At 71.1% G+C, this 224,744-nt stretch carries 214 protein-coding genes, 5 tRNA genes and 1 pseudogene (2 of these 220 only partly in view); 141 read left to right on the forward strand and 79 right to left on the reverse strand.

Going from position 1 to position 224,744, the window contains the following annotated elements; translation table 11 throughout:
- On the reverse strand, window positions 1-284 hold the 5' portion of the coding sequence (locus ACRVYW_RS06080; RefSeq protein WP_431802715.1) for an ABC transporter substrate-binding protein. Its footprint begins 1,264 nt before the window's first position; only the first 284 of its 1,548 coding nucleotides appear in the window; it begins with the start codon at window positions 282-284; the stop codon falls past the left edge of the window.
- 193 nt (window positions 285-477) lie between these two features.
- Here ACRVYW_RS06080 and ACRVYW_RS06085 point away from each other — a divergent pair, with 193 nt between their 5' ends.
- The 6 genes from ACRVYW_RS06085 (at window position 478) to ACRVYW_RS06110 (ending at window position 7,154) form a co-directional block, all read left to right on the forward strand.
- Window positions 478-1,488, forward strand: coding sequence for an LLM class flavin-dependent oxidoreductase (locus ACRVYW_RS06085; protein WP_431802717.1), 1,011 nt, complete (start codon window positions 478-480; stop codon window positions 1,486-1,488).
- A gap of 73 nt (window positions 1,489-1,561) precedes the next feature.
- Window positions 1,562-2,275, forward strand: coding sequence for an alpha/beta hydrolase (locus tag ACRVYW_RS06090; RefSeq protein WP_431802719.1), 714 nt, complete (start codon window positions 1,562-1,564; stop codon window positions 2,273-2,275).
- On the forward strand, window positions 2,272-3,597 hold the full coding sequence (locus ACRVYW_RS06095; protein WP_431802721.1) for an O-acetylhomoserine aminocarboxypropyltransferase/cysteine synthase family protein: 1,326 nt from the start codon (window positions 2,272-2,274) through the stop codon (window positions 3,595-3,597). Before ACRVYW_RS06090 ends, ACRVYW_RS06095 begins: the two co-directional genes overlap by 4 nt.
- Window positions 3,594-4,655, forward strand: a complete 1,062-nt coding sequence (locus ACRVYW_RS06100; RefSeq protein ID WP_431802723.1) for an LLM class flavin-dependent oxidoreductase — start codon at window positions 3,594-3,596, stop codon at window positions 4,653-4,655. Before ACRVYW_RS06095 ends, ACRVYW_RS06100 begins: the two co-directional genes overlap by 4 nt.
- A gap of 220 nt (window positions 4,656-4,875) precedes the next feature.
- Window positions 4,876-6,003, forward strand: coding sequence for a pyridoxal-phosphate dependent enzyme (locus tag ACRVYW_RS06105; protein WP_431802725.1), 1,128 nt, complete (start codon window positions 4,876-4,878; stop codon window positions 6,001-6,003).
- Complete coding sequence (locus ACRVYW_RS06110) at window positions 6,000-7,154, forward strand: cystathionine gamma-synthase (RefSeq protein WP_431802727.1); 1,155 nt, start codon at window positions 6,000-6,002, stop codon at window positions 7,152-7,154. Before ACRVYW_RS06105 ends, ACRVYW_RS06110 begins: the two co-directional genes overlap by 4 nt.
- Before the next feature lie 169 nt (window positions 7,155-7,323).
- On the opposite strand, the gene ACRVYW_RS06115 is transcribed toward ACRVYW_RS06110, so the two are convergent.
- Together ACRVYW_RS06115 and ACRVYW_RS06120 are read right to left on the reverse strand one after the other, a co-directional pair.
- Window positions 7,324-8,007, reverse strand: a complete 684-nt coding sequence (locus ACRVYW_RS06115) for a DUF1992 domain-containing protein (RefSeq protein ID WP_431802729.1) — start codon at window positions 8,005-8,007, stop codon at window positions 7,324-7,326.
- Between the two features lie 96 nt (window positions 8,008-8,103).
- Complete coding sequence (locus tag ACRVYW_RS06120; protein WP_431802731.1) at window positions 8,104-8,847, reverse strand: GTP pyrophosphokinase; 744 nt, start codon at window positions 8,845-8,847, stop codon at window positions 8,104-8,106.
- 89 nt (window positions 8,848-8,936) lie between these two features.
- Between ACRVYW_RS06120 and ACRVYW_RS06125 the strand changes: the two genes are divergently transcribed.
- The 6 genes from ACRVYW_RS06125 (at window position 8,937) to ACRVYW_RS06150 (ending at window position 15,377) form a co-directional block, all read left to right on the forward strand.
- Entirely contained in the window at window positions 8,937-9,338 is a 402-nt protein-coding gene (locus ACRVYW_RS06125) for a PadR family transcriptional regulator (protein ID WP_431802732.1), read from the forward strand.
- On the forward strand, window positions 9,335-11,302 hold the full coding sequence (locus tag ACRVYW_RS06130) for an HAAS signaling domain-containing protein (RefSeq protein ID WP_431802734.1): 1,968 nt from the start codon (window positions 9,335-9,337) through the stop codon (window positions 11,300-11,302). Before ACRVYW_RS06125 ends, ACRVYW_RS06130 begins: the two co-directional genes overlap by 4 nt.
- A 116-nt stretch (window positions 11,303-11,418) precedes the next feature.
- A complete protein-coding gene (locus ACRVYW_RS06135; RefSeq protein WP_431802736.1) occupies window positions 11,419-12,501 on the forward strand; it encodes an FUSC family protein in 1,083 nt (360 codons plus the stop codon).
- 166 nt (window positions 12,502-12,667) lie between these two features.
- Window positions 12,668-13,273, forward strand: a complete 606-nt coding sequence (locus tag ACRVYW_RS06140; protein ID WP_431802738.1) for a PadR family transcriptional regulator — start codon at window positions 12,668-12,670, stop codon at window positions 13,271-13,273.
- 141 nt (window positions 13,274-13,414) lie between these two features.
- On the forward strand, window positions 13,415-14,254 hold the full coding sequence (locus ACRVYW_RS06145) for a sulfurtransferase (RefSeq protein ID WP_431802740.1): 840 nt from the start codon (window positions 13,415-13,417) through the stop codon (window positions 14,252-14,254).
- A gap of 172 nt (window positions 14,255-14,426) precedes the next feature.
- Window positions 14,427-15,377, forward strand: a complete 951-nt coding sequence (locus tag ACRVYW_RS06150) for an aldose 1-epimerase family protein (protein ID WP_431802742.1) — start codon at window positions 14,427-14,429, stop codon at window positions 15,375-15,377.
- A gap of 119 nt (window positions 15,378-15,496) precedes the next feature.
- Here the strand turns inward: ACRVYW_RS06150 and ACRVYW_RS06155 are convergent, their stop codons facing one another.
- Window positions 15,497-15,700 (reverse strand): hypothetical protein, encoded by a 204-nt coding sequence (locus ACRVYW_RS06155; protein ID WP_431802744.1) that lies wholly within the window; start codon window positions 15,698-15,700, stop codon window positions 15,497-15,499.
- Between the two features lie 178 nt (window positions 15,701-15,878).
- Here ACRVYW_RS06155 and ACRVYW_RS06160 point away from each other — a divergent pair, with 178 nt between their 5' ends.
- Both ACRVYW_RS06160 and ACRVYW_RS06165 read left to right on the forward strand, forming a co-directional pair.
- Window positions 15,879-16,532, forward strand: a complete 654-nt coding sequence (locus tag ACRVYW_RS06160) for an asparagine synthase (protein WP_431802746.1) — start codon at window positions 15,879-15,881, stop codon at window positions 16,530-16,532.
- A gap of 235 nt (window positions 16,533-16,767) precedes the next feature.
- Window positions 16,768-16,840: transfer RNA gene (locus ACRVYW_RS06165), tRNA-Arg, on the forward strand.
- 48 nt (window positions 16,841-16,888) lie between these two features.
- Here the strand turns inward: ACRVYW_RS06165 and ACRVYW_RS06170 are convergent.
- Window positions 16,889-18,259 (reverse strand): RNA polymerase sigma factor, encoded by a 1,371-nt coding sequence (locus ACRVYW_RS06170; protein WP_431802747.1) that lies wholly within the window; start codon window positions 18,257-18,259, stop codon window positions 16,889-16,891.
- A 28-nt stretch (window positions 18,260-18,287) separates the two neighbouring features.
- A complete protein-coding gene (locus ACRVYW_RS06175; RefSeq protein WP_431802749.1) occupies window positions 18,288-18,674 on the reverse strand; it encodes a YciI family protein in 387 nt (128 codons plus the stop codon).
- 252 nt (window positions 18,675-18,926) lie between these two features.
- Between ACRVYW_RS06175 and ACRVYW_RS06180 the strand changes: the two genes are divergently transcribed.
- Together ACRVYW_RS06180 and ACRVYW_RS06185 are read left to right on the forward strand one after the other, a co-directional pair.
- Window positions 18,927-19,751: a sugar phosphate isomerase/epimerase family protein gene (locus ACRVYW_RS06180; protein WP_431802751.1), complete on the forward strand. Its 825-nt coding sequence runs from the start codon at window positions 18,927-18,929 to the stop codon at window positions 19,749-19,751.
- The gene (locus tag ACRVYW_RS06185; RefSeq protein WP_431802753.1) at window positions 19,748-20,908 is read left to right on the forward strand and encodes a Gfo/Idh/MocA family protein; all 1,161 of its coding nucleotides are present in this window, start codon (window positions 19,748-19,750) and stop codon (window positions 20,906-20,908) included. The genes ACRVYW_RS06180 and ACRVYW_RS06185 overlap by 4 nt, the downstream gene beginning before the upstream one ends.
- Window positions 20,909-21,028: 120 nt before the next feature.
- Here ACRVYW_RS06185 and ACRVYW_RS06190 read toward each other — a convergent pair whose 3' ends face one another.
- Window positions 21,029-22,960 (reverse strand): alpha-amylase family protein, encoded by a 1,932-nt coding sequence (locus tag ACRVYW_RS06190; protein ID WP_431802755.1) that lies wholly within the window; start codon window positions 22,958-22,960, stop codon window positions 21,029-21,031.
- 121 nt (window positions 22,961-23,081) lie between these two features.
- On the opposite strand from ACRVYW_RS06190, the gene ACRVYW_RS06195 reads away from it, so the two are divergent.
- Window positions 23,082-23,447 carry a VOC family protein gene (locus ACRVYW_RS06195; RefSeq protein ID WP_431802757.1) on the forward strand — a complete coding sequence of 122 codons (366 nt, stop codon included), beginning with the start codon at window positions 23,082-23,084 and terminating at the stop codon, window positions 23,445-23,447.
- Window positions 23,448-23,530: 83 nt separating this feature from the next.
- On the forward strand, window positions 23,531-25,069 hold the full coding sequence (locus ACRVYW_RS06200) for an L-serine ammonia-lyase, iron-sulfur-dependent, subunit alpha (protein ID WP_431802759.1): 1,539 nt from the start codon (window positions 23,531-23,533) through the stop codon (window positions 25,067-25,069).
- A gap of 134 nt (window positions 25,070-25,203) precedes the next feature.
- On the opposite strand, the gene ACRVYW_RS06205 is transcribed toward ACRVYW_RS06200, so the two are convergent.
- On the reverse strand, window positions 25,204-25,860 hold the full coding sequence (locus tag ACRVYW_RS06205; protein WP_431802761.1) for a hypothetical protein: 657 nt from the start codon (window positions 25,858-25,860) through the stop codon (window positions 25,204-25,206).
- Window positions 25,785-26,183 carry a hypothetical protein gene (locus ACRVYW_RS06210; protein WP_431802763.1) on the reverse strand — a complete coding sequence of 133 codons (399 nt, stop codon included), beginning with the start codon at window positions 26,181-26,183 and terminating at the stop codon, window positions 25,785-25,787. Before ACRVYW_RS06210 ends, ACRVYW_RS06205 begins: the two co-directional genes overlap by 76 nt.
- A gap of 344 nt (window positions 26,184-26,527) precedes the next feature.
- Here ACRVYW_RS06210 and ACRVYW_RS06215 point away from each other — a divergent pair, with 344 nt between their 5' ends.
- Entirely contained in the window at window positions 26,528-26,998 is a 471-nt protein-coding gene (locus ACRVYW_RS06215; protein ID WP_431802765.1) for an Hsp20/alpha crystallin family protein, read from the forward strand.
- Between the two features lie 315 nt (window positions 26,999-27,313).
- Window positions 27,314-28,423 carry a DUF2804 domain-containing protein gene (locus ACRVYW_RS06220; RefSeq protein ID WP_431802766.1) on the forward strand — a complete coding sequence of 370 codons (1,110 nt, stop codon included), beginning with the start codon at window positions 27,314-27,316 and terminating at the stop codon, window positions 28,421-28,423.
- A 30-nt stretch (window positions 28,424-28,453) separates the two neighbouring features.
- Here ACRVYW_RS06220 and ACRVYW_RS06225 read toward each other — a convergent pair whose 3' ends face one another.
- A complete protein-coding gene (locus tag ACRVYW_RS06225; protein ID WP_431802768.1) occupies window positions 28,454-28,882 on the reverse strand; it encodes a MarR family winged helix-turn-helix transcriptional regulator in 429 nt (142 codons plus the stop codon).
- A gap of 97 nt (window positions 28,883-28,979) precedes the next feature.
- On the opposite strand from ACRVYW_RS06225, the gene ACRVYW_RS06230 reads away from it, so the two are divergent.
- Window positions 28,980-30,857 (forward strand): DUF2207 family protein, encoded by a 1,878-nt coding sequence (locus ACRVYW_RS06230; protein ID WP_431802770.1) that lies wholly within the window; start codon window positions 28,980-28,982, stop codon window positions 30,855-30,857.
- A 117-nt stretch (window positions 30,858-30,974) separates the two neighbouring features.
- On the opposite strand, the gene ACRVYW_RS06235 is transcribed toward ACRVYW_RS06230, so the two are convergent.
- Both ACRVYW_RS06235 and ACRVYW_RS06240 read right to left on the reverse strand, forming a co-directional pair.
- Window positions 30,975-32,570, reverse strand: a complete 1,596-nt coding sequence (locus ACRVYW_RS06235; protein ID WP_431802772.1) for an isocitrate lyase — start codon at window positions 32,568-32,570, stop codon at window positions 30,975-30,977.
- Between the two features lie 180 nt (window positions 32,571-32,750).
- Window positions 32,751-33,074 (reverse strand): hypothetical protein, encoded by a 324-nt coding sequence (locus ACRVYW_RS06240; RefSeq protein ID WP_431802774.1) that lies wholly within the window; start codon window positions 33,072-33,074, stop codon window positions 32,751-32,753.
- A 268-nt stretch (window positions 33,075-33,342) separates the two neighbouring features.
- Between ACRVYW_RS06240 and ACRVYW_RS06245 the strand changes: the two genes are divergently transcribed.
- Both ACRVYW_RS06245 and ACRVYW_RS06250 read left to right on the forward strand, forming a co-directional pair.
- On the forward strand, window positions 33,343-34,746 hold the full coding sequence (locus tag ACRVYW_RS06245; protein ID WP_431802776.1) for a DUF222 domain-containing protein: 1,404 nt from the start codon (window positions 33,343-33,345) through the stop codon (window positions 34,744-34,746).
- A 431-nt stretch (window positions 34,747-35,177) separates the two neighbouring features.
- Window positions 35,178-35,354: a hypothetical protein gene (locus ACRVYW_RS06250; RefSeq protein WP_431802778.1), complete on the forward strand. Its 177-nt coding sequence runs from the start codon at window positions 35,178-35,180 to the stop codon at window positions 35,352-35,354.
- A 364-nt stretch (window positions 35,355-35,718) separates the two neighbouring features.
- Here ACRVYW_RS06250 and ACRVYW_RS06255 read toward each other — a convergent pair whose 3' ends face one another.
- The 4 genes from ACRVYW_RS06255 to ACRVYW_RS06270 all read right to left on the reverse strand — a co-directional run bounded on the left by ACRVYW_RS06255 (window position 35,719) and on the right by ACRVYW_RS06270 (window position 38,378).
- Window positions 35,719-36,561, reverse strand: a complete 843-nt coding sequence (locus tag ACRVYW_RS06255) for a phosphotransferase (protein ID WP_431802780.1) — start codon at window positions 36,559-36,561, stop codon at window positions 35,719-35,721.
- The gene (locus ACRVYW_RS06260) at window positions 36,558-37,283 is read right to left on the reverse strand and encodes a class I SAM-dependent methyltransferase (RefSeq protein WP_431802782.1); all 726 of its coding nucleotides are present in this window, start codon (window positions 37,281-37,283) and stop codon (window positions 36,558-36,560) included. Before ACRVYW_RS06260 ends, ACRVYW_RS06255 begins: the two co-directional genes overlap by 4 nt.
- A 114-nt stretch (window positions 37,284-37,397) precedes the next feature.
- A complete protein-coding gene (locus ACRVYW_RS06265; protein WP_431802783.1) occupies window positions 37,398-37,916 on the reverse strand; it encodes a hypothetical protein in 519 nt (172 codons plus the stop codon).
- A gap of 291 nt (window positions 37,917-38,207) precedes the next feature.
- Window positions 38,208-38,378, reverse strand: coding sequence for a CsbD family protein (locus ACRVYW_RS06270; protein WP_431802785.1), 171 nt, complete (start codon window positions 38,376-38,378; stop codon window positions 38,208-38,210).
- A 281-nt stretch (window positions 38,379-38,659) separates the two neighbouring features.
- On the opposite strand from ACRVYW_RS06270, the gene ACRVYW_RS06275 reads away from it, so the two are divergent.
- From ACRVYW_RS06275 to ACRVYW_RS06295, 5 genes are read left to right on the forward strand one after another with little or no spacing between them, the layout of a single operon-like run.
- Window positions 38,660-39,508 (forward strand): MetQ/NlpA family ABC transporter substrate-binding protein, encoded by an 849-nt coding sequence (locus ACRVYW_RS06275; RefSeq protein WP_431802787.1) that lies wholly within the window; start codon window positions 38,660-38,662, stop codon window positions 39,506-39,508.
- Window positions 39,505-40,557 (forward strand): methionine ABC transporter ATP-binding protein, encoded by a 1,053-nt coding sequence (locus ACRVYW_RS06280; RefSeq protein WP_431802789.1) that lies wholly within the window; start codon window positions 39,505-39,507, stop codon window positions 40,555-40,557. The genes ACRVYW_RS06275 and ACRVYW_RS06280 overlap by 4 nt, the downstream gene beginning before the upstream one ends.
- Entirely contained in the window at window positions 40,554-41,222 is a 669-nt protein-coding gene (locus ACRVYW_RS06285; protein WP_431802791.1) for a methionine ABC transporter permease, read from the forward strand. Before ACRVYW_RS06280 ends, ACRVYW_RS06285 begins: the two co-directional genes overlap by 4 nt.
- Window positions 41,223-41,224: 2 nt before the next feature.
- Window positions 41,225-42,403: an aminotransferase class I/II-fold pyridoxal phosphate-dependent enzyme gene (locus ACRVYW_RS06290; RefSeq protein ID WP_431802793.1), complete on the forward strand. Its 1,179-nt coding sequence runs from the start codon at window positions 41,225-41,227 to the stop codon at window positions 42,401-42,403.
- A gap of 59 nt (window positions 42,404-42,462) precedes the next feature.
- Window positions 42,463-42,936 carry an S-ribosylhomocysteine lyase gene (locus ACRVYW_RS06295; RefSeq protein ID WP_431802795.1) on the forward strand — a complete coding sequence of 158 codons (474 nt, stop codon included), beginning with the start codon at window positions 42,463-42,465 and terminating at the stop codon, window positions 42,934-42,936.
- A gap of 16 nt (window positions 42,937-42,952) precedes the next feature.
- On the opposite strand, the gene ACRVYW_RS06300 is transcribed toward ACRVYW_RS06295, so the two are convergent.
- Complete coding sequence (locus tag ACRVYW_RS06300) at window positions 42,953-43,918, reverse strand: lytic transglycosylase domain-containing protein (RefSeq protein ID WP_431802797.1); 966 nt, start codon at window positions 43,916-43,918, stop codon at window positions 42,953-42,955.
- 279 nt (window positions 43,919-44,197) lie between these two features.
- On the opposite strand from ACRVYW_RS06300, the gene ACRVYW_RS06305 reads away from it, so the two are divergent.
- Complete coding sequence (locus ACRVYW_RS06305) at window positions 44,198-46,372, forward strand: glucose PTS transporter subunit IIA (protein ID WP_431802799.1); 2,175 nt, start codon at window positions 44,198-44,200, stop codon at window positions 46,370-46,372.
- A gap of 62 nt (window positions 46,373-46,434) precedes the next feature.
- Here ACRVYW_RS06305 and coaBC read toward each other — a convergent pair whose 3' ends face one another.
- A complete protein-coding gene (gene coaBC, locus ACRVYW_RS06310; protein WP_431802801.1) occupies window positions 46,435-47,694 on the reverse strand; it encodes a bifunctional phosphopantothenoylcysteine decarboxylase/phosphopantothenate--cysteine ligase CoaBC in 1,260 nt (419 codons plus the stop codon).
- A 68-nt stretch (window positions 47,695-47,762) separates the two neighbouring features.
- Here coaBC and ACRVYW_RS06315 point away from each other — a divergent pair, with 68 nt between their 5' ends.
- A complete protein-coding gene (locus ACRVYW_RS06315; protein WP_431802803.1) occupies window positions 47,763-48,506 on the forward strand; it encodes an NRDE family protein in 744 nt (247 codons plus the stop codon).
- Between the two features lie 355 nt (window positions 48,507-48,861).
- Window positions 48,862-49,506: a YdeI/OmpD-associated family protein gene (locus ACRVYW_RS06320; protein WP_431802805.1), complete on the forward strand. Its 645-nt coding sequence runs from the start codon at window positions 48,862-48,864 to the stop codon at window positions 49,504-49,506.
- A gap of 60 nt (window positions 49,507-49,566) precedes the next feature.
- Here the strand turns inward: ACRVYW_RS06320 and ACRVYW_RS06325 are convergent, their stop codons facing one another.
- Window positions 49,567-50,160, reverse strand: coding sequence for a TetR/AcrR family transcriptional regulator (locus ACRVYW_RS06325; protein WP_431802806.1), 594 nt, complete (start codon window positions 50,158-50,160; stop codon window positions 49,567-49,569).
- A gap of 85 nt (window positions 50,161-50,245) precedes the next feature.
- On the opposite strand from ACRVYW_RS06325, the gene ACRVYW_RS06330 reads away from it, so the two are divergent.
- Entirely contained in the window at window positions 50,246-51,325 is a 1,080-nt protein-coding gene (locus tag ACRVYW_RS06330) for a hypothetical protein (RefSeq protein WP_431802808.1), read from the forward strand.
- Window positions 51,326-51,591: 266 nt separating this feature from the next.
- On the opposite strand, the gene pgi is transcribed toward ACRVYW_RS06330, so the two are convergent.
- Window positions 51,592-53,268: a glucose-6-phosphate isomerase gene (gene pgi, locus ACRVYW_RS06335; protein WP_431802810.1), complete on the reverse strand. Its 1,677-nt coding sequence runs from the start codon at window positions 53,266-53,268 to the stop codon at window positions 51,592-51,594.
- A gap of 84 nt (window positions 53,269-53,352) precedes the next feature.
- On the opposite strand from pgi, the gene cofD reads away from it, so the two are divergent.
- The gene (gene cofD, locus ACRVYW_RS06340; protein WP_431802811.1) at window positions 53,353-54,345 is read left to right on the forward strand and encodes a 2-phospho-L-lactate transferase; all 993 of its coding nucleotides are present in this window, start codon (window positions 53,353-53,355) and stop codon (window positions 54,343-54,345) included.
- Window positions 54,346-54,474: 129 nt separating this feature from the next.
- On the opposite strand, the gene ACRVYW_RS06345 is transcribed toward cofD, so the two are convergent.
- Window positions 54,475-55,836 (reverse strand): PLP-dependent aminotransferase family protein, encoded by a 1,362-nt coding sequence (locus tag ACRVYW_RS06345; protein ID WP_431802813.1) that lies wholly within the window; start codon window positions 55,834-55,836, stop codon window positions 54,475-54,477.
- Window positions 55,837-56,010: 174 nt separating this feature from the next.
- On the opposite strand from ACRVYW_RS06345, the gene ACRVYW_RS06350 reads away from it, so the two are divergent.
- The 15 genes from ACRVYW_RS06350 to ACRVYW_RS06420 all read left to right on the forward strand — a co-directional run bounded on the left by ACRVYW_RS06350 (window position 56,011) and on the right by ACRVYW_RS06420 (window position 74,192).
- Window positions 56,011-56,859 (forward strand): nitrilase-related carbon-nitrogen hydrolase, encoded by an 849-nt coding sequence (locus ACRVYW_RS06350; RefSeq protein ID WP_431802815.1) that lies wholly within the window; start codon window positions 56,011-56,013, stop codon window positions 56,857-56,859.
- Between the two features lie 61 nt (window positions 56,860-56,920).
- Window positions 56,921-58,363 carry a dihydropyrimidinase gene (gene hydA / locus ACRVYW_RS06355; RefSeq protein WP_431802817.1) on the forward strand — a complete coding sequence of 481 codons (1,443 nt, stop codon included), beginning with the start codon at window positions 56,921-56,923 and terminating at the stop codon, window positions 58,361-58,363.
- Between the two features lie 11 nt (window positions 58,364-58,374).
- Complete coding sequence (locus tag ACRVYW_RS06360; protein WP_431802819.1) at window positions 58,375-59,403, forward strand: TIGR03842 family LLM class F420-dependent oxidoreductase; 1,029 nt, start codon at window positions 58,375-58,377, stop codon at window positions 59,401-59,403.
- Window positions 59,404-59,424: 21 nt separating this feature from the next.
- Complete coding sequence (locus tag ACRVYW_RS06365) at window positions 59,425-60,315, forward strand: ABC transporter permease (protein WP_431803317.1); 891 nt, start codon at window positions 59,425-59,427, stop codon at window positions 60,313-60,315.
- Window positions 60,312-61,142, forward strand: a complete 831-nt coding sequence (locus ACRVYW_RS06370) for an ABC transporter ATP-binding protein (RefSeq protein ID WP_431802821.1) — start codon at window positions 60,312-60,314, stop codon at window positions 61,140-61,142. The genes ACRVYW_RS06365 and ACRVYW_RS06370 overlap by 4 nt, the downstream gene beginning before the upstream one ends.
- Window positions 61,139-61,927, forward strand: a complete 789-nt coding sequence (locus ACRVYW_RS06375) for an ABC transporter permease (RefSeq protein ID WP_431802823.1) — start codon at window positions 61,139-61,141, stop codon at window positions 61,925-61,927. The genes ACRVYW_RS06370 and ACRVYW_RS06375 overlap by 4 nt, the downstream gene beginning before the upstream one ends.
- A 124-nt stretch (window positions 61,928-62,051) precedes the next feature.
- The gene (locus ACRVYW_RS06380; protein WP_431802825.1) at window positions 62,052-63,230 is read left to right on the forward strand and encodes an ABC transporter substrate-binding protein; all 1,179 of its coding nucleotides are present in this window, start codon (window positions 62,052-62,054) and stop codon (window positions 63,228-63,230) included.
- Window positions 63,231-63,304: 74 nt separating this feature from the next.
- On the forward strand, window positions 63,305-64,663 hold the full coding sequence (locus ACRVYW_RS06385) for an aspartate aminotransferase family protein (RefSeq protein ID WP_431802827.1): 1,359 nt from the start codon (window positions 63,305-63,307) through the stop codon (window positions 64,661-64,663).
- Window positions 64,664-64,803: 140 nt separating this feature from the next.
- Window positions 64,804-67,107, forward strand: coding sequence for a 7,8-didemethyl-8-hydroxy-5-deazariboflavin synthase CofG (gene cofG / locus ACRVYW_RS06390; RefSeq protein ID WP_431802829.1), 2,304 nt, complete (start codon window positions 64,804-64,806; stop codon window positions 67,105-67,107).
- A complete protein-coding gene (locus tag ACRVYW_RS06395; RefSeq protein WP_431802831.1) occupies window positions 67,104-68,657 on the forward strand; it encodes a flavin-containing monooxygenase in 1,554 nt (517 codons plus the stop codon). The genes cofG and ACRVYW_RS06395 overlap by 4 nt, the downstream gene beginning before the upstream one ends.
- On the forward strand, window positions 68,654-69,655 hold the full coding sequence (fgd, locus tag ACRVYW_RS06400) for a glucose-6-phosphate dehydrogenase (coenzyme-F420) (RefSeq protein WP_431802833.1): 1,002 nt from the start codon (window positions 68,654-68,656) through the stop codon (window positions 69,653-69,655). Before ACRVYW_RS06395 ends, fgd begins: the two co-directional genes overlap by 4 nt.
- Entirely contained in the window at window positions 69,652-70,314 is a 663-nt protein-coding gene (locus ACRVYW_RS06405) for a 2-phospho-L-lactate guanylyltransferase (protein WP_431802835.1), read from the forward strand. The genes fgd and ACRVYW_RS06405 overlap by 4 nt, the downstream gene beginning before the upstream one ends.
- Window positions 70,315-70,326: 12 nt before the next feature.
- Complete coding sequence (locus ACRVYW_RS06410; protein ID WP_431802836.1) at window positions 70,327-71,163, forward strand: Cof-type HAD-IIB family hydrolase; 837 nt, start codon at window positions 70,327-70,329, stop codon at window positions 71,161-71,163.
- 63 nt (window positions 71,164-71,226) lie between these two features.
- Window positions 71,227-72,057 (forward strand): aldo/keto reductase, encoded by an 831-nt coding sequence (locus tag ACRVYW_RS06415; protein WP_431802838.1) that lies wholly within the window; start codon window positions 71,227-71,229, stop codon window positions 72,055-72,057.
- A 41-nt stretch (window positions 72,058-72,098) separates the two neighbouring features.
- Window positions 72,099-74,192 (forward strand): alpha/beta fold hydrolase, encoded by a 2,094-nt coding sequence (locus ACRVYW_RS06420; RefSeq protein WP_431802840.1) that lies wholly within the window; start codon window positions 72,099-72,101, stop codon window positions 74,190-74,192.
- Window positions 74,193-74,260: 68 nt separating this feature from the next.
- On the opposite strand, the gene ACRVYW_RS06425 is transcribed toward ACRVYW_RS06420, so the two are convergent.
- Window positions 74,261-75,430, reverse strand: a complete 1,170-nt coding sequence (locus tag ACRVYW_RS06425; RefSeq protein ID WP_431802842.1) for an RtcB family protein — start codon at window positions 75,428-75,430, stop codon at window positions 74,261-74,263.
- A gap of 367 nt (window positions 75,431-75,797) precedes the next feature.
- Here ACRVYW_RS06425 and ACRVYW_RS06430 point away from each other — a divergent pair, with 367 nt between their 5' ends.
- Window positions 75,798-75,977, forward strand: a complete 180-nt coding sequence (locus tag ACRVYW_RS06430) for a hypothetical protein (RefSeq protein WP_431802844.1) — start codon at window positions 75,798-75,800, stop codon at window positions 75,975-75,977.
- Between the two features lie 35 nt (window positions 75,978-76,012).
- Here ACRVYW_RS06430 and ACRVYW_RS06435 read toward each other — a convergent pair whose 3' ends face one another.
- Both ACRVYW_RS06435 and ACRVYW_RS06440 read right to left on the reverse strand, forming a co-directional pair.
- On the reverse strand, window positions 76,013-76,714 hold the full coding sequence (locus tag ACRVYW_RS06435) for a Pr6Pr family membrane protein (protein WP_431802846.1): 702 nt from the start codon (window positions 76,712-76,714) through the stop codon (window positions 76,013-76,015).
- Between the two features lie 29 nt (window positions 76,715-76,743).
- The gene (locus tag ACRVYW_RS06440; protein WP_431802848.1) at window positions 76,744-77,574 is read right to left on the reverse strand and encodes a siderophore-interacting protein; all 831 of its coding nucleotides are present in this window, start codon (window positions 77,572-77,574) and stop codon (window positions 76,744-76,746) included.
- 79 nt (window positions 77,575-77,653) lie between these two features.
- On the opposite strand from ACRVYW_RS06440, the gene ACRVYW_RS06445 reads away from it, so the two are divergent.
- From ACRVYW_RS06445 to ACRVYW_RS06460, 4 genes are all read left to right on the forward strand, one after another.
- On the forward strand, window positions 77,654-78,670 hold the full coding sequence (locus ACRVYW_RS06445) for a siderophore ABC transporter substrate-binding protein (protein ID WP_431802850.1): 1,017 nt from the start codon (window positions 77,654-77,656) through the stop codon (window positions 78,668-78,670).
- Window positions 78,671-78,732: 62 nt separating this feature from the next.
- Window positions 78,733-79,710 carry an ABC transporter permease gene (locus ACRVYW_RS06450; RefSeq protein WP_431803319.1) on the forward strand — a complete coding sequence of 326 codons (978 nt, stop codon included), beginning with the start codon at window positions 78,733-78,735 and terminating at the stop codon, window positions 79,708-79,710.
- The gene (locus ACRVYW_RS06455) at window positions 79,703-80,776 is read left to right on the forward strand and encodes an iron chelate uptake ABC transporter family permease subunit (RefSeq protein WP_431802852.1); all 1,074 of its coding nucleotides are present in this window, start codon (window positions 79,703-79,705) and stop codon (window positions 80,774-80,776) included. The genes ACRVYW_RS06450 and ACRVYW_RS06455 overlap by 8 nt, the downstream gene beginning before the upstream one ends.
- Window positions 80,773-81,528, forward strand: a complete 756-nt coding sequence (locus tag ACRVYW_RS06460; RefSeq protein WP_431802854.1) for an iron ABC transporter ATP-binding protein — start codon at window positions 80,773-80,775, stop codon at window positions 81,526-81,528. Before ACRVYW_RS06455 ends, ACRVYW_RS06460 begins: the two co-directional genes overlap by 4 nt.
- A gap of 44 nt (window positions 81,529-81,572) precedes the next feature.
- Here ACRVYW_RS06460 and ACRVYW_RS06465 read toward each other — a convergent pair whose 3' ends face one another.
- From ACRVYW_RS06465 to ACRVYW_RS06475, 3 genes are all read right to left on the reverse strand, one after another.
- Window positions 81,573-81,830 carry a hypothetical protein gene (locus tag ACRVYW_RS06465; protein ID WP_431802856.1) on the reverse strand — a complete coding sequence of 86 codons (258 nt, stop codon included), beginning with the start codon at window positions 81,828-81,830 and terminating at the stop codon, window positions 81,573-81,575.
- Window positions 81,831-81,928: 98 nt separating this feature from the next.
- Window positions 81,929-82,909 (reverse strand): DNA-3-methyladenine glycosylase family protein, encoded by a 981-nt coding sequence (locus ACRVYW_RS06470; protein WP_431802858.1) that lies wholly within the window; start codon window positions 82,907-82,909, stop codon window positions 81,929-81,931.
- Between the two features lie 165 nt (window positions 82,910-83,074).
- Window positions 83,075-83,833, reverse strand: a complete 759-nt coding sequence (locus ACRVYW_RS06475; protein WP_431802859.1) for a winged helix-turn-helix domain-containing protein — start codon at window positions 83,831-83,833, stop codon at window positions 83,075-83,077.
- A gap of 442 nt (window positions 83,834-84,275) precedes the next feature.
- Between ACRVYW_RS06475 and ACRVYW_RS06480 the strand changes: the two genes are divergently transcribed.
- The 4 genes from ACRVYW_RS06480 to ACRVYW_RS06495 all read left to right on the forward strand — a co-directional run bounded on the left by ACRVYW_RS06480 (window position 84,276) and on the right by ACRVYW_RS06495 (window position 85,515).
- Window positions 84,276-84,647 (forward strand): hypothetical protein, encoded by a 372-nt coding sequence (locus tag ACRVYW_RS06480; RefSeq protein WP_431802861.1) that lies wholly within the window; start codon window positions 84,276-84,278, stop codon window positions 84,645-84,647.
- Window positions 84,644-84,943 (forward strand): GNAT family N-acetyltransferase, encoded by a 300-nt coding sequence (locus ACRVYW_RS06485; protein ID WP_431802863.1) that lies wholly within the window; start codon window positions 84,644-84,646, stop codon window positions 84,941-84,943. The genes ACRVYW_RS06480 and ACRVYW_RS06485 overlap by 4 nt, the downstream gene beginning before the upstream one ends.
- Before the next feature lie 90 nt (window positions 84,944-85,033).
- Window positions 85,034-85,300, forward strand: a complete 267-nt coding sequence (locus tag ACRVYW_RS06490) for a hypothetical protein (protein ID WP_431802865.1) — start codon at window positions 85,034-85,036, stop codon at window positions 85,298-85,300.
- Window positions 85,297-85,515 carry a hypothetical protein gene (locus ACRVYW_RS06495; RefSeq protein ID WP_431802867.1) on the forward strand — a complete coding sequence of 73 codons (219 nt, stop codon included), beginning with the start codon at window positions 85,297-85,299 and terminating at the stop codon, window positions 85,513-85,515. Before ACRVYW_RS06490 ends, ACRVYW_RS06495 begins: the two co-directional genes overlap by 4 nt.
- A gap of 25 nt (window positions 85,516-85,540) precedes the next feature.
- On the opposite strand, the gene ACRVYW_RS06500 is transcribed toward ACRVYW_RS06495, so the two are convergent.
- A complete protein-coding gene (locus tag ACRVYW_RS06500; RefSeq protein ID WP_431802868.1) occupies window positions 85,541-86,362 on the reverse strand; it encodes an alpha/beta fold hydrolase in 822 nt (273 codons plus the stop codon).
- Window positions 86,363-86,455: 93 nt separating this feature from the next.
- Here ACRVYW_RS06500 and ACRVYW_RS06505 point away from each other — a divergent pair, with 93 nt between their 5' ends.
- From ACRVYW_RS06505 to ACRVYW_RS06515, 3 genes are read left to right on the forward strand one after another with little or no spacing between them, the layout of a single operon-like run.
- Entirely contained in the window at window positions 86,456-87,949 is a 1,494-nt protein-coding gene (locus ACRVYW_RS06505; protein WP_431802870.1) for an MFS transporter, read from the forward strand.
- 50 nt (window positions 87,950-87,999) lie between these two features.
- On the forward strand, window positions 88,000-89,223 hold the full coding sequence (locus tag ACRVYW_RS06510) for an exonuclease SbcCD subunit D (protein WP_431802872.1): 1,224 nt from the start codon (window positions 88,000-88,002) through the stop codon (window positions 89,221-89,223).
- A complete protein-coding gene (locus ACRVYW_RS06515; protein WP_431802874.1) occupies window positions 89,220-92,264 on the forward strand; it encodes an AAA family ATPase in 3,045 nt (1,014 codons plus the stop codon). Before ACRVYW_RS06510 ends, ACRVYW_RS06515 begins: the two co-directional genes overlap by 4 nt.
- A 61-nt stretch (window positions 92,265-92,325) precedes the next feature.
- On the opposite strand, the gene ACRVYW_RS06520 is transcribed toward ACRVYW_RS06515, so the two are convergent.
- Window positions 92,326-93,357, reverse strand: coding sequence for an FUSC family protein (locus ACRVYW_RS06520; RefSeq protein ID WP_431802876.1), 1,032 nt, complete (start codon window positions 93,355-93,357; stop codon window positions 92,326-92,328).
- A gap of 68 nt (window positions 93,358-93,425) precedes the next feature.
- Here ACRVYW_RS06520 and ACRVYW_RS06525 point away from each other — a divergent pair, with 68 nt between their 5' ends.
- Window positions 93,426-93,605, forward strand: a complete 180-nt coding sequence (locus tag ACRVYW_RS06525; protein ID WP_431802878.1) for a hypothetical protein — start codon at window positions 93,426-93,428, stop codon at window positions 93,603-93,605.
- A 130-nt stretch (window positions 93,606-93,735) separates the two neighbouring features.
- On the opposite strand, the gene ACRVYW_RS06530 is transcribed toward ACRVYW_RS06525, so the two are convergent.
- Both ACRVYW_RS06530 and ACRVYW_RS06535 read right to left on the reverse strand, forming a co-directional pair.
- Window positions 93,736-94,623 carry a hypothetical protein gene (locus ACRVYW_RS06530; RefSeq protein ID WP_431802879.1) on the reverse strand — a complete coding sequence of 296 codons (888 nt, stop codon included), beginning with the start codon at window positions 94,621-94,623 and terminating at the stop codon, window positions 93,736-93,738.
- Window positions 94,624-94,724: 101 nt separating this feature from the next.
- Entirely contained in the window at window positions 94,725-95,291 is a 567-nt protein-coding gene (locus ACRVYW_RS06535) for a nucleoside phosphorylase (protein WP_431802881.1), read from the reverse strand.
- A 148-nt stretch (window positions 95,292-95,439) separates the two neighbouring features.
- On the opposite strand from ACRVYW_RS06535, the gene ACRVYW_RS06540 reads away from it, so the two are divergent.
- Entirely contained in the window at window positions 95,440-96,027 is a 588-nt protein-coding gene (locus ACRVYW_RS06540) for a hypothetical protein (protein WP_431802883.1), read from the forward strand.
- A 28-nt stretch (window positions 96,028-96,055) separates the two neighbouring features.
- Window positions 96,056-96,499 (forward strand): DUF1622 domain-containing protein, encoded by a 444-nt coding sequence (locus ACRVYW_RS06545; RefSeq protein ID WP_431802884.1) that lies wholly within the window; start codon window positions 96,056-96,058, stop codon window positions 96,497-96,499.
- Window positions 96,500-96,553: 54 nt separating this feature from the next.
- Here ACRVYW_RS06545 and ACRVYW_RS06550 read toward each other — a convergent pair whose 3' ends face one another.
- Entirely contained in the window at window positions 96,554-98,626 is a 2,073-nt protein-coding gene (locus ACRVYW_RS06550) for an NAD(+) synthase (RefSeq protein ID WP_431802886.1), read from the reverse strand.
- Window positions 98,627-98,718: 92 nt separating this feature from the next.
- Between ACRVYW_RS06550 and ACRVYW_RS06555 the strand changes: the two genes are divergently transcribed.
- Both ACRVYW_RS06555 and ACRVYW_RS06560 read left to right on the forward strand, forming a co-directional pair.
- Window positions 98,719-102,285, forward strand: coding sequence for a TM0106 family RecB-like putative nuclease (locus ACRVYW_RS06555; RefSeq protein WP_431802888.1), 3,567 nt, complete (start codon window positions 98,719-98,721; stop codon window positions 102,283-102,285).
- 50 nt (window positions 102,286-102,335) lie between these two features.
- Window positions 102,336-102,635 (forward strand): DUF3467 domain-containing protein, encoded by a 300-nt coding sequence (locus ACRVYW_RS06560; RefSeq protein WP_431802890.1) that lies wholly within the window; start codon window positions 102,336-102,338, stop codon window positions 102,633-102,635.
- Window positions 102,636-102,660: 25 nt separating this feature from the next.
- On the opposite strand, the gene upp is transcribed toward ACRVYW_RS06560, so the two are convergent.
- A complete protein-coding gene (upp, locus tag ACRVYW_RS06565; protein ID WP_431802892.1) occupies window positions 102,661-103,293 on the reverse strand; it encodes a uracil phosphoribosyltransferase in 633 nt (210 codons plus the stop codon).
- A 151-nt stretch (window positions 103,294-103,444) separates the two neighbouring features.
- Here upp and ACRVYW_RS06570 point away from each other — a divergent pair, with 151 nt between their 5' ends.
- Window positions 103,445-103,876 (forward strand): nucleoside deaminase, encoded by a 432-nt coding sequence (locus ACRVYW_RS06570; protein WP_431803321.1) that lies wholly within the window; start codon window positions 103,445-103,447, stop codon window positions 103,874-103,876.
- Here ACRVYW_RS06570 and ACRVYW_RS06575 read toward each other — a convergent pair.
- Window positions 103,765-104,064 (reverse strand): alpha/beta hydrolase family protein, encoded by a 300-nt coding sequence (locus ACRVYW_RS06575; RefSeq protein WP_431803323.1) that lies wholly within the window; start codon window positions 104,062-104,064, stop codon window positions 103,765-103,767. The two genes, ACRVYW_RS06570 and ACRVYW_RS06575, sit on opposite strands and share 112 nt — an antisense overlap.
- A gap of 22 nt (window positions 104,065-104,086) precedes the next feature.
- Complete coding sequence (locus ACRVYW_RS06580) at window positions 104,087-105,199, reverse strand: alpha/beta hydrolase (RefSeq protein ID WP_431802894.1); 1,113 nt, start codon at window positions 105,197-105,199, stop codon at window positions 104,087-104,089.
- Between the two features lie 97 nt (window positions 105,200-105,296).
- On the opposite strand from ACRVYW_RS06580, the gene proC reads away from it, so the two are divergent.
- The gene (proC, locus tag ACRVYW_RS06585) at window positions 105,297-106,130 is read left to right on the forward strand and encodes a pyrroline-5-carboxylate reductase (RefSeq protein ID WP_431802896.1); all 834 of its coding nucleotides are present in this window, start codon (window positions 105,297-105,299) and stop codon (window positions 106,128-106,130) included.
- A gap of 48 nt (window positions 106,131-106,178) precedes the next feature.
- Here proC and ACRVYW_RS06590 read toward each other — a convergent pair whose 3' ends face one another.
- On the reverse strand, window positions 106,179-106,850 hold the full coding sequence (locus ACRVYW_RS06590) for a potassium channel family protein (RefSeq protein WP_431802898.1): 672 nt from the start codon (window positions 106,848-106,850) through the stop codon (window positions 106,179-106,181).
- An 8-nt stretch (window positions 106,851-106,858) separates the two neighbouring features.
- On the reverse strand, window positions 106,859-108,301 hold the full coding sequence (locus ACRVYW_RS06595; RefSeq protein WP_431802900.1) for a TrkH family potassium uptake protein: 1,443 nt from the start codon (window positions 108,299-108,301) through the stop codon (window positions 106,859-106,861).
- Between the two features lie 79 nt (window positions 108,302-108,380).
- Here ACRVYW_RS06595 and ACRVYW_RS06600 point away from each other — a divergent pair, with 79 nt between their 5' ends.
- From ACRVYW_RS06600 to ACRVYW_RS06625, 6 genes are all read left to right on the forward strand, one after another.
- Window positions 108,381-108,794, forward strand: a complete 414-nt coding sequence (locus tag ACRVYW_RS06600) for an ArsR/SmtB family transcription factor (protein ID WP_431802902.1) — start codon at window positions 108,381-108,383, stop codon at window positions 108,792-108,794.
- A gap of 146 nt (window positions 108,795-108,940) precedes the next feature.
- The gene (locus tag ACRVYW_RS06605) at window positions 108,941-109,132 is read left to right on the forward strand and encodes a helix-turn-helix domain-containing protein (protein WP_431802904.1); all 192 of its coding nucleotides are present in this window, start codon (window positions 108,941-108,943) and stop codon (window positions 109,130-109,132) included.
- An 82-nt stretch (window positions 109,133-109,214) separates the two neighbouring features.
- Complete coding sequence (locus ACRVYW_RS06610) at window positions 109,215-109,313, forward strand: 30S ribosomal protein bS22 (RefSeq protein ID WP_003792170.1); 99 nt, start codon at window positions 109,215-109,217, stop codon at window positions 109,311-109,313.
- Between the two features lie 105 nt (window positions 109,314-109,418).
- Window positions 109,419-109,709: a rhodanese-like domain-containing protein gene (locus ACRVYW_RS06615; protein WP_431802906.1), complete on the forward strand. Its 291-nt coding sequence runs from the start codon at window positions 109,419-109,421 to the stop codon at window positions 109,707-109,709.
- On the forward strand, window positions 109,706-109,984 hold the full coding sequence (locus tag ACRVYW_RS06620) for a glutaredoxin family protein (RefSeq protein ID WP_431802908.1): 279 nt from the start codon (window positions 109,706-109,708) through the stop codon (window positions 109,982-109,984). Before ACRVYW_RS06615 ends, ACRVYW_RS06620 begins: the two co-directional genes overlap by 4 nt.
- Window positions 109,981-110,283 carry a Dabb family protein gene (locus ACRVYW_RS06625; protein ID WP_431802910.1) on the forward strand — a complete coding sequence of 101 codons (303 nt, stop codon included), beginning with the start codon at window positions 109,981-109,983 and terminating at the stop codon, window positions 110,281-110,283. Before ACRVYW_RS06620 ends, ACRVYW_RS06625 begins: the two co-directional genes overlap by 4 nt.
- Window positions 110,284-110,286: 3 nt before the next feature.
- On the opposite strand, the gene ACRVYW_RS06630 is transcribed toward ACRVYW_RS06625, so the two are convergent.
- The 3 genes from ACRVYW_RS06630 to aspS form a co-directional block, all read right to left on the reverse strand.
- Window positions 110,287-110,463, reverse strand: a complete 177-nt coding sequence (locus ACRVYW_RS06630; protein ID WP_431802911.1) for a YegP family protein — start codon at window positions 110,461-110,463, stop codon at window positions 110,287-110,289.
- 95 nt (window positions 110,464-110,558) lie between these two features.
- Window positions 110,559-111,350 (reverse strand): tyrosine-protein phosphatase, encoded by a 792-nt coding sequence (locus ACRVYW_RS06635; RefSeq protein WP_431802913.1) that lies wholly within the window; start codon window positions 111,348-111,350, stop codon window positions 110,559-110,561.
- Between the two features lie 39 nt (window positions 111,351-111,389).
- A complete protein-coding gene (aspS, locus tag ACRVYW_RS06640; protein ID WP_431802915.1) occupies window positions 111,390-112,745 on the reverse strand; it encodes an aspartate--tRNA(Asn) ligase in 1,356 nt (451 codons plus the stop codon).
- A gap of 79 nt (window positions 112,746-112,824) precedes the next feature.
- On the opposite strand from aspS, the gene ACRVYW_RS06645 reads away from it, so the two are divergent.
- Window positions 112,825-113,493, forward strand: a complete 669-nt coding sequence (locus ACRVYW_RS06645) for a DedA family protein (protein ID WP_431802917.1) — start codon at window positions 112,825-112,827, stop codon at window positions 113,491-113,493.
- On the opposite strand, the gene mgtA is transcribed toward ACRVYW_RS06645, so the two are convergent.
- Window positions 113,420-116,041, reverse strand: coding sequence for a magnesium-translocating P-type ATPase (gene mgtA, locus ACRVYW_RS06650; RefSeq protein WP_431802919.1), 2,622 nt, complete (start codon window positions 116,039-116,041; stop codon window positions 113,420-113,422). The two genes, ACRVYW_RS06645 and mgtA, sit on opposite strands and share 74 nt — an antisense overlap.
- Before the next feature lie 93 nt (window positions 116,042-116,134).
- On the opposite strand from mgtA, the gene ACRVYW_RS06655 reads away from it, so the two are divergent.
- The 5 genes from ACRVYW_RS06655 to ccsB all read left to right on the forward strand — a co-directional run bounded on the left by ACRVYW_RS06655 (window position 116,135) and on the right by ccsB (window position 121,196).
- Entirely contained in the window at window positions 116,135-116,764 is a 630-nt protein-coding gene (locus ACRVYW_RS06655; RefSeq protein ID WP_431802921.1) for a histidine phosphatase family protein, read from the forward strand.
- Window positions 116,761-117,360 carry a TlpA family protein disulfide reductase gene (locus ACRVYW_RS06660; protein WP_431803325.1) on the forward strand — a complete coding sequence of 200 codons (600 nt, stop codon included), beginning with the start codon at window positions 116,761-116,763 and terminating at the stop codon, window positions 117,358-117,360. Before ACRVYW_RS06655 ends, ACRVYW_RS06660 begins: the two co-directional genes overlap by 4 nt.
- Before the next feature lie 67 nt (window positions 117,361-117,427).
- On the forward strand, window positions 117,428-118,180 hold the full coding sequence (locus ACRVYW_RS06665; RefSeq protein WP_431803327.1) for a cytochrome c biogenesis CcdA family protein: 753 nt from the start codon (window positions 117,428-117,430) through the stop codon (window positions 118,178-118,180).
- Complete coding sequence (resB, locus tag ACRVYW_RS06670; RefSeq protein ID WP_431802923.1) at window positions 118,161-120,062, forward strand: cytochrome c biogenesis protein ResB; 1,902 nt, start codon at window positions 118,161-118,163, stop codon at window positions 120,060-120,062. Before ACRVYW_RS06665 ends, resB begins: the two co-directional genes overlap by 20 nt.
- 33 nt (window positions 120,063-120,095) lie before the next feature.
- The gene (ccsB, locus tag ACRVYW_RS06675; RefSeq protein WP_431802925.1) at window positions 120,096-121,196 is read left to right on the forward strand and encodes a c-type cytochrome biogenesis protein CcsB; all 1,101 of its coding nucleotides are present in this window, start codon (window positions 120,096-120,098) and stop codon (window positions 121,194-121,196) included.
- Window positions 121,197-121,428: 232 nt separating this feature from the next.
- Here ccsB and ACRVYW_RS06680 read toward each other — a convergent pair whose 3' ends face one another.
- Both ACRVYW_RS06680 and ACRVYW_RS06685 read right to left on the reverse strand, forming a co-directional pair.
- Window positions 121,429-123,657: a YhgE/Pip family protein gene (locus ACRVYW_RS06680; RefSeq protein ID WP_431802927.1), complete on the reverse strand. Its 2,229-nt coding sequence runs from the start codon at window positions 123,655-123,657 to the stop codon at window positions 121,429-121,431.
- On the reverse strand, window positions 123,654-126,554 hold the full coding sequence (locus ACRVYW_RS06685; protein WP_431802929.1) for an MMPL family transporter: 2,901 nt from the start codon (window positions 126,552-126,554) through the stop codon (window positions 123,654-123,656). The genes ACRVYW_RS06680 and ACRVYW_RS06685 overlap by 4 nt, the downstream gene beginning before the upstream one ends.
- A gap of 142 nt (window positions 126,555-126,696) precedes the next feature.
- On the opposite strand from ACRVYW_RS06685, the gene ACRVYW_RS06690 reads away from it, so the two are divergent.
- Window positions 126,697-127,347 (forward strand): TetR family transcriptional regulator, encoded by a 651-nt coding sequence (locus ACRVYW_RS06690; protein WP_431802931.1) that lies wholly within the window; start codon window positions 126,697-126,699, stop codon window positions 127,345-127,347.
- Window positions 127,348-127,377: 30 nt separating this feature from the next.
- On the opposite strand, the gene ACRVYW_RS06695 is transcribed toward ACRVYW_RS06690, so the two are convergent.
- Both ACRVYW_RS06695 and ACRVYW_RS06700 read right to left on the reverse strand, forming a co-directional pair.
- Window positions 127,378-128,370 (reverse strand): o-succinylbenzoate synthase, encoded by a 993-nt coding sequence (locus ACRVYW_RS06695; RefSeq protein WP_431802933.1) that lies wholly within the window; start codon window positions 128,368-128,370, stop codon window positions 127,378-127,380.
- Window positions 128,371-128,378: 8 nt separating this feature from the next.
- A complete protein-coding gene (locus ACRVYW_RS06700; RefSeq protein WP_431802935.1) occupies window positions 128,379-128,801 on the reverse strand; it encodes a winged helix-turn-helix transcriptional regulator in 423 nt (140 codons plus the stop codon).
- Between the two features lie 81 nt (window positions 128,802-128,882).
- On the opposite strand from ACRVYW_RS06700, the gene ACRVYW_RS06705 reads away from it, so the two are divergent.
- A complete protein-coding gene (locus tag ACRVYW_RS06705; protein ID WP_431802937.1) occupies window positions 128,883-129,254 on the forward strand; it encodes a DoxX family protein in 372 nt (123 codons plus the stop codon).
- Window positions 129,255-129,401: 147 nt separating this feature from the next.
- Here the strand turns inward: ACRVYW_RS06705 and ACRVYW_RS06710 are convergent, their stop codons facing one another.
- The 3 genes from ACRVYW_RS06710 to ACRVYW_RS06720 form a co-directional block, all read right to left on the reverse strand.
- A complete protein-coding gene (locus tag ACRVYW_RS06710; protein WP_431802939.1) occupies window positions 129,402-129,818 on the reverse strand; it encodes a glucose-6-phosphate dehydrogenase in 417 nt (138 codons plus the stop codon).
- Window positions 129,819-129,937: 119 nt separating this feature from the next.
- A complete protein-coding gene (locus tag ACRVYW_RS06715; protein WP_431802941.1) occupies window positions 129,938-130,318 on the reverse strand; it encodes a VOC family protein in 381 nt (126 codons plus the stop codon).
- On the reverse strand, window positions 130,318-131,430 hold the full coding sequence (locus ACRVYW_RS06720; protein WP_431802943.1) for a GNAT family N-acetyltransferase: 1,113 nt from the start codon (window positions 131,428-131,430) through the stop codon (window positions 130,318-130,320). Before ACRVYW_RS06720 ends, ACRVYW_RS06715 begins: the two co-directional genes overlap by 1 nt.
- Window positions 131,431-131,481: 51 nt before the next feature.
- On the opposite strand from ACRVYW_RS06720, the gene ACRVYW_RS06725 reads away from it, so the two are divergent.
- The 3 genes from ACRVYW_RS06725 (at window position 131,482) to ACRVYW_RS06735 (ending at window position 134,927) form a co-directional block, all read left to right on the forward strand.
- Window positions 131,482-132,393 (forward strand): 1,4-dihydroxy-2-naphthoyl-CoA synthase, encoded by a 912-nt coding sequence (locus tag ACRVYW_RS06725; protein ID WP_431802945.1) that lies wholly within the window; start codon window positions 131,482-131,484, stop codon window positions 132,391-132,393.
- Window positions 132,394-132,566: 173 nt separating this feature from the next.
- Complete coding sequence (locus tag ACRVYW_RS06730) at window positions 132,567-133,808, forward strand: AMP-binding protein (protein ID WP_431802947.1); 1,242 nt, start codon at window positions 132,567-132,569, stop codon at window positions 133,806-133,808.
- A 114-nt stretch (window positions 133,809-133,922) separates the two neighbouring features.
- Window positions 133,923-134,927, forward strand: a complete 1,005-nt coding sequence (locus tag ACRVYW_RS06735) for a 1,4-dihydroxy-2-naphthoate polyprenyltransferase (RefSeq protein ID WP_431802949.1) — start codon at window positions 133,923-133,925, stop codon at window positions 134,925-134,927.
- 51 nt (window positions 134,928-134,978) lie between these two features.
- On the opposite strand, the gene ACRVYW_RS06740 is transcribed toward ACRVYW_RS06735, so the two are convergent.
- The 10 genes and pseudogenes from ACRVYW_RS06740 to ACRVYW_RS06785 all read right to left on the reverse strand — a co-directional run bounded on the left by ACRVYW_RS06740 (window position 134,979) and on the right by ACRVYW_RS06785 (window position 141,686).
- The gene (locus ACRVYW_RS06740; RefSeq protein WP_431802951.1) at window positions 134,979-135,239 is read right to left on the reverse strand and encodes a DUF4229 domain-containing protein; all 261 of its coding nucleotides are present in this window, start codon (window positions 135,237-135,239) and stop codon (window positions 134,979-134,981) included.
- A gap of 72 nt (window positions 135,240-135,311) precedes the next feature.
- A complete protein-coding gene (locus ACRVYW_RS06745) occupies window positions 135,312-136,262 on the reverse strand; it encodes an IS481 family transposase (RefSeq protein WP_431803329.1) in 951 nt (316 codons plus the stop codon).
- Complete coding sequence (locus ACRVYW_RS06750; protein WP_129458821.1) at window positions 136,259-137,035, reverse strand: MerR family transcriptional regulator; 777 nt, start codon at window positions 137,033-137,035, stop codon at window positions 136,259-136,261. The genes ACRVYW_RS06745 and ACRVYW_RS06750 overlap by 4 nt, the downstream gene beginning before the upstream one ends.
- A 74-nt stretch (window positions 137,036-137,109) precedes the next feature.
- Window positions 137,110-137,283, reverse strand: coding sequence for a hypothetical protein (locus tag ACRVYW_RS06755; RefSeq protein ID WP_431802953.1), 174 nt, complete (start codon window positions 137,281-137,283; stop codon window positions 137,110-137,112).
- Between the two features lie 426 nt (window positions 137,284-137,709).
- A pseudogene (locus ACRVYW_RS06760) lies at window positions 137,710-139,032 on the reverse strand (ISL3 family transposase).
- Window positions 139,033-139,093: 61 nt separating this feature from the next.
- The gene (locus ACRVYW_RS06765; RefSeq protein ID WP_431802955.1) at window positions 139,094-139,321 is read right to left on the reverse strand and encodes a hypothetical protein; all 228 of its coding nucleotides are present in this window, start codon (window positions 139,319-139,321) and stop codon (window positions 139,094-139,096) included.
- A 77-nt stretch (window positions 139,322-139,398) separates the two neighbouring features.
- On the reverse strand, window positions 139,399-140,322 hold the full coding sequence (locus tag ACRVYW_RS06770) for an SRPBCC family protein (RefSeq protein WP_431802957.1): 924 nt from the start codon (window positions 140,320-140,322) through the stop codon (window positions 139,399-139,401).
- Entirely contained in the window at window positions 140,319-140,663 is a 345-nt protein-coding gene (locus ACRVYW_RS06775; RefSeq protein WP_431802959.1) for an ArsR/SmtB family transcription factor, read from the reverse strand. Before ACRVYW_RS06775 ends, ACRVYW_RS06770 begins: the two co-directional genes overlap by 4 nt.
- Before the next feature lie 250 nt (window positions 140,664-140,913).
- Window positions 140,914-141,303: a TfoX/Sxy family protein gene (locus ACRVYW_RS06780; RefSeq protein WP_431802961.1), complete on the reverse strand. Its 390-nt coding sequence runs from the start codon at window positions 141,301-141,303 to the stop codon at window positions 140,914-140,916.
- The gene (locus tag ACRVYW_RS06785) at window positions 141,300-141,686 is read right to left on the reverse strand and encodes a hypothetical protein (protein WP_431802963.1); all 387 of its coding nucleotides are present in this window, start codon (window positions 141,684-141,686) and stop codon (window positions 141,300-141,302) included. The genes ACRVYW_RS06780 and ACRVYW_RS06785 overlap by 4 nt, the downstream gene beginning before the upstream one ends.
- A 69-nt stretch (window positions 141,687-141,755) precedes the next feature.
- Between ACRVYW_RS06785 and ACRVYW_RS06790 the strand changes: the two genes are divergently transcribed.
- The 5 genes from ACRVYW_RS06790 to ACRVYW_RS06810 are packed head-to-tail and all read left to right on the forward strand — an operon-like array spanning window position 141,756 to window position 146,438.
- Window positions 141,756-142,427: a winged helix-turn-helix transcriptional regulator gene (locus ACRVYW_RS06790; protein WP_431802965.1), complete on the forward strand. Its 672-nt coding sequence runs from the start codon at window positions 141,756-141,758 to the stop codon at window positions 142,425-142,427.
- A 9-nt stretch (window positions 142,428-142,436) separates the two neighbouring features.
- Window positions 142,437-142,838, forward strand: a complete 402-nt coding sequence (locus ACRVYW_RS06795) for a PLD nuclease N-terminal domain-containing protein (protein ID WP_431802966.1) — start codon at window positions 142,437-142,439, stop codon at window positions 142,836-142,838.
- Between the two features lie 3 nt (window positions 142,839-142,841).
- Complete coding sequence (gene menD, locus ACRVYW_RS06800) at window positions 142,842-144,686, forward strand: 2-succinyl-5-enolpyruvyl-6-hydroxy-3-cyclohexene-1-carboxylic-acid synthase (protein ID WP_431802968.1); 1,845 nt, start codon at window positions 142,842-142,844, stop codon at window positions 144,684-144,686.
- 31 nt (window positions 144,687-144,717) lie between these two features.
- Window positions 144,718-145,581 carry an alpha/beta hydrolase family protein gene (locus tag ACRVYW_RS06805; protein WP_431802970.1) on the forward strand — a complete coding sequence of 288 codons (864 nt, stop codon included), beginning with the start codon at window positions 144,718-144,720 and terminating at the stop codon, window positions 145,579-145,581.
- Between the two features lie 2 nt (window positions 145,582-145,583).
- Entirely contained in the window at window positions 145,584-146,438 is an 855-nt protein-coding gene (locus ACRVYW_RS06810; protein WP_431802972.1) for a polyphosphate kinase 2 family protein, read from the forward strand.
- Between the two features lie 102 nt (window positions 146,439-146,540).
- Here ACRVYW_RS06810 and ACRVYW_RS06815 read toward each other — a convergent pair whose 3' ends face one another.
- Window positions 146,541-147,773 (reverse strand): isochorismate synthase, encoded by a 1,233-nt coding sequence (locus ACRVYW_RS06815; protein ID WP_431803331.1) that lies wholly within the window; start codon window positions 147,771-147,773, stop codon window positions 146,541-146,543.
- Window positions 147,774-148,015: 242 nt separating this feature from the next.
- Here ACRVYW_RS06815 and ACRVYW_RS06820 point away from each other — a divergent pair, with 242 nt between their 5' ends.
- From ACRVYW_RS06820 to ACRVYW_RS06845, 6 genes are all read left to right on the forward strand, one after another.
- Window positions 148,016-148,552 carry a DUF402 domain-containing protein gene (locus tag ACRVYW_RS06820; protein ID WP_431802974.1) on the forward strand — a complete coding sequence of 179 codons (537 nt, stop codon included), beginning with the start codon at window positions 148,016-148,018 and terminating at the stop codon, window positions 148,550-148,552.
- Window positions 148,553-148,607: 55 nt separating this feature from the next.
- Window positions 148,608-149,405 carry a demethylmenaquinone methyltransferase gene (locus ACRVYW_RS06825; RefSeq protein WP_431802976.1) on the forward strand — a complete coding sequence of 266 codons (798 nt, stop codon included), beginning with the start codon at window positions 148,608-148,610 and terminating at the stop codon, window positions 149,403-149,405.
- 28 nt (window positions 149,406-149,433) lie between these two features.
- Window positions 149,434-150,495 (forward strand): polyprenyl synthetase family protein, encoded by a 1,062-nt coding sequence (locus ACRVYW_RS06830; protein WP_431802978.1) that lies wholly within the window; start codon window positions 149,434-149,436, stop codon window positions 150,493-150,495.
- Between the two features lie 91 nt (window positions 150,496-150,586).
- On the forward strand, window positions 150,587-151,978 hold the full coding sequence (locus ACRVYW_RS06835; protein WP_431802980.1) for an FAD-dependent oxidoreductase: 1,392 nt from the start codon (window positions 150,587-150,589) through the stop codon (window positions 151,976-151,978).
- A gap of 56 nt (window positions 151,979-152,034) precedes the next feature.
- The gene (locus ACRVYW_RS06840; protein WP_431802982.1) at window positions 152,035-153,081 is read left to right on the forward strand and encodes an alpha/beta hydrolase; all 1,047 of its coding nucleotides are present in this window, start codon (window positions 152,035-152,037) and stop codon (window positions 153,079-153,081) included.
- On the forward strand, window positions 153,078-153,425 hold the full coding sequence (locus ACRVYW_RS06845; protein WP_431802984.1) for a hypothetical protein: 348 nt from the start codon (window positions 153,078-153,080) through the stop codon (window positions 153,423-153,425). Before ACRVYW_RS06840 ends, ACRVYW_RS06845 begins: the two co-directional genes overlap by 4 nt.
- Before the next feature lie 49 nt (window positions 153,426-153,474).
- Here ACRVYW_RS06845 and ACRVYW_RS06850 read toward each other — a convergent pair whose 3' ends face one another.
- From ACRVYW_RS06850 to ACRVYW_RS06860, 3 genes are read right to left on the reverse strand one after another with little or no spacing between them, the layout of a single operon-like run.
- Window positions 153,475-154,818, reverse strand: a complete 1,344-nt coding sequence (locus tag ACRVYW_RS06850) for a D-alanyl-D-alanine carboxypeptidase family protein (protein WP_431802986.1) — start codon at window positions 154,816-154,818, stop codon at window positions 153,475-153,477.
- Window positions 154,815-155,348, reverse strand: coding sequence for a hypothetical protein (locus tag ACRVYW_RS06855; RefSeq protein ID WP_431802988.1), 534 nt, complete (start codon window positions 155,346-155,348; stop codon window positions 154,815-154,817). Before ACRVYW_RS06855 ends, ACRVYW_RS06850 begins: the two co-directional genes overlap by 4 nt.
- Window positions 155,349-155,350: 2 nt before the next feature.
- On the reverse strand, window positions 155,351-155,839 hold the full coding sequence (locus ACRVYW_RS06860; RefSeq protein WP_431802989.1) for a YajQ family cyclic di-GMP-binding protein: 489 nt from the start codon (window positions 155,837-155,839) through the stop codon (window positions 155,351-155,353).
- A 349-nt stretch (window positions 155,840-156,188) separates the two neighbouring features.
- Here ACRVYW_RS06860 and ACRVYW_RS06865 point away from each other — a divergent pair, with 349 nt between their 5' ends.
- Window positions 156,189-156,674: an FBP domain-containing protein gene (locus tag ACRVYW_RS06865; protein WP_431802991.1), complete on the forward strand. Its 486-nt coding sequence runs from the start codon at window positions 156,189-156,191 to the stop codon at window positions 156,672-156,674.
- An 86-nt stretch (window positions 156,675-156,760) separates the two neighbouring features.
- Window positions 156,761-156,842: transfer RNA gene (locus ACRVYW_RS06870), tRNA-Tyr, on the forward strand.
- Window positions 156,843-156,860: 18 nt separating this feature from the next.
- On the opposite strand, the gene ACRVYW_RS06875 is transcribed toward ACRVYW_RS06870, so the two are convergent.
- On the reverse strand, window positions 156,861-157,343 hold the full coding sequence (locus ACRVYW_RS06875; RefSeq protein WP_431802993.1) for a hypothetical protein: 483 nt from the start codon (window positions 157,341-157,343) through the stop codon (window positions 156,861-156,863).
- 135 nt (window positions 157,344-157,478) lie between these two features.
- Here ACRVYW_RS06875 and ACRVYW_RS06880 point away from each other — a divergent pair, with 135 nt between their 5' ends.
- A complete protein-coding gene (locus ACRVYW_RS06880; RefSeq protein WP_431802995.1) occupies window positions 157,479-158,627 on the forward strand; it encodes a hypothetical protein in 1,149 nt (382 codons plus the stop codon).
- 44 nt (window positions 158,628-158,671) lie between these two features.
- Here ACRVYW_RS06880 and ACRVYW_RS06885 read toward each other — a convergent pair whose 3' ends face one another.
- Window positions 158,672-160,282 (reverse strand): phytoene desaturase family protein, encoded by a 1,611-nt coding sequence (locus ACRVYW_RS06885; RefSeq protein WP_431802997.1) that lies wholly within the window; start codon window positions 160,280-160,282, stop codon window positions 158,672-158,674.
- A gap of 87 nt (window positions 160,283-160,369) precedes the next feature.
- Between ACRVYW_RS06885 and ACRVYW_RS06890 the strand changes: the two genes are divergently transcribed.
- The 10 genes from ACRVYW_RS06890 (at window position 160,370) to ACRVYW_RS06935 (ending at window position 169,875) form a co-directional block, all read left to right on the forward strand.
- Window positions 160,370-161,176, forward strand: coding sequence for an inositol monophosphatase family protein (locus tag ACRVYW_RS06890; RefSeq protein ID WP_431802999.1), 807 nt, complete (start codon window positions 160,370-160,372; stop codon window positions 161,174-161,176).
- 153 nt (window positions 161,177-161,329) lie between these two features.
- Window positions 161,330-162,676, forward strand: a complete 1,347-nt coding sequence (locus ACRVYW_RS06895) for a M23 family metallopeptidase (RefSeq protein ID WP_431803001.1) — start codon at window positions 161,330-161,332, stop codon at window positions 162,674-162,676.
- A 96-nt stretch (window positions 162,677-162,772) separates the two neighbouring features.
- Window positions 162,773-162,844: transfer RNA gene (locus tag ACRVYW_RS06900), tRNA-Thr, on the forward strand.
- 35 nt (window positions 162,845-162,879) lie between these two features.
- A tRNA-Met gene (locus tag ACRVYW_RS06905) sits at window positions 162,880-162,953 on the forward strand.
- 246 nt (window positions 162,954-163,199) lie between these two features.
- A complete protein-coding gene (locus tag ACRVYW_RS06910) occupies window positions 163,200-164,927 on the forward strand; it encodes an ABC transporter ATP-binding protein (RefSeq protein ID WP_431803003.1) in 1,728 nt (575 codons plus the stop codon).
- Entirely contained in the window at window positions 164,924-166,978 is a 2,055-nt protein-coding gene (locus tag ACRVYW_RS06915) for an ABC transporter ATP-binding protein (RefSeq protein ID WP_431803005.1), read from the forward strand. Before ACRVYW_RS06910 ends, ACRVYW_RS06915 begins: the two co-directional genes overlap by 4 nt.
- Window positions 166,975-167,775: a sulfite exporter TauE/SafE family protein gene (locus tag ACRVYW_RS06920; RefSeq protein ID WP_431803007.1), complete on the forward strand. Its 801-nt coding sequence runs from the start codon at window positions 166,975-166,977 to the stop codon at window positions 167,773-167,775. Before ACRVYW_RS06915 ends, ACRVYW_RS06920 begins: the two co-directional genes overlap by 4 nt.
- Before the next feature lie 71 nt (window positions 167,776-167,846).
- Window positions 167,847-168,296, forward strand: coding sequence for a MaoC family dehydratase N-terminal domain-containing protein (locus ACRVYW_RS06925; protein WP_431803009.1), 450 nt, complete (start codon window positions 167,847-167,849; stop codon window positions 168,294-168,296).
- Entirely contained in the window at window positions 168,293-168,727 is a 435-nt protein-coding gene (locus ACRVYW_RS06930) for a MaoC/PaaZ C-terminal domain-containing protein (protein ID WP_431803011.1), read from the forward strand. The genes ACRVYW_RS06925 and ACRVYW_RS06930 overlap by 4 nt, the downstream gene beginning before the upstream one ends.
- Before the next feature lie 2 nt (window positions 168,728-168,729).
- Window positions 168,730-169,875, forward strand: coding sequence for a UDP-N-acetylmuramate dehydrogenase (locus tag ACRVYW_RS06935; protein WP_431803013.1), 1,146 nt, complete (start codon window positions 168,730-168,732; stop codon window positions 169,873-169,875).
- 18 nt (window positions 169,876-169,893) lie between these two features.
- On the opposite strand, the gene ACRVYW_RS06940 is transcribed toward ACRVYW_RS06935, so the two are convergent.
- The 3 genes from ACRVYW_RS06940 to aceB form a co-directional block, all read right to left on the reverse strand.
- Complete coding sequence (locus ACRVYW_RS06940; RefSeq protein ID WP_431803015.1) at window positions 169,894-171,117, reverse strand: pyridoxal phosphate-dependent aminotransferase; 1,224 nt, start codon at window positions 171,115-171,117, stop codon at window positions 169,894-169,896.
- 36 nt (window positions 171,118-171,153) lie between these two features.
- Complete coding sequence (locus ACRVYW_RS06945) at window positions 171,154-172,926, reverse strand: alkaline phosphatase family protein (protein ID WP_431803017.1); 1,773 nt, start codon at window positions 172,924-172,926, stop codon at window positions 171,154-171,156.
- Between the two features lie 180 nt (window positions 172,927-173,106).
- Complete coding sequence (gene aceB / locus ACRVYW_RS06950) at window positions 173,107-174,750, reverse strand: malate synthase A (protein ID WP_431803019.1); 1,644 nt, start codon at window positions 174,748-174,750, stop codon at window positions 173,107-173,109.
- Between the two features lie 222 nt (window positions 174,751-174,972).
- On the opposite strand from aceB, the gene pnuC reads away from it, so the two are divergent.
- The 8 genes from pnuC to ACRVYW_RS06990 all read left to right on the forward strand — a co-directional run bounded on the left by pnuC (window position 174,973) and on the right by ACRVYW_RS06990 (window position 184,505).
- Window positions 174,973-175,578, forward strand: a complete 606-nt coding sequence (pnuC, locus tag ACRVYW_RS06955; RefSeq protein WP_431803020.1) for a nicotinamide riboside transporter PnuC — start codon at window positions 174,973-174,975, stop codon at window positions 175,576-175,578.
- Window positions 175,571-176,692 (forward strand): AAA family ATPase, encoded by a 1,122-nt coding sequence (locus tag ACRVYW_RS06960; RefSeq protein ID WP_431803022.1) that lies wholly within the window; start codon window positions 175,571-175,573, stop codon window positions 176,690-176,692. Before pnuC ends, ACRVYW_RS06960 begins: the two co-directional genes overlap by 8 nt.
- A 9-nt stretch (window positions 176,693-176,701) precedes the next feature.
- A complete protein-coding gene (locus tag ACRVYW_RS06965) occupies window positions 176,702-178,270 on the forward strand; it encodes an AAA family ATPase (RefSeq protein ID WP_431803023.1) in 1,569 nt (522 codons plus the stop codon).
- A 10-nt stretch (window positions 178,271-178,280) separates the two neighbouring features.
- On the forward strand, window positions 178,281-178,982 hold the full coding sequence (locus ACRVYW_RS06970; RefSeq protein WP_431803025.1) for a potassium transporter Kef: 702 nt from the start codon (window positions 178,281-178,283) through the stop codon (window positions 178,980-178,982).
- Entirely contained in the window at window positions 178,979-180,883 is a 1,905-nt protein-coding gene (locus ACRVYW_RS06975; protein ID WP_431803026.1) for a VWA domain-containing protein, read from the forward strand. The genes ACRVYW_RS06970 and ACRVYW_RS06975 overlap by 4 nt, the downstream gene beginning before the upstream one ends.
- Window positions 180,876-181,511, forward strand: a complete 636-nt coding sequence (locus ACRVYW_RS06980) for a phosphohydrolase (protein ID WP_431803028.1) — start codon at window positions 180,876-180,878, stop codon at window positions 181,509-181,511. Before ACRVYW_RS06975 ends, ACRVYW_RS06980 begins: the two co-directional genes overlap by 8 nt.
- 5 nt (window positions 181,512-181,516) lie before the next feature.
- The gene (locus ACRVYW_RS06985; RefSeq protein ID WP_431803030.1) at window positions 181,517-182,878 is read left to right on the forward strand and encodes an AMP-binding protein; all 1,362 of its coding nucleotides are present in this window, start codon (window positions 181,517-181,519) and stop codon (window positions 182,876-182,878) included.
- A gap of 256 nt (window positions 182,879-183,134) precedes the next feature.
- Window positions 183,135-184,505: a helix-turn-helix domain-containing protein gene (locus tag ACRVYW_RS06990; RefSeq protein WP_431803333.1), complete on the forward strand. Its 1,371-nt coding sequence runs from the start codon at window positions 183,135-183,137 to the stop codon at window positions 184,503-184,505.
- Between the two features lie 19 nt (window positions 184,506-184,524).
- On the opposite strand, the gene ACRVYW_RS06995 is transcribed toward ACRVYW_RS06990, so the two are convergent.
- A complete protein-coding gene (locus ACRVYW_RS06995; protein WP_431803032.1) occupies window positions 184,525-186,135 on the reverse strand; it encodes a PucR family transcriptional regulator ligand-binding domain-containing protein in 1,611 nt (536 codons plus the stop codon).
- 116 nt (window positions 186,136-186,251) lie between these two features.
- Between ACRVYW_RS06995 and gabT the strand changes: the two genes are divergently transcribed.
- From gabT to rplA, 12 genes are all read left to right on the forward strand, one after another.
- Window positions 186,252-187,613 (forward strand): 4-aminobutyrate--2-oxoglutarate transaminase, encoded by a 1,362-nt coding sequence (gene gabT, locus ACRVYW_RS07000; RefSeq protein ID WP_431803034.1) that lies wholly within the window; start codon window positions 186,252-186,254, stop codon window positions 187,611-187,613.
- Between the two features lie 67 nt (window positions 187,614-187,680).
- The gene (locus ACRVYW_RS07005; protein WP_431803035.1) at window positions 187,681-189,126 is read left to right on the forward strand and encodes a flavin monoamine oxidase family protein; all 1,446 of its coding nucleotides are present in this window, start codon (window positions 187,681-187,683) and stop codon (window positions 189,124-189,126) included.
- Complete coding sequence (locus ACRVYW_RS07010; RefSeq protein WP_431803037.1) at window positions 189,123-190,034, forward strand: universal stress protein; 912 nt, start codon at window positions 189,123-189,125, stop codon at window positions 190,032-190,034. Before ACRVYW_RS07005 ends, ACRVYW_RS07010 begins: the two co-directional genes overlap by 4 nt.
- Window positions 190,031-191,599: an APC family permease gene (locus ACRVYW_RS07015; protein WP_431803039.1), complete on the forward strand. Its 1,569-nt coding sequence runs from the start codon at window positions 190,031-190,033 to the stop codon at window positions 191,597-191,599. The genes ACRVYW_RS07010 and ACRVYW_RS07015 overlap by 4 nt, the downstream gene beginning before the upstream one ends.
- A 59-nt stretch (window positions 191,600-191,658) precedes the next feature.
- Window positions 191,659-193,053 (forward strand): NAD-dependent succinate-semialdehyde dehydrogenase, encoded by a 1,395-nt coding sequence (locus ACRVYW_RS07020; RefSeq protein ID WP_431803335.1) that lies wholly within the window; start codon window positions 191,659-191,661, stop codon window positions 193,051-193,053.
- A gap of 43 nt (window positions 193,054-193,096) precedes the next feature.
- A complete protein-coding gene (locus ACRVYW_RS07025) occupies window positions 193,097-194,461 on the forward strand; it encodes an NAD-dependent succinate-semialdehyde dehydrogenase (protein ID WP_431803041.1) in 1,365 nt (454 codons plus the stop codon).
- A gap of 69 nt (window positions 194,462-194,530) precedes the next feature.
- Window positions 194,531-194,968: a pyridoxamine 5'-phosphate oxidase family protein gene (locus tag ACRVYW_RS07030; RefSeq protein ID WP_431803043.1), complete on the forward strand. Its 438-nt coding sequence runs from the start codon at window positions 194,531-194,533 to the stop codon at window positions 194,966-194,968.
- A 161-nt stretch (window positions 194,969-195,129) separates the two neighbouring features.
- A tRNA-Trp gene (locus ACRVYW_RS07035) sits at window positions 195,130-195,202 on the forward strand.
- A 71-nt stretch (window positions 195,203-195,273) separates the two neighbouring features.
- On the forward strand, window positions 195,274-195,537 hold the full coding sequence (secE, locus tag ACRVYW_RS07040; protein ID WP_431803045.1) for a preprotein translocase subunit SecE: 264 nt from the start codon (window positions 195,274-195,276) through the stop codon (window positions 195,535-195,537).
- A gap of 57 nt (window positions 195,538-195,594) precedes the next feature.
- Window positions 195,595-196,686, forward strand: a complete 1,092-nt coding sequence (gene nusG / locus ACRVYW_RS07045) for a transcription termination/antitermination protein NusG (protein WP_431803047.1) — start codon at window positions 195,595-195,597, stop codon at window positions 196,684-196,686.
- A 266-nt stretch (window positions 196,687-196,952) separates the two neighbouring features.
- Window positions 196,953-197,384, forward strand: a complete 432-nt coding sequence (gene rplK / locus ACRVYW_RS07050; protein WP_431803049.1) for a 50S ribosomal protein L11 — start codon at window positions 196,953-196,955, stop codon at window positions 197,382-197,384.
- Between the two features lie 13 nt (window positions 197,385-197,397).
- Complete coding sequence (gene rplA, locus ACRVYW_RS07055) at window positions 197,398-198,087, forward strand: 50S ribosomal protein L1 (protein WP_431803051.1); 690 nt, start codon at window positions 197,398-197,400, stop codon at window positions 198,085-198,087.
- 64 nt (window positions 198,088-198,151) lie between these two features.
- Here rplA and ACRVYW_RS07060 read toward each other — a convergent pair whose 3' ends face one another.
- Complete coding sequence (locus tag ACRVYW_RS07060) at window positions 198,152-198,427, reverse strand: acylphosphatase (RefSeq protein ID WP_431803052.1); 276 nt, start codon at window positions 198,425-198,427, stop codon at window positions 198,152-198,154.
- A 45-nt stretch (window positions 198,428-198,472) separates the two neighbouring features.
- On the opposite strand from ACRVYW_RS07060, the gene ACRVYW_RS07065 reads away from it, so the two are divergent.
- Window positions 198,473-198,814 carry an iron chaperone gene (locus ACRVYW_RS07065; protein ID WP_431803053.1) on the forward strand — a complete coding sequence of 114 codons (342 nt, stop codon included), beginning with the start codon at window positions 198,473-198,475 and terminating at the stop codon, window positions 198,812-198,814.
- A gap of 30 nt (window positions 198,815-198,844) precedes the next feature.
- On the opposite strand, the gene ACRVYW_RS07070 is transcribed toward ACRVYW_RS07065, so the two are convergent.
- Window positions 198,845-199,513, reverse strand: coding sequence for a LysE/ArgO family amino acid transporter (locus ACRVYW_RS07070; protein WP_431803055.1), 669 nt, complete (start codon window positions 199,511-199,513; stop codon window positions 198,845-198,847).
- Between the two features lie 54 nt (window positions 199,514-199,567).
- Here ACRVYW_RS07070 and ACRVYW_RS07075 point away from each other — a divergent pair, with 54 nt between their 5' ends.
- Window positions 199,568-200,467, forward strand: a complete 900-nt coding sequence (locus tag ACRVYW_RS07075; protein WP_431803057.1) for a LysR family transcriptional regulator ArgP — start codon at window positions 199,568-199,570, stop codon at window positions 200,465-200,467.
- 24 nt (window positions 200,468-200,491) lie between these two features.
- On the opposite strand, the gene ACRVYW_RS07080 is transcribed toward ACRVYW_RS07075, so the two are convergent.
- The 5 genes from ACRVYW_RS07080 to ACRVYW_RS07100 all read right to left on the reverse strand — a co-directional run bounded on the left by ACRVYW_RS07080 (window position 200,492) and on the right by ACRVYW_RS07100 (window position 205,562).
- Window positions 200,492-201,523: an NADP-dependent oxidoreductase gene (locus ACRVYW_RS07080; RefSeq protein WP_431803058.1), complete on the reverse strand. Its 1,032-nt coding sequence runs from the start codon at window positions 201,521-201,523 to the stop codon at window positions 200,492-200,494.
- Between the two features lie 159 nt (window positions 201,524-201,682).
- Entirely contained in the window at window positions 201,683-202,144 is a 462-nt protein-coding gene (locus ACRVYW_RS07085; protein ID WP_431803060.1) for a MarR family winged helix-turn-helix transcriptional regulator, read from the reverse strand.
- Between the two features lie 9 nt (window positions 202,145-202,153).
- A complete protein-coding gene (locus ACRVYW_RS07090; protein ID WP_431803062.1) occupies window positions 202,154-203,926 on the reverse strand; it encodes an MDR family MFS transporter in 1,773 nt (590 codons plus the stop codon).
- A gap of 223 nt (window positions 203,927-204,149) precedes the next feature.
- Window positions 204,150-204,866: a YqaJ viral recombinase family protein gene (locus tag ACRVYW_RS07095; RefSeq protein ID WP_431803064.1), complete on the reverse strand. Its 717-nt coding sequence runs from the start codon at window positions 204,864-204,866 to the stop codon at window positions 204,150-204,152.
- A 27-nt stretch (window positions 204,867-204,893) separates the two neighbouring features.
- Window positions 204,894-205,562, reverse strand: coding sequence for a hypothetical protein (locus ACRVYW_RS07100; RefSeq protein WP_431803066.1), 669 nt, complete (start codon window positions 205,560-205,562; stop codon window positions 204,894-204,896).
- A gap of 439 nt (window positions 205,563-206,001) precedes the next feature.
- Here ACRVYW_RS07100 and rplJ point away from each other — a divergent pair, with 439 nt between their 5' ends.
- On the forward strand, window positions 206,002-206,490 hold the full coding sequence (gene rplJ / locus ACRVYW_RS07105; RefSeq protein WP_431803068.1) for a 50S ribosomal protein L10: 489 nt from the start codon (window positions 206,002-206,004) through the stop codon (window positions 206,488-206,490).
- Between the two features lie 63 nt (window positions 206,491-206,553).
- Window positions 206,554-206,937, forward strand: coding sequence for a 50S ribosomal protein L7/L12 (gene rplL, locus ACRVYW_RS07110; RefSeq protein ID WP_431803070.1), 384 nt, complete (start codon window positions 206,554-206,556; stop codon window positions 206,935-206,937).
- A gap of 73 nt (window positions 206,938-207,010) precedes the next feature.
- Here the strand turns inward: rplL and ACRVYW_RS07115 are convergent, their stop codons facing one another.
- Complete coding sequence (locus ACRVYW_RS07115) at window positions 207,011-208,015, reverse strand: LacI family DNA-binding transcriptional regulator (protein WP_431803072.1); 1,005 nt, start codon at window positions 208,013-208,015, stop codon at window positions 207,011-207,013.
- 258 nt (window positions 208,016-208,273) lie between these two features.
- Between ACRVYW_RS07115 and ACRVYW_RS07120 the strand changes: the two genes are divergently transcribed.
- From ACRVYW_RS07120 to ACRVYW_RS07135, 4 genes are all read left to right on the forward strand, one after another.
- Window positions 208,274-209,602, forward strand: a complete 1,329-nt coding sequence (locus ACRVYW_RS07120; RefSeq protein ID WP_431803073.1) for an ABC transporter substrate-binding protein — start codon at window positions 208,274-208,276, stop codon at window positions 209,600-209,602.
- Window positions 209,603-209,699: 97 nt separating this feature from the next.
- The gene (locus ACRVYW_RS07125) at window positions 209,700-211,049 is read left to right on the forward strand and encodes a carbohydrate ABC transporter permease (protein ID WP_431803075.1); all 1,350 of its coding nucleotides are present in this window, start codon (window positions 209,700-209,702) and stop codon (window positions 211,047-211,049) included.
- Complete coding sequence (locus tag ACRVYW_RS07130; RefSeq protein WP_431803077.1) at window positions 211,046-212,032, forward strand: carbohydrate ABC transporter permease; 987 nt, start codon at window positions 211,046-211,048, stop codon at window positions 212,030-212,032. The genes ACRVYW_RS07125 and ACRVYW_RS07130 overlap by 4 nt, the downstream gene beginning before the upstream one ends.
- Window positions 212,033-212,087: 55 nt before the next feature.
- On the forward strand, window positions 212,088-214,952 hold the full coding sequence (locus ACRVYW_RS07135) for an HAD-IC family P-type ATPase (RefSeq protein WP_431803079.1): 2,865 nt from the start codon (window positions 212,088-212,090) through the stop codon (window positions 214,950-214,952).
- 24 nt (window positions 214,953-214,976) lie between these two features.
- Here ACRVYW_RS07135 and ACRVYW_RS07140 read toward each other — a convergent pair whose 3' ends face one another.
- Entirely contained in the window at window positions 214,977-215,657 is a 681-nt protein-coding gene (locus ACRVYW_RS07140; RefSeq protein ID WP_431803081.1) for a DUF305 domain-containing protein, read from the reverse strand.
- Window positions 215,654-216,367, reverse strand: a complete 714-nt coding sequence (locus ACRVYW_RS07145) for a DUF3105 domain-containing protein (RefSeq protein WP_431803083.1) — start codon at window positions 216,365-216,367, stop codon at window positions 215,654-215,656. The genes ACRVYW_RS07140 and ACRVYW_RS07145 overlap by 4 nt, the downstream gene beginning before the upstream one ends.
- Before the next feature lie 149 nt (window positions 216,368-216,516).
- Here ACRVYW_RS07145 and ACRVYW_RS07150 point away from each other — a divergent pair, with 149 nt between their 5' ends.
- The 5 genes from ACRVYW_RS07150 (at window position 216,517) to ACRVYW_RS07170 (ending at window position 222,990) form a co-directional block, all read left to right on the forward strand.
- On the forward strand, window positions 216,517-217,830 hold the full coding sequence (locus ACRVYW_RS07150; RefSeq protein WP_431803085.1) for a multidrug effflux MFS transporter: 1,314 nt from the start codon (window positions 216,517-216,519) through the stop codon (window positions 217,828-217,830).
- 31 nt (window positions 217,831-217,861) lie between these two features.
- Complete coding sequence (locus ACRVYW_RS07155; protein WP_431803087.1) at window positions 217,862-218,512, forward strand: phosphatase PAP2 family protein; 651 nt, start codon at window positions 217,862-217,864, stop codon at window positions 218,510-218,512.
- The gene (locus tag ACRVYW_RS07160) at window positions 218,509-220,446 is read left to right on the forward strand and encodes a helicase HerA-like domain-containing protein (protein ID WP_431803089.1); all 1,938 of its coding nucleotides are present in this window, start codon (window positions 218,509-218,511) and stop codon (window positions 220,444-220,446) included. Before ACRVYW_RS07155 ends, ACRVYW_RS07160 begins: the two co-directional genes overlap by 4 nt.
- Window positions 220,447-220,701: 255 nt before the next feature.
- The gene (locus ACRVYW_RS07165; protein WP_431803091.1) at window positions 220,702-222,369 is read left to right on the forward strand and encodes an SDR family oxidoreductase; all 1,668 of its coding nucleotides are present in this window, start codon (window positions 220,702-220,704) and stop codon (window positions 222,367-222,369) included.
- Between the two features lie 9 nt (window positions 222,370-222,378).
- On the forward strand, window positions 222,379-222,990 hold the full coding sequence (locus ACRVYW_RS07170; RefSeq protein WP_431803093.1) for a GNAT family N-acetyltransferase: 612 nt from the start codon (window positions 222,379-222,381) through the stop codon (window positions 222,988-222,990).
- A 281-nt stretch (window positions 222,991-223,271) separates the two neighbouring features.
- On the opposite strand, the gene cydC is transcribed toward ACRVYW_RS07170, so the two are convergent.
- On the reverse strand, window positions 223,272-224,744 hold the 3' portion of the coding sequence (gene cydC / locus ACRVYW_RS07175; RefSeq protein ID WP_431803095.1) for a thiol reductant ABC exporter subunit CydC. It continues 210 nt past the right edge of the window; the window shows 1,473 of its 1,683 coding nt (coding positions 211-1,683); the start codon falls outside the window, past its right edge; the stop codon is at window positions 223,272-223,274.

A 224,744-nucleotide genomic window follows, 5' to 3' on the forward strand; every position in this document is an offset into this window, starting at 1 on the left:
GTGCCCTCGTCGTTGTACTCCCAGGAGGTGGCGAGCGCGGGGTGGAGCTTGCCGTCCTCGCCCCGCGTGATGAGCGACTCGTAGATGGGTGTCATCGTCGTCGTCGCCCCGGTCGCCCCCGTGACGATCGGGTCCCAGTTCGTGTTGAGGGCGGCCACGCCCCACTTCACCACGGCGGGCGCGGCGTCGCCCTCTCCGCGGGGCGTGTTCGAACCGCATCCGCTCAGGGCGAGCGCGACGGCCGCCGCGGCGGCGACCGCGGCGGTCAGGGTGAGTCTTCTCATGAGGTCTCCGTGCAGGGTGGGAATCGGGTGCCAGGGGCAAGGACGCGCCAGTCCACCACGGCCCGGCGGCCGGACCCCGCGGATCGTTACGTCGCATTGCGCCGCGTGTCGTCCGCTTTCATCGGCGTCGGTGGAGTCCGCGCGCGAGCCCCAGACTCGGGACATCCAGACCCGTCGCCGCGAAAGAGCCGTCATGTCTCCCACACCTCCCCGTCGCCGCATCGGCGTCTTCGTCCTCCCCTCGGCACGGGGCGACGCGAGCGTACTCACCCGTCGGATCGTCCAGGCAGCCCGCGATGTGGAGAACGTCGGCTTCGACGCCTTCTGGCTCGCCGAGGGTCACTTCGGCACGATCGGCGTCTCGTCGGCGCTGACCGTGCTCGCCGGCGCCGCGGCCGCCACCGAGCGCATCGACCTCGGCACGGCCGTCGTTCCGATCGCCTTCGACAGTCCTCTGCGCCTCGCCGAGGTGGCTGCGAGCGTCCACGCCCTCAGCGGCGGACGGCTGCAGCTGGGGGTCGGGAAGGGCAACGGGCACGGGTTCTCCTCCCAGGCGTACCGCGCCTTCGGTCTTGACGAAACCGGCCGCGAGGAGCTCTACTGGGGGGCGCTCGCGGATCTGCGCACCCTCCTCACCTCGGGCGCGCGGGTCGACGGCGAGCGCGTCGCCCTGTACCCGCCGCCGGCCGATCTGGCGACGCGGCTGTGGCAGGCGACATCGGGGGAGGCGACCGCGGTCGCGGCGGCGCGTTCCGGCGACGGGCTCCAGCTGCATCGCGTCGTGCGCGCCGGCGACACCGGCACCGTGCAGCGCGCCCTCGTCGACGCGTACGTCACTGCCTACCCCGCGACCGCCGCCACGGCCCCGCGGATCGCCGTGTCGCGCGCCGTGTTCGTCGCGGCATCCCGAGGGGACGCCCTCGAGCGCATCGGCGCGATCCTCCGCGACGACCCTGGCGCGCTCCCGCTCGGCCAATCGGGACAGACGGCGCTCGATTACGTTTGCCTGTCCAACACTCACGTGGGTTCGCCCGCAGAGATCGCCGCGTCTCTCGGCGAGGACCCCACGGTGCGCGCCGCGACCGATCTGCTCCTCGCCCCTGTCCTTCCCCTCGCCGACGCGGGATTCGCCGACCAGCTCGTGGGCATCGCGGAGGCGAGCGACCACGGGCTGCGCGCCCCCGCGCTCGCGTCGACGCTGTGATCGACCGAGACGTTGCCCGCAACACCCCGCAACAAGGTGGCGCCATGCGGCGTCGCTCAGTGAAATGGATGCCATGACCTCCGCTCCGACGCTCCCGCCCGTCCTTCACGAACCGCCCGCCGGAACACGCGTACGCGGTGTCCTCGCCCTCATCGCCGGGGCGGGGGAAGGCGCCGACGTCTACGCCCGATTCGGCCGCCGCCTCGCTTTCGACGGGTATGTCGTCGGCGTCTTCAGCGGCGACGACACAGCGCGGACGCAGGCATGGCTGGTCGCGCAGGAGCCTGGGCCGCGTGTCCTCGTCGGGTCGGATCGCGGCGCTGCGATCGCTCTGACGGCTGCTGCGGGCGCGCGCGGCGCGGGCATCGACGGCGTCATCGTCGCCGGGCTTCCGATCGCGGGTCGGGACGACGCGTCGGCGTCGCCTGAGGAGCGCTCCGCCTGCCCTGTCCACCTCGGTGTGCTCGCGGCGCAAGACGCACCCGGTGACACTCGCAGCGCCGCCGCGATCCCCGGCGACCGTGCGCTCGCCGGTATCCGCGTACCCGTCCTCGCGATCCACGGCGGCGCCGACCCCATCGCGCCGGTCGGGACCGCCCGCGAAACGCTCGCCGCGGTGCCAGAGCTGGAGTTCGTCGAGACGGTCGATGGGCTCCACGACGCGCTCAACGACCAGAGCCACCGCTCCGTCGCCGCGACGATCGTGCTGTGGCTCGAGCGGCTGCGCGCCGGAAGTGTCGAGCAGCCGATCGTGCGCCACCCGCTCGTCGAGGCGGCCCGCGCGTGAGCGACGGCTTCGCGTCGCTCCAAGTGCATGAGGGGTACACCCCTGGCACGCCGCAGAACGCGGTCGCGACGCCGATCTACCAGACGACGGCGTACGAGTTCGCCTCGCTGCAGGATGCCGAGGACATCTTCGCGCTTCGCAAGGCCGGCAACCTCTACTCGCGCGCCTCGACCCCGACGCAGGTGGTGTTCGAGCAGCGCGTCGCCGCGCTCGAGAACGGGACGGCAGCGGTCGCCGTCGCGTCGGGGCAGGCCGCGGTCGCCGTCGCGCTCCTCGCGCTGGCCAAGGCGGGGGAGCACATCGTCGCCGCGCGCCAGCTCTACGGCGGCACGGTCGACCTCCTGCAGGACACGTTCGCCGACTGGGGCATCGCGGTCGACTTCGTCGATCAGGACGACCCGGATGCGTGGCGCAGCGCGATCCGCCCCGAGACGCGCGCCCTGTTCGCCGAGTCGGTGACGAACCCCACGGCGCAGGTGCTCGACGTCCGAACGGTCGCAGACATCGCGCATGCGGCGGGCGTGCCGCTCATCATCGACAACACCGTCGCGACGCCCTATCTGCAGCGACCGAAGGACTTCGGTGCCGACATCGTCGTGCATTCCGCGACGAAGTACCTCGGCGGGCACGGCACCTCCATGGGCGGTGTCGTCGTCGACCTCGGCACCTTCGACTTCGGTGCCGACCCGGGCCGTTGGCCGCAGCTGACCCGCCCCTACGCCCGCATCCCCGGTGTGACGCTCTGGGACCGGTTCGGTGCGGCGGGTCAGGCGCTCGCCGTCCTCATCCGCACGAAGTACGTCCACGACCTCGGCCCCTCGCTGTCGCCGTTCAACGCGTTCCAACTCCTTCAGGGCATCGAGACGCTCGACCTCCGCATCGCGAAGCACACCGCATCCGCGCTCGAGGTCGCCCGCTTCCTCGACGCGCACCCCGCGGTCTCGGCCGTGCATCACCCCGGCATCCCGGGGAATGCGTGGGCGGATGCCGCACGCACCTACCTCCCCAAGGGCGCGCCGGCCGTGTTCTCGTTCGACCTCGCCGCGACCGGCGATGCCGACGCCGACCGCGCGCGCGTGCACACGGTGGTCGACGGGCTCGGGCTCGTCAAGCTCGTCGCCAACATCGGCGATGCCCGGTCCCTCGTGAACCATCCGGCATCCATGACCCACAGCCACCTCACCGACGTGCAGCTGGCGGATGCCGGGATCTCCCCGACGACGATCCGCCTCTCGATCGGGCTGGAAGACCCGGCGGACATCATCGCCGATCTGGAACAGGCTCTCGGCCGTCTCTCCGCGCCCTCGAAAGGAACCTCATGACGATCGACCTCGGCTACTGGACTCCGGTCTACGGCGGCTTCCTCCGAAACGTCGGCGACGAGGAGGGGATGGCGGCGACGTGGGCGTCGATCCGCGATATCTCGATCACCGCCGACCGGCTGGGCTTCCACACGACGCTCGTGCCGGAGCTCTACCTCAACGACCGCAAAGGTCCCGAGGCGCCGAGCCTCGAAGCGTGGTCGCTGTCGGCCGCGATCCTCGCCGTCACCGACCGGCTGCGTGTCATGACGGCCGTGCGTCCCGGCTTCCACCTGCCGGCGGTCCTCGCCAAAACCGTGTCGACGCTCGACTCGATCGCGCCGGGGCGCGTCGCGCTCAACGTCGTCGCGGCCTGGTGGGCGGAGGAGGCGCGGCAGTTCGGCGGACGCTTCACCACCCACGACGCCCGCTACGTGCAGGCGGAGGAGTTCGTCGACGTGCTGCGCGGGCTGTGGGAGAGGACGCCGTTCGACTTCGCGGGTGAGTACTACACGCTCGAGGGGACCATCGTCGAGCCGAAGCCGTCGGCCGCACCCGTCGTCTTCGCGGGCGGCGAGAGCGACGCGGGGAAGGAGTCGATCGCACGGTTCGCCGATGCCTACGTCATGCACGGCGGAACGCTCGAGGAGGTGACGGCGAACGTCGCCGACATCACCGAGCGCTCGCTCCGCTGGACGGGACGACCGATGCGGGAGATCGGCATGCCCGCGTACGTCATCGTCCGCGACACCGAGGCCGAGGCGCAGCGCGAACTCGAGCGCATCACATCCGTCGACGAGTGTTCGCCCGGCTACGCGTCGTTCGAGCAGTTCCGGCAGAACTCCAACCTCTCGCTCGAGCTCACCAAGCGGGAGTACTCGGTCGGCACCCGCGGGCTGCGTCCGAACCTGGTCGGCACACCCGAACAGGTCGCCGAGCGGATCCGGGCGTACGGCGACGCGGGCATCACGCTGCTGCTCATCCAGTCCTCGCCGCTGCGCGAGGAGCTCGAGCGCATCGCCGAACAGGTGTTCCCGCTCGTGCCGCAGAGCTCCGCACCCTCGCTTCTGGGGGTCTGAGCGCAGCGGGTGAGGCCGGGGAGTGTTACGCCGAATGTGTAACACTCCCCGGCATCCTGGGTCGTGGGTTACTCTGGCGGGGTGTTCCTGACCTGTCGCTGTTGTCGCTGACGCCGAGGCGCGTACCCCGCGCCCGCGTTCTCCCGACGACCCCGACAGCCCGCCGCTGATCCCCGCGCATCGCGCGCCTCACCCCGCGGCCCCATCCACAGGACTCCTCATGCGCTACGTCTCGCACATCGCCGACCTCGTCGGCAACACGCCCCTCGTCCGCCTCGGGTCCGTCACCGACGGCATCCGCGCCACCGTTCTCGCGAAGGTCGAGTACTTCAACCCGGGCGGCTCGGCCAAAGACCGCATCGCGAGCCGGATCATCGATGCCGCGGAAGCATCCGGGGAGCTCCGCCCCGGCGGCACCATCGTCGAGCCGACGAGCGGCAACACCGGCGTGGGCCTCGCCCTCGTCGCGCTGCAGCGCGGGTACCGCATGGTCTTCGTCGTGCCCGACAAGTTCGAGGGTGAGAAGACGGCGGTTCTCCGCGCGTACGGCGCCGAGGTCGTCGTCGTGCCGACGAACGTGCCGCCTGAGCACCCCGAGTCGTACTACAGCGTCTCCGACCGCCTCGCGCGCGAGATCCCCGGAGCGTTCAAGCCCAACCAGTTCGCGAACCCGAACGGACCGCGCGCGCACGCGGAGACCACCGGCCCCGAGATCTGGCGCGACACCGATGGGCGGGTCACGCACCTCGTCGCGGGCATCGGCACGGGCGGCACGATCAGCGGCACGGGGCGCTTCCTCAAGGAGGCGACGGCGGGCGAGATCGTCGTCGTCGGTGCCGACCCCGAGGGTTCGATCTACTCGGGCGGCCCGATCCACTCCTACGCCGTCGAGGGCGTCGGCGAGGACTTCTACCCCGACACGTTCGATGCGTCGGTCGTGGACCGGTACGAGCGGGTGTCGGATGCCGAGAGCTTCGCGATGACCCGCCGCCTCGCCCGCGAGGAGGGCTTGCTCGTCGGCGGGTCGTCGGGCATGGCGGTCGTCGCGGCGCTCCGCGTCGCGCGGGGCCTCCCCGATGACGCGGTGGTCGTGGTGGTCCTCCCCGACCACGGCCGCGGCTACCTCACGAAGCTGTACGACGACGCGTGGCTCGAAGCCCGCGGCATCCCCCTCGCCTCCCCCCCACCCACCCCACCCACCGCACCCACCGCACCCTCCGCGGTCACCGCACCCTCCCTCCCGCGAGACCGCGTCTTCTCGACGAAACCCGGCGAGAACGCCGGTGGTCTCGTCGAGAACGCGCGGTCTCGCGGGGGCCGAGACGACCTGACAGGAGTCCGTTCATGACCACCCCCGCCGCCCGCGGCTTCGCGAGCCTCGCCGTCCACGCCGGGCAGGAGCCCGACGAGAGCACGGGAGCCGTCATCCCGCCTGTGCACTTCTCGACGACATATGCCCAGGACGGCATCGGTGGCCTCCGCCAGGGCTACGAGTACGGCCGCAGCGGCAACCCGACCCGCACGGCGCTGCAGGCGCAGCTCGCGGCCCTCGAAGGAGGAGCGCACGCGTTCTCGTTCGCCTCGGGCCTCGCAGCGGAAGACGCGCTGCTGCGCGCCGCGCTGCAGCCCGGCGACGAGGTGCTTCTCGGCAACGACGTCTACGGCGGGACCTACCGACTGCTCGCGCGCGTGCTCGGTCCGTGGGGCGTCGGACTTCGGACGGTCGCCATGAGCGACACGGATGCCGTGCGTGCGGCCGTCGCGGCGGCACCCCCGCGCCTCCTCTGGGTCGAGACGCCGTCGAACCCGCTCCTGCGCATCAGCGACATCGCCGCGCTCGCCGAGATCGGACGCGAGGCGGGCGCGCTCGTCGTCGTCGACAACACGTTCGCGACCCCGGCGCTGCAGCAGCCGCTCGCGCTCGGCGCCGACGTCGTCGTGCACTCGACGACCAAGTACCTCGGCGGACACTCCGACGTCGTCGGGGGAGCGGTCGTCCTGAACGACGACGCCCTCGCGGCCGAGGTCGGCTTCCTGCAGTTCGCCGTGGGCGGCGTATCCGGGCCGATGGATGCCTGGCTCACGACGCGCGGCATCAAGACCCTCGACGTGCGCATGCGCCGGCACAGCGAGAACGCGGCATCCGTCGCCGCATTCCTCGAGGGGCATGAACGTGTTGCGCGCGTTTACTACCCGGGGCTCGCGGCGCACCCGGGGCACGAGCTCGCGGCGCGCCAGATGTCGGGCTTCGGGGGCATCGTCTCGGTCGCGCTCGAGTCGGGCGAGGCCGCGCGCCGCTTCGCCGAGTCGACGCGCCTGTTCACCCTCGCCGAGTCGCTCGGCGGGGTCGAATCGCTCGTCAACTACCCCGACGCGATGACCCACGCCTCGGTGCGCGGCACCGACGCGGCGGTCCCCGTCGAGGTCGTGCGCCTGTCGGTCGGCATCGAGGACGAGGCCGACCTCCTCGCCGACCTGGAGCAGGCGCTCCAGGTCTGATCTGGTCTGGAGCTCGTGCCCGGCGGGGGTTTCGTCGGCGCAGATCGTCGGCAGCGAGGGCTGTGGCCGCGATCTGTGCCGACGATTCCGCGCGTGGCAGCGTTTTGCGCCGACGATTCCGCGCGTGGCCGCGTTCTGCGCCGACGATCCTCAGCGACCTGCGGGACCCTCAGCGCCTTGCAGCGCGCTTCAGCGCCGGCGCCACCAGCGCCGCGGGCCCGGCGCCTGCGCCACGGCATCCCGGGCCTCGGCCTGCGCCGCCGCCTCCCGCGCCGCGGCGGCGGCTCGCTCCTCGCGGCGCGCGCCAGGCCGCGACCTCCGCGTCGGCGTCGCGGGTCGGGGTCACGACCGGAGGCCCGCCCATCAGCTGGCGGCGCGCGTCGATCACGCGGCGGTTGAAGTCCTCGACGTACTCGCGCACCTGCCCCTCGCGCGCGAGCGCGTCGACGCGCTCCTCGAATTCTGCGTGCTCGGTGCGGAGCATGAGGGCCGGCGGCCCGAGGCCGGAGAGCTTCTCGGTCTGGATCTTCCGGCGGATCCACCAATCGGGGTCGTGATGGCCGCCGAGCCCCTCGAGGGGCTTGCCCGCCCCAGGCAGGTTGTCGAACTCGCCGCGCCGGATCGCCTGCTGGATCGCGGTCTCGACGTACATCGCCCGCTCGTGCGGCGTCGGCGTTCCGGTATTCGAGCCGGCGCCCGAGTCGGCGCCCGATCCGGCCGGCGCGGATGCCGCGGCATCCGTCTCGCCCGCGGCGTCGCCGTCCTCGCCGTCGACCCCCGCCTCGCGCGCGGCCTGCGCGGCGCGGTAGCGCGCAGCGCTCAATGCCGAATCCCGCCGTGCGTCGCCGGTCATGAGCCCCACGCTACGGCGTGAGTGCGCTCCGTGGGCGCGTCGGGCGTGAACCGTCGCGGGCAACCCGCGCGCCGCGTCCACCGAATCCGCCCGCCGCTACACCGCCCGCACGGCGCCGACCCCCACCCCCGTGCCGCGCAGCTCGCCGCGCAACTCACCGCGCAACTCACCGTGCAACTCCCCGTGCAGGCGCTCCATCCGCGCGTCGAGCAGCGCGGCCGAGTCCGCGGCATCCTTCAGCTCGGAGAGCAGGCCGTCGGGGACGATGCCCGCGTACTTGTAGTAGATCTTGTGCTCGAGGCTCGCCCAGAAGTCCATCGCGATCGTGCGGAACTGCACCTCGACCGCGACGTCGACACGTCCCGTCGAGAGGAACACGGGCACCTCGACGATGACGTGCAGGCTCTTGTAGCCGTTCGGCTTCGGCGCGGCGATGTAGTCCTTGACGGCGCGCACGGTGATGTCGTCCTGCTGGGTGAGCAGGTCGAACAGACGGTAGGCATCCTTCGTGAAGCTCGTCGTCACGCGGATGCCGGCGATGTCGGTGATCCCGGCGCGGATGCCGTCGAAGGTCGGCTCGACGCCCTTGCGCACCACCTTGTCGACGAGGCTGTCGGCCGTCTTGACGCGGCTCGAGAGATGCTCGATCGGGTTGTAGTCGTGCATCTGCTGGAACTCGTCGCGCAGGATGCCGAGCTTGGTCTCGACCTCGCGGAGACCGAACTGGTACTCCAGCAGGAAGCTCTGGAACTCGTCGCGCATCGCGCGCAGCTGCGCGGGGGAGAACGTCGCCGTCCCCTCATCGGTCATGACGGTCAACGGCAGCGCGGGGGCGTCCATGCCCTCGACGGTACCGGCGGGGCTTGTGCGCGACCTGTGATGAAGGAACGTTCTTGAGCACGCCGCCATCACCAGGTACCTTGTGATGCATGTATCCGGAAGAGCGCGTGCAGACCAACCTGCGCAAGGGCGTCCTCGAGTGGTGCACGCTCGCGCTGTTGCGCGGCGGCGACCTGTACGGCCGCGACCTCGCGCGACGCCTCACCGGGCTCGGGCTCCTCGCGAGCGAGGGCTCGCTCTACCCGCTGCTCACGCGCCTGCGCGAGTCGGGCTGGGTGCAGACTCACTGGATCGAGTCGCCGAGCGGCCCGCCGCGGCGCTATTACCGGCTGACGGATGCCGGTCGCGACGCCGTCCGGGGCTTCGAGCGCACCTGGGCGGATGTCTCGGCATCCGTCGCCGCCGCCCTCGATCCCGCTCCCGCTGCCACTTCCGCCGCTCCCGCTGACACTCCCGCCGCTCCCGCCGACGAAAGGACCGAGCGATCATGAAGGACCAGCTCTCGGTGCTGCGCGACCCGCGCGCCCGCGCGTATCTCACCGAGGTCCACGCCGCCGTCGCCGCGGTCGACCCCGCCGCGGCGGACGGAATCATGCGGGAGATCGCCGATCACCTCCGCGAAGCCGCCGCCGAGCCCGGCTTCGACCTCGACCGCACGCTCACCGACCTCGGCGACCCGGCCCTCATCGCGGCCGGTGTCGAGCCGGCTGCGGCTGCTGCCAGCAGCGCTCCCGGCGCGTCACCCCGGTTCGCCGACTCCGCCGCTGGCGTGGTCGTGACGGTCCTCGCGCTGACGGTCGGCACGTGGTGGATGGTCCTGGTCGGCTGGCTCGTCGGCCTTGCGCTGCTGTGGTCGTCGCGGCGCTTCAGCCGGTCGGACAAGATCGTCGGCACCGCGGCGTGGCCGTTCGCGATCCTCGCGGGCCTCGCCCTGACCGCCGTCGGCCGATCGTCCGCGAACCCGCTCCCGTGGGGTGCGGGGTTCGCCGCGCTCATCGTCCTGCCCCTTCTCGCAGGTGCGTATCTCCTGGTCCGCGGGCTCTCCACGCGGGGCCGGAGCGAACCCGAGCGGATGCCGGTCATCGCCCGGTCCGGCCGAGGCGCGTGGCTCGAGACTCCGCTCGTCGCGGCGCTCGCGCTCGGAGGCATCGCGCTGGCATCGGCATCCTTCGTCGCCCTGGCGGCGCTGGCTGTGCGGAGCGAGCAGGTGTACGGGTTCCTCGTCGCCGCAGAGCTCGCGCTCGTGCTGGCCGGATGCCTCGTCTGGATCTCGCGGTCCTGGCGCGACGGCGACAAGACCTTCGTGACGCTGCTTTTCGTACTCGCCGGCGGCGGCATGGCATTCGCGGTGAACGCCGCGCTCGATGCGGGTCGAACGGTGACTGCGTGCACCGCCGACGGATGCCGTGCATGGACGCTCGTCGAGCCCTCCGCCCTGGTCGGGATCGTCGGGCAGCTCGCGCTGCCGACGCTGACCGCCGCCGCGGTGATCCTCGGCGTCGGCTTCCGCGCCGCCGCGGCGGCCGATCGCTGGCATCCGACCCGGGCCCAGGCGTTCGGAGTCGTCGCGGCGATGACGGTCGGCGGCGTCGGCTTCGTGCTCCTCGTCCTCAGCCAGATGCTGGCGTCGGGGGCGCTGCTGGCGGGAGCCGCGGCGCTTCTCGCCGTGTGGGCCGCCGCGATCATCGCGCAGTGGAGAGCGGAGGGGTGGATGCCGGTGGACCGCGCAGCCGCGGCGCTCGTGCTGCCGGTGCTCGCGGCGATCCCGCTGGTGCTCCCGTGGGAGTACACGGCCACCTCGGCGGTAGACGGCGGCGTGCGTCCGGCATCCTCCTTCGATCTCGGGCTTGTCTGGGGAGTCTTCGGCGTCGCCTCGGCGATCCTCGCGCTGTGGCTCGTTGTGCGCTTCGTGCCGGCGGGCGGGGAGCAGCCTGACGCTCGTGGGCGTGCGCCGCGCCCTGATGCCGAGGTCGGGGTGTCGGCGCGGCTCGTCGGTGTCGTCGGCTTCTTGCTCGTCGTGGCGTACGCGACGACGGCGGCGCTGCAGATCCTCGTGTGGAACCCACTCGCGGCGGCGCCGGGCGAGAGCCTCGACGAGATCTACGCGCATCTCGCGGCGGTCGGTGAGGACTTCAGCGTGCCGACGGTTCTCGGCTACCTGGCGATCGGCCCGCTGCTCGCACTCGCCCCACTGATCCTCTCGTGGCGGCGCGGAGCGGGGGTGCGCGGCATCGTGACGGCCTACTGCGGCATCCTCGCCGCCGGGGCGCTCGGGTATTTCATGGCCTCATTCGGCCCGGGGATGTCGCTCGCCGATGCGTACGACATCTCGGGCGGTGACCACGCGCCGTTCGGTCTGGTGCTCGCGATCGTCAGTGCCGTCGCCCTCGTCGCGGGTGTCGTCATCGGCATACCGATGGCGCGTCGCACCGAGGAGCGCATCTCGACGCGCTGAGCGGGGTGTGCGCCGGCGGCGGCGTGTCGACTCGCTGCGTTCGCTCGGCGGCCGGGGCATCGCGCCGCGCACAGCGCGGTCCGCGCGAGAATGGCGGTCCGCGCGAGAATGGGTAGGTGAGCCCCGACCACGTCCCCCTCCGCGCGCGCCTGCGCGCCGAGGCGACGCACGTCGCACGAAGCCTTACGACGTTCGGGCCGTCGACGGGTCGGCGCTGGCCGCTCGCCCTACAGGCCGCGCTCGCGATGGCCGTCCCGATCGTGGCGCTTGCGGCATCTGGGCGGTCGGACATCGCCCTGCTCGCCGCGACGGGCGCCTTCACGGTCATCTACGGCGGCTGGCTGCGTCCGCGCGAACGGGCGCGCTTCGCACCGGTCGTCGCGCTCGCCCTCTTCGTCTGCGCCGCTGCGGGGGTCCTCGCCGCCGCCGGGGGCACCGGCTCGGTGCTCGCCGGGGCGATCGTCGTCACGATCGTCTCGGCCGCCGTGGCGGGGTGGGTCTCGCTCGGCCCTCCCGGGCCGGTCTTCTTCGTCCTCGTCTACGGGCTCTCGGCGCAGGTGACCGCGATCCGCGACGGCGCACGCGTCGTCGACCCCTGGATCTACCTCGCTGTCGTCGCCGGGTCGTCGCTGTTCGCCTGCCTCCTCGTCGTCGCGCCGCTCCTCCTGCCGCGCTACCGACGCGCACCCGCGCGGCGGCTCCGTGACCTCTTTCCGGCGCGCTGGGACGCCGTCGCGCGCACCCTCACGCTCCGCGCCTCGATCGTCGCGGTCGTCGGCGTCGTCGCGGCGGCCGTCGTCGATCCCGCGCGGTCGTACTGGATCGTCTGCGCCGGCCTTGCCGTCGTCGGGATGCCGGTGGGCCGCCGCGACGCCGCAACGCGCGGCATCCACCGTGCCGTCGGAACCGTCCTCGGCGCCGGGCTCTATCTCGTCCTCGCCCTCCTGCCGCTGCCGGTATGGGCGCTCGGACTCTTGCAGGGCGGCCTGCAGTTCGTGATCGAACTCGTCGTCGTTCGGCATTACGCGCTCGCGCTCGTCTTCATCACCCCGCTCGTGCTGCTGATCATCGGAGCCGCGACGGGGGAGGGCGCGACGTTCACTCGCGCCCTGGAACGCGTCGTCGACACCCTCGTCGGCGCGGTGGTCGGGACCATCGCCGCGCTGTCGGTGCGGCTGCGTCTAGCCCCCGGGCGCTGACGGCGGCGTCCGCCTCGCCGCGCTCGCTCGATCACCGGGACAGCGACCGGAAGGCGGCCGGAAGAGACACGCCACGCGCACGCATGCTCGACATGCAATTCCCGGTATGCATATACTCGGAAATCAGATTCCCGGTATCTCCATCGGGAGCGGATCGGAGAAGCGGATGTCCGTGCGCCAGAGCCTGTTGGCGATCCTCGACCAGGGGCCGTGCTACGGCTACCAGCTGCGCGCCGAGTTCGATCGCCGCACGGGCTCGACGTGGCCGCTCAACGTCGGCCAGATCTACAACACCCTCGACCGCCTCGAGCGCGACGGCCTCGTCGCCAAGGGCGAGACCGATGACCAGGGCCATGTGTACTGGGAGATCACGGATGCCGGCAGCGCGGAGGTCGCGGCGTGGCTCGCCTCTCCCGTCGAGCGGACGCAGGGCACGCGCGACGAGCTCGCCATCAAGCTCGCGATCGCCGCGACCCTCCCGGGCGTCGACGTCGTGGGCGTCATCCAGGCCCAGCGCCGCGCGTCCCTCTCGCAGCTGCAGAGCCTGCAGCGCGCGAAGTACGCGGGGGCCAGCCCCGACGGTGCCGAGGAGCTCGCCTGGTCGCTCGTCGTCGACTCGATGATCTTCGCGGCCGAGGCCGAGGTGCGCTGGCTCGATCACACCGAGCAGCGCCTCGCGCTTCACCCGCGCCAGGCGCTCGCCCTCGAGCTGTCGACCGAGAAGCCCAAGCGCGGACGCCCGACTAAGGCCGACGCGACGGGCCGGCCGTGAGTCTAGGTTCATAACTCCGGAGATTCACCCTCCGGGGCGCGAGATCGACCCTCGGGGCGGGACTCTAGGCCCGATTCTCCGGAGTTGTGAACGCCGCGGCCGGGCGCCCCCGCTCGCCGCGGCCCGGGGTAGCGTCGAACCATGGACGACCTGATCACCGCCGCAGACCTCGCCGCTCGCCTCGACGCGCCGAATCCGCCGGTCGTCCTCGACGTGCGCTGGAGCCTCGGCGGCCCGCACGGCCACGCGCCGTATGTCGCAGGCCACATCCCCGGCGCGCTGTTCGTCGACCTCGAGGCCGACCTCGCGGCGCACGGCGCCCCGACCAAGGGGCGTCACCCGCTGCCGGACGCCGAGGCGTTCCAGGCATCCGCCCGCCGCTGGGGTCTGGACGACGGCGACGAGATCGTGGTCTACGACGACGACAAGGGGTGGGGCGCCGCGCGGGCGTGGTGGATGCTGACGGATGCCGGGGTGTCCACGCGCGTCCTCGATGGCGGACTCGCGGCCTGGCGCGCGGCGGGATACTCGCTCGAGGAGGGAGATGTCGTGAGGGATCCGGGCTTCGCGACCCTCCACCCCGGCCATCGGCGGCAGCTCACGGTCGATGAGGCGGCCGCGCTCGGGGCGAGCGCCGACGGCATCCTGCTCGACGCCCGCGCCGGTGAGCGCTACCGCGGCGAGACCGAGCCGATCGATCCGCGCGCGGGGCACATCCCCGGCGCGGTGAGCGCCCCGACGACCGAGAACGTGCGCGCCGACGGCACGTTCCTCGGCGCCGACGAGTTGCGCGGTCGCTTCGCGGACCTCGGCATCGACCCCGGAACCGCCCTCGGCGTCTACTGCGGCTCGGGCGTCAGCGCGGCGCACGAGATCCTCGCGCTCGCCGTCGCGGGTCACGACGCCGCGCTGTATCCCGGGTCGTGGAGCCAGTGGGCGAACCTCCCCGAGCGCCCCGTCGCCACGGGCGCCACGCCCTGAGCCTCGGACCCGACCCCCGCCCGCGCCCCGTCCGGTTTCGTCGGCGCAGATCGTCCTCATCGCGCCGGGTGACAGCATGTCGCGCCGACGAAATCTCCCGAGGCAGCGATCCGCGCCGACGAAACCCGCGCCCGCCCGCCCACGACGCGCTCCCATCCGCGAGAATCGACCGGTGACCACCACACCCCGCTCCGGCACGCAGTACTCGATCCGCTCCGGCGCCTACTTCGCCGAGATCGCGAGCATCGGGGCATCCCTCCGCCGCCTGCGGCACGACGGTCGCGACCTCACCGTCCCGTTCGACGCCGATGAGGTGCGCCCGGGGTTCCGCGGCGCGCTGCTCGCCCCGTGGCCCAACCGCGTCATCGACGGGCGCTACGCCTTCGCGGGTGAGCAGTACCGCCTGGCGCTCACCGAGCCCGAGCGCGGCCACGCGCTCCACGGCTTCGCCGGCTGGCTCGACTTCACGGACACCGCGCACACCGACGACGCCCTCACGCTCGCCGCGACGATCGAGCCGCAGACGAGCTATCCGTGGCGCGTCCGCGTCGAGACGACGTTCGAGCTGGGCGCTGACGGACTCACCCAGACCGTGATCGCGACGAACGAGGGGACGGATGCCGCGCCCTTCGGCACCGGCCCGCACCCCTACCTCGTCGCCGGCCCCGGCCCCCTCGACACCTGGACGCTGGAGCTTCCGGCATCCGTCGTGCTCGACGTCACCCCCGACCGGCTCGCTCCGGTCGCCCTCCACGACGTCGCGACGTTCGATCCCGCGCGCTTCGACCGGCGCGCACCGCGCGTGCTCGGCCCGGTCGAACTCGACCACGCGTACACCGACCTTGTGCGTGACGACGCGGGCCTCGCGACGGTGCGGGTGACCGACCCGTCGGGCACGGGCGTCGCACTCGCGTGGGATGCCGCGTGCCCGTGGGTCCAGGTGCACACCGCCGACCTCCCCGGCGGCCCCGCCCAGCCCTTCCACCGCGCGGGCCTTGCGGTCGAGCCGATGACGTGCGCGCCCGACGCCTTCAACGACGACCACTACCCGTGGGGCACGGGGCTGATCGTGCTGGATGCCGGAGCGCAGGCATCGGCATCCTGGCGCATCTTCGCGCTCTGACCCGCCCCGACACCCCGGCCGGCATTCCCCCCCGGGGCAGGCAGAAGGGCCCCGGAGTACTCTCCAAGGCCCTTCGCTGACGCCCGCGCCGCGATCACGGCCGGCGTGGCTGGTGAGGTTCAGTCTTTGTCGCCGCGGAGCTCCGCGTTGACCTCGTTCTTCGTCTCGACCGACTCCTTCTCGGCTTCGGCCTTCTTGACGTTGGCCTCCGCCTTCTTCTCGTCGAAGTAGTCGTCGACGCGGTCCTTCGTGTCCTCGAAGCCTTCTTTGATCTTGCGGCCCGCGGTCTCGGCGGCGTCCTTCGCGTCATCCAGGAATCCCATGATGCGCTCCTTTCGGGTGCAGTGAACGTGAGTCTGCGATCACGCTATGCGGCGCCTCGATCCACAGACAAGGGGTTGTCCCTATGGGTTTGCCGTGCTATGCCGACATTCCCCCGGCGGGACCCTCGCGCGCCGGGAACCCGGTTCCATAGGATCGAAACGAGGGGGTGGTGACCGCGTGGCAGGCAAGCACAAGCGCGTCCGCACCCGCGATGTCGTGGCCGAGGGGCTCTACATCGCGTCGGCCGCGACCCGCCTGAGCCTCAAGAACGCGATCCTCATGCACATCCTCGCCGACGGCGAGGACTTCGACCCCGAGCGGTACGTCCCCGAAGCGCGCGCGACGCTCGAGACGCTCGCGGCGGAGGCCGAGGACGAGGCGCACCGCGCCGAACACGAGCGCAAGATCGCACGGAAGCGCCACTCGATCTCCGACGGCACCCACGACTACCGCAGCCGCGACGTCCGGAACCTCCGCCGCCGCGAGAAGCAGTCGCTGCACGTCGCCGCCGAGCTTCGGGCGCGCGCCGCCGACGACGAGCAGCTGCACCGGCTCATCGCCGACGCGCGGGATGCCGCGTGGGACGAGGTCGCCGGGAACATCGAGCGGACGCTGCGCATCGAGGCATCCCGCCCCGATCTCGAGCCCGACTACGAGCGCATGCGCTCCGCGCGCATGCAGGCGCTGCGGCTCGTCGACCTGCCGAAGCTCCGCGCGCACCGGAGGAGTGTCGCCGCGCAGCAGAAGCTCCGCGAGGCGGGGGAGCTGCCCGACATCGTCACCGAGGGCGCGGTCCCCCGGGGCGCCGTCGAACCGGGGGAATTCGAGTAGGCGAGCCGGGAGGCATCCTCTGCGCCCCGCTTCGCGCGGGCTGTGTGTTTCGTCGGCGCACATCGTCGTCATCGAGGATTTCGTCGGCGCATCTCGTCCTCTCGCCGCGCGATGACGACGCTTCGCGCCGACGATCCCGCGCCCACGCGAGATGCGGCGGCCCGGTCGGTGGCTCGATTCGTCGGATGCCGACGCGTGCGCTAAGCTTGCCTACGGCCTTCCGCGAGGGAGGCATGCGCCCGTAGCTCAATGGATAGAGCATCTGACTACGGATCAGAAGGTTAGGGGTTCGAGTCCCTTCGGGCGCACACTGTGTTGAGACAGTGCTGAAGACCCCCGGTTCACGCCGGGGGTCTTCACTTTTCTCCGACGTGGCCACGCGCTTCGCGCCGCAGCCATCGGCGTTCGGCCTCGTTGCCGCTGAGGCGCGCGGCGAGCCCATACGCGGCGGCCGCCTCTTCGCCCCGGCCCGCTCGTGCGAGCAGGTGCGCCCGCACGGCGGCGACCCGGCCCGCGGGCACCCCGCCCGTGAGCCCGCCCCCGCCGGTGATCCCGACCTCACCCGTGACCCCGACCCCGCCCGTGACCTGGGCCCCGCCCAGCCCGTCGCCATCGATCGCCCCCAGCGCGGCGAGCCCGGCATCCGGCCCTTCGACCTCGCCCCGCGCGACGGCGTGTCCGAGCGCGCTCGTCGGCCCTGGATCGAGCCGGCACAGGACCTCGTAGAGCCCGAGGATCTCGCGCCAGTCGGTCTCCTCGGCGCGCGCCGCCTCGGCGTGGACGGCGGCGATCGCGGCCCGCACCTGGAGACGCCCTGCGCGCCTGAGGGCGAGCGTCTCCTGCAGCAGCGCGAGCCCCTCGGCAATGAGGTCTGCCCGCCACAGCGCGCGATCCTGCAGCTCGAGCGGGATCGGCATCCCCTCGGCATCCGTCCGCGCGGGCGCCCGCGCATCGGTGAGCAGCATGACCACGACGAGGCCTGCGGCTTCGGGGTACCACTCGTCCGCGGGTGACCCGAGCGCGAGCAGCATCCGGGCGATGCGCAACGCCTCCGCGCCGAGCGGGCCGCGGGAGACATTGGCGCCGCCCGCCGCCGTGTGTGCCTCGGTGTGGAGGAGCGCCAGGACCTCAAGCACCGCGGGGACCCGGTCGCCGAGGGGCGCCGCTCCGCCGGACCCGTCGCCGTCGAAGGGCAGCCCGCGCAGGCGCGTCTTCGCGCGTGAGATCCGTTGCGCGATCGTCGCTTCGGTCGACAGCAGGCCGCGCGCGATCTCGCGCGTCGTGAGGCCGCCGATGCACCGGAGCGTCAGCGCGACCTGCGACGCGCGGGGCAGCGCGGGGTGGCAGCACAGCAGGAAGAGGCGCAGCGTGTCGTCGCGATCGGATGCCTCGCCTTCGCGCGCCGAGAGACGGGCCGCCCGGTCTTCGCGATCGCGTCGCGCGGCGTTCGAGCGGACGGCATCCACGAACCGTCGAGACCCCACCCGCACGAGCCAGGCGGCGGGCTCCGCCGGAATGCCCTCGCGCGGCCACTGCACGACCGCCGCGGCGACCGCCTCCTGAAGGGCGTCCTCGGCATCGTCGAAGTCGCCGGTCCGGCGCGCGAGCACGGCGAGGGCGCGCGGCGTGGCCGACCGCAGTGCCGCCGTGAGGATGCCGGTCGGTGTGGCGCCGCGCGGCGCACCGCGCGCGTCGCTCACCGAGTCTCCCGGCATCGCGATCGGCATCGGCGCTCCCTCGACACGGCCCCGTCGCTCAGGTGTTCGCCGCGAAGTCGGCGTCGGTCCACACCCGCGCGATCCGCATGCCGCCGGGGGCGGCCGCCTCGGGGAATCGGGCCGCGATCTCGGCCGCCCGCGCCTCGTCGGCGACGTCGACGAGGTAGTAGCCCGAGACGACCTCGGTGACCTCGGGGAGGGGCGCATCGGTGACGAGAGGAGCCTCGCCCGGCGTCGCGGCGCGTTGTACGACCCGTTGCGCGGTGGTGTCGAGGGCCTTCGAGTCGACCAGTTCGCCGGTCTCCTGGAGGTCGCGCTCGACGTCCCAGTAGATCTGGTAGGCGGCGGCGCGCTCTTCGTCGCTCATGTCGGCGAACAGCGTGGCGACGGCGGGGCTTTCGTGGATCAGGATGAGGTACTTCACGGTGATCTCCTCACGGGGGTGCCAGTGCGGGTCGCCGGTCGCGACCCTCTCAGTGTGTCGGAGCCGCCCTGCAGTTTTCGACACGCCTGTGGATTTCGACACGCCTGTGCGAATTCGACCCCCGGAGTCCGTCGCTCCCCGATGCGCGGTCCACGGCATCCCCTCGAATACTTCCGGGCGGAGGTTTTATCGAGTAGGGTCGTGCCGACGGCACTGCCGCCGTCGATGACGACGTACCCCGAGGATGCACTCATGACTCTTCCCGAAGCTTCCGTCCAGCTCTACTCGCTCGCCAAGGAGTTCGCCGCCGACCCGCAGGCCTCGCTCGATCGGCTCGCCGCCGCCGGATTCCGGAACGTCGAGGCGTTCGACTTCGTCGGGCATCCCACCGAGATCCGCCGCGCGCTGGATGCCGCGGGCCTCGCATCTCCGACGGGTCACGCGCCTCTCCTCACCGACGAGCTGTGGACACCCGACGGGTCGATTCCGACGCCGGAGCCCGCTGTCGTGTTCGCGGCGGCCGCGGAGATCGGCATGTCGACCGTGTTCGACCCGTTCGTCGCCGCCGACCGCTGGCTCACCGAAGAGGGCGTCGCCGACATCGCCGAGCGCCTCAACGCGCTCGTCGACACCGCCGCGGGCTTCGGACTGTCGGTCGGCTACCACAACCACGCGCAGGAGTTCGTGGCCGACTTCGACGGGCAGAGCGCGTACGAGCGCTTCGTCTCGCTCCTCGACCCGCGGGTGCAGCTCGAACTCGATCTCTTCTGGGCGCTCACCGGCGGGCAGGACGTCCCCGCGCTCGTCGCGAGCCTCGGCGACCGGCTGACGGCCGTGCACGTCAAGGACGGCGTGGTCCCGGCATCCAACCCGTGGGCGCCGGGCGCTGCGGAGTTCGGCTCGGCCAGCCTCGACCAGCGCCGTGCCGGCACCGGCGACGTGCCGCTGGCCGCCGCCCTCGAGGCCGGTACCGCGATCCGCCACGCCGTCATCGAGTTCGACCACGCGCCGGGGGACGTCTTCGACGACGTCGCCGCCGGTCTCGTGTTCCTCACCGACGGCGGGTTCGTCGCGTGAGCGCCGCGGGTACGGAAGCCGCCCAGGCGCGCGGCCCGCTCGGCGTCGGCATCATCGGCACCGGCGTCATCAGCCAGACCTACCTCGAGAACCTCACCTCGTTCCCCGATGTCGCCGTCGTCGCCGTCGGCGACCTCGTCCCGGAGCGCGCGCGGGCCAAGGCGGAGGAGTTCGGCATCCCCTCGTGGGGGAGTGCCGAGGACGTCCTCGCGAACCCCGACGTCGAACTCGTCGTCAACCTCACGATCCCCGCGGTCCACGTCGCGGTCTCGTCGGCGGCCGTCGCGGCAGGCAAGCACGTCTGGACCGAGAAGCCGATCGGCCTCGACCGCGCGTCGACGCAGGCGCTGCTCGCGCAGGCGGATGCCGCAGGCGTCCGCATCGGCTCGGCGCCCGACACGCTTCTCGGGCCGGGGTTCCAGACGGCGAAACGGGCCCTCCTGGAGGGCGTCATCGGTACGCCGCTGTTCGTCCAGACGATCTTCCAGACCCAGGGTCCGGATGCCTGGCATCCCGAACCCGCCTTCCTCTTCGCCGAGGGCGCGGGCCCCCTGCTCGACATGGGTCCGTACTACTTCTCCGCACTCGTGAGCCTGCTCGGGCCCATCGACGCCGTCGCCGCACGCGGGTCGCGGCCGCAGCTCGAGCGCACCATCCGATCGGGACCGCGCGCCGGGGAGACGTTCCCGGTCGAGGTCCCCTCGACCGTGCAGGTGCTGACCTCGTTCGCGGGCGGCCAGCACGGCACGCACCTGCTGAGCTTCGACTCGGCGCTCGAACGCGCCGGCGTCGTCGAGATCCACGGCTCGGAGGGGACGATCGTCCTGCCCGACCCGAACATGTTCGAGGGGCGGATCGCCTACGTGAAGCCGCTCCAATCGATCACTGACGCCGCCCGCGGCGGCCAGGAGTGGATCGAGATCGAGCCCGTCGGTGCCGTGACCGGTCGCGGGTTGGGCGTTCTCGACATGGCGCGGGCTCTGAACGAGGGCCGGCCGCACATCGCGACCGGCGAGCTCGGCTATCACGTCCTCGACGTGATGCTCTCGGCGCAGGAGTCGGCCGCCTCCGGCGCCACCGTCGAGGTCGCCTCGACGGTGGCTCCCGTGCCGCTGCTGCCGGAGGACTTCGACCCGTTCGCGCGAACGCGGGTCTGACTGCCGGAAGCTGTCGCGAAAGCAGGGTCGATCCGCATCACGCGCGCCCGACGCGGGATGCGGGGCACGATCGGCCCTGCTTTCACGACGTGCGTGTGCGATCGGCCGCCGCGGCGTGGGTCACGCCGCCCGAGGCTCCACCCGCAACCACACGAAGCCGTGCGCGGGAAGGTCGATGCCGTCGGTGAGGTCGAGGTCGCGATCACCCACGAGGTCGGATGCCGACGCTTCGAACCCCGACAGCGTCAGCGCGTCGATGTGCACCGCGGCATCCCCGACGTTCGCGAGGACGAGCACGGTGCTCGCCTCGCCCGGCCGCTGGAATCCCACGACCGACGGGTGGTCGGTGCGGAAGCCGATCAGCTCGTTCCCGGCGAGCTCGGGGGCGAGCTGACGCGCGGCGATGAGCTTCGTCAGGCGTCGGAAGACGCGGCCCGCCGCCGTCGACTCGTCGCCGCGCTCGGCGTACCGGTCGCGGGGCGCGTTGCCGCGGTGTACCCAACGGCTGTCGCTGCGGCGGGCGGGATCGTCGGCGTACGAGTAGTCGTTAAGCTGCGCGACCTCGTCGCCGAGGTAGAGGAGCGGGATGCCGCCCGTCGACATCGCCAGGGCGTGCGCGAGGATCACCCGATCCTCGCCGCCCGGGTCGCCCGCCTCGATGCCCGCGAGCGACGCGGTGGTCCCGGTGACGCGCGCGTCGCCGGTGGCCGGGTTCTCCTGGAACGGAACGCCCCGGGCGAACGTGCCGTCGAACCGACCCGTGTAGAAGCGGTTGAGGAACTGCCGGTGCGCGAACGCGTCGATGCCGAGCGCCGCGGCATCCTCATCGGCGAACGTCCACCCGATGTCGTCGTGTGAACGCACGTAGTTCAGCCAGGCGGTGCCGGCCGGGAGGGCGTGTCGGTGGTCCAGGGCATCCTGAAGCAGGCGGCCGTCGCGGGTCGCGAGGGCCTCCCACGTGAGCGCCATCTGGAGCGGGTTGTACGAGAGGCGGCACTCTTCTGGAGAGATATACGTCACGACCTCGTCGGGGTGCACGATCGCCTCCGACGTGAACGCGACGCTCGGCGCGGCCAGCGCGAGCACCGCGTTGAACGCCCGCAGCAGCAGGTGCGCTTCGGGGAGAGACTCCGACGGCGTCCCGAGCCGCTTCCAGATGAAGGCGACGGCGTCCATGCGGAAGATGTCGACGCCCTGGTTGGCGAGGAAGAGCATCTCGCCCGCCATGGCACGGAACACCGCGGGGTTCGCGTAGTTGAGGTCCCACTGGTAGTGGGAGAACGTCGACCAGATCCAGCGCGGCGGCCCGTCCGACGATCCGTCCTTCGGGGGGATCGGCACGAACGAGCCGGGGTGGTCGTCGGGGAAGATCTCGCGCGTCGTCCGCTCGAAGGCATCCGGCATGGTGCGGTCGGGGAAGATCAGGTAGAAGTCCTCGAACTCCGGGTCGCCGGCAACGGCCTTCCGCGCCCACTCGTGCGCGTCGCTCGTGTGGTTGAAGACGATGTCGAGCATGAGCGCGATGCCCGAGGCACGCAGGTCCGCCGCGAGCTCGGACAGCTGCGCCATCGTGCCGAGGCTCGGGTCGACCCGGTGGTAGCTCGACACCGCGTAGCCGCCGTCGTTCTCGCCCGCCGGGTGGCTCGTCTCCGCCTCGAACAGCGGCATGAGGTGAAGGTAGGTGAGGCCGAGCTCCCGGAAGTACGGGATCTGGTCCCGGATGCCGGCGAGGTTCCCCGCGAAGCGGTCGACGTAGCAGACACCGGCGAGCATCCGCTCCGACTGGAACCAGTCCGGGTCGGCGGCGCGCTGGGCGTCGCGAACCTTGAGGTCGAGCGGGCGGGCGTTCCACGAGGCGGATGCCGCGGCGATCGTCGCGGCGAGCTGCTCCTGCCCGTCGTTGCGCCCGCCGTAGAGCGCGGCGAACAGGTCGTGCAGCCGCGGGAACTGCTCGTCGAATCGCGCGAGGAACGCGTCATCGAGCCTCCCGGCATCCTCTGCTGCGGCCAGCGCAGCGCTTCGGTCGGCATCGATCGTGCTCAGCGCGGTCATCGGTCGCCTCACCCCCTGATGCCCCAGCCTACGGGCGGGCTACGCTGGCGGCATCCCCGCGCCGCCGCGCGCACGTCCGCCTGCGTGCTCCGTGGGCGCGCCTGCTACCGGAAGGCTCCCCGTGGACCTCGTTCAGATCGCCCAGCACGCCGATGACCTCGACCGTGCCGCCGACTTCTACACGATGCTCCTCGAGCGTCCGCCACTCGCGCGCTTCGACGAGCCGAGGCTCCTCTTCTTCGACCTCGACGGTGCGCGGCTGCTGCTGGATGCCGCGGCTCCGAGCGCCCTCGTCTACCTGCGCGTCGACAACGTCCACGAGACGCTCGAGCGTCTTGCCGGGCTCGTCGACGTGGTCGCCGCGCCGCACGTCATCTTCGTGCACGAGGACGACACGCTCGGCCCGGTGGGCACCGAGGAGTGGCAGGCGTTCATCCGCGACAGCGAGGGGAACACGGTCGGGCTCGTCGCCTTCCAGCGCGCCTGACGCGGTCGGTTGCAGCCGGTCACGGCCCCGCGCGGACGGCTGCGGTGCGGACGGCTGCGGTGCGCGCGGCGTAGGCTCGCAGGGTGAGTGCGTACGTCTCGGCGTTCGAGCTGTTCTCCATCGGCGTAGGACCCTCGAGCTCCCACACGGTCGGCCCGCTGCGGGCGGGTCGCGATTTCGCGCGACGCATCGCCGACCTGCCCGGTCTCGCGCGCGTGACCTGCGACCTCTGCGGATCGCTCGGCGCGACGGGGATCGGCCACGGCACCCCCGACGCCGTCGTCGCCGGCCTCCAAGGGCACGAACCCGAGACCGTCGACCCCGCCGACGTCCGCGGTGCGTGGACGAGGTGGACCGACGGCGCACCGCTCGTCGTCGACGGCCGGACGCCCGTGCCCTTCGCGCAGAGCGACGTCGCCTTCGCGCCGCGGACGCGTCTGCCGGGGCACCCGAATGCGATGACGCTCCGCGCGTTCGACGCCGCGGGCGCCGAGCTCGCCGAGCAGACCTACTACTCGATCGGCGGCGGGTTCATCCGGCGGGAGGGCGAGCCCCCGGCCGTCGATGCGGTCGCCTACCCGCTGCCGTTCGCCTCGGCTGCCGAGCTGCTCGCGCTGTGCGACGAGCAGCACCTCACGATCGCCGAGGCCGCGCGCCGCAACGAAGAGGCGTTGCGGAGTGAGAGCGAGGTCGCCGCCGGGCTCGACGCGATCTGGGATGCCATGACCGCGTGCGTCGAGGCGGGCCTTGCGACCGGAGGCGAGCTTCCCGGCATCCTGCGCGTGAAGCGTCGTGCGAACGATATCCGCCTGCAGCTCGAGCGCGCCGAGGCCGAGTCGGGGCGCGAGCTCCCCGGCGAATGGCTGGGCGCGTTCGCGCTCGCCGTCAACGAGGAGAACGCATCCGGCGGCCGAGTCGTCACCGCTCCGACGAACGGGGCGGCGGGCATCGTGCCGGCGGTCGCGATGTATTGGTGGCGGTTCCTCGCCGACTCGGGCCTCGGGTCCTCGACCGCCGTCACGCCCTACGGCGAGCTCGTCGGGTCGGCGCTGCTCGGCCTGCATGGCGCGGACGAGGCGGCTGACGCGGGCGCGGGTGCTTCGGGTTCGGCCGGCGACGCCCCGAGCGCGGATGCCGTGAAGGCGCGCGCCGACGCGGCATCCGTCGCCGAGGCGAACCGACGTCGCGGCATCCGCCGCTTCCTGCTCACCGCGACGGCGCTCGGGTCTCTCTTCAAGGCGAACGCGTCGATCTCGGGCGCCGAGGGCGGGTGCCAGGCCGAGGTCGGGTCGGCGTGCGCCATGGCCGCCGGCGGGCTCACCGCCGTGATGGGAGGCACGAACCGGCAGATCGAGAACGCCGCCGAGATCGCGATGGAGCACCACCTCGGCCTCACCTGCGACCCCGTCGGCGGCCTCGTGCAGATCCCCTGCATCGAGCGGAACGCGATCGCCGCCTCGACCGCCGTGACCGCGGCGCGCCTGGCCCTCCGCGGCGACGGCGAGCACTTCGTGAGCCTCGATCAGGTGGTCGAGACGATGCGCCAGACCGGCATCGACATGTCGCACAAATACAAGGAGACGAGCGAGGGCGGTCTCGCGGTCAACGTCATCGAGTGCTGACCCGCGCCGCGCCGCCGCCAGGATTTCGTCGGCGCAGATCGCGCTCATCGGTCAGGGTGAGGACGAATCACGCCGACATTCTCCAGGATGCCGACGATTCGCGCCGACGAACTCCCGCGGACTCCCCCGCCAGGTCACCCCTGCCACCCGTGTCGGCGCAGAGCGCTTGCGACGACGTCGGGTGCGGTGCCGCCGCGCACGCGCGCTCCCGTGAGCCGCGTGACGTCCCACCCCTCGCCCGTGAACGCGGCGATGCGATCGATGTCGCGATTCCACTGTCGTCGACTCGTGCGGTGGTGGTCCCCCTCGACCTCGACGATCACGCCATAGCGCGGATACACGCTATCGGCGATGCCGAGGAGCCGACCGCCCACGTCGCGGATCTCGACATCGAGCTCCATCGGGGGGAGCCCGGTGGCCTCGGCATCCAGCCGGTACTCGGTCTCGAGTCGCGAGCTGCTGCCGACCCTGACCCGATCGAGCGCTCCCAAGAGGTGCGACCGATTCCGCCGTCCCGGTTCGATCGCCGCCGCGTGTAGCATCTCGATCGTCGTCAGCTGGGCTGAGGGCACCGGCGTGCCTCGGTCGTCGCGGGGCACACGCACGAGGTGATCGCCGACGACGACGAGCCAGCGCTCGCCGCACTCGCCACCGAGCATCGCCCAGGTCGTCGCGGGGCTCGACACGCGCAGCCCGCCGAGATCGACGGTGGAGATCAGGTGCGGGCGCAGCGCGTGAGATCGGATGCCGCAGCCCGCGGTGCCCGGACCGGATGCGGTGTCGCCACGCACAGATCGCCGTCGGGGTCGAAGTCGTCGGGCAGAGGCGCACCCCAGAGCGCCGCGGCGGTCCAGCCCGCGAAGATCGCGTGCGGACTGAGGGTGGGAGCGACGGCGACCGCCCGCCTCCGCACCCGCTCGCGCCGACGGCGATCGAGCGTGAGCGGACCGTCGTCGGTCTCGTCGGCGGGCGCCGGGCGCATGCGCACGCCGTGGAACGGGCGCTCGAGGTCCCGACCTCGAAGGCGCCCGGGCGTCACGCCCGCGGCGAGGGCTTCGGCGTGGGTGAATGAGGTCCCGAGGCTGAGGGGGAGTGGTTGCGGCGGTCGAGGCATCCCCACACCCTGCTCGCCCGCGACGCCGTGTGACGTCCTGCATCGCGAATCTGTGGAGGGATGGCGCACATCGCTTCTTGGGGAGGAGTCGATGGGCGGCACGCGAACGTCGGCACAGATCGCGCTCATGTTCCAGGATGCCGACGATTCGCGCCGACGAAACCGCAGGAGACGACGATCCGCGCCCACGAATTGCGACCCCGCCACCCGCATCGTTCGCCGTGCGAGAACGGCTGGCACTCGCCCCCCGAGAGTGCTAATCTGAGAGCACTTGAGCCGCAAAGGCTCAACTTTGAGACCACCGGTCCGGCGCCCGCCGGGCCACCAGAACAAGGGAGAGAACAATGGCCACGTATGACCCGTTCCGTGACCTCGACCGCCTCGCGTCGGGCCTCTTCGACACGCGCCGCGGCCCGCGCCGGATGCCGATGGACCTGTACCGTGACGGCGACCACTACGTCCTGAGCGCCGACCTTCCGGGCATCGACCCGGGTTCGGTCGACATCGACGTGGACGGCCAGCTGCTCACGATCCGCGCCGAGCGCACGCTGCCCGAGGGCGACGGCGTCAAGTGGATCACCCGCGAGCGTGAGGCGGCGAGCTTCCTGCGCCAGCTGAACCTCGGCCAGGGCATCGACACCGAGAACATCGCCGCGACATACAGCAACGGCGTCCTCACCGTCACGATCCCCGTGAGCGAGAAGGCCAAGCCCCGCAAGGTGCAGGTCGTCGCCGACGGCGCGGCGTCCACCCCGGCGCACGAGACCATCCAGGCCCACGAGTCCGACCAGGCGCCCCAGCCCGTCGACCAGTGACCTGGACCAGTGATCGACCACTGAAGAGCGCCTGAGCCCCGCGGCTCACGCCCCCCGAACCGCCCCGCGTCCGCACGGAGCGGGGCGGTTCTGGGTGCCACCGCGAGGGGTTTCGTCGGCGCAGATCGCCCCCACTGCGCCTGATGGGCGCGATCTGCGCCGACGTTCTCCGCGGTGAGGACGATCTGCGCCGACACTTGCGCGAGCGTGCGCGTGCGCGTGTGCGCGCGCGGGTGCCAGGAGCACACAGGCGATCGATAGAATCGGATCACCCGCCGCCCGCCCGAGGCGCGCAGGACGTCGACGAGGATGCCGATGACCACCGAGCCTGTCCCGAAACCCACCCCGCCCGCGGCCGGCGAACGCCCCGCCCCGCCCACGGCTGATGAACGCCCCGAGCGGGAACTCACCGAACCGGTCGCTCTCACGCTCCCGAACGGATCGCTCAACGATGCCGCGATCGGCTGGGCGCGTCGCCCGCTCGTCGACACGTCGGGCATCGCGGCGCGGCACGGCGTGCGCGTCCCCGGCTGGGGGCGCAACAAGCGGTGGGAGTACTGGAACGTCATCACACCGACTCACATCGCGGCGCTCACGATCTCCTCCCTCGACTATGCCGCCGTCCACGAGGTGTGGATCTTCGAGCGCGCGACCGGCCGCTCGTGGGGCCGGAACGCGACGGTCATCCCCGCCCGCGACGTCACCCTCCCACCCTCGCTCGGTGATGGCATCGCCCTCGCGCACGCGAAAGACCTCGCGGTCAGCGTCACACCCGCGGACGACGGGCGGGTATGGCGGCTGCACGCCGTCATGCCGGATGCCTCGTTCGATGTCACCGTGACCCGCCCCGAACGTCACGACCTGCTCGCCGTCGTCGTCCCCTGGACGAACCGGCTCTTCCAGTACACCGTGAAGGACGTTGCGCTCCCGGCATCGGGTGTGATCGTGACCGACGGCGTTTCGCACGACGTCGGGCCGGGCTCGTGGGCCGTGCTCGACCACGGGCGGGGGCGCTGGCCGTACGACGTCGCGTGGAACTGGGGCGCCGGGTCGGGCGCCCTCGCCGACGGGCGGAGCATCGGCATCCAACTCGGCGGACGGTGGACCGACGGCACCGGCTCGACGGAGAACGGCGTCCTCGTCGGCGGAACGATGCACAAGATCTCCGTGCCGGTGCGGTGGGAATACGACCTCGCTGCGCCGCTTCGGCCCTGGCGCATCACCGGCGGCGGGCTCGACGCCGTCTTCACGCCCTTCTTCGACAAGACGTCGCGGACGAACCTCGGCATCCTCTCCTCGCGCACCGATCAGTGTTTCGGTCAGTGGTCGGGCACGTTCTCGTGGACGGATGCCGCGGGTGCCGCGCGGTCCGTGTCATTCGAGGGCATCGCGGGTTTCGCGGAAGACGTGCACAACCGCTGGTGACAGCGTGTGCGGACGGAAGCCGAGGGAGCGTCAGACCCCGCGAAGCTTCGCCGTCAGAGCCTCGAGCTGGGTCAGCTCGTCGTCGGTGAGCACCGACATGCGGTCGGCGATCGACCGGCCGTGCGTCGTGGCGAGCTTGCGGAAGGCGACGAGCCCCTCGTCGGTCGCGCGGACGATCGCGCCGCGCCCGTCGTGGGGATCGGGGCACTTGCTGAGGAGCCCCCGCGCGACCATCCGGTCGACGAGGCGCGAGACGCTCGGCTGACTGATGAGCATGTTCGCCGTGACATCGCGCAGGCGCGCCGCGTGGTCGTCGCTCCGGGCGACAGTCAGGAGCACGTCGTACTCGGCCTGGGAGAGCTCACCGCCGGTGAAGTCGTCGCTCAGCTCCGCGAAGACCTCGTGCTGCGCGCGGAACAGGTTCTCCCAGGCGGCGACGGCGAGGCGGCGATCGGTCATCGCTCCACTGTAATGCGCGCTCGCGCATGCCCGGCGTCGGCCCGGCGTCGGCCCCGGCGGCGGGACCGCCCTTCACCGTCGCGCATAGTCTGAAGGCATGCTCCGCGTGCGCGTCATCACCCTCCTCGCCGCCGTCGACGCCGCACTCGCCCTCACGACGGGTGCCGCCGCGGCGGCCGCTCCGGCGCTCGAGGCGTCGGCTTCGGAGCCGGGCCTCTCCGCCGTTCCCGGCGACGTCGACGACCTCACATTCGATTCGTTCGACGCGGACTACGTGCTCACCCGCGCCGATGATCGCACGAGCCGGCTGCGGGTCGTGGAGACGATCGTCGCGGTGTTCCCCGACAGCGACCAGAACCGCGGCATCCGCCGATCGATGCCCGACACCTACAACGGCCAGCCGCTCGAGCCGGTGCTCGTGTCGATCACCGACGAGAACGGAGCGCCCCGCCCGGCCGACGTCGAAGACGTCGACGACGAGTTCTCCGTCGTCTCGCGGGCGGACGACTATCTGCACGGCAGACAGACCTACGTGATCACCTACACGCTCGAGAACGTCACGTGGGACTTCCCCGACACGGGGCTGGAGTTCTACTGGAACGTCAACGGCACCCGATGGGGCGAGCCGTTCGGTCGTGTCACCGCGCGGCTGCACCTCGATGCCGATCTTGCGCCATCGCTCACCGGGAATCAGGCGTGCTATCGCGGTGAGTACGGGCTGACGGATGCCTGCGACGACATCTCGCGGGCGCCCTCCGGAGACGGAGGCGCCACGATCACGGCGACGGCTGCGGGCGTCGCACCCTACGAGACGCTCACGTTCGCGGTGGGCTTCGCGCCGGGGACGTTCGCGATGTACGACACGTCGCTTCTCGCGTCGCCTGCCGGTTGGCTGCAGGTTCTGGCGCTCGTGGGGACGTTCGCGGCGGGAGCATTCGGCTTCCGCGCGTGGTGGAAGGCGAGCGCCGGCGGCAGAGGGCGTCGCACCATCGTCGCGCAGTACGAGCCGCCGGCATCCCTCGATGCGCTGGAGAGCGCGGTGCTGATCCGTCGGCGGAAGAAGGGAATCACAGCCGAGGTCCTCGAACAGGCGGTGGCGGGGTCGATCCGGATCGTCGAGTCGACGAAGAAGACATGGCGCGGAAAGCCCCAGCTCGTCGCCGAACTCGTCGACTTCTCGCTCGCGGACGAGAACGCGCGCCCTCTGCTCACGGGGATCTTCCACGGGCGCAAACCCGGGTCGCGCTACACCTTCGGCGTGAGGAATCAGGGGGCCGCGCGAGCGGCACAGAGGGCGCTCAACAGCGCCGAAAGCGAGATTCTCACCCGCGGATTGCGGCGGAAGATTCCGACCGCCGCGCGCGCGTGGCCCATCGCGGTCGCCTCCGTCATGGTCGTCGCGGTGTGGTTCTTCGGAATCGGCGCCATCGCGGACCACGCGAACTGGGTTGCGCCCGTCATCCTCATGGCGGTCTCCGTCGTCGCGCTGGTGGCGATCCTCGTGCTCCTCGCGCTTCGGCCCCTCACAGCGCGCGGCGCGCGCTTTCGCGATCACTTGCGGGGTATGGAGCAGTTCATCGCGTGGGCAGAGGCAGACCGCATCCGCATGCTGCAATCGCCCGAGGGCGCCGAGCGCGTCGCCATCGACGTCGACGACCCGCGGCAGAAGCTCGCCGTGTACGAGAGGCTCCTGCCCTACGCCGTCATCTTCGGGCAGGAGAAGCAGTGGGCTCGTGAGCTCACCGCGCTCTATCCCGGCGCGGGCGAGCGGGAGCCGCACTGGTACGCGGGGAGCGGGCCGCTCGACGCGACGGTGCTGGCCGCCGGACTTCGCTCGCTGACGATCGCGGCGCCGTATGAGTCCTCCGGGTCGGGGTCCTCGGGGTCGTTCGGGTCGTCGTCCTCGTCGGGCGGATCAAGCGGCGGCGGGTTCGCCGGCGGAGGAGGAGGCGGCGGAGGGGGCGGAGGGGTCTGATCCGGCGGATGCCGAGGGCGCGCATCCCGGCATCCGTCGCCTTCTGCGTGCCCCGTACACGCGACGCGGCCCCCGGCGGTGGATGCCGGGGGCCGCGTCGTGTGTGGGAGGTGTGGATCAGCCGAACTGGTTCATCGTGTTGTCCTTGCCGCCGGCCTTGAGAGCCGCGTCGCCGGCGAAGTACTCCTTGTGGTTGTCACCGATGTCGGAGCCGGCCATGTTCTGGTGCTTGACCGTCGCGATGCCCTCGCGGATCTCGCGGCGCTGCACGCCCTTGACGTAGGCGAGCATGCCCTCGTCGCCGAAGTAGCCCTTGGCCAGGTCGTCGGTCGACAGCGCGGCCGTGTGGTAGGTCGGCAGGGTGATCAGGTGGTGGAAGATGCCGGCGCGGGCCGAGCCGTCCTTCTGGAACGAGCGGATCTTCTGGTCGGCCAGCTGCGCGAGCTCGGTGTCGTCGTAGGCGACGTTCATGAGGTCGGCGCGGTCGTAGGCCGAGACGTCCTTGCCCTCTGCGACCAGCGCGTCGTACGCCTGCTGGCGGAAGTTGAGCGTCCAGTTGAACGACGGGCTGTTGTTGTAGACGAGCTTCGCGTTCGGGATCTCCTTGCGGATCTCGTCGACCATGCCGGCGATCTGCTCGACGTGCGGCTTCTCGGTCTCGATCCAGAGGAGGTCGGCACCGTTCTGCAGCGACGTGATGCAGTCGAGCACGCAGCGGGCCTCGCCCGTGCCGCTCTTGAACTGGTACAGGTTCGAGGCCAGACGCTTGGGGCGCAGCAGCTTGCCCTCGCGGCGGATCACGACGTCGCCGTCGTGCAGGTCGGCGTCGCTGACCTCTTCGACGTCGAGGAACGCGTTGTACTGGTCGCCCAGGTCGCCCGGCTCGGCCGAGACGGCGATCTTCTGGGTGAGGCCGGCGCCGAGCGAGTCGGTGCGGGCGACGATCACGCCGTTGTCGATGCCGAGCTCGAGGAACGCGTAGCGGACCGCGTTGATCTTCGCGAGGAAGTCCTCGTGCGGAACCGTGACCTTGCCGTCCTGGTGGCCGCACTGCTTCTCGTCGGAGACCTGGTTCTCGATCTGGATGGCGCAGGCGCCGGCCTCGATCATCTTCTTGGCGAGCAGGTAGGTCGCCTCGGGGTTGCCGAAGCCGGCGTCGATGTCGGCGATGATCGGGACGACGTGGGTCTCGTAGTTGTCGATCTGCGACTGGATGAACTCCACCGCGGTCTCGTCGCCGGCGAGGCGGGCCTCGTCGAGCTTCGTGAAGAGGAGGTCGAGCTCGCGGGCGTCGGCCTGGCGGAGGAAGGTGTAAAGCTCTTCGATGAGCGCGGGCACCGCGGTCTTCTCGTGCATCGACTGGTCGGGGAGGGGACCGAACTCCGAGCGGAGGGCGGCGACCATCCAGCCGGAGAGGTAGAGGTAGCGCTTGTTGGTCGACTTCAGGTGCTTCTTGATCGAGATGAGCTTCTGCTGACCGATGAAGCCGTGCCAGACGCCGAGCGACTGCGTGTAGACCGACGAGTCGGCGTCGTACTCGGCCATGTCCTTGCGCATGATGTCGGCTGTGTACTGGGCGATCTCGAGGCCGGTGCGGAACCGGTTCTGCGCCCGCATGCGGGCGACGTACTCGGGGTTGATCGCGTCCCAGGAGGGTCCGTTCTCGTCCTTCAGGGCCTGCACGGCCTGGATGTCGTCTTCGTAAGCAGACATTGCTTCTTCCTTTGCGGTGTTGGCGGTAGAGCTCGTGCGAGGGAGATCGGTGGCGGGATGCCGGTGGCCTCCGTGTCGCTGGAACCAGCATGACCCCAAGAAGAAGGGGTCTTTATGTCAAACAGCGCGTGAAGATCGTGCGAAATTCTGCTCTTGTGCAGGAAAGGGGCGGTGCGGGGGCTATTCGACGTCGTGGGGGCCGGTGAGGATCTCGTCGAGGGTGGCGAGTGAGATCTCGGCATCCTCGCCGCTGTCGCCCTCTCTCTCGGTGAGTCGGAACGCCCAGCCCGCCTCGGTCGCGAACGCGATCGCCTTCTCGAGCCGCGGCGCCTCGACGATGTGCTCCTGACCGAAGAGGGATGCCGTGTACAGCGGCGTCTCGTTCGCCAGCGCATCGCGTAGCTCGGGCGTGGAGCGCCCGATCAGGCGGTAGAGGTTCTGCAGCTGCGCGCCGGTCGCGCTGGGGGATCCGGTGACGATGAGCGAGATCACGAGGTCGTCCATGCCCCCATCCTCCCAGCCCCTTCGTCCCCCGTCCCCCCCGGTCGTTGAGCGAGGCGCGTAGCGCCGAGTCGAAACGCCCCCCTTCGCCGATCGACTGCCCCGACGGGTCGAGTCCACCTCGCTGATCGAGTGCCCGCGCGCAGCGCGGGTGTATCGAGATCACCGCGACCGATGTGTGCCGAAACTCTCACACATAGATCTGCGGATTACGTGTCCGATCGGCTGTTTTCGGGGTCGGAATGTCGGAGCCCCTCGCGACAATAGGGGTATGGATCTCCTCACCGCCCCGTTCCGCGACCTGGCCGAACGCCTCGCCGCGACGGTCGGTGACGCGGCCCGCGAGCGGGCGTTCGAGCAGGCATCCGACACTGAACTCGCCACCCACCTCGGTACCGTCGCGGAGCTCGGACGCCTCGTCGAGGCCCTCCTGCTCGACGCGGTCGGTGAGACCGGACGGCGGTCGGAGAACCCGATCCGCGACGACCGGATGACGTCCCGGCTCGGGTGTCATGACCTGAACGAACTGATCCAACGGACCACCCTCGTGTCCCCGGCGACCGCGAACCGGGTGATCCGTGCGGCGAAGACCATCCGCCCCGCCGTGTCCGACACCACCGGGGAACTCCTTCCCGCCCCGTTCCCGTCGGTGCGGGGCGCGGTCCTGGAGGGGGTGATCGGGGTGGACGGTGTCCTCGCGATCACCGACCCCCTCCAGCAGACCGCGCCCCGCGTGACCGCGAAGGCGCGCCGCCAGGCGGCGGACGTGTGCGTGAGCGAAGCGCGGGGCGAAGGACCCGACGGGGCGCCACCGGCGTGCGCGGACCTGCTGAAGATCCACGCGCAGACGTGGGCGCTGGCTCTCGATCAGGACGGTGCGGAACCCCGTGAGCGTGTCATGGAACGGAAGCGTTCCCTCACCCTCGGGGCCCCCACCTCGCACGGCATCCCGATCCGCGGAACCCTGCTCCCGGAAGTCGCCGCGCAGCTGCAGACGATCTTCGACGCGCATTTGGCGCCGACCGTCACGTTCACCGACCCCTACGCCGATGACGGCGACGGGCCGGTCGCGCCGCTCGATGACCGCACCCGCCCGCAGAAGCAGCACGACGCCCTCGCCGCCGCGCTGGGCACCGCCGCCTCCAGTGGCCTGCTCCCCACCCTGGGAGGTGCCGCACCCACGCTCGTCGTGCATGTGGATGCCGGAGACCTCACCGCCGGCACCGGGTACGCGCACGCGCAGGGCTGCGATCAACCGATCAGCATCGCCGTCGCCCGCCACGTCGCCTGTTCGGGCGTCATCCAGCGCATCGCCAGCCGCCCCGACGGGCGCATCCTCCGCATCGGCACCGAAGAACGTGTCTTCAACCGGCACCAGCGCCGCGCGATCGCCCTCCGCGACGGCGGCTGCATCATCCCCGGCTGCGGTGTCCGCGCCGCCTGGTGCGAAATCCACCACGTCACCGACCACGCCCATGGTGGACCCACCCACACCGACAACGGCGTGTTGCTCTGCTGGTACCACCACCGCTTCCTCGACCGCACCGGCTGGAAGGTCCGCACGAACAACGGCATCCCCGAAGTCATGCCACCCGGCTGGTTCGATACCTCGCACCGATGGCGACCCGTCACCACCTCACCGACACGACTGCGCAGGAAACTCCTGCGCACGTGACGCGCGCCGCGGGCCGACGCCCGGACCACGAGGGCACGAGGGCAAGGAGGGCAAAGAGAAGGCCGGTCGGAGAGGCTTCCGACCGGCCCGTGTCCCTTGCACCAAGAGTGTCCTGCAATCACATGTAGGTAGCTGCCACAGCAAAACAACTACCGTGCGAGCACTCTATAACGACCAGGTAACGGTGATCAAGGCCTCGGCGTTACCTTTTCGTGATTCTTTTGAACCTCACAGAATCGGTGCCCATCTGACCCGCCGACGACGTTGATTCTGTGTCCGCCTGGGCGGGGGAGACGCCGTGCTCCAAAAAGTGCGGGAGAACGCTCCCGGGAGATCGACCTCGCCGACCGGCATCCTCGACAACTGCGGAGAAGTTCGCCGAGTCCAGCGGTTCGCGGGGCGAAGTGCGCCGGGTTCGTAGGATGACGGGCGTGAAGGTGCTCGGGATCGACATTGCTTCCGCCCTCGCCGATCGCTGGGTGGACTGGTGGATGCTGGAGACGCACCCGTTCGTCGTCCCTGCGGGGCTCGCCGCCGAGCGGGCCTGGCCTGACGCGCGGTCGCGCGGGTCGAGGACGGCCGCCGGCCGAGCCGACACGCTGAGGTGACAGGAGCGGAGTGGGATGACTCCGCCTCAGTCGTCCCCGGAGCGCGCGCGATCGCCGGCACCTTCCCCGAGCGCAGCGGCCCGAACTGCTTTGGCGCCGTGATGCCGCCGCAGGCACAAGCCCTCGCAGGGCTGGATGTCGCCGACCAAGGTCCTCGCCGTGCGCGACGGGAAGTGCAGCTCGCGGAGCCCCGGGCTACGCCTGCACCGCTACATCTTGGTGCGGCCGTGACCCCGCGCGCGCAAGGATCCGGCCCGCGCGGCTGAGGCATCCTTCACTGGACGCGTTCGTCGAGAACACGGACGCCGTTCCCGCCAAACGCGACCACTGAGACCCGCGCGGTGCCGCGCTCCGCCCGCCGCGGTCAGGCGAACGGCGCGAGGGCCACGGCGAGCATGCGGTGTCCTTGGCGCTCGAACTCCTCGTCCCCGACCTCGTATGCCCAGACCGCGGTGCCGACTGCCTCGCGAAGCTGATCGATGGCCCATACCTCCGGGTCGCGAGGGTCAGGCCCGTAGCCGTCCAGGAATGCTCCCTCGAGCGCAGGATCTATCGCCCACTGCTGCACGGCGAGTCGGCACAGGTCGGTCGCCGCCGGCCGATGCTCGAACCTGCCGAAGTCGATCATGCCCACGCGCGCGCCGTCGTACACCCAGTTCCGTGGATGCCAGTCGCCGTGGGTCGCGACGACCGCCACCGGCCTTGCCGTGTACCGGGAGAGGACGTCGCGCGCGAGCGCCGCCGCGTCGTCGCGGATGCGGTGCTCCCGGTCGAGCCTCGTGAGCGCCTTCGCCGTCACGAGTGCCTCGTAATCCGGATCGAGTCGCGCGTCGTCGCCGTGGAACGCCCGCAGCAGGACGCCTGCCTGTCGATGCACTTCGGGCGAGAACTCGGCCGGGGTTCCCTGCACGAGATCTCCCGCGAGATAGGTCGTGATGAGCACGCCGGCCTCGGCATCCGCCGCGATCAGCTGGCTGGCCAGCCCGGCGCGAGCGAGGGGTGCGGTCGCGGTCTCGTGCGCGGCGATCTCGCGCGCGATGTGGTGGTTGTGCGGGCCTCCCGCCTTGACGACGTACTCGCCTGCGGCCGAGCGGACGCGGAGCACCGTCGTGTCGCCGAGCGGCCAGGACATGTCGGTGACGAGCTCGTGTGCGCCGATCGCGGCGACGACGACGTGCTGCTGCCGTGGGCTGAGCGGACGGGTCATCGGGCGGCGCGCGCGACGAAGACCATGAGCGGCGCGCTCCCCTCGAACGGCGTCTCGAGCCCGTCGCCGGAGACCGCCTCGACGTCGAAACCGGCTGCTTCCAGGTCGCGTGAGACGGTTTCGAGATCGCGGAACACCAGATCGAACCGGTCGATGACGGTCTCATCGGCTTCCACGAAGTAGTTGGATGCCTCGATTCGCACCGTGCCGGGAGCGATCTCTTCCGCCGTCATCCATTCGATGAGTTCTCCGTGCCTCGTGTGTCGCGTGCTGCGCGTCGGCGACGACCAGTCTTCCCACGCCCGGGCGTCGGGATTGCGCGTCTCGAAGGCGAGCGTCGCCCCGGGCCGCATCACCCGGCGCAGGTCGCGAAGGGTGCGACCCCACGCGTCGTCACCGATGTGCTGCGCGACGTTGCCGGTCATCAGCGCGTAGTCAAAGCCGCGGGCGGGCAGGGCGCGAGAGTCCCCGCGGATCCAATCGACCTGGTCGCCACCGGGGCGTGCGCGAGCGACGTCGAGCATCGCGGCGGAAGGATCGACGCCGACCACGGAGCGCCCGGGTCGGGCGAGGGTCGTTGTCAGCATGCCGGTGCCGCAGCCGAGATCGACGATCGCCGAGGCATCCACGTCAGCCGCCAACGCCCGGTAGAAGTCGTGGTCAGGGCCGTCCGGATTGTCGATGTCGTAGAGCTCGACGAGTCGCGGATCGTCGTAGGCCATGCCCCCACGCTATCGGCGGCGCGCGGCCCAGGCATCCTGGTGTGGGCACGTTCGTCGAGAACCCGCGAGGCGGTCCCGCTGAACGCGACCACTGAACAGCCGCGACGCGCGGGATCACGGCATCCGGAACACCAGACGGTCCTCCGGCGCGAACACGTGCTCGTCGTCGCAGCGGTAGCCGCGCAGCCATGGCACCCCGTCGACGACGCGGAGGTAGAAGCCCTTCGGATAGTCGTCGTCGAGGCGCAGCGGTGCACTCGCGACGGTGAGCGAGGCCGAGGGCGCGCGCCCGGCGTTCATCACCGAATCCGGCGCGGATGCCTGAGCGAGGGTCGCGAACCGCAGATAGGGCCCTGCCTGCGGCGGGCAGAGATCGAGCCCCGCGGCGCGCGCAGCGCCGAACACGTCGGCCAGCGTCCCTCCGTTCGGAAGCCCGAGTTCCGCGACCGACCGGTCGACGAACGCGATCTCCGTCGGCGCCTCGGCGCGCTCGAACGCGGCATCTGCGAGGAGCGTCTCCGCGTACGCGTTGAGGTGGATGCCGGCGCGTCGCAGTTCCGCGACGAGGTCGGCGCGGGCCCTGCCCCCGACGACGATGCGCAGGCCGTCGCGGGGGAGCGTGGGATCAGGCATCCCTCAAGGGTAGGGGGAATCTCGATACACGCCCGCTGCGCGGGCGCACTCGATCAGCGGGTGGGTGAGGGCCCTCCGCACGCGCGAACTCGGTCAGCGGATGGTGGGGCGCCCAAATCGTGGGCGCAGATCGCGCTCTCCCGGGATTTCGTGGGCGCAGATCGTCCTCACCGCGCGCGGAGGCGACGATTCGCGCCCACAAAACCTCGGGCCCCAGATAGAACCCGGGGCGCCACACACGAGAACGCCCCCGCTGGGGGCGGGGGCGTTCTGCGTTGGGGGAGTGAGGGGTTACTTGAAGGCATCCTTCACGTTCTCGCCGGCCTTCTTCACGTCGGCCTTGGCCTGCTCAGCCTTGCCTTCGGCCTCGAGCTTCTCGTTGTGCGTGATCTTGCCGAAACCCTCTTTGGCCTTGCCGCCGAGGTCCTCAGCGGCGTTCTTGATCTTGTCGTCGAGTCCCATGGGGTGCCCCTTTCTGTCGCGAACACCTCGAAACTACGAGCGCGAGGCGCGGATGCCGAGGGGGTTGACGCATCTTCGGAGGGGCGCTAGTTCCGCGACGGCATCCCATGACGATGTGTGACGGCGAGGTGGCCAGCACGCCCCACGCATCCTTACCGTGAGGGGCGCGCCGATGCAGCAACGCGCACACCCGCACCACCTCGAGCACCACCGGCACAAGCCGCGCCCCGCACCCCCGAACTCCGCGCTCACCCTTGCGCACGCACCAGAGGACCACGCACATGTCAACCTCACGCCTCTTCGCGACCGTCGCTGCGGCTGCGCTCGCCCTGTCGCTCACCGCCTGCGGCGCGTCCAGTCCTGACGCGGGCTCGTCCAGCGGCGCCGCAGACGACAAGACCGACATCAAGATCGGCTTCAACCCCGGTCCCTACAAGGAGATGTTCGAGGGAGGCATCCTGCCGATCCTCGAGAAGGAGGGCTACGACGTCGAGACCGTCGACTTCACCGACGGCATCGTCGTCAACGTCGCGGTCGACCGCGGCGAGATCGACGCCAACATCATGCAGCACCCCGTCTACCTCGACTTCGTCAACGCGCAGGAGGGCCTCGACAATGCGGCGCTCGTGCAGGTGCCGACCCCGCGCATGGGCCTGTTCGGGGGCAAGCAGACCTCGCTCGACGACGTCGCGAAGGGCGCGACCGTCACGGTTCCCAACTCTCCCTCGAACCTCTACCGTGGCCTGCTGATCCTGCGCGACGTGGGCTGGATCGACTTCGACGACGTCGACGACCCGAACACCGCCGACCTGTCGATCATCACCGACAACCCCCACGAGCTGAACATCACCCCGATCGAGAACGCACAGCAGGTCCCCGCGCTGCAAGACGTCGACTACGCGACGATCCAGGGGAACTTCATCGTCGCGGGTGGACTCGACTACGACGACGCGCTCGCCGTCGAAGACCAGCTCGTACAGTTCTCCAACGTCGTCGCCGTGCGTTCGAGCGACCTCGAGTCGGGCTGGGCGAAGGCGATCGCGGCGGCATACCGCTCGCCCGAGTTCATCGACTACATCACGAGCGACCCGCAGTACGACGGATACAACCTGCCGGCCTGGTTCGAGTGAGTTCGGACGTCTCCGCGAGCCCTGACGTCGCAGGGGGGATCGTCTTCGACGATGTATCGAAGACGTTCCCCTCGCGGAAGGCCGCCGCCACGACGGCCCTCCGCGGTGTCTCTCTCGATATCCGTCCGGGGACGATCCACGGCGTGATCGGCTACTCGGGCGCCGGCAAGTCGACGCTCATCCGCCTCGTCAACGGCCTCGAGAAGCCCACGTCGGGCCGGGTCGTGGTCGGAGGGACCGATATCGCGGCGCTGCGGGGTGCGCGCCTGCGCGCGGCGCAGAAGAGCACCGGCATGATCTTCCAGCAGTTCAATCTGCTCTCGACCCTGCGCGTGCGTGACAACGTCGCCCTCCCGCTGCGCCTCGACGGCGTCTCCGCGGACGAGGCTCGCACGCGCGCCGACGAGGTCCTCGAGGTCGTCGGCCTGTCGGCCAAGGCCGAGAGCCAGCCGGGCGACCTGTCGGGGGGCCAGAAGCAGCGCGTGGGCATCGCACGCGCCCTCGCGCGTAACCCCCGCGTGCTCCTCGCCGACGAGGCGACGAGCGCCCTCGACCCCACCACGACCACGCAGATCATCGATCTGCTCCGCACGATCAACCGCGATTTCGGCACGACGATCCTCGTCGTCACGCACGAGATGGACGTCATCAAAGACCTGGCGGACGAGGTCGCCGTCATGGCCGATGGACAGGTCGTCGAGCAGGGACCCGTGCTCGATCTCTTCGTCCGCCCCCGCGCGCAGATCACCCGCGACTTCGTCTCCACCGTCATCCCGCAGGGTCTTCCCGACCGCGTCCTCGAACACCTCGGCCACGACGGACTGTGGCGGCTGTTGCTGCTCGATGACCAGGTGACCCAACCGCTCGTGTCGAGCCTGGTCACCGACGTCGGTGTCACCGCGAACATGCTCCACGCCGACATGACCGAGATCGGAGCCCACACCGTCGGACAGATGATCCTCAAGATCGAAGGCTCGTCGCGGCAGGTGGCCGACGCGCAGGCCTTCCTCCGTCCGCGCGTCGCCCATTTCGAGGAGGTGACCGGATGAAGGTTGCCCCGTGGACGCTCGTCACTCCCGAGATGTTCTTCAAGGCTCTTGCCGAGACGCTGCAGATGCTCGGTGTGGCTCTCGCGCTCGGCTCGCTGCTCGGCATCGTCATCGGCACGGTGCTCGCTGTCACGCGCCCCGGCGGGGTGCTGCAGAACCGGCCGGTGAACGTGGCCCTCGGCGTCGTCGTCAACCTGATCCGTTCGCTGCCGTTCATCATCCTGCTCGTCGCCATCCTCCCCTTCACGCGGCTTCTGGTCGGCACGAGCATCGGCGTCTGGGCGGCCATCGTGCCCCTGACCGTCATGATCGCGCCCTACATCGGTCGCCTGGTCGAGAACTCCCTGCTCGAGGTTCCCGACGGGGTGATCGAGGCGGCCCGATCGATGGGGGCGACGCCGCTGCAGATCATCGGACGGTTCATGCTGCCCGAGGCGCGCAGCTCGCTGATCCTCGCGATCACGATCGCGTCGATCGGGCTCATCGACGCCACCGCCGTCGCCGGCATCGTGGGCGCGGGCGGCATCGGCGACCTCGCCCTGTCGTACGGGTACCAGCGCTACGACGGGTTCGCGATGCTCATCACCTGTGTGACGCTCATCCTGCTGGTCCAGGGGATCCAGGTGCTCGGCACTTCGATCGCGCGACGATACCGGAGGCGCTGAGCGTGGCATCCTTCACCGCGTCGGCACGCGTGCGCGCGCTACCGCAGAACTTCTGGGGAGCGATGGATGCCGAGGTCGCCCGGCTCCGCGCAGAACCGGGCGCACCCATGATCGACGTCTCCAAGGGCAACCCCGATCTGCCGACGCCCGAGCACATCGTCCGCGCCATGCAGTGCGCCGTCGCCGACCCCGCCAACCACCGCTACCCCTCCTACGCGGGCCGCCCGGCCGTGCGCGAGGCGATCGCGCACCGCTACCGCCGCGATCACGGGATCGAGATCGACCCCGCGACCGAAGTCGCGGTGTTCCACGGGTCGCACGAGGCGCTCATGGCCGCGGTGCTCGGCCTCGCCGACCCGGGCGATCGCGTCATCGTCCCCGATCCGGGGTACCCGATCTACGTGTCGGCGATCGATCTCGCGGGCGCGCGCGTCCATCCCGTGCCGCTGAGCGAGCCCGACTATCAGCCCGACTTCGCCGCCCTCGACGGCATCGACCGTGCGGCGGTCGTCCTGTTGAACTACCCGCACAATCCGACCGGCGCGCTCGCCGCCGACGACACCTTCCCTCGCGCGCTCGACGCGTCCGAGCGGCTCGGAGCGGCGTTCGTCCACGACTTCGCCTACGCGTCGCTCGGCTTCGAGGCGCCTCCGCGTTCCGCGCTCAGCGCCGACCCGCAGAAGGAGCGCACGGTCGAGATCCAGACGCTGTCGAAGACCTACAGCATGGCGGGGTGGCGATTCGGCTTCGCGGCGGGAAACGCCTCGATCATCGCGGCGATGACGCGTTACCAGTCACACGCGTTCTCGACGATCTTCGGCGCGATGCAGGATGCCGCCGCCGCCGCGCTCTCGGGCGACCAGTCGGCCGCGCGCGAGCTCGTCGACGTGTATCGGCGTCGTCGAGACCTCGTCGTCGCCGGACTTCGCGAGATCGGCTGGGACGTGATCGAGCCGGAGGGGACCTTCTTCGTCTGGGCGCGGGTTCCCGGCGGCGGCGACGCCGTGCGCTTCGCCGACCGGCTGCGCACAGAGGCGAGAGTCGCCGTGGCGCCGGGAGACGGGTTCGGTCCGCGCGGACGCAGCCACGTGCGGCTGGGACTCGTGCACGACGACGCCGTTCTCGCTGAGATGATCGAAAGGCTCGCCGCACTGACTCTTCCAGGCCGCCCGCCGCGTTGACCCGGCGCCGCGAACGGCGAACCGCACGTCCGCTTCCCTCACAGCCCGAAAGGAACCCCATGGCCGAGATCGAGAGCTTCACCCTGGACCACACTGCTGTTCTGGCGCCCTACGTGCGCAAGATCGGCGTCGAGCACGGACCGTCCGGAGACGCGATCACGAACTTCGACGTGCGCTTCGTGCAGCCCAACGAGGGCGAGATCCCGACGGCCGGTCTCCACACCATTGAGCATCTGCTCGCGGGGCTCCTCCGCGACCGCATCGCCGGGGTGATCGACATTTCGCCGTTCGGATGCCGCACGGGCTTCCACCTGCTCATGTGGGGCGAGCCGGAGGTCTCCGAGGTCGCCCGCGCGCTGACGAGCAGCCTGTGTTTCATCGCCGACGAGGCGACCGAGAGCGACGTCCCGGGGGTCTCCGCGGTCGAATGCGGGAACTACCGCGACCACTCGCTGCACTCGGCGCGCGAATGGTCGCGGCGCATCCTCGACGACGGCATCAGCCTCGACGCGTTCTCGCGCGTCCTCGCCTAGTCTCGCCCGGCGTCGCTCAGTACCAGCCGTTCGACTGGGAGTGGCCCCACGCGCCGCAGGGGGTGCCGTAGCGTCCGGAGATGTAACCCAGGCCCCACGCGATCTGCGTCGCGGGGTTGGTCGCCCAGTCGGCGCCGGCCGAGGCCATCTTGCTGCCGGGGAGCGCCTGCGGGATGCCGTACGCCCCGCTCGGGTTCGCGGCGTTCACGCGCCAGCCCGACTCCTTGTTCCACAGCGACACGAGGCACGCGAACTGGTCGTCGCCCCAGCCGTAGCTCGCCGCCATCATCGACCGGGCGATGCCCTGCGCCGATGCGGGGTCGACGTTCACGTTGACCGACGGCACCGACACCGAGCCGCCCGACGACGACCGCGCGGCCTTCTCGGCGGCGGCCTTCTCCGCGGCGGCCTGCTCGGCCGCGGCCTTCTCGGCGGCGGCCTTCTCGGCGGCGGCCTTGGCCTCTGCGGCGGCGTTCACGGCCTCGATCGCGGCGGCCTGTGCGGCGGCTTGTGCGGCGGCATCCTCTTCGGCCTTCTTCGCGACGGCGGCGTCGAGCTGGCCGCGCAGCGTCGCCGTCTGCACGAGCACGGACTGCGTCTCGGCCTCGGTGTCGGCGCTCAGCGAGGGCACGAGCATCACGGGCGTCACGTCGATGTTGCCGAGCTTGTCGATGTGCTCGCTCAGGGTGCTGGTGTCGATGACGGTGCTCGGGACATCGAGCGTGAGGCCCGACGCGGCGATGTCGGCGGTCACGTCGCGTGCCGCGGAGACGGCTGCGCGAGCCTTGTCGAGCGTCGACTCGCCGCGCGCGGTGATGGTCGAGAGGGGAGCGGAGACGCTGTGCGCGCGCGAAGAGTCGCTCTGCCCCGCCGCGTCCGGTGCGTTCGGGGGGAGGGCGGCGCCGGTCGCGCCGATCGAGGTGGCGACGAGCCCGGCGCAGATGAGCGCAGGCGTGACGAAGCGGAGAGAGAGACGGGGCATACGCGTACTTCCGGTAGATCAACGTCGCGGCGGCAGAGCGCTACCAGCGGCGTGCGTCCTCGGGTTGGACACGAAGGTCACAGGTTGGCAACGTTTTCTGGACAGACCCGGTACGAAACCTGAAAGAAGCCTGAATGCGGATGCTGGAATGTACACGCCGAGGTCCGCGACATCCGTTGGCCTGACCACAACCGCGGCGGGGGTCTTTCGGGGTGTCGGGGGCCAGGTATAGAGTCACCGCAAAGGCGACTTTCAGGCCACGTCCAGGGAGATGAAAGCATGGCTTACGACCCGGCATCCGAGATCATCGACGCGGTCGGCGGCGCCGACAATGTCGAGAGTCTGACCCACTGCGCGACGCGGCTCAGGTTCCAACTGCGCGACGGCGACAAGGCCGATAAAGACACCGCCGAGAAGATCCCCGGAGTCCTCGGAGCAGTGCCGCAGGCCGGCGATCGCTTCCAGGTCGTCATCGGCGGCGGCGTTCAGAACGTCTATAACGAGATCATGGCGCTGCCCTCGATGTCGGGCGCGCGCACGGCGACGACGACAGCCGACTCCGACGCCGACATCAAGGCCCGCGAGCGCGCGAAGGGCCCGCGCGGAAAGAACGCCTGGCTCGACACGCTCTTCGAGTACCTGTCCGACTCGTTCCGCCCCATCCTCGGCGCCCTGCTCGGGGCATCCCTGTTCATCACCTTCATGGCGCTCATGGCGACGCTCGGCGTCATCCCCGCGTGGAACTCGCCCGGCGTCACCCTCGACCCGTCGTGGGCGTTCGTGAACCTGATGTGGCAGTGCGTGTTCGTCTTCCTGCCGCTCATGGTCGCGTACAACGCCTCGGCCAAGATCGGCGCCGACCCGTGGGTGGGCTTCGCGATCATGGCCGTGCTCATGCTCCCCGGCTTCACCGCGCTCGGTGAGGGCGTCGAGAAGACGCCGCTGTTCGGGTTCGAGCAGGCGCAGGTCGCGATCGTGCAGATCTGGGGCTTGCCGATGCCGATCGCCGACTACTCGTCGCAGGTGTTCCCGCCGCTGCTGATGGCCGCGGTCCTCGGGCCGCTCTACAAACTGCTGAAGAAGATCATCCCGGCCAACCTGCAGCTCATCTTCGTGCCGTTCCTCGCGATGCTCATCATGATCCCGCTGACGGCCTTCCTCATCGGCCCCATCGGCGTCTACGTCGGCGCGGGACTTGCGAGCTTCCTCGCGGCGATCAACTCCTTCTCGCCGTTCATCTTCGCGATCGTCATCCCGTTGGCGTATCCGTTCATGGTGCCGCTGGGTCTGCACTGGCCGATCAACGCGATCATGCTCCTCAACATCCAGACCCTCGGCTACGACTTCATCCAGGGCCCCATGGGTGCGTGGAACTTCGCGTGCTTCGGTGCGACCGCCGGTGTCCTCTTCCTCGCGTGGCGCGAGAAGGACAAGGACATGAAGCAGACGGCGACCGGTGCGCTCGCGGCGGGTCTGCTGGGTGGCATCTCCGAACCGTCGCTGTACGGCATCCATCTCCGGTACAAGCGGATCTATCCGCGCATGCTCGTCGGATGCCTCACGGGTGGCCTCATCATCGGTATCGGTTCGCTGGTGCTGGGCCTGAAGAACGGCATCACGACGCAGGCGTTCGTGTTCACGTCGCTGCTCACGATCCCGGCCTTCAACCCGATCGGGTTGTACACGATCGCCGTGCTCAGCGCGTTCTTCGTCGCGATGGCGCTCATCATCTTCTCGGGTTACAAGGACCCGAAGGACAAGGCGGCCCCGGCGGTGGCGGGCGCGGCCGACGGCAGCGACGTCGTGGGAGGCGTCCGCGACGAGGCCGCGTCGGTCTCGGAGGTCGCCGGAGGCAGCGAGCTGCTTCCGGATGCCGGAGCAACCCGGGCCGGAGGTACCGCGACCGCGGGGGCGGCGACCGCCACCGCCGTCGCGGCCGGGACGGCGACCGCGGCCGCGCCGAAGGGCGAGGGTGAGACGACCGAGGTCGGTGCGCTCATCCAGATCGCATCGCCCCTCGACGGCAACGCCGTCTCGCTCGACACCGTGCCCGACCCTGTCTTCGCCGGCGGAGTCATGGGTCCGGGCGTCGCGATCGAGCCGTCGGGCGACACCGTGTACGCGCCGGGAGCCGGCACCGTGGTCGCGGCGCAGCCCACCGGTCACGCGTTCGGGCTGAAGCTCGACAGCGGTGTCGAGGTGCTGATCCACGTCGGCATCGACACGGTGAACCTCAAGGGCGAAGGCTTCGACGTCAAGGTCGTCAACGGCGACAAGGTCGAGACCGGATCGCCGCTCGTGGTGTTCGACCGCTCCGTCATCGAGAAGGCGGGCTACGCGCTCATCACCCCGGTCATCGTGCTGAACGCGGATGCCTTCGACACGGTCGACCCGGTGAAGCTCGGGCCCGTCTCGCACGGCGAGCCGCTGCTGGACGTGCAGACGAAGGCGTAGTCCGGGCGGTTGCGGCGTTTCGACTCGCTGAGCGAGCGCCGCAGCCGCGAGTCGAAACGGCCTCAGGTCCCGGCGCGCAGCGCGACCACGGCATCCCACACGGCGTCGGCGACCTCGCGCTTCGCGCCTGCGACGTCGGCGACGAGGGCGTCGTCTGCGCCGAGGAGCAGCACACGGTTGTCGGCGCTCTCGAATCCGATGCCCTCACCCACGGCGTTGACCGCGAGGAGGTCGACGCCCTTCCGGGCGCGCTTGCGGCGTCCGCGCTCGAGGAGCTCCTCGTCAGACGACGCGGTCTCGGCGGCGAACCCGACGATCGTCTGGCCCGCGCGGCGTCGCGCGACGAGCCCCGCGAGGATGTCCGGGTTCTCGACGAGATCCAGACGGGGGATGCCGTCTTCCTTTCGGAGCTTCTCGGCCGAGGGCGACGCGACCCGGTAGTCGGCGACAGCGGCGACCATCGCGACGACGTCGGCGGTGGCCGCGGCATCCGTCATCGCCGTCTCGAGCTCGGCGGCGGACCCGGCCCGCACGAGCGTGATGCGCGGGTGGTTCACTGCGGCATCCAGCACGCCGTCGTCGACGTGCGCCGCGACGAGCGCGACCTCCGCGCCGCGCTCGGCGGCGGCGAGGGCGAGCGCGGCGCCCTGGCGTCCGCTCGAGCGGTTGCCGAGGTAGCGGACGGGATCGATCGGCTCGCGGGTGCCGCCCGTCGAGACCGCGAGGCGCACGCCGTCCAGATCTGCGCGATCGGAGGCATCCGTGTCTGTACTGCGCACGACGCCGCCCGCTACGACGCCCGCCGCCACCTGCAGCGCCGCCGCGACGATCTCGTCGGGTTCGACCATGCGTCCCGGCCCGCTGTCTCCGCCCGTGAGAGGCCCATCGGCGGGACCGACGATGTGGACGCCTCGCGCGCGCAAGGTCGCGATGTTGGCCTGCGTGGCCGCGTGCTCCCACATCGCCGTATGCATCGCGGGGGCGACGACGACGGGCGCGGTCGTCGCGAGGAGCGTCACACCGAGGAGGTCGTCGGCGATGCCCGCCGCCATGCGCGCGAGGGTGTTCGCGGTCGCCGGGGCGATGACGACGAGGTCGGCGGACGTTCCGAGGGCGACGTGTCGCACCTGCGCGACGTCGTCATGGACGCTCGTCGTGACAGGATTCCTCGAGACGGCCTCCCACGTGGTCGTCCCGACGAAGCGCAGCGCGTCGGCCGTGGGAACAACGTGCACCTCGTGACCGTTGGTCACCAAGGCGCGCACGAGGTGCACCGTCTTGTACGCGGCGATGCCGCCCGTCACGCCCACGACAACGAACATGGTCCGATCCTCCCACGGATGCCTCGCTCGAGGCCTCGCGCGGAGGCGGCAGAGAGGTCACGAGCACCGTGTGCACCGTCATCGTCCACGTCCCTTCCGAGCCCGACGAGGCCGTCCGACTGCTCGCGGTGCGCGACGAGGACCCTGCCCGCACGTGGGATCCGCTCGGTGCGTGGTGGCCCGAGCTCCCCGGTGTCGTCGGCGTGCGCGACCGCCGCGCGGGCGGCGCGTGGCTCGCGGCCGACGCCGACCGCGGGCGCGTCGCGGTGATCCTCAACCGCGCCGACGTCGTGACCGACGGCGCGGAACCCCTCGCGTCGCGGGGGAGGGTCGTGCTCGACGCCGTCGAGGGGCGGATGCCGGAGGGTCAGCCCCGCACCCACGGCTTCAATCTCGTCGAGGTGAGCGCGGGGGAGGCATCCGTCACGATGTGGGATGGCGCCTCGGTGCGCCGCGTTGTGCTCGAACCCGGGATCCACATGATCGCGCACGACGACGTCGACGACCCCGCCACCGCACGCATCGCCGCGTGGCGCGACGCGTTCGCCGCGCCGGTCGATGAGGGCGGCTGGGCAGGTGGTGGTGCGGGCGGCTGGGCGGATGACTGGGCGGGTGCGTGGCTCGACATCCTCGAGCGCACGAGCGCCGTCGGCCCGGTCGATGACCGCGCGATCGTCCGCGACAACCGCCCGTTCGGGTATCCGACGCTGTCGCTGCTGGTGTGTGCGGCCTCGGCCGGCCCGGACGGCGTCGACGTCCGCTACGGCGAGTTCGACCAGCCCGGCGCCTGGAACCGCCCCGTCCTCGCCTGACGCGGCATCCGTCGCGCTCATGCCGGTCGCGCTCTGCGGCTCGCCGCGCGCCCCGCGTCACGTCGCGACGTGCCGCGCGTCGCCACTCGCCGTGCCGCGCCTCGCCGCTCGCCGTGCCGCGCGTCGCCACTCGCCGTGCCGCGCGTCGCCACTCGCCGCGCCGCCCCTCGCCGTATCACGCGCCCCCATGCCCCCGAGACCGCGCGTTCTCGACGAGACCCGGCGTTGTCATCGGGGGTCTCGTCGAGAGGAGGCGGTCTCGCGGGGTGGGGAGGGGGCATCGGCGCGGGGTGGGGAGTGCGCGTCCGCCAGGGGCGGGGTGGGCGTGTCGGAGGCCGGTGGTAGCGTCGCGCGCATGGACGGGGACGAGCCCGAAGTGGTGTTCTTCGCGGATGCCGCGGCGTTCCGCACCTGGCTGGCCGAGAACCACGACTCGGCGAGCGAGCTGTGGATGGAACGGCGACCGAAGGGGCATCCCGAGCAGGGCCTCCGGTGGGAGGATGCCGTGCCCGAGGCCCTGTGCTTCGGATGGATCGACTCGACGAGCCGGCGCATCCGCGAGATGCGTGCGCAGCGGTGGAGCCCCCGGCGTCCGGCCTCGAACTGGAGCGCCGTCAACATCGCCCACGTCGAGCGCCTCACCGCCGAAGGCCGCATGCACCCGGCGGGGATCGCCGCGTACGAGAAGCGACGCCCCGAGCGCAGCGGCGTGTACGCCTATGAGAACGCCGACGCATTGACGGATGCCGAAGAGGCGGCGATCGCCACCGATCCGGCCGCCGCGGCGTTCTGGGCCGAGGCGACGCCCGGCTACCGGCGCCTCGCGGCGAGCTGGATCCACGGCGGCAAGCGTGAGCAGACGCGCGCCGATCGACTGGCGGCGCTCGTCGCCGACAGCGCCGCGGGGCGGCTCATCCCGTTGCAGCGCTACGGGGACGCCCCCGCGTGGCTCGCCCGCGCCGCCGCCGCGGCCCGCGCCGCCGACCCCTCCGATCGCTGACCGGGGGTTGCGCGCGCTCAACGACCGAAGGCTGCGCGGCCCGAGGATGCGGCGCCGGGGTCAGTGGGGGAGGAGAGTCGGGAGCGCCGCGAGGTACCCCTCGGCGTCGAAATCGGGCATGAGGGTCTTCTGCAGGATGAACCCTGGCGCCGTCGAGAGCACGATGGGCCCGACCCGCTCGGCCCACAGGCGGGCGTCCCCCTCGACCTTGTCGGGGTGCGCCGCCGCCCAATCGGCGATGGCGCCGACGACGGTCGCGCGCAACTCGAGGAAGACCTCGCGCACGAGCGCGCGGATCTCGGCGTCGACGGCCGCTTGTCCCCAGAGCTGGGGCAGGACCGCGCTGATCTGTTCGCCGCTGATTCCGGAGATGAGCGTCGCCATGACCTCGCCGGGGGCGAGAGGTGGGTCTTCGCGTCGACGCGCCTCGAGCTCCGACCGGCGGGTGTGGAGGATGCGCGTCGCGGCGGCGACGAAGATCTCGTCCTTCCCGCCGGGGAAGTTGCCGTAGATCGCGCCGGCCGACAGCCCCGACTCCGTCACGAGGTCGGCGATCGACGTGCGCCCGAACCCGCGCGAAAGGAAACACCGGATCGCCACGTCGACGATCTCGTCGCGGCGCGCCTGACGGTATTCGTCGCTGACCTTCGGCATCCGTGTCCTCCTCCCGCTTGTCGATCCTAGAGGGAGCGAGTATAAAGAACGAGTATTCGTTTTCTTAAGTTCGCCAGGAGTTGCCATGGCCGCCCCCACCCCCGTCATCCACACGCCGCACACCCCGGTGCGGCGCGTCGGCGTGCTCTCTCTTGTTCTCGCGGCGGTCGTCGCGGTCATCGTCCTCGCCTTCGCCTGGCCGAGCGTCACGGCCGCGCCGCACGACCTTCCCGTCGCCGTCGCCGGCCCCGACCAGGCCGTCGACGCGGTCACCGACGCGGTCGCCGAGAAGCAGCCCGATGTCCTGGAGTTCACGCGCGTGGACGATCGGGATGCCGCAGTGGTGGCCATCGAGAAGCGTGAGGTGTACGGCGCGATCGTCCTCGGCGATGCTCCCGAGGTGCTCATCGCCTCTGCGGCGAACGCGTCGGTCGCGCAGCTGCTCACCGGCATCGCGGGCGCTCTCGAGGGTCAGGTGAACGCGCAGGCGGCCGCCGGCGCCGCCGCGGCGGGAGCTCCGGCCCCGGCCCACATCGCCGTCACTGTGACGGACGTCGTACCCCTGGCATCCACTGATCCGCGCGGAACGGGCCTCACCGCGGCGATGTTCCCGCTCGTGATGGGGGGAATGCTCGGCGGCATCGTGATCTCCCTCGCGATCATCGGGGCGATGCGGCGCGTGCTCGCGGTGGTCGTCTACTCCGCCGTGGGCGGGCTCGTGCTCACCGGCATCCTCGACGGATGGTTCGGGGTGCTGCAGGGGGACTTCTGGGTCCAGTGGGCGGCCATCGCCCTCGCGCTCGCCGCGATCGCGGCGCCGATCACGGGCGTCGTCGCGCTGATCGGGCGTGCGGGCATCGCCGTCGGGCCGATCGTCATGCTGCTCTTCGCCAACCCGATCTCGGGCGCCGCGATGCCGCGCGAGTTCCTGCCCGGCGCGTGGGGTCAGATCGGCCAGTGGTTCCCGCCGGGAGCTGCCGCGAACCTGTTGCGCGATGTGGCCTACTTCCCGGATGCCGACGCGAGCTTCTCCTGGCTCGTGCTCGCCGGATGGACCGTCGGCGCCCTGCTGCTCTCGGTGATCGGGCACTTCCGCACCGCCGGCGGCGCCGAGCCCGACGAGCTCGCCACGCACGAGGACGACCCCGTCGCCGCCGCCGTCTGACGGCATCCCCGCCGCGCCTCCCGTCCCCCTTCCCGCGAGACCGCGCGTTCTCGACGAAACCCCGGGCGAAAGACGCGGGTCTGGTCGAGAACAGGCGGTCTCGCGGGAAAGAGGCCGCCCGCCCCGTCCCCGCCGCGAGACCGCGCGTTCTCGACGAGACCCCGGGCAACAAACGGTGGTCTCGTCGGGAACAGGCGGTCTCGCGGGAAAGGCGCGGCCCCGCCCCGTCCCCGCCGCGCCCAGCCCGTGCCGCGCGCGGCGCGGGGTCAGGACCGGTGGGCGCGGTAGTAGTCCAGAAGCGCGCGCGTCGAGGCATCCTGTGCCGCGTACGCGTCGTGGTCGCCGTCGACGGCCGGCGCGATCTGCAGCGCGAGCTGCTTGCCGAGCTCGACGCCCCACTGGTCGAACGAGTTGATGCCCCAGATGACACCCTGCGTGAACGTGATGTGCTCGTACAGCGCGATCAGCTCGCCGAGGACGCGCGGCGTCAGCGCCGGAGCGAAGATCGACGTCGTCGGGCGGTTGCCCGGGAACGTCCGGGCCGCGACCAGCGCGCCGGTCGTGCCCTCGGCTTCGACCTCGGCGGCCGTCTTGCCGAAGGCGAGGGCCTTCGTCTGCGCGAGGAAGTTCGCGAGGAAGAGGGCGTGCACGTCGCGGCCATCGTCGTTGAGCGGATACGCGGGGTTCGCGAACGCGATGAAGTCGGCGGGGATCAGGCGCGTGCCCTGATGGATGAGCTGGTAGAACGCATGCTGCCCATTCGTCCCCGGCTCGCCCCAGAAGATCTCGCCGGTGTCGGTGGTCACGGGCGACCCGTCCCAGCGGACGCGCTTGCCGTTGGACTCCATCGTCAGCTGCTGCAGGTACGCCGCGAAGCGCGAGAGCTGCTGCGCGTACGGCAGCACCGCGTGCGACTGCGCGCCGAGGAAGTTCGTGTACCAGACGTTGAGCAGGCCCATCAGCACCGGCACGTTCTGCGCCAGCGGTGTGGATGCCATGTGCTCGTCCACGGCGTGGAAGCCCGCCAGCAGTTCGCGGAACGAGTCCGGGCCCAGCTCGATCGTGAGCGACAGGCCGATCGCCGAGCAGACCGAGTAGCGTCCGCCGACCCAATCCCAGAATCCGAAGGCGTTGGCCGTGTCGATGCCGAACGCCGCGACCTTGTCGAGGGCCGTCGACACCGCGACGAAGTGGTGCGCGACGGCATCCGTCCGCTGCGCGTCGGACCCGTCGATCACCCCTGCCTCCTGCAGCCCGCGCCAGAGCCACATGCGCGCGAGACGCGCGTTGGTGAGCGTCTCGAGCGTCGTGAAGGTCTTCGAGGCGACGATGAACAGCGTCGTCTCGGGGTCGAGATCCTTCGTCTTGTGGGCGAGGTCGAACGGGTCGATGTTCGACACGAATCGCGCCTCGATGTCGCCCCCGAACGGCTCGAGCGCCGCGGAGATCATGGCGGGGCCGAGGTCGGAGCCGCCGATCCCGATGTTCACGATCGTCTTCACGGGCTTGCCCGTGACGCCCACCCACTCGCCCGAGCGCACCCGGTCGGCGAAGACGGTCATGGCGTCGAGCACCTGCTGCACGTCGTGGTCGATATCCTGCCCGTCGACGGTGAGCGTCGGCTCCGAGCCGGGCGGACGGCGCAGCGCCGTGTGCAGCACGGCGCGGTCCTCGCTCGTGTTGATGTGGTCGCCCCGGAGCATCGCCGCGAACCGCTCGGCGACGTGCGTCTGTTCGGCCAGGCGCACGAGCGAGGCGAGGATGCCGGCGTCGACGAGGTTCTTCGACAGGTCGACGCGGAGGTCGGCGAGGTCGAACGTCAGCGCCTCGACGCGCGACGGGTCGTCGCGGAACCAGGCGCGCAGGTCGGGCACGAAGGCATCCTTCGCGGCGGTGAGTTCGGCCCAGGCCGACGTGGTCGTGGGATCGATCGGAGCGGTCACAGCTCCACGCTAGCGCGCGGGATTCGAACCGGCGAGGGATGCCGTTGAGCGTGCGGTCCGAGCGCGTCGCCGTACGCTGTGACGGTGAGCGCATCGCCGTCCGTGGTCCTGCTCGCCGGCGGCGCCGGCGGATCCGCCTTCGCCGTGGGGCTCCGCGACGAACTGCGCGCCCGCGGGGGTGAACTCACCGTCGTCTGCAACACCGCCGACGACCTGTGGCTCGCGGGGCTGCGCATCCAGCCCGACGTCGACTCGATGCTCTACGGACTTGCGGGCGTCAAGGACACCGCGAAGGGCTGGGGCCGCGCGGGCGACTCGCTGCGGGTCGCGGCCGAGCTGCACGCCTGGGGCGTCGGTTGGGACTGGTTCGAGCTCGGCGACCTCGACCTCGGTGCGCACATCTCGCGGACGTCGTGGCTGCGCGAGGGGGCGAGCCCGACGACGGTGCTGGCGCGGCTGCAGGCGCGGTGGCGCGACGAGATCGGCGCGACGCTGCTGCCGATGACGGATGCCGAGGTCGAGACCCACGTGGTGATCGAGGACTCCGGCGATGCCGGCGGCGCCGTGACGATTCACTTCCAGGAGTGGTGGACGCGCTACCGCGCGACGCGCGAACCCGAGCGGTTCGAGAACCCGGGCATGACCGGCGCGCGGCCCGCCCCCGGCGTGCTCGAGGCGATCGCCCGGGCGGATGCCGTCGTCTTCGCCCCCTCGAACCCGATCGTCTCGATCGGGCCGATCCTCGCCGTTCCGGGGATCCGCGACGCCGTCGCCGCGGCGCCCGGCCGCGTGGTCGGCGTCTCTCCGATCATCGGGGGAGCGCCCGTCCGGGGCATGGCGGACGTATGCCTGCGGGTCGCGGGCGTCCCGTGCTCTGCCGACGGTGTCGCGGGCCATTTCGGTGCCCGTGCGGACGGCGGCCTGCTCGACGCGTGGCTCCTCGCGGAGGAGGACGCGGCTCTCGCCCCCGCCGTCGCCTCCCTCGGCATCGACGCGCACGTTCGTCCGCTGTGGATGGCCGGGCCCGACCTCACCCGCGCGCTCGCCGCCGACACGCTCGCCGCCGCCGGGTTCTGACCCTCCCGGCCGTCCGCGGTTCACAACTCCGGAGAATCGGGCCTCGGCCGAGAGGGTGGGCGCTTTCGGGGTCGTTTGCGCGCGAATCTCCGGAGTTGAGAACGCCGCGCCGCCGCGACCCCCGTACCGTCACCCGAGCGGCGGCGCCTCCGCGGCGCGGGCGAGGGCTTCGGCCACGGGGTGCGTCCCCGACGCGAGCGCCCCGCCGGTCACGCGCACGTGCGGCCGCGGATCGGCACCCGGGACGGATGCCTGGAACGGCATACCCGCGCCGACCGCGATGCCCTCCGCAGCCAGGTGCACGAGCGCGGCACGCTCATCGGCCACCGGCATCCACAGGTTGATGCCGTCGGGAGCGCCGACGTCGACGCCCAGGCGCAGGAGCCGCGCGGCGAGCCGGTCGAGCCGGTCGCGGTAGATGAGACGCGCCGTCCGCACCCGGGCGATGGCGCCCTCATCGGTGAGGAGTCCGGCGAGCACGGTCTGCAGGAGGCGTGAGGTCCAGCCCGGTCCGAGCATCCGCCGCGCGACGATCCCGTCGACGACGTGCGCCGGGCCGCCGAGGGCCGCGATGCGGAGGTCGGGCCCGTGCGACTTCGAGAAGCTCCGCACGTGCACGACGCGCTGCGGCAGCCACGTCGCGAGGGTGACCGGAGGCGCCGTGCAGATGAGCGCCGAGTGGTCGTCCTCGATGATGAGCGCGCGGCTCCCGCCCGGGTCGTCGATGACCGTGCGGGCGAGCTCCCGTGCCCGCGCCTGCGACATCGAGACGCCCGTCGGGTTCTGCGCGCGCGGCTGCAGGATCACGGCTGCGACCCCGCGACTGAGAGCGCGTGCGAGGGATGCCGGGGTCACGCCGTCGGCGTCGCTGCGCAGAGGCACGACCTCGACGCCCATCGCGTCGAGCAGGTCGAAGAAGTACGGGAAGCCGGGGGACTCGACGGCAACACGCTCGCCGAAGCGGACGGTGACCTCGAGCGTCCGCGCGATGCCGTCGAGCGCGCCGTCGACGACGGTGATCGCCTCGACGCCCGCGCTCGGCCACGCCTCTCGCAGCAGCGCTTCGAGCTCGGGGAGCACGGGCAGATCGTGATAACGGCCGGTGTCGGCGCGCTCTGCGACGCGCGAGAGTGCGGCGTGCAGGGGCGGCAGCATCGCCGGATCGGGCGTGCCGAGCGACAGGTCGATCCGAGGCTCGGCCGCGGCGCCGGCCGTCGGGCGCGCGGCAAGGCTCTGCACGTGCGGCGTGAGCTCGCCCCGCTCGGCGCGGACGAAGGTGCCGGCACGCCCGCGCGCGACGATGAGTCCCGCGCGGGCGAGCGCGGTCCAGGCCGCGCCGACCGTTCCCGCCGAGACGCCGAGCGCCGCCGACACGTCGCGCACCGTCGGAAGGCGCTCGCCGGGGGCGAGCGTGCCGTCGTGGACGAGACGCGAGATCTCGGCGGCGAGCCCGGCGGGACTGCGCTCGCCCAATGCGGTGGGATCCAGCACGCGTCCACCCCTCCCGGTGCTCGACGCGACGCCGGTCGGCATCCGCGATCTGTTTACCGCCGCGTCACATTCGGAAATTGTCGGGAAATGTTCAAGCGAAACAGTAACAGGAATCGGCGGTTCGACTCCCGACGACCGACGATCGACCCCCGCAGCTTCGACGAAAGGTGCCCCATGACTACGGTGCGCGCGGCGATCTCGCAGACGACCTGGACCGGTGACAAGGAGTCGATGCTCGACAAGCACGAGCAGTTCGCTCGCGACGCGGCCGCGCAGGGCGCGCAGGTGACGTGCTTCCAGGAGCTCTTCTACGGGCCCTACTTCGGCATCACGCAGGACAAGAAGTACTACCGCTACGCCGAGCCCGTCGACGGCCCGATCGTCACCCGCTTCGCCGCGCTCGCGAAGGAGCTCGGCACGGTGCTCGTCCTCCCCATCTACGAGGAGGCGCAGACCGGCGTCTACTACAACACGTCCGTGCTGGTGGATGCCGACGGCACCATCCTCGGGACGTACCGCAAGAACCACATCCCGCAGGTCGACCGGTTCTGGGAGAAGTTCTACTTCCGCCCCGGCAACCTCGGCTACCCCGTGTTCGAGTCGGCCGTCGGCAAAGTCGGCATGTACATCTGCTACGACCGGCACTTCCCGGAAGGATGGCGCGAGCTCGGCCTGGGCGGCGCGCACATGGTGTTCAACCCGAATGCCACCAAGCCCGGTCTCTCGAACCGGCTCTGGGAGGTAGAAGGCCCCGCCGCCGCCGTCGCGAACGGCTACTTCGTGCTGCAGCCGAACCGCGTGGGACTCGAAGACAACGAGTACGGCGACGACGCGGTGTTCTTCTACGGCAACAGCCAGGTGATCGACCCGCGCGGCAACGTCGTCGGCGAGATCGGCTCGTCCGAGCACGAGGAGCTGCTCGTGCGCGACCTCGACCTCGACATGGTGCAGGAGATGCGCGACGACTGGCAGTTCTACCGCGACCGCCGGCCCGACACCTACGGGGAGATCGTGCTGCCGTGAGGCGTTTCGACTCGGGCCTGCGGCCCTCGCTCAACGACCGGAAAGGCGACCGGGAGGAATCATGACCACGACACTCATCACGGGCGGAACCGTCGTCAACGCGACCGGCACCGGCCAGGCCGACGTCCTCATCGACGGCGAGACGATCGCCGCGGTCCTCGCGCCGGGGTCGACGCTCCTCGGGCACGACCTCGCGGCATCCGTCGATACGGTCGTCGACGCGACGGGCAAGTACGTCATCCCCGGCGGCATCGACGCGCACACGCACATGGAGATGCCCTTCGGCGGCACGTTCGCCTCCGACACGTTCGAGACCGGCACGCGCGCGGCGGCCATCGGCGGCACGACGAGCATCGTCGACTTCGTCGTGCAGTACCCGCACGAGAACATCCTCGACCAGTACCACGTCTGGCACGAGAAGGCCGCGGGAAACTGCGCGATCGACTACGGATTCCACCAGATCCTCTCCGACGTGCAGGACTCGTCGCTCACGGCGATGGACGAGCTCATCGCCGAGGGCGTCACGTCCTTCAAGCTCTTCATGGCGTACAAGGGCGTGTTCCTCTCCGACGACGGGCAGATCCTCCGCGCGTTCCAGAAGGGCGCCGACAACGGCGCGATGATGATGATGCACGCCGAGAACGGCGCGATGATCGACGTCCTCGTGCAGCAGGCGCTCGCGCGCGGCGAGACCTCCCCCTACTTCCACGGCACGACGCGCCCGTGGCAGGCAGAGGAGGAGGCCACCCACCGCGCGATCATGATCGCCGACCTGACCGGAGCGCCCCTCTACGTCGTGCACGTGAGCGCCAAGCAGGCGGTGGAGCAGATCGCCGCGGCCCGCGACCGGGGCCTCAACATCTTCGGCGAGACCTGCCCGCAGTACCTCTACCTCTCGCTCGAGGACCAGCTCGGCGCATCGAGCGAGGAGTGGGGCGACTTCGAGGGTGCGAAGTGGGTGTGCTCGACGCCGCTGCGCTCGAAGCACGAGGGCCACCAGCACCACATGTGGCAGTCGCTGCGCACCAACGACATCCAGATGGTGTCGACCGACCACTGCCCGTTCTGCATGAAGGGCCAGAAGGACATGGGCATCGGGGACTTCTCGAAGATCCCCAACGGCATCGGCTCGGTCGAGCACCGCATGGACCTCATGTACCAGGGGGTCGTGACGGGCCAGATCACGCTGCCGCGGTGGGTGGAGCTGACGAGCACGACGCCGGCGCGCATGTTCGGCATGTACGGCAAGAAGGGCGTCATCCAGCCCGGCGCCGACGGCGACGTGGTCGTCTACGACCCGAACGGGCACACCTCGATCGGCATCGGCGAGGGCCGCGTCCACCACATGAACATGGACTACTCGGCGTGGCAGGGGTTCGAGATCGACGGCCACGTCGACACCGTCATCTCCCGCGGCAAGATCGTGGCGGATGCCGGGAACTACGTCGGCGCCAAGGGCGACGGCCGCTACATCAAGCGCGGCCTGTCGCAGTACCTGGTGTGAGGGGAGGCGGCATGGATTTCGGTGTCGTCCTGCAGACGAATCCGCCCGCGGCGCGGACCGTGCAGCTCGCGAAGCTCGCCGAGGCGCACGGCTTCAGTCACGTCTGGACCTTCGACTCGCACCTGCTCTGGCAGGAGCCGTACGTCATCCACTCGCAGATCCTGAACGAGACCAAGCGCGTCACCGTGGGACCGTTCGTGACGAACCCTGCGACGCGCGACTGGACCGTTACGGCATCCGTCTTCGCCACCCTCAACGAGATGTACGGCAACCGCACGATCTGCGGCATCGGTCGCGGGGACTCCGCGGTGCGGGTCACGAACGGCACGCCGACGACGCTGAAGGAGCTGCGCGAGGCGATCCACGTCATCCGCGAGCTCGGCAACTCGCGCGCCGTCGAATACAAGGGCGCGACGCTGCAGTTCCCGTGGAGCCGCGGGTCGGAGCTCGATGTCTGGGTCGCCGCGTACGGTCCGCTCGCGCTGAAGCTGACCGGCGAGGTCGGCGACGGGTTCATCCTGCAGCTGGCCGACCTCGACATCGCCGCGTGGATGATCCAGGTCGTCCGCGACGCCGCCGCGAACGTCGGACGCGACCCCGACGAGATCGCGTTCTGCGTCGCCGCCCCCACGTACATCGGCGAGGACACCCCCGAGGTGCGGGCGCACATGCGCGAGCAGTGCCGCTGGTTCGGCGGCATGGTCGGCAACCACGTCGCCGACATCGTCGCGAAGTACGGGTCGGGCTCGGACGTGCCCGCCGCGCTCACCGACTACATCGCGGGCCGCACCGGCTACGACTACAACTCGCACGGCAAGAGCCACAACGACCACGTCGACTTCGTGCCCGACGAGATCGTCGAGCGGTTCTGCATCCTCGGCACCGCAGACGAGCACATCGCGAAGCTCGAGGCGCTCCGCGCGATCGGCGTGACGCAGTTCGCCGGGTACCTCCAGCACGACAACAAGGAGGAGACGATGCGCGTCTACGGCGAGACCGTCATCCCCGCGCTGAACCCTCCGCTGACGGCGAAGCGGTAGGGGAGCGGCCACGTGAAGCGGATGCCGAAGCGCACGCAGGCGACCCTCTGGGGCGTCGTCGGCGTGCTCGCCGTCGCCGCGGTGTGGGAGCTCTACAAGGCGATCGGTCCCGCCGAGGGGCTCGCGGTCGGCGGCGACGGCACCACCGGGTCGAAGATCATGCTCCTCCCGCGCACGCACGATCGCGCGATGCCGCACATCACCGACATGATCGCGCGGCTGTTCGAGCCGACGAGCGGCGGGTCGACCCCGCCGCTCATCCTCACCGTCATCCAGGCAGCGGGACTGACCCTCGGGCTCGCGGCGCTCGGGTGGCTCATCGGCGTCGTCGTGGGGGCGCTCCTCGGCATCCTCATGCAACGGTGGCGTCTCGCCGAGTGGGGCCTCCTGCCGTGGATCGTCGTCAGCCAGATCGTGCCGCTCATCGCCTTCGCCCCGATCGTCAACGCGATCGGCGGGCAGCTCGACCGCTCCGGCATCCCGTGGCCGCAGTGGCTCTCGGTCGCCGTCATCGCCTCGTACCTCGCGTTCTTCCCCGTGGCGATCGGCATGCTGCGAGGGCTCAACGCGCCCGACCGCATCCACCTCGACCTCATGCATAGCTACGCCGCCGGGTACGGGCAGACCCTCCGCACGCTGCGCCTGCCCGCAGCCGTCCCGTACCTCCTCCCAGCGCTCCGGCTCGCGGCGGCGGGAGCGGTCGTCGGCGCGGTCGTCGCGGAGGTGTCGATCGGCATGCGCGGCGGCATCGGGCGCATGCTCATCCAGCTCGCCGGGCAGGCCTCGTCCGACCCCGCCGCGCCCTGGGGGCCGACGTTCGGCACGATCGCGATCGGCCTCATCGCAGCCGGCGGCGTCGCGCTGCTCGGTCGCGGCCTCTCCGTCTACCGTCGCAGCGAGGAGACCGCATGACGACCCCGACCGCCCTCCTGACCCCCGCCGTGGGCGACCCGACCGCGGCCGTCCACGCCGCCGGCGTCGGCAAGGTCTTCTCGACCAAGGACGGTGAGGTGACGGCGCTGGCCGGCGTCGACCTCGACGTCGCGGCGGGCGAGTTCGTCTCCCTCATCGGACCGTCGGGCTGCGGCAAGTCGACGCTCCTCCGCCTCATCGCCGACCTCGATGCCCCGACCTCGGGCACGCTCGAGATCTTCGGCAAGCCCGCCCGCCGCGCGCGGATCGACCAGGACTACGGCATCGCGTTCCAGCAGGCGGGGCTCCTCCCGTGGCGGACGGTCGCGGCGAACATCGCGCTGCCGCTGGAGTTGCACAAGACCGCCGCCGCCGAGCGCGCGGCGCGCGTCGATGAGCTCCTCGCGCTCGTCGGGCTCGAGGATTTCGCAGACCGGTACCCCGACCAGCTCTCCGGCGGTATGCAGCAGCGTGTCGCGATCGCCCGCTCGCTCGCCGCGCGCCCGAAGCTCCTTCTCATGGACGAGCCGTTCGGCGCGCTCGACGAGATGACCCGCGAGCGCCTGCAGGGCGAGCTCGCCCGCATCGCCGCCGAGACGGGCGCCGCCGTCGTCTTCGTCACCCACTCGATCCCCGAGGCGGTCTTCCTCTCCGACCGGGTCGTCGTCATGAGCCCCCGCCCCGGTCGCATCACCGACGTCGTCGATACGCGCGCGGACGGCCCGCGCGACGAGACGCTGCGGGAGTCGCCCGCCTACTTCGCGCGCGTCACCGCCGTGCGCGAGGCGCTGCACGGCGCGCCGCTCACGAGAGCGAACGAACGATGAGTACGGCAACGGATGCCTGGACCCCGCCCTCGTGGGCGAAGATCGCCGCGCCCATCGCGGTCGGGGTGCTCGGTCTCGTCGCCTGGTCGGCGTTCGTCGCCTCCGGCTCCGCGCCGCGCATGCTGCCCTCGCCGGCGGCCATCGCCGAGGAGTTCGTCCTCCGCTTCGGCATCATCGGGGAGGCGATGGCCGTCACCGGCACGAACGCTCTCATCGGACTCGTCGTCGGTTCGGTGCTCGCGATCGCGCTCGCCGCGCTCGCCGCCGCGTTCCGCCCCGTCGACGGCATGGTCGCCCCGCTCCTCGCGGCCCTCGCGGTTGTGCCGATCGTGGCGATCACGCCGATCCTGAACACGATGTTCGGGGCGTCGAGCCAGTTCGGCCGCCAGGCGGTCGCGGGCATCGCGGCGTTCGTCCCGGTGTTCGTCAACACCCTCCGCGGCCTCCGGCAGACCACGCCCGTCCAGCGCGACCTGTTCCGGGCGACGGCCGCGACGTCGGGGCAGACCTTCCGCCACCTCACGCTGCCGGCCGCGGTGCCCTACATCGTCACCGGCATCCGCATCGCGGCATCCCTCGCCGTCATCTCCGCCCTCGTCGCGGAGTACTTCGGGGGACCCGCCGACGGCATCGGCACCGCGATCGCGACGTACACGAAGTCGGGGCGCGCGGCGCTCGCCTGGGCGTTCGTGTTCGGCGGCATCCTCATCGGACTCGTCTTCTTCCTCGCGACGACGCTGCTCGAGCGCCTCGTCGCGAGGCGTGTGCCGTCCTCGTCGCCCTGACGAGCCCGGCACGGCCCGCGTCGTCGCGACGTCGGCCCGCACCACCCGCATCACACGTTCCACCGCTCCACTCGCACCACCGCAGCACCCGCACCACAGGCATCCGAAACCCGAAAGGACCAGCATGAGACACAGCATCCGCCGCGGCCTCGTCGCCGCCTCCGCTCTCGTCGTCGCCTCGCTCGCGCTCTCCGCGTGCAGCGGCGGCGGCGATGAGCCGTCGTCGTCGGGCGACAGCGAGGACTTCACTCCGCTCACCTCCCTCAAGCTGCAGCTGCAGTGGCTGCCGCAGGCGCAGTTCGCCGGCTACTACGTCGCCCTCGAGAAGGGCTACTTCGAGGAGGAGGGCTTCGACGACGTCGAGATCGTGCCCTCCGGCGGCGACATCGTCCCGCAGGACGCGCTCGTCGCCGGCGACGTCGACTTCGCCGTCGCGTGGGTCCCGAAGGTGCTCGGCACCCTCGAGGCGCAGGGCGTCGAACTCACCGACATCGCGCAGGTGTTCCAGAAGTCCGGCACGACCCAGGTGTCGTGGAAGGACTCGGGCATCGAAGCAGTCGAGGACTTCGAAGGCAAGCGCATCGGCTCGTGGGGCTTCGGCAACGAGTGGGAGATCTTCGCGGCCATGGCCGACAAGGGCCTCGACTCGACCACGGTCTCGATCACGACGCAGGACTTCTCCATGAACGCGCTGCTCGACGGAGACGTGGATGCCGCGCAGGCGATGACCTACAACGAGCTCGCCCAGCTGCTCGAGACCGAGAACCCCGAGACCGGCGAGCTCTACACGATGGACGACATCAACGTCATCTCCTACGAGGACACCGCCGGTGCCATGCTCCAGGACGCCATCTGGGCCGACACGAAGCGCCTCGCCGACGACCCGGCCTACGCCGACGCCGCCGTGCGCTTCCTCAAGGCCGTGACGAAGGGCTGGGTGTACGCCCGCGACAACGCCGAAGAGGCCGCGGACATCACCTACACCGCCGCGACCGCGCCGGGCGTGCAGGCCTTCCCCGTCGGCCCCGTGCACCAGCTGTGGCAGATGAACGAGGTCAACAAGCTCATCTGGACCGGCGGCGACTTCGGCGTGGTCGACTCCGGCGCGTGGGACAAGACCGTCGCCGGTGCGCTCGCCGCGAAGAACCAGGACGGGTTGAATCTCATCACCGAAGAGCCCGCATCCTCGGCATACTCGAACGAGTACATCGAGAAGGCGCTCGCCGAGCTCAAGGAGGAGGGGATCACCGTCGACGGGGACTACACGCCGATCGAGGTCACCCTCACCAAGGGCGGCCAGTAAGCGCCGGGCGGTCGCCGGGCGAGGCCGCACTCCCGCCCGGCGACCGCACGCACACGACAGTCAAGGAACACCGCATGAGCACCACCTCCGATCTCGGCACCGCCACGGACCTCGACGCCCGCACCCTCGAGCTCGACCGCGCGCACGTCTTCCACTCCTGGTCGGCGCAGGCCGCGCTCTCGCCGCTCGTGATCGCCGGCGGGTCGGGAACGCGCGTCTGGGACCACTCCGGGCGCGAGTACCTCGACTTCTCCAGCCAGCTCGTCAACGTGAACATCGGCCACCAGCACCCCGCCGTCGTCGCCGGCATCAAGGAGCAGGCCGAGATCCTCACGACCGTGAACCCCGCCAACGCCAACCTCGCGCGCGGCGAGGCCGCGGCGCGGATCGTCGCGCGTGCCCCGGAAGGATTCCACAAGGTCTTCTTCACCAACGGGGGAGCGGATGCCAACGAGAACGCGATCCGCATGGCGCGCCTGCACTGCGCGGCTCGGGGGGACGTGGGGAGAGACACGGTGCTCTCGACCTATCGCTCGTACCACGGCAACACGGGCGCCGCGATCGTCGCGACCGGCGACTGGCGACGGATGCCGAACCAGTACGCCCGCGGTCACGTCCACTTCTTCGGGCCGTTCCTCTACCGCTCGGAATTCTGGGCGCACAGCCCCGAGGAGGAGTGCGCGCGGGCCCTGCAGCACCTGCGCCGCGTGATCGAGTCGGAGGGGCCGCAGACGATCGCCGCCATCCTCATCGAGTCGATCCCCGGCACCGCCGGCATCCTGGTGCCGCCGCCCGGCTACCTCGCGGGCGTCCGGGAGCTCTGCGACCGGTACGGCATCATCCTCATCCTCGACGAGGTGATGGCCGGGTTCGGGCGCACCGGGCGGTGGTTCGCGTTCGAAGACCACGACGTCGTCCCCGACCTCATCACCTTCGCCAAGGGTGTGAACTCCGGCTACGTGCCGGTGGGCGGCGTCATCATCTCCGACGAGATCGCCGCGACCTTCGACGACCGCGTCTTCCCCGGCGGCCTCACCTACTCGGGGCATCCGCTCGCCGCGGCGTCGATCGTCGCGACGCTCGACGCGATGGAGGCCGAGGGCATCGTCGAGAACGCCCGCCGCATCGGCGAGGACGTGCTCGCCCCGGCGCTCGCCGAGCTCGCCGAGAAGCACGCCGTCGTCGGGGAGGCGCGCGGCGTCGGCGTCTTCTGGGCGCTCGACCTCGTCGCCGACCCCGAGACCCGCGAGCCGTTGCCGGCTCCCGCGGTCGCGACGCTTCGCAAGGAGCTGCTGGCCCGCGGCATCCTGCCCTTCACCGCCGAGAACCGCATCCACGTCGTCCCACCGTGCACCGTCACAGCCGACGAGGTCGCCGAGGCCGTCGCCGCCTACGACGAGGTCCTCGCGCTCGCGCTCGCGCTCGCGCTCTGAGCCCCGTTCCCGCTTCTCGCCCCCATGACTCGCACCGCCTCCGTGTTCGCAACTCCGGAGAATCGCGCGCCTCGGCGCGCGAAGCGCGTCATGCGGCTCGGAAGCGCGCGGATCTCCGGAGTTGCGAACGGGCGGCGACCGTGACCGGCGCCGTGGCGGGGGTGGTGACCGAGGAACAGGCGACCGGGCTCCTCGGGGCGACCGGCGCGGCGCTCGACGACCTCATGGCGCGGGCGGCGGCGCTCCGCGACGAGGGGCTCGTCCGGGCGGGGAGACCGGCGACGATCACGTACTCGCGGAAGGTCTTCCTGCCGCTGACGACCCTGTGCCGCGACCGGTGCCACTACTGCGCGTTCGTCGACACCCCGGCGCAGCTTCGGCGCGCCGGCGCACCGCTGTACCTCGACGACGAGCGCATCCTGCGCCTCGCGCGCGCGGGCGCCGCGCAGGGCTGCAAGGAAGCCCTGCTGACGCTCGGCGACCGCCCCGAGGAGCGCTGGCCCGAGGCGCGCGCCTGGCTCGATGCGCACGGCTTCGCCTCGACGATCGACTACGTCGCCCATGCGGCCGCGCTCATCACCGCCGAGACGGGCATGCTCGCCCACGCGAACCCCGGCGTCATGACGCCGGCCGAGCTCGCGACGCTCCGCCCCGTCGCCCCGTCGATGGGGATGATGCTCGAGACGACGTCGCGGGAGCTTTTCACCGAGCCCGGTCGCGCCCACTACGGATCGCCCGACAAGGACCCCGACCTCCGCCTCGGGGTGATCGCCGACGCGGGTGCCGCGCAGATCCCTTTCACGACCGGCATCCTCGTGGGCATCGGCGAGACCCTCGCCGATCGGGCGCGCTCGCTCTTCGCGCTCCGCGACCTGCACGCCCGCTACCGGCACGTGCAGGAGGTGATCGTCCAGAACTTCCGCGCGAAGCCGCGCACCGCGATGGCCGGCGCGCCCGACGCCGATCGCGACTCCTACCTCGCGGCCGTCGCCGTGGCACGGCTCGTCCTCGGGCCCGACATGCGCATCCAGGCACCGCCGAACCTCAGCGATCCGGGCGAGCTCGCCCTCCTCCTCGCCGCCGGTGTCGACGACTGGGGCGGAGTGTCGCCGCTCACCGCCGACCACGTCAACCCCGAGCGGCCCTGGCCGCACCTCGACGACCTCGCCGCCGCGACCGCCGGCGCCGGGTTCACCCTGCGCGAGCGGCTGACGGCCCATCCGGAGTACGTGCGGGATGCCGAGCGGTGGATCGACCCGGCGCTGCAGAGCGCCGTGCGGAGGCTGGCCGCAGACGACGGGCTCGCGGCGGCCGGGCACGCGGCCGCAACGCATCCGGTGGACGTGGTGCGCGGCCGGGTGTCGGCGCAGGGGCACGGAGGCTCCGGCATCCGTTCCCTGCTGGAGCGCGCCGCCGTCGATGCCGACACCGTCGCGCCGGACGAGTGGGAGCGCCTGCTCACCGCGACCGGCGACGATCTCAGCCGTCTCGTCGCGGCGGCCGACGAGCTCCGCCGCTTCACGATCGGCGACACCGTCTCGATCGTCGTCAACCGGAACCTCACGACCACCTCCCTCCGCCGCGTCGCGCGCGAGCCGGGCGATGTCACGATCGCCGACGCCGTCCTGATCGCCGAGGATGCCGTGGACCTCGGCGCCACCGAGGTGTGCGTCCAGGGGCGGATCCCCGCCGACGAGGACCCGGAGCTGTATCTCGATCTCATCCGGACGGTCCGCGCCGCAGCTCCCACGCTGCACCTGCACGCTTGGCGCCCGCAGGACATCGCCGACCTGTGCGACCGCGGCGGGCTCCGCCTCGACGAGGCGCTCGGGCAGCTGCGCGCGGCGGGCGTCGACACGATTCCCGGCACGGGCGTGAAGGTGCTCGACGAGGGCATCCGCGCCCGGGTCGCGCCGAGTGATCTCGAGGTCGACCGCTGGACCGAGATCGTCACCGCGGCCCATCGCGCGGGGCTCCGCTCGACCTCGGTGCTGTTCTACGGACACGTCGAGCAGGTCTCGGACCGGGTCGCGCACCTCGTGCGGCTGCGGGACCTCCAGCGGGAGACGGGCGGCTTCACCGAGTTCGTGCCGATCCCGCTTCCCACCCCCGCGCACCCCCGGGGCGCCTCGACGGAAGACGAGCACCGCGCGATGGTCGCGGCCGCGCGGCTGATGCTCGGCGCCGACATCCGGCACCTCCAGATCCCGTGGACGCGGCACGGTCGCGCGCGCACCGCCGACCTCCTGCGCGCCGGCGGCGACGACCTCGGCGGCACGCTCCTCGACGGGCGCGTGCGCCCCGATGCCGGGGTCGAAGACGGCCTCGAGCTGCCGCTCGCCGACGCCGCCCGCCTCGCGGCGAGCCTGTCGCGGCGCCTCCGCCAGCGGACGACCGACTACGGGACGCCGCCCGCTGCCCGCCGTCCGGGAACGGCCGCATGACCGGCCACGTCGAGGTCGCGATCGTCGGCGCTGGGTTCGCCGGCATCGCCGCTGCGCTCGAGCTGCGCGAGGCCGGCCACGAGGTCGTCGTCCTCGAGCGCGGCGACCGCGTCGGAGGAACGTGGCGCGACAACACCTACCCCGGGGTCGCATGCGACGTGCCCGCGCACCTCTACGGCCTCGCGCGGCATCCGAACCCCGGCTGGAGCGCCGAGTTCGCCCCGGGCGCCGAGATCCGCGACTACCTCGACGACGTCGTCGACCGCACCCGGCTGCGACCCTCGATCCGGTTCGGCGCGGTCGTGACGGGCGCCGATTGGGATGCCTCGCGGTCGCGGTGGCGCCTGGAGGGCACGGCCGGCACGCCGGAGTCGGCCGACGTCCTGATCCTCGCGACCGGTCGCCTCACCGAGCCCCGCATCCCCGAGATCGCGGGCCTCGCGGGTTTCGCCGGCGAGGTCGTCCACACCGCGCGCTGGCGACCGGGGCTCGACGTCGCGGGGCGCCGCGTCGCCGTCGTCGGCACCGGATCGAGCGCCGTGCAGGTCGTGCCCGAGCTCGCCCGGCGCGGCGCCGAGATCACCGTGTTCCAGCGCTCGGCCGCGTGGATCCTCCCGCGCGGCGGGCGCACGTACGACGCGGCCGAGCGGACGGCGCTCGCCGCCGATCCCGCTGCGGTCGTGGCCCTCCGCGCCGAGGCGCGCGCGGGGGAGGACGCCCGGTTCGCCGCGCGCGCGGGGCTGGCTGTCGCGGGCGCGGATGCCGGGGGCGCGGATGCGGGCGTCGCGGGCGAGGATGCCGCAGACGCGCGTGCCGCCGCGCTCGCCCACCTCGCCGCGCAGGTCCGCGAGCCGAGGCTACGCGCCGCGCTCACCCCCGACTATCCGTTCGGCTGCAAGCGCGTCGCGCTGTCCGACGACTTCTACCCCGTCTTCGATGCCGGCCGGGCGACCCTGGAACCCTCGGCCCTCGTCGCGGCCGACGGCGACCGGCTCACCGCCGCGAGCGGCGCGCACCACGACGGCATCGACCTGCTCGTCCTCGCGACCGGCTTCGAGGCCTCCCGCCCGGCGTACGCCGAGTGGGTGCGGGGAGAGGGCGGCACCCCGCTCGCCGACCACTGGGCCCGGGGAATGACCGCCGCCTGGACCACGATGGTCGCCGGATTCCCGAACCTCTTCATCCTCGGGGGCCCCCACGCCGCCCTCGCGCACACCTCCGCGATCCTCGTCCTGGAGCGGCAGGCGGCCTTCGTGCGCGACCTGCTGGCCGCGCCGGTCGCGGCCACGGACCCCGAGCCGCGGGCGCCCTCTGCCTCGCGTGTCCTCCGGGCCGACGCGGAGGATGAGGCATCCTTCGCCCGCGACATCGACGCACGCACCGCGGGCACGTCGTGGCTCGGCGGGTGCGACAGTTGGTACCTCGACGACCGGTCGGGGCGCACGGCGCTCCTGTGGCCGGGCACCGTCGACGATCTCGACGTCGTGCTCGCCGCGGGCGTGCGCGAGATCACGGGCCGCACGGCCCCCATCGGAGGAGGACGGCGATGATGCGCTACGGATACAAGGCCTCGGCCGAGCAGTTCGGGCCCACGCGCCTGCTCGCCGACTCGGTCGCCGCGGAGGCCGCCGGGTTCGACTCGGTGTTCGTCTCCGACCACTTCCAACCCTGGATGCACGAGGGCGGGCACTCTCCGGCATCCATCCCCATGCTCGGTGCGATCGGCGCGCACACCTCCCGCGTTCTCCTGGGCACGTCGGTCCTGACACCGACCTTCCGCTACCACCCCGCCGTCATCGCCCAGGAGTTCGCGACGCTCGGCGTGCTCTACCCGGATCGAGTGATCCTCGGCGTCGGTACCGGCGAGGCCCTCAACGAGGTGACGCTCGGGGCGACGTGGCCCGACCCGCCCGAGCGTTTCCAGCGGCTCAAGGAGGCGATCGCGCTCATCGAGGAGCTCTGGGATCACGAGCGCGTCACCTTCGAGGGCACCTACTACCGCGTGACCGACGCGACCGTCTACGACCGTCCCGACGTGCCGGTGCCGATCTACATCGGCGCCGCGGGGCCGGCCGCAGCCCGCCTCGCGGGGCGCGTCGCTGGGGGCTTCATCACGACGAGCGGCAAGGGGATGGGCCTCTACCGTGACACGCTCCTCCCTGCCGTCGCGGAGGGCGAGGACAAAGCCGGGCGCCCGCAGACGGCCGTCGAGAAGATGATCGAGGTCAAGGTCTCGTACCACCCCGACCCCGTCGAGGCTCGCGAGCGGACGCGGTTCTGGGCGCCGCTCGCCCTGACGCCGGAAGAGAAGACCGGCATCCACGACCCCCGCGAGATGCAGGCGCGCGCCGCGGAGCTGCCGATCGAGCGCGTCGCGTCGCGCTTCATCGTCTCGACCGACCCCGACGAGCACGTCGACCGCATCGCGGAGTACGTCGACCTCGGGTTCACACACCTCGTCTTCCATGACCCCGGCGACGACCAGCAGGCGTTCCTCGAGCGCTATCGCCGCGACATCCTGCCCCGCCTGCGGGAGCGGTTCGGGTGAGCGGCGGTCCGGGGACGGCCCGGGATGCCGGCTGGACGGTCCTCGTCCCGATCGCATCGTTCGCGGTCGGGAAGACGCGCTTCGGGCCGGAGGGCCTGCATCGCGCGACGCTCGCCCGGGCGATCGCGCTCGACACGCTGGATGCCGTGTGCGCCACACCCGGGGTCGGCCGCGTCGTCGTGGTCACGGCCGGTGACGACGTCCGGCGCGCGATGCCGGAGGGCGTCGAGGTGGTGCGCGAGGCCATTGCCGACGGGGCGAGGCGTTCCGGGGTCGATGCCGCGCTCGCGCGGGCCGCGGCGACGGTCGGGGCGGCTGCGCGTCGCGCCGCACTCCCCGCCGACCTGGCCGCACTGGCGCCCGCCGAGCTCGGCGCGGCGCTGGAGGCGGCCGCGGCCCATCCGCGCGCCGTCGTCGCCGACGCGGAGGGCACCGGCACGACCCTCCTGACCGCGGTCGCCGGTGTGCCCTGGGTGTCGGCGTACGGTCCGGCATCCTTCGCCCGCCACGTCGACCTGGGGTTTCACCCGCTCGAGGTGGCCGCGGACTCAGGTCTGCGCTGCGACCTCGACACACCTGCGCAACTGGCGGACGTCGCGTGCCGCGTCGGCCCCCGCACCGCCGCGCTCGCCGCGCCTCGCCGAACGCACGCGGGCTGAAAGGATGAAGCCATGATCGCGCCCGACATCCGCCTCATCGCCGTCGACATGGACGGCACCCTGCTGCTGCCGGACGGGTCGATCCCGGCGGGCATCTGGCCCCTCCTCGAGCGGCTGCGCGAGCGCGGCATCGCCTTCGCCCCCGCGAGCGGGCGTCAGCTCGCCACTCTGCAGCGGATGTTCGCGGGCGTCTCAGCGGGTGAGCCAGGCGCCGGCGGCGAACTCGACTACATCGCCGAGAACGGGGCGTACGTCGTCCGCGGCGACGTCGAGGTGTCCTCGGATGCCGTCGATCCGGCGTTCGCGGCATCCGTCGTGACGCGCCTGCGCGACCTCGTCGCGGGCGGCGCGCTCCGAGCGGGTCTCGTCGTCTGCGGCAAGAGGTCGGCCTACATCGAGGAGACCGATCCCGACTTCGTCGCCGAGGTGGAGAAGTACTACGCGAAGCTCGAGGTCGTGCCGGACCTCCTCGCCGTCGACGACCAGGTGCTGAAGCTCGCGATCTACGACCATGACGGCGGCGAAGCGCATACCGCGCCCGCGTTCGCCGACGCCGCCGCGACGCACCAGGTGGTCGTCTCGGGCCTGCACTGGGTCGACATCATGAACCGGACGGTCAACAAGGGCGTCGCGCTTCGGGCGCTGCAGGAAGCGCTCGGCGTGACTCCCGCCCAGACCGCCGCCTTCGGCGACTACCTCAACGACCTCGAGCTGCTGCAGGCGGCGGAGTGGTCGTTCGCGATGGACGACGCCCACCCCGACATCGTCGCCGCCGCCCGCTACCGCGCTCCGTCGAACGCCGACGCAGGCGTGATCACGGTGATCGAGGAGCTCCTCGGGCGCGACTGAGGCCCCCGGAGACCCCGCCCCTCCGACGCCCGCGGAGCCCGCGACCGGCGTAGCGTGGAGGGCATGGTCACGATTCCCACGGTCACCCTCAACGACGGCACGGTCTTCCCGCAGCTCGGCTTCGGCACGTACAAGCTCCAGGGGGAGGAGGGTACGCAGGCCATCGTCTCGGCGATCGAGAACGGCTACCGGCTGCTCGACTCCGCCGTCAACTACGAGAACGAGCGCGAGGTGGGCGAGGCGGTGCGCCGCAGCGGCATCCGCGACCAGCTCATCGTCACGACGAAGGTGCCCGGCCGCGAGCACGGCTACGAGGAAACGATCCACAGTGCGCACGCCTCGCTCGAGCGGCTCGGCCTCAACCGCATCGACCTGTACCTCATCCACTGGCCGAACCCCAGCGTCGACCGCTACGTCGAGACCTTCCGCGCCATGATCGCGCTGCAGGGCGAGGGCAAGGTCGGCGCGGTCGGCGTCTCGAACTTCACCGAAGCGATGCTCACGCGCCTCATCGACGAGACGGGCGTCACTCCCGCCGTCAACCAGGTCGAGATGCACCCGTACTTCCCGCAGGCGAAGCTCCGCGCCTTCCACGCGAGCCGCGGCATCCGCACCGAGAGCTGGAGCCCGCTCGCCCGCCGGAGCGAGCTGCTCAGCGAGCAGGTCATCGCCGGCATCGCCGCAGCCCACGGCGTCACCCCCACGCAGGTCGTCCTCCGCTGGCACACGCAGCTCGGCTCGACCCCGATCCCGAAGTCGGCGACGCCCGCCCGGCAGGTCGAGAACGCGGACGTGTTCGGATTCCTGCTGACGGATGCCGAGCTCGCCGCGATCTCGGGCCTCGAGCGCGGGCGCCTGTGGGGCGGCGACCCGGAGACGCACGAGGAGATGTGACCGGCGGCCGACGCGGGTCGCTCAGGGGATAGCGTGGGGTGATGGCTGACACCCCCTTCGATTCCCTCGACGACTACATCGCCCTCCCTCGCATCGAAGCGCTCGCCCTCTCGCCCGACGGGACGCGCGCCGTGCTGACGATCGCGACCCTCGGCAAGGACAAGACCGCCTACGAGCGCTCGCTGTGGCAGATCCCCGTCACCGGTGACGCGCCGCCCGTGCGCCTCACGCGCTCGGCGAAGGGCGAGGCGGGAGCATCCTTCACCGCCTCCGGAGACGTGCTCTTCGTCTCGGCGCGCGCCGACGTCGAAGCCGAGGACGACCCGGAGCAGGCGCAGCTGTGGCTCCTGCCCGCCGCGGGTGGCGAGGCGCGCCCCGTCACCCGGCTCGCGGGCGGGGTCTCGGGCGTCACGGTGGCCGAGGCATCCGACCGCATCGTGCTCGGAGCGCCGCTCCTGCCCGCCGCCGAGGACATCGAGGCCGACGCGGTGCTCCGCGCCGACCGGAAGAAGCACAAGGTCCAGGCGATCCTCCATGACGCGTACCCCGTGCGGTACTGGGATCACGACCTCGGGCCCGCGACGCCCGCCCTCCACACCCTGGATCTCTCGGCGCTCGCCGACACGATCGCGGTGCTGGAGGAGGAGGCCGAGGCCGACGAGGGCGCAGAGGGGAAGGATGCCGTCACGCTCCCGCCGCCGTATCCGACGACGCTCCCCCGGCCGCGCCTGCTGGCCCGCGGACGCGACGCCGACGATGCGGGACTCGCGCTCACCCCCGACGGGGCGACCCTCATCGCGTCGCTCCGCGTGGCGCAGGGGCGCGACTCGCGTTACCGGATCGTCGCGATCGACACTGCGACCGGCGCGCAGCGCGTGCTCTTCGACGAGCCCGACACGTTCTTCGAGGCCCCGACGATCAGCCACGACGGCCGGACGCTCGTCTTCGTGAAAGCCGCGATGGGGTCGCCCGACGCGCCGTCGGACCAGGAGCTGTGGGTGTCGGACATCGACGGGCAGGGCGCCCGGCGCATCGCCGACGGCTGGGACCGCTGGCCCACCGGCATCCGCTTCGACACCGATGACACCGCGCTCATCGTGACGGCCGACGACGACGGACGCGGACCGATCTTCCGCGTGCCGCTCGACGGGGGAGAGGTCGAGACGCTCGTTCGCGACGACTTCACCTACACGCACGTCGACGTCGATGCCGCCACCGGCGACCTCGCGGCGCTCCGCTCGAACTGGATGACGCCGCCGCACGCGGTGCGCGTCTCGCGCGACGGCACGGTCACCGCGCTGCGCAGCCCCGTCACGATGCCGGCCCCGGCCGCCGAGATGACCGAGGTCGAGACGACCGCCGCCGACGGCGCGCGCGTGCGCGGGTGGCTGCTGACCCCGCGTGGGGCCTCAGCGGAGACGCCCGCGCCGCTGCTGCTGTGGATCCACGGCGGGCCGCTGAACTCCTGGAACGCGTGGTCGTGGCGGTGGAGCCCGCAGCTCGCCGTCGCCCGCGGGTACGCCGTGCTCCTTCCCGACCCGGCCCTGTCGACGGGGTACGGGCTCGACTTCATCGCCCGCGGCTGGAACGCGTGGGGCGCCGCCCCCTACACCGACCTGATGGCGATCACGGATGCCGTGGAGGCCCGCCCCGAAATCGACGAGACCCGCACGGCGGCGATGGGCGGGTCGTTCGGCGGCTACATGGCCAACTGGGTCGCGGGGCACACCGACCGGTTCCGCGCGATCGTGACCCACGCGAGCCTGTGGGCACTCGACCAGTTCGCCGGGACGACCGACCACTCCGGCTACTGGCAGCGGATCTTCACCCCCGAGGCGATGATCGAGAACTCCCCGCACCGGTTCGTCCGCGACATCGTGACGCCGCTCCTCGTGATCCACGGCGACCGCGACTACCGCGTGCCGATCGGCGAGAGCCTGCGCCTGTGGTCGGAGCTCAACGAGCACTTCGCCGCCGAGGACGGGTCGCTGCCGCACCGGTTCCTGTACTTCCCCGACGAGAACCACTGGGTCTTGGAGCCGCAGCACGCGAAGGTCTGGTACGAGACCGTGTTCGGCTTCCTGGGTGAGCACGTGCTGGGCGAGGGGCCCGAGCGTCCGCGCCTTCTCGGTTGAGGCCTCGGTGATCGAGTGCCGACGCGCAGCGCCGGCACTCGATCACCGAAGGGTTGCGGCCCCGCCGGTCAGTCGCCCTTCACGTTGACGAGCTGGCGGAGCGTGTGCCGGATCTCGACGAGATCCGCGGCATCCGCCATGACCTGATCGATCGGCTTGTACGCCTGCGGGATCTCGTCGATGAAGGCATCCGTGTCACGGAACTCGATCCCCTCCATCGCCGCGCGCAGCTGCGCGTGCGTGAAGGTCCGCCGCGCCGCCGACCGCGAGTACTCCCGGCCGGCGCCGTGCGGTGACGAGTTCAGCGACAGCGGGTTGCCGAGCCCCGACACGACGTACGACGCCGTGCCCATCGACCCCGGAATGAGCCCGGGCCGCCCGGCATCCGCCTGGATCGCGCCCTTCCGCGACACCCACACACGCTTCCCGAAGTGCATCTCGCTCTCGGTGAAGTTGTGGTGGCAGTTGATCCGCTCCTGCTCGATCACGTCCTCACCCATCGCCTCGGAGAGCTGACGCGCCACCCGGTCCATCATCTCTTCGCGGTTGAGGAGCGCGAAGTGTTGGGCCCAGCGCAGCTCCGCGATGTACCGGCGGAACTCCTCCGTCCCCTCGACGAGGTAGGCGAGATCGGGGTCGGGCAGCTCGATCCACCACTGCTTCGCGAGCCGCTGCGCGAGCGCGATGTGGTGCGTGGCGATCTTGTTGCCGACGCCCCGGGAGCCCGAGTGGAGGAACATCCACACGGCATCCGTCTCATCGACCGACACCTCGATGAAGTGGTTCCCCGACCCGAGCGACCCGAGCTGGTGCCGCCAGTGCCCCGCGTAGCGGGCGGGATCGAACTCCTTCGCGGCGGCGAGGTCCTCGAGTTCGGCGACCCGCGGCTCGGCGGTGGCGACGACCTTCCGGTTGTCCCGGCCCGCCGACAGCGGGATCGCGCGCTCGATCGCCTCTCGCAGCGCGCCGAGATCGCGCGCCACGAGCTGCGCCTTCGTGAACTGGGTGCGGACGGCGATCATCCCGCACCCGATGTCGACGCCGACGGCCGCCGGCATGATCGCCCCGAGCGTCGGGATGACGGATCCGACCGTCGCCCCCTTGCCGAGGTGCGCATCGGGCATGAGCGCCAGATGCGGGTAGATGAACGGCATGCGCGACGAGGTGAGCGCCTGCGCGACGGTCTTCTCGTCGATGACGCTCGCCCAGCTGAGCAGCCGGTTCGTGAGCTTCTCCATGATTCCTTTCCTTGTTGTGGAGAGGTCCGAAAGGCTCGGCATGCGGAGAGGGCACACGCGAAAACGCCCCGGACCTTGCGGTGCGGGGCGTGTGACGGTGGCGGCGTCAGACGGCTCGCGCCGGAGGGTACGACTCGTAGCGGTTCTGGGGGTTGCCCAGTTCGGGCTTCACCAGTTCCGCTGCGGGGAGAGTGCGCAGGTGCGCCATCGTCGTGATCCTCCGGTTCGTGTCGTGCCGGTGTCGGCACAGCCTTGCGACACTAGCGGTACGGCGCGCCCATCGTCAACCCTGGTTCGCGCCCGATCCCGCGTCCGTATCGTGGCCGCAGAGGCGGCCCGCACCGCGCCGCCGGAGGAGACGAACGCCATGAGCGAGCAGAACGACAGCGGCCAGCCGGATGCCGACGACACCGACGTCACGGGCAAGGCCGGCGGCCTCGGCGAAGAAGGCACCATCCCGCCCGACCCCGACGGCGTCGCCGCGGGTCACACCGACGAGCCGTCGAACTTCAACCCCGAAGAGGACGAGGAAGCCCCGGCATCCTGACGGCGCGCGCCTGTTCCGTCCGCCGCGAGCCGTCGTCAGGCGGCGGCAGAACGCTTCGCTGCGATGCGCCGCTGGTCGAGCCGCGCGAGGCCGTGGTCGATGACGTAGTAGACGTAGCCGACCGCGATGAGGGCGATCGTGAGGCCCACGATCCACGCGATGACCCCGCCGACGCCGTTCGCCTCGACGTCCATGAACGGGTAGGGCACGCGGGCGCCGCCGCCGAAGTCGCCGCCGAGCGCACCATACGTGAACGCGAAGATCAGATAGATGTAGGGGATGATCGCCCAGAGCACGGGGTCGATCTTCCGGAAACTCCCCTTGGGAATGAACAGCAACCAGTCGACGATGACGAGCACCGGGCAGATGATGTGGACGAGGTTGTCGGTGAGGCTGAACGGCTCGCTCGCGCCCGGCTGCTCGAACAAGTACGGCACCAGGACGATCAGGTAGATGAGCATCGTCACGGTGATCGCCATCATGACGAAGCCCTCACCGCGCGCGGACGGCGTGGAGTAGCCGTACCAGCCCTTCGTCTGCATGTCGCGGACGGTCACGATCGCCGACCACACCATCCACACGAGGCACAGCACGTTGCTCTGCACCGTGAAGAAGAGGAACGACGACCACGACGGGTCGGCGCTCCACAGCCCCGTGACGCGGGCGATGCCGATCAGGATGACGAGCGAGGCCACCGCGCGATACGCGAAGGCGAGGGCGCGATAGGGCAAGGCCATGCCCTCCATCGTATGCGCCCGCGAGGGCCTCAATGCGGGGCGTGGTACTCGGCCTCGCCGCGCTTCCAGTAGCCCTTGACCACGATCTGGTCGGATGCCAGGCCCCACCGGTCGAGAAGCAGCGCCCGGCCGGGCTTGACGATCGCCTGCTCGGCTGCGATGAAGCCGAAGACGTCACCGGCGGGGCGGTCGTCCGCGGTGAGCGCGTCGATGCGGGCTGCCAGGGCCGAGCCGGCGGGCGCATCGCCCCGGTGGACCTGCTCGACGACGACGCCCGCGGGCGCGTCGATGGGCAGTTCGCGTGCGGCGTCGGGAACCTCGACGAGGATGCGGCCGGTGGCCTCGGCATCCATCAGCTGCGCGAAACGGCGCATCGCGGGAACGGCGGTCTCATCTCCCGCGAGTAACCACGCGTCCGGGCGGCCGGTGACCACCATCGACCCGCGCGGGCCGCCGACGCCCGCGAAGGCGCCGATCTCCGCCGACGCCGCCCACACGGCGCCGACGCCGTCGGCGCTGTGCACGTCGGATGCCCCGTGGATCGCGAACTCGAGATCGAGCCATCCGGCGTCGGCGTCCCACGCGAGCGGCGTGTATTCACGGCTCGGGGCGGCGCGCAGCTCCTCGACCGACTCGGTGGGACCTGCGGGGAAGAAGACGCGGATGTGGTCGTCGGAGCCGAGCGATGTGAAGCCGCGGAGGTCGTCGCCCTCGAGGCGGACGCGGACGTACTCGGGGGTGATCCACTCGCGGGCCGCGAGCCGGACGGCGCGGAAACGGAGGTCGAGGCCCTGCCGTTCGAGGCGGAAGGCGGGAGTGGTCTCGGCGGTGGGTTCGGGGGGTGAAGTCGACGTGCTCATCATTCTTAGGTTAGCCTAACCAAGCCGGACGCGTCGTCGACCGGCATCCCCTGCACACTCACCGAGAGATACGTCACGCATGCCTTCTTCGCACCGCACTCGTCTTCGTCCCGCCTCCCGCATGGCCCTCGTCGCGATCGCCGCCGCCGCCGCGATCGGCCTCGCAGGCTGCTCGTCCGCCGCTGCGCCGGCCGCCAGCCCCTCGGCCACCGCGGAGGCCACCTCGGTCACCGTGACCGACAACCACGGCGAGCAGACGGTCGCCCTGCCGGCCCAGCGCGTCGTCGCGACGGACAACCGGACGATCTCGGTGCTCGACAGCTGGGGCATCGACGTCGTCGCAGCACCGCTCGACATCTTCCCCGCGGGCCTGTCGTACAAGAAGGACGGCTCGGGCGTCATCAACCTCGGCAACCACGGCGAGCCCGACCTCGAGGCCGTCGTCGCCGCCGACCCCGACCTGATCATCAACGGTCAGCGCTTCGCGTCGCACTACGCGTCGCTCCAGACGCTCGCACCCAACGCGACCATCATCGAACTCGACCCGCGCGAGGGCGAAGACTTCGGCGACGAGCTGAAGCGTCAGGTCACGGTCCTCGGCGAGGTGTTCGGCAAGCAGGACGAGGCGGCGAAGCTCGTCGCCGACTACGACGAGTCGGTCGAGCGCGTGAAGAAGGCGTACGACGGTCAGTCCGTCATGGGCGTCATCACCTCCGGTGGCGAGATCAACTACGCTGCCCCCTCGACCGGCCGCACGCTCGGCCCGGTGTTCGACATCCTCGCCCTCACCCCGGCGCTGTCGAGCGACGGCTCGACCGACCACCAGGGCGACGACATCTCGGTCGAGGCGATCGCCGCCTCGAACCCCGAGTGGATCCTCGTCATGGATCGCGACGCGGGCGTCAGCGCGAACACCGACGAGGAGTACACGCCCGCCGCCGACCTGCTCACCTCCTCCGCGGTGCTGAAGAACGTCCCCGCGGTCAAGAACGGCCACATCGTGTACATGCCGGCCGGCACCTACCTCGATGAGGGCATCGTCACCTACACGACGTTCTTCAACAGCCTCGCAGACGCTCTTGAGAGCGCCTCCTGAGTTCGGAAGCAGTGATCCCGCTGTCCCCGAGCGACACCGCGCTGCGCGGCATCCCCGACCGGATGCCGCGCAGCGCGCGCCCGCGTTCGCGCCAGCGCCTCTTCACGTGGCCGCTCCTGGTCGGCGTGGTGGTCGTCCTCGCTCTCGTGACGCTGTCTCTGTTCGTCGGGGTCTACGACATCTGGAACGATCCCGACGGCCTCACCGTCTTCTTCGCGACCCGCATCCCCCGGACGGTCGGGCTCGTCCTCGCGGGTGCGGCGATGGCGATGTGCGGGCTCGTGATGCAAATGCTCACCCAGAACCGCTTCGTCGAGCCCACGACCACCGGCACGACCGAGTGGGCGGGGCTCGGACTGCTGCTCGTCATGCTGCTGTTCCCCGAGGCGCCCCTCATGGCGCGGATGATCGGCGCGGTCATCGCCGCGTTCGTCGGGACGATGCTGTTCTTCCTGTTCCTCCGCCGGGTCATGCTCACCTCGTCGATCATCGTGCCGATCGTCGGCATGATGCTCGGCGCCGTCGTCGGCGCGATCTCCACCTACGTCGCCCTGTCGACCAACATGCTCCAGAGCATGGCGATCTGGTTCACCGGGTCGTTCACCTCGGTCATGCGCGGCTACTACGAGCCTCTCTGGGTCGTCCTGATCGTCGTGGTCATCATCTTCATCGCCGCCGACCGCTTCACGATCGCCGGCCTCGGCGAGCAGGTCGCGACGAGCGTCGGGCTCGACTACCGGCGCATCCTCCTCATCGGGACGATGCTCATCGCCCTCGCCACCGGCGTCGTGACCGTCGTCGTCGGAAACCTCCCGTTCCTGGGGCTCATCGTCCCGAACGTCGTCTCGCTCATGCGCGGCGACGACCTCCGCTCGAACCTGCCGTGGGTCGCGCTGGGCGGCGTCGCGCTCATCACCGCGTGCGACATCCTCGCGCGCGTCGTGAACATGCCCTTCGAGGTGCCCGTCTCCCTGATCCTCGCGATGGTCGGCTCGGTCGCCTTCATCGCCCTCCTCCTGAGGCAGCGTCGTCGTGCCTGATCCGCGTACGCTCACGACAGCGGTGACGAGGGATGCCTCGGCATCCGGCTCCCGCTCCGGCTCCGCGCGCCACGTCGGTGCGTTCCCGTCGCGGGCGCGTGCCCGCCGGTACGGCGTGCTGCTGGTCGTCCTGGCCGTCGCCGCCGTCGCGATCGCCGTCGGCATCCTCGCGTGGGACAACCCCGCCCCCGCCGGCAGCGACGGGTTCTGGCGCATCGCGCAGCTGCGCGTCGAGAGCCTCGCGGTGATCCTCGTCGTCGCGTGCTGCCAGTCGATCGCCACGATCACGTTCCAGACCGTCGTCGGCAACCGCATCGTGACGCCCTCGCTCCTCGGGTTCGAGTCGCTCTACACGGCGATCTCGACGACGATGATCTTCGTCTTCGGCGTCTCGGGCGTGCTGATCCTGCAGGGCGTCGGCGCGTACCTGCTGCAGATCCTGCTGATGCTCGTGTTCGCCGGCATCCTCTACGGGTGGCTCCTGTCGGGCAAGTACGCGAACGTGCAGATCATGCTGCTCGTCGGGATCATCCTCGGGGGTGCGCTCGCCGCGTTCTCGACCTTCCTCCAGCGCCTGCTGACCCCGACGGAGTTCGACCTGCTCACGGCGCGCCTGATCGGCTCGGTCGCGAACGCCGACGTCGCCTACCTGCCCTACGCCGTGCCGCTCGCGGCGCTCGCGATCGTCGCGCTCGTCTGGGGCGGACGCCGGCTCGACGTCATCGCCCTCGGACGCCCGGTCGCGCTGGGTCTCGGCGTCTCGCATCGGCGCGACTCGATCCTGGCCCTCCTCGCGGTATCGGTGCTCATGGCGGTGTCGACCTCGCTCATCGGTCCCATGACCTTCTTCGGGTTCCTCGTCGCGATGCTCACCTACCAGCTCGCCGACACGTATTCCCACCGCCGCATGTTCGCGATGTCGTGGCTCGTCGGGTTCGTCGTTCTGGGAGGTGCGTACTTCGTCATGAAGCACGTCTTCTACGCGGCGGGTTCGGTCGGGATCATCGTCGAGATCGTCGGCGGCACCTTCTTCCTCGTCTACCTCCTCCGAAAGGGGCGCCTGTGATCACGCTCGATGCCGTCGAGAAGCGCTACAGCACCGATGTCGCGATCGGGCCCGTCACCCTCGACCTGCCCGCGGGCGGCATCACGGCGCTCGTCGGACCCAACGGCGCCGGCAAGTCGACGCTGCTCACCATGATCGGGCGGCTTCTCGAAGCGGATGCCGGCAGCATCTCGATCGGCGGCCATGACGTCGCCTCGACCCGTTCGCGCGAGCTCGCGAAGGTCGTCGCGATCCTCCGTCAGGAGAACCACTTCGTGACGCGGCTGACGGTGCGCCAGCTCGTCGGGTTCGGGCGCTACCCGTACTCGCAGGGCAGGCTCACGGCGGATGACGAGGCGATCATCGACCGGTCGATCGACTTCCTCGGGCTCGGCGCGCTCGAAGGTCGCTACCTCGACGAGCTGTCGGGAGGTCAGCGCCAGCGCGCGTACGTCGCGATGGTCCTTGCGCAGGACACCGACTACGTCCTGCTCGACGAGCCGCTCAACAACCTCGACATCCAGCACGCCGTGCAGATGATGCGCCACCTCCACCGTGCGGCGGCGGAGCTCGGGCGGACGATCGTCGTGGTGCTCCACGACATCAACTTCGCGGGACACTACGCCGACCGCATCTGCGCCATGAAGGACGGCCAGGTCGTCGCCTTCGGCGAGCCCGACGAGATCATCCGCGGCGATGTCCTCTCGGAGATCTTCGAGACCCCCGTCGAGGTCGTCGACGGCCCCCGCGGGCGACTCGCCGTCTATTACTGAGGCGGGCTGAAACTGGGGCGAGCGGGGCGAGCGGTCCGCCGTCCCTACAGCTGGGCGCCGTCGTCCCACGGGTCGTCGCGGTGCGGGGCGCGCCCGCGGAACGATTCGTAGGCGATCAGCCAACCGATCGAGATGATCGCGGCGACGAACAGTCCGAACCAGACGCTGCCCATGATGAGCCCGAACAGGATGCCGAGGGCCACGAGCACGACCGTGCCCCACAGCCACCCCCAGCGGCCCCGCGGCCAGCCGGAGGAGCCACGCGGGTCGTCGCCGGGTTCGTCTGCGCCTGCGAAGGTCATGCCCCCACTGTAGGTGCGGCGCCGACGCCGCGCTCGGAGATCAGGTCACCGACACCCACAAGGCATCCGCCGTCGCCGAGCCTGGGCGGGGCGGCGGATCAGCGCCGTCGGTGATCCTCCGGCGCGACGCGCGGACCGCGCCGCGGCTCGAACGCGCCGCTCAGCCCGATCAGCCGGATCACCCGCTGGCGGTGTCCGCGCCACGGCTCCAGCAGGGCGACCATGCCGTCGTCGTCCACGCGACGCCCCGTGAGGGCGTAGCCGACCTGATGGGCGAGGTGGTAGTCGCCGACGCTCACGGCATCCGCATCGCCGAACGCGCGGATGCGCGCCTCCGCGCTCGTCCACGCACCCACACCGGGAAGGCTCGTGAACACCGCGTCGCGCTCGTCGCCGTCAGAGGCCGCGGACGCCGCCGCCTCGATCGACGCGCGTCGCCGCGCCGCCCGGACGACGGCCTGTGATTGCGGCGGCTCGAGTCCCGCGCGGTGCCACGTCCAGCTGGGGACGAGGCGCCAGTCGGCGGGCGGGGCGAACATCGGGCGTGGGGTGGGGCCGGGGGCGCGCTCGCCGCACCAGGTGAGGATCATCCGCCACGCGCCGAACGCCTGCAGCGCCGTGACCTTCTGCTCGAAGATCGCGCTCGCGAGGGCATCGAACACGAGGTCGGTGCGGCTGAGGCGGAGGTCGGCGTGACGCCGGTGCACCTCGGCGATGAGGGGGTGGTGATGCGGCTCGAACCCTGCGGGGTCGTCGTCCGCGCCGCACAGGCGCGGCAACTGGTCGAGCGCCCACGCGGCACCCGGGCCCCACGCCGCGGCGCGGATGCGGGTGCGCTCGACGCGGATCGCGAGCGTCGCCACCCCGTCGGGCGTGCGGCTCGCGCGCCAGATCACGCCGCCGACCGTCGTCTGTGCCGGATCGTGGGTGCCGCGCTGCTGATACGCGATCGCGCGGTGCGCGTCGAGGGGATGCCGCGGGCGATACTCGCTCTCGAGCGGGCGTTCGTGTCGGGGGCGCGGGTCGCGGGCGGGGCTTGCGGTGCGTCCCGGCATCCGTGTCGCCGCCCCGTTCGTCATGCCGTCACCCTACGTCAGCACCACCGACATCGCGGTGCGGGGGCCCGGCGGGGGTGCGGTGATCTCGATACACCGCCGCTGCTCGGGTTCCTCGCGAGCAGACCCGCACCTCGACGCTCGGGAACGCCGCCCAAGCTCCCGGAAGCGCCGCCGGAGCCCCAGGGGTCAGAAGCGGTCGGGCGAAGGGGCGCCGTGGCCGAAGCGGATGACGACGTCGGCGTGCCGGTCGAAGCGGTAGCCGATGCCGCGGACCGTGCGGACGATGTCCTCGTAGCGGCCGAGCTTCGCGCGCAGGCGTCGCACGTGCACGTCGATCGTGCGCTCGCCCGGGGCCTCGCCGTCGTCGGTGTGGCTCCACAGCGACGAGACGAGCTCGGTGCGCTCGATCGTGCGGCCCTCGCGGAGCACGAGGTACTGCAGCAGCTCGAACTCCTTGAAGGTGAGCGCGGCGCTCTCGCCGTCGATGTGCACGCGGCGGCGCGAGATGTCGATCGTGACGCCGCCGGGGACGTGGTCCTGGTCAGGCTCGTCGGCCTTCGTACGGGCGACGGCCGACGGCTCATGCAGCGCGAGGCGGACCACATCGACGTCGCGACCGCCGGCGTGGGCGGGGGCGAGGGCGACGGTCGCGTGGCTCTCGGCGTGCGGGGCGAGCTCGGCGAGGGTCTGGCGGAGCGCGGTGACGAGCGTCGAGAGCGAGACGCCGTCGGCGGCGGCCTTCAGTTCATCGATGCCGACATAGAGGGCGAAGCCGCGCGGCGCGGTGCCGACGGGAAGACCGGCGGATGCCGGAGCGGCGGATGCCGGGGCGGCGGGAGCCGTGGCCACGGGCGCCAGCGGAACATCGACGGCGTGCAGGTGACGAGCCGGTGAAAGCGTGGCGGCGGCGGTGGCGGGCGGGGTGAGGAGGGCGGTGGTCGACATGGGAGCGAGTCCTTCGGGGTGGAACCCGGGCGGAGGTGCCGGAGCGGGTTCGGGTGTGTGCGGCGAAGGGCCGGCCGACTCGGAGGAGAAAGAGGAGCGGGAGTCGGAGGAGGCCGTGTGCGAGGCATCCGTCATCCGCGTTGTGCGCGGGAGGAGACGGCGGCTCGGGGGTCGTGATGATCCCTGTTCCGAGACAGAGTGCTCAGAGAATCAGGGGCGACCCGGCGGGGGTGACCGTCAGGAACACATTCGGCAACACATGGCAACGCGCGGCATCATGATGCCGGCATATCCGTTCGCCTCCCGGGCGGACAGAGTGCGTGCGTTGTCAGTCATGAGGCCGATTATGACGAACGGTGCCGCGATGTGTCAAACGGATCTCCCCGGCATCCGGCTTCATGACGGAATGTGACGGAGCCGACGCGCACGGCACAATCGAAGGATGCCTGCCCCCGCCGACGCGCCGAGCGACGCGCCCGGCGACGCGCCTCGACGCATCCGGATCGTCGGCACGTCGGGGTCGGGCAAGTCCCGTCTCGCCGAGCGCGTCGCAGCCCGGACGGGCCTGCCGCGGCTCGACCTGGACGCCGTGTTCTGGGACCGCGACTGGACGCAGCGCGACGTCGATGAGGCGCGCTCCCTCATCCGCGCCTTCGTCGCGTGCGCTGGGCGTGGACCGCTCACCTTCGCGTCCGTGCCCGCATGCTCGAGCGGATCGCGGCGGGGGAGCCCATTGTGCACCTGGCCGGGCAGCATGCGGTCGACGCGTGGCTCAGCTCCCTCCCGGCTGACCGGGCGTAGCGTGGAGACATGACCGACCTGACGTTTGCCGATGAGAAGGATGCCTCGCGCTACACCCTGCACAAGGGGTCCGACCTCGTGAGCGTCCTGGACTACCGCGATGACGGGCGCACCGTTGCGATGACGCGTGCGTACACGATCCCGACGTTCCGCGGTCACGGCTACGCGGGCGAGCTCGTCGAGCGTGCCGTCGCCGACCTCGAGGCCCGTGGCGACCGCGCCGTGAGCCCTGTCTGCTGGTACGTCGCCGACTGGTTCGACCAGCACCCCGACCGGTCCGGCATCCTCGCCGCGCGTCGCGCGAGCTGATGGCTACCTTCCCACCCGCACCCCGTCAAGCCCCTGACCTGGGGCGTCACGACGGGTGACAGTGGACGCACCGACGACGAAGGGTGCGCCATGTCAGACCAGCGAGAGAAGAACGACCTGCCCGAGGGTGTCATCGACGCCGAGCCCGCCGGAGGGTGGGAGAGCGGCGACGTGAACGACGGGGAGACGCGCGAGCGCTCGGCCGCCGAAGCGCCCGAGGCCGCGCTGCCATCGGATGCCGATGAGGATGCCGACGGGCCGGCGACCGGATACTCCGTCGAGGCTGTCGACGACGTCGACGCCGCCGAGGTCTCGCAGGGCGTCGACGCCGATCTCTCGACGGGCGACGGCTCGTGAGCGAGGGGACCCAGGACGAGCCGGCGCTCGATCAGAACGCCGCGTCCGATCAGGACAAGCTCGACGGCCTCGTCGCGCAGCTACGCGCCGACGTCGCGGGCGAGAACGCCGCCACCGTCGAGCAGGCCGTACGCCGGCGGTTGGACGACACAGGGATCGCGCTCGGCGAGGAGCGGATCGCCGCGCTCGTCGCGGAACTGTCTTCGGGGCGCTGAGCGGGCGGGGCTCGGCCCGCGCCGCTCAGATCTGCGCGAACGCGCGAATCGCCTCGGCGGCCGGACCCGCGTCGCGGATGAGCGTCTCGTGGCCGTGCCCGGCGATCTCGACGCTCTCCGCGGACGGGATCGCGGCGACCACCTCGTCGCACCATTCCGGCGGCGCGACGGGGTCGTCCTCGCCGCGCACGACGAGCGTCGGCGCGGCGACGCGCGGGTAGGAGTCCTCCGGACGGTGTACGAGCATCGCGTGCATCTTGCGCCCGAGGTGAGGTCCGGCGCGCAGGTACTCGCGCGCGCCGAGGATCAGGACCTTGGGGCTCTCGCCCAGGAGGTCCAGGCCGAGCCGGATCAGCTGCGCGAATGCGCTCCGGTGGTGACGGTCAACGGTCGGGGCGACGAGCACGAGCCGGCGCACCGTCGCGGGGTGGCGCACCGCGGTCTCGGTGACGACCTGCGTGCCCATCGAGTGCCCGATGAGGGTCACCGGGCCCCGGTCGAGATGCCGCAGGTACGCGGCCACGAGGTCGCCGAGGCGCTCCATCGTCGGCGTGCGCGGGGGTTCGGGGGCGTCGCCATAGCCGGGGAGGTCGAGCGAGACGACGAGGGCATCGTCCTCGAGACGCTGGGTCAGATCGGCGAACACCTTCCGGCCCATGCCGATCCCGTGCACGAGGACGACCGTGCGCGGGGATGCCTGGTCGCCGCGCTTCTCGGCGATGAGCGTCGCCCCGTCGTACGAGAACTCCTCGATGTCGCCGTCGTCGGTCGGAACGCCCGTCAGCTCATCGATCGCCGTGTCGACGGCATCCGCAGCCTTCTCGACCGGCCCGTCGTCTTTCGCCATGAGATGAGCGTAGGAGGTGGGCGGAGGCGTCTTCTGAGCGAACGGTGAACGCGGATCGCCCCCGCGCCTCCCCGCGGGCATAGCCTGAGTGCGATGTCCACACCGCCCGGCTCTCCGCCCACCGCCAGCATCCCGCTCGGCCACGGCCAGCGCTGGCGCGCGTTCTGGGTGTGCGTGTCGGTCGCGGCGCTCACGATCATGGACCTCAGTAAGGTCAACGTCGCCCTCCCCTCCATCGAGAAGGCACTCGGGGCCTCGCCGACCGAGCTCCAGATCATCGTGTCGGGCTACGTCCTCATGTTCGGCCTCGCCCTCGTGCCGTTCGGACGCCTCGGCGACCAGCGGTCGCGGCGTCAGCTGTTCATCCTGGGCCTCTCGCTCTTCACGATCACGAGCGTCGTCTGCGCCCTCGCGCCCAACGCCGAGGTGCTGTTCGCGGGGCGCCTCGTGCAGGGGCTCGCCGCAGGCATCCAGATGCCGCAGGTCATCGGCACGATCCAGCAGATCTTCGTCGGCAAGGAGCGCGGGCGCGCGTTCGGCCTGTTCGGCGCGACGATCAGCATCGCGACGGCGATCGGCCCGACGCTCGGCGGCCTCATGATCGCGGTCGGCGGCGCGCAGGACGGCTGGCGCTGGATCTTCTGGATCAACGTGCCGCTGTGCCTGCTCGTCCTCGCGGGGGTCATCTTCCTGCTGCCCCGAACGAGGATGCCGAGCGCGTCGCGCCTCGAGCTCGACCCGATCGGCCTCGTGCTGTTCAGCATCATGATCATCACGCTCATGTGGCCGTTCCTCCTGACGACCGGGTCGCCCGACGACGACCCACGGCGCTGGTGGACGCTCGCCCTCGCCGCGGTGTTCGCGGTCGCCTTCGCCTGGTGGGAGCACCGGTATGCGGCATCCGGGCGGGCGCCACTCGTGCCGTTCGCCCTCTTCACCGTCGACTCGTATCGCAACGGCACGCTCATCGCGACGACCTACTTCACGGCGGTGCCGGCACTCTTCCTGCTGACGACGCTGTTCCTCCAGCTCGGCATCGGGCTCGCGCCGGTGTTCGCCGGGATGGTCTCGATCGGCTTCGCGCTCGCGAGTGCCGTCACCGCCTGGTACGGGGGCAACAACGTGGCGCGGCTCGGCCGGCCGCTCGTCGTGTGGGGCGTGGCGATCGTCCTCGTCTCGGCGATCGTCCTCACCGTCGTGGCCTACACCGTCCCGGTCGGGATCGTCGCCTACGCGATGGCCGCGGTCATGATGGTCGCGGGGGCCGGGGCGGGGCTCGTCGTCGCGCCGAACCAGACGCTCACGCTCGCGGAGATCCCGACGCGTTCGGGCGGTCTCGCGGGGTCGGTCGGCCAGCTCGGGCAGCGGATCGGCACGGCGGTCGGCACGGCTGTCGCCCTCTCGCTGTTCTACGCCGCGGTCTACCGCGACGTGGGCGCGGGCCGCGAGGGGATCGACGTCTACCACGATGCCTACGCCTACGGGATGCTCGCGGTCGTCGTCTTCCTCGCGGTCGCCCTCGTGCTCGGTCTCGTCGACCTCGCGGCTCGACGCCGCGAACGCCGGGCGGGCGGCTCGGGGGGCTGATCGCGGCATGCCCTCCGGGCGATGTCGGAGGGTCGATCTACCGTGGAGTCATGCGCATCCTGCACACCTCCGACTGGCATATCGGGCGGACCTTCCACGGTCACTCCACGCTCGAGGCGTTGCGCGGCGTGCTCGAGGCGCTGACCGACCAGGTGCGTGCGCACGACGTCGACGTCGTGATCGTCGCGGGTGACGTGTTCGATTCCGCGACGCCGGCCGCCGCCTGCTACGCCCTCCTCTCCGACACGCTGCGCGGCCTCGCCGCCACCGGTGCCGAGGTGATCGTCACGAGCGGCAACCACGACTCGGCCGCCCGGCTCGGCTTCCAATCGGGGCTGCTCCGCAGCGGCATCCACGTGCTCACCGACCCCGCGGCGGTCGGCATCCCCGTGACGGTGCGCGACGCGCACGGGCCGGTGCACGTATATGGCATCCCCTTCCTCGAACCGGCGCTGGTGCGACACACCTGGCCCGACGCGCGTTCGCAGGCGGGCGCCCTCGGGCACGCGATGGGTCTCGTCCGCGCCGATCTCGCCGCCCGAGAGGCGAGCGGAGAACGCGGCCGGTCGGTCGCGATCGCGCACTGCTTCGCGGCGGGGGTTGAACCGACACCGCATCTCGAGCGCGACATCCAGCAGGGCGGCCTCGACGTCGTACCGCTTCAGGCCTTAGACGGCGTGGATTACGCCGCGCTCGGCCACATCCACGGACGGCAGACGCTCGCGCCGCACATCCGGTACGCGGGAGCGCCGCTGCACTACAGCTTCGGCGAGGGCGACAAGCCGCGCGGTTCGTGGCTCGTCGAGCTGGATGCCGAGGGGCTTGGGGACGTCGAATGGCTTCCGCTACCGGTGCCTCGGCGTCTGCGGACGCTGCGCGGCGCGTTCGACGAGCTTCTCGCCGACCCGGGCCTCGCCGATGCCGAAGACGCCTGGGTGTGCGTCGAGTACACCGACATGCTTCCCCAGACCGACCCGCTGCGGCGGCTGCAAGAACGGTTCCCGTTCTGCGCGAAGGTCGTGCACGCACCCGCCGTGACGGCGGAGAGCGACGGGCGCTCGTACGTGCAGCGCGTGCGGTCGGCCCGCAGCGACACGGAGCTGCTGGATGCCTTCCTCGCGCACGTGCGCTCGGGTGAGGGCCTCACCGACCGCGAGAGCGACGTGTGGAACGACGTGCGCGACGAGCGGGTGCGCACCGGGGCGGGAGAGGGCGTCGGCGCCGCGCCGGCGGCCGCGGTCGTACGCGGCGACGCGGCGGGGGTGGGCGCGTGAGGCTCCACACGCTCGAACTGACCGGATTCGGGCCGTTCCGTGAAACACAGCGCATCGATTTCGACGCGTTCGCCGGCGACGGGCTGTTTCTCATCTCGGGGCGGACGGGTACGGGCAAGTCGAGCATCCTCGACGGCGTGAGCTTCGCGCTCTACGGCACCGTGCCGCGCTACGACGGTGCCGAGAAGCGCCTGCGCAGTGACCACAGCGCCCCTGCCGATCCGACCGAGGTGCGCCTCGAGTTCACGATCGGCGACACGCGCTGGCGTGTCACGCGGGCACCCGAGTACGACCGCCCTGCCAAGCGCGCCGGGGGCAAGCGCGGGGGCTTGACGACAGAGCCCGCCCGCGCCGTGCTCGAAGAACGCGTGGGCGAGCAGTGGATCGGCCGCGCCGCGAAGCCGCGTACGGTCGGTGAGACGCTCGGCGAGATCCTCGGACTCAACGCGCAGCAGTTCCAACAGGTGATCCTGCTCGCTCAGAACAAGTTCTCGCGCTTCCTCCTCGCCTCCGGTGACGAGCGGCAGACCCTCCTGCGCACCCTGTTCGGCACGCGCCGTTTCGAGCAGTACCGCGATGCGCTCGATGAGCGTCGCAAAGACGCGCAGCGCCGACTCGACACCGCCGGCGAGCACGCGCGCACCCTGACGGAGCTCGCCCTGCGACTCGTCGCCGAGCACGACCTGGGCGGCGGAGGCGCAGCCGGCGAGGCGACCGGCGACGCGGGGGCCGCGGCAGACGATCTCCTCGCGGCGCAGGCGCGCGCCGACTATCGCGTCGAGCAGGCGGCGACCGCGCGCGAGCAGGCGGATGCCGCGGCATCCGAGGCCTCGCGGCACCTGGTCGAGCGCACCGAGCGCGCGCAGCGTGCCCGCGAGCGCGCGGCCCTGCGCACGCGCCTCGCCGCGCTCGAGGAGCGCGAGCCGGCGATCTCCGCCGACCGCGACCGGCTCGCGGCCGCACGCGTCGCCGAGACGCTCCGCGCGACGCTCGACGTGGTCGACCGTGCGTCCGCCGCCCATGAGGCCGCCGCGCAGCTGGCCGACCGGGCGGAGCAGGAATGGGTCGCGCACGGCGGCGACGCCCTCGCCGACGGGCCGGGCGACCGCGCGGGCGAGAGTCAGGCCGTGGACCTTGGTGAACGGATCGACGCGCTGACCGCCGACATCGCCCGATGGGATGCCGCGGCCGCCCTCGAACGGGAGCAGTCCGAGCGCGAGGCGCGCCTCGAGGCCCAGGCAACCGAGATCGCCGCGCTCGACGCGGAGATCGCCGAGCTCGACGCTCGCCTCGCCGCGGCGCCCGACGAGCGCGCCGCCCTCGAGAACGCGACGGCCGCGGCTCGGGCCGGTGCCGCACGCCGAGACGACCTCGGGGCGCGTCGCGCCGAGCTCGAGGCCCGGCTCGCCGCTGCGCGGGAGGCGGCTCGACTGTCGGAGCGGAGCGTCGCTGCCGAGCGCGAGTATCTCGAGGCCAGCACCGCGGCAGGCGATGCCGCGACCGCGGTCACAGCGCTTCTCGCCCGACGCCTCGCCGGGCACGCGGGCGAACTGTCGGCCGCCCTCGTCGACGGCGAGCCCTGCGCCGTCTGCGGATCGACCAGCCACCCCGCGCCCGCTCCATCGTCCGACGACCCCGTCACCGACGACGCGCTCGCCGACGCGGAAGCGGCACGCGAGGGCGCGCAGCGCGGCGCGGCCGATGCCGCCGAGGCGGCCCGCGTCGCGCGCGAGGCACTCGCCGCCGCCCGCGCGCGTGCGGGCGACCAGAGCGAGCTCGAGCTGGTCGCCGCGCTCGCCGACGTCACCGCGCAGGCGGATGCCGCCGATGCCGCCGCCGACGAGCTCACCGCCCTGACCGAGCGCCTGACCGCGCTCGACCGGCGCATCGACGCCGCGCGCACCGTTCGCGACGACCTGGGAGCGCGCCGCGCGGCCCTCGGGGAGGAGCACGCCGCGACCCGATCCGCCTCGACCGGCGCAGCGCGCACGATCGCCGAGGCGCGCGGCGACTTCCCGACCGTCGCGGCGCGCATCGCGGCAGCGACGGAAGAGCGCGCCCGCGCCCGCGCCCTCGCCACCGCGCGTGAGGCCCGTGACGAACGCGCGCGCGCTCTGGCTGCCGCCGAGGACGATGCGCGCGTCGGCGTGGACGCCGCGGGGCTCTCCTCCGCAGCCGATGCCCGCGCGGCGCTCCTCTCGCCCGCTGAGCGCGACGCGCTCGACGCCCGCATCGCCACGCACGCCGCCGACCTCGCCGGGACGCGTGAGCGCCTGCTCGAACTCGAACTCGTGCTCACCGACGACGATCCCACCGACGCCGATCTCGACGCGGTCTCCGCGGCCGCGCGCGACGCCGACACCACCCGCACCGCCGCGATCGCCGCGCACCTCGACGCGGAGTCGGTCGCGACACGGTTGCGCGACCTCGCCCAGCAGGTCGATGACGCGTCCGCGGCCGTCAGCGGTCTCGCCGACGACGCGGCGGCCGTCATCCGCCTGGCCGACACCGTCGCCGGTCGCGCCCCCAACACGATGAAGATGGACCTCGAGACCTTCGTCCTCGCGGCGGAACTGGAGGAGATCGTCGCGGCGGCGAATCTCCGGCTCACCGAGATGTCATCGGGCCGCTACAGCCTGCACCACTCCGACGCGCGCGCCGCGCGCGGACGCGCCTCGGGGCTCGGCATCGAGGTGCTCGACGCCTACACCGGGCGGATGCGGTCGCCGCAGTCGCTGTCGGGTGGCGAGACCTTCCTCGCGTCGCTGTCCCTCGCCCTCGGCCTCGGCGAAGTCGTGACGTCGCGCGCGGGAGGCATCCGCCTCGACACCCTCTTCGTCGACGAGGGGTTCGGCTCACTCGACCCCGAGACGCTCGACCTTGCGATGCGGACGCTCGATGAGCTGCGCGCCGGCGGTCGTACCGTCGGCGTCATCAGCCACGTCGAGGCGATGAAGGAGCAGATCCCCGCGCAGCTCAGCGTCGAGGCGGCGCCCGAGGGGCCGAGCGTCATCCGGCAGGACGTCGCCGTCCTCGCCTGATCGATCGGGCCGGACGGCCTCCGCCGAGACCGGATCGGGCCGCCGTGCGCAGCGGTCCTGCTCACGCGGACGCGGCAGGGGTGGGGCGCGCGATCCCCTCATGGATGCGTCGCAGGTCGACCAGAAGCGATCCGATGAGCATCCAGTGCCGCGGCGGAACGGTGTTCACCTCGAGCGGACGCGTCAGCGCGGGCGGCTCGTCGCTCACCGGCGCACCGGTCCCCGGCGACGTCAGACGCAGATCGTGGCCCGCGCGGTGCAGCTGCTCCGCGATCGACCCGATCTCGCGGTCGGCGCTGATCGTGTCGTCGTAGTCGTCGACGAACGCCCGCGTCATGCCGATGGTCTGCGTCACGATGGCGAACAGACGCTGCACGTCGGACTCCAGGGCATCGACCTCCCGTGCTCGGGTCCTTCCGCGCGGGTTGAGGGCGAGCGACGATCGTGCGTCGGTGAGCGCGCGCTCGGCATCCGCCACCGAGCCGCGCAGAAGCCGCGCGTCGTCGAGCAGCGTCTGCAGCTGCGCGGCGCTCTGCGGCGCGACGAGCGCGTCGGCGAGTGCCTCGAGGCTGCGCGCGGTGGCGTCGTTCACCGCGCCGACCTTCTGCTGCGCCGGGGCGAGGCTCAGCGGCGGCACGATGACGACGTTGACGATCAGACCGATGAGCGCGCCGATCGCCGTCTCGAGAACGCGATCCACGGCGTAGCCGGGTGTCGCCGATCCCAGTGCGAGGACGAGCATGGCGCTGATGGCGACCTGGTTCGCCGTTCCGGGCGCCGCGCGCAGCCCCCACGCGAGCAGCAGTGCGGCCGCGACGGCGAGGGCTATCGCCCAGAACCCGTTGCCGAGGAGCAGCCCGATCGCCGAAGCGACGAGCACTCCCGTGATCACCCCCACCGTTCGCTCGACTCCCCGCCCGAAGGATTCGCCGACGCTGGGCTGAACCGTGAGCAGGGCGGCGATCGCAGCGAACACCGGCGGCGGGCCGGGGATGAGGGCGCCCGCGACGAGCCACGCCGCGATCGTCGCGACAACCGACTTGACGACCTGCAGAAGGGGCGTGCGCCGGGCGACGCGGAGCGACCATTTCATGTCCACACGCTACGCGCTGACGTCGGTCCCCGCGCCGGTCGCCGCGGACCGAGGCCTAGGCTGGAGACATGAGCAAGAGCACGGTGCTGACCATCCTCGGCGCGATCGTCGCGATCGTGATCGCGTGGTTCCTCGTCGACGTCGTCTTCAAGGTCGCGTGGTTCTTCGCGAAGGTCGGGATCGTCGCGGTCGTCGCCGTGGTCATCTTCGTCCTGCTGCAGCTGCTGCTGCGCCGCCGCGAAGACTGACCCGACCCCCACCCTCCCACGTGCGCGCGAAGCCCTCGCCGCGCGACGAAACTCCCGTCACGCGACGACGAGCCCCCGCCGCGCGACGCGAGGTCGCAGCGACGGGGGCTCGAATCGGGCCGAGACCAGCTCAGCGCAGGTAGGTGTCCGCGGAGTCGTAGATCGTCTGGTACAGCGAGCGCAGCTGGTCGGCGGTGATCGCGCCGCCCATCGAAGGCAGCGTCTGCTCGACGATCGCGTCGATGCCGTCCGGTCCGGTCACGAGCAGGCCCCGGCCGACCGTCAGCAGGGTGTCGTCGGTGAACACGCTGTCGACGATCTCCGGCGTGATCGAGGGGTCGAGCTGCCCCATGATGTCCTGCACCTTCGGGCGCACATCGGCGAGATACGCCGCCTCGTCGCCGGCCGACGCGTCGGGGGCGGTCGCCTCCGGTGAGGGCGAGGCGGATGCCTCATCGGTCGGCGTCGGCGCGGGGCTCTCGCTCGCGTCGGTGGTCGCCGTCGGGGCGGGCGTCGTCGACGTGCCGCCGGCTGCGAGACCGATGAACACCAGCGAGGCCAGGAGGGCGACGACGCCCAGGATGCCGCCGACGACCGACAGCACGAGTGCGGTGATGCTGAGGGGCTTTCCGCCGTTGCGCTTGCCGACAAGGCCGACGATCGACACGATCAGCGCGATCAGCAGCACGAGGCCGCCGAGGAGCACGGCGAAGAAGCCGAACCACGGAATCGGGACGAAGCCGAAGAGCACGAGCACGACGCCGACGATCGCGAGGATCAGGGCCGTCCAGGCGACGCCCTTGGAACGCGTGTCGGGCGCAGAGGGGCCCGTGCCGTTGGGCTGCTGGGGGTAGCCCGGCTGACCGTACCCGGCGGGGGGAACGGCGCCGCCCGCGGGCGGCTGCGCCGCGTAGGCGGGCTGTTGCGCCTGGTAGGCCGGCGGGTAGACCTCGGTCGGCTGCGTGGGCTCGACCGGGCGCTGGGGCTCCGCCGGGTCGTTGGGCGGTGTGTTCGACATGATGTCCTTCGTCGGTGGGAGAGTCGGTGGTGAAAGTCGGTGGGATGAGATGTCCCGGCGACGCGCGAAAGCGACGGGCCGCCAGAACGAGGCTACCGGCCTCAGACGCCGTAGCGCTTCGTGATCTCCTGCCGCAGCGTCACACTGCAAGCCGCCACGGCCTCGTCCCAGTGGGTGGTGGCGCCGTCCTGCGCGTTGTCCGACACGGCCTTCAGTACGGTGATCGGCACGCCGTACTGTTGCGCGACCCAGATGTACGCGTAGGCCTCCATGTCGACGAGCGTCGCGCCCAGGCCGCGGATGAACGCCACGGCATCCGCATCGTCGACGAAGCTGTCGCCCGTCGCGATCGTCGCCGTTCCGCGGCCGGTCTCGACGCGCGCCGGGAGGGACACGTGCTGACCCGCGACGCCCTCGAGGTCGGTGACGTCGTGCTGGATCGCCACGGCGATGTCGAACACACCGGATGCCTCGACGGAACCGGCCGGCGCGAGCGAGCCCGCCGTCCCGACGACGACGATCTCGTCGACGCGGCCGGCCTCGAGGCGCCGCGTGAGGGAGTACGCCGCCTTCAGCTTTCCGGGGCCGGTGACGAGGCGCTCGAACCCGGCGGGGTCGAGGTCGAAGGCGACGAGTTCGGAGTCCAGGGCGGCGACGAGGAGTTTCACCCCTCCAGTGTCCCATCGAGGCGGCATCTCACCTTTTTCACACCGGTGCGCACCGCCCGCGTGGCGTCATCGTGGTCCAAGATGGGGGCGAGGGGTGTCTTCGCGTCGGCGGGGCGCCCGTCGTGCGGATTCAGCGATCGGAGCGATCATGGCCTTGCAGACCGTCCTTCTCGAGACTCCTCCGGAGTTCACCGCGCGCCTCGGCTGGGACCCAGGCACGACGGTCCACGATCGGCGTCGCATCATCGCGCAGGAACTCATCGCCGGCAGGCTCTCCTGCGAGGCGAAGGACATCCGCATCGAGCGGGAGGCGCCGCGCGGCTTCGGCTATCACACACGTCTGATCGCCTCGCGCGACGGCGAGGAGTTGCCGATTGCGATCGTGACGGCGAGCTACCGCGCCGCGACCGTCGTCGCGATCTGCGACCCGGGGCTGCCGCTCGGCATCGACATCCGCGACATGAATCCGGATGCCGCGGACATCCGCCTCATGCAGAAGCACTCGAGTCTCATCGATGAGAGCAACATCCCCGACCTCCTGCAGCACTGGGTGCGCGTGCAGGCGGTGCTCGAGGCCGACGGACGCGGCGTGCGTGTCGCTCCGGAGCGCGTCAAGCTCGACCCGGGTCGGAACCTCGGGTGGATCCCCGACCGCAAGATGCGCTACAAGCTCATCGACGCGTCGCGCGACGGCTGGGTCATCACGCTGGCCATGGGCATCCTGCCGAAGGAGTGAGCGCGGGCGCCGGCAGGAGGGGGAGGGCGTGACGATCGAGCCGGTCTTCACGGGTGTCGCCGTGACCTTCGAGGTCGTCGGCGTCGTCGCGATCGTCGTCGGCTTCGCCGTCGCGATCGTGCTCGCTGCGCTCGAGCTGGCGCGTGGCCACGGTGGCGGCGCGGCGTACCTGACCCTCCGGCGCACGCTCGGCGGCGCCATCCTGCTGGGGCTGGAGATCCTCGTCGCGGCCGACCTCATCCGCACGATCACCTCCAAGCCCTCCATCGAGGAGGCGCTCGTCCTCGGCATCGTCGTGCTCATCCGGACGATCCTGTCGCTGTCGATCCAGATCGAGATCGACGGGGTGCTTCCGTGGCGGCGCGCCCTGCTGACGAGCGGTGCGCAGGTGATGTCGCGCGAAATCGGTTCGGCGCGCCGCGGCGGGCGGGCCTACGGCGGGCGGGCGGATGCCGCGGGGCGCGAGTCCTGAGCGCTCGCGCGACGGCGGTCAGCCCCGCGTCGCCCGCCGGCCGCGCCTCGCTCGTCAGTCCCGTGTCGCCTCGTCGCCGGCCGCGAGCGCCGCGTCGAGCTCCGCGAGCCACGCCGTCGCGTTCCCGTCGGAGGGCGCACGCCAGTCGCCGCGCGGCGAGAGCGACCCGGCGGGCAGCACCTTCGGGCCGTTCGGGATCGCGGTGCGCTTGAACTGCGCGAACCCGAAGAACCGGTTCAGGAACACGCGCAGCCACCGCACGATCGCCTCGCGGTCGTAGGCGTACCGGTCGGCGGCGGGGAACCCCGGCGGCCACGCTCCGGCATCCGCGTCGGACCACGCCTGCTCGGCGAGGAACACGATCTTCGAGGGCCGGAACCCGTAGCGGAGGATGTGGAAGAGCGCGAAGTCGTGCAGGGCGTAGGGGCCGATCGTGTCCTCGGTGGACTGCACCTTGCCGTCTTGACCCGCGGGCACGAGTTCGGGGCTGATCTCGGTGTCGAGCACCGACTGCAGCACGTCCTTCGCCTCGGGCGTCAGCGTTTCGTCGTCGCTGTGCGCGATGACCCAGCGGATGAGGTGCTGGATGAGGGTCTTCGGCACGCCCGCGTTGACGGCGTAGTGGCTCATCTGGTCGCCCACGCCGTACGTCGCCCACCCGAGGGCGAGCTCGGAGAGGTCGGAGGTGCCGACGACGAAGCCGCCGTTCTGGTTCGCGAGGCGGAAGAGGAAATCGGTGCGGGCGCCGGCCTGCACGTTCTCGAACGTGACGTCGTAGAGGGGCTCGCCGTTCGCGTAGGGATGCCCGAGGCCCTTCAGGATCTCGGTCGCCATCGGGCGGATGTCGATCGTCGAGGTCGTCGCGCCGATCGCCTCGGCGAGGGCGAGCGCGTTCGACTTCGTGTGCTCGCTCGTCGCGAAGCCGGGGAGCGTGTAGGCGAGGATGTCGCTGCGCGGGCGGTCCATGGCATCCATCGCCCGCGCGACGACGAGGAGGGCGTGGGTCGAGTCGAGACCGCCCGAGACGCCGATGACGGGCTTCGGTGAACCGATGGCGCGCATGCGCTGCACGAGCCCCGACACCAGGATGTTGAACGCCTCGTAGCAGTCCTGGTCGAGTCGGGCGGCGTCGTCGGGGACGAAGGGGAACCGGTCGAGCGGGCGACGGAGCTCAGTGACGGTGGCCGGCGGCACGAGCTCGAACGGGATGCGCCGGGCGCTCGCCCAGGCATCCACCCGGTTGTCGTCGAACGTTCCCTGACGGAGGCGATCCTGGCGGAGGCGGTCGAGATCGACGTCGGCATAGGAGGTGCGCGGTCCATCCGGGAAGCGCGGCGTCTCGGCGAGGAGCGTTCCCGCCTCGTAGATCATGGTCTGGCCGTCCCACGAGACGTCGTTGGTCGACTCGCCCGCGCCGGCGGCGGCGTACGCGTAGGCGGCGTTGCACCGGAACGACTGCGACTTCGCGAGCAGGTGCCGGTCGTCGGCGCGCGCGACGGTGATCGGGCTGCCGGAGAGGTTCAGGAGCACCGTCGCCCCCGCGAGCGCCGCGGTGGAGGACGGCGGGATCGGCACCCACATGTCCTCGCAGACCTCCGCGTGCACGGCCAGCCCCGGCACGTCGGATGCCTCGAAGAGCAGATCGGTGCCGACGGGCACTTCGCGCTCGCCGATCGTCGCGGTGTCGGGGGCGTCGGCTCCGCTCGCGTACCAGCGCGCCTCGTAGAACTCGCGGTACGTCGGGAGGTAGGTCTTCGGGGCGATGCCCAGGATCTCGCCACGGTGAATGATGACCGCGCAGTTGTACAGGCGTGCGCCGAGCAGGAGCGGCGCGCCGACGACCAGCAGCGGTCGGATGAGGCGCGAGCCCTCGGCGACCGTCTGGATCGCTGCGCGGACGGCATCCAGCAGGGTGTCCTGCATGACGAGGTCGTCGATCGCGTAGCCCGACAGGCACAGCTCGGGGAACACGGCGACCGCCGCGCCCTCGTCGTGCGCCGAGCGGGCGGCCGCGAGCACGGCGGCGGCGTTCGCTGCCGGGTCGGCGATCGCGACGGGGATCGTGCAGGCCGCGACGCGCGCGAACCCGTGCCGGTAGATGCTCTCGAACGGAAGGGTCTCGCTCACGGGTCCAGTCTGACACCTCCCTCCGGTCGTTGAGCGAGCTCACGAGTCGAAACGTCCGACCCCCCGTCTAGTGTCGATCGCGGAAGGGTGACATGCGATACATCGAAGGAGACGGGGCCGGAGCGCTGCCGCGGATCGTCTGGAGCGCGAGCGATCTGAAGGCGGCGGCCGAGTGCGAGTTCGCGTGGCTGCGGCAGATCGACGCGAAGCTCGGGCGCGTTCTGCTCGTCGAGGAACCGGAAGACCTGACCCTCGAGCGCGCCGCCCGGCTCGGTGACCAGCACGAGCTGCGCCGGCTCGAGGCGTATCGCGAGGAGTATCCGGGGCGCGTGGTCGAGCTGCCGCAGACCCGGTCGTCGGATGCCGAGGGCATCGCCGCCGCCGTCGCCGCGACGAACGCCGCGCTCTCCGACCCCGACGTCGCCGTAATTTACCAGGCCGTCTTCGCGACCGACGAGTTCGTCGGCTTCGCCGACTTCCTGCTGCGCGGCGAAGACGGACGGTGGATCGTGCAGGATACGAAGCTCGCCCGCCGGGCGCGGGTCACCGCGCTCATGCAGCTGGCGGCATACGTCGACCAGCTCGACCGCCTGGGTGTGCCGCACAGCGATCGCGTGGAGCTGCTCCTGGGCGACGGCACCACCTCGGTGCACGCCGTCCGTGACATCATGCCCGTCTTCCGACTGCGCCGCGAGCGGCTTCGCGCGCTCATCGCCGACCGCGATCTCGCGGCCGGGGCGGCGGGGGAGCCGATCGCGTGGGGCGATGATCGCGGGGCGCTGCACGTCGTTGCCGACGGCCGCTGCGCCACGTGCGATGCCGAGGTCGTCGAGCATCGCGATCTGCTGTTGGTGGCGGGTATGCGACCCGTGCAGCGCGAGCGGCTCCGCGCCGCCGGCATCCGGACGATCGATGACCTCGCCGCGGCACGCGAGGCTCCCGATCCGATGTCGTGGGACACGTTCTCGGGTCTTCGCACGCAGGCTCGGCTGCAGCTGGAGAGTCCCGCGGGCGGCGTACCGCCGCGCGAGGGGGTAGAGGCCCCGGATGCCGCGGTCGGGGGAGCGGAGACGCACCCGGTGCCGACGTTCGAGGTCGTCTTCCCGACGGCGATCGGTGCTCTGCCCCGCCCCGATCACGGCGACATGTTCTTCGACTTCGAAGGCGATCCGCTGTACACCGAGACCCCGCCGGCCGGTGGGGTGCCGCAGTGGGGCATCGACTACCTCTTCGGGTGGGTCGATGACCGGGAGCAGTACACGGCCCTCTGGGCGCACAGCTTCGCCGACGAGCGCGCCGCCCTCGAGACCTTCCTCGACATCGTCGCGCTGCGCCGCGCCGCGCACCCCGGCATGCACATCTACCACTACGCCCCCTACGAGACGACCCACCTGCTCGCGATGGCGGCGCGCTACGGCACGCGCGAGGCCGAGGTCGACACCCTGCTGCGCGACGGGGTGTTCGTCGACCTCTACCCGATCGTCCGGCGCGCCCTGCGCGTCGGGTCGCGGTCGTACTCGATCAAGAAGCTCGAGCCGCTCTACATGGGCGACGAGGTGCGCACGAGCGACGTGCAACGCGGCGACGACTCGATCGTCAAGTACGTCGAGGCGCGCGGCCTCATCGACGCCGGCCGCGCTGAGGAGGGCGAGGCGGTGCTCGCCGACCTCGCCGACTACAACCGCTACGACTGCGTGTCGACGCGGCGCCTGCGAGACTGGCTCGTCGACCGTGCGCGCGACGCGCACCTGACTCCGTCGGCCGACATCGACCAGAGCGAGGCGGCGTACGAGCCCTCGCCCCGTGCCGACGCGCTCGCCCGGTTGGCGACGGATGCCGCGTCCGCGCCCGACCCCGACGAGGCGGCCGTCGCCGCGCTCCGGCTCGGGTCGGCGGCGATCGACTACTACCCGCGCGAGGCGAAGACCTTCTGGGCCACGCACTTCCTGCGGCTGCGCGAGCCGGTCTCGATCTGGGAGGACACGCGCGACGTCGTCGTCTTCGACCACGACCGCTCCCGCGTGCTCACCGACTGGCACATCCCGGAGGGGGCGCGCGCGCAGCGCCGCGTGGTGGAGCTGCGCGGCGACCTCGCCCCCGGCACGAAGCTCTCCGCCGGCACGGCACCCTTCGTCCTCTACGAGCTGCCGGCGCCGTTCCCGGTCGAGACGAGCACGCGCTGGATCCACGTGCACCGCACCGTGCGGGTGATCGACACGCTCGACGACGGCGTCGTGATCGAAGAGAACGCGGTCCAGGGATTCACCTGGCAGGACCTGCCGATCGCCCTCACACCGCCCGCGCCGCCGAAGGCCGGCAGCCAGCAGGTGGCGATCGACGAGTGGGCCGATGCCGTGATCGCCGCAGCCCCGGCATCCGAACCCGCCTTCCCGCACGACGCCGCGACCGACCTGCTGCTCCGACGAGCGCCCCGCACACGGTCCGGGGTGCTCGCGCGCGGCTCGGGCGATGACGTCGCGGACATCACGCGGGCCGTCGACGACCTCGACCACAGCTACCTCGCCGTCCAAGGCCCTCCGGGGACCGGCAAGACCTACGTCGGCTCCCACGTCATCACCCGGCTCGTCGCGGAGCGCGGCTACAAGGTCGGCGTCGTCGCCCAATCGCACGCGGTCGTCGAGAACATGCTCGACCGCATCGTCGCGGCGGGGGTGCCGGCCGAGCAGGTCGCGAAGGCGCAGAAGTCCGGCGCCACGGGTGAGGCGACCTTCACCGCCATCGCGAAGGACGGGTACGCCGCGTTCGCCGCCGAGCACCCCGAAGGCTACGTCATCGGGGGGACCGCCTGGGACCTCTCGCACCCGCGCCGCGTGCCGCGCGGGAGCCTCGACCTGCTCGTGATCGACGAGGCGGGCCAGTTCTCGCTCGCGTCGACCATCGCGGTGTCCGTTGCGGCGCAGCGCCTGCTTCTTCTGGGCGACCCGCAGCAGTTGCCGCAGGTGAGCCAGGGGACGCACCCCGAGCCCGTGGACACGTCTGCCCTCGGCTGGGTCATGGACGGCGCGGCCGTCATCCCCGAAGACCGCGGCTACTTCTTGGCGCAGACGCGACGGATGCGGCCCGAGGTCGCCGAGCCCGTCTCCCAGCTCTCCTACGAGGGCCGGCTCGCGGCGCACCCCTCGACGTCGGCGCGCCACCTCGAGGGCGTCGCACCGGGCGTGGTCCCGGTCGCGCTCGGGCACACCGGCAACTCCACATCGTCACCCGAAGAGGCGGATGCCGTCGTCGCGATCGTCCGCGATCTCGTCGGGCGGCCGTGGGTGTCGGGCGAGGACGTGCCGCCGCGGCCGCTCGCGGCATCCGACATCATCGTCGTGACGCCGTACAACGCGCAGCAGGTGGTGGTCGAGCAGGCGCTCGCGGACGCCGGCTTCGGTGCGGTGCCCGTCGGGACGGTCGACAAGTTCCAGGGTCAGGAGGCGGCCGTCGCGATCGTGTCGCTCGCGGCGTCGTCGGGACGCGACGCGCCGCGCGGACTGGAGTTCCTGCTGTTGCAGAACCGGCTGAACGTTGCCATCTCGCGCGCCGAGCACACCGCCTACATCGTCTACGGCACGGGACTGCTCGACGATCTGCCGCGCACGCCCGACGGCGTCACCCGCCTGAGCGCCTTCGCGCGTCTCGTCGGCGCCGCCTGAACCGCTCTAGACTCGCGATAGCCCGACGACGACCCGACGAGGGGGACACCATGGCCGACGACGCACCGCGCCAGTTCGAGATCGAGCTTCCGCCGGAGGCGGTCACGGGCAGCTACGCCGACTTCGCGAACGTCTGGCACACGCAGGACGTCTTCGTGATGGACTTCGTGTCACTCGCGCGGCCCCCGCAGGCCGGGTCCGACGCCGACGGCAACCCCGTGACGATCGTCCCGGGGCGTGTCGTCCAGCGGGTGCGGATCCCTCCCCAGCAGGTGTTCGAACTCGCAAAGGCGCTGACGCAGCAGCTCGAGTTCTGGGAGCAGGAGACAGGGCACCGCGCCGGCGCCTGAGTGGCCTCGGCGGGGCGAAGAGGGCTCAGACCGTGCCGTAGAGGCGGTCTCCGGCATCCCCGAGTCCGGGCACGATGTAGCCCTTGTCGTTGAGACGTTCGTCCAGCGCACCGAGGACGAGCGTCACGTCGCGATCGCCCACCTGCTCCTCGATCTTCGCCACGCCCTCGGGCGCCCCGAGGATGCAGATCGCGGTGACGTCCTGCGCGCCGCGCGCGAAGAGGAAATCGATCGCAGCCCCCAGCGACCCGCCGGTCGCGAGCATCGGGTCGAGCACGAAGCACTGGCGGTCGCTCAGATCCTCCGGCAGTCGCTCCGCGTACGTGTACGGCTGGAGGGTCTCTTCGTTCCGGGCCATGCCGAGGAAGCCGACTTCGGCGGTCGGGAGGAGCTTGACCATCCCGTCGAGCATGCCGAGCCCGGCGCGCAGGATCGGCACGACGAGCGGCCGCGGCTCCGAGATGCGGACACCGGTGGTGGTCGTCACGGGCGTCTGGATCTCGACCTCGTCGACGCGGACATTGCGCGTCGCCTCGTAGGCGAGCAGCGTCACGAGTTCTTCGGTCAGCTGACGGAACACCGGTGAGGGGGTGCGCTCGTCGCGCAGCACCGTCAGCTTGTGGGTGATGAGGGGGTGGTCGGCCACGTGCACGCGCATGACCTCAGCCTACGGCGCGGCCCGCGCGGCTGCCTACGTCGGCGCGGCCCGCGCGGCTGCCTACGTCGGCGCGGGCAATCGAGGTGGGAGCTCCCGCGGCCCGTACGCTGGTCGCGTGAGCCTGCCGATCCCGCCCGCCGACGCCGCAGCGATGCGACGCGCGCTCGCGCTCGGTGCGGAGGCCGCGGCGGCTGAGGAGATCCCGGTGGGAGCAGTCGTGACGGATGCCGCGGGCGCGATCATCGGCGAAGGTCGCAACCTCCGCGAAGAGACGGGCGACCCCACGGCGCACGCCGAGATCGTCGCGCTCCGCGCAGCGGCGGCATCCACCGGCTCGTGGAATCTCGAGCATTGCACCCTCACCGTCACCCTCGAGCCGTGCCTCATGTGCGCCGGAGCGATCCTGCAGGCGCGCGTCGGGCGGGTGGTCTTCGGCGCGTGGGACGACAAGGCCGGGGCTGCCGGCTCGGTCTACGACGTGCTCCGCGACCGGCGTCTCCCCGTGCGCGCCGAGGTCGTCGGCGGCGTCGCCGAGCCCGAGGCGCAGGCGCTCCTGCGCACCTTCTTCGACGCCCGGCGCTGAGCGATCGACGCGAGGAACGCGATCGCCCGTGACGGCGCGATCTCCCCCTCGGGGTCGCGCACGCTCTCGAGACCGTGACCTCGGCCCGAGAGGATGCAGTCGGACACGTCCACGTCCGCGGCGCGAAGCTCGTCGATCAGCGACCGCGTCCACGCGACGGGCACGGTGTTGTCGGAGTCCCCGTGCATGATCAGCACGGATGCCGCGCGCTCAGTCGGACGAGCTGATGATGATCGTCTCGGTCGGCGGCGCGGGGTACACGGTCTTCCCGATGTAACCGATCAGCGCGAGGATCGCGCGGCGCACCTCGGCGGGGCGCTCGAGGTGCGGCGAGTGACCGACGCCTTCGAGAGTGAGCTCGGTGACCTCGCCGCCGGCGGCGGCATAGGCATCCAGCACGTCGCGCGTCTGCGAGATCATCGGCTGCGCGGGCGCGACCTCCTCACCCGGCCACCCCGGAATGACCCCGGCGACGCCGAGCTGGTTGAGGTCGAAGAACGAGGCATCCGACACGATCGCGTCGGCGGTGCCGTGCACCCACAGGATCGGCGGCTTCACCGCGAGGTCGACGATGCCGCTCGTGTCGAAGTAGCGCGGTGCCATCGTGTTGAGAACGCCGATCTTCCCCGCACCGAAACCGGGCCAGTTCGGGCTCTCGACCCCGTCGCCGGGGTAGTTCCCCTCGGCAGTCGAGGTCGTGTTCATCGACTCGATCCAGATGTCTTCGTGATCGCTCGTGTAGCCCGGGGCGACGTAGGTGGTGCGGAAGACGTTCCGCGGCGACGACGGCGCGTCGTCACTCATATCCCGATCGGTGAGGCGCTGCACGAAGTCGGGGTTCGCGCCCCCGCCCCCGCACCCCGCGTCGTCATCGGTGAGGCGCGACCCGTCGCGCCGCGTGCCGCCGAACCCGTAGGGCGAGACGGGTGCCTGGAGGGTGAGGGAGAGCACCGGGTGATCGAGGGCGTACTGCATGACGACGCCGCCGCCCATCGACCAGCCCACGAAGTGTGCCGTCTCGATGCCGAGCGCCGTGAGGGTGGCGTGCACGTCGTCGCTGAAGTCGCGGACGCCGCGCGTCGCGTCGACGGGCAGGCTCTCGGTGCCGCCGAACCCGCGCAGGTCGATCGCGATGACACGCAGCTCTGCGGGAAGGTCCTGCATGAGCTCCTGCCAGAACAGGCTCGACGAGACGTTGCCGTGGATCAGCACGAGCGTGTGATCGGGAGTCGTCTCGGCGTCGTCTCCGGCGCGCTCGAGGATGTTCACGGTCAGCCGGTCCGTGTCGATGAGCCGCGAGGTGATGCCGTCCAGGAGGGTCATGACGGCATCCTACCCCCGCACCGATTGCACCTGAATCGACTCTCAGGTGTCTGTCGGGTCTGGGCCGCATCCGGGTTCCAGCTTCTAGGATGGAGCCATGCCCCACACCCTCCCCACGATCGCGATCCTCGGTGCCGGCTCGATGGGGGGCGCGATCCTGAGGGGCCTCGTCCGCTCCGGTCTCGCCCCCGAGGTGACCGTCACGAACCGCACCGCCGCGAAGGCCGCCGTGCTCGCCGACCTCGCGGGTGTGACGAGCCTCGCGCTCGAAGAGGATGCCGACGCGAACCTCACCGCCGCGGCTTCAGCCGACATCGTCCTGATCGGCGTGAAGCCCGTCATGGTGCCCGACCTGCTGCGCGAGATCGCGCCCGTGCTGCGGCCCGGCGCGATCGTCGTGAGCCTCGCGGCGGGGGTCACGATCGAGACCTTCGAGTCGATCGTCGGCGAGGGCGTCCCGGTCGTTCGCGCCATGCCCAACACCCCTGCCGTGGTCGGCAAGGCGGTGACCGGGATCGCGGGCGGATCCGCGGCATCCGCCGACCACCTCGCGCGCGTGCGCGACCTGTTCGAGACGTGCGGCGTGGTCATCGAGGTGCCCGAAGACCAGATCGACGCGCTGTCGACGATCTCGGGCTCGGGCCCGGCGTACGTGTACCTCCTGATCGAGGACCTCACCGAGGCCGCACGCGGCAAGGGATTCTCCGACGCCGACGCGCGCCTCATGGCCGAGCAGACCTTCATCGGCGCGGCAGCCCTGCTCGACGCGACGGGAGAGGACCCGGCCGAGCTGCGTCGCCAGGTGACGAGCCCGAAGGGCACGACCGAGCGCGCGCTCGCGGTGCTGCAGGGCGCGAACCTCGCCGGGATCTTCTCCGAGGCGACGGATGCCGCGCTGGCCCGGGCCCGCGAACTCGCCTCCGGCGCCTGACTCGCCTCCGGCGCCTGACGCCCGCGAGGCGCGATGGTACGGCCGCGCTCAGCGGTCGAGCGAGGCGAAGCGCTCGATGTCGGAGTTCGTCCCCGACACGATGATGAGGTCGTGGTTCGTGACGATGGTGTCGGCCTCGGCGTAGCGGAACGGCTTGCCCGGGCTCTTCACGCCGACGACGGTCACGTTGTACTTGGTGCGCACGCCAGACTCCGAGAGCTTGATGCCGCGAATGAACTTCGGCGGATACATCTTGGCGAGCACGAAGTCGTCGTCGAACCGGATGAAGTCGAGCATGCGGCCCGACACGAGGTGCGCGACGCGCTCGCCGGCTTCGCGCTCGGGGTAGATGACATGGTTCGCGCCGACCCGGGCGAGGATCTTGCCGTGCGACTGCGAGACGGCCTTCGCCCAGATCTGCGGCACCTTCAGGTCGACGAGGTTCGCCGTGATGAGGACGGATGCCTCGATCGACGACCCGACCGCGACGACCGCGACCTGGAAGTCCTGCGCCCCGATCTGCTTGAGCGCCTCGATGTTCTTCGCGTCGGCCTGCACCGTGTGGGTGACGCGCTCGGACCACTTCTGCACGAGGTCAAGGCTCTCGTCGATCGCGAGCACCTCCCGGTCGAGCCGGTCGAGCTCGCCGGCGCACGCGGCACCGAACCGGCCGAGGCCGATGACGAGGACGGGAGCGTCGCTCCTGAGTTGTTCAACCACGGCGCTGCTCAACCAACGATGGGCCTCTCGACGGGCAGCGCATAGTGCTGCGAACGGTTCGTCGCGGCCACGGCCGCGGCGAGAGTCACTGTACCAACGCGCCCCATGAACATGGTCAGGGCGAGGACGTACACGGCAGGGTCGGGGAGCGTCGCGGTGAGCCCGGTCGACAGGCCGACGGTCGCGAACCCGGAGATCACGTCGAAGAGCACCTCTTCGATCGGTGCCTGCGTGATCTGTCCGATCGTGACGGTGGAGATGGCGACGATCGTCGACCCCCACGCGACGACCGAGAGGGCCACGCGCTGTACATCGCTCGGGATGCGGCGCCCGAACGCCTGCACGGCGGGGCGGCCCTTCGCCTCCGACCAGACGGCGAGAGCGAGGACGGCGAGCGTCGTCACCTTGATTCCGCCGGCGGTGGATGCCGAGCCGCCGCCGACGAACATCAGCATCGACCCCACGACGAGCGACGACCCGTTGAGGTCGCCGATGTCGATGAGCGAGAAGCCGCCGGATCGGGTCATGGCGGACAGGAAGAACGCTTGGAACGTGCTGTTCCAGGCATCCATGCTCCCGAACGTGCGCGGATTGGCGTACTCGAGGAGCAGGAAGACGGCCGCGCCGACGAAGAAGAGGATGACGGTCGTGATGAGCGTGAGCTTCGTGTGCAGCGACCAGCGGCGTACGTGCAGGTGGTGGCGCCACAGCGTGAAGATGACCGGGAATCCGATCGATCCGAGGAAGACGCCGACCATGAGCATCGTGAGGAAGAAGTAGTCGCCGGCGAACGGCGTGAGTCCGCCGGCGTTGGGGGTGAAGCCCGTGTTCGTGAAGGCCATTGCGGAGTAGAACGGCGCCTCCCAGAGAGCCGTCACCGGGTGAACGCCGTTGATGAGCAGCGACGGGTAGATGAGGATCGCGAGAACGGCCTCGATCACGAGAGTCGAGAGGGCGACGGTCGACAGCAGCTGTCCGACCTCGCCGAGCCGCACCGTCTGGCCTTCGTTGACCGGGCCGCGGTGGGCGCGCATCGGGTTGGTGTCTCCCGCCGCCAAGAGCTTGGCTCGCAGGCCCAGGCGCTTCGAGATGACCAGACCCAGGATGGATGCCAGGGTGAGCACACCCATCGCGCCCACGTTCACGCCGATGTAGACGAGCACGTGCCCGAACGCCGACCAGTGCGTGGCCATGTCGACGGTCGACAGGCCCGTGACGCAGATCGTCGAGACGGCGGTGAACAGGGCGTCGGCGAAGGGGGTGCGCTCGCCGGTCGCGGAGGCCGCCGGAAGCGAGAACAGGGCGGTGAACACGAGGATGAGCGCCGAGAAGATCAGCACCGCGAAGCGGGAGGGTGAGGACATCGCGAACTCTCGGGCTCCGTGCCCCACCGCGGTGCCCGCATCGGCGAGGCGCCGGCGTACGCGGACGGCGACGGAATCGTCCGTCATGGCCGCCTCCTCGCCTGGTTCCGGTCCCGCTCGGTCGTTGTCATGGTACTCGGGGCGCGCCGCGGGCTAACCTACCTTCATGGCGGACATCTTCGACGTGATCGCCGACGGTACCCGTCGGGACATCCTGCAGCTGCTGCGCGAGCGCGGAGCGGCCGGCGAGCACGGCACGAGCGTCTCGAACATCGTCGCCGACCTCGGTGTCAGCCAGCCCACCGTCTCCAAGCACCTCAAGGTGCTGCGCGAGGCCGAACTCGTCTCGGTGCGCGAGGAAGGGCAACACCGCTACTACAGCCTGTCGGTCGGGCCCCTCGACGAGGTGGACGACTGGCTCGTGCCGTTCTTCGACGATGGAATCGCGGCTGCGGATGCCGCCGCCACCGTGTCGACCCTGCCCGACTCGGCCGCGGCCGCCGCCGATCTGGTCGGGCGCGCTGCGGCATCCACGAAGCATGCGTTCGACAGCATGTTCAAGAGGATCCCCGGACGCTGACGCACACCCTCGGCATGTGATCGTGCCGGGCCCGCGCGGTCACAGCATTCACAGAGGTTTACACGTGTCCCAGCCACCGTCTACGCTGGTCGCGGGGGATTTTCGGCAGTCATCGGCCCTCCGCCGATGCTGGGGGGAGTGGAATCATGGCTGAGTTGTCCGACGTGCGTTTCTTGACGGTCGCCGAGGTGGCCGAGCTCATGCGCGTCTCGAAGATGACCGTGTACCGCCTCGTGCACTCCGGCGAGCTTCCCGCCGTGCGCTTCGGGCGCAGCTACCGCGTGCCCGAAGAGGCGGTCACCGAGGCTCTGCAACGCCCCATCGCCGACGTCGGCTAGACTGTTCCGAGGGCATTTTCGTGGTGCCCGTTCCCGGACGCGAAAGATCCGCGTCCAGACCCCTGACATAGTGAGGTTTTCCGTGGGTTCTGTCATCAAGAAGCGCCGCAAGCGCATGGCGAAGAAGAAGCACCGCAAGCTGCTTCGCAAGACTCGCCACCAGCGTCGCAACAAGAAGTAAGCGGCGAACGACACCGAGCGCCTGTCCCGAGCGGACGGGCGCTTCGTGTCTGCGGCGCGTCCGACGCGTCGTGATCGAGAAACCCGATCTGCGAGAGGAACGTCCATGAAGACGATCACCGTCACCGAGCTCGCGTCTCGCGAGAACACGCCCCTCATCGACGTGCGTGAGACCGACGAGTTCGCAGCCGGTCACGTGCCCGGCGCGATCAACGTGCCGCTGTCGACGCTCGGCGAGAACCTCGACAAGCTGCCGTCCGAGGCCTTCGACGTCATCTGCCAGGCGGGCGGCCGCTCGGCTCGCGCCGTCGAGGCGCTCGAGGCCCGCGGCTACGACGCGACCAACGTCGAAGGCGGCACGGGCGAGTGGATCGCCTCGGGTCGCCCGGTCGAGTGACCACTCTCACCCTCATCTCCAAGCCCGACTGCCACCTGTGCGAGGTCGCGCGTGAGATCGTCGACACCGTCGTCGCGGAGATCGATGACGAGGGAGAGGTCGAAGTCGAGGAGCTCTCGATCCTCGACGATCCGGCGCTCTACGCCACGTGGTGGGAGAAGATCCCGGTCGTGCTCATCGATGGCCGTCTGCACGCGCATTGGCGCGTGGATGCCGCCCGGCTGCGGACCGCGCTGACCGCGGCATCCGAACCTACCGAAACGGAGAACCGATGACTCTGCGTCACGTCGTTGCCTTCCGGATGGCGGCCGAGGATGCCGATACCCGTGCCGCCCACGCCGCCGATGCCGCAGCACGACTGAACGCGCTTCTGGGCGTGGTGCCGAGCCTGCGCGCCATGAGCGCGGGGGCGAACACGCTTTTCCCCGGCGACAACTGGGATCTCGTGCTCGTCGCCGATTTCGACGACGCCGAAGGACTCGCCGCCTACGCCGTGCACCCCGTGCACGAGGAGGTCGCCGCGTTCATCGGTTCGGTCCGGGCCGACCGCGTCGCCGTCGACTTCGGGGTCTGAGCGTCAGAGCTCGACGACGGGCGCGTCGGGCGCGTTCTTGCGCACCGATTCAATGCCGTTCTTCGCGGCATCCTTCGAGTTGTAGCCTTCGCTCGAGGCGATGACCTGTCCGTTCGACGCCTCCAGGTTGAAGCGCCAGTGACCACCCTTGTCGGTGTAGAGCTCGAACTTCCCGGCCATCGCCGTCCCCTTCGATCACGGTGTGCGGCCACGGTGCGCGCACGCTCTCACGCTAGCGCCGTCGCGGGTGGGGAGGGAAGGCGGCGTGAGGGCGGTCAGGCGCGCAGGCGCTCGCGCAGCGCGAGGAGCTCCGCCTCGCTCAGGCCGCCGACGCGGAGGTAGGCGGCGGAGCCGTCGTAAGTCGTGTCGATCCAGCCGAGGGTCTTCTCCATCGCCTCGGCGGGGCTCCCGGTGACGAGGGTCTGGAGCTCCGGGGTGAGCGGGATGCCGAAGGACGAGATCATCTGGAGCATTCCGTCGGCCCACTCGCCGGCAAGGTTCGCCTGAGACGCGGAATAGTCCTCGACGACCGCCGCGCGTTCGGCGCCGACGGCGTCGAGCAGCAGCGCCGTCGCGACGCCGGTGCGGTCCTTGCCCGCCGTGCAGTGCACGAGGACCGCCGTCGGCGCGTCGTCGGCCGATCGGGAGACGAAGCGAGCGACCTCGGCGAAGGCTGCGCCGCCGTGCTGCAGCATGCCGATGTAGAGGGCGTCGAGGGTCGGCAGACTCGCGGCGATCTCGTCGGCGTCGTCCGCGGTGAGCGGCGCGCCGGATGCCAGGATGCGCTGCGCCATCTCGGCCATCGCGCCCTCGAGGATGGAGAGCTCGACGACTTCGACGGGACGGTCGTCGGGGAGGCGATCGGGGGCGGAATGGCGCTCTTGAGGGGTCCGGAAGTCGACGACCACCCCGATCGGGCTCGCGGAGAACTGATCGACGCCCGTCGGCGTGAGCGCGCTGAGAGCGTCGGAGCGGTAGAGCACGCCCTCACGGGTGGCGCCGCCCCCGATGAGCGCGGTGCCGCCCGTGTCGCGGAAGTTGTGCAGGCCGTCGAAGCTCTCGGTCATGCCCTCAGCATAGGGAGTGGCCCACGAGAGGGCGGTGTCCTACGGGGCGAGGCGGGTGGGCCCGCGGAAGAGGAACGTGACCTCGCGGATCGAGTCCTGCCCGAGCATCAGCATGAGCACGCGCGCGAGGCCCATGCCGAAGCCTCCGTGCGGGGGGATGCCGTAGCGGAAGAAGTCGAGGTAGTGCTCCAGACCCTCGAGCGAGAGCCCCTTCTCGAGCGCCTGCGCCTCGAGCACGTCGACGCGATGCTCGCGCTGCGCGCCCGTCGTGATCTCCGTGCCCTGGAACAGCAGGTCGTAGCTGCACGTGAGACCGGTCTCGGCGTTGCGCATGTGGTAGAACGGGCGGATCTCGGGGTGGTAGTCGGTGATGAACACGAACTGGTGGCCGTACGTCTCGCGGACGTGCGCCGAGATCTGACGCTCTCCCTCGGGGTCGAGGTCTCCGTCGGTCCGAGGGATGTCGTAGCCGCGCGCCGCGACGATTTCGCGTGCCTCGGCGAGGGGAATGCGCGGGAAGGGGATCGTCGGCACGACGACGTCGATGTCGAACAGTTCCTTGATCTCGTCGCCGTGCTTCTCCTTCACCGCCGTGAAGGCCGCGACGAGGAGCTCCTCCTGCATCTGCGCGACATCCTCGTACGAGTCGATCCAAGAGATCTCGGCGTCGATCGAGGTGAATTCGGTCGCGTGGCGGCTCGTGAAGCTCGGGTCGGCGCGGAACACGTCGCCGATCTCGAACACCTTGCCGAAGCCGGCGGCCTGCGCCATCTGCTTGTAGTGCTGGGGGCTCTGCGCGAGGTACGCGGTCTGGTCGCCGAAGTACTCGAGCGCGAAGAGCTCGGCGTTGCCCTCGGCGGGGGTGGACATGAGCTTGGGGGAGTGCAACTCGACATAGTCGCGCTCGACCCAGTACGAGCGCATGGCGTGCTCGAGCGTCGTCTGAATGCGGAAGATGAGGGCGTTGCGCCGCTGGCGGAGGTCGATGTAGCGCCAGTCCATGCGCTTGTCGAGCCCGCTGTCGGCGGCGATCGGAGTCTCGGGGAGGGCGGCGGCCGCGACCTCGAGGCTCCCGATCTTGATCTCGACGCCGCCGAGCTTGACGCGCTCGTCGTGCGCGAGGGCGCCCTCCACCGTGAGGAAGGTTCCCGTGGACAGCTCGGAGATGAGGGCCGTCAGCGCGAGAGCGTCGGCATCCTGCTCCGGAGCGCCGTCGGAGCCCGCCGCCGGGTCGGGCCGGGTCGCAGCGTTCACGAGCTGCACGGCGCCGGTCTCATCGCGCAGGATGACGAACTGCACCTTCTTCTGATCGCGGACGGTCTCGACCCACCCGGACACCCGGACGGGGCCGTCTTCGCGGGCCTGCAGCTGGTCGACGAGGGTGCGTTCACTCACGAGGAGCCAGTCTACGTGGGTGGCCGGCGCGGGGCGTCCGTTCAGGTTCCCGTAACGTCACGCCCCTACCCTCGAGAGCATGACGACTCCCGACGGATCCTGGCTGACCGCGCTCGTCGACGGAGTCGTCGGCCTCATGTCGCTCATCGGGGCGCCCGGCGCCGGCCTCGCGATCGCGCTCGAGAACCTGTTCCCGCCGCTGCCGAGCGAGGTCATCCTGCCGATGGCGGGCCTGGCCGCAGCCCGCGGCTCGTTCACCCTGTTCGAGGCCCTCTTCTGGACCACCGCCGGTTCTGTCGTCGGCGCCTTCGCCCTCTACGGACTGGGCGCGGCGCTCGGCATCACGCGCCTGCGTGCCCTCGTGAAGCGCACGCCGCTCCTCCACGTCGAAGACGTCGACCGCACCGTCGCCTGGTTCCAGCGGCACGGCGGCAAGGCCGTCTTCTTCGGGCGGATGCTGCCCATCTTCCGGAGCCTCATCTCGATCCCTGCCGGCGTGACCCGGATGCCGCTCTGGCGCTTCGGCCTCCTCACCCTTGCGGGGTCCCTCATCTGGAACTCGGTGTTCGTCCTCTCGGGCTACTTCCTCGGGGAGCAGTGGCACATCGTCGAGGAGTACGCCGGCATCCTGCAGTACATCGTCATCGCCGCCGCCGCGGCCGCGCTCGTCTGGTTCACCGTGACGCGGGTGCGTCAGCTGCGCGGCGGGCGCGCGGCGCGGTCGGCGCAGAACCCCGCGACCGACTGACGCGGCGCCAGAACACGACCTTCGTCGCCTCGGTCGCGAGGCAGTACAGGACGGCGATCGCGACGATCAGCACGATCAGCTCCGTCGACAGCGGCACGAGGTGCACGAGCGCGCCGATCGGCGTGAGCACGAGGACGAACGTCACCGCGATCACCGCCGCGCTCAGCCACTCCAGCACGCCCGCGGGGCGGCTCCGCCACGCAGGTCCTCGGGTGCGCAGCACGAACAGCACGAGAACCTCGGTGAGGATCGAGCCCAAGAACCACGCCGTCTGGAACTCGTGCTCGCCCGCGCCGAACCCGAACCTCAGTACCGCGAAGGTGAGGAGGTCGAACGCCGAGCTCACGAGACCGAACACGATCATGTAGTCGCGGATGAGACGCATGTCCCACTGCTGTGGCCGCGCGATCTGGTCGGGGTCGACCCGGTCGGCGGCGATCGCGGTAGCGGGCAGGTCGGTGAGCAGGTTGATCAGGAGGATCTGGCTCGCGAGCAGCGGCAGGAAGGGGAGCGTCACCGATGCGATCGCCATCGAGATCATGTTCCCGAAGTTCGCGCTCGTCGTCATGAAGATGTACTTCATCGTGTTCGCGAACGTGCGCCGGCCCTGGCGCATGCCGTCGAGGAGCGCCCCGAGATCGTTCTCGAGCATGACGAGGGATGCCGCATCCGCCGCGACGTCGGCCGCGCCGCGCACCGAGATCCCGACGTCCGCCGCGCGCAGCGCCGGAGCGTCATTGATGCCGTCGCCGACGTATCCGACGGTCGCCCCCGATGCCGAGATCGCCCGCACGATCCGCTCTTTGTGACGGGGGCTCGTCTCGCAGAACACCTCCGCGTCCGCGGCGGCGCGACCGAGCGCGGCGTCGTCGAGCGCGTCGATCTGCGCGCCGGTGAGCATGCCGGCGGTGTCGAGCCCGAGGAGCGCGGCGGTGTGCACGGCGGCGGGCCGCGCGTCGCCCGTGATCATCCGGACGCTGACGCCCGCCGCAGCGAAGTCCGCGATGGTGGATGCCGCATCCGCCTTCACCGGGTCAGCGAACACCAGGAGTCCCTCGAGGGTCTCATCCTGCTCGTCGGCGACGCCGACGGCATCCTCGCCCCGCGCATCGCGCTCGGCGGGCATGTCGCGCGTCGCGAGCGCGAGCACCCGCATGCCCTGCGCGCTCTGCGCATCGACGACGCTCTCGACTTCGGCGCGCACGTCGCTGATCGGCGCGACGGTGCCGTCGGGTCGGCGTGCGTGCGTGCACACCGCGAGCACCGGGTCGACGGCGCCCTTCGTGATGAGGGTGGCGCGGCGCGCACCCGCATCGCCGGGTTCGTCGACGAGCACCGACAGGCATTTGCGATCGAAGTCGTACGGCACCTCGTCGACGAGCCTCGCGCCGCCGAGGTCGAGGCCGGCGACGGCCTGTGCGATCGCCGTGTCGAGCGGGTTCCGCAGCCCCTGCTGCAGGGTCGCGTTGAGACCCGCGGGGCGCAGGAGCGCGGCATCCGGCGTGCCGTCGATCGCGAGCGCCGCGTGCAGCCGGATCGACCCCTGCGTCATCGTTCCGGTCTTGTCGGTGCACAGCACTGACATGGCGCCGAAGTCCTCGATCGCGTTCAGGCGCTTCACGATGACGCGGTGCTTCGCGATCTCGCGGGCGCCGCGCGAGAGCGAGATGCCCACGATCGCGGGCAGCAGCTGAGGGGTCAGACCGACGGCGAGCGACAGCGAGAAGAGGGCCGAGTCGATGAAGGGACGTTGCAGCACGAGGTTCAGGACGAAGATGACGACGACGAGGACGACCATGACCCGAGCAAGGAGCAGCCCGAACCGGGTCATTCCCCGTTCGAATCCTGTGGGTCGCGGCTTCTCGTGCAGGGCCATCGCGACGTCGCCGAACTGCGTGTCACGCCCCGTCTTCACCACGAGCGCCGTGCCGCTGCCGCTCGCGACGTGCGTTCCGAGATAGACGACGTTGTCGCGGTCGGCCAGGGGCGCGTCGGGCGCGCTCGTGCCGGCTGACTTCGCCGCGGGGAACGTCTCGCCGGTGAGGCTCGACTGGTCGAGCTCGAGGTCGTGCGTTTCGAGCACGACGGCATCGGCGGGCACGACGTCGCCGCCGGAGAGCCCGATGACGTCGCCCGGCACGACCTCGTCGAACGGCACCTCGACGACCGCTCCGTCGCGCCGCACCGACGCGGTCAGCCGCACGGTGGCGAGGAGCTTCTCCATCGCGCCCGACGCGCCTCGCTCCTGCGCGAAGTCGAGCATGCCCGACAGCAGCACGATGACGAGGATGATGACGGCATCCGTCACGTCGCCGAGGACGCCGGAGATCACGGTCGCGGCGATGAGGATCAGGATGATCGGACTCGTGAACTGCCGTGCGAGCAGGCGCGCGGCGCTCGCGCGGCGGCGGCTCTCGAGCGCCCGGGCGCGCGTCGCGGGGAGCGCGGCGGCCGCGGCGTCGGAACTCAGGCCCGCGGCGGTCGACCCCAGATCGCGGGCCAGATCGTCGGCGGGGACCGCCCAGTACCGCTCGGGCACGCTGCTCACGTCGCCATTATGCGCTCGCGGCGACGCCGGCGGGCGTCGCCGCTCGGCGCTCTCCCAGCCCGCCCATAGTTCCGGCGCCCGTAGACTGGGCGGGTGCCCGCCGATCGCCTTCATCTCGTGCGCCATGGGGAGGTCTACAACCCCCAGCGTGTGCTGTACGGGCGACTCCCGGGCTATCGGCTGAGCGACGACGGGCGACGCATGGCCCGCGCGGCCGCCGAGTACGTGCACGGCCTCGGCCGACCGGTCGGTGCGCTGTACGCCTCGCCGCTCCAGCGCGCCCGGGAATCGGCCGAGCCGTTCACCGAGATCTTCGGCCTCGACCCGGTGATCGACGAGCGCATCGTCGAGCCGACGAACGTCTTCGAGGGCACCCGCATGCGCCGCGCGCTCGCGAATCCGCTCAACTGGCGGCACCTGCGTGCCCCGGCGCGACCCAGCTGGGGTGAGCCGTACACCGACGTCGTCGCCCGCATGGATGCCGCGATGCGCGAGGCCTGGGACGAAGCCGACGGCGGCGATGTCGTCATGGTCAGCCACCAGCTCCCCATCTGGATCACCCACCTCTCCGTCGCGGGCGAGAAGCTGAAGCACGACCCGCGCGCGCGTCGGTGCGCGCTGTCGAGTGTCACGAGCTTCGAGCGCGACGGCGACGCATGGCGCGAGGTCGCCTACGCCGAGCCCGCCGCGACGGCGGATGCCGTGGACGTGGGGGCAGTCTGATGCGCAAGATCCTGGCATCCGTGGGCGTGGCCGTGCTCGCCCTCTCGCTCGCCGCGTGCACGGGCGCGAACGACGACCTCGTCAAGCAGTACGAGCAGGGCGACGGTCAGGGCTTCATCTCCGGCGACGGCCGGGTGCAGGAGATCCCCGAGGGCGAGCGCACCGACGCGGTCGCCTTCACGGGCACCGCGATCGACGGCTCCACGATCTCGAGCGACGACTACGCCGGCGAGGTGCTGGTGCTGAACTTCTGGTACGCCGCGTGCGGGCCGTGCCGCGCCGAGGCGTCGACGCTCGAGGGCGCGCACCAGGCGACCGCCCCGGCCGGCGCGAACTTCCTCGGCGTCAACATCTACGACAGCCCCGAGCAGGCGACCGCGTTCGAGCAGACGTACGGCATCACGTATCCGTCGCTGCTCGCGCGCAAGGACGCCGACCTCAAGCTCGCCTTCGCCGACTGGACGAGCGTCCAGGCGACCCCGACGACCCTCGTCCTCGACCGTGAGGGCCGCGTCGCCGCGCGCTTCATCGGTCAGGTGCAGAGCGGCTCGATTCTCGAGACGATCGTGAACGACGTGCTCGACGAGAGCTCGTGAGGAACGCGCGGTGAACCCGGGATCGATCGTCTTCGACGGGGCGCTGTGGCTCGCGGTCCCCGTCGCGATGCTCGCCGGACTCATCTCGTTCCTCTCGCCGTGCGTCCTGCCGCTCGTGCCCGGCTACCTCGGATTTCTGGGGGGCGCATCGGCGCGCGAGACCCGCAGATCGCCCCGGGCCGCGCAGGCATCCCCGGACTCTGCGCGGAGCACGGTGCAGACGGCGGAGAACCCCGCCCCGCCGCGCGCGCGGCTCCTGCTCGGCGTCGTCCTGTTCATCGCCGGGTTCACGCTCGTGTTCGTCTCGATCGGGGTCCTCGCGGGCACGGTCGGCCGCTTCTTCATCGAGTACCAGGACATCCTGACGCGCATCCTCGGCGTCGTCGTGATCGCTATGGGCCTCGTCTTCCTCGGGGTGTTCGGGTTCGCGCAGCGCACCGTCAAGCCCGAGGTGCGCAGCGGCCTGGGGCTCGTCGGCGCGCCGCTGCTCGGCATCGCCATGGGCATCGGGTGGGCGCCGTGCATCGGCCCGACCTACGCGACGATCCTCTCGCTCTCGATCACCGGGGCCGACCCCGGCCGCGCGGTGCTCCTCGCCGTCGCGTACTCGCTCGGTCTCGGCATCCCGTTCATCCTGCTCGCGGTCGGGTTCGGCTGGGCGACACGGTCGGTCGCCTTCCTCCGCCGGCATATCCGCACGGTGAACCTCATCGGCGGGGTGCTCCTCGTCATCCTCGGACTCCTCATGGTGACGGGCGTCTGGACCGAGATCATGGCTCAGCTCCAGGGGGTGGTCGGCGGTGTCGAACTCCCGCTCTGATCTGACGGACGGCGACGTGACGGATGCCGCCGACGCCGGCGCGTCTGCGGCATCCGACCCGCTGCGCCCTGCCGATCACGCCGACGGGCCGGCATCCGCCACCCAGGGGCGGGGTGACGGCGGCGACATCACGCAGCCGAAGCTCGGGCTCGTCGGGTGGCTCCGCTGGGGCTGGCGGCAGCTCACGAGCATGCGCACGGCGCTCGTGCTGCTCCTCCTGCTCGCGATCGCCGCGATCCCCGGGTCGATCGTGCCGCAGCGCACCGCCGACCCGAACGGCGTCATCGCGTTCCAGCGCGAGAATCCCGGGCTCTACGACGTCTACGACAAGCTGCAGCTGTTCGACGTCTACTCGTCGGTGTGGTTCTCGGCGATCTACATCCTGCTGTTCATCTCGCTCATCGGCTGCGTCATCCCGCGCACGAAGCACCACTGGAAGGCCCTGCGCGCCCGGCCGCCCCGCACGCCCGCACGCCTGTCCCGCCTCGACGACCACGCCGAGGCGCTGCGCGTGCTGCCCGAAGGGGCGGATGCCGATGCGGAGGCATCCCACGCCGTCGACGTCGCCCAAGCGCAGCTGAAGAAGGCCGGCTACCGCGTCGAGCGCTACGACCGTGCCGGATCGGGCACGCGCCCCGGCGTCGCGTCGGTGTCGGCCGAGCGCGGCTACGCCCGCGAGACCGGCAACCTCGTCTTCCACGCGGCTCTCGTGGGCGTTCTCCTCTCCGCGGGCATCGGTGGGGGGCTCACGTACACGGGCCAGACCGTCCTCGTCGAGGGCGACAGCTTCGTGAACTCGCTCGGCATCGGCGGCTACACGACCTTCAATCCGGGGCGCTTCGTCGACACCGAGAACCTCGCCCCGTACTCGATGACCCTCGACCGCTTCGACCTGACCTACGTCCCGGTCGGCCAGCCCGGCCAGGGGATGGCGGGCGACTTCGTCGCGCACGTCACGACGCAGCGGCCGGGCGAGGAGCCCGAGCAGCAGGAGGTGCGCGTCAACCACCCGCTCGACATGGCCGGCGACCGCATCTACCTGATGGGCAACGGCTACGCCCCGACCATCACGGTGCGAAACGCTGCCGGCGACATCGTCTTCCGCGACGACGTGGAGTTCCTGCCGCAAGACAACAACATGACCTCGCTCGGCGTCGTCAAGGTCGCCGACGGCATCACCGAGCAGGACGGTGCGCGTGAGCAGATGGGGCTCGTCGGCTTCTTCTACCCGCTCGCCGCGCGCAAGGAATCGGGGGCGCTGACCTCCATCTACCCGGCGTTGGTGAACCCCGTCCTCACGCTCGACGTGTACACCGGCGATCTCGGCATCGACGACGGCACCCCCCGGAACGTCTACGAGCTCGACACCGACGGGATGACGCAGCTCACCGGCCGCTCCATCGACGTCGCGTCGCTCGAGCTGACTCCCGGCCAGACCGTCGACCTGCCCGACGGGCTCGGAACCGTGACCTTCGAGGACAACCAGGCGAACGGCGGCGCCGAGTCCGTCAAGCGGTACGTCTCGCTGTCGGTGCATCGCGACGTCGGGGCGCCGTGGGTGCTCGCGTTCGCCGTCATCGGTCTCGCGGGGCTTCTCGCGGCACTGTTCATCCCGCGCCGGCGGCTCTGGGTGAAGGCGACGCCGACGGCCGACGGCGGGCTCGCGATCGAGTACGCGGGCCTCGCGCGCGGTGAAGACCCGGCGATCGCCGTCGCGGTCGCGCAGGCGGCGCGCGAGCACGGCGCGGCCCTCGACGCCGAAGGGCGTTCCGAGGCATCCGTCGTCGCCGCGTCGGTGAGCGTGGCTGCAGCCTCCTCGCCCTCGCCCTCGCGCGCCCCTTCCTCGCGCGCCCCTTCCTCGCGTTCCGAGACCACCCCCTGATTCCCGCGCCACCCCGAACGTAGACTGGACACCATGCCCGAATCCGCCCTCTCGCTCGACAGCGTCTCGGTCGTCCTCGTCTGGACCGCGATCGCCATCTACGCGCTCGCGTTCGTCGCGTACGCCGTCGATCTGGCGCGCCGGTCCGACCTGGCCCTGAAGGTGAAGGATGCGGCGAAGGATGCCGTGCCCGCGCGCCAGCTGGTGAGCACCGGGGCGGCCGGTTCCGGATCGGCTGTCGCCGAGGTCCGCGCCGAGGAGGATGCCGCGCTCGTCGCGGTCGAAGCGCGTCCCGCCGCACGCCCCCGGTACGTCTGGGCGCGCATCGGCACGTCGCTCACTGTTCTCGGCCTCCTGTTCCACATCGGCGCGGACGTGACGCGCGGCATCGCGGCGCACCGCGTGCCGTGGTCGAACATGTACGAGTTCGCCCTCACCGGCACGATGCTCATCGTCGTGGTGTACCTCCTCGTGCTGCTGCGCTACGACCTGCGCTTCCTCGGCACGTTCATCACGGGTCTCGTCGTCGTGCTCCTCGGCAGCACCGCGATCTGGTTCTACACCGAGATCGTGCCGCTGCAGGACTCGCTCAAGAGCGTCTGGCTCGTCATCCATGTCTTCGTCGCCTCGCTGTCGACGGCGCTGTTCGCGCTCGCGTTCGCCCTGTCGGTCCTCCAGCTGCTGCAGCAGCGCCGCGAGCGCCTCGCGGTCGCCGCCGATGAGGCATCCGGCTATGCAGCGCTCGCGGACACGGGTGCCGGTGTGCCGGGCGCGAATCCTGCCATCAAGAGCGGCCCGCGCTTCTTGCGGACGCTGCCCTCGGCCGACGCGCTCGAGTCGCTCGCCTACCGCTTCGCGATCATCGGCTTCATCTTCTGGACGTTCACGCTCATCGCGGGATCCATCTGGGCCAACGACGCGTGGGGACGCTACTGGGGCTTCGACACCAAGGAAGTGTGGACCTTCGTCATCTGGGTGCTCTACGCCGGATACATCCACGCGCGCGCGACCCGCGGCTGGCGCGGCACGCGCTCGGCGTGGCTGTCGATCATCGGCTTCGCCGCCGTGATGTTCAACTTCACGATCGTGAACATGTTCTTCAAGGGGCTGCACGTCTACAGCGGCCTGAGCTGAGGCATCCGGCCGGCGTGGCCTGAGGCATCCGGCCGGCGTGGGTGACGCCGCCCCTGGGCGTCGCGTCGCTGTTCCGGCGCTCCTTTCCTGTTCGGGCGCTACATGTTTCTGGCGCCGGTGCAGGAAACTGGCGCCCGAGACGGCTGGGCGACCTCACGCTGTCGACCAGCCCCCGCGACGGACCGGCCCCCGCGACGGACCAGCCCCCGCGACGGACCGGCCGCCGCACGCCTCAGGCGAGGGCGGGGGATGCCTCGAGCAGCAGGCTCGCCTTCGCGGTGCGACGGCGGGCGACGGCGATCACCGTCGCGACGAACGCCAGCGCGGCCCAGACGATCATCCCGACGAGCGCGGCGCCGAGGCCCCCCGCCGCCGTGAGCGCGGCGAGCATCGCCTGGTAGGCGGGCGTCGTCGGCATGAGCGAGGCGATCGTCGTGAGCACGCCTGGCACCGTCGAGACGACGCCGGTCGCGACGGCGAGCACCCCGATGAGCGCCGAGATCCAGCGGCCCGCGCCGCCGAATACCGCGACGAGCGCCTGGTTGACCGCCGCGAACGCGATGCCCGCGACGACGGCGATGCCCGCGAACGTCCACCACTGTCCGGCGTCGTATCCGGCGGCCAGCTGCACGACGACCGCGACGAGCAGGCCCTGTGCCGCGCCGATCGCGGCGGCGGGGGCGAGGCTCCGGAGCGCGAGGAGCACCGACGGGCGGCGCGAGCTCAGCGCGTGCCGTGGCACGGCCTGCAGGGCGATGAACGAGCCGAGCGCACCGAACCACAACGCGAGGGTCGCGAGCAGCGGGATCGCGGATGCCCCGAAGATGTTCGTCGAGGTCCCCTCCGCCTCGACCGGGTCGGTCACGACCGCGGCGAGGTTCTTCGCCTGCTGATCGGTGTACGAAGGGATGGCGCCGGATGCCTCGGTGAGCCCGTCGGCGAGCGTCGAGGTGCCGGTGGCGAGATCGCCGACGCCTCCCGCGAGCCCGTCGGCGCCGTCGGCGGCATCCGAGGCCCCCGACGCCAGCTGCGCGGCGCCGGCGGCGGACTGAGCCGCGCCCGAAGCGACGCCCGACGCGCCCGTCGAGAGCTGTGCGGCCCCGGCCGCAGACTGCGCCGCCCCCGTCGCGATGCCCTGCGCACCGGTCGCGAGACCGTCGGCTCCGGTGGCGAGACCCGCCGCGCCCGCCGCCGACTTCCCCAGGCCGCCCGCGATCCCGGCGATGCCCTGCGACAGACCCGCCGCACCCTGGGCGAGCTGCGCGGTCGCCGCGGGGAGCTCGTTGATCTGGCCGAGGCCACTCGCGATCTGCTGCGAATTGGCGAGGATGCCGTCGACGGTGGGGAGGGCGGCCTCCGCGGCATCCGCTGCGGCACTCACCTGCGCGCAGAAGTCGGCGGGGTATCCGGCTGTCGTGCAGTCGGTCGCGAGCTGACGCAGCGAGGCGACGCGGGCCTCGGCATCCGCCCGCAGCGCTTCGCTGTTCTCGGCGACTCCGTTCGCGGCATCGATGACGTCCTGCGGGACGCTGATGCCCTGAGCGGCGTCGGCGAGCTGCTGGATGCCGGTCGCCAGCTGACTGCTCGGCTCGACGAGCAGATTCGCGTTGTACGAGAGCGTCGCGAGCCCGTCCGCGGACGCGTGCGCGCCGGCGGCGTAGGTCTGCACGCCCGCGGCGTACTGGGTCGCGCCCGTGGAGAGCGTACCGAGCCCCGTCGACAGGTCGGCTGCTCCGCCCGCGACCTGCTGCGCGCCATCGGCGAGCTGCTGGGCGCCGGTCGAGGCCTGACCCGCTCCGTCGGCGAGCTGGCGCACGCCGTCGGCGAGCGACACCGCGCCCGCTCCGGCAGTGTCGGCGCCGTCGGCGAGCTGATGGGCGCCGTCGGCGGCCTCGCCGAGCTTCTCACCGAGCGTCGTGAACCCGAGGAACACGTTCTCGAGGTAGACGCTCGACAGGTTCTGACCCAGCACGGATGCCGCCGCCGACGCGACCTGAGAGGTGATCGCGTCGTCGACGATGCGGCTGTCGGGCGAGGTCTGCGCGGAGATCGTCGCGCGCACCGGCGTCCCGCCCGAGCCGTCCGACGCGCCCGCGGTCGAGGTCGCGGCGGCGGAGAAGTTCGCGGGGATCGTGATCACGGCGTCGTAGGTGCCGTCGGCGAGGCCGTCCGCGGCATCCTCCGTGTTGGAGATCGTCCAGTCGAGGTTCGAGGGAAGGTCGTCGGAGCCCTCGACGAGCCCCGCGGCGAGCTGTCGGCCGAGCGGCACGTACTGGCCGTCGATCGTGACCGGCTCGTCGTTGTTGACGATCGCGGCGCGCATGCCGTCGAGGCGCTCGACGGGGTTGTAGAGCGCGGCGACGAGGATGCCGCCGATGACGACGGGGAGAAGCAGCACCCCGATCAGCGTCAGCCACGTGATCGGGCGGCGCGAGCGGGCGCGTTCGAGGGAGAGGGTCATGACATCACCTGCGGAGTGGAAGAGGCGGAAGAGGGGAGGGGCGAGAGCGCCAGAGCGGTGACGCTCCGGCGGTGCGCATCGTAGAAGAGGCTGAGCGCGGGGCCGTCGTGTCGCGCCGAGGCGACGACCGTGAGACGGAGGTCGTCGTCCGCGTTCCGGTCGGCGATGGATGCCGCGGCGTCGCGCAGGAGCGCGGCCGCCTGGTCGCGGTCGGCGCCGGTGAGGGTGTCGAGCCCGTCGATCGCGACGAGCGTCGTGCCACCGGCGAGCGCGCGGCGCAGCTCACGGAGCGGATCGGCGGCGCCGTCGAGCAGGGCCACCCCCACGTGGGCGCGCACCCACGCTCCGCGGCCGGGCAGCAGGTGCCCCGCGACGCGCAGGCGACCCTCGCTCGGCTCGATGCGGCCGGCGATCATGAGGACGAAGGCGCGCCCCGCGCGCGGATCGGACGAGGTCGCGAGGAGGGTGTCGCCCTGCTCGGCGCGGAAGGTCGCGCCGGAGAAGAGCTTCACCTCGCCGACCCCCCGGCCGCCGTCGACGCGCACGCCGACGCCGTCGCCGACGAGCGGTGCGCGGCAGTCGGGCTCGGGCCAGTCGGCGAGGGCCAGTTCGCGCTCGACGGCCTCGCCCTCGATGTCGAAGTGCGGGAGCACCCGGTCGAGCCAACGCGGCATCCACCACGCCTTGTCTCCGAGCAGCGCCATGATCGCCGGGCCCAGCGTCATGCGCACGAGGAAGGCGTCGATCGCGATGCCCGCCGCAAGCCCGAGCGCGATCGGTTTGATGTTGACGTCGCCTTCCGGGACGAAGGCCGCGAAGACGGCGAACATGATGACGGCGGCGGCGGTCACCACCCGGGCCGACGCGGTGAAGCCGCTGCGGACGGCTCCGACGGCGGTGTGCGCGTCGGCGCGGCCCCGGCGGGCGCGGCGGGCATGCACGAAGTCCTCGCGCATGCGCGACACGAGGAACACCTCGTAGTCCATCGCGAGGCCGAACAGGACGCCCATGAGGATGATCGGCATGAAGCTGATGACGGGTCCGGTGCGGGTCACGTGCAGCGCGTCGGCGAACCATCCCCACTCGAAGACCGCCGCGACCACGCCGAAGGCGGCGAGGATCGACAGCAGGTATCCGAGGGTCGCCTTCAGCGGCACCCACACCGACCGGAACACGATCATCAGCAGGATGAACGACAGCCCCACGACGAAGAGGCCGAACGGCAGCAGCGCCGCACCGAGCCGGTCGGAGATGTCGATCGCGATCGCGGTGAACCCGGTGACCTTCAGGTCGACGCCGTACTTCTCGAGCCACTCGTCGTGGTGCGACCGCAGCTCGCGCACGAGGTCGGCGGTGCGCGGGTCGTCGGGCCCCGTCTCGGGGACGACCTGGATGAGACCGGTGTCGGCGGTCTCGTTCGGGGTCGCGAGGGCGACCTCCTTGACGCCCGGGATCTCCTCGACCTCAGCCTTCAGGTCGGCCATGAGGCCGAGGGGATCGGTCGAGGTGACGATCGTGCCGGTGAGGATCAGGGGGCCGTTCGCACCCGCGCCGAAGTGCTCGGCGGTGAGGTCGTAGGTCTGCCGCGCCTCGCTCGAGGTGGGCTGCATGCCCGCGTTCGGGAGGGCGAGCTGGAGGCTCGCGGCGGGGATCGCGACGACCCCGAGCGTCACCACGACCGCGATCGTCGTGATGATCGGATGCCGCGTCACGAGCATCACCCAGCGATTGGTCTTCTTGACCTTCGTCGTCGCCTGTGCCGCGTCGCTCTCGCCGGTCGCGTCGTCTTCCGCCTCCGCGGCATCCTTCGCCTGAGGACGACGCCGACCGATGCGCACGCCGCGCGAGAGCCCGTGGCCCCACCCCGCGACGCGTCCCTTCGCGAATCCGAGGAGCGCGGGGGTGAGGGTGACAGCCACGAGCACGGCGACCGCTACCGCCGCCGCGGCGGCGACGCCCATCGTCGTGAGGAAGGGGATGCCGGCGAAGCCGAGCCCGATGAGGGCGATGAGGACCGTGACGCCGGCGAACACGACGGCCGAGCCGGCGGTGCCGGTCGCGCGCGCCGCGGACTCTTCGGGATCGACGCCCGCGCGCACCTGGTCCTGATGTCGCGCGACGATGAAGAGGGCGTAGTCGATGCCGACCGCGAGGCCCAGCATGATCGCGAGCATCGGAGTGGTCGACGACACCGTCGCGAACGCCGTCGACGCGTAGATGAGCGTGATCGCGAGGATGACGCCGATGAGCGCGCTCACGAGCGGGAACCACGCCACGGCGAACGAGCGGAATGTCACGATGAGGACGAACAAGGCCACGAGCACACCGACGATCTCGACGATCGAGAGCGCCGGCAGCGACGTGGAGAAGAGGTCACCGCCGACGACGACCTGCGAGCCCTCGGGGAGCGCGGCTCCCAGCGAGTCGGAGATGTCGTGGAGCGTGTCCTTCGTCGCCTCGGGGACGTCGGTCACCGTGCCCGCGAACTGCAGTCGGATGAGGGCGGCCTGACCGTCGTCGCTCACCATGCCTGTGACCATGTCGTCGAAGGGATCCGTCACTGCGAGGACGCCATCGAGGTCGCCGAGCTCACCGACGACCTGTTCGATCGCTCCGGCGTACGGCTCCTCGTCGATGCGGTCGCCGGGGGCGGCGACCACGACGTACTGCGCGCTCGTGCCGCTCGCCTGCGGGAACGTGCGGTTCAGTATCTTGAGGCCCTCTTCGCCCTCGGTGCCCGGGATCGAGAAGGAGTTGTCGAAGCCCTTGACGGCGCCTGTCGCCATGCCGACCGCGACACCGCCCCCGACCACGGCGACCAGGAGAAGCCAGGAGACGAGCACGCGCCACGAGTGACGGTACGACCAGCGGCCGAGCGAGTAGAGGAGTGTGGACACAGGCTCTCCGGTCGTGCGAGGGTCAGCGGGATTCGATACAGCGCTGTATCCGATACATAGATGTATCCTAAGAGCGTTGCCCCCCGCAAGTCTGTGGAGTGGGTGTGAAGATGTCCGGCGGGATGACCGGGAAGGAGACGCTGTGACCGAGGTGACCGATGTGACCGCACGACCGGGCAGTCGGCGCCGCGAGCAGACGCGTGCGCGCCTTCTCGATGCCGCGCACGAGGTGTTCGCCGAGGTCGGCATGGATGCCGCGTCGGTCGAGATGATCTGCGAACGCGCGGGGTTCACGCGCGGCGCGTTCTACTCCAACTTCGAGTCGAAGGACGAGCTCTTCCTCGCCCTCATCACCCAGCTCGCCGAGGCGAAGCTCGACGAGGTGGCCGTGCGGGTGCGCGACCTGTCGCCCGAGGCGCTCGCCGACACGGCATCCCTTGTCCGTCATGTCGTGGGCGCGTCGATCGGCGATCGGATGGAGCCGCGGCTCGCGAGCGAGATCCGCACCCAGGCGATGCGCGACCCACGTCTCGCCGACGCGTACCTCGCCTGGCAGGGTGCGGTGCGCGACCGCGTCGAGGGGATCATCCAGCACGTCGTCGATGCGCATGGCCTGCGGCTGCGCCTTTCTGTCGCGGATGCCGCGCAACTGCTCGTCGACGTGTCGGACGACACCTGCATTCGCGCGACGCTCGAGGGGCGCCCCGTCGCCGAGGTGACGGAGCTCATGAACGATCGCCTCGAGCGACTCGTCGACGTCCTCGTCGACCGACCCGCCGCCCCCCGTCGCTGATCGGCTCCCCGCGGGGTCGCCCGCGGGCTGCTACTCGCCGGCGGCGAGGAGCGCGTGGCACCGTTCGAGGCGCACGAGCCACCACTCCCGGCGCTCGGGCGCGGCCGCGTGACGGTCGAGCAGCGCGGCATCCGGGCTCACCCGCCCCACCGCAAGCGCCCCGCCCGCCGGTCGCAGCGACGGGCGGGCGACGTCGGCGGTGAACAGCGACGCCGTCCCCAGCCCGCAGTCGAACGGCAGGTCGGGGAGGGATGCCGCGAGCGCGACGCCCATCGACAGCCCGATGCTCGTGTCCAGCGCACTCGAGACGACGGCGGGGAGCCCCGCCTCGGCGACGATCTCGAGCGCCCGATGGATTCCGCCGAGAGGCTGCGCCTTCACGACGAGAATGTCCGCCGCGCCCGCCCGCGCGACGGCAAGCGGGTCGGTGGCCTTCCGCACGCTCTCGTCCGCCGCGATCGGGATGCCCCAGTCGGCGATCCGCTCCCGCAGCTGGGCGAGCTCGTCGACGCTCGCGCACGGCTGCTCGAGGTACTCGAGGTCGAACTCGGCGAGGGCGTGCACGGCGTGCTCGGCCTCATCGACGTTCCAGCCGCCGTTCGCGTCGAGGCGTACGCGCCCCTCCGCGCCCATCGTCTCGCGCACCGCACGCACGCGCGCGACGTCGTCGGCGAGCGTCTGGCCGCGTTCGGCGACCTTGACCTTCGCCGTGCGGCATCCGTCATAGCGGGCGAGGACCGCGGGCACGTCGGATCCCGGAACCGCCGGCACCGTGGCGTTGACCGGCACGATCTCGCGCAACGCTGCCGGCTGCGGACGCCAGCCGAAATCGATCGCCCCCGCGAGCCAAGCGGATGCCTCCACGTCGTCGTACTCGACGAAGGGCGAGAATTCGGTCCAGCCTTCGGGACCCTCGAAGAGGAGCGCCTCGCGGTGGTCCACCCCGCGGAAGCGCGTCGCGAGGGGGAGCGAGACGACGCGCGCCGTCGCGCGAAGATCGGCCAGGGGCGGGAGCGCGTTCACGAGGGCACTCAGCGGGCGTCGTACGCGGCGCGGGCGCGCTCGATCTCGGGGTGGTGTGCGACGGCCCAGTTCGCGATCGCGATCGAGGGGGCGAAGAGCGTCTCGCCCATCTCGGTCAGCTCGTACTCGACGCGCGGCGGCACTTCGGCGTAGGCGGTGCGGGTGACCATGCCGTCGCGTTCGAGCTGGCGGAGGGTGAGAGTGAGCATCCGCTGCGAGACGCCCGGGATGTGCGCCTGCAGTTCGCCGAAGCGGAGCTTCCCCTCGTGGAGCGTCGCGATCACGAGCAGTGACCACTTGTCGCCGATGCGGTCGAGGATGTCACGGATCGCGCGGCCGTCGTTCCCCTCCTGCCGGCAGCTGCCCTCGTAGGGACTCCGCGCGGATGCCGCATCGGGGAGGCCCGGCACAGTGATGTCGGTCAGTGACATGGATGTTCCTTTTGTAGACGCCGCGAAGATGACAGATGATGTGGTTGCTTACCAACAGTAACCGTAGAAAGAAGCAAGACCGTGCTCATCGCACTCTGGATCGTCAACATCATCCTCGCCCTCCTCATGCTGGGCGCCGGCCTCACGAAGGCCCTCCGTTCGAAGGAGCAACTCGCCGCCGACCCGAAGATGGCCTGGACCGAGGACTTCTCGCCCGTCCAGATCCGCCTGATCGGCATCGCCGAGTTCCTCGGAGCGCTCGGCCTCATCCTGCCGCTGGCCACGGGCATCGCCCCGATCCTCACGCCGATCGCCGCCGTCGGCCTCGCGATCCTCATGATCGGCGCGGTCGTCGTGCACATCCGTCGCGGCGAGAAGCCCGGCCCCTCGCTGCTGCTGGCGATGCTCGCGGTCGCAAGCGCCGTCCTCGGTTTCCTCGTCGTCCTCTCCTGACCCCCCACCTTCCCCTTACCCCACCCCCACCCCCTACCCGCGAGACTGCATCTGCGGGTCGAGACAGCGGTCACTGACCACAGTTTCGACTCGCAGATGCAGTCTCGCGGCCAGTCGAGGGGGGAGGAAGGGGGGGAGGGGAGGGGGTCAGGTGATGGGTTGGCCGCACATCCCGCAGATGCCGGACGGGGGCACCTCGACGAAGCAATCGGGGCAGAGCGCGGCGACGCGCTCGGGGATCGTCGGCGCCGCGGGCTTGCGCTGCGAGCCCGCGCGCTGCGACGACGCGGCGCGCGGCGCGGACCGGCGCGCGCGCTCGTTCAGCGACGGGGCCGGCGCGAGCTTCGGCGTCGGCTTGTGGTCGGCGCAGTAGTAGCGCACGAATCCGGCGGGGTTGTTCGGATGCCGGTGCTTCACGACCCAGAGCGCCTCACGCGGCCACGGCTCGCCCTCGGCGCCGCACCCGGCGCACCGGGTCGGTTCGCCCGGCAGCACCTCGGCCGCGGGCACGGGGAGCTCGAAGGGGAGGGCGTCGCGCCAGTCTGAAGAGTTCCTGATCTGCACGATGCGCCTTCCGTCGTGGGTGCTCAGCGCCGTCCTTCGGGGGTGGACGCCGCCGTCCTCCATTGTCCCATGCGCGACGTCCGAGGAGGTCGACGCCCGAGGAGGTCCCGGCGCCCGTCTCACTCCCTGGCGGCCCACCCCGACCACCCGTCGGCGTCGACGACGCAGAAGCGGTTCCCCTCCGGGTCCTGCATGATCACGTAGTCGGCGTCGACCGGGCGCTTGTCCCAGTGCACTCGCTCGGCGCCGAGGGCCTCGAGTCGTGCGACCTCGGCATCCTGGTCCTCCGCATACAGGTCCAGGTGGATGCGCGGCGGCAGCATGCGCGGCGACGGCACGACGTCGAGCGACACGCTCACCCCCGGCCCCGACCGGGGGGACAGCACCGCGAAATCGTCCGCGACGGGCTCGCGCGGCACGTAGTCGAGCGCGCGCGTCCAGAACGCGAGCTGAGCGGCGAGGTCGGTGACGCGGATGACGATCGAGCCGACGACGAGCATCAGGCCACCTCCGGGTTGTGCGCCGTCACCATGATCCACTGCTGGGAGGAGGTGCGCGCCGATGCGGCGCGGACGTCGACGGCATCCCACCCCGCCGCGACGAACGCCGCCGCGAGCGGACCCTCTCGCCAGTACACGAATCGGCGCGGGGCATCGAGCTTGCGCAGCGACCACTCCTCACCGTCGCCCGTCTGGAACGACGCCGCGATCACCCCGCCGGGGCGCGTCGCGCGGCGGGCGGTCGCCAGCACGTCCGGCAGCTCGTCACGGTCGATGTGCAGCAGCACGGCACTTGCGAAGACGGCGTCGTACGGCGGGTCGGTCGGCGCGGCGCGGAAGTCGGGCGCCCGCACATCGAGCAGGCGCGCACGGTGCCCGGCCGCATGCTGCAGGGCGAGAAAGGATGCCGCGGCATCCGTCCGATCCACGACGCAGCCGGCGGCCTCGAGCGCGTCGGCATCGCGCCCCGGACCCGAGCCGAGCTCGAGCACCCGCACCGCGGACCCCGCGGAGGGGACGGCGACCGAAAGGAGCGCGTCGACGAGGGGAGAGGGCCGCGTCTCGGTGCGCGCGAGGTAGTCCAGGGCGTGCGTGCGGTACGTGTCGAGGGTGAGGTCGACGGGGTCGCCGAGCGCCGGAAGCGTGCAGGCATACCGCTGCCGCTCGGGCCAGCGCTGGTCGCGCGGGGCGGGCACGACGTCGAACCCGAGGGCGCGGTAGAAGCCGACGGCGTCGTCATCGGTCTCGGCGAGCAGGGGGAGCGTCGTGTCGGCGTGGCGGGTCGCGTCGACGAGCTGTGTGCCGATGCGCCGCCCGCGGGCGGCGTCGTCCACGGCGATGTAGCGCAGCTCGATGTGGCTCGGGTGCACCTCGTAGGCGGCGAAGCCGAGGGCGGCGCGCGGGTCCGTGTCGGCGTGATCGGGGCCTGCTGCGGGGTCGCCGGTGGGGGACCCGTCGACCGCGCCGATCACCGTGAGCTTCGGCAGTTCCACGTCGCGGATCCACATGAGCGCGTCGGCGTCGACCCCCGCGGCCTCCCACAGCAGCGGCCAGAACCCGCTCGACTCGATCTCCTCGCGCGCGAGCGGGCGGATCTGTACGCCGGTGCCCATGCCTCCGACTGTAGCGGCGGCATCCGACAGCGTGCCGCGTAGGCTGGGCGGGTGACCGCCGACTTCGTCTCCGACCTGTTCGACCCGGCCGAATGGGACCCGGCTCCCGGTGCCGATGACTACACCGACATCACGGCCCACGTCTCGCGCGACGGGCGCATCGCCCGGATCGCCTTCGACCGCCCCGAGGTGCGGAACGCCTTCCGCCCGCACACCGTCGACGAGCTTTACCGCGCCCTCGACATCGCCCGGCAGGATCCGAAGATCGGCGTCGTGCTCCTCACCGGCAACGGCCCGAGCCCGAAGGACGGCGGGTGGGCGTTCTGCTCCGGCGGCGACCAGCGCATCCGCGGTCGCGACGGCTACAAGTACAGCGACGACGAGGCATCCGTCGAAGGCCCCGCCCGCGCCGGACGGCTGCACATCCTCGAGGTGCAGCGGCTGATCCGCTTCACGCCGAAGGTCGTCATCGCGGTGATCCCGGGGTGGGCGGCGGGCGGCGGGCATTCGCTGCACATCGTCTGCGACCTGTCGATCGTGTCGGCCGAGCACGGCCGCTTCAAGCAGACGGATGCCGACGTCGGCTCGTTCGATGCCGGCTACGGGTCGGCGTACATGGCCCGCCAGGTCGGGCAGAAGGTCGCGCGCGAGGTGTTCTTCCTCGCCGAGGAGTACTCGGCGCAGCGGGCGTACGAGATGGGGGCGGTCAACCGCGTCGTGCCGCACGCCGAGCTCGAGCGCGAGGCGGTCGCGATGGCGCGGACGATCCTCGGCAAGAGCCCCACCGCGATCCGCATGCTGAAGTTCGCCTTCAACGCGATCGACGACGGGATGGTCGGCCAGCAGGTGTTCGCCGGTGAGGCGACGCGTCTCGCGTACGGCACCGACGAGGCGGTCGAGGGCCGCGACGCCTTCCTCGAGAAGCGCGATCCCGACTGGTCGCCCTACCCCTACCACTTCTGAAATGCGCCCCTCCCCGGAGCCTCCTCCCGCGAGACCGCGTGTTCTCGACGAGACCCGCGCTCTGTTCCGGCGGTCTCGTCGAGAAGAGGCGGTCTCGCGGGATCTGCCGGGCGCGGGCGCGGCGCGGGCGGGGCGGGGCGAGGCGCGGGGCGCGGCTGGGGTGAGGTGAGCGGGTGAGGATCGAAGCGGTGGATGCCGGTGACGCGCGCGCCGTGCTGCGCGGGCTCCGCGGCGCGGTGCTCGGCGCGGGGCCGGCGATCGCCCTCGGCGCGGGCGGCGCGGGAGCCGCCCCGCTGCCGGCCGAGGTGCCCGCCGGGACGGCCGTCGTCGTCACGACCTCGGGGTCGACCGGCTATCCGAAGTCGGTCGCCCTGAGCCGGTCCGCGCTGACGGCCTCGGCGCTCGCGACGGCCGCCCGTATCGGTGAGGGGGCGTGGCTGCTCGCCCTTCCGGCGGGGTATATCGCCGGCGTGCAGGTGCTCGTCCGCTCGCTCGTCGCCGGGCGCGAGCCCGCGATCCTGTCGGGGTCCTTCTCGGCGACCGCGTTCACCGCGGCGGCCTCGGCGATGGCCTCGAGCGACGGAGGGCATCCCGTGCCGACCTACACGTCGCTCGTGCCGGCGCAGCTGCAGACCGTGCTCGACGCCGTCGACGCGGGCGATGCGGGTGCCGCGCGCGCCCTCGCCTCGTTCGCCGCGATCCTCGTCGGAGGGCAGGCTCTCGACCCCGCCCTCGCCGCGCGCGCCGCCGCGGCCGGCGCGCGCATCGTCCGCACCTACGGATCGAGTGAGACGGCGGGAGGGTGCGTGTACGACGGCATCGCGCTCGACGGCGTGGGTGTGCGCATCGACGGCGGCGAGGTGCAGCTGTCGGGGCCGACGCTCGCCGACGGGTACCTCGGCGCCGACTTCGCCCCGGACCCGGCGCGCACCGCCGCGGCCTTCACGATCGACGGCGCCGGCACCCGCTGGTATCGCACCGGCGACGCGGGCGTCGTCGAGGGCGGTCGCCTCCGGGTGACGGGCCGCCTCGACAACGTGATCGTCTCGGGCGGCGTCAACGTGTCGCTCGACCGGGTCGAGGGGGTCGTCCGCTCGCTCGACGGGTTCGCCGATGCCGTTCTCGTCCCCGTCGCCGACGAGCGGTGGGGTGAGGCGTCGGTGGTCGTGTCCGCGGGGGCGGCGGCCCGCCGCCCCGGCGCGCTCGACGCCGTCCGCGACGCCGTCGAGCGCGCTCTCGGCAAGCCCGCCCGGCCACGCGCGGTCGTGCCGGTCGACGAGGTGCCGCTCCTGCCGAGCGGAAAACCCGACCGCGTCGCCCTCCGCGCCCTCGTCGCCGACGAGGCCCCAGTCGCCGACACGACCCCCGCCCCCGACCCGACCCCCGCCCCCGACGAGGCCCCGACCGCCGATTGATCACCATCCGTCGGATCGATGGTGCTGGTGTCGACAGCTGTGCATCACCCGTGCACACCCGTCCCATCGATCCGACGGATGGAACCGCACCCGCGGCGGATTAGGCTTTCGGGCGTGGCAGGCAGCACTCCCAAGAAGAACGCCCGGAAGAAGCACACCGGCAAGAAGAGCCAGGGTCCTCAGAAGCAGAAGCCGCACGGCGACGCGCAGAAGGCCCATGTCTCGCGCGACCCCGCGCACGTCGAGAAGGCGACCCTCGGCGACTGGATCGGTGCGGCGCGTCTGCGCACCCTGCCGCTCGCCGTCGCACCCGTCATCATCGGCACCGGCGCCGCGCTCATCCCCGACGTCCCGTTCCACTGGGTCATCGCGCTGTGCTGCCTCGTGCTCGCCGTCTCGATCCAGATCGGCGTCAACTACGCCAACGACTACAGTGACGGCATCCGCGGCACCGACGACCACCGCGTCGGCCCCGCCCGACTGACCGCGAGCGGCACGGCGTCGCCGCGCGCGGTGCTCACCGCTGCGCTCGCCTTCTTCGGCATCGCGGCGGTCGCAGGCCTCGCGATCATCATCCGCACGGGCCACTGGTGGATGCTCCTCGTGGGAGCCGCGTGCCTGGCCGCCGCGTGGTTCTACACCGGCGGCAAGCGCCCGTACGGCTATGCGGGCCTCGGCGAGCTGTTCGTCTTCGTCTTCTTCGGGCTCGTCGCGACCGTCGGCACGACGTACGTGCAGGCGGATGCCGTGCCGCAGGAGTCCTGGTTCGGCGGCGTCGTCGCGGGGCTGTTCGCCTGCGCCGTGCTCCTTGCCAACAACCTCCGCGACATCGACCAGGATCGCCTGTCGGGCAAGCGCACGCTCACCGTCCGCATCGGCAAGCGCGCGACGCAGGTCGTCTTCACGGTGTTCATGCTCGTCCCGTTCGCGATCGTCGCGTTCCTCGCGCAGTTCTACCCGCGCGCGTGGCTGGGGCTTCTCGCCCTCATCCCGGCGCTCTGCGCGGTCCTGATCGTCTGGACCTACCGCCGCCCGCGCGAACTCGTGGTCGCGCTGAGCCTCACGTCGCTGACGTCGCTCGCGGTCGCGATCTTCCTCTTCGTCGCGTTCGCGCTCTGAACCCCACGGCGCCGAACCCCACGGCGCCGAGCCTCAGACCGAGGTGCGGCGTCACTCCTCGGTGACGGCGTCCTCGGCATCCTCGTCGGTGGTCTTGCGCGTGCGGGCACGGCGCTCCGCGAGACCGGCGGTCATGTCGTCGAGCGGGCGACGCAGGAACAGCGTCGAGAGGCTGAGGCCGATGAGAGCCGCGAAGATCGCCGCGAGCCAGTAGTACTCGCGCATGATCGGGAAGAGCATCATGATGCCGAACGGCACGAGGAAGGCCAGCAGGCGCAACACCGTGTAGACGATCGCCGAACGAGCACGCATAGCCCCAGTTTAGGCCGCGCGCCAGCCCTCTCGCCCCCGGGGCCGTTCCGGGCGAACGTACATTCCGCGCGCCTAGGTGTACTGATCGGGAACGTTGATCAATCGTGAGAAGGGCGGCTGGTTGCCGCGGGCCGTGTGGGGACGATGCTGGTTGTATTGGTGGAGCCAGGCTTCGAGAGAGTCGCGGCGTTCCTGCTCGCTGATGTAGCAGCGGGCGTAGGCCCACCCGTCGGCCATGGTGCGGTGGAACCTCTCGACCTTCCCGTTGGTCTGCGGCCGGTACGGACGAGTCCGCTTCGGGGTGATCGACAGTGCTTCGCAGGTGTCGCGCCAGAGGTGCGATCGGTACGCACCACCGTTGTCTGAAAGCACTCGCTCGATCGCGACGCCGCGGTCGGCGAACCAATCAACGGCCCGACGCAGGACAGCGACAGCGGTGAAGGCGGTCTCGTCGTCGTGGACCTCGGTGTAGGCGACTCTGGAATGGTCATCGATGACGGTATGCACGAATGCATATCCGAGCTTCGGATTGCCATAGACGTTGCGTGACTTGTCCTGCGCCGCGGCGCGGTTCTTCTCGCCTTGGTGGCGACCAACGTAACGCCAGCCGCCACCGTCGGGGATGTTGCCGAGCTTCTTCACGTCTACGTGCACCATTGATCCCGGATGATCGTGCTCGTAGCGGCGGACGGGCTCACCTGTTTCGCGGTCGACATGAGAGAGTCGGTTCAAGCGGGCTGATCGCAAGATTCGATGAACCGTCGACGGCGCGATGTTGAGTCTCGCAGCGAGCTGGACCGGACCTTCCCGCAGACGCATTCGTAGGCTGACGCACCTCTTAGTCACGGTCTTGGACGTCTTGCCAGGAGACCTCCGTGGCCGCGAGGAGCGATCCTGCATCGAATCGCCGGCGAGGTATCGATCGACCCAGCGCTTAATTGTCGGCCAGGACACTTGAAAGCGGGCCGCCAGGCGGGGGATCGACGTCGCCGCTGGCCTCCCTTGCTGTGGTCCGCAAATCAGTGTCGCTCGCGAACAGGGGCCTGCAGGGTGACGTGTCCCGTCACGCTGTTGACCTGCCGATAGATGCCGAAACTGGTCAGGTGTCGCTTCTCTAGCTCGGCATCGATCAGGACCCAGGCATCCCCGATGCTCTCTGGCGGTCCATCGAAGGTGACCGTTACGCCTTCCGAGGCCTCCGGCACGACGATCCTGCTGACCGCCTCAGATTCGGGGCGCGTCGTAATCCCGGCTGAGACGGTGATCTGGTCGTCGTCCGTACCGTCATACAGAAGCACGATCTCTTCATCGGTGTGAGGGAGGTCCCGGTGCAACTGTTTGACGGCGTGACCGATCTCGGTCTCGTCAAGGACGGTGGTGCTCAGCCCCCAAATATTGAGGCTGGGCAGTGCGGTGATGGACAGATTCATGATGATCTCCATGGACTTGCTCTGGATGATGTCCAGCCGGTGCTGAACGTGGACCAGACGTGTTGAAGCCTCGGTGATCTGCCGCTGCAGGGCGTCTACCTGGTGAGTGAGAAGCACTTCCAGAGTGGACTGCTCAAGATGCGGATCGAGCAGCTGCCCGATCTCGGCCAAGCCGAACCCCAGCGCGCGCAGTTCCGCAATGGCACGCACGCGCCCAAGCTGGCTGTCCTGGTAGCGCCGATAGCCGGTTACAGGGTCGGTAGTAGCTGGGGTCAGCAACCCCTCGCCTTCCCAGTGCCGCAGCATGCGCCGCGAGACACCAGTGCTATGCGCGATCTCTCCGATACTCAACATGTCGACCCCCACCAGACCGCATCACACAGTGTCAAGGTCAATGCTCCCAGAGAGAGTCGCTCTACCAACGTCTCCGGTCAGTACAGCTAGCGACCTCTCACGAGGCGCCACGCCACGCCGCGACGGGCGTCGACGCGCTCGACCTCGCCTTCGTCTCGCAGTTTCTGGGCGGCCCATCGAATGTCGTACTGCCAGGTGTAGAAGAGATCTTCCGCCGCCCTGAGGTCCTGTTCGTGCCGTCGCCACACGACCTTGCTCACGTCCACGACGCGACCTTCGCCTCCAAGATGGCAGCAAAGAACCCCGGTCCCTGCGGGGGACCGGGGTCACGGGGCGGAGACGGTGGGATTTTCGCCCATCTGTTCTTTGTCCTGCACTTTCATCGCTCTCGCGAAGGCAGTGTCTGCCCCGCGTCAAGTCTTCCTCGACGACCACGGCGACCGACACCAGCGGCCACGCAGTCTCCGGACCGCCCCACGTAGAGGCTCGCGGGCTCCTCTCCGTGGTTCCGGGAAGGACATCGCCGCCAGCCACAGTCGGACAGAGCGCGGCTTCGCCGCGCGCGCCCTCGCGACGGGGGCTCTGGATGGACGCGAGTCGGAGGTCGCTCCATCGGATGAGCCACCTTCGGCATCGCCCGTGCGCGATCTGCGGTGTTGATGGGCTCTTCGGACATCTGGTGGGGATCAGGGGGTGAGTCCGCCGGCGGCGAGGAGCATGCGGAGGCGGTAGTTGGTGCGGTTGCGGTAGCCGCGGGCGAGGCGGCGGTGGAGCTCGATGATGCCGTTCACTGCCTCGGTGGGTCCGTTGTTCGCCCGTCCGGTGGTGAAGTAGGCCAGGAACGCCTCGCGCCAGCGCCTGAGGGTCCGCCCGAGGCGGGCGACCTCGGGGATGGGGCAGGTGTGGAAGGAGTCCAGGATCTTCTCGGCTCGCTTCTTGCCCGCGGCGGTGTCCCTGTCGCGGTAGGTCGCGCGGAGGTCCTGGGCGCAGCGCCAGGCGATGTAGACCTCTTCGTGGGCGGGGTCGGCCTGGATCGCGGTGGCGAGGCGGTCCAGCTGTTTGTCGGTGAGGTTCTCCGCCCCCGGCCCGCAGGATCGTCTGGATGCCGTAGAGGGGGTCACCCTTGCGGCCGCGGTGGCCCAGGGTGGTCTGCTGGACGCGGCGGCGGACCTCGTCCACGACCTGGGTGCCGAGCTTGACGACGTGGAAGGCGTCCAGGACCGCGACGGCGTCGGGGAGCTCCTCGTCGATCGCGGCCTTGTAGCCTCCGAACGGGTCCAACGCCGCCACGGCGATGTTCTTGCGGAAGGTGTCTCCGCGGGCGGTGAGCCAGTCGGTGTAGGCCTTCTTGGACCGGCCCGGGACCAGGTCCAGCAGCCGGAGTGCACCCGTCCCTGCTCGTCGCGGGTGAGGTCGACCATCCCGGTCAGCTCCTTCGGCCCCTTCCGGCGTGGGTCGCCGTGGTGCCAGATGTGTTCGTCGACCCCGAGGCTCTTCACGCCCGCGAACCGCTGCTCCTGGCTGTCGAGGTGTTCCAGGACGGGCTTGATCGCGCGCCACATCGTCTTCCACGCGATCCCGAGCTGGCGGGCCAGGCCGCTGATCGTGGCGTGCTCACGCCGCAGCTGCTCCATGGCCCAGGCAACGGCCCGGGCCGTGACCGATCCCCGCGCCCGGACCAGGTCGGGGACCTGCTCGGTGAACGTCCCCCGCGCACACGCGGGATCGGGGCAGCGCCAGACCCGTTGCCGCCAGAGCAGCACGACACGCGTGCTCCCGTGGGGCACGTCGGGCAGGCGCCGGACCCGCCGGCCCCGGCTCGGCGCGACCACCCCGCAGTCCGGGCAGCCCATCAGCTGCGACGGCGTGGAGACCTCCACGCGCATATGGCCGTCGGTGCGCTCGACGCCCTCGACATGGACCACACCCTCCAGCCCCAGGAGGAGATCACAGCGCGGGCAGGGGTCACCTGTGGAAGGCGCGCGCACGCACGCCGTGGCGTTGGTCAACGTCGAGGTCCTTGAGACGAATGGTTGCTTGGTCGCTACCGATCATCGAGGACCTCGACCCCTACCCAACCCCGATCACACCCCGACCCTCACTCCCCACCAGATGTCCGAAGAGCCCGGTGAGCTCCTCCTCCAGCGCCGCCTCCAGGACCTGTTTCGTCAACCCGGTCAACAGGCCGCCCGGGCCGACGAGATCGACCCCCGCCTCCCGCGCCTGGTCCACCAGCCGGTGAGCCAGCGCCTGCTTGTCATCCTCGCCCATCATCATGGGCTCGATCGTCTCGGTCATGCTGCCCGCTTCCCCGCCAAGCACCATCCCGGCGTGTCAGGCCAGACCCCCGCCCACCGTTCTTCTGACACTCCCCGTCAGGGTTGAGCGGCGTCGAGTTGTCCGAGCGTGAACGTCCAGCCTTCCCGGTAGGCCTCGGCGGGCGCATCGTCCTCCCACGGCCCGCTGTGCAGCACGGTGACGCGTGTGCCTTCGGCCACTGGCTCGAGTCGGATGTCGACCGCCTCGTCGGGCACCTCGCCCTCGGCGTCGCGCCACTCCCACGTGTACGCCAGGTGCGTGGGTTCCTCGACCACGAGGTAGACACCTCGGAGATCGATGCCCGCTCCCGGCGCCTGGATTCGGTATGTGCCGCCGCGGCGCGCATCGGCCTCGATGTGCACGTCGCTCCAGTGGTTCCACCACCAGGTGCGGAGCCCATCGGCGGTGGCGAAGGCGGCCCACACACGTTCGATCGGGGCGGCGATGACGCGCTCGAGAGTCATCGGCGCGCGCGTGATGCTGCTCCATCGTGCGACGCCGTCGGACTCGATCTGCTCGTCATCGGGCGCGTCGGTCGCAGCGGCGCCGAGCGACCGCGCGAGCGCCTGCAACGTCTGCTCCCAGCCGCCTCCATAGCCCACGGCGTGATCCGGCTGCTCGAGCGTGTGCTGGAGCTCGAGCGTGGTCGTGCCCTCGTCGGCTGGTGCGATGCGTGCCGTGATGACGCTCTCGGGCTCCCCTTGCCATGACCAGGCGACGGCGATCTCGTCGTCGCCGCACCTGAGCACGCGCCCCTCGGCGACATCGTGCTCGTCACCGAGAACCACGGTGAACCGGTCCCCGACCTGGCTGGGCTCGCCGTTCACGGTGCCGAACCATCGTGAGAGGCGGTCGACGTTCGCGCACGCGTCGCGGACCTCGGCGGGACTCGCGCGGTAGGTGCGCCGAAACGTCAGCTGCGGGCGCTCGCGGGTACCGGTGAGCGCTCTCGAGACCACGCTCAGATCATCTCTCGTCATTCTGCATCCTCCTGGTGGCGGGCTTCTCTTCGACCTCGTGCGAGCTCCGTCTCCAGCGCGTCGAGCCGCTGTGGCCACAAGCGCGCATAGCGCTCGACCCACCCGGCGACCTCGTCGAGGGCACCGGGCACGAGACTGTAGAGGCGCCGGGATCCCACGGGCCGGGCCTGGACGATCTCGGACTCTCGCAGCAGCCGCAGCTGATTCGAGACGGCGGGCTGCCCGATGCCGAACTCGACCATGACGACCTCGCCGACCTCGCCGGCGGTGCGCTCACCATCGGCGAGCACCTCGACGACGCGTCGACGCACGGGATCGGCGAGAACGGCGAACTGGCTCACGTCACGCACGGTATCATCTGTTAGTGATATTTATCAATGGCGATATGTCGCTCCCGCCCATCGACGGGTGTGCCGGCCTCGATGTTGCGACGCACCGAGCGGGCCAGCTGGTCCGCGTGTGAGCCATCGGCCGGAACGGTCGCGAGGATCGTGCGCGCTGGGTCTTGCTGGCCGCTGAGCCACAGCGACGCCGACGCCACTCCACCCTCGGCTACCGTACCCCCGCGGACGTCCACGCCGAGCACACACGTCAGACCGCAGCCGCGGCCTGATCAACAAAGAGACTGTCTAAGAAACTTGACACAGCCCATTGGGCGCCTTGCGCCGTGTGGAAGGACAGTGCGGGTTCGAGCCAGGCGTCGAGCCCGGCCCCCTGGAGGGTAGCCTGTTCAATGCTGATCCAGCCGTCGCCCATGGGGCGGTCTGCTCCCATCAGCGCGGGGTGGGCGCCGGGGCGGGCGAGAAGGTCCTTCGCGGCCGCGGGGTCGATGCGCAGCAGGAGTTCTCCCGCTCGGCGCGCGGCGACGACCATGCGTCCCTCGATCATGAAGGACACGCCGCCGAACATGGACACTTCACGAGGGCTGCGGTCACTTAGCGCTTCACGTACCCGCTCGATGAGGTCCTCCTGGTCCGTCATCGCCCGCCCTTCTCGATGTACTCGGGTCCGCTGTAGTGCAGGTTCAGTGACGTGATGCGCCCGCCGTCGAACGTGAAGAACTCCGCGAAGGTCATCGGGCCGCCGGGCATGGTTGCGGTGTAAAGCACGGCCGACCCGTGAGGACTGTGCACGTCGTGGATGATCTCGATCTGCTGGACCGTCCCGATGAAGCCGGCGGCGCCGACTAGGAAGCCCTCGGTCGCATCGGGGAGATGTCCAGCGAGGGAGCCGGTGAAGTCGAGGTGGTCGCCCAGCAGGGGTCGCAGGGCGGCTCCGTCCTGGTAGGCGTCGATGCCGGACTCGAGGATCCGGTAGTAGTCCTTGAGGACCTGTGGTGAGTCTGAAGACAAGGTGGCAGACATGACTCTCCTTGGCGTGAGAATAGTGCTTGATACTTTCAAGCAGATACTTGATAAAGTCAAGGGGGTCACGTGAAGTCCTACGGTCAGCTTTGTTCAATCGCCCGCGCGCTGGATATCGTCGGCGATCGCTGGACTCTCCTGATCGTGCGGGAGCTCCTGATCGAGGGTGAACTGCGCTTTGGTGAATTGCAACGGGGCCTGCCCGGCATTGCGACGAACTTGCTCACCCAGCGCCTGCGGGACCTCGAGACGGACGGTGTCGTCATCCGCGAGCCCTCATCGGGCACTTCGGGCACACCGACATACCAGCTCACCGACCGCGGCCGGGCCCTAGATGGAGTGCTGCGTGAGCTTCTCAAATGGGGCGCCCCGACAGTTCCGGATGCACCGAGCGACGCGATCTTCCAGATGCATTGGCTCAGCCAACCAGCTCGATTCCTCCTCAAAGATCACCGACCGGACGATCCCGCGGTCGTCATCCGGTTCGGCACCTTCGTCGACGGCTTTGACCTCACCGCAGCCAGCGGCACCATCACGGTGAACCCCTGCCAACGCGACACCAGCCCCCTGGCGACGGTCACGGGGCCGGGGCCGATCCTGGTGGCACTCCTGCAAGGCGCGATGCCCCTACCCGCTGCTATCGCACGAGGTGTGCAGGTCGCTGGTGATGCCGGAGCCTTGACGCGAGTGCTCCCACCGCCTCCGCCCGCGTCAACTAATGTCCCCGGTCAGTACACCTAGGATGGCCTCGTGGTGCGAATCCTTCTGCCGGCAGCGCTGCTGTTGCTCGCCTTCTGGGTGTACAGCATCGTCGACTGCGCCATCGTCTCGCCCACCCGCCACCGTGGCGTGAGCAAGCCGGTCTGGATCCTCATCGTCGTGCTGTTCCCCGTGCTCGGCGGCATCCTCTGGTTCGTCGTCGGCCGCGGCCGCGAGCGCGCCCCGTCGGTCTACCGGGCGCCCGACGACGACCCGACCTTCCTCGGGTCGATCGGGTCGATCAGCGATCAGGACGAGCGCATCCGCCGGCTCGAGGCGGAGCTCGCCGCGCTCGACGCCGAGGACGCCGACCCCGACGGACCGCCTCGCCCCGCCGCCGGCTCCGCCACGCCCGACGACGAGGGCGACACGCCCCGCGGCGCGCACGGCTGACCCGTGGACGAACCGCGCACGGCCGACGAGGACGCATCCCTGAGGCACGCCTCCCGCAGCGCCGCACCCGCGACGGATGCCGCCGCCGCCCTCCTGGCGCGGCTCGTCGAACTGGGCGTCCGCCACGTCGTCGTGAGCCCGGGCTCGCGCTCGCAGGCCCTCGCGCTCGCCGCGGCGGCGCTCGAGGAGCGCGGCGCGGTGGCGGTGCACGTCCGCATCGACGAGCGCGTAGCGGGCTTCACCGCGCTCGGGATCGGGCGGGAGACCGGCATGCCCGCCGTCGTCCTGTGCACGTCGGGGACGGCCGTCGCGAACCTCCTCCCGGCGGCGCTCGAGGCGCATCACGCCGGGGTGCCGCTCGTCCTCCTCACCGCCGACCGCCCGCCCGAGCTCCGCGGTGTCGGCGCCAACCAGACCACCCGCCAGCCCGGGATGTTCGCACCGAGCATTCGGCTCGAAGCCGACCTCCCGGTGCCCGAAGAGGTCGACGACGACGGCGCGGGCGAGCAGTCCGCCGCCCTCCGGCGCGTCGCGGACGAGGCGATCGCCGCGGCGCTCGGCGCCGGCACGCGCCAACCCGGGCCGGTGCACCTGAACCTCCCGTACCGCGAACCGCTCGCGGGCGCCCTGCCCGCGTGGTTCAGCATGCCGACGGTCGAGCTGTCGACGACCGGAACCGACCCCGACGACGTCGCGGCGGGCGAGCCGCCCGTCGAGCCCGAGCCGTCCGGCGCGCTCTACCAGGGCGGCGGGGGGATCGGCGAGTCGAACCGCCCGACCGACCCCGACCTCGACCCGCACGTGCTGCGTCGCGGCCCGCGCACCGTCGTGGTGGCCGGGGCGGATGCCGGGCCTGCCGCCGAGGCACTCGCGCACGCCGGCGGATGGCCCCTCGTCGCCGAGATCGTCTCGGGGTCGCGCTTCGGACGCAATCTCGTGCACGGCTACCGAGCGCTCCTCTCCGACCCTGACCTCGGCGGGCGCGTCGAACGGGTGATCGTGTTCGGGCATCCCACGCTCAGCCGCGAAGCGACGCGTCTGCTGTCGCGCGACGACGTCGAGGTCTTCGCCGTCCGCGGACCGGGGGAGCCGCTCAACCTCAATGGCTCGACCACCGCCATCGACGCCGTGACCGTCGCGGTCGGTGACATCGACCGAGACTGGTTCGGGGCGTGGATGCGCGCGTCGCGCGCCGCCGCCGTCGACCTCACGCCCGCGGCGCCCGATGCGGACGCCCTGGCATCCGCCGTCCCGAGCGAACGACTCGGGGCGATCGCCGCGGAGCTCGAGGTCGCCCGCGCCAAGATCGATCGGACGACGCTCGTGGATGCCGTATGGCGCGCGACCTGGCCGCACGATCGCCTGCTCTTCGCGTCGTCGCGGCTGGTGCGGGTCGCCGACGAGGTGCTCGGCGGCAAGAAGGTGCCGGTGCACGCGAATCGCGGCCTCGCGGGGATCGACGGGACGATCGCGACCGGTCGCGGCATCGCGATCGCGAGCCAGGCGGGCGGAGCCCCCGGTGTCACGCGCGTGCTGATGGGCGACCTCGCGTTCCTCCACGACGTCGGCGCGCTGCTGCTCACGCCCGGCGAAGAGCTGCCGCGCATCCAGGTGATCGTCGGGAACGACGGGGGAGGGACGATCTTCGACGGGCTCGAGGTGGCATCGGTCGCCTCGCCGAGCGCCATGGATCGTGTGCTCTACACGCCGCACGCCGTCCGGCTCGCAGCTCTCGCCGACGCCTACGGCTGGACGTACGTGTCCGCCGCGACGCGCACCGAACTGGACCAGGCGCTGACGGCGCCCGTCACCGGGCCGCAGCTCATCGAGGTCGCGCTCGCGCGCTGAGCCCGGTGCGCCCCTCCCTAGACTGAGCCGGATGCCGACGACGTCCACCCTCCTCGTGACCGACCCCGCCCGGCCCCGGTGGGACGGCGACGGGCCGCGACCGCTGCCGATCCACTTCTGGGAGCCGGACGGCCCCGGTCCCCACCCCGTCGTCCTCCTCTCGCACGGCACCGGCGGCAGGGCGAGCGACCTCGCCTGGCTCGCAGAAACCCTGTCCCGCGCCGGATTCCTCGTCGCGGCCACCGACCACCACGGCAACACGTCGGCGGGCGACTACCTGCCCGAGGGCTTCGCCTTCGTGTGGGAGAGGCCGACCGACCTCTCCCGTGTGCTCGACGTCGTGCTCGCGCGCGGAGACGCCGACCCCGCTCGCGTCGGCGCGGCGGGGTTCTCGCTCGGCGGGTACACGACGATCGCACTCCTCGGCGGGCGGATCGACCCTGTCGTCGCGACGCTCGTACTGGCGGGGGCCGCACCGCTTCCGCCGCTGCCGGAGTACCCGGACCTCGTCGACGCGTTGCGCGCACGCCACGACGAGGCTGAGATCGCTGCCCCCATCGCGGCGGGAGCCGGTTCGCGACGCGACGCGCGGGTGCGGGCGGGATTCGCGATCGCCCCGTCGATCGGTGCGCTCGTCGACCCGGCGAGCCTCGCCGAGATCACCGCGCCGCTCGCCCTCCGGTGGGGCGACGCCGACGACAACGCGGTGCCCGAGGACAACGCGCTCGCGTATCTGGCGGGGGTGCCGACGGCATCCGGTCACAGCGTCGGAAGCGATATCGGCCACTACGTCTTCCTGGCGGCGAGCGAGGACCCCGGTGACGTCCGCGGGACCGTGGCACAGGATGCCGTGGCGTTCTTCACCCGTGAGCTCGCGTCATCGGCCAAGATGTGACCATGAGCGACACCTCTTGGAACGACGACCCGTCCCGGCTGCTGCGCGTCACCGACGGCTTCCGCCTGGCCGAGGTCGACCCCGGCGCGACACCGGGGTACCGCGACGGCAAGAAGAGCGGCGAGAACGACCTCGCGCACGGCACGAAGCAGTTGGACGAGCTGCAGGAGCGGCTCTACGCCCAGAGCCGCGTCGTCCCGCAGAGCCCATCGCTGCTCCTCGTGCTGCAGGCGATGGACACGGCGGGCAAGGGCGGGATCGTGCGGCACGTCATCGGAGCGACCGACCCGCAGGGCGTGCACCTGAAGGCCTTCAAGGCGCCCACCGAGGAGGAGCGAGCCCACGATTTCCTGTGGCGCGTCGAGAAGGAGGTGCCGGGGGCGGGATACATCGGCGTCTTCGATCGCTCTCATTACGAGGACGTGCTCATCGGTCGCGTGCGTTCGCTCGCGCCGCCCGAGGAGATCGAACGACGATACGGGGCGATCGTCGATTTCGAGAAGCTGCTCACGGATGCCGGCACCCGCATCGTCAAGGTCATGCTGCACATCTCTCCCGACGAGCAGAAGAAGCGTCTCGCGAGCAGGCTCGACCGCCCCGACAAGCACTGGAAGTACAACCCCGGCGATGTCGATGAGCGCAAGCTCTGGCCCGACTACATGGACGCGTACCAGAAGGTCTTCGAGCGGACCTCGACCCCGGATGCCCCGTGGTACGTCGTTCCCGCCGACCGCAAGTGGTATGCGCGGCTCGCTGTGCAGACGCTGCTCATCGACGCGCTGCGCGACATCGACCCGCAGTGGCCCGCCGCCGACTTCGACGTCGAGGTCGAGAAGGCCCGCCTCGCCGCGACCTGACCGCCGTGACGTGACCGCCGTGACGTGACCGCCGTGACGTGACCGCCGTGACCGGTCGCCGAGCGGGCGGCGCCGCCGCGGGTCGACAAGTGTGGTCGCGCGCTACGCCAGCGCGTCGACGATGGGCCGGAACTTCACGCGCGTCTCGAGGAGTTCCGCCTCGGGGTCGCTGCCGGCGACGATCCCGGCGCCCGCGTGCGCCCGGAAGGGGATGCCGCCCCCCGTCTCGGCGGCGAGGTCGAACTGCGCGCCGCGCAGCGCGATCGCCCACTCGCCGTCGCCGCGCGCGTCGATCCAGCCGACCGGCCCCGCGTAGCGCCCCCGGTCGGACGGCTCGATCCGCGAGATCGCGGCCACCGCGGCATCCGTCGGCGTTCCTGCGACCGCGGCCGTAGGGTGCAGCACCTCGACGAGGTCGAGCGCGGACGTGTCGGCCGCGGTCGTCGCCTCGACGTCGGTCGCGAGGTGCCACACGTTCGGAAGCGGCAGGGTGAAGGGCTGCTCGCTCGCCGCGAGCGCCGAAGTCAGGGGCGTGAGCGCGTCGACGAGGCTACGGACGGCGTAGCCGTGCTCGGCGAGGTCCTTCTCGCTGGAGGCCAGGGCCAGGGCCGCCTCGCGGTCGGCATCCGGATCTGCGCCGCGCGCGAGCGTCCCGGCGAGGACGCGCGCCGTGACGGTGCCGCCCGCGACCGTGACGAGGGTCTCGGGACTCGCTCCGATGAGTCCGTCGACGGCGTAGACCCACGTGTCGGGATAGCCGGTCGCGAGCGAGCGCACCAGGCGGCGGAGGTCAGCGCCGGGCGGCACCGTGCCGACGAGGTCGCGGGCGAGGACGACCTTGCTGACCTCGCCGTCGGAGATCGCGGCGAGGCCCGCGCGGACGGCATCCTGATACCCGTCCGGAGTGAGCGCCCCCGGGCCAACGGCGGCCGACCAGTGCGCGCCGAACGGGATCGCCTCGGGCGCGGCCGGCTCCGGCTCGCCGTCGCCGGGCAGCACCCAGGTCGCCCACGTCTTCTCTCCCCGGTGTCCGATCGTCAGGCGCGGGACGGTGAGCATGCCGGAAGAGGACGAGTCGGGCGCAAAGGGGAGCGCGCCGAAGGCGATGAGGCCGGAGCCGGATTCCTCGACGTGGTCGTCGATCTCGGCGGCGGCGGTCACCTGACGCCAGCGCTCCGCGAGGTCCGCGGTCTCGTCCGCCGGTGCCGTGAGGGTGAGGGCATCGCCGACGCCGACGAGCCAGGCGCCGCGCCGCGTCCAGACGAGAGGGTCGTGCGGATCGGCGTACTCGAGCAGGTCGCCGAGCGGCGCGATCTCACGGGTGATCACCCGCATCCGGACGGGAGCCTGGGCGGTGTCACTCACCCGACCAGCCTATTCCCGGTGGCGGGGCGCCCCGGTCGCGGCCCAGGCCCGGCCGACGCGTCGCCCCCGAAACACAGCCAGCCCGAGGCACCGTCGCCCCCGAGGCGCAATCGCCTCCGAGACACAACTCAGGCAGAACCCCGCGATCGGGCCGCGAGAGGCGCCGCGCGCCCCGATCTGCCTGAGTTGTGTACACGGCGTAGGCTCCGAGCATGACCGAACGCCCCGCCCTCGGCAGCCCGCTCGTCTTCCGGTGGCGCAAATGGGACGGCTCTCCCCATTGGGAGCACGACTGCGTCTATCTCGGCGCCGACCGCTGGGGGGACTGGGTCGGTCAGCGGGACGGGTGGCGCAGCGCTCGTCCCGGGGTCGACGGCGTCGCCGAGGGCGACAACGTCACTCTCGTCCCGCCGTCGGGCGAGTTCGCGGCGACCTTCAACGCGACCCATCCCCGCATCGAGATCTACATCGACCTCGGCTGGGATATCCGGTGGGAGGCGGGCGCGCCGACCGGCATCGACATGGACCTGGATGTCGTCCGCGCCCGCGACGGACGCGGCATCTACATCGACGACCGCGACGAGTTCGCCGAGCATCGCGTGCAGTTCGGCTACCCCCTCGACATCGCGTCGCGCGTCGAGCAGGTCGCCCTCGATCTGGAGCGCGCGGTCACGGAGGAGTCCGCCCCCTTCGACGGGCCGACCGCCGCCCACTGGCTCGCCCAACTCGATCGCCTCGCCGGTCGGTAGCGGAGGCGGCGCGGATGCCCGCCGCGCACGGGAGAGACGCGCATAGGATCGAACGGTGACCTCCCGCCCCGCCGAGCAGCACCCCGCCCACGCCGCGGACCCGCACCGCGCCGATCTCGGTAAGGACCCGTCGCGTGTGAGCGGCATGTTCGACGAGGTCGCGGCGGGCTACGACCGCACGAACACGGTGCTGAGCCTCGGCAACGACCGGCTCTGGCGCATCGCGACGACGCGCGCCGTCGCACCCAAGCCCGGGCAGCGCATCCTCGACCTCGCCGCCGGGACGGGTGCGAGCTCCGTGAGCCTCGCCCGCTCGGGCGCCGAGGTCGTCGCGGGCGACTTCTCACCCGGCATGATCGCCGAGGGTCGGCGCCGCCACGGCGATGTCCCGAACCTCACCTTCGCCCACGCCGACGCGATGGACCTCCCGTTCGAGGACGACAGCTTCGACGCCGTTACGATCTCGTTCGGGCTGCGCAACGTCAACGACCCGAAGAAGGCGCTCGCCGAGATGCTCCGCGTCACCGCGCCGGGCGGCAGGCTCGTCATCTGCGAGTTCTCGCACCCGCAGAACCCCGCCTTCACCGGTCTCTACCGCTTCTACAACGACCGCGTGCTCCCCGTCGTCGCCAAGGCCGTGAGCAGCAATGCGGATGCCTACGACTACCTCAACGAGTCGATCCGCGACTGGCCCGACCAGAAGACGCTGTCGACGTGGATCCGGGACGCCGGGTGGACGGGCGTTGCTCACCGCGACCTCACGTTCGGCATCGTCGCCCTCCACCGAGCAATCAAGCCCGCCGCGACCGCACCCGCCGCGACCGCACCCGGCGCGGTCAACCCCCAGCCGTGACGTCCGGCGACCCCGGTAGGCTGGTCGGGTGACTCCGAGTCTTCCCGCTTCTGGTGAGCGCCTGTCGGCCCAGCTGGGCCTGACCGAGCGCGTGCTCGCGGGGCCGCGCATGCGGAAGCTCCTCGGCATCGTCGAAGACGGTCTCGACGAGGTCGAGGCGACCCTCGCCCGCGAGCTCACCGTCAGCGACGCCCTCGCCGACGCGACCACCCGCTACCTCTACGAGGCGGGCGGCAAGCGGGTGCGACCGATGCTCGCGCTCCTCACCGCGCAGCTCGGCTCCGGCACCACCGAGCACGTCATCGCCGGGGCGACCGCGCTCGAGATGACCCACCTCGGCTCGCTTTACCACGACGACGTCATGGACGGCGCCGACGTTCGCCGCGGCGTGCCGAGCGCGCACGCCGTGTGGGGCAACAACGTCGCGATCCTCACCGGCGACCTCCTCTTCTCACGCGCCAGCCAGCTCATGGCCCAGATCGGCGAGCGGGCGATCCGCCTGCAGGCCGACACCTTCGAGCGCTTGGTCCTCGGTCAGATGCACGAGACGGTCGGTCCCCCGTCGGGGGAGGACCCGGTGGAGTTCTACCTGCAGGTTCTCGCCGACAAGACGGGGTCGCTCATCGCGGCATCCGCTCAGGCCGGCGTTTTCTTCTCCGACGCGTCCGACGACTACGTCGCACCGGTTCTGGAGTACGGCGAGAAGGTCGGCGTCGCCTTCCAGCTGCTCGACGACGTGATCGACCTCTCCGCCGACCCCGCCGAGACCGGCAAGGTCCCCGGCACCGATCTGCGCGCGGGCGTCCCGACCATGCCGTACCTGCTTCTCGGTCGCGCATCCGATCCGGCATCCCGCTCTCTGCGCGCCACGATCGACGACGGCGTCGCACGTATCGCCGACGGCGCCGACCCCGCGATCCTCGACGATGCCATGACGCGGCTGCGCGAGCACCCGGCCACCGAAGCGACGCGCCGGCAGGCGTACGAGTGGGCGGATGCCGCGGTCGCAGGCCTCGAGCCGTTGCCGCAGGGCCCGGTGCGCGAGGCGCTCGTGAAGCTCTCGCACGTCATCGTCGACCGCTCCAGTTGACCGCACGTGCGGCGGGGCGCTGGGACGCGCTGCGCTCGCTCAACGACCGGATGAACACCTCTACGACCGGACAGAACCAAAGGACACACCCATGACCAAGCTCAGGCTGGCCATCGTCGGCGCGGGCCCCGCCGGCATCTACGCGGCCGACATCCTCCTGAAGGCCGAGCGCAAGTTCGACGTCTCGATCGACCTGTTCGACCACCTTCCGGCGCCCTACGGTCTCGTCCGCTACGGGGTCGCGCCCGACCATCCGCGCATCAAGGGCATCGTCAACGCCCTTCGCGACGTGCTCGACCGCGGCGACATCCGCATCTTCGGCAACGTCCGGTTCGGTGAGGACATCACCCTCGACGACCTCAAGAACCACTACAACGCGGTGATCTTCGCGACGGGAGCGATCCGGGACGCCGACCTCGACATCCCGGGCATCGACGCGGTCGGCTCGTACGGCGCCGCCGACTTCGTCAGCTGGTACGACGGGCACCCCGACTTCCCGCGCGAGTGGCCGCTCGACGCGCAGTCGGTCGCGGTCGTCGGCGTCGGCAACGTCGCCCTCGACGTGGCGCGCATCCTCGCGAAGCACCCCGAGGACCTTCTCCCCACCGAGATCCCCGCGAACGTCCAGGCGGGGCTCGAGGCCTCTCAGGTCACCGATGTGCACGTGTTCGGGCGTCGCGGGCCCGCACAGGTGAAGTTCACGCCCCTGGAGCTGCGCGAACTCGGCGAGCTGCGCGACGTCGACATGATCGTCCACGACGAGGACTTCGACTACGACGAGGCGTCGAAGGCCGCGATCGCCTCGAACAAGCAGGTCATGGTGATCGACCGGGTGCTGCAGTCGTGGCGCCAGCGCCCCGGCGTCAACGACTACGCCGGCGCCGACGACGACACCCCGCGCGCCTCGCGCCGCCTGCACCTGCACTTCTGGGCCAAGCCGGTGGAGCTCAAGACCGAAGCCGGGCGCGTCTGCGCGATCGTGTACGAGCGCACGCAGCCCGACGGCGAGGGCGGCGTCGAGGGGACGGGCGAGCTCCGCGAGATCCCCGTGCAGCAGGTCTACCGCGCGGTCGGGTACTTCGGGTCGCCGCTGCCGGGCGTGCCCTTCGACAAGAAGCACGGCGTCATCCCGAACCACGAGGGCCAGGTGCTCAAGAAGGACTCGAACGAGCGCGTGCCCGGCGTCTACGCGACGGGGTGGATCAAGCGCGGCCCCGTCGGGCTCATCGGGCACACGAAGTCTGATGCCATGGAGACGATCAGCCACCTGATCAACGATCAGGGCTCGTGGTGGACGCCCGAGGACCCCTCGCCGGAGGCGATCCCGGCGCTTCTCGAGGCGCGCGGCGTTCGCTGGACCGACCTCGACGGCTGGCACCGCCTCGACGAGCACGAGATCGCGCTCGGCGCGCCGCACGGGCGCGCGCGCATCAAGGTCGTCGACCGTGACGAGATGGTCGACGTCTCCCGCGCGGAGGGCTGACGCCGATCCTCCCGGGCGCAGGGATCCGAGCCCTCGCCCCTGGGTAGGCTGTCTCCATGGCGACAGGGAGCGGGCAGGAGTGGGTCACCGACATCCTCGGAGAGCCGTTCGAGCAGCGGACGCTGCCGCTCGGCGAGGATGCCGAGGGAGAGGTCGTCGCGACGCTCGTGCGGTCGCTCCCACCCGGCGACGCCCCGCTGTCGGATGCCCCGCTGCAGGGCGTCGATGTGCTCTACGTCCACGGATGGTCGGACTACTTCTTCCAGACCGAGCTCGCCCGATTCTGGAACGACCTCGGGGCCCGGTTCTACGCGCTCGATCTGCGGAAGTACGGACGGAGTCAGCGGCCCGGGCAGACGCCCGGCTACGTCGCCGCGCTCGATGAGTACGACGCCGACCTCGATGCGGCGCTCGCGGCGATGCGCGAGGAAGGCGTCCAGCGCCGGCTCATCCTCATGGGCCACTCGACGGGAGGACTGACGCTGAGCCTGTGGGCGGCGCGGCACAAGAACACCGTCGCCGCGCTCGTCCTCAACAGCCCGTGGCTCGAGCTCCAGACCGGCGCGGTCGGGCGCCAGGCGATCGCCCCGCTCGTGTCGGCGCGGGCGAAGTTCGATCCGCTCGGCTCGCACCCCGTCGTCGACCTCGGCTTCTACACACGAGCGCAGCGGGAACTCGGCACTCTCCCCGACAGCCCCGAGGGGTGGCGGCCGGAGCGCGGGTTCCCCACGCACCCGGGGTGGCTCGCGGCGGTCATGGCGGGCCACCGGACGATCGCAGCAGGCGTCGACATCGACTGCCCCGTCATCGTGCTGCTCTCGCGCGGCTCGACCGCGCCGATCCAGTGGTCTGACGCGATGACGTCGACCGACAGCGTGCTCGTCGTCGACGACATCGCGAAGGCCGCGACGAAGCTCGGGAACGAGGTCACGATCCGGCGCATCCCGAACGCGATCCACGACATCACCCTCTCCGCACCCGAGCCGAAGGGTGCGGCGTACGCGGCGCTGCGCGACTGGCTCACCACCGGGGCGCTCGCCGACGGCTGCGCGCCGCCCGCCGAGGAGACGCGTGAACCACGCACGCGCGCGGCGGCGGTGTGAACGAGCGGGCGGGCGGGCAGTCCGCCGCCGACGACGGCGAGTTCGCGCAAGCGGTTCGCTGGCTGCAGCGGGCCAGCGGCGATCCGATGGCGGATGCCGCTCCCGGTCGGCTGACGGTGAGGGCGGTGGCGGCCCCCGTCGGGCGCTCCCGGTACCAGGAGTGCCGGTTGGAGCTCGAGGTCGCGTTCGCCGGTGACGAGGCATCCGCGCTTCCGCGCCCGATCGTCGTGCACGAGGCGGTCTTCCCCCGTGTGCGCTGGCCCGAGGTCGGGCAGGTCGCGCCCGCGATGATCGGGCGTTCGGACCCGCGCGTCTTCGAGGCGAGATGGGATGCTCTGCGCTGAGGGCCTTGCGCTGAGAACTCCGGCGCGGGGGCATGCGCGTCCGAGCCGCTCAGCCGAGCAGCTGGGGATGGGTGAGGCGCCACCAGCCGGTGGGTTCCTCGATCGTCCCGCGCACCTGGACCGAGGCGATCGCGCTGCGCGGACCGGCCGTCCAGGTCACGGTACCGACGTGCTCGCCGTCGGTGTACGCCACCGGGGTGCCGATGTCGGTCGTCACCTCGATCGGGGTGTCCGACCAGGTCCGGATGGACGCCGAGTCGACGATCACGAGCTCGGCGGAGGCGCCCCACGCCGTCTCGTAGATGCCGATGGCCGTGCCGGCGGGCGCGAGTGCGACGTCGTGGAACCCGTCCGCGATGCTGCCGAGGAGCGCGCGGACCGCGGCATCCTGCGATTCGCGTGACGTGCCGCCGAGCGTGACGCCCGTGACCGACAGGGGTTCGCCGACGCCGGTCGGGACGGTCGCGGTGAACAGGAGCGCGAAGGTCCCCTCGCCGAGGTTCCCGGTCTTCAGCCCCGTCACGCCGCTGTCGCCGAGGAGCCTGTTGGTGTTGTTCACACGGCCGGTGACCTCGGTCGTGTAGGTCGCCGAGCCCGCGAGCGCGGCGATCGTCGGGTGCGCGGCGGCGAGCTGCCCGATGCGGACGAGATCGCTCGGGGTGCTCACGTTCCGGGGGCTGAGGCCCGTCGGCTCGACGATGGTGGTGCCGGTGAGGCCCTGGCGGGCGAGCCAATCGCGGGTCGCCGCGAGGAACGCGCCGCGCGAGCCGAACGCGCACGTGGACACGGCGTCGGCGTAGTTGCTCGCCGAGGGGATGAGCATGAGCGCGAGCGCGTCGCGCAGCGGCATCGAGCTGCCCGTCGGCATCGCGGCGATCGCGGCGCCCTGCACGTAGTACTCGTCGTACAGGTCGTGGTCGGCCTCGGTGAAGGTGATCGTCGGACCCGGATCGTCGGGGCCTGCGAGCGGATGTGCGTCGAGGACGACGAGCGCGGTGATGATCTTGCTGACGCTCGCGATCGAGCGCGGCTCGTCGCCGCCGGCGGCCAGGGTGAGTCCGTCGGCGCCGATGAACTCGGCCGCGCCGTTCGTCACGACGAGGGTCGTGCCCTCGGCCGGCAGGGTGAAGGATGCCGCGGCCCCGGCCGCCGCGGTCGGCGTGCGGGTCGTCGCGACGGGATCGGGGAGGGGCGCGTTCAGAGCCCACATGACGTAGCCGGTGACGGATGCCGCGAGCACCGCGAAGACGACGAGGAACGCGACGCCCGCGCGCCGTGCGCGGCGGCGCCGCCGGGCGCGCGCGGCTCGTTCGGCTTCGGTGGGCGCGTCTTCTCCGCCGCGACGGCGCCCGCCCGGCTCGAACAGCTCGGCGAGCGGGTCGGGCGCGGTCATCTCGGCTCCGCCGCGGCGACGCGGTTCTCGCGGACGACGCCGATGATCACGAGGGCGATGCCCGTCGCGGCGAGCCAGGCGGCGAAGAGGACGCCGGCGGAGACGGGCGCGAAGGCCATCGCCGATATCGGCGACCCCCCGGCGATCGCCATACGACCGCTCTCGCAGACGAGCGCGACGGTATAGACGACGGCGCACACGAGAAGCGTTCGCACCGCGAGGCTGGGTGACGCCCCATCGTGTCGGGCGTGCCGGAGCGCGCTGACGCCGAGCGCGAGGCCGCCGAACGCCGCCGCGAGCGACAACGCGATGGTGGCGGTGTTTCCGATCCCGCGGAGGACGTCGCCCAGCGGCCCGTTGCAGAAGTTTGCGCGGTTCGCGCCCCACTCGATGACATTCGCGCAGAGGAGGCGGTACGCCACCATGTCCATCAGCGGCACAACGGCAGAGACCGACGCACCGCCCAGCAGGAGCGCCCAGCCCCACCCGGTCGGACTCCGTCGTCGCCTCGTTGCGACCTCGACGCCCACGCTCAGCGGTAGTTGACGAACTGCAGGTCGACGTCGAGGTCGGCGGCCTTCAGCATCCGCTGGACCTCCTGAAGGTCGTCGCGCGACTTCGACTGCACGCGCAGCTCGTCGCCCTGGATCTGCGACTTCACGGACTTCGGCCCCTCGTCGCGGATCATCTTGGAGATCTTCTTCGCATCCTCCGACGAGATGCCCTCCTTGAGGGTGGAGGTGATCCGGTACTCCTTGCCGGATGCCTGGGCCTCACTGGAGTCGAGCGACTTCAGCGAGATCCCGCGCTTGATCAGCTTCGACTGGAAGACGTCGAGCACCGCCTTCGCGCGCTCCTCGCTGTTCGCCTTGATGAGGATGGCCTCGCCGGACCATTCGATCGAGGCATCCGTGCCCTTGAAGTCGTAGCGCTGCTCGACTTCCTTGCGCGCCTGGTTCAGAGCGTTGTCCGCCTCCTGGCGGTCGATCTTGGAGACGATGTCGAAACTTGAGTCAGCCATGGCGATCAATCTACCCGGCGTCGTGCGCCGAGGAGCGAGGGTAGAGACGTGCGACGGCGTCAGCGAAGAGCTCGCGCTGCCGTGCGGCGGACGGCGTCAGGTGGAGGAGGGCTTCGCCGAATGCTCCGACCGTACCCTCGCCGCAGCGTCTCACGCCCCGTCGTGTTCGGCTCGCAGGACAATCGGTCGCGGCCTCAGCTCGATCCGCGTGATTCCGGGGGCTCACCTCGCAGGTGTTACGAGATCTCCTGCGAGCCGAACGCCGCGGGCGCGGCATCGACCGGTGCGCCCGGCACCAGGACGCCGCGCACTCGCCCCGATCGCCGCGCCCCGCTCGTAGACTGGGCGGATGCTGCCGCTGACCGAAGACCAGGTCCGCGCGGCGCTCGTGAATGCGTCGCCCGATGAGCGCGACCGGATGGCTGTGCCGCTGTCGTTCGTGCTCGCCGACTGGGACCACCTCGACTTCCTCGCCTGGCCCGACCCCGACAACCGCGGTCGCGGATACGTCGTCGTCGAGCACGAGGGCGTGCCGACCGGAGTCGTGGTGCGCGCGGCATCCGGATCGCGCTCCCGCGCGGCGATGTGCAACATCTGCCACACGATGCAGCCGGGCAACCAGGTGTCCCTGTTCACCGCGCGCCGGGCGGGGGAGCCGGGCGAACGCGCCGACAGCGTCGGCACCTACATCTGCACCGACCTCGGATGCCACGAGAACGTCCGCCTCGCGGCGCCCCTCGCGCCGAGCGAAGTGCGCGCGAGCGTCGACCGGCGCATCGACGGCACGCGCCGCCGCGTCGAAGCGTTCGTCGAGCGCGTCGTGGCACCGGACTGAGGTCTCGGTTTTTCGCATCGGCCGCGGCCTAGTAAGATAGGTGATCGCGCCTCCGCTCGACTGAACAAGCCGGTCGGGTGCGCACTGGCGAGTTACCCAAGCGGCCAAAGGGATCTGACTGTAAATCAGCCGTCTTCGACTTCGGGGGTTCGAATCCCTCACTCGCCACTCAGGAGAAATACCTGATCAGACAGAAAGAAGCGCCCCTCTCGGCTCCGGCCGGAGGGGCGCTTTCACGTACGGCGAGCGATCGGCGATCTCGCCCCAGTGAGCGACAGGGTCTTCGGTCGGCGCGTACGGAGATGATGCCCGGACCTCGAACCCCGAGCTCGACGACACGGTCACGTAGGAGACGGGTACGGCGACGACGAGAAGGATCAACCCGCCGATCGCGAGAGGGCGGAAGACGGCCCGCGTTGCGAGGGCGCACAGGAGCGTCGCCGCCCACACGGCGAGGATGATCAGCGTCGCGACGAGTCCCGTGCCGGCGCGGAACGAGGGCAGGCAGTTCGTCGGCGCCGGGTCGATGGCCGGGCAGACGCCGGTGCCGACGGGCACAGCGACGAGCCAGTTCAGCGCGACGGCGGTCAGCATCGCCACCGTCGCGGCGACGCCGAGCCCCACCCGGGCGGTGCGCGAGGGGCGGGCGTGCGTCGTCGAAGCCGTCATACCCCGAACCTAGCGAAGCGCACCCCGTCCGTCCGGTATCCACAGATTTCCGGCATCCCGCACGGGCGCACGCATCTCTGTCAGGATGAGCAGAGGCCGCCGGATGGCGCGCCCCGCCTGCCGAGAGGATCCCCCATGAGCGAACCGATCACCGCACCCGCATCGAGAAAAGTCCTGAGGGCTTCCATCTGGGTCGCGATCGGCGCCCTCATCGCGGCCGCGCTCGTCAGCGTCGTGTGGGTGCTGATCGGCGATGACAACGGCATCGTCGGCAAGGCGTTCCTGACGATCCTGCTTCTCGCCGGGTTCGCCGGTGTCGCGATCCTCGAGGCGAACCTCGCCGCCCGCCGCCCCGCCTGGCTCGCCCTCGCGAGCATGATCTCGTGGGTGCTGGTCCTGCTGATCGGCGCATTCCTGATCTGGATGCCGACGGACGGCCAGTTCGGCATCGGCGCCGACCGGTTCTTCCGCTACGTCCTGATCATCTTGATCATCCAGGGCGCGCTCCTGCACGCGCGCCTGTTCGTGAAGGCGTACCTGCGCTACCAGACGACGTTCACGACGATCGTGGCGTACGTGACGATCGGCCTCGTCGTGATCCTCGCGATCATGCTCGTCCTTCCGCTCGTCACGGCCGAGTACGTCGACATCAAGCCGCTGTACTGGCGGGTCGTGGTCGCCCTTGCGATCCTGGCCGCGGTCGGCACGGCGCTCATCCCGCTGGTCAACGCGCTGTTCGCCCCCAAGAAGGAGCGGCCCGCCCCGCCGACCGGCTACGGCGCCGCGCCCTACGCGGCTCCCGCGCCTCAGGCCTGGCCGACGTTCGTCGATGGTGTGACTCCGCTGCCGGTCCTTCCCGACGGTACGCCCGACTGGAACGCGTACTACACGGGCTATCCGACGTATCCGCAGCCCGAACTCGCGGCGGCGCCCGTCGCTCCGCCGCAGGATGCCGCGCCGCAGGTCTACCCGTACGGCTACGCACCGGTGTCGCCCGTGGACCCGTACGCGCCGGCCGACCCCCAGGGCTTCGCCCCGGCCGCGGACCCCTACGCGGGCGCCCCGGCCGCGGACCCCTATGCGGGCGCCCCGGCACCGGAACCGTACGCCCCGGGGCCGGAGCCGTACGCCGCTCCGCCGGCGGACCCGAACGCGCCCGCGGCCCCGCCCGTCGCGCCGCCCGCGGCCGACCCGTACGCTCCGGCTCCGCCGGCGCCGCCGGTCGCTCCGTGGTACCAGGGCTACCCGCCGCCCCCGCCTGCTCCGCCGGCCGAGCAGCGCTGACTCGGCCCGCGCTCGAGCCACGCGCGAGTTCACGCGCGAATTCCTCAGCGCAGCAGCTCGAGCGCGGCCATCGCGGCGTTGTGGCCGCCGATGCCGCTGACGCCGCCGCCGCGCCGCGCGCCCGACCCGCACAGCAGCACGCGCGGGTGGTCGGTCGCGACGCCCCAGCGTTCGGCCGGGGTGTCGAGCGGCTCGTCGTCGGTCGCCCACGGCCATGCCAGCGACCCGTGGAAGATGTCTCCGCCGGCCATGCCGAGCGCGCGCTCGAGGTCGGTCGTCGTCCGCGCCTCGACGCACGGCGTCCCGTCGGGCGCGGTGTAGACGACGTCGGCGATCGGCTCGGCGAGCACGGAATCGAGCGACGCCTGCGCCGCGGCGAGGAGCGTCGCCCGGTACGCGTCGTCGGCATCCCCGCCCTGCGCATCACTGCCTGAAACGCTCTGCGTCGCGAGCCGATGCGGCACCTGCAGTCCGAACAGGGTGAGTGTCTGCGCACCGGATGCCTGCAGGTCGCGGCCGAGGATCGAGGGGTCGGTGAGCGAGTGGCAGTAGATCTCCGCGGGCAGCGGATCGGGCACCGCCCCGCCCGCGGCGCGTCCGTACGCCGCGTCGAGCTGGGTCATCGTCTCGTTGATGTGGAAGGTCCCCGCGAACGCCGCCTCGGGGTCGACGTCGGTGTCGCGCAGGCGCGGGAGCCGCCGCAGCAGCAGGTTCACCTTGACCTGCGCGCCCTCCGGCGCGGAGGACGCGTCGACGTCACCGGTCCCTTGCGAACCACCGGCGGCGAGGAGCCGCCCCAGCACCGCGGGCCCGACGCCGCTGAGGACGAGCCGCCCGGCGATGCGTTCGCCGCTCGTGAGCGTCACCGCGCCTTCCGGGTCGACGGCGAGGACCTCGGCATCCGTCCGCAACTCGGCGCCGGCGTCGCGCGCCGCCCGCTCGAGCGCCCCGCTCACCCGACCCATCCCGCCCACGGGCACGTCCCAGTGCCCCGTGCCGCCGCCGATCACGTGGTAGAGGAAGCACCGGTTCTGCCGGAGGGTCGGGTCGTCGGCATACGAGAACGTGCCGATGAGGCCGTCGGTCAGGGCGATGCCGCGCGCCGTGTCGGAGGTGAGCGCGCCGCGCAGCAGCGCGCCCAGGGGTTCGTGCACCACGGCATCCCACAGCGCCTGATCGGGCACCGCAGCGCGCACCGCGCTCTCGCGCCGGAGGGGCTCGGTGACGGTCGGGAAGAGCGCCGCCGCCAGCGGCAGCAGCCGGTCGTACAGGGCGCCGAACCGCTCGGCCTCGCGGGCGTCGCCGGTGGTCCGCAGGAAGCTCTCCGTCGTCGCGATGGCGTCGCCCGCGTCGACCAGGATGCCGTGCGACGGATCGGCGGGATCGGGTGTGTAGGAGGAGGAGCGCCGCCGCCGCAGATCGAGATGCAGGTCGAGGTCGTCGATGACCGTTCGCGGCAGGGGGCTGACAAGGTACGAGTAGCGCGACAGCCGGGCATCCACGCCCTCCCACGGGCGTTCCGACACGGCGGCGCCGCCCACGTGGGCGTGGCGCTCGAGGACGATGACCCGCTTGCCGGCGCGCCCGAGGTACGCGGCGGCGACGAGGGCGTTGTGGCCGCCGCCGACGATCACGGCGTCGTAGATCTCGCTCATGCGCCCACGGTATTGCGTTCCGTGAGGCCGGGCGAGGTTGGGCGAGGTCGCGCCCGGCCTGCGGCAGGGGGCGCGTAGCGTGGAGATATGACGGATGCCGAAGAGCTGCTCTCCCTGGCCGAAGACATCGCGCGCGAGGCGGGGGTCCTCGCGCGCCGCCGCCGCGAGGAGGGCGTCCGCATCGCGGCGACCAAGTCGGCCCTCGCCGACATCGTGACCGACGCCGATCGCGAGGTCGAAGAGCTCATCCGCGCACGCCTGGCGGCGGCGCGCCCGGACGACGGATTCCTCGGCGAGGAGTCGGGCGCCGAGCGCGGCATGTCGGAGGTCACCTGGGTCGTCGACCCGATCGACGGGACCGTCAACTACGCGTACGGCACGCCGCACTACGCGGTGTCCATCGCCGCTGTCACCGGCGAGCCATCGCCAGAGGCGTGGACCGCCGTCGCGGGGATCGTCTACACACCCGTGATCGACGAGGCGTTCACCGCCGCGCGCGGCGAGGGCGCGTGGCTGCGGACGCAGGGCGGAGGGCCGCAGCGCCTCGCCGTGTCGTCGCCGACGGATGCCGGAGCCCTCCTCGCGACGGGGTTCGGCTACGACCCCGCGACCCATGAGGGCGACCTCGACCGCGTCCGCCGCGTGCTCCCGTTCGCCCGCGACATCCGGCGCGCGGGCGCCGCGTCGCTCGACCTCGCCTACGTCGCGGCCGGGCGTCTGGACGGGTACTTCGAGCGCGGGCTTCACCCGTGGGACCACGCCGCCGGCGCGCTGCTGGTCACCGAGGCGGGCGGCGTCGTCTCGGGGCAGCCGGAGGGCCGGCCGGGCCGGCAGATGACGATCGCGGCGAGCGCGGACCTCGCCGCGCGACTCGCCGAAGCGATATACCGCTGAGCGTTGATGGCATTCCCAGGACGCCGGGGGTAGTGTTTACCCGATCGTTACCTTTGCCGCCCGAACGGCGAGGGTGATCCGAAGCCCGATGCACGACGCCGTTTCCCCCGGAGCGGCCGGACGAGAGCCTGCGATTTGACGCTCGATACCCCCATGGCTGACGCCGCGCCCACGCGACGCTCCAGCCGTCGACCCTCCGCGCCCACGGCGCCGGAGGAGTCGGGGTATCTGACGCGCGCGGAGCTGCGTCGCCGCCGTGCGGAGGCCGAGGCGAACGCCGTCATCGACGCCACCGTTGCCGAGACTCCCGTGGCCGAGCTTCGCGAGGTCACGCCCGAGCCGGCGGCGCCGATGGAGCTGTCGGTCGCCGAGACCGTCGTCGCCGACGTCGCCTCCGCGATCATGGCCGAGTCGGTCGGCGCGCAGCCTGACGCCACGACCCGTCGCCGGCTGCGCCGCGCTGCCCACGCGGTCTTCGCCGAGGTCGCCGGCGAACCGGAGTCGGCCGGCATCGAGCCCGCGGCCCTCACCGGTGCGTCGTTCATCGTGCCCGAGCCCCGCGCCTCGGAGCCCCGCGTCACCGAGCCCTGCAGCATCGACGAGTTCGAGTTCGCGGCGCGTCTGTTCTCCTTCACGGGCGAGACGCCGGTGCAGCGCACTCCCGCTGCGAGCGAGTCCGATGAGATGCCCGCGCCGGTTTCGGCGGCATCCACGCACATCGCTCCGCGCCGTGCGCGCCGCGGGTCCGTCCTCGCGCAGCGCATCGCGGCGGCATCCTTCTCGCTCGGGGTCATGACCGTCGTGGGGATGCTCGCGGTCGGCACGACGACGCCCGCCGAGGCTGTGGCGTCGGCATCCGGTGCGGCCTCCGACCTGACGGCGGTCGCGCCCGTCGCGGCGAAGACCGCTCCGAAGACCGACATCCAGGCGTTCGTCGCGAGCGGCGCGAACGACGTCGCGCCGCTGGACCGCGACGAGAAGTACGATGTCGCCTCGATGGCCGACATCGCGGCCGCCTCCGGCGTGACGGAGTTCGCCGGCACGTGGGTCAACGACCCGACCTCGCCGATCCAGTGGCCCTTCCCCGTCGGTGTGCCCGTGTCGGCCGCGTACGGCTCCAACACGTACCTGTCGCAGTTCTCCCGCCCGCACCGCGGCGTCGACCTGACGCCCGGGCTCGGCGCCGACATCCACGTCATCGCCGCCGGGACGGTGCGCATCGCCACCGAGGCGGGTGGCGACTACGGCGTGACCGTCGTCGTCGACCACATCATCGACGGGCAGCTCGTCTCGACCCGCTACGCGCACATGATCCGCGGCTCGCTCGCCGTCTCGGTCGGCGAGACCGTCACGGCCGGTCAGGTGCTCGGCAAGGTCGGCGAGACGGGCAAGGCGACGGGTCCGCACCTGCACTTCGAGGTGCTGCTGGGCGGCACGACCCACATCGATCCGATGCCGTGGATGCAGGAGCACACGACGGGCACCCACACCGTCGGCTGACCGGTGTCGGGCGGCTCTCTTCGGTTCGGCGGGATGCCGTTGCTCTGATATCCTCTTCTAGTTGCCTGCACGTCCTCCGCGGAGCGCAGGCGGCACGCCCCGATAGCTCAGTGGCAGAGCACTTCCATGGTAAGGAAGGGGTCGTCAGTTCAATCCTGACTCGGGGCTCGCAGCATCCACATCTCGCCGTGTGGGTGCAGCGCGGCGGGGTAGCTCAGTTGGTGAGAGCGCACGACTCATAATCGTGAGGTCGCGGGTTCAAGCCCCGCTCCCGCTACAGATCCGAAGCCCCCGATTCGTCGGGGGCTTCCGCCATTGCGGCGCGCACTGTTGCGACGGCGGCGCCGTCCCTGCTACATCTAAGGTCATCGGCGTCGACCGGTCCGCCCGACACTGCGATGGGGGAGGGCGCCGCGCGACACGGCGCCGAAACCTCGATGTCGGCGCCCGGCGATAGCATGGACAGTCTTCTTCTCGTCGGTTCCGCCGCCGATACCCTCTCTCGCCGCATCGGAGATCTCGCATGCTCGGAAAGCTCCTGGTCCGGTACCTCCGGACCTACAGGTGGTGGCTCGCGGGGGTGCTCGTCTTCCAGTTCGCCTCGGCGATGGCATCCCTGTATCTCCCGCGCGTGAACGCCGACATCATCGACAAGGGCGTCGCGACGGGTGACACCGCCTACATCTGGTCGCGGGGTGTCTGGATGCTCGCGATCGCGCTCGGTCAGATCGTCGCCTCGATCATCGCGACCTACTTCGCCGCCCGGGCAGCGATGAGCGTCGGCCGCGACATCCGCCGCAACGTCTACGAGAAGGTCAGCGGATTCTCGGAGCGGGAGGTGTCGACCTTCGGCGCCGGCACGCTCATCACCCGCAACACGAACGACGTGCAGCAGGTGCAGATGCTCGCGATGATGGGCGCGACGATGCTCGTCACCGCGCCGCTCCTCGCGATCGGCGGCATCATCATGGCGATCCAGCAGGACGTCGGGCTGAGCTGGCTGATCGCGGTCGCCGTGCCGCTGCTGCTCGTCATCGCGGTCATCATCGTGAGCCAGATGGTGCCGCTGTTCCGGCAGTACCAGTCCAAGCTCGACGGCGTGAACCGCGTCATGCGCGAGCAGCTGACGGGCGTCCGGGTCGTCCGCGCGTTCGTCCGCGAGCGCATCGAAGAGGCGCGGTTCCGCGTCGCCAACACCGACATCATGGTCGTCGGCCGCAAGGTCGGGTCGCTCTTCGTCATCATGTTCCCGCTCGCGATGCTCGTGTTGAACCTCACGGTCGTGGGCGTCATCTGGTTCGGCGGCGTGCAGGTGGATGCCGGACACGTCCAGATCGGCACCCTCTTCGCCTTCATGCAGTACGTCGGTCAGATCCTCATGGGCGTGCTCATGGCGACGTTCATGACGATCATGATCCCGCGCGCGGCCGTCTCGGCCGATCGGATCGGCGAAGTGCTCGACTCGACCGATGCGCTCGAGCGGCCCGTGCACCCCGTCACCGACTTCCCGGCGCGCGGCTCGGTCGAATTCGACGACGTGTCATTCACCTACCCGGGCGCCGACGCCCCCGTCGTCGACGGCATCTCGTTCCGCGCCGCCCCCGGTGAGACCGTCGCGATCGTCGGGTCGACCGGGTCGGGCAAGACGACGCTCGTCTCGCTCATCCCGCGCCTGTTCGACGTCACCGGCGGCACGGTGCGCGTCGGCGGGGTGGACGTCCGCGAGGCCGACCTCGACCTCATGTGGAAGGGCATCGGCTACGTGCCGCAGAAGGCGTTCCTGTTCTCCGGCACGGTCGCCTCGAACCTCCGGTTCGGGCGTGAGGAGGCGACCGACGACGAACTGTGGAAGGCTCTCGAGATCGCGCAGGGCAAGGACTTCGTATCCGAGATGTCCGGCGGACTCGACGCGCGCATCTCGCAGGGCGGCACGAACGTGTCGGGCGGGCAGCGCCAGCGCCTCTCGATCGCGCGGGCGATCACCCACCGCCCCGACATCCTCGTCTTCGACGACTCGTTCTCGGCGCTCGACGTCGCGACCGACGCACGCCTGCGGCAGGCGCTCTGGCGAGAACTGCCGGAGGTGACGAAGATCGTCGTCGCCCAGCGCATCTCGACGATCACCGAGGCCGACCGGATCATCGTGCTCGACGCGGGCCGTATGGTCGGGTCCGGCACGCACGACGAGCTGCTCGCGTCGAACGCCACGTACCGTGAGATCGTCGAATCGCAGTTGGGAGTGGACGCATGAGCGCCCCCGACACGGCGGTCCTCTCCGAAGAGGAGCGCGAAGAGCTCGAGCTCGCCGAGCAGGCGCGGCTGAACTCCGGCGACTGGGACGCGGTCGCCCCCGGCAAGGCCGGCAACTTCGGTCAGAGCTTCGCCCGCATGATCGGGCTCCTCGGCCCCTACAAGTGGGTGTTCGCGCTCGTGTCCCTCCTCGGGGCGATCGGCGTCGTCCTCGCCGTCATCGCACCGAAGGTGCTCGGCGAGGCCACGAACGTCATCTTCGAGGGCGTCGTCTCGGCATCCCTCGCCGGACAGTTCCCCGCCGGCACCTCGCAGGAGGATGTCGTCGCCGCCCTCACCGCGGCGGGGCAGACCGACCTGGCGAACATGGTCGCCGCGATGGCGAACTTCCAGGTCGGCGCCGGCGTCGACTTCGAGCGCCTCAAGTGGGTGCTCGTCGCCGTCATGGCGATCTACATCGTCTCGTCGCTGCTCACCTGGATCCAGGGCTACGTCATCAACGTGATCATGGTGCGCACGATGTGGCGCCTGCGCGAAGACGTCGAGGCGAAGATCAACCGTCTGCCGCTGTCGTACTTCGACCGCGTGCAGCGGGGTGAGCTCATCTCGCGCGTGACGAACGACATCGACAACATCACCCAGACGATGCAGCAGTCGCTGTCGACGGCGTTGACGAACGTCCTGACGGTCGTCGGTGTGCTCATCATGATGTTCTCGATCTCGTGGCAGCTCGCGATCGTCGCGCTCATCGCGCTCCCGCTCATGGCGGTCGTGTTCGGTGTCATCGGCCCGAAGTCGCAGAAGGCGTTCACGATCCAGTGGCGGAAGGTCGGACGCCTCAACGCACGTGTCGAGGAGTCGTTCTCCGGCCACGCCCTGGTCCGGGTGTACGGGCGCGAGAAGGATGCGCGCGAGAAGTTCCAGGACGAGAACGAAGAGCTCTACCAGGCATCCTTCCGCGCGCAGTTCCTCTCCGGCCTCATGATGCCCGCGATGATGTTCATCGGTTCGCTCAGCTACGTCGGCATCGCCGTGCTCGGCGGGCTCATGGTCGCCTCGGGCCAACTGCGCCTGGGCGATGTGCAGGCGTTCATCCAGTACTCGCAGCAGTTCACGCAGCCGCTGTCGGAGCTCGGCGGCATGGCTGCCGTCGTCCAGTCGGGCACCGCCTCGGCCGAGCGCGTGTTCGAGCTCCTCGACGAAGACGAGCAGGAGCCGGATGCCGACGACGCCCCCGTTCTCGTCGACGGACCGGGCGTGATCGAGTTCGAGCACGTCGCGTTCAGCTACGCGCCCGACAAGCCGCTCATCCGCGACCTGTCGTTCCGGGTCGAGCCCGGTCAGACCGTCGCCATCGTGGGTCCCACGGGCGCCGGCAAGACGACGCTCGTGAACCTCCTCATGCGCTTCTACGAGCTGGACGGCGGGCGCATCCTCCTCGACGGGCAGGACATCGCGGCACTCACACGCGATGATGTGCGCTCACGCACCGGCATGGTGCTGCAGGACCCGTGGCTGTTCGCCGGATCGATCCGCGACAACATCCGCTACGGCAACGAGGCGGCCACCGACGACGAGATCGTCGCCGCCGCCGTCGCGACCCGCGTCGACCGCTTCGTGCACTCGCTGCCCGACGGCTACGACACGATCCTCGAGGAGGACGCCGCCAACGTCTCCGCCGGCGAGCGGCAGCTCATCACGATCGCCCGCGCGTTCGTCGCCCAGCCGAGCGTTCTCATCCTCGACGAGGCCACCAGCTCGGTCGACACCCGCACCGAGCTTCTCCTCCAGCACGCGATGGCGGCCCTGCGCGAAGGGCGCACGTCGTTCGTCATCGCGCACCGGCTCTCGACGATCCGCGACGCCGACCTCATCCTCGTCATGGAGCACGGCGACATCGTCGAGAAGGGCACGCACGACGAGCTCATCGCCGCCGAGGGCGCCTACTGGCGTCTGTACCGCGCGCAGTTCGAGCAGGCGGCCACCGCCGAGGAACCCGCACCCACCGAGCGCGACGCAGCCGCCTCGGACGAGAAGGAGGCCCGCGCGTGAGCGCTCCCGCCGTTCCCCGTCGCCGCGACGCGCGGTTCATCGTCTCCTGCATCGCGATCGGACTCGCCGCGGGGCTCCTCTCGGGCCTCTTCGGCGTCGGCGGCGGCACGGTCATCGTGCCGATGCTCGTGCTCCTCCTGCACTTCGACCAGCGACTCGCGGCCGGCACGTCCCTCGCGGCGATCGTCCCGACCGCGACGGTCGGCGTCATCTCCTACGCGGTCCACGGATCGGTCGCGTGGGTCGCGGCGATCATCCTCGCGGCGTTCGCCGTCATCGGCGCGCAGATCGGCACCTGGCTGCTGGCCCGACTGCCGCAGAACGCCGTGCGCTGGGGCTTCGTCGTCTTCCTCGTGTTCGTCATCGTCATGCTCTTCGTCGTCGTGCCCTCGCGCGACGCGGAACTCGTCCTCACATGGGGGGCGGGAGCGGCGCTCGCGCTGCTGGGGCTCATCACAGGGGTCCTCTCCGGCCTGCTCGGCGTCGGCGGCGGTGTCGTCGTCGTCCCGGCGCTCATGATCTTCTTCGGAACCAGCGATCTTGTGGCGAAGGGCACGTCGCTCCTGATGATGATCCCGACGGCGATCTCCGGCACGATCGGCAACCTCAAGCGCGGCAACGTCGACCTGCTCGCCGCCGTCGTGATCGGCCTCGCCGCCTGCACGACGACCGCGCTCGGTGCATGGTTCGCGACCCTGCTCGATCCTGCTGTGGCCAACATCCTGTTCGCCGTGTTCCTCACCTACATCGGCGTGCAGATGGCGCTCAAGGCGATCCGCACCCGCGGCAAGCGCTGACGCGCGGCAAGCGCTGAGGCGCGGCGACGGGCATCGGGGTCGCGCGGGAGGATCCTCGTTAGGATCGAGGGGTGTCCGTGAACCCTGAGTTGGTCGGCCGGCCGTTCCCGCCGACCGCGTCGTATCTCGTCGGGCGCGAGAAGGTGCGCGAGTTCGCGCGCGCCGTCTTCGCGACCGATCCGCAGCACTCCGACCCCGCCGCCGCACAGGCGCTCGGCTACGCCGACGTCGTCGCCCCGCCCACCTTCCCGATCGTGATCCAGGACCTGACGATGCAGCAGCTGCTCGCGACGCCCGACTCGGGCATCGCGCTCGAGCGCACCGTGCACGCCGAGCAGCGCTTCCGCTACTCGCGACCGATCGTCGCGGGCGACGAGCTCGTCGCGCAGCTGCAGATCACGAACATCCGCCCGTTCGGCAAGGGCGCGATGGTCACGAGCGAGTCGGAGATCACCGATGCCGCAGGCGCGCACGTCGTGACCGCCACCTCCGTCCTCCTCGTGGGAGGTGAGGTCGCGTGAGCGCCGCCCCGCAGATCCCCGCCGCCGCCGATCTCACGGTCGGTGACGTCGTCGCCGAGCGCACCGTGCACCTCACGCGCGATTCCCTCGTCCGGTACGCCGGGGCGTCCGGGGACTTCAACCCGATCCACTACCGCGACGACGTCGCCGCCGAGGTCGGGCTCCCCGGAGTCCTCGCGCACGGCATGCTGACCATGGGCCTCGCGGTCGAGACGATCGTCCCGTGGGTCGGTGATGTCGGCCGGATCCTCGAGTACGGCGTCCGCTTCACGCGCCCCGTCGTCGTCGACGCCGACACGGGCGCTGACCTCGCGATCGTCGCGAAGATCGCCGCCGTCGAGGACGGCGTCGCCCGCATCGATCTGACCGTCACGGCGGGAGACACCTCCGTCCTCGGCAAGGTCCAGGTGCGCGTGCACCTGGACGGCTGACCATGCCCGAGATCGACCCCGTCCCGCTCGCGCGACTCACGACCCTCCGCGCCGGCGGTACTCCCGAGCGCATGATCGAGGCGACGACCCGCGACGAGCTGGTCACGGCGCTGCAGGATGCCTGGGCCGCCGGCGACCCGTGGCTCGTCGTAGGCGGCGGCTCCAACCTCCTCGTCGGCGACGAGCCGCTGGAGGGCACGGTCGTCCTCGTCCGGACGCGCGGCATCGAGCGGCTCCCCACCGCCGCCGACGCCGCCCCCGGCACCGTCCGGCTGCGAGTCGAAGCGGGGCACGACTGGGACGACCTCGTCGCTCACACGGTCGACGCGGGACTCGCCGGCATCGAGGCGATGAGCGGCATCCCGGGTACGGCGGGCGCAGCCCCCATCCAGAACGTCGGCGCCTACGGGCAGGAGATCGTCGAGACGCTCGTCGAGGTGGAGCTCCTCGACGAGGCGACCGGCGAGGTCGAGACCGTCCCCGCCGCCGACCTCGAACTCGGCTTCCGCACGTCGGTCCTCAAGCAGCACTACGGGCACGGCGCGCGTCGCTCGGGCGTCATCGTCTCGATCACCCTCGAGCTCACCGAGGTCGGCGATGGGGCCTTCCCCGTGCGCGGCGCGCAGCTGCGGCAGGCGCTCGGGATGGCCCCCGACGACACCGCGACCCTCCGCGGCATCCGCGAGACCGTCCTCGCGACGCGGGCGCGAAAGGGCATGGTCCTCGACGACGCCGACCCCGACACGCACAGCGCCGGATCGTTCTTCCAGAACGCGATCGTGTCGGCATCCTTCGCCCGCACCCTCCCGTCCGAGTGCCCGCGGTGGCCGCTCGCGCCGGTCGTCGCGCCCGTGACGGTGATCCCGCTCGCGGCGTTCGACGGCGTCGTGGCGCCGCCGGTGTCTGTGCAGCCCGACGTGAAGGTGAGCGCCGCGTGGCTCATCGAGCACGCGGGCCTCGGCAAGGGGTTCCACCTGCCGCGCTCGCGCGCCGCGCTGTCGACGAAGCACGCCCTCGCCGTCACGAACCGCGGCGGGGCGACGGCGGCCGAGCTCGCCGAGCTCGCCCGCTACATCCAGCAGCGCGTGCAGTCGGAGTTCGGGCTCATCCTGCAGCCCGAACCCGTCCTCATCGGCGTCGAACTGTAGCGGCGGCGACGTGCGGCGTCAGGAGAACAGACGCTGCAGGCGCTGGATGCCTTCGACCAGCGCGTCCTCGCCGAGGGCGTAGGACAGACGCAGGTATCCCGACGGACCGAACGCCTCGCCGGGGACGACGGCCACCTCGGCCTCGTCGAGGATCAGGTCGGCGAGTTCGAGCGACGTCTCGATACGCTTCCCGTGCCACTCGCGTCCGAGCAGGCCTGTGACGTCGGGGTAGACGTAGAACGCGCCCTGCGGCACGGGCACCTGCACCCCGGGGATCTTCTGCAGCTCGGCGACGATCAGCTTGCGGCGCCGGTCGAACGCGACGCGCATCTCCTCGGCCTCGGTCTGCGGGCCGGTGAGGGCGGCGAGTGCCGCGCGCTGGGCGATGTTGTTGACGTTGGAGCTCAGGTGCGACTGCAGGTTCGCGGCGAGCTTGATCGCGTCAGCCGGGCCGACCATCCAGCCGACGCGCCAGCCCGTCATCGCGTAGGTCTTGGCGACGCCGTTGACGAGGATCGTCTGGCCGGCGAGCTCGGGGACCGCCTCGACGATCGACACGGCGCGGACCCCGTCGTAGACGAGGTTCTGGTAGATCTCGTCGGTGATGACCCAGATGCCGTGCGCGAGCGCCCACTCGCCGATCGCCGTGGTCTCCTCGGGGGTGTACACGGAGCCCGTGGGGTTCGAGGGCGACACGAAGACGAGCACCGTGGTCTTCTCGCTGCGCGCCGCCTCGAGCTGGTCGACCGTGACCTTGTAGTCCTGGTCGGCGCCGGCGAACACCTCGACGGGCACGCCGTCGGCGAGGGCGATCGCCTCGGGGTACGTCGTCCAGTACGGCGCGGGAAGGAGCACCTCGTCGCCGGGGTTCACGACCGTCTGGAACGCTTGGTAGACCGCCTGCTTGCCGCCGTTGGTGACGACGACCTGGCCCGCGGTGACCTCGAGCCCCGAGTCGCGCAGGGTCTTCGCCGCGACCGCCTCGCGCAGCACGGGCAGGCCCGCGGCGGGCGTGTAGCGGTAGTTCGCGGGGTCGCGGAGGGCCTCGGCGGCAGCCTCGACGATGAACGCGGGCGTCGCGAAGTCGGGCTCGCCCGCGGCGTAGGAGATCACGGGGCGACCGGCCGCCTGAAGAGCCTTCGCCTTGGCATCGACCTTGAGCGTCGCCGACTCGGCGATGGCGGAGAGCTTGCGGGAGAGGGGAGCGCGCTCGGCGGGGGCCGAGCCAGTCGTTTCGGTCACGCTCTCAGCGTAGTCTCGCGGCGGTCGCGCTGCCGCTCAGGATGCCGCAGCCGCGGCATCCGTCGTGCCGAACAGGCCCTGGCCGTGCTTCTGCAGCGCGTCGTACGCCTCGCCGTAGGTCGCGGGCACGGGCGTGCCGGGGTCTTCGCGCTCCAGCAGCAGCCCGAGCAGCCCGCGCGCGGGCGAGGTGAGCGGTCGGGCGCGGTGCGCGTCGACCGTGTCCTCCGAGACGGCTTCGGGGTTCGGCGGGGACCACAGTGCGGTCGGGGTCGGCCACGCGTCGGGCTGGCGTGGCCGCGGAGCGGTGAGGGCGTTGTGGATCGTGGGGGCTCCGTCGTCGCGGGCCGTGAGCGGCGCGAGGCCGTGCTGGCGCGACAGCGTCGCGACGAGCGAGCCGTGGTGCATCTCGTCGCGGACGATCGTTCCCGGCGCGGCGTGGGCGCTGACGACGATCGCGGGGACGCGCAGGCCCAGCCGGTCGAACGTGAAACCCATCTCCCCGGGCCCCGCATCGTCGGGCGGTGTCGCGGCGGGAGGGGCGACGTGGTCGAACAGGCCGCCGTGCTCGTCGAACGTGACGACGAGCGCGGTGTTCAGGGCGTGCGAACCCGAGGCCGTCGCGCTCGTGCGGACCGCATCGTAGACGTCCTGCAGCAGCTTGTCGCCCGCGCGCACGTCGGATACCGCGCTGTCGTCCACCCGGATCGTCGTCCCGTCGTCGAGGGTCAGAGTGCCCTCGCGCAGCTCGCCCCACGGCGGATGCATGTCGTTGTGGTTGAAGATCATCCGCGGCTCGATGAAGGCGTAGGCCGGGAGGTTTCCCGCTGCGGCATCCGCGTAGAACTGCGTCATGTCGCGGAAGTTCGTCTTCCAGTACTTCTCCAGCGCCGGCGCATGGATGAACCCGGTCAGCGAGACGAGTTGCGTCGGATCGTAATACACCCGCCACGACAGGTCGGCTTCTTCGAGTCGGTCGAAGACGGTGGGGGATGCCGGAGCGTTCAGCCACTTCTCGTACGAGCCGTCGGCGTGATTGACGACGAACCCGTGCGACGTCGACGCGTGGAAGAACGACCGGTTGCAGTAGGTCTGGGAGGGGGCGGCCGCGAACCAGTGGTCGTAGACGGCGAACTCACGGGCGAGTGTCGAGAGGACGGGCATCATGTCGGGGGAGAACCCGCCCATCGCCTTGCGGTACTCATCGGGCGCGGGTTCGCGCCGCGTCGAGTTGCGGAAGTTGATGATGTAGTCGTGCACGAACCCGCCGTTGTCGGGCTGCTGTCCCTGCGGCGGGGCGTTGACGGGCGGGGCGACGGTGCCGAACAGCTGCGTGTTGACGTGCGGGTAGGTCTCGCCCGGGTCGGGCTGCGGCTGCTGCATGATCGAGTCGGTCGGCCCGGTGTACACATGCGCGGGAATGCGCTCGCCGTTCGGTGCGACGTTGGCGTAATCGCCCTGCAGGAGGCCGTCGAACTCATCGCGCGTCTTCTCGTCCGCGGTGTAGAGCCGCCCCAGCATGTTGTCGAAGCTGCGGTTTTCGAACATGAGCACGACGAGGTGGTCGAAGGCCGCGTCGGCGCGCTGCGGGAGCGGTGTGAAGGTGGGCGAGACGGACGCCGCGCGGTGCTGCGACGCCGCGATGCCCCACCCGGCCCCGCCCGCGACTGCGAGACCGGCGACCCCCGCGAGGCCGATGCCCGTCCGCCGCAGGAAGTCGCGCCGGCTCGTCCCCTCGTCGGGCTTCGTGCCCTCGTCGGCCTTCGTGCCCGCTGGCGTCGTGTCGCCGGGCTCCCCGTCATCCGCGGTCATCGTCGCAATCTAGGGGCGCGATCGCCGCGTGAGGCGCACAACGGGCACGATCCGCGCCCTCCGGGGCGCGAGGCGACGGAAGCTGCCCGCAACGCGCTGCGAGCCGACACGACGAAGGGGGTCGGATGCCAGGCATCCGACCCCCTTCGTCAGCGGCGCGACGAGCGCGCGCTGCGGGACTCAGCCCTCCAGGTACTCCGCGTACGCCGACAGGGTCAGGAACGTCGGGAAGTCCTCGCCGAGCGCGACGTCCTCGAAGATCTTCGCGGCGTCGTCGAACCGGTCGCCCTCGAAGCGCGTGACCTCCTCGAGCACCTGCGTGATGAGCTTCTCGATGTAGGCGCGGGTGATCTTCGTGCCGTCGGCCGTGGAACGGTCCTGGTGGATCCACTGCCAGATCTGCGAGCGCGAGATCTCGGCGGTCGCGGCGTCCTCCATGAGGTTGTCGATCGCGACGGCGCCCAGGCCCCGCAGCCACGCCTCGATGTAGCGGATCGCCACCGACACGTTCGCGTAGACGCCGTCCGCCGTGATCGGCAGTCCGATGTGCACGTCGATCAGCTGGGACGCCTCCACGTGCACCTCGGGACGCTGACGGTCGACCTGGTTCGGCTTGTCGCCGAGCACCGCGTCGAACTCCGCGCGGGCGACGGGGATCAGGTCGGGGTGGGCCACCCACGTGCCGTCGAAGCCGTCGCCCGCCTCGCGCTTCTTGTCGGCCGACACCTTCTCGAACGCCTGCTGGGTCACCTCGGGGTCGCGGCGGTTCGGGATGAACGCGCTCATGCCGCCGATGGCGAAGGCGCCGCGCTTGTGGCACGTCTGCACGAGCAGCTCGGTGTAGGCCCGCATGAACGGCACCGTCATCGTCACCTGGCTGCGGTCGGGCAGCACGAACCGGGCGCCGCGGCCACGGTAGTTCTTGATCACCGAGAAGATGTAGTCCCAGCGGCCCGCGTTCAGGCCCGCGACGTGGTCGCGCAGCTCGAAGAGGATCTCCTCCATCTCGAACGCGGCCGGCAGCGTCTCGATCAGCACGGTCGCACGGATCGTGCCGTGCGGGATGCCGACGTACTGCTCGCTGAACGTGAACACGTCATCCCACAGCCGCGCCTCTTCGGACGACTCGATCTTCGGCAGGTAGAAGTACGGGCCGACGCCGTTCTCGATGAGCTGCTTCGCGTTGTGGAAGAAGTAGAGGCCGAAGTCGACGAGCGAGCCCGACGCGGCGAGCTGACGGCCCGCGCGGTCGGTGAACTGCACGTGCTTCTCGGTGAGGTGCCAGCCGCGGGGGCGCATCACGATCGTGGGCGTCTCCTGCGCCGTGACCTCGTACACCTTGCCCTCGGGCGACGTGTAGCTCAGCTGCCCGCGGATCGCGTCGAACAGCGACAGCTGACCCTCGATCACGTTCTTCCAGGTGGGGCTCGTGGCGTCCTCCTGGTCGGCGAGCCACACCTTCGCGCCCGAGTTCAGGGCGTTGATCGTCATCTTCGGATCGGTGGGCCCGGTGATCTCGACGCGGCGGTCCTCGAGGCCGGGGCCGGCGCCGGCGACCTGCCACTCGGCATCCTCGCGGATGTGCGCCGTGTCGGAGCGGAACTGCGGGTCGTGGCCGTTGCCGATCTCGAAGCGGCGACGCATGCGGTCGGCGAGGCGGTCGTGGCGACGGCCGGCGAAGCGGGCGTGCAGCTCTGCGAGGAACGCGATCGCGTCGGGCGTGAGGATCTCGTCGTACCGCTCGCGCATAGGGCCGGTGACGACGATAGCCGCCGTCGGGATGGGCCCGGTCGTCGGGCGGGAGGTCGTGGCGGTGGTGGTCATGGCCCTGGCTTTCTGTGCGAGTCGGTCGCGGATGCCTCGGAGAGGTGATCCGTACGGCGGGTGCCGTGAGACCACTCTGGGTGAAGAATCGGCGGCAGACTGACCAAATCGCGTGTGAAGTTCTCTCGATCTTCACGGATTGTGATCCGACGCCGGACATGACGCGACGCGAATCCGCGCCGGGTTCGCCGTGCCCGGCCCCGGCCTGCCTAGGCTGAACCGGTGATCGACTGGATTCTTCAGGAGTGGATGCAGATCCTCGGTTTCGCGACGGGCGCCGCATGCGTGTTCCTCGCCGCGCGGCGGAACGTGTGGACCTACCCCCTCGGCATCGCGAACAACCTCGTCTTCCTCGCGGTGTTCGTGCCGGCGGGTCTCTACGCGGCGGCGGGGCTGCAGGTCGTCTATCTCGTCCTCGGCATCCACGGCTGGATCCACTGGACGCGCGGTGTCGAGCAGGACCGCGAGTACATCGCCCGCACACCGCGCCGGGCGGTCTTCCCCCTCATCGCCGCGGGCCTCGCGGGCGCCGCCGTGCTGACGTGGGTCCTCAGCACCTTCACCGATTCGCAGGTCGCCCTCGCCGACGCGGCGACGACCTCGGCGAGCCTCGTCGCGCAGTACATGCTCAACCGCAAGTGGATCGAGAACTGGTTCGTGTGGATCGGCGTCGACATCGCGTTCGTTGCCCTATCGATCGCGACCGGGCTCTGGATCGTCGCGGCCCTCTACGCCCTGTTCATCGTGCTGTGCGTGTACGGATACCGCGGCTGGCGCGCCACGGCGCGGGCGACGGCGGTCGAGGCGGAGACGCCGGCGCATGCCTGAGCGCCGTTTCGCGCACGGCCTCGTCGTCGGCAAGTTCTATCCGCTGCACGTCGGTCACTCCCACCTCATCCGGAGCGCCGTCCGCGCGTGCGACCGGGTGACGGTCGAGGTCATCGCGTCGTCCGTCGAGACCATCCCGCTCGAGCGGCGTGCCGCGTGGCTGCGCGAAGAGCACCCGACGGTGCGCGTGGTGACGGCGCTCGACGACACCCCCGTCGACTTCGATTCGCCCGACGCGTGGGAGGCGCACACCGCCTTCATCGCGGGGCTCCTCCCGGAGCCGGCCGACGCCGTCTTCACCTCCGACCCGTACGGCGACGAGCTCGCCCGCCGTCTCGGTGCGGCGTGGGTGCAGGTGGATGCCGGTCGCGCGGTCAACCCCGTCTCCGGTACGCGCATCCGCGGCGACCTCGCCGCTCACTGGCATGAACTCGCCCCGGCTGTGCGCGCCGACCTCGCGACCCGCGTCGTGGTGCTCGGCGCCGAGTCGACCGGGTCGACGACGCTCGCCGAAGACCTCGCGGCGGCTCTCGGCACGCTGTGGGTGCCCGAGTACGGGCGCGAGCTCACCCTGACACGAGAGGGCGGGCTGGATGCCCCGTGGCGCAGCGACGAGTTCGAGCTGTGCGTCGACCGCCAGATCGTCCTCGAGGACGACGCGCTCCGCCGCATCCCGGTGCCGGTGCTCGTGTGCGACACCGACGTCCTCGCGACGGCGCTCTGGCACGAGCGCTACGTCGGCACGGCCGCTCCCGGCATCCTCGCCCGCGCGGCGACGCACCGGCCCGACCTGTATCTGCTCACCGGCGACGAGATCCCGTTCGTGCAGGACGGACTGCGCGACGGCGAGCATATCCGCCATGCGATGCAGGAGCGCTTCCGGGAGGTGCTGGCCGCGCAGAGCGTGCCGTGGGTCGAGCTGCACGGCGACCGTGCCGCCCGGGTCGAGGCCGCCCTCCCGCTCGTGCGGCGCGCGATGGCGGCGCGGGCCGCCTTCGCGCCGCCCCTCGAAGGAGACGCGGACGACGTGCAGCGTGCTCGGGCACGGGCGGCGCGCGAGGGGGCGGCGCGCGCGACGTCGTCGCGGGATCAGCCGGCGCCGCACGCCCCCTAGGCTCGACGCATGTCCGATCGCTGGCGCAAGGTCTCGGTGTCGCCCACGTCGTCCGCCCACCTCGACGGCCCGGAGCGGCTGACGACCGACGACCTGTTCGCGGCGCCGGGCGCCCCCGAGGTCCCGCTCGACGAGAAGCTCCGCCAGGCCTACTACTGGATCGTCAATCGGGCGGTCATCTCGCCCTACTACGACCTCGAGTTCTCCGCCCGGCGCCCGCAGACCTTCACGCTCGGCGACGCCTCGGCCTCCCTCACGCTGCCCACCGACGCGTCGTTCTCGTCGAACGTCCTGGTGCCGCTGCTGACGTTCGCCGTCGGCGGCAAGTGCCTCATGATCGGCGGGCCCGGGCGCGGGAAGACCACGGTCGCCGTCCTCATGGGCGTTCTCGCCGGATCGAGCGCCGACGACGTGCGCCGGAGCGTGCAGCAGGGGCAGCCGCAGCTCACGGTCAGCGACCTCGTCGGCATCCCGCTGCCGCGCGACCTCGTCAACGCCGCGAGCCTCGCCGAGATCTCGATCGCCTGGCGGCAGTGGCTGACGCGTCCCGTGAAGATCGTCGACGAGTACAACCGCATTCCGACGAAGACCCAATCGGCCCTGCTCACGATGGTCGCCGAAGGCTACGTCGAGAGCCACGACCAGATGCACAAGACCAACCCCGACCGGGGCGTCGAGAGCTGGTTCTTCACGGCGAACGACGATGCGGGCGGGGGGACGTTCCCCGTCATCCAGGCCCTGCGCGACCGCATGGACGTCACGGTGCAGGCGGCGGGCTTCAACAGCCGCTTCCTCGACGAACTGGTCACCCGCGTCGAGGCGGGCGAGAAGCCCGAAGAGCACGTGCCGGCCGAGCTCGTCTTCACGGCCGACGAGCAGAACGCGATCCGCGCCGCGATCCGGGCCGTGCCCGTGCCGCCCGCGGTCCGCCGGCGCCTGGAGTTCTTCCTCAGCCACTTCGAGTTCGTCCAGCACGGCGGGCGGCGGTTCGAGTACCGCACGAAGGACACGGTGACGACATCCGGCGGCCGGGTCGCCGAGGTGATCGAGGAGAATTCCGGCGCCGATCTCGTCGCCGATCTCGGCGCGCAGACCCTCAACGGCCTCTCGGTACGTGCGCTGCAGACGCTCGTCCTGTATGCGAAGGCGATGGCCTGGTTCCGGGGCGCCTCCGAGGTCACCGTCGCCGACGTCGCCGCGATGCTCCCGTTCGTCCTTCGAGGCAAGCTGCTGCCGAACCTCTCGCACCCCCGCTTCGAGGTCGGCTCAGAGCATGAGCTCGCCAGCGACGTCGTCAGCTGGCTGCAGGATGTCTTCGCGCAGTCGTGCGCCCAGTACGACGCCCTCGGGCGGGACGAGGACGATCCCGTCCGCGCGCTGCTCACCCAGTTCGAAGCGGGCCTGGATGGACTGTCGACGGTGGAGGTCTCGCGCCGCCTCACCAAGATCGAGTCGCGCGTGCGCGCGATCGCCGCGACGCGGAAGCTCTACGGGCGCGACTTCGACGATCTCACCGCGCTGAAGTACCTGCATCAGCGGTACACCGCGTACGCGCAGTGGCTCGCGGAGCGCCGATGATGGTGCGCCGATGATCCGGATGCCGCTGCAGCTCGCCGACCGGGAGGAGCGGCCGGGGGCGTCGGCCCTGCCGCCCGGCACGGTGGTCGACCTCGAGCTCGCGCGCGAGAACGTGGCGCGCCTCGGCGGCGACGCGGCGCGCTTCACCGCGCGCTGCGCCGCCGTCGACGCCGCCGTTGGTGATGGTCCCTTCTCTGGTGACCCCGAGACCGCCCGTGCCCTCGTGACCCTCGCGGCGTGGCGCGCGGGCCTCGTCGCGATGCGCGACGAGGCCCTCCGGCATCTCGAGACCCTCCGCCGCCGCGGCGACGCGGAGCGCGCCGCCGCCGCGGCTGCCCTCGGGCTCGAGGTCGCGCAGCTCGACGTCTTCGCGGAGCGGCAGGCATCCGATCGCTTCTTCTGGCCGGGGCGCGACGCGGCGAACGGCTTCGTGTGCGCCGTCGGCGGCTTCGCGGGGTTCGGCGGCGCGTGGACCGGCATCCCCGACGCGTGGCGCGCTCTGCCCGACGTCCCCGACGGCGGGGCGTTCGCGATCCACGCGGACGATCACTGGTGGCGTCTCGACGCCGACGCGTGGGGCGCGTACCTCACCCGGCTGCCGGACGGCGCCGAACCGCCCCGTGTGCCGCGCGGTCCGGGCGCGGTCCGGGGTGGTGTCGTGCTCCTGCCGGATTCGTATCTGGCGTGGATCCGCGTCGGGGACGACGCATGAGCGAGCACCGCGCCCGCCCCGACGGCGCGCTCGAGGGTGCACACGAGCGCGCGCTCGACGGCGACCTGCGCCGCGCGTGGGAGGACGCCCTCGCGCTGTGGAGCGTCCGCATGCACGATGCGCGCATCCTGCCCGGGGAGGGCGCGCGCGTCGGCGCGCCGGCCTGGTTCAGCTTTCCGCCCGAGATCGCGGTCGACCCCGAGTACGTCGCGCACGTGGGCGGAGCCGGGGAGTTCGAGAGCGTCTTCGCGCACGAGATCGGGCACCACGTGCTCGCTCCGAGCACGCGCATCGACGCGCTCAAGATCCGGCATCAGCTCGCGCGCGCGCTCGTCGACGCGGGGCGCATGCGCGTCCGTGACGACGAGGTGGCACTGCTGTCGAACCTCTGGACCGATCTGCTCGTCAACACCCGCGTCGCGAACCTCCAGCGGCGCCGCGACGGGGCGGGGGAGCCCGGCATCGTGCGCGTGTCGCGCGCGCTCTACCGCTCAGGGCATGACACCACCGACCGGCTCTGGTGGCTGTACCTGCGCGCGTACGAGAGGCTGTGGCACCTTCCGCCGGGAGAGCTCGTCGCCCCCGAACCTCCCGCGCCGCCCGCGCCCGCGCCGCGTGCCGACACCGACGACATGGTGGATCCCGCGAGGGAGCCCGCGCGCCTGCGCGGCAAGGCGCGGGCCCTGCAGGCCGCCCAGCGTGCACGGCGAGAGGCGGAGGAGCGTCTCGCCGCGATCACGCGCACGCACCCCGAGGCGGATGCCGACTCGGTCGCACGCCTCGTGCGCGCCTTCGCGAGTGACCCCGTCTCGGGAGCGTTGCGGTTCGGACTGATCGCCGCACCCTACCTCGTCGACAATCCTGCGCGGGAGGACGAGGGCGGGTCCGCCGGCGGCGGGCCCGACGGTGGGGCTGCTGCAGGCTGCGCCGCCGACACGGCGCCCGCCACCGACGCGGAGATCGGTCAGGTGCTCTCCGACCCTCGCGTGAACGGAGCGGCGGCGAGCGCGGCGGGCGCCGATACCTCCGAGGGCTCCGACGGTGCCGACGGTGCCGACGCTGCGAGCGGCCAGGCACTCGAACTCGCCCACACCCTCGAGCTGTACGGCGACTCCGACGCGGCGGCCGTGATGGCGGCGTGGTACCGCTCGCAGGCGCGGCGGTGGGTGCGCCCGTACACGCATCGCGCCCCGGCGCTCCCGGCGAGCGACCTTCCCGGGCCGATCGCGACGTGGGAGACGGGCGACGACCTCGCCGACATCGACTGGTCGGCGACGTTCCAGAGCGGACCGGTCGTCGTGCCGGGCGTCACGACGCGGCGCCGCACCGTGCTCGACGACGAACCGCTCCCCGCCGAGACCGGCCTCGACCTCGACCTGTACATCGATTCCTCGGGCTCGATGGCCTCGCCCGAGAGCGGATCGCCGGCCGTGCTCGCGGGGACGATCCTCGTGATGTCGGTGCTCCGCGGCGGAGGGCGCGCACGCGTCACGAGCTTCTCGGGCGGCGGGCAGGTCGCGGGCGGCGACCGGTTCTCCCGCGACGAAACCGCGCTGCTGGGCGATCTCGCCTTCTTCTTCGGCGCGGGCACGTCGTTCCCCCTCGATCTGCTCGAGCGGCGCTATTCGCCGCTGCCCGCTCCCGACGACGGGGACCGCCGCCACCTCGTCGTGCTCTCGGACGACGGTCTCACCTCGCTCTTCGGCGACGGCAACCAGCCGTACGCGCACGTGGCGGCGCAGACACGCGCGAAGCTGACGACGGCGACCCTCGTGGTGGCCGCGGGCACCGAGGCGCTCACGCCGCTCGCCGCGGCTGCCGGGTACGACATCATCCCGATCGCGTCGATGGACGATGCGCCCGCGGTGTGCGCGAGACTGGCCGAGGTGCTGCATGGATGACGTCGTGGATGAGATCGACCCGAGGCTGGCCGCGTGGATCGACGCGACCCCCGCCGAGGACCTCCAGTGGGGCGTTCTGCACGCGGGCCCGGCGGTGGATGCCGTCGCGGCGCGCCTCGCGAGCGTCCCCCGCGCCTTCCTCGACGAGGGCGTCTCCCTCGTCGCTCTCGCCTCCGATGCGGGTCTGGCGGGGCTTCTCGCGGTGCGGTTCGCCGCCGACGAGCGCGTGCGCCGCGGGGCGGCGATCGGCATCTGGCTGCACGCCAGCGAGGAGCTCGTCGAACCCTTCTCCCCGCCGCTCACCCGGGACGGCACGCCCTCACCCGTCGACCTCCGCGGCGTCGACGCGCTCGCACTCCGGCTCGCCCCCGTCGTCGACCCGCTCGACTGGTTGTCGGACGACGAGCGGCGCGCCGAGGCATCCCGCCTCTTCCTCCTCTGGTCGGGCCTTCTCCCCGCGGGGGAGGACGCGCAGACCGCCCGCGCGCAGTGGGACGAACGCGACTCGCTGCGCCGCAATGCCGCGCTCGCCGAGGCCTTCGCCGAGCAGCGTCATCGCGCCGAGGTGGCCCGCGCGCTCGCCGCCGCCCGCGCGCGGGAAGCGGCGGCGCGGTACTCCAGTGAGTGATCCCAGTGAGTGATCCCGACGCCCTCGATCCGCTCGCGATCGGCGAATACCGCCCGTTCTCCGCGGCGGTGCTCGACGACGCCGAGAGGTGGCCGACGCTCGACGCCGACGGCGCCGCACGCCTCGCCCGGTGGCGCGACCACCCCGCCGGCCCCGCGTGGACCCACGCGACCGGCGACCGGCTGACGCCGGAGATGATCGCGCGCTCGCGCGACCCGTTGCCGGTGCAGGGGTGGCTCGATGAGCACCTCGACACGGCGCGGCGCCTGCCGTTCTACCGGCGGATGCCGGGACTCGAGCGGCTCGAGGACTTCCCGCTCATCTCTCGCGCCGACCTCGTCGCCGACATCGCCGCCTTCGTCCCGCGCGACGCCGACCTCGCGCGCGTCCTGCACGGCACGAGCTCGGGGTCGACCGGTGCGGCGCTCGTGATCCCCGACGACGTCGAGGAGGTCGCCCGGACGTTCCACCTGCTCGTGCGGCTCGCGGCCTCGGCGGGCGTCGACTGGCGGCCCGACGGCGAACGGCTCGCCCTCGCGCAGGTCGTGCACCAGCGGCAGGCGTTCTCGTACGTCTCCCTCGTCAGCGGGTTCGAGCTGCGCGCCATGACGCGTGTCAACCTGCACCCCGCGTCGTGGCGGCACCCGGGTGATCGCGCCGCGTTCCTCGCCGACGCCGATCCGCAGGTGCTCACGGGCAGTCCCGCGAGCCTCGCCGAGCTGGTGCCCCTGGCCGACGTGCTGCGCCCCCTCGCGGTGTTCTCCGGCGCGACGGCGCTGTCGGTGCCGCTCCGGCGCGACCTGGAGGGCGCGTTCGCGTGCCCGGTCTTCGACGTGTACGGGCTGCACGAGACGCGTCCGATCGCGGTCGCGACCGACACCGGTCCCCACCGCGTGCTGGGTCGGCGTGTGCTGGTCGAGGTCGTCGCGCCCGACGGCGCGCCGGTGGGATACGGGGAGCGCGGCGAGATCGTCGTCACGGCGGGCGAGAACCCGCTGCTGCCGCTCGTGCGCTATCGCACCGGCGACGTCGGGCGCCTCGTGCGTCTCGCGGGCGGCGCCCTCGCGATCGCCGACCTCGAGGGCCGCGAAGACACCCGCTTCGTCACCGCAGGCGGCACCGCCGTCGCGTGTGTCGAACTGACCCAGCAGCTCCAGGCGCACGGTGCCCGCGGGTGGAGTGTGGTGCAGGCGGTCGACGGCTCGGTCGACGTGCGGATCGCGGGCGGAGACGCCGGCGCGATCACGCGGGCGCTGACGGCGCTCCTCGGGCAACCGGTCGCGGTCCGCGACGTCCGGACGCTCGCGGCTCTCGGTGAGGGGAAGCCCCGTCGGTACGTCAGTCACGCAGTGCCCGGGCCGGAGTGATCGACCGGTCGAGCGCGCTTTCTGTGAAGATTTCGGGCGTTGATGCCCGGATGCCGTGAAAAGTCACCCGAACTTCACGATCTGTGACAGACTCGCCCGCATGACCCTCACCCCTCCCGCTGCCCGCATCGACGCGCGCACGGACGGCCGCTTCGATGCCCGCGCGGACAGCCGCCTCGAGCGCGACGACGAGCCGGCCGACGCCGACGCGCTGACGATCGGCCGGCGCATCCGCCAGCTCCGCACGGCGCAGGGCATGACTCTCGACGAACTCGCCGCCGCGGTCGAGCGCGCCCCCAGCCAGCTCTCCATGATCGAGACGGGAAAGCGCGAGCCGAAGCTCACGCTCCTGCGCACGATCGCGAAGGCGCTCGGTGCGACCGTCGACCAGCTGCTCGAAGCCGAGACGCTCGACGAGCGCGCGACCCTCGAGATCGCGCTCGAGCGGGCCATGAAGGGACAGACGTTCCGCGCGCTCGGCATCGAACCGTTCCGCATCGGGCGGAGCGTGCCCGACGACGTGCTACGCGCGATGCTCGCCCTGCAGGGCGAGATCGAACGCCTCGGCGACGAGCGCTCCGCGACCCCCGAAGAGGCGCGGAGGGCCAACGTCGAGCTCCGCCACCTCATGCGCCGTCAGGACAACTACTTCCCCGAGCTCGAAGAGCACGCCCGCGCGATCCTCACCGCCGTCGACCACCCGGGCGGCCCGCTGACCCAGCGCACGGCATCCGACATCGCGGCGCACCTGGGGTTCTCGCTGCACTACGTGTCCGACCTCCCTGCCTCGACCCGCTCGGTCGCCGACCTTCGCCATGGGCGGCTCTACCTCTCGAACGCGGTGCCCGGCAAAGGTGCGCGGACGGCCGTGCTGCAGGCGCTCGCGAGCCGCATCCTCGGGCACTCTGAGCCGCGCTCGTACGCCGACTTCCTCCGCCAGCGCGTCGAGACCAACTACCTCGTCGGCGCCCTCATGATCCCCGAGGAGCACGCGGTGCCGGTGCTCCTCGAGGCCAAGGCGAAGCGCGCCCTGTCGATCGAAGACCTCCGTGACGCGTACTCGGTGTCGTACGAGACCGCCGCGCACCGTTTCACGAACCTCGCGACGCGCCACCTCGACATCCCCGTGCACTTCCTCAAGGTGCACGAGTCGGGCACCATCACGAAGGCGTACGAGAACGACGACGTCAACTTCCCCTCCGACCGTCTCGGGTCGATCGAGGGACAGATGTGCTGCCGCAAGTGGACGAGCCGGGTCGTCTTCGACATCCCCGACAAGTTCAACCCCTACTTCCAGTACACCGACACCGGGAACGGCACCTACTGGTGCACGGCGCGCGTCGAGGCATCCAGCGAGGGGGAGCACTCCGTGAGCGTCGGGGTGCGCTTCGACGACACGAAGTGGTTCGTCGGCCGCGAGACCACCAACCGCGGGGTGTCGCGGCACTCCGTCGAGGTGTGCTGCCGCCGCGCTCCGGCAGAACTCGAGACGCAGTGGCGCGACCAGGCCTGGCCGAACGTGCGGACCCCGCGCACGCTCCTCGCGACGCTTCCGACCGGCGCGTTCCCGGGCGTCGACACGACCGACCTGTACGAGTTTCTCGACCATCACGCGCCGCTCGCCTGAGCGCCGCGCGCCGTCGGCGTCACCCCGCCGCGACGAACGCGGCCCACAGCTCCGCCCGCGCGGGGAACGACGCGAGGTCGAGGCCCAGCACCTGCTGAGCGAGAGCGACCCGCGTGCGGACGGTGTGGCGATGGATGCCGAGAGCCCGCGCCGCCTCGTCGATGCGCGCGTCGTGCTCGAGCCACGTGCGCACGGTGGCGACGAGCGCGGTGCCGTGCGCCGCGTCGTGGGCGCGCAGCGGTGCCAGCCGCGCGGCCGCGAGCGCGCGTGCGGGCGCGCTGTCGAGCGCCGAGAGCACCCCTCCGGTCGCCGCGTCGGCGAACCGCACCGCGGTGCCTGTCGCGGTCGATCCCGGAGCGCCTGCCGTCGCGGAGGGTCCCGCCGCGCGGCGCCCGGCGACGACGGCCTGCTCGTGCGCCGTCGCGAACGTGGCGTAGTCGGTCGGGTCGGACACCCCCGTCGGCGCGTCGAAGAGCGCGGCGAACGCGTCGATCGCGTCCTGTGCGCCCGCCGGCACCACCAGGACGTGACCGGCAGGGCCGCGGCCGTGGAAGAGCGTGCCCCGCGCCTCGGCCGCGCGCACCTCGAGCCAGTCGGTCGCGGCATCGGTGCGCCCCGCCCCGACCTGCGCGACCGCGACGACGACGGGAGCGGTGGGGAGCGGTCCCCACACCTCGCGGCCCACGTGGCGTGCGAGGGCCGCGTCGCCGCCGAGGAGCGCCGAGACGAGCCCGGCACGCAGCGCCGCGCGGCCGCGGGCGAGCCCCATCCCCTGTTCGAGAGCCAGGCCCGTCATCGCGACGACCGAGGTGACGACGCTCCGGGCCTCGAGGTCGAGGTCGGCCCCCGCGACGGCGAGGAGGCCCCGGAGGTGCCCGCCGCGGCCGAGGGTCTGCAGCGTCACGCGGACGCCGTCGACCTCGAACTGCGATGCCGCGCGCGCCCCGCGGCGCAGGACCGCGCCCGCCTCGGCATCCAGCGCCGCGCGCAGCTGCGGGGCGAGGTCGGCGTCGCCGTGCACGAGGGCGCCGGCGGCGTCGTACAGGCCGACCGAGGCGCCCAGCTGACGCGCGAGCTCGGAGACCGTCGCGGCGAGTCCGTCCGGGCGGAGCGCGGCGAGCGAGATCGCCCGCTGCGCCGACAGCGCCCACGTCCGCCGGGCGTAGGCCTGCGCCGCGATCGCCTCGGCGTTGGCGCGCGCGAGCGCGATGAACGGCGTGCGGTACGGCACCTCGAACAGCGGCAGGCGCGCGGCGCGGCAGGCATCCACCAGCCCCGGCGGGATGCCGTCGCGCACCACCTCGGTGCCGAAGCCCAGCCCCCGCACGCCTCGCGCGTGCAGGCGCGCGACATAGCGCTCGTACGCGGCGGGGGAGTCGTCACCGCCGGCCGACGGCACGAACTGGGTGCCGGTCGTCAGGAGCAGCAGGTCGTCGGCGAGGAAGGGCGTGGGATCGGCGAGGTCGGAGGAGTGCACCCACCGCAGCGGCGTGTCGAGCGCCTCGGCGTCGAGGTCGGCCTCGTCGACGGCGAGGCTCAGCGACAGCTCGCGCCGGGCCAGGAGCGCGCGGATGGTGGGTTCGGCCTCAGGCGTGTGCGAGGGGGTGGGCGAGGCGGCGGGTGCGGGCATCGGTCTCCGGTCGGGGCGGCGTCGATGGTGGCGGGTGTACGCGACGTATCCCCGATGCCACAGAATGTACACGGTGGCGGGTGTGGGCACGCGACGTGCGCGCATACGCTCCCCGCATGAGCACTCCCTCCACCACTGTCGGCTCCGCCGTCCTCGGCGGCCCCTCGCTCCCGCAGGAGCGCCGCCTCGTCACCGCGATCCCGGGCCCGCGTTCGCAGGAGCTGCTCGAGCGCAAGGCCGCAGCCGTCGCCTCCGGCGTCGCCCACACCGTCCCGATCGAGGCCGTCGCGGCCGGCGGCGGGGTCGTCGTCGACGTCGACGGTAACTCGCTCATCGACCTCGGCTCGGGCATCGCCGTCACGAGCGTCGGCAACGCGCACCCCGGCGTCGTCGCCGCCGTACAGGATGCCGTGGCGCAGTTCACCCACACGTGCTTCATGATCTCGCCGTACGAGTCGTACGTCGCGGTCGCCGAGGCGCTCAACCGCCTGACGCCGGGAGACCACGCGAAGAAGTCGGCCCTGTTCAACTCCGGCGCCGAAGCGGTGGAGAACGCCGTCAAGATCGCCCGCAAGCACACCGGCCGCTCGGCGGTCGTCGCGTTCGACCACGCCTACCACGGCCGGACGAACCTCACCATGGCCCTCACCGCCAAGTCGATGCCCTACAAGAGCGGGTTCGGCCCCTTCGCCTCCGAGGTCTACCGCGCCCCCGACTCGTACCCGTTCCGAGACGGGCTCTCCGGCGCCGAGGCCGCCGCGAAGGCGATCTCGCTCATCGAGAAGCAGATCGGCGCCGACAACCTCGCGGCCGTCATCATCGAGCCGATCCAGGGCGAGGGCGGATTCATCGTCCCCGCCGACGGGTTCCTGCCCGCGGTCGTCGACTGGTGCCGCGCGAACGGCGTCGTCTTCATCGCCGACGAGGTGCAGACCGGCTTCGCGCGTACCGGCGCGATGTTCGCGAGCGAGCTGTTCGGCATCGTCCCCGACCTCATCACGACCGCGAAGGGCATCGCGGGCGGCATGCCGCTCGCCGCCGTCACGGGCCGCGCCGAGATCATGGACGCGACCCACGGCGGAGGGCTCGGGGGCACCTACGGCGGCAACCCCGTCGCGTGCGCCGCGGCGCTCGCCGCGATCGACGCCTTCGAGAACGAGGGTCTTGTCGGTCGCGCCTCCGAGATCGGCGCCGCGCTCCGCGCCCGGCTCGAGACCCTGCAGGCATCCGACCCCCGCATCGGCGACGTCCGCGGCCATGGTGCGATGATCGCCGCCGAGTTCGTCGACCCGGTCACGAAGGCCCCCGACGCCGCGCTCACGGCGGCCGTCGCGAAGGCCGCGATCGCCGAAGGCGTCATCGTCCTCACCTGCGGCACGTACGGCAACGTCATCCGCTTCCTGCCGCCGCTGAGCATGCCCGACCACTTGCTGCAGGAAGGTCTCGACGTCGTCGCGGCCGCCCTCGCTGCCGCCTGAGCCGCTACCGCACCCGCCGGACCCTGCGGCAGAGAACCCATCCGAGCACCCGACCACCAGGAGTGACATGACCGAGATCACACGAGACGTCGTCATCATCGGAGCGGGGGCCGCCGGCCTCACCGCCGCCAATGAGCTGAAGAAGGCAGGCCTCTCGGTCGCCGTCGTCGAGGCGCGCGACCGCGTCGGCGGGCGCCTGTGGACCGACACGATCGACGGCGCGATGCTCGAGATCGGGGGCCAGTGGATCTCGCCCGACCAGCATGCGCTGATCGAGACGGTCGACGAGCTCGGTCTCGACACGTTCAGCCGCTACCGCGAGGGCGACAGCGTGTACGTCGGCCCCGACGGGGTAGCGCACCGCTTCACGGGGGAGATGTTCCCTGTCGCCCCCGAGACCGAAGCGGCCATCGCGGAGATCACCGAACGCCTCGACGCGATGGTGGCCGAGATCGACCCCGACGAGCCGTGGGCGCACCCGCAGGCCGCCGAGTGGGACCGCATCTCGTGGGAGGCGTGGCTGCGCACGCAGACCGACGACGACGAGGCGGTGCGGAACCTCGCGTTCGCGACGGGGTCGGCGATGCTCACGAAGCCCATCCACACCTTCTCGCTGCTGCAGTCGCTGCTGATGGCGGCATCCGCCGGCAGCTACTCGAACCTGGTCGACGCCGACTTCATCCTCGACAAGCGCGTCGTCGGCGGCCTCCAGCAGGTGCCGCTGCTGCTGGCCGAGCGCCTCGGCGAGGACGTCTTCCTCAGCCAGGCGGCGCGCACGGTCGAATGGTCGGATGCCGGGGTCACGGTGACGACCACGCCGACGACCGGCGTCACGGGCACCACCGTCCCGGGAGCTGCGACCGGCGGCCTCACGGTGCGCGCGCGCCAGGTCGTCCTCGCGCTCGCGCCGATCCTCTACGACCGCATCTCCTTCGTGCCTGCGCTCCCGCGCCGCCAGCACCAGCTGCACCAGCACCTCTCGATGGGCTTCGTCATCAAGGTGCACGCCGTCTACGACCGCCCGTTCTGGCGCGAGCAGGGCCTGTCGGGCACCGCGTTCAGCCCGTACGAGCTCTCGCACGAGGCGTACGACAACTCGAATCACGGCGATGAGCGCGGCACCCTCGTCGGGTTCGTCTCCGACCAGAACGCCGACGACCTCTTCACCCTCTCCGCCGACGAGCGCCGCGAGCGCATCCTCGAATCGCTCTCGCACTACTACGGCCCCGAGGCGAAGAACCCCGTCGTCTACTTCGAGAGCGACTGGGGGAGCGAGGAATGGACGCGGGGGGCCTACGCGGCATCCTTCGACATGGGCGGACTCCACCGCTACGGCGCCGACCTGCGGTCCGCCGTTGGCCCGATCCGCTTCGCGTGCAGCGACATGGCCGGCGCCGGCTACCAGCACGTCGACGGCGCGATCCGCATGGGGCGCCTCGTCGCCGGGAAGATCCGCGAGACCCTGCAGCACGCCGATGTCGACGCGGCGACCCACGAAGGCGTCTCGGCATGAGCCGGCACATCGTCGTCGGGTACACCGCGACCAAGCAGGGGCGTGACGCCGTCGCGTTCGCGGCGCGCCTCGCCCAGGCGATCGGCGCCGTGCTCGACGTCACGATCATCCTCCCGGCCGCCGACCGCAGCGTCATCACGCCGCCGAGCGGCTCGTACGACCGCTACCTGCACGACCAGGCGCAGAAGTGGATCGCCGCCGCGATCGACAAGGTCCCGACCGATGTCGTCGCGCACGCGCAGATCCGCCCGGCGGAGTCGTTCGCGGAGGGGCTGATCGAGATCGCCGATGAGCTGGATGCCGTGTGCATCGTCGTCGGGCCCGCCGACAGCGCTCCCCGCGGCCGCCACAGCCTCGGGTCGACGACCACCGAGCTCCTGCACTCGTCCGACGTCCCCGTGGCCGTCGTGCCGCGCGGCGCGCGGAAGGTCGCGGCCTCGACGGGCATCACGCGCATCACGGTCGCGATCGGCACGCGCCCCGGCGCCGACGCCCTCGTCGAGGCGACCGCCGCCCTCGCGCAGGCGGCGGACGTGCCCGTGCGCCTTCTCTCGCTTCTTCCCGTTGACCTCCCCGCGACGGCCGACACCGCCGCGATCCGGACGGCCGGCTCGACCGAGGCCGAGCACGTGCTCGCCGAGGCCCAGGCGGAGCTTCCCGACGGCATCCGCATCGACGTGACCGTCGCCGAAGGCGACTCGATCGAAGACGCCGTGTCGCACCTCGACTGGGAGGGCGGCGAGATCGCGATGGTCGGCTCCAGCCGCCTCGCCCAGCCCAAGCGCCTCTTCCTCGGCTCCACCGCAGCGAAGATGCTCAAGGAGATCACCGTCCCGGTGATCGTCGTCCCCCGCACCACCTCCGAACCCATCACGAGCTCCACCGACCCCGAGGAGACCGAGCGATGAGCGCACCCGAAGCCGCCTCGCCCGCCGAAACCCGCAGCGAGAACTCCGGAGGCCTCTCCAACAAGGGGCTCTCCGCCGGGACGATCGGCCTCATCGGCGCCGTCGTCATCGGCATCTCCTGCATCGCGCCGGCGTACACCTTCACCGCGGCCGTCGGCCCCACGGCATCCGTCGTCGGCGCGCAGATCCCCGCGATCATCCTCGTCGGCTTCATCCCGATGCTGCTCGTCGCCTTCGGCTACCGGGAGCTGAACAACCGCATGCCGGATGCCGGCACGTCCTTCACCTGGGCCAGCCGCGCCTTCGGGCCGTGGGTCGGGTGGATGGCGGGATGGGGCCTCGTCGTCGCGACGATCCTCGTGCTCTCGAACCTCGCCGGCGTCGCCGTCGACTTCCTGTTCCTGCTGATCGCCCAGATCACCGGCAACGAGGCCATCGCCGACCTGTCGAGCAACGTCGCGATCAACGTCCTCGTGTGCCTCGCGTTCATGCTGGTGGCGACGATCATCTCCTACCGCGACATGCAGACGACGCAGAAGCTGCAGTACTTCCTCGTCACCTTCCAGGTGCTCGTCCTCGTCTTCTTCGCCGTTGCGGCGATCGTCGAGGCGGTCTCGGGCGACGGGTTCGACTATCAGCCGTTCGACCTCGCGTGGTTCAACCCGTTCGCCGTGACGTCGTTCTCCGCCTTCGCGGCGGGTCTGTCGCTGTCGATCTTCATCTTCTGGGGGTGGGATGTCACCCTCACGATGAACGAGGAGACGAAGGACCCCGAGAAGACGCCGGGCCGCGCGGCGACCCTCACGGTCGTCACGATCGTGACCCTGTACCTCCTCCTCGCCGTCGCGATGATCATGTACGCCGGCGTCGGCACGGGAGAGCTGGGCCTCGGCAACGAGGACATCCAGGAGAACGTCTTCTTCCACCTGTCGGGTCCGATCCTCGGGCCGCTCGCCTTCCTCGTGTCGCTCGCGGTGCTGACGTCGTCGGCATCCTCCCTGCAGTCCACCTTCGTCGGGCCCGCCCGTACGCTCCTCGCGATGGGGCACTACGGGGCGCTTCCGGCGAACTTCGCGAAGGTCAGCCCGCGCTTCTTCACGCCCGGCTACGCGACGATCGTCTCGGCGGTCGTGGCCTCGGCGTTCTACGTCGTCATGCGCATCGTCAGCGAGAACACCCTGTGGGACACGATCCTCACCCTCGGCATGATGATCTGCTTCTACTACGGCATCACGGCGTTCGCGTGCGTGTGGTACTTCCGTCACCAGTGGTTCGACTCGGTGCGGAACGTCTTCTTCACGTTCCTCTTCCCGCTCGTGGGCGGCGTGATCCTGGCGATCCTGTTCTTCACGACGCTCATCGACTCGATGGACCCGGCCTACGGATCGGGCGCGAACGTCGGCGGCGTCGGGATCGTGTTCATCCTCGGCATGCTCATCATCGTGGGCGGCATCGCGATCATGATCTGGCAGTCGGTGAAGCGCCCCGCCTTCTTCAAGGGTGAGACGCTGGGTATGGACGCTCCCGCGAGCACGCGGCGGCGCAAGATGGAGGCGACACGGTGATCAGCGAAGACGCACTGCTCGAGAAAGTCCCCACGGGCCTGTACATCGCGGGGGAGTGGATGCCGGGAGGTGCCGGCACCTTCCCGGTGTACGACCCCGCGACCGGTGACGTGCTGGTCGAGATCGCCGACGCGACCCCCGAAGACGGGATCCGTGCGCTGGATGCGGCCGTCGCCGCACAGGCCGAGTGGGCGGCGACGCCGCCGCGCAAGCGCAGCGACATCCTCCGCCGGGCATTCGACCTGCTGCAGGAGCGCGCCGACGAGTTCGCCCTGCTCATGACCCTCGAGATGGGAAAGCCCCTCGCCGAGGCGCGCGGCGAGGTGACCTACGGGGGCGAGTTCCTCCGCTGGTTCAGCGAGGAGGCGGTGCGCATCGCGGGCCGCTACGGCTCGAACCCCGAGGGCACCGGCCGCATGCTCATCAGCCAGCTGCCCGTCGGCCCGTGCTTCTTCATCACGCCGTGGAACTTCCCGCTCGCGATGGCGACGCGAAAGATCGCCCCGGCGCTCGCCGCCGGGTGCACGGTGGTCGTCAAGCCCGCCGAGCTCACGCCGCTCACGACGCTCGCGTTCGTGCAGCTGCTGGAGGATGCCGGGCTCCCCGCCGGTGTCGTCAACGTCATCACGACGACGCACTCGCAGTCGGTGTCGGCGCCGATCATCGCCGACCCGCGGCTGCGGAAGCTCTCGTTCACCGGCTCGACGCCGGTCGGCAAGAAGCTCATCGCCCAGGCGGCCGAAGGGGTCCTCCGCGTCTCGATGGAACTCGGTGGCAACGCCCCGTTCGTCGTCTTCGACGACGCCGATCTCGACAAGGCGGTCGACGGCGCGATGGCCGCGAAGTTCCGGAACATCGGGCAGGCGTGCACGGCCGCGAACCGCTTCATCGTGCACGAGGCGGTCGCGGAGGACTTCGCGGCGCGCATCGCCGAGCGGGTGAAGTCGATGAAGGTCGGCCGCGGCACCGAGGACGGCGTCCAGATCGGTCCGCTCATCGACGAGAAGGCCGTGTCGAACACGACGGCCCTCGTCGACGACGCCGTCGAGCGCGGCGCGAGCGTCCTCGCGGGCGGCGCGGCGATCGAGGGCCCCGGCACGTTCTTCGAACCGACGGTGATCTCGGGTGTCGCCCCGGGTAGCGACATCCTCAGCCAGGAGATCTTCGCCCCCGTCCTCGCGATCGCGACCTTCGCCGACGAGGACGAGGCGGTCCGCCTCGCGAACGACACCGAGTACGGCCTGGTCTCCTACGTCTTCACCGAGGGCCTCGAGCGGGGCCTCCGCATGGTCGAGCGGCTCGAGACCGGGATGATGGGCCTCAACGTCGGCGTCGTCTCGAACGCGGCGGCACCCTTCGGCGGCGTCAAGCAGTCGGGCGTCGGGCGCGAGGGCGGCCTCGAAGGCATCCACGAGTACCTGTCCACGAAGTACACGCTGATCCCGGCATCCTGATCCCGGCATCCTGAGCACGAGAGCGACGACAAGGAGCACGCACATGGACTACGCAGTCGTGAACCCGGCCACCGGCGAGACCCTCGCCACGTACCCCACGGCGACGGATGCCGAGGTCGAGACGGCGATCGCGGGCGCCGACGCGGCGTTCCGCTCGTGGGGTCGCACGTCGACGCCCGCCGAGCGGGCGACCCTCCTCCGGAAGGTCGCGGGGCTGCACCGCGAGCGCCGCGACGAGCTCGCCGCGATCATCGTGCGCGAGATGGGCAAGCCCCTCGCCGCCGCCGAGGGCGAGGTCGACTTCGCCGCCGACATCACGGAGTTCTACGCCGACCACATCGACGAGATCACCCGCGACCTCCCCATCGACATCCTGGGGGAGGGGACGGCCGTCATCCGCCGCTCGCCGCTGGGCGTGCTCCTCGGGATCATGCCGTGGAACTTCCCGTACTACCAGGTCGCGCGCTTCGCGGCGCCGAACCTCGCGCTCGGCAACACGATCCTCCTCAAGCACGCCCCGCAGTGCCCCGAGTCGGCCGCCGCGATCGCGACGATTTACCACGACGCCGGCTTCCCCGACGGGGCCTACACCGACGTCCGCCTGACGAACGATCAGGCGGCGACCGTCATCGCCGACCCGCGCGTGCAGGGCGTCTCGGTGACCGGCTCCGAGCGCGCGGGCGCGGCGGTCGCCGAGATCGCCGGCCGCAACCTCAAGAAGGTCGCGCTCGAGCTCGGTGGCTCCGACCCCTTCATCCTGCTGTCGACCGACGACCTCGACGCCACCGTGCAGGCCGCCGTCGAGGCGCGCCTCGACAACAACGGCCAGTCGTGCAACGCCGCCAAGCGTTTCATCGTCGCCGACGACCTCTACGACGCCTTCGTCGAGAAGTTCAGCGCCGCGATGGCCGACGCGACCGTGGGCGACCCGTTCGCGGAAGACACGGTCCTCGGTCCGCTGTCGTCGCTGACGGCGGCGGAGCGTCTCGCCGAGCAGGTCGACCGCGCCGTCGCGCAGGGCGCCACGGTCGTCACGGGCGGCGTCCGCGACGAGGCCTATTACCCGGGCACGGTGCTCACGGGCGTGACGCCCGAGATGGATGCCTTCCGCGAGGAGTTCTTCGGACCCGTCGGCGTCGTCTACCGCGCCCGCTCGGAGGACGAGGCGGTCGAGATCGCCAACGGCACCCCGTTCGGTCTCGGTTCGTATGTCTTCACGACCGACGAGGCACAGGCCGAGCGCATCGCCGACAAGATCGAGGCCGGGATGGTCTACGTCAACCTCGTGCTCGCCGACTCGCCCGAGCTTCCCTTCGGCGGCGTCAAGCGCAGCGGCACGGGGCGTGAGATGGGCCTGCTGGCCGCCGACGAGTTCGTCAACAAGAAGCTCATCCGCACGGGGCCCTGACCCTGCAGCGTCGATACTCCCGGCAACCGCGCCTACCGCCGCCGCTCTCGGCGGAGCAAGATGGGGGGCATGGACAATGCGCCCGACCCCATCACCCGCCTCACCGACCGTGAATGCTGGGACCGCCTGTCCGAGCAGGAGCTCGGGCGGCTCGTCACGCACGTCGGCGACGTCCTCGACATCTTCCCGGTGAACTACGTCGTCGACAATGGGACGCTCCTGTTCCGCACGGCGGAGGGCAGCAAGCTCACCGAGCTGACGATCAACGACGAGGTGCTCTTCGAGGTCGACGAGCATACCGACACGGATGCCTGGAGCGTCGTCGTCCGCGGCACCGCGCGCCGGCTCCTGACCGCCGACGAAGTCTCCGAGGCCGACGCCCTGCCGCTGAAGCCCTGGATCCCCACGGTGAAGTACAACTATGTCCGCATCGTCCCGACGTCGGTGTCTGGCCGGGACTTCGAGCGGGGCGAGGAGCCCGACCGGTACGGCATCCAGCAGTACTGACGGTGACCCGGTGGCAGAGCAGGTGCGCGTTCGCGCCCCTGACGGCCATGACGTACACTGGTCAGTGCAGTCGAAATCTGCATTCTTTCGCCGTGCCCGCACAGTGGTGCGCTGCGGTGGAGGGGCGGATTTCCCCCTGTGATCCCGGGCCTCCGAGATCTAGGGCGGTAGCTCAATTGGCAGAGCAGCGGTCTCCAAAACCGCAGGTTGCAGGTTCGATTCCTGTCCGCCCTGCGCGCGTCAGCACACGCTGGCACGGAAGCAAGTCCGAGCAATTCGCACGAGCAAGTCACATGGGTGGGTACATGGTCCAGGAAGAGGCGCACGGCGACGTCGTCGCAGCAGGCGGCGCGTCGCGGGAGAAGCAGCTGAACTTCTTCCAGCGGATCGCACTCTTCATGCGTCAGGTGTTCGCTGAACTCCGCAAGGTCGTCACCCCGACCCGGCAGGAGCTCATCAAGTACACCGGCGTGGTCCTGGGCTTCGTGATCGTGATGATGGCGATCGTGTACGGCCTCGACTGGGTTTCGACCCTGATCGTGGATGTCGTCTTCGGCATCCCGAGCTGAGCGACGGAATCCGAGCGGCCACACGCCTGGCCCCACTCCTGAGGGAAGAGAACACACGTGTCTGAAAAGTATGTCGACGACGCCGACTGGGCGACCGCCGCGGAGCAGTCCAGCGAGGACGACGAAGCCCAGGAGGGCAACGTCCTCGCCGAAGAGGAGTACGCCTCCTCCGCCGCCGAGACCGTCGCGATCCACGTCGTGGACGAAGACGGCGACGACGAGGATCTCGACGACATCGACATCGACGACCCGGAGGCAGACGCCATCGTGAACGACGCACTCGAGATCGACCAGGCCGCCGAGGCGGAAGCCGCCGCGGAGGTTCTCAACGACTCGCTCGCCGAGGAGGCCGCCGAGCAGGCCGCCGCCGCGGCCGATGACGTCACCCCGTACGACGGCCCCGACGTGAACGGCGAGCCCGACGCGCCCGTCCTCGACCCCGAGGCGGTCGCCGAGGTCTCGGCCGTCTCCGACGCCATCGACGAGGTCGAGGCGGACGTCGACGCCGACATCGAGGCCGATGAGACCCCCGAAGACCCCTACGAGGCGTTCCGCGCCGAACTGCGGTCGCTCCCCGGCAAGTGGTACGTCATCCACTCGTACGCCGGCTTCGAGCGCAAGGTGAAGGCCAACATCGAGCAGCGCAAGAACACGCTCGAGGTCGAAGAGGACATCTACCAGGTCGAGGTCCCGATGGAGGACGTCGTCGAGATCAAGAACGGCCAGCGCAAGATGGTCACGCGCGTCCGGATCCCCGGCTACGTGCTCGTGCGCATGGAGCTCAACGAGGACACCTGGTCGGTCGTCCGCCACACCCCCGGCGTCACGGGATTCGTCGGCAACGCCCACAACCCGACGCCGCTGCGCTTCGAAGAGGCCTTCAACATGCTGAAGTCCCTCGTGCAGGTCGCCGAGGTCGCCCCCGCGAAGGGCGCCGCCAAGGGCTCGTCGACGCAGGCGCGCTCGGTCATCACCGAGGTCGACTTCGAGGTCGGCGAGACGATCACCATCAAGGAGGGGTCGTTCGCGGGCCTTCCCGGCACGATCAGCGAGATCGACGCGCAGCGCGGCAAGCTCACCGTCCTCGTCTCGCTCTTCGAGCGCGAGACCCCCGTCGAGCTCTCGTTCGACCAGGTCACCAAGCAGTAAGGCATCCCCGCGCCGACGCACGCACATCGCCGGCGTAGGAGATCTCACCGAGACAGGACGTTCCCCGCGGGGAGCGTCCTGTTCTCGTGAGATCTCCTGTCTCCCTGATGGGAGCAAGAGACGGCTGGATGCCGGAATCCAGCCGATCGGGTAGAATTAAGAGGTTGCGCACGCGTTGCGCGGCATCCACCACCACCTCCAGGGTTCGCCTGGTGCGTGGAAGCGCGCCCCGGCATCCGCCGCGGCGCTCGACAGAAGGAAGAAGAATGGCACCGAAGAAGAAGGTGACCGGCCTGATCAAGCTTCAGATCAACGCCGGTGCCGCCAACCCGGCGCCGCCGATCGGCCCCGCGCTCGGTCAGCATGGCGTCAACATCATGGAGTTCTGCAAGGCGTACAACGCCGCGACCGAGTCGCAGCGCGGCAACGTCATCCCCGTGGAGATCACCGTCTACGAGGACCGCAGCTTCACGTTCATCCTGAAGACCCCGCCCGCGGCGGAGCTCATCAAGAAGGCTGCCGGCGTTCCCAAGGGCGCCGCCAACCCGCTGACCACCAAGGTCGGCAAGCTCTCCAAGGATCAGGTCCGCCAGATCGCCGAGACGAAGATGCCCGACCTGAACGCGAACGACATCGAGGCCGCCTCGCTGATCATCGCCGGCACCGCCCGCTCCATGGGCATCACGGTCGAGGACTGAGGGGGGAACGACAATGGCTAAGTCCAAGGTTTACGAAGCAGCCGCGGCGAAGATCGACCGCGACAAGTTCTACACGTCCACCGAGGCCGTCGGTCTCGCCAAGGAGACCGGGTCGAAGAACACCGACTCCACCGTCGAGGTCGCCCTGAAGCTCGCGGTCGACCCGCGCAAGGCCGACCAGATGGTCCGCGGCACGGTCATCCTGCCCCACGGCACGGGTAAGACCGCGCGCGTCATCGTCTTCGCGACGGGCCCGGCCGCCGAGGCCGCCATCGCCGCGGGCGCCGACGAGGTCGGCGGCGCCGAGCTCATCGAGAAGGTCGCCGGCGGCTGGACCGCGTTCGACGCGGCCGTCTCGACGCCCGAGCTCATGGGCCAGGTCGGTCGCCTCGGTAAGGTCCTCGGTCCCCGTGGCCTCATGCCGAACCCCAAGACCGGCACCGTGACCCCCAACCCGGCCAAGGCCGTCGAGGAGATCAAGGGCGGCAAGATCGAGTTCCGCGTCGACAAGCACGCCAACGTGCACTTCGTCGTCGGCAAGGCCTCGTTCACGGCCGAGCAGCTGGACGAGAACTTCAAGGCCGCGCTCGAAGAGATCGTGCGCCTCAAGCCCTCCAGCGCGAAGGGCCGCTACATCCAGAAGGGCGCCGTGTCGACCACGTTCGGCCCCGGCATCCCGCTGGACGTCAACACCCTCGCCTGATCACCCGGTGGTCACGAAAGGGGCTCCACCTTCGGGTGGGGCCCCTTTCTCGTCCGCGCGGCGTTCACCCGTCGCGGCGGACCTCGAAGCGGTTCCCGCCCGACACCGGCAGGTCGCGGACGTCGACGGCATCCACGCTCCCCGCGGGCGGGCCGACGGATGCCCAGGACAGCACGTCGGCGACAGCGGCGTCCTCGCCTTCGATCTCCGCCTCGACGCGGCCGTCACGGAGGTTCCGCACCCAGCCGCTCACCCCGGCTCGCTCGGCCGCCTGCTGCATGGTGTAGCGGAAGCCGACGCCTTGGACCTCTCCGCTCACGAGTACGTGCACGCGTCTCATTCCCCCATCTTGTCCCGATGGCCGTCGAACGGGAAGGATGCCGCTATGGGAACCATCGACGACTATCTCGCGACGCTCGAGCCGGGGGATGCCGCGATCATCGCCCATACCTACGACATCGCCCGTCAGGTCGCCCCCGATGCGGAGCAGGGGCTCGGCTACGGCATGCCGGCGCTCGTCTACCGCGGGTCGCCGTTGCTGTCGGTCATGCGGGCGAAGAAGCACTTCGGCATCTATCCGTTCAGTCCCGCCGCGATCAACGAGATCGCGCCGCTGCTGGACGGCGTCGATCATGCGAAGGGCACGATCCGCTTCACCGAGCCGCTTCCCGACGACACCGTCCGTGCGCTCGTGCAGGCGCGGAAGACGCAGATCGAGGGTAGCTGATCGTGCAGGGTCGGCCGCGTCAGCGCCCCCTCAGTGCGGGAGGACGAGACTCACGGCGATCGCCAGCATGACGACGGCGATGACGCCGTCGAGGATGCGCCACGCGCGCGGCGTCGAGAGCCAGCGCCCCAGGTAGCGTGCTCCGAGCGCGAGCGAGAAGAACCACACGACGGATGCCGTCATCGCCCCCACCGCGAACCACCACCGGTCCTCCCCGTGCGTGTTCGCGACCGAACCGAGCAGGAACACCGTGTCGAGATAGACGTGCGGGTTCAGCCACGTCAGCGCGAGACAGGTGGCGAGCGCCGGCGCGAGGCGTGCGGCGGTCGCGGTCGCACGCGGCGCCCCGGTCGCAACGACGGCAGGAGCGCTCGCGCCGGCGCCGCCCGCCTCATCGACCGCGAGCGCGACGCCGCTCGGCCGCAGCGCCCGTCGTGCCGCGAGAGCCGCGTATCCCAGCAGGAAGGCGGCGCCGGCCCACCGCACGGCGTCGATCAGCCAGGGTGCGGCCTGGAGGATCGCGCCGAGCCCCGAGACGCCGACCGCGATCAGCACGGCATCCGACAGCGCGCACACTGCGGCGACGGCGAGCGCGTGCTCGCGGCGGATGCCCTGCCGCAGCACGAACAGGTTCTGCGCGCCGATCGCCACGATGAGCGAGAGACCGAGCCCGAGACCGGCGACGAGGGAGGGGAGCACTCTTCGACGGTAGGCGGGCGCACTGATACAGTCCAGTTCAGGATTCTTACGTCCATGAAGGTGAGCTTCATCATGCGGATTCCCGCCCTCGGCGCGGCGACGCTCGCAGCCGTGCTCGACGCGGGGAGCATGGAGGCTGCCGCAGCGACCCTCCACATCACTCCCTCGGCGGTCAGTCAACGCATCCGCGCGCTCGAGGACGAGGTCGGTCGGGTGCTGCTCGTCCGCGCGAAGCCGCTGCGAGCGACCCCCGCCGCGCACGCGATCGTGCGGTTCGCGCGCCAGGTCGCGCTTCTCGAGTCCGACGCCGCCGCCGAGATGGGCGACGCGTCCGCGCGCGTGAGCGTCGCGCTCGCGGTGAACGCCGACTCTCTCGCGACCTGGTTCCTCTCACCGCTTGCGCGCCTGAGCGCACGGTATCCCGTCGTGTTCGACCTGCACCGCGACGATCAGGACTTCACTGCCGGCATGCTCGAAGACGGCACCGTGACCGGGGCCGTCACCTCGCGCGCCGAGCCCGTCGGCGGCTGCCGTGCCGAGCCGCTCGGGGTGCTGCGCTACGAGGCGGTCGCGACCCCCGCCTTCGTGGCGACCTGGCTGCCGGAGGGACCGACGACCGAGGCCCTCGCCGCCGCGCCGCTCATCGACTTCGACCGACGCGACGACCTCCAGTCGCGATGGCTGGCCGCGCGCGGCGTCGACCCCGCCGCGCCGCCCCGGCACCGAGTGCCCGCGTCTCACGATTTCGCGACCGCGACGGCGCTCGGGCTCGGCTGGGCGCTCCTGCCGCGTCTGCAGTCGGCCGAGGCGCTCGCGGCGGGCGCGCTCGTTCCGCTGGGCGGAGCGCCGATCGACGTCCCGCTCCACTGGCAGCAGTGGAACCTCCGCTCGGCGTTGCTGGATGCCGTCGCCCGCGAGGTCGTCGCGGAAGGGCGGCGGGTGCTCGCGGTCTGACCTGCGAACGAGGGAGAGGGGAACTCAGAGCTCGGTGACGGCGAGCACGATCTTGCCGCGCGTGTGGCCCTTCTCCAGCTCGGCGTGCGCTGCGGCCGCCTCGGCGAGGGGGAAGACGTGGTCGACGTACACCTGGATGGCACCGGATTCGAGCAGCCGGCCGACCGTCGCGAGCACCCCGCCGTCGGGGGCCACCTTGTACGACGTCGCGCGTACGCCGGCGTCGGCCGCGGCGTCGGCATAGCCCGACCATGAACCCGTCGGAACGAGGATGTACAGCCCGCCCGGTCGGAGCACCCGCAACGAGCGGGTGCCGGTGTCGTCGTAGACGTTGCCGACCAGGTCGATCACGACGTCTACCTCACCGGCGACCTCGTCGAAGCGCATCGTGGTGTGATCGATGACGACGGATGCCCCGAGCTCGCGCAACCAGCCGAGATTGCCCCCGGATCCTGTCGCGGTCACGTGGGCACCGAAGTAGGCGGCGAGCTGGACGGCGAAGTGGCCCACGCCGCCCGAGCCCGCGTGGATGAGGATGCGCTGCCCCTCGTGGGCGTGAGCAGTCTCGACGACGAGCCCCCACGCGGTGAGGGCGGCCAGCGGCACGCCCGCCGCCTCGACGTGCGACAGTGAGGCGGGTTTGCGTGCGACCGACAGCGTCGGGACAACCGTGTACTCGGAGTAGGTCCCGCACGACCGGGGGAAGGGGACCATGCCGAACACCTCGGTGCCGACCGGCAGAGGGTGCGCCTCGTACGGGGTCTGTACGACCACCCCGCTGAAGTCGAAGCCGAGTGTCGAAGGGTATTCATCGATCGATCCGCTGACGCCGCCGCCCGCGCGCGTCTTCGCGTCGATCGGATTCACCCCCGCCGCGGCCACCCGCACGAGCAGCTCGCTCAGCACCGGCGCGGGCGTGGGGATCGTCGTCGCGCGCAGCACGTCGGGCACGCCCGGGGCATCCATGACGATCGCGCGCATCTCCTCGGGGATTTCGGGAGCCTCGTCCTGGACGGCGCCCTGCGTGGACGATGCCCGCAACGGTCGGAATCTCATGGTCGTGTCCTTCCGCCCGTGTCCACGTCGCCGCCGAGTGTCGGTGATGACCCCATCCAACCCCGGGATTGTCACGATTGCGTTACGCCGGTGCTACCGCACCGAGAAGGCCGGTGCTCGAGGACTGACAAGCGGGCGGCGGCGCGGCGGCGGAGGGCGTCAGAGGTGCGGAAGGACGCCGGCCGTCAGGGCGTGCAGGAGCCGCGTGAGGGTGTCGATGTCCTCGAGCGGCCACTCTTCGAGGGCGCCGACGAGTGTGTCCTCCTGCGGACGGCGGGCCGCCTCCAGACGCTCCAGGCCGTAGGGCGTGGCGGACAGGATGCTCGCCCGTCCGTCCTCGGGGTCGGGCTCGCGCTGGATCAGACCCAACTGCTCGAGCTCGCGGACCGACCGGCTGAGCTGCCCCTTGTCGACGACGAGGAGGTCGGCGAGCGCCGACTGCGAGATCCGCTCCCGGCGCGCGATCGTCGTGAAGATCTTGTAGGCGCCGGGGAGCATTCCGGGGCTCACCCGCTGCGCGTTCTCCATGAGGATGCCGCGCATGCGGTTGATCAACTCGCCGAACTCCGCCTCCAGAGCCCGCACGGCGGCGGTGCGGGCTCTGAGTTCGTCCTCCGTCACGGCAGGAGCCTAACGGGAGGGGCGGTCGCCGCCGCGGCCGGCGCGGGTGTCGTCGCGGTCGGCGGCGGTGTCGGCATCCGCACCGCTGTCGGTGGACACCGACGGGACCGCGCCCGTCGCGCCGAGGGTCGCCATCGCCTCGGGAACCGAGACGGTCGCAACGTCTGCTTCGCTCGCCTCGAGGCGCTCGGTCGTCGTCATCGTGGTGAGCGGCTTGTTCGGCAGGAACACGATCGCCACGAGCGACAGCACCGCGAACGGGACGCCGATGAGGAACGCGTGTGAGATGCCGGTGCCGTAGATGCTCTCGAAGACGGTGCGCAGCGCCTCGGGCATGGCCGAGACCTTCGGCAGCGAGCCGGACTGGAGCTGCTCGGCCCAGTATTGCGCCTTGTCGCCGAGGCTCATGATCGCGGCCTGGATGTCCTCCTTGCGCTCGCCGACGAGCTGGGTGACCTTCGCGGCGAGGGCCGCGCCCATCACCGAGACGCCGACCGTGCCGCCGAGGCTCCGGAAGAACGTGACGCCCGAGCTCGCGACGCCGATCTCTTCGGGTCGGGTGGTGTTCTGGACCACCAGGACGAGGTTCTGCATCGTCATGCCGACGCCCGCGCCGAGCAGGAACATGTAGACCGAGACGAGGAAGAAGTTCGTGTCGTAATGGATCGTCGACAGCAGGTACGAACCGGCGACGAGGAGCACCGATCCGACGATGAGGTAGGGCTTCCACGTGCCGAACTTGGTCACGAGTGCGCCGACGCCGATCGAGGAGATCAGCAGACCGCCGATCATCGGGATCGTCATGAGGCCCGCCTCGGTGGGCGTCGCGCCGCGGGCGAGCTGCATGTACTGGCTGAGGAACACCGACGCGCCGAACATCGCGATGCCGGTCGCGATCGAGGCGATCACCGAGAGCGTGAAGGTGCGGTTGCGGAACAGCGAGAGCGGGATGAGCGGCTCGGCCGAGCGCAGCTCCACGATGACGAACAGGATCGCGCAGACGAGCGCGCCGCCGACCATGAGGACGCTCGTGAGGCTCCACCAGTCGTTGTTGTTCGCGAGGTCTTCCCAGGCGCCGGTCGTGGTGGTGCCGGCGTTGGTCACCCAGATGAGCAGAAGGCTCACGGCGACCGAGAGGAGGACGATCCCGGCGATGTCGATCGTGGTCTTCTTCCTCGGCCGCGCGGGCACGTGCAGGGTGGTCTGCACCAGGATCAGCGCCACGACGGCGACAGGGAGCGCGACGAAGAAGTTCCAGCGCCAGCCCCAGGCATCCGTGATGACACCGCCCAGCAGCGGCCCGCCGATCGTGGCGAGGGCCATGACGCCGCCGAACAGGCCCATGTACCGGCCGCGCTCGCGCGGCGAGATGATGTCGGCCATCAGCACCTGGCTGAGGGCGGCGAGACCGCCGGCGCCGATGCCCTGCACGGCGCGGCAGGCGATGAGCATCTCGGGGCTCTGGGAGAAGCCCGCGGCGGCGGTCGCGACGACGAAGATCACGATCGCGAGCTGGTAGAGCACCTTGCGGTTCGTGAGGTCGGCGAGCTTGCCCCAGATCGGAGTCGAGATCGCGGTCGTGAGCAGGGTCGCGGTGACGACCCACGTGAAGGCGGCCTGGTCGCCGTCGAGGTCGTGGATGATCACCGGAAGCGAGGTGGAGACGACGGTCGAGGCGAGCATCGACACGAACATGCCGAGGAGGAGCCCGGAGAGGGCCTCGAGCACCTGACGGTGCGACATGCGCGGCGGCGCGGCCGCATCGGTGGAAGTGGCGGACATACGTGTTCCTTCGAATCCTGGAGAGGGGTGGCGCAGAGCGCGGGTGGCACGCGACGATGGATGCCTGAAGGTTGAGCTGAGTCAACCGTTGAGAGACGTCAACTATATGACCGTCGTTGACCCACGTCAACCATCCCGCGTCGAGGCGCCGGGTGTTACGCGAGAGCCCCGGTCGCCCCGCGAGCGCAGCGAGTCGAAACGCCCCGCGCTTCCTCGTTCGAGATCAGTCCGACAGCGCGAGCGCCCGATACGGCTCGCGCGGCCTCATCGTCGGGCGGGTCTGCGGCATCCCCTCGCCCGGCTGCGCCTGCGCCGCCTGTCCTGTGCGCCGCAGGGTCGTCCGCCGGTAGAGCTCGTCGATCAGCTCGGTCGCGAGACGGACGAGCTGGGCGATCTCTCGCTCGTCGCGGTCGACCCACGCGCACCGCGGCTCGTCGCCGACGGGGACGAACCCGTCGTGCTCCTCCCAGACGACGAGCGTCCGCTCCGCACCCAGCACGTGCTGCTGCCACCAGACCTGGCGGAGGTAGGTGCGCGGGATCGAGCGCCACGTCTTGTTGGTCGTCTTGATCTCCGCGAGAGTGACGCGGCCGTCGGCATCCACCGTGATGCCGTCGGGGGTCGCGAGATGCCGCTTCTCGACGACCGCGTGGAACAGCGCGGAGGAGGGGTGGATGCCGTGGGTCGCGGCGACCCAGGCGGCGATCTCGGGCTCGCGGCGCCGGCCGTGGTCGGTGTAGGCATTCCCTGAGAACCCGCTGCCGCCGCCGAGCTTCGCGTCCGCCGCGCGGGCGATGGCCGTGTGGCTCGTGAGCTGGGCGACGTCGGTCGCGGTGATCCCGCGGGAGCGGGCGCGCATCCAGCCGACGCGGTCGCGCGAATCGGCGACGATGCGGGAGGCGAGATCCGGGGCGATGCGTGCGATGGCCTCCGGAGTCATGTCTTCGAGGCTAACCCCGAGATCGGGTCAGCGACGATTGCGGCGCGCGAAGGTCCACGGATCGCGCGCGGTGTGCCCGTTCTGGATTCGCTGGACGCCGCCGAACTGGCCCACGCAGACGGCCGTGAACAGCACGCCCCACGCGAGCCACAAGACGACCTCCCACGCGGGGGCGCCCGTCGCGATCGCACGGACGGCCCCGACGAGCGTGAAGATCGCGGCGAGTCCCGCGAGGACCGAGCTGATGAGTCTCAACAGCAGGTCGGACGAGAAGCCGAGGAATCGCACCGCGAACCAGTCTCCGCGACGCGGCGCGCGCCGGCCCAGCCGGTAAGGCAGGGCGGCCCAGTAACCCGCCGCGCGCGAGAGGCGCCGGCCTGACCGGTGCAGGGCCACGAGCAGCCAGACGGAGGGGATGCCGATGGCGAGGGCGACCGCGACGAAGATCGCACCGAACACCAGGTCTCCGGCGTCGTCGCCCGACCCCACGAGAGAGAGCGGGAAGGCGGCGAGGAGTGTCGCGAGTGCGGCTCCTGCTGTGCCGAGAAGGCCCAGGGCCCAGCGCGAGACGCGCCCGTAGTCGCCGCGGGTGCTTGCGGCGGCGGCATCGGCGTCGACCGGGCGGGCCTGCGCCCCGGCGTCCGTCTCGGCGGCCACGACGTCGGGCAGCGTCTCGGCGAGGATCATCTGGAACACCGAGGCTCATCCTACTCGTCGGTCGCGAACGGCACGATCCAGCGTAGGCCCCCGGCATCCCCGCCCCGCTCGCGAATCACCACCCCTTTCGCGAATCACCGCCGAACTCGCGCGTATCGGGCGGTGACTCGCGAATCCGGAGGTGATTCGCGAGCCTGAAGGGCGAGGGAGGGGCGCGATTTGGGGGAGGGGCGGGGACGGCGTAGACTGCAGGTAGCCAAAGACCGCTGGTCTCGGTGGATGCCGCAAGGTGAACACCGACGAAGCTCTGCATCGCAGGGGCCTGCGCAGGTGTCACAGGATTCCCGGGAAACCGTATCGAAGCTCCGTGCGCTTGCGCCGGAGCTTTTTCGCGTATGCGGGGTGTGTCTCGCAAGAGAGCGGACGGAGGCGGCGCCCCGCCATCGTGGGGCGTCACGTACACATCCAAGGAGTGACCATGGCGCAGAAGGACGCATCGGTTGCCGAGCTCACGAAGAACTTCGAGGACTCGAACGCCGTTCTGCTGACCGAGTACCGCGGTCTGACGGTCGCCCAGCTCAAGGAGCTGCGCAACAGCATCCGTCAGGACGCCTCGTACGCCGTGGTGAAGAACACGCTGACCAAGATCGCCGCGAACAACGTGGGGATCACTGCTCTGGACGAGGACCTCAAGGGTCCCTCGGCCGTCGCTTTCGTGCACGGTGACTTCGTCGCCACTGCCAAGGCTCTGCGTGACTTCGCCAAGGCCAACCCGCTTCTGGTGATCAAGGGCGGCATCTTCGAGGGCAACGCCCTCACGGCCGACGAGGTCAACAAGTACGCCTCGCTCGAGAGCCGCGAGGTTCTGCTGGCGAAGGCTGCGGGCATGATGAAGGCGACGATGGGCAAGGCCGCGGCCACCATCGACGCGCTTCGCGAAAAGCTGGAGACCGCCGAAGCCGCGTGAGCGGGGGCGTCTTCTTTCCACACACCACACGGGCAGATCGCCCATTCCATTAGGAGAAACATCATGGCAAAGCTCACCACTGAGGAGCTGCTGGACCAGTTCGCGGGCCTGACCCTCGTCGAGCTGAACGACTTCGTGAAGGCGTTCGAGGAGAAGTTCGAGGTCACCGCCGCCGCTCCCGTCGCCGTGGCCGGTGCCGCCGGTGGCGCGGGCGCCGCTGAGGCCGAGGAGGAGAAGGACTCGTTCGACGTCATCCTCGAGGCTGCCGGCGACAAGAAGATCCAGGTCATCAAGGTCGTCCGCGAGCTCACCTCGCTCGGCCTCGGCGAGGCCAAGGCCGTCGTCGACGGTGCCCCCAAGGCCGTCCTCGAGGGCGCCAACAAGGAGACCGCCGAGAAGGCCAAGGCTTCCCTCGAAGAGGCCGGCGCGACCGTCACCCTCAAGTAATTCCACGCTCCACGCGTACCGCGAAGGCCCCGGGCAACCGGGGCCTTCGTCGTTCCTCGACGAGCTGTGCGCGTCACTCCGCCGGCGCCGCGGTGGAGTTCCGCACGATCAGGCGGGAGGGGATGCGCAGCGTCGTCCGCTCGCGGAGCGGGTCGGCGATCTCACCGAGGAGCACGTCGACCGCCGCGGCACCCTGGTCGCGCGGCACCTGCTGCAGCGTCGTCAGCGCGAACATGTCGGCGAACTCGTGGTCGTCGATGCCCACGACGCTGAGCATGGACGGCACTTGGATGCCGAGGCGCCGCGCGGCGATGATCGCCCCGATCGCCACTTCGTCGCAGACGCCGACGAGCGCCGTCGGGCGGCTGCGCGCATCGCCGAGCAGGTCGGCGGCGGCCGCGTAGCCGCCGGGCATCGTGACCTCCGAGGCGATGTGCCGCACGTGCGCCGACAGCCCCGCCTCGCGCATCGCGTGCCGATAGCCCGCGAGCCGCTCCTGGTCGACGTGGGCCCAGTGCGCTCCCGTCGCCCCGCCGATGAAGGCGATGTCGCGGTGCCCCAGGCCGATGAGGTGCTCGGTGGCGCGCCGCGCGGCGTAGTCGTCGTCGACGGCGACGACGCTCGTCTGCTCGCCCGACCCGACGATGCTGACGATCGGCCGGCCGATGCGGGTGAGGTGCTCGAGCTCGTGGTCGACGGGTTCGAGCCCCACGGCGATCAGTCCGTCGAACCTGCCGCGGGCGAGGAAGTCGTCGAAGATGCGCGCGCGTCCGTCGGTCCCCGGCTTCGCGTCGTACAGGGTGAGGTCGAGTCCGGCGGTGAGGAGTGAACGCTGGATGCCTTCGAGCACCTCGGCGAAGAACCACCGGTTGACGTAGGGCATGACGACGCCGATGTTGCGGGTGCGGCCCGTGGCGAGGCTCACGGCGTTGGTCGAGGGGACATAGCCGAGCTCGGCGGCGGCGGCCCGCACCCGGTCGCGCGTCGCCTCGGAGACGTACCCGGCGCCGGACAGGGCGCGACTGGCGGTCGCCTTGGACACCCCGGCGCGCGCGGCCACCTCCGCGATCCCCCGCATGGCAACTCTCCTTCGAGTCTGAGAGAACGAGTCTGCGAGAACCTTACCGATCCGAGCCGTTCAATGGAACCGGTTGCGTATCCGTGGGTGCGCTCCCACGCGGCATCCACGGCCGTTATCGGCTCGTGACATGCCGCATATTGCGCTTCGCGGCCAGCGACAATAGCGTGGTATGGAATCGGTTCCCTACGGGGAACCCTGTGCATCACGATCACCTGAGCATCAGGATCATCCGAGCACTCAACGAGGAGGAATCACATGGGGATGTCACGGCGGCGCTGGATGGCGCCTCTCGCACTGGCCGGTGTCGCGACGCTGGCCCTCGCAGGCTGCGCCGAAGGCGGCGGCGGATCGGGCGGAGAGAGCGGTGACGCGGGCGGTACGGTCCGCATCTCGGGCGGCATCACGGGCTCCGAGGCCGACGCGCTGCAGAAGGTCTTCGACGACTGGAGCGCCGACAGCGGCATCAAGGTCACCTATTCGGGAGACAAGAGCTTCGAGGGCAACATCGTGACCAAGGTCACCGGCGGCGACGCTCCCGACATCGCGATCGTCCCGCAGCCGGGTCTGCTGAAGACGCTCGTCGACACGGGCGACGTGAAGGCGGCGCCCGAGGCGGTCGAGAAGAACGTGGATGCCAACTGGTCGCCCGACTGGAAGAAGTACGGCACCTTCGACGACACGTTCTACGCGGCGCCGATGCTCGCGAACATCAAGGGCTATGTCTGGTACTCGCCGGCGAAGTTCAAGGAGTGGGGCCTCGAGGTTCCGAAGACCTGGGACGAGCTGCTCGCGATGACCAAGACCATCCAGGAGACGACCGGCTCGGCGCCCTGGTGCGCCGGCTTCGAGTCGGGCGACGCGTCGGGCTGGCCCGGCACCGACTGGATCGAGGACCTCGTCCTCCGGCAGTCCGGCGCCGACGTCTACGACCAGTGGGTCGACGGGGACGTCAAGTTCACCGACAAGCCGATCGCTGATGCGTTCACGGCGGTGGGCGAGATCCTGCTGAACCCGGACTACGTCAACGCCGGCTTCGGTGACGTCAAGAGCATCAACGACACCGCCTTCGGCGACGTCGCGGCGAAGGTCGCCGACGGGTCGTGCGCCCTGACGCACCAGGCGTCGTTCCTCACGGCGAACTTCCTGACGGTGCAGACCGCCGACGGCAAGACGCCCGAGGTCGGCCCCGACGGTGACGTCTACGCGTTCGTCCTCCCGGGCTATGAAGAGGGCTCGGCGACGATCGAGGTCGGCGGCGAGTTCGTCGCGGGCTTCTCCGACAACGAGGCCACGCAGAAGGTCCTCGAGTTCATGTCGAGCCCCGAGTTCGCCGACGCCCGCGTCAGCGAGGGCGGCGCGATCTCGGCCAACCTGAACGCCGACCCGTCGAAGGCATCCAGCCCGTTCCTCACCGAGGCGATGGAGCTGCTGCAGGACCCGAACACCACGGTCCGCTTCGACGCGTCCGACCTCATGCCCGCCACGGTCGGGTCGGGCTCGTTCTGGAAGGGCATGGTCGACTGGATCGACGGCAAGGACCAGGCCACGGTCCTCGAAGACATCCAGGCCGGCTACAACAACTGATCACGCCTGCGGGCGGGATGCCGGTGCGCCCGGCATCCCGCCCGCAGTACGCTCACCTCACATCACCCGCGTCCGTCGCCGTACCCGGAGAGCTTCGATGACCGATACCACCACCGCGCCGCCCTCGCGTCGGACCGACGCGACGCCACCGTCATCCTCTGCGCCGCGCCGTCGCTTCACGACACGCACGACGATCGTCGTCGCGACCGTGATGCTCGCGCTCATGCTGGCGCTTCTCGTCCTCCTCATCCTGAGCGCGCCGATGGAGGATCCGGCGAAGATCGTCATCCCCGGCTTCTCGCTGACCGCGCTGTTCCAGTGGCTCGGCGCGATGAACCCGCTCGTGCAGATCCCGATCATCCTCGTGATCTTCGGCGCGGTCGTGATGCTGATCCTCGTGCTCATCGAGTTCGCGCCGCGGCCGGGCAAGGTCTACTTCTGGATCCGGCTGGTCGCGTGCTTCGCGATCCCGATCCTCGCCCTCATGCTGCTGCGTCCGTACCAGAACGCGTTCATCTACGTCTTCGGCATCGCCGTCCTCTCCGGAGCGCTGCTGTTCTGGCTCGACTATCGCTCGCGTCAGGGTGCGGGCTACCTCTTCCAGCTCGTGCTGTTCGCCGCACCCGCCGTGACGCTGCTCCTCATCGGCCTCATCTACCCGTTCATCGCGACCTTCTTCCAGTCGTTCTTCGACAAGACCGGCGACCAGTTCGTCGGCATGGAGAACTACGTGTGGGTGTTCACCCAGCCCGAGGGCGTGTGGTCGGTCGTCAACACCCTCATCTGGGTGCTCGTCTGCCCGACGGTCGCCACGATCGCGGGCCTCGCCTACGCCGCCTTCATCGACCGGGCTCGTGGCGAGAGGTTCCTCAAGGTCCTCATCTTCATGCCGTTCGCCATCTCGTTCGTCGGCGCCGGCATCATCTGGAAGTTCGTCTACGACTACCGGCAGGGCAACCAGCTCGGCATCCTGAACGCGATCGTGACCGCCTTCGGCGGTGAGCCGGTGCCGTGGCTCAGCGTCACCCCGCTCGTGAACAGCCTGCTGCTCATGGTCGTCTTCATCTGGAGCCAGACGGGACTCGCGATGGTGATCCTCTCCGCGGCGATCAAGGCGGTGCCGCCTGAGCAGATCGAGGCGGCCTCGCTCGACGGCGCGAACGCGTGGGAGCGGTTCAGGAACGTGACGGTCCCCGGCATCCGCTCGTCGATCATCGTCGCCTTCACCACGATCGCCATCGCGTCGCTGAAGATCTACGACATCGTCGCCGTCATGACCGGCGGCCGCGCGAACACCTCGGTGCTCGCCTTCGAGATGGTCAACCAGCAGCAGCGGTTCCAGAGCTACGGACACTCGGCGGCGCTCGCGGTCGTGCTGTTCATCTTCGTGACGCCGCTGATCGCCTTCAACATCATCCAGATCCGCAAGCAGAGGGAGATCCGATGAGCACCGGCGTCGATGTCATCGAAGCACCCGGGCCGGTAGGCGACGGACGCTCCGCCAAGCAGGTCGCGCGCGACACCCGCAAGCACGAGGCGATGGCGCGCAAGCGCCTGACCTCCAAGGGCGCGACCATCGCGGCCCTCATCATCGCGTTCTTCTGGACGATCCCGACGTTCGGCCTGTTCGTCACCTCGTTCCGCCCCGGGTCCGACGTGCAGAGCACGGGCTGGTGGACGGTCTTCGTGAACCCCTCGTTCACGCTCGACAACTACCAGAAGGCGCTCACCTCGGGCGGCACGGCCCTCACCCTCGGCGAATCGTTCATCAACTCGCTCGCCATCACGATCCCGGTCGTCTTCTTCGCCCTCGCGATCGCGTCGATGCTCGCCTACGCGTTCGCGTGGATCGACTTCCCCGGTCGCAACATCGCGTTCATCGCCGTCTTCGCACTGCAGATCGTGCCGCTGCAGATGGCCCTCGTGCCGCTGCTCAGCCTCTTCTCGCGAGGCCTGTCGATCGGCGACGTGACCGTCTTCCCGCCGCTGGAGCTCCGGGGCCTCGAGCACAGCTTCGCGACGGTGTGGATCGCGCACGTGATCTTCGCGCTGCCGCTCGCGGTGTTCCTCCTGCACAACTTCATCGCCGAGATCCCGAGCGAGCTCATCGAGGCGGCCCGCGTCGACGGCGCCGGACACGGGCAGATCTTCCTCCGGATGATCCTCCCGCTCGCGGCCCCCGCGCTCGCGTCGTTCGCGGTGCTGGAGTTCATCTGGGTGTGGAACGACCTGCTCGTGGCGACGATCTTCGCTCCGTCGACGTCTCTGCCGATCACCCAATCGCTCAACTCCCTCTCGGGCACGTGGGGCGACCAGTGGTTCCTGCAGGCGGCGGGTACCTTCATCTCGATCCTCGTGCCGCTGATCGTGTTCTTCCTGCTGCAGCGCTTCTTCGTGCGCGGCCTGCTCGCCGGCGCGACGAAGGGCTGACACCCGGCACGAGGACGATCTCCCGTTCGTGCGGCGACGGATCTAGGGTGAAGCCATGTCCGAACCCGCGACGGCCGGTCTCGATGAGACGGTGGACGTCGCGCGCGGGCTGAGCGCCGCCGAGGTCGCCGAGCGCACCGCGGCGGGGGAATCGAACGCCTACTACGCGGAGACGAGCCGGAGCGCGGCGAGCATCATCCGGGCGAACGTTTTCACGCTGTTCAACGGGATCGTCTTCGCGTGCTTCGGCATCCTCTTCCTCGTGGGGCGCTGGCAAGATGCCCTGTTCGGCTTCGCGGCGATCGCGAACGCGATCATCGGCTCGGTGCAGGAGTTCCGTGCGAAGGCGGCCCTCGACAGACTCGCGGTCATGAACGCCGCGCAGGCACGCGTCCGCCGCGACGGGACGGAGCAGGAGATCGCGCCGAGCGAGGTCGTCCGCGGCGACATCCTCGTCCTCCGCGCCGGCGACCAGGTGCCCGCCGACGCGCAGGTGCTGCACACGCGGGGCCTGCAGATCGACGAGTCGCTGCTGACGGGCGAGGCGGATGCCGTCGACAAGGCGCCGGGCGACGACGCCCTCTCGGGCTCGCTCGTCGTGGGCGGCGAGGGCGACGCGCAGGTCGTGCGGGTCGGGGCCGAGGCCTACGCCAACGCGTTCGCCGGGGAGGCGCGGCGGTTCTCGCTCGTCGGGTCGGAGTTGCGCGACTCGATCAACCGCGTGCTCGCGTGGGTCGCCTGGGGGATCGGTCCGATCGGCCTGCTGGTGCTGAACGCGCAGATGCAGGTGGTCGGCGGGTGGGAGCGCGCGTGGGACACCGGGGCGTGGGTCGACGCGCTCACCGGGGCGATCGCCTCTGTCATCGCGATGATCCCGCTCGGCCTCGTCCTCATGACCTCGATCGCCTTCGCCGTCGGCGCGGCCCGGCTCGCGTCGAAGCAGGTGCTCACCAACGAGCTCGCCGCGGTGGAGGGCCTCGCGCGCGTCGACATCATCTGCCTCGACAAGACCGGAACGCTCACCGAGGGCGAGATCGTCTACGGCGATGCGTACGTGCTGCCCAGCGCAGGGGATGCCGGGAGCACGGATGCCTGGCGGCGCGCGCTCGGCTGGTACGGCGCCGCCCCCGACGCGAACGCGACGGCCCGGACCCTGCGCGAGCCGTTCGGCGACGCCGCTCCGGTCACCGAAAGCCGGATGATCCCGTTCTCGTCGGCGCGCAAGTGGAGCGCGGCATCCTTCGCCGAGATCCCGGGCACGTGGGTGCTCGGCGCCCCCGAGCTCGTCTTCGGTGCGGCAGCATCCGATGGCGCCGACCCCCTGGGCGCCGCCGTGCTCGAGCGCGCCGAGGCCGGGCGGCGCACCCTCGTGCTCGGCTTCTCTCCCGCCGCCCTCGCCGACGACGACGCCGGGGCGGAGCGGCTGCCGCGCGATCTGCGCCCCGTGGCCGTGCTCACCTTCCGCGAGAAGGTGCGCGACGATGCCGCCCAGACGCTCCGGTACTTCTCCGAGCAGGGCGTGCAGGTGCGGGTCATCTCGGGCGACAACCCGCGGACGGTCGCCGCGATCGCCCGCGAGGTCGGGCTCGACGCGCCGACCGGCTTCGATGCGCGCGAGCTCCCCACCGACCCGGTCGCCCTCGGCGAGGTGCTCGAGCGGAACCTCCTCTTCGGGCGCGTGACGCCCGCGCAGAAGAAGGGGATGGTCGAGGCGCTGCAGGCCCGCGGACACACGGTCGCGATGACGGGCGACGGCGTCAACGACGCCCTCGCGATCAAGACGGCCGACATCGGCATCGCGATGAACTCCGGCGCCGCCGCGACGAAGGCGGTCGCGCGGCTCGTACTGCTCGACGGCCGCTTCTCGCACCTCCCGGACGTGGTCGCCGAAGGCCGTCAGGTCATCGCGAACATCGAGCGGGTCTCGATGCTCTTCCTCACGAAGACCGTCTACGCGACGCTCCTCGCGATCCTCTTCGGCATCCTCGTCCTGGAGTTCCCCTTCCTCCCGCGGCAGCTGTCGATCACCGACGGGCTGACGATCGGCATCCCCGCCTTCTTCCTCGCGCTCATGCCGAACGCGCGCCGCTACATCCCCGGGTTCCTCCGCCGATCGCTCAGCTTCGCGATCCCCGCCGGGATCGTCGTCGCGCTGACCCTCACCGGCTACACGCTTCTCACCCGCTCGCTCGACACGGATGCCGATGAGCTCCGCACCGGCGCGACGATCATCCTCGCGGTGGTCGGCATCTGGATCCTCGCGGTGCTCGCCCGTCCGCTCACCCGCTTCAAGGGGCTCATCGTCGGGGCGATGTTCGTCGCGCTCATCGTCATCTTCTCGGTGCCGCCGGCACGGCAGTTCTTCGTGCTCGTCGACCCCGGGTTCGACACGGCCGTCGTCGTCGCGCTGTGCTGCATCGTCGCGATCGTCCTCATCGAGGTGATCCGCTTCTTCCAGAAGCGCTACGTCGCGCGCACGGTCGCCGCCGGCGGCACGCACGCCCTCGCCGCGCATCCCTCCGAGGCGGCGGCGCGCCCGTGGCCCGTGTCGGTGGCCGTCGTGCTCGTGTACCTCGGCGGGCTCGCGAGCGCACTGTTCGGCATCCTCTACCTGCTCAGCCGCTACGACGTGACCGACGATCTCGTGGTCGAGGTGACCCTCATCGGCGCGGGCATCATCCTGTTCGGCTTCCTGTCGATGGCCGCCGCGGCAGGACTCTCGCGGGGCAGCGGACTCTCACGCGTGTTCGTCACGGTGCTCGCCGCCGTCCTCATCGGGCTGCAGCTGTGGAGTCTCGTCGTCCACCAGGACTGGAGCGTCTGGACCTTCGCGCAGATCGCGCTGCACGTCGGGGTCGTCGTGGCGCTCTGGGCGAAGCCCGCGTGGCGGTTCTTCCGTCCGGTCCGCCAGTCGGTGTGAACCCCGAGCGGTGCAGATCGTGCGTCAGCCGGTGCAAGAGAGTCGCTGCTGCAGCGAGGTCATGAGGTCGATCTCGGCCGACTGCGTCGCCACGACGCCGCGCGCGACCTGCAGCGCGCGCGGCTCCGAGCCGAGCTCGAGAAGCGCCTGTGCCATCGGCAGTGCGCCCTGATGGTGCCGAATCATGAGCGCGAGGTACGTGCAGTCGGCTTCGGTACCGGTCTGCGAGCGCATCCGCTCGAGCTCGGCCTCGCTCGCCATCCCCATCTCGGTCAGCAGGTCCGCCTCGGAGGCCCCTGCGGCTGCGGTGTGATCATGGCCGGTGTCGGCCGCGGTCATCCAGGCCATCAGGGGCTGATCGCCGCGCTGGGGGAGGTGCCACTTCACGAGCCAGTCGTAGAACTCGCCGCGCTGCGACGACTGAGCCGTCGCGATGTCGTAGGCGAGGACGCGCACGTCGTCGTTCGCGGTGGTGCGGTAGATGTCCATCGACATCTCGACCGCCTGCGCGTGGTGGATCTGCATGTCGCGGGCGAACCCGGCCTCCGGCGACTCATTGCCCGGCGCGGCACCCGCACCGGAGGCGCCGAACGTCGAGAAGCGTCCGATGGCGAACGCGAGGCCCGCGACCGCGAGTGCGACGAGCAGCACCGCCCACCACGGCGGGAGGGTTCGACCCGTGCGCGTCCCGCGCACGTCGCTCACGACTGCTTGCCCTCGCCGTCGAGCGCGCCGGTGCAGGAGGCGCCCGGCTCGGGCACGTTCTGGTTGCGCCAGTACTCCTCGAAGAACGCCGGGATGCGCTCGTCATCGGCATCCTGCAGTTGGAGCTGCGTGTTCCAGGCGCTCAGCACGATCGGCGACGGCAGGCCTTCGTAGGGGGAGAGGATGACGTAGGTCGAGGGGAGCTGGGCCTTCAGCGCCGCGAGGTCGTCGTCGCTCAGGGCGTCGGCGTCGTACGTGACCCAGACGGCGCCGTGCTCGAGCGAGTGGACGGCATTCTCGTTCGGCTGCGGGCGGTCGTAGATGCCGCAGTTGAGCCAGATGTTGTTGTGCGGGCCGCCCGCCGGAGGGTTCTGCGGGTAGTCGACGGTGCCCTCGACGTGGCGCGTCTCGTTGGTGAAGGTCTCGACGCCCGCGATCTCGGCGCCCTCACCGCCCGCGGTGTAGGTCGGGGCGCCGGGCGGGGCGAAGATGACGGATGCCGCGATGAGCGCGACGACGGCGAGGCCCGCCGTGCCGCCGACGATCCACCAGGTGAGCTTCGAGCGGCGGCGCTTGGCGAGCTGCCTCTGGTATTCGGCGAGCTTCTCCTGCTTCTGCTGCTCGCGCTGCTGCTTGATGGTGAGGTCGATCTTCGCCTGCGTCGCGGGGTTGCCGCTCTGGCGCTTCTTGGGGGAGGAGGTCGGCGTCATGGTCCTCCGATTTTATGCGGCCGAATGGGGTCTCGGCCCGGGAGCGGGCCGTTCCGATCCTGGGAAAGGGCTATCATTGTGGCTTCCCGAATCGTTTCGGCTCGGGTCGCCCTCTCCGCCACCTCCCCTTCAGACTCCGACGGGACGCCGTGCTCGACACCGCCTCGACCCCCACCGTTGCGTCCGCCCCCGCCACGGAGCGGCCGGCGGCGGCGCCCGCGACGGGTATGGTCGTCCTCCACCCCGGCGACGCCCTCTCGACTCCGCGTCGGGTGGTGTACATCATCCTGCTCGGCGCCCTCACGGCGCTGGGCCCCTTCACGATCGACCTGTACCTGCCCGCCTTCCCGGTGCTGCAGCAGGACTTCCAGACCACTGCGGCGGCGATCCAGCTGACCCTGACGGGAACGATGATCGGCTTCGCGCTCGGTCAGCTCATCGTCGGCCCCCTGAGCGACAAGGTCGGGCGGCGCGTGCCGCTCCTCGCGGTCACAGCGCTGCACGTGTTCGCGAGCATCGGCGCCGCGTTCGCTCCGAACCTCGCCCTGCTGAGCGTGGCGCGCGTGCTGATGGGCATCGGCGCCGCGGCGGGCGGCGTCGTCGCGATGGCGATCGTCCGCGACCTCTTCGGCGGCAGGCGCCTCGTCGTCATGTTGAGCCGGCTCGCGCTCGTGTCGGGCGTCGCGCCCGTCGTCGCGCCGCTCATCGGATCGGCGCTCCTCGCCGTCATGCCCTGGCGAGGCCTGTTCATCGCGCTCGCGATCTACGGCCTCGTCATGCTCGTGTCGGCCATCGTCCTCATCCCCGAGACCCTCCCGAAGGCTCGCCGCCACGAGCGCGGCACGACGACCGTCCTCGAGCGGTACAAGAGCGTGTTCAGTGACCGTGTCTTCATCGGCGTCCTCATCATCGGCGGCATGACCTTCAGCGGACTCTTCTCCTACCTCTCGTCGTCGTCCTTCCTGTTCCAGGAGGGGTACGGATTCAACGCGCAGCAGTACGGTATCCTCTTCGCCGTCAACTCCCTCGGCGTCGTGCTCGGCGTCCAGACGGCCTCGCGGCTCGCCGCCCGCTTCGGCCCGCAGTGGGTCCTCGCCTTCTCGACGAGCGCGCTCGTGCTGGCCTCGGCATCCATCATCGTCATCGACCAGCTGGGCCTCGGGCTGTGGCCGACCATGGTCGCGCTCTTCCTGTTCATGACGGCGTGCGGGTTCACGTTCCCGTGCGTACAGGTGCTCGCCCTGGACCGGCACGGCAAGGCCGCGGGAACCGCGGCATCCATCATCGGGGCCTGCAACTTCGGCGTCGCCGGGCTCATCTCGCCACTCGTCGGCTGGGTCTCGCGCGACGCGGGCATCACGGCGACGACGATGGCGGCGGTCATGGTCGTGTGCGCCGTGATCGGATGCCTGTCGCTGTGGCTCGTCGTGCGCCCGCGCACCGTCGCGCGTCTGTCCTCCTGACGCCCTCGCAGTCATCGGGCACAATGGGGCGATGACGCCGCCCGTGAACGACCAGGTCACCACCGTCGCCCTGCAACGCCTCGTGATCGGCGTGGTGCTCGTGCTCCTCGCGGTGGGGCTCGGTATCCTCGTGACGGTCGAGGCCGACATCGACCTCGACGACTGGTGGAACAGGTTCGTCGGCTTCTTCGGTGCCTCTCAGGACGTCGCCCTCGCGCTGAACTTCCTCGGCGGCGGCTGGTTCGCGACCTTCGTCATCCCGCTCGCGGGCGTGGGGCTCATGCTGGCGCTCCGGAGGCCGTGGGGCGCCCTGTTCGTCGTCCTCGCCTCGGCGGGGAGCGCCCTCGGCGTGCAGATCCTGAAGGCGATCTTCGGGCGCGCGCGCCCGGAGGACATGATCGTCGTGTCCGACCACGGCTCATTCCCCTCGGGGCATACGGCGAACGCCGCGACCGTGGCGACGATCGCCGTCGTGCTGTTCCCGCGGGTCTGGGTCGCGATCGTCGGCGCGGCATGGGTGTTCGCGATGGCGTTCAGCCGCACGCAGGTGCACGCGCATTGGTTGAGCGACACCGTCGGCGGCACCCTTGTGGGCGTCGGCGCGGCCCTCATCGTCGCGGCCGCGATGACCTCCCGATTGACTGCCGAAGCGGCGCGGCCCGTCGCTAGGCTGACGGCATGACCGCACCCGACGACGCAGAGATCGCCCGCCTCCAGGCGGAAGCCGAGGCCGCGGAAGCCGCCCTCAAGCTCGCGCAGGCGAAGGCAGCGCTCGCCGCCGCGCAGGCTGAGGCCGCGAAGGCGGGCCGTGGTGCGGCGGATGCCTCGGATGCGGATGCCTCGGATGCGGCGGCCCCGGCTACGGAGTCGGAGGCCCCCGCTGCGGAGGCCCCCGCCGCGGAGGCCCCCGCCGCGGAGGTCCCTGTTGCGGAGGCGGCGGTTGCGGAGGCCCCGGCATCCACCGCCCCCACGGACGCTCCCGCCGGTCCGCTCGATGCCGACGAGGTCGCCGCGATCACGAAGGGCTACACGTTCGCGGACGCGACGCTCGACCTCGGCGCGCTCATGAACGGCGAACCGGTGCCGTCCGCGCAGATCCGCATTCCGCTGCAGATGATGAACCGGCACGGGCTCGTCGCCGGCGCCACCGGCACGGGAAAGACGCGCACCCTGCAGGGGCTCGCCGAGCAGCTCGCCGACAAGGGCGTACCCGTCTTCGCCGCCGACATGAAGGGCGACCTGTCGGGCATGGCGACGCCGGGTGAGTCGAACGAGAAGCTGCTCGCGCGGACGCAGGCGATCGGTCAGGACTGGAAGCCCGAGGCATCCGCTCTCGAGTTCTTCGCCCTCGGCGGCGTCGGCAAGGGCGTGCCCGTCCGCGCCACGGTGAGCGCCTTCGGCCCGCTGCTGCTGAGCAAGGTGCTCGGCCTCAACGAGACGCAGGAGTCGAGCCTCGGCCTCGTCTTCCACTACGCCGACGAGAACGGCCTTGCCCTCGTCGACCTCTCCGACCTCCGCGCCGTGCTGACCTGGCTCACGAGCGACGACGGCAAGACGGAGCTCAAGGAGCTCGGCGGGCTGTCGGCGGCGACCGCCGGGGTGATCCTCCGCGAGCTCATCACCTTCGCCGACGACGGCGCCGACGTGTTCTTCGGCGAGCCCGAGTTCGACGTCAAGGACTTCCTGCGGATGGCACCGGACGGCCGGGGCGTGATCTCGCTCCTCGAGGTCCCGGGCGTCGCCGACAAGCCGGCCCTGTTCTCGACGTTCCTCATGTACCTGCTCGCCGAGCTGTACGAGATCCTTCCCGAGGTGGGCGACCCCGAGAAGCCCGTGCTCGTCTTCTTCTTCGACGAGGCGCACCTCCTCTTCACGGACGCCTCGAAGGCGTTCCTCTCGCAGATCGTGCAGACCGTGCGCCTGATCCGCTCGAAAGGCGTCGGGGTCTTCTTCGTGACCCAGACGCCGAAGGATGTTCCGAGCGACGTGCTGGGGCAGCTCGGCTCGCGCGTGCAGCACGCCCTCCGCGCGTTCACGCCCGACGACGCGAAGTCGCTGCGCGCGACCGTCGGCACCTACCCGAAGAGCGGGTACGACCTCGAGCGCGTGCTGCAGGAACTCGGCACCGGCGAGGCGATCGTCACCGTCATGAGCGAGAAGGGCGCGCCGACCCCCGTCGCGTGGACGCGCCTGCGCGCGCCGCAGGGCCTCATGTCGCCGACGCCGGACGCGCAGATCGACGCGGCCGTCGCGGCATCCCCTCTGCTCGCCCGCTACGGCACGTCGGTCGACCCCGAGTCGGCGCGCGAGATCCTGACGGCGAAGATGAACGCCGCCGCCGAGCAGGAGGCCGCCGCGGCCGCCGCGAAGCAGAAGGCGGATGCCGACAAGGAGCTCGCCAAGCAGCAGGCCGCGCAGGCCAAGGCCGACGCGGCCGCTGAGAAGGAGCGCCAGCGCGAGTACGACCGTCTCATCAAGGCGACGGGCGGCTCGACCCGCACTCGCACGAGCCGGAAGAAGGAGACCTCGCCGCTCGAGCAGGTGCTGAACTCGCGGACGACGCAGACGATCTTGAACTCGGTGATCCGCGGGGTGTTCGGCACCGGACGGCGCTGACGGCGCTGACGGCGCTGACGTCGGGGCGCGGGCTGCGGCTCGCGGGCGGCGTGCGTTCATCGGAGATCGGGCGTTCTTCGGAAGGATGAGGGCCGAAACCTCCGACGAAGCACGGATCTCCGGAGAACGGCGGCTGCTCGCGGGTCAGGGGGTCGCGGCTCAGGCGAGGGGCGCGGGGGATGCCGGTGACTACCGCGCCGGCGCGCGGTGCGCAAGCCACTCACCCGGCGGGGAGGGCGTGGCTAGCGTGGGTCCATGACCGATTCCCCGAGCGCCGAGTCCCCGAGCGGCGAGTCCCCGAGCGCCGAGTTCCCGAGCGTCGAGTTGTCGAGCCCGACCGGGCGTGAAGAAGCTCTATGCGCCGTGCCGCGCGCGGACGGATCCGCGCCGCGGGCCCTCGTCCTCGGATCCACGGGGTACATCGGCGGCCGGCTCGTGCCGCGCCTGCTCGCCGCGGGCTACCGCGTGCGGGTGCTCGTGCGCGACCCGGCGCGGCTCGCGGCGTTCGACTGGGGCGACGACGTCGACGTGGTCGCGGGGTCGGCGACCGACGCAGGCGCCGTCGCGGAGGCCTGCGTCGACGTCGACGTGCTGTACTACCTCATCCATTCGATGGGGCAGGGGAAGGGATTCGAAGACGCCGACCTCGAGGCCGCGCAGACGGTGGCGAAGGCGGCGGCCGAGGCATCCGTCGGTCGGATCGTGTACCTGGGCGGCCTCCACCCGGAGGGGGTGGAGCTCAGCCCGCACCTGCGCTCGCGGGTCGCGGTGGGGGAGGTGTTCCTGCGCAGCGGCACGCCGACCCTCGAGCTGCAGGCGGGCGTCGTCATCGGATCGGGCTCGGCGTCGTTCGAGATGATCCGCCATCTCACCGAGGTGCTGCCGTACATGCCGGCGCCGCGCTGGGTACGAAATTTCATCCAGCCGATCGCCGTCCGCGACGTGCTCTACTACCTGCTCGGCGCGGCGCGCGTCGCGCCCGACGTAAACCGTGCCGTCGACATCGGCGGCCCCGACGTCCTGCGCTACGGGCAGATGATGAACGGGTACGCGGTCGAGGCGGGCCTCCCGCAGCGGCCGATCGCATCGCTTCCTGTCTTCACCCCGGGCCTCGCGTCGCACTGGGTCAACGTCGTCACCCCCGTGCCGCGCTCGATCGCCCGGCCCCTCATCGCGTCGCTGCAACACGAGTGCGTCATGGACGACCACGACATCGACACCCTCATCCCGCAGCCCGAGGGCGGCCTGACGCCGTACCGCCGTGCGGTCGCGCTCGCGCTGGGACGGGTCGAGGCCGACACCGTGGAGACGAGCTGGCAGGATGCCGATGTCACCGGCATCCCCTCGGATCCGCTCCCCTCCGACCCCGACTGGGCCGGCCGCACCGTCTACACCGATGTACGGACGGCGCACACGGATGCGCCCGTGGACGACCTCTGGTCGGTCATCGAGGGCATCGGCGGCGAGAACGGGTGGTACTCGGCGCCGCTCCTGTGGGCCGTGCGGGGCTGGATGGACCGCGTCGTCGGCGGCGTCGGCCTCGCGCGCGGACGCCGCAGCCGGTCGCGCGTCGCGGTCGGCGACGTGATCGACTTCTGGCGCGTCGAGAAGGTCGAGCAAGGGCACCTGCTGCGCCTGCGGGCCGAGATGAAGGTGCCCGGCCTCGCGTGGCTCGACCTCGCGTGCGAACCCGACTCCGCCGGCGGCTCGACCTACCGGCAGAGGGCGGTGTTCTTCCCGTCGGGGCTCGCAGGGCGGCTGTACTGGCTGTCGGTGCTGCCGTTCCACGGCTTCATCTTCCGCGGGATGGCGCAGCGCATCACGGCGGCCGCCGAGGCGGAGGCGGAGGCGGAGGCCGATGCCGAGGCCGAGGAGCGGGCGGCTTCCGGCGCGGGTGCGGGAGCGACGGTCCCCGCGCCGTAGACTCGCGGGATGCCCTTCATCCGTCCCTTCCGTCCCGGCGACGAAGCCGCGCTGTCCGAGATCTGCCTGAAGACGGCGGATGCCGGGGCCGACGCGACCGGGATCTTCGCCGACGACGACCTGTGGGGAGAGGTGTTCGTGTTGCCGTACGTCGCGCGCGACCCCGACCTCGCCTTCGTCGTCGAGACCGACGACGGCCGGGTTGCCGGCTATGTGGTCGGCACCGACGACACACACGCGTTCGAGGACTGGTTCCACGACGAGTGGTGGCCGCGCCACCACGACCGGTGGCCGGCGCCCGACCCCGACCTGCCCCTGGAACTGCGCACCCGACAGGACGGGACCGTGTCGTACGCCTACGGGCGCCGCGCGGGAGCCGAGCCCTTCGGCGACACCTACCCGGCGCACCTGCACATCGACCTCCTGCCCGAACTGCAGGGGCAGGGCTTCGGGCGCCGCCTCATCGACACGCTGATCGAGGCGCTGCGCGCGCGCGGCGTCACGGGCCTGCACCTCGCCGCCGACACCCGCAACGAGGGCGCGATCGCGTTCTACCCGCGCGTCGGGTTCACGCGCATCCCCTCGCACGAGGACGTCGCGGCCTTCGGCCGCGAGATCTGAGCTCGCGCTCCAGCTCCCTGCCCGCCCCTGCCGTTACGCGAGCAGGCGAGCTCGAGACACAGCCTGCTCGCCGCCCGTCTGGGCCGCCCCGCGTTCCGAAAGCCGTTACGAAAGCAGGGCAGAACCGCTCAGCGCGCCGCCACGCGTGCTCGACAGAGCGATTGACCCTGCTTTCGGAACACAACGACCCGACGACCCGACGACCCGACGACCCCACGACACAACGACTCGACGATTCGACCGACCCCACGATTCGGCCGGTCGCCCGCGGCCCGTCGGCCTCAGCCCAAGACGCGGCCGCCGGCGAGGTGCACCGTCCGGTCGACGAGGCCCTCGGGCACGGCGACGTGCGAGATGAGCAGGACAGCCTGGTCGTCGCCGACGGCGGTCAGCAGGTCGGTGAGCAGAGCGTCCGAGGCATCCGGGTCGACCCCCGCCGTCGGTTCGTCGAGCACGAGCACGGGGAAGCCGTGGAGGAGCGCCCGCGCGAGCGAGATCCGCTGCGCCTGGCCGCCCGAGACGAGCGCGCCGCGTTCGCCGACGCGTGCCGAGAGCCCGCCGCGTTCGCGGAGCCACGGGCCGAGGCCGACGCGGTCGAGGGCCGCTTCGAGCTCGGCATCCGTCGCCGTGTCGCGGGCGAAGAGGAGGTTCTGCCGGATGTCCTCGTCGAAGAGCATCGGCTGCTGCTCGCAGAGCCCCACGGTGCGGCGCACGTCGTCCGGTGCGAGGGTCGTGACGTCCGCGCCGCCGACGGCGTAGGTGCCCGCGGGGGTGTCGAGGAATCGCACGAGCACGTGCGCGAGGGTCGTCTTGCCGGCGCCGCTCGTTCCGACGACGAGCACGCGCTCGCCGGGACGCACGTCGAGGTCGACGCCGCGGAGGGCGTCATCGTCGTCGTGGGGCCAGTGCGCACGTGCGCCCCGCAGCGCGAGGCCGGCGCTCGGCCCCGAGCCGAGCGCGGGCGCGGTGCCCGTGGGCGGCGGGGTCTCCTCCGACGGGATGCCGTCCGGCACCGTATCGGGCAGGGCGGAGGCGATCCGCTCGGCCGCGGCCCGCACCTGGCGCCACGACGCCGCAGCGGCGGGGACGGTCGCGAACACCTCGAACACCGCCATCGGAACGAGCACGGCGATCGCGAACTCCGGCCCACGGAGGGCCCCCTCGCCGACCGCCGGGCCCGCGACGAGGAGCGCGAGGATCGATGCGGCGCCGGCGAGCAGCGACACGACGGCCGCGGTGCCGGCCTGCGCCCCGGCGCGGCGGACGGCGGCGCGGCGGAGCGCCGCATCGGCCGTGCGGATGCGCCGGGCGCTCTCGTCCTGTGCGCCGTACGCGACGAGGACGTCGAGGCTCGCCAGGTGGTCGAGGACGGCGTCGGCGAGGCGGGCGCGCAGCGGGGCGATCGCCCGCTCGGCGCGCGACCCCGACGCCCACCCCCACGCCGTCGCGACGATCGCGGCGACGACGAGGCAGGCGAGCAGTGTGAGGCCGGCCGGCCACCACACGATCGAGACGAGGACGACGGCGCCGAGCGCGACGGCGACCGACGAGACGAGCGGCAGCACGACGCGCAGCGGCAGGTTCTGCAGTTCGTCGACGTCGTCGACGAGGGCGGCGAGCACCGACCCGCGGCGCGTCCTGCCCAGACCGTCGGGGGCGAGGGGGATGAGCCTTCGCACGAGGTCGGTGCGGGTCACGGCGAGCTGCCGGAGGGCGGCGTCGTGCGACGCGAGCCGCTCGGTGTAGCGGAAGGT

Source organism: Microbacterium sp. bgisy203 (assembly GCF_965345155.1).
Classification (GTDB): domain Bacteria; phylum Actinomycetota; class Actinomycetes; order Actinomycetales; family Microbacteriaceae; genus Microbacterium.

Bases quoted from the DNA above. Each gene is read 5' to 3' on its own strand.
- ACRVYW_RS06880 (WP_431802995.1), top strand. From the start codon at position 157,479: ATGAGCGAACCGATCACCGCACCCGCATCGAGAAAAGTCCTGAGGGCT.
- ACRVYW_RS06680 (WP_431802927.1), bottom strand. From the start codon at position 123,657: ATGACCCTCTCCCTCGAACGCGCCCGCTCGCGCCGCCCGATCACGTGG.
- ACRVYW_RS07165 (WP_431803091.1), top strand. From the start codon at position 220,702: ATGACCGATTCCCCGAGCGCCGAGTCCCCGAGCGGCGAGTCCCCGAGC.
- ACRVYW_RS06360 (WP_431802819.1), top strand. From the start codon at position 58,375: ATGGATTTCGGTGTCGTCCTGCAGACGAATCCGCCCGCGGCGCGGACC.
- ACRVYW_RS07075 (WP_431803057.1), top strand. From the start codon at position 199,568: ATGAAGGTGAGCTTCATCATGCGGATTCCCGCCCTCGGCGCGGCGACG.
- ACRVYW_RS07090 (WP_431803062.1), bottom strand. From the start codon at position 203,926: ATGTCCGCCACTTCCACCGATGCGGCCGCGCCGCCGCGCATGTCGCAC.
- ACRVYW_RS06505 (WP_431802870.1), top strand. From the start codon at position 86,456: ATGTCCACACCGCCCGGCTCTCCGCCCACCGCCAGCATCCCGCTCGGC.
- ACRVYW_RS06380 (WP_431802825.1), top strand. From the start codon at position 62,052: ATGAGACACAGCATCCGCCGCGGCCTCGTCGCCGCCTCCGCTCTCGTC.
- ACRVYW_RS06770 (WP_431802957.1), bottom strand. From the start codon at position 140,322: ATGACGAGAGATGATCTGAGCGTGGTCTCGAGAGCGCTCACCGGTACC.
- ACRVYW_RS06145 (WP_431802740.1), top strand. From the start codon at position 13,415: ATGGACGACCTGATCACCGCCGCAGACCTCGCCGCTCGCCTCGACGCG.
- ACRVYW_RS07010 (WP_431803037.1), top strand. From the start codon at position 189,123: ATGAGCCGGCACATCGTCGTCGGGTACACCGCGACCAAGCAGGGGCGT.
- ACRVYW_RS06805 (WP_431802970.1), top strand. From the start codon at position 144,718: ATGCCGACGACGTCCACCCTCCTCGTGACCGACCCCGCCCGGCCCCGG.
- ACRVYW_RS06645 (WP_431802917.1), top strand. From the start codon at position 112,825: ATGACGACTCCCGACGGATCCTGGCTGACCGCGCTCGTCGACGGAGTC.
- ACRVYW_RS06100 (WP_431802723.1), top strand. From the start codon at position 3,594: ATGACGATCGACCTCGGCTACTGGACTCCGGTCTACGGCGGCTTCCTC.
- ACRVYW_RS06835 (WP_431802980.1), top strand. From the start codon at position 150,587: ATGACCAAGCTCAGGCTGGCCATCGTCGGCGCGGGCCCCGCCGGCATC.
- ACRVYW_RS06890 (WP_431802999.1), top strand. From the start codon at position 160,370: ATGACGGATGCCGAAGAGCTGCTCTCCCTGGCCGAAGACATCGCGCGC.
- ACRVYW_RS06230 (WP_431802770.1), top strand. From the start codon at position 28,980: ATGCTCCGCGTGCGCGTCATCACCCTCCTCGCCGCCGTCGACGCCGCA.
- ACRVYW_RS07005 (WP_431803035.1), top strand. From the start codon at position 187,681: ATGACCGAGATCACACGAGACGTCGTCATCATCGGAGCGGGGGCCGCC.
- ACRVYW_RS07135 (WP_431803079.1), top strand. From the start codon at position 212,088: ATGTCCGAACCCGCGACGGCCGGTCTCGATGAGACGGTGGACGTCGCG.
- proC (WP_431802896.1), top strand. From the start codon at position 105,297: ATGCCCCACACCCTCCCCACGATCGCGATCCTCGGTGCCGGCTCGATG.
- ACRVYW_RS06525 (WP_431802878.1), top strand. From the start codon at position 93,426: ATGAGCAAGAGCACGGTGCTGACCATCCTCGGCGCGATCGTCGCGATC.
- ACRVYW_RS06485 (WP_431802863.1), top strand. From the start codon at position 84,644: ATGACCGACCTGACGTTTGCCGATGAGAAGGATGCCTCGCGCTACACC.
- ACRVYW_RS07155 (WP_431803087.1), top strand. From the start codon at position 217,862: ATGACGCCGCCCGTGAACGACCAGGTCACCACCGTCGCCCTGCAACGC.
- ACRVYW_RS06410 (WP_431802836.1), top strand. From the start codon at position 70,327: ATGATCGCGCCCGACATCCGCCTCATCGCCGTCGACATGGACGGCACC.
- aceB (WP_431803019.1), bottom strand. From the start codon at position 174,750: ATGACCACCACCGCCACGACCTCCCGCCCGACGACCGGGCCCATCCCG.
- ACRVYW_RS06475 (WP_431802859.1), bottom strand. From the start codon at position 83,833: ATGTCGACCACCGCCCTCCTCACCCCGCCCGCCACCGCCGCCGCCACG.
- ACRVYW_RS07065 (WP_431803053.1), top strand. From the start codon at position 198,473: ATGGGAACCATCGACGACTATCTCGCGACGCTCGAGCCGGGGGATGCC.
- ACRVYW_RS06225 (WP_431802768.1), bottom strand. From the start codon at position 28,882: ATGACCGATCGCCGCCTCGCCGTCGCCGCCTGGGAGAACCTGTTCCGC.
- ACRVYW_RS07095 (WP_431803064.1), bottom strand. From the start codon at position 204,866: ATGACTCCGGAGGCCATCGCACGCATCGCCCCGGATCTCGCCTCCCGC.
- ACRVYW_RS06190 (WP_431802755.1), bottom strand. From the start codon at position 22,960: ATGACCGCGCTGAGCACGATCGATGCCGACCGAAGCGCTGCGCTGGCC.
- ACRVYW_RS06605 (WP_431802904.1), top strand. From the start codon at position 108,941: ATGGCTGAGTTGTCCGACGTGCGTTTCTTGACGGTCGCCGAGGTGGCC.
- ACRVYW_RS06295 (WP_431802795.1), top strand. From the start codon at position 42,463: ATGGCCGAGATCGAGAGCTTCACCCTGGACCACACTGCTGTTCTGGCG.
- ACRVYW_RS06465 (WP_431802856.1), bottom strand. From the start codon at position 81,830: ATGACCTTCGCAGGCGCAGACGAACCCGGCGACGACCCGCGTGGCTCC.
- ACRVYW_RS07160 (WP_431803089.1), top strand. From the start codon at position 218,509: ATGACCGCACCCGACGACGCAGAGATCGCCCGCCTCCAGGCGGAAGCC.
- ACRVYW_RS06765 (WP_431802955.1), bottom strand. From the start codon at position 139,321: ATGACCGAGACGATCGAGCCCATGATGATGGGCGAGGATGACAAGCAG.
- hydA (WP_431802817.1), top strand. From the start codon at position 56,921: ATGACCACGACACTCATCACGGGCGGAACCGTCGTCAACGCGACCGGC.
- fgd (WP_431802833.1), top strand. From the start codon at position 68,654: ATGATGCGCTACGGATACAAGGCCTCGGCCGAGCAGTTCGGGCCCACG.
- ACRVYW_RS06300 (WP_431802797.1), bottom strand. From the start codon at position 43,918: ATGCCCCGTCTCTCTCTCCGCTTCGTCACGCCTGCGCTCATCTGCGCC.
- secE (WP_431803045.1), top strand. From the start codon at position 195,274: ATGGTCCAGGAAGAGGCGCACGGCGACGTCGTCGCAGCAGGCGGCGCG.
- ACRVYW_RS06330 (WP_431802808.1), top strand. From the start codon at position 50,246: ATGGCCGCCCCCACCCCCGTCATCCACACGCCGCACACCCCGGTGCGG.
- ACRVYW_RS06105 (WP_431802725.1), top strand. From the start codon at position 4,876: ATGCGCTACGTCTCGCACATCGCCGACCTCGTCGGCAACACGCCCCTC.
- ACRVYW_RS06470 (WP_431802858.1), bottom strand. From the start codon at position 82,909: ATGACGAACGGGGCGGCGACACGGATGCCGGGACGCACCGCAAGCCCC.
- ACRVYW_RS06325 (WP_431802806.1), bottom strand. From the start codon at position 50,160: ATGCCGAAGGTCAGCGACGAATACCGTCAGGCGCGCCGCGACGAGATC.
- rplK (WP_431803049.1), top strand. From the start codon at position 196,953: ATGGCACCGAAGAAGAAGGTGACCGGCCTGATCAAGCTTCAGATCAAC.
- ACRVYW_RS06945 (WP_431803017.1), bottom strand. From the start codon at position 172,926: ATGACCGCGGATGACGGGGAGCCCGGCGACACGACGCCAGCGGGCACG.
- ACRVYW_RS06435 (WP_431802846.1), bottom strand. From the start codon at position 76,714: ATGGCCTTGCCCTATCGCGCCCTCGCCTTCGCGTATCGCGCGGTGGCC.
- ACRVYW_RS06285 (WP_431802791.1), top strand. From the start codon at position 40,554: ATGAAGGTTGCCCCGTGGACGCTCGTCACTCCCGAGATGTTCTTCAAG.
- ACRVYW_RS06255 (WP_431802780.1), bottom strand. From the start codon at position 36,561: ATGACCCGTCCGCTCAGCCCACGGCAGCAGCACGTCGTCGTCGCCGCG.
- ACRVYW_RS06235 (WP_431802772.1), bottom strand. From the start codon at position 32,570: ATGTCTGCTTACGAAGACGACATCCAGGCCGTGCAGGCCCTGAAGGAC.
- ACRVYW_RS06155 (WP_431802744.1), bottom strand. From the start codon at position 15,700: ATGGGATTCCTGGATGACGCGAAGGACGCCGCCGAGACCGCGGGCCGC.
- ACRVYW_RS06365 (WP_431803317.1), top strand. From the start codon at position 59,425: ATGCCGAAGCGCACGCAGGCGACCCTCTGGGGCGTCGTCGGCGTGCTC.
- rplL (WP_431803070.1), top strand. From the start codon at position 206,554: ATGGCAAAGCTCACCACTGAGGAGCTGCTGGACCAGTTCGCGGGCCTG.
- ACRVYW_RS06395 (WP_431802831.1), top strand. From the start codon at position 67,104: ATGACCGGCCACGTCGAGGTCGCGATCGTCGGCGCTGGGTTCGCCGGC.
- ACRVYW_RS07170 (WP_431803093.1), top strand. From the start codon at position 222,379: ATGCCCTTCATCCGTCCCTTCCGTCCCGGCGACGAAGCCGCGCTGTCC.
- ACRVYW_RS06560 (WP_431802890.1), top strand. From the start codon at position 102,336: ATGGCCGACGACGCACCGCGCCAGTTCGAGATCGAGCTTCCGCCGGAG.
- ACRVYW_RS06215 (WP_431802765.1), top strand. From the start codon at position 26,528: ATGGCCACGTATGACCCGTTCCGTGACCTCGACCGCCTCGCGTCGGGC.
- upp (WP_431802892.1), bottom strand. From the start codon at position 103,293: ATGCGCGTGCACGTGGCCGACCACCCCCTCATCACCCACAAGCTGACG.
- ACRVYW_RS06625 (WP_431802910.1), top strand. From the start codon at position 109,981: ATGACTCTGCGTCACGTCGTTGCCTTCCGGATGGCGGCCGAGGATGCC.
- ACRVYW_RS06520 (WP_431802876.1), bottom strand. From the start codon at position 93,357: ATGAAATGGTCGCTCCGCGTCGCCCGGCGCACGCCCCTTCTGCAGGTC.
- ACRVYW_RS06815 (WP_431803331.1), bottom strand. From the start codon at position 147,773: ATGCGGGTGATCACCCGTGAGATCGCGCCGCTCGGCGACCTGCTCGAG.
- ACRVYW_RS06980 (WP_431803028.1), top strand. From the start codon at position 180,876: ATGGATGACGTCGTGGATGAGATCGACCCGAGGCTGGCCGCGTGGATC.
- rplA (WP_431803051.1), top strand. From the start codon at position 197,398: ATGGCTAAGTCCAAGGTTTACGAAGCAGCCGCGGCGAAGATCGACCGC.
- ACRVYW_RS06245 (WP_431802776.1), top strand. From the start codon at position 33,343: ATGGATCTCCTCACCGCCCCGTTCCGCGACCTGGCCGAACGCCTCGCC.
- gabT (WP_431803034.1), top strand. From the start codon at position 186,252: ATGAGCACTCCCTCCACCACTGTCGGCTCCGCCGTCCTCGGCGGCCCC.
- ACRVYW_RS06720 (WP_431802943.1), bottom strand. From the start codon at position 131,430: ATGGGCACCGGCGTACAGATCCGCCCGCTCGCGCGCGAGGAGATCGAG.
- ACRVYW_RS06595 (WP_431802900.1), bottom strand. From the start codon at position 108,301: ATGACGGACGATTCCGTCGCCGTCCGCGTACGCCGGCGCCTCGCCGAT.
- ACRVYW_RS06425 (WP_431802842.1), bottom strand. From the start codon at position 75,430: ATGGAGAAGCTCACGAACCGGCTGCTCAGCTGGGCGAGCGTCATCGAC.
- ACRVYW_RS06500 (WP_431802868.1), bottom strand. From the start codon at position 86,362: ATGGCGAAAGACGACGGGCCGGTCGAGAAGGCTGCGGATGCCGTCGAC.
- ACRVYW_RS06450 (WP_431803319.1), top strand. From the start codon at position 78,733: ATGCCGCGCAGCGCGCGCCCGCGTTCGCGCCAGCGCCTCTTCACGTGG.
- ACRVYW_RS06420 (WP_431802840.1), top strand. From the start codon at position 72,099: ATGGCTGACACCCCCTTCGATTCCCTCGACGACTACATCGCCCTCCCT.
- ACRVYW_RS06860 (WP_431802989.1), bottom strand. From the start codon at position 155,839: ATGGCTGACTCAAGTTTCGACATCGTCTCCAAGATCGACCGCCAGGAG.
- ACRVYW_RS06995 (WP_431803032.1), bottom strand. From the start codon at position 186,135: ATGCCCGCACCCGCCGCCTCGCCCACCCCCTCGCACACGCCTGAGGCC.
- ACRVYW_RS06875 (WP_431802993.1), bottom strand. From the start codon at position 157,343: ATGACGGCTTCGACGACGCACGCCCGCCCCTCGCGCACCGCCCGGGTG.
- ACRVYW_RS06110 (WP_431802727.1), top strand. From the start codon at position 6,000: ATGACCACCCCCGCCGCCCGCGGCTTCGCGAGCCTCGCCGTCCACGCC.
- ACRVYW_RS06530 (WP_431802879.1), bottom strand. From the start codon at position 94,623: ATGTCGAACACACCGCCCAACGACCCGGCGGAGCCCCAGCGCCCGGTC.
- ACRVYW_RS06630 (WP_431802911.1), bottom strand. From the start codon at position 110,463: ATGGCCGGGAAGTTCGAGCTCTACACCGACAAGGGTGGTCACTGGCGC.
- ACRVYW_RS06375 (WP_431802823.1), top strand. From the start codon at position 61,139: ATGAGTACGGCAACGGATGCCTGGACCCCGCCCTCGTGGGCGAAGATC.
- ACRVYW_RS06635 (WP_431802913.1), bottom strand. From the start codon at position 111,350: ATGACCGAGAGCTTCGACGGCCTGCACAACTTCCGCGACACGGGCGGC.
- ACRVYW_RS06125 (WP_431802732.1), top strand. From the start codon at position 8,937: ATGTATCCGGAAGAGCGCGTGCAGACCAACCTGCGCAAGGGCGTCCTC.
- ACRVYW_RS06990 (WP_431803333.1), top strand. From the start codon at position 183,135: ATGACTCTCGACGAACTCGCCGCCGCGGTCGAGCGCGCCCCCAGCCAG.
- ACRVYW_RS06320 (WP_431802805.1), top strand. From the start codon at position 48,862: ATGGACGGGGACGAGCCCGAAGTGGTGTTCTTCGCGGATGCCGCGGCG.
- ACRVYW_RS06700 (WP_431802935.1), bottom strand. From the start codon at position 128,801: ATGTCACTGACCGACATCACTGTGCCGGGCCTCCCCGATGCGGCATCC.
- ACRVYW_RS06350 (WP_431802815.1), top strand. From the start codon at position 56,011: ATGACTACGGTGCGCGCGGCGATCTCGCAGACGACCTGGACCGGTGAC.
- ACRVYW_RS06130 (WP_431802734.1), top strand. From the start codon at position 9,335: ATGAAGGACCAGCTCTCGGTGCTGCGCGACCCGCGCGCCCGCGCGTAT.
- ACRVYW_RS06140 (WP_431802738.1), top strand. From the start codon at position 12,668: ATGTCCGTGCGCCAGAGCCTGTTGGCGATCCTCGACCAGGGGCCGTGC.
- ACRVYW_RS07025 (WP_431803041.1), top strand. From the start codon at position 193,097: ATGGACTACGCAGTCGTGAACCCGGCCACCGGCGAGACCCTCGCCACG.
- rplJ (WP_431803068.1), top strand. From the start codon at position 206,002: ATGGCGCAGAAGGACGCATCGGTTGCCGAGCTCACGAAGAACTTCGAG.
- ACRVYW_RS06180 (WP_431802751.1), top strand. From the start codon at position 18,927: ATGACTCTTCCCGAAGCTTCCGTCCAGCTCTACTCGCTCGCCAAGGAG.
- ACRVYW_RS06170 (WP_431802747.1), bottom strand. From the start codon at position 18,259: ATGCCGATCGCGATGCCGGGAGACTCGGTGAGCGACGCGCGCGGTGCG.
- ACRVYW_RS06975 (WP_431803026.1), top strand. From the start codon at position 178,979: ATGAGCGAGCACCGCGCCCGCCCCGACGGCGCGCTCGAGGGTGCACAC.
- ACRVYW_RS06370 (WP_431802821.1), top strand. From the start codon at position 60,312: ATGACGACCCCGACCGCCCTCCTGACCCCCGCCGTGGGCGACCCGACC.
- ACRVYW_RS06850 (WP_431802986.1), bottom strand. From the start codon at position 154,818: ATGACCGCGCCCGACCCGCTCGCCGAGCTGTTCGAGCCGGGCGGGCGC.
- ACRVYW_RS07060 (WP_431803052.1), bottom strand. From the start codon at position 198,427: ATGAGACGCGTGCACGTACTCGTGAGCGGAGAGGTCCAAGGCGTCGGC.
- ACRVYW_RS06120 (WP_431802731.1), bottom strand. From the start codon at position 8,847: ATGGACGCCCCCGCGCTGCCGTTGACCGTCATGACCGATGAGGGGACG.
- ACRVYW_RS07030 (WP_431803043.1), top strand. From the start codon at position 194,531: ATGGACAATGCGCCCGACCCCATCACCCGCCTCACCGACCGTGAATGC.
- ACRVYW_RS06385 (WP_431802827.1), top strand. From the start codon at position 63,305: ATGAGCACCACCTCCGATCTCGGCACCGCCACGGACCTCGACGCCCGC.
- ACRVYW_RS06115 (WP_431802729.1), bottom strand. From the start codon at position 8,007: ATGACCGGCGACGCACGGCGGGATTCGGCATTGAGCGCTGCGCGCTAC.
- ACRVYW_RS07145 (WP_431803083.1), bottom strand. From the start codon at position 216,367: ATGACGCCGACCTCCTCCCCCAAGAAGCGCCAGAGCGGCAACCCCGCG.
- ACRVYW_RS06480 (WP_431802861.1), top strand. From the start codon at position 84,276: ATGCCTGCCCCCGCCGACGCGCCGAGCGACGCGCCCGGCGACGCGCCT.
- ACRVYW_RS06820 (WP_431802974.1), top strand. From the start codon at position 148,016: ATGACCGAACGCCCCGCCCTCGGCAGCCCGCTCGTCTTCCGGTGGCGC.
- ACRVYW_RS06810 (WP_431802972.1), top strand. From the start codon at position 145,584: ATGAGCGACACCTCTTGGAACGACGACCCGTCCCGGCTGCTGCGCGTC.
- ACRVYW_RS06575 (WP_431803323.1), bottom strand. From the start codon at position 104,064: ATGCACGGGGACTCCGACAACACCGTGCCCGTCGCGTGGACGCGGTCG.
- ACRVYW_RS06865 (WP_431802991.1), top strand. From the start codon at position 156,189: ATGCTGCCGCTGACCGAAGACCAGGTCCGCGCGGCGCTCGTGAATGCG.
- ACRVYW_RS06275 (WP_431802787.1), top strand. From the start codon at position 38,660: ATGTCAACCTCACGCCTCTTCGCGACCGTCGCTGCGGCTGCGCTCGCC.
- ACRVYW_RS06665 (WP_431803327.1), top strand. From the start codon at position 117,428: ATGCTCGCCGGACTCATCTCGTTCCTCTCGCCGTGCGTCCTGCCGCTC.
- ACRVYW_RS06510 (WP_431802872.1), top strand. From the start codon at position 88,000: ATGCGCATCCTGCACACCTCCGACTGGCATATCGGGCGGACCTTCCAC.
- ACRVYW_RS06210 (WP_431802763.1), bottom strand. From the start codon at position 26,183: ATGCCTCGACCGCCGCAACCACTCCCCCTCAGCCTCGGGACCTCATTC.
- ACRVYW_RS06885 (WP_431802997.1), bottom strand. From the start codon at position 160,282: ATGAGCGAGATCTACGACGCCGTGATCGTCGGCGGCGGCCACAACGCC.
- ACRVYW_RS06970 (WP_431803025.1), top strand. From the start codon at position 178,281: ATGATCCGGATGCCGCTGCAGCTCGCCGACCGGGAGGAGCGGCCGGGG.
- ACRVYW_RS06490 (WP_431802865.1), top strand. From the start codon at position 85,034: ATGTCAGACCAGCGAGAGAAGAACGACCTGCCCGAGGGTGTCATCGAC.
- ACRVYW_RS07120 (WP_431803073.1), top strand. From the start codon at position 208,274: ATGGGGATGTCACGGCGGCGCTGGATGGCGCCTCTCGCACTGGCCGGT.
- ACRVYW_RS06840 (WP_431802982.1), top strand. From the start codon at position 152,035: ATGGCGACAGGGAGCGGGCAGGAGTGGGTCACCGACATCCTCGGAGAG.
- ACRVYW_RS06265 (WP_431802783.1), bottom strand. From the start codon at position 37,916: ATGCCTGATCCCACGCTCCCCCGCGACGGCCTGCGCATCGTCGTCGGG.
- ACRVYW_RS06600 (WP_431802902.1), top strand. From the start codon at position 108,381: ATGGCGGACATCTTCGACGTGATCGCCGACGGTACCCGTCGGGACATC.
- ACRVYW_RS06785 (WP_431802963.1), bottom strand. From the start codon at position 141,686: ATGTCTGCCACCTTGTCTTCAGACTCACCACAGGTCCTCAAGGACTAC.
- ACRVYW_RS07125 (WP_431803075.1), top strand. From the start codon at position 209,700: ATGACCGATACCACCACCGCGCCGCCCTCGCGTCGGACCGACGCGACG.
- ACRVYW_RS06090 (WP_431802719.1), top strand. From the start codon at position 1,562: ATGACCTCCGCTCCGACGCTCCCGCCCGTCCTTCACGAACCGCCCGCC.
- ACRVYW_RS06780 (WP_431802961.1), bottom strand. From the start codon at position 141,303: ATGACGGACCAGGAGGACCTCATCGAGCGGGTACGTGAAGCGCTAAGT.
- ACRVYW_RS06915 (WP_431803005.1), top strand. From the start codon at position 164,924: ATGAGCGCCCCCGACACGGCGGTCCTCTCCGAAGAGGAGCGCGAAGAG.
- ACRVYW_RS06445 (WP_431802850.1), top strand. From the start codon at position 77,654: ATGCCTTCTTCGCACCGCACTCGTCTTCGTCCCGCCTCCCGCATGGCC.
- ACRVYW_RS06910 (WP_431803003.1), top strand. From the start codon at position 163,200: ATGCTCGGAAAGCTCCTGGTCCGGTACCTCCGGACCTACAGGTGGTGG.
- ACRVYW_RS06260 (WP_431802782.1), bottom strand. From the start codon at position 37,283: ATGGCCTACGACGATCCGCGACTCGTCGAGCTCTACGACATCGACAAT.
- ACRVYW_RS06960 (WP_431803022.1), top strand. From the start codon at position 175,571: ATGCCTGAGCGCCGTTTCGCGCACGGCCTCGTCGTCGGCAAGTTCTAT.
- ACRVYW_RS07130 (WP_431803077.1), top strand. From the start codon at position 211,046: ATGAGCACCGGCGTCGATGTCATCGAAGCACCCGGGCCGGTAGGCGAC.
- ACRVYW_RS06580 (WP_431802894.1), bottom strand. From the start codon at position 105,199: ATGACCCTCCTGGACGGCATCACCTCGCGGCTCATCGACACGGACCGG.
- ACRVYW_RS07015 (WP_431803039.1), top strand. From the start codon at position 190,031: ATGAGCGCACCCGAAGCCGCCTCGCCCGCCGAAACCCGCAGCGAGAAC.
- ACRVYW_RS06895 (WP_431803001.1), top strand. From the start codon at position 161,330: ATGGCTGACGCCGCGCCCACGCGACGCTCCAGCCGTCGACCCTCCGCG.
- ACRVYW_RS06085 (WP_431802717.1), top strand. From the start codon at position 478: ATGTCTCCCACACCTCCCCGTCGCCGCATCGGCGTCTTCGTCCTCCCC.
- ACRVYW_RS06965 (WP_431803023.1), top strand. From the start codon at position 176,702: ATGTCCGATCGCTGGCGCAAGGTCTCGGTGTCGCCCACGTCGTCCGCC.
- ACRVYW_RS07020 (WP_431803335.1), top strand. From the start codon at position 191,659: ATGCCGGGAGGTGCCGGCACCTTCCCGGTGTACGACCCCGCGACCGGT.
- ACRVYW_RS07115 (WP_431803072.1), bottom strand. From the start codon at position 208,015: ATGCGGGGGATCGCGGAGGTGGCCGCGCGCGCCGGGGTGTCCAAGGCG.
- ACRVYW_RS06555 (WP_431802888.1), top strand. From the start codon at position 98,719: ATGCGATACATCGAAGGAGACGGGGCCGGAGCGCTGCCGCGGATCGTC.
- ACRVYW_RS06240 (WP_431802774.1), bottom strand. From the start codon at position 33,074: ATGGACGACCTCGTGATCTCGCTCATCGTCACCGGATCCCCCAGCGCG.
- ACRVYW_RS06935 (WP_431803013.1), top strand. From the start codon at position 168,730: ATGCCCGAGATCGACCCCGTCCCGCTCGCGCGACTCACGACCCTCCGC.
- ccsB (WP_431802925.1), top strand. From the start codon at position 120,096: ATGCCCGAATCCGCCCTCTCGCTCGACAGCGTCTCGGTCGTCCTCGTC.
- ACRVYW_RS06540 (WP_431802883.1), top strand. From the start codon at position 95,440: ATGGCCTTGCAGACCGTCCTTCTCGAGACTCCTCCGGAGTTCACCGCG.
- ACRVYW_RS06570 (WP_431803321.1), top strand. From the start codon at position 103,445: ATGCGACGCGCGCTCGCGCTCGGTGCGGAGGCCGCGGCGGCTGAGGAG.
- ACRVYW_RS07080 (WP_431803058.1), bottom strand. From the start codon at position 201,523: ATGAGATTCCGACCGTTGCGGGCATCGTCCACGCAGGGCGCCGTCCAG.
- ACRVYW_RS06430 (WP_431802844.1), top strand. From the start codon at position 75,798: ATGAGCGAGCAGAACGACAGCGGCCAGCCGGATGCCGACGACACCGAC.
- ACRVYW_RS06740 (WP_431802951.1), bottom strand. From the start codon at position 135,239: ATGCGTGCTCGTTCGGCGATCGTCTACACGGTGTTGCGCCTGCTGGCC.
- ACRVYW_RS06615 (WP_431802906.1), top strand. From the start codon at position 109,419: ATGAAGACGATCACCGTCACCGAGCTCGCGTCTCGCGAGAACACGCCC.
- ACRVYW_RS06220 (WP_431802766.1), top strand. From the start codon at position 27,314: ATGACCACCGAGCCTGTCCCGAAACCCACCCCGCCCGCGGCCGGCGAA.
- ACRVYW_RS06270 (WP_431802785.1), bottom strand. From the start codon at position 38,378: ATGGGACTCGACGACAAGATCAAGAACGCCGCTGAGGACCTCGGCGGC.
- ACRVYW_RS06715 (WP_431802941.1), bottom strand. From the start codon at position 130,318: ATGCTCGTCGTCGGCTCGATCGTCATCCGCGTCACCGACCTCGCCGCT.
- ACRVYW_RS06305 (WP_431802799.1), top strand. From the start codon at position 44,198: ATGGCTTACGACCCGGCATCCGAGATCATCGACGCGGTCGGCGGCGCC.
- coaBC (WP_431802801.1), bottom strand. From the start codon at position 47,694: ATGTTCGTTGTCGTGGGCGTGACGGGCGGCATCGCCGCGTACAAGACG.
- ACRVYW_RS06415 (WP_431802838.1), top strand. From the start codon at position 71,227: ATGGTCACGATTCCCACGGTCACCCTCAACGACGGCACGGTCTTCCCG.
- ACRVYW_RS06440 (WP_431802848.1), bottom strand. From the start codon at position 77,574: ATGAGCACGTCGACTTCACCCCCCGAACCCACCGCCGAGACCACTCCC.